At 72.4% G+C, this 226,521-nt stretch carries 197 protein-coding genes, 1 tRNA gene, 1 other RNA gene and 4 pseudogenes (2 of these 203 running past the window's edge); 109 read left to right on the top strand and 94 right to left on the bottom strand.

The window, feature by feature from the left end:
- Positions 1-430: the final stretch of a winged helix DNA-binding domain-containing protein gene (locus AC3ET3_RS05190; RefSeq protein WP_435611698.1), read on the top strand. 764 nt of this gene lie to the left of the window's left edge; the window shows 430 of its 1,194 coding nt (coding positions 765-1,194); the start codon falls outside the window, past its left edge; it ends in the stop codon at positions 428-430.
- 93 nt (positions 431-523) lie between these two features.
- Here AC3ET3_RS05190 and AC3ET3_RS05185 read toward each other — a convergent pair whose 3' ends face one another.
- The 4 genes from AC3ET3_RS05185 to AC3ET3_RS05170 form a co-directional block, all read right to left on the bottom strand.
- Entirely contained in the window at positions 524-838 is a 315-nt protein-coding gene (locus AC3ET3_RS05185) for a hypothetical protein (RefSeq protein ID WP_432135662.1), read from the bottom strand.
- Between the two features lie 221 nt (positions 839-1,059).
- Complete coding sequence (locus AC3ET3_RS05180) at positions 1,060-1,521, bottom strand: hypothetical protein (protein ID WP_435611697.1); 462 nt, start codon at positions 1,519-1,521, stop codon at positions 1,060-1,062.
- 602 nt (positions 1,522-2,123) lie between these two features.
- Positions 2,124-3,311, bottom strand: coding sequence for a helix-turn-helix domain-containing protein (locus tag AC3ET3_RS05175; protein ID WP_435611696.1), 1,188 nt, complete (start codon positions 3,309-3,311; stop codon positions 2,124-2,126).
- Between the two features lie 101 nt (positions 3,312-3,412).
- A complete protein-coding gene (locus AC3ET3_RS05170) occupies positions 3,413-4,054 on the bottom strand; it encodes an HAD family hydrolase (RefSeq protein WP_435611695.1) in 642 nt (213 codons plus the stop codon).
- Between the two features lie 143 nt (positions 4,055-4,197).
- On the opposite strand from AC3ET3_RS05170, the gene AC3ET3_RS05165 reads away from it, so the two are divergent.
- Together AC3ET3_RS05165 and AC3ET3_RS05160 are read left to right on the top strand one after the other, a co-directional pair.
- On the top strand, positions 4,198-4,560 hold the full coding sequence (locus AC3ET3_RS05165) for an arsenate reductase family protein (RefSeq protein WP_432135668.1): 363 nt from the start codon (positions 4,198-4,200) through the stop codon (positions 4,558-4,560).
- Positions 4,561-4,696: 136 nt separating this feature from the next.
- On the top strand, positions 4,697-5,407 hold the full coding sequence (locus tag AC3ET3_RS05160) for an RlpA-like double-psi beta-barrel domain-containing protein (protein ID WP_432135669.1): 711 nt from the start codon (positions 4,697-4,699) through the stop codon (positions 5,405-5,407).
- A gap of 3 nt (positions 5,408-5,410) precedes the next feature.
- Here the strand turns inward: AC3ET3_RS05160 and AC3ET3_RS05155 are convergent, their stop codons facing one another.
- Positions 5,411-6,298 (bottom strand): alpha/beta fold hydrolase, encoded by an 888-nt coding sequence (locus AC3ET3_RS05155; protein WP_432135670.1) that lies wholly within the window; start codon positions 6,296-6,298, stop codon positions 5,411-5,413.
- A 79-nt stretch (positions 6,299-6,377) separates the two neighbouring features.
- On the opposite strand from AC3ET3_RS05155, the gene AC3ET3_RS05150 reads away from it, so the two are divergent.
- From AC3ET3_RS05150 to AC3ET3_RS05125, 6 genes are all read left to right on the top strand, one after another.
- Positions 6,378-6,833, top strand: coding sequence for a MarR family transcriptional regulator (locus AC3ET3_RS05150; RefSeq protein ID WP_432135671.1), 456 nt, complete (start codon positions 6,378-6,380; stop codon positions 6,831-6,833).
- Positions 6,834-7,255: 422 nt separating this feature from the next.
- Complete coding sequence (gene glnII / locus AC3ET3_RS05145) at positions 7,256-8,287, top strand: glutamine synthetase (RefSeq protein ID WP_432135672.1); 1,032 nt, start codon at positions 7,256-7,258, stop codon at positions 8,285-8,287.
- A 136-nt stretch (positions 8,288-8,423) separates the two neighbouring features.
- Positions 8,424-9,449, top strand: coding sequence for an NAD-dependent epimerase/dehydratase family protein (locus AC3ET3_RS05140; RefSeq protein ID WP_432155772.1), 1,026 nt, complete (start codon positions 8,424-8,426; stop codon positions 9,447-9,449).
- A gap of 129 nt (positions 9,450-9,578) precedes the next feature.
- Positions 9,579-10,865: a sensor histidine kinase gene (locus tag AC3ET3_RS05135; protein WP_432135674.1), complete on the top strand. Its 1,287-nt coding sequence runs from the start codon at positions 9,579-9,581 to the stop codon at positions 10,863-10,865.
- Positions 10,850-11,506, top strand: coding sequence for a LuxR C-terminal-related transcriptional regulator (locus tag AC3ET3_RS05130; protein WP_432135675.1), 657 nt, complete (start codon positions 10,850-10,852; stop codon positions 11,504-11,506). The genes AC3ET3_RS05135 and AC3ET3_RS05130 overlap by 16 nt, the downstream gene beginning before the upstream one ends.
- 172 nt (positions 11,507-11,678) lie before the next feature.
- Positions 11,679-13,205: a DUF1996 domain-containing protein gene (locus AC3ET3_RS05125; RefSeq protein WP_432135676.1), complete on the top strand. Its 1,527-nt coding sequence runs from the start codon at positions 11,679-11,681 to the stop codon at positions 13,203-13,205.
- 102 nt (positions 13,206-13,307) lie between these two features.
- On the opposite strand, the gene AC3ET3_RS05120 is transcribed toward AC3ET3_RS05125, so the two are convergent.
- Positions 13,308-13,712 carry a hypothetical protein gene (locus AC3ET3_RS05120; protein ID WP_432135677.1) on the bottom strand — a complete coding sequence of 135 codons (405 nt, stop codon included), beginning with the start codon at positions 13,710-13,712 and terminating at the stop codon, positions 13,308-13,310.
- 150 nt (positions 13,713-13,862) lie between these two features.
- Here AC3ET3_RS05120 and AC3ET3_RS05115 point away from each other — a divergent pair, with 150 nt between their 5' ends.
- The 5 genes from AC3ET3_RS05115 (at position 13,863) to AC3ET3_RS05095 (ending at position 19,133) form a co-directional block, all read left to right on the top strand.
- Entirely contained in the window at positions 13,863-14,363 is a 501-nt protein-coding gene (locus AC3ET3_RS05115) for a tetratricopeptide repeat protein (RefSeq protein ID WP_432155774.1), read from the top strand.
- A 49-nt stretch (positions 14,364-14,412) separates the two neighbouring features.
- Positions 14,413-16,347 (top strand): hypothetical protein, encoded by a 1,935-nt coding sequence (locus AC3ET3_RS05110; protein ID WP_435611694.1) that lies wholly within the window; start codon positions 14,413-14,415, stop codon positions 16,345-16,347.
- 94 nt (positions 16,348-16,441) lie between these two features.
- Entirely contained in the window at positions 16,442-17,320 is an 879-nt protein-coding gene (locus tag AC3ET3_RS05105) for a metal-dependent hydrolase (protein WP_432135680.1), read from the top strand.
- Positions 17,320-18,360, top strand: coding sequence for a PDR/VanB family oxidoreductase (locus AC3ET3_RS05100; RefSeq protein ID WP_432135681.1), 1,041 nt, complete (start codon positions 17,320-17,322; stop codon positions 18,358-18,360). Before AC3ET3_RS05105 ends, AC3ET3_RS05100 begins: the two co-directional genes overlap by 1 nt.
- 56 nt (positions 18,361-18,416) lie before the next feature.
- Positions 18,417-19,133 (top strand): TetR/AcrR family transcriptional regulator, encoded by a 717-nt coding sequence (locus AC3ET3_RS05095; RefSeq protein ID WP_432135682.1) that lies wholly within the window; start codon positions 18,417-18,419, stop codon positions 19,131-19,133.
- Between the two features lie 7 nt (positions 19,134-19,140).
- Here AC3ET3_RS05095 and AC3ET3_RS05090 read toward each other — a convergent pair whose 3' ends face one another.
- Positions 19,141-19,494 carry a 5-carboxymethyl-2-hydroxymuconate Delta-isomerase gene (locus AC3ET3_RS05090; protein WP_432135683.1) on the bottom strand — a complete coding sequence of 118 codons (354 nt, stop codon included), beginning with the start codon at positions 19,492-19,494 and terminating at the stop codon, positions 19,141-19,143.
- Between the two features lie 34 nt (positions 19,495-19,528).
- Positions 19,529-24,919 (bottom strand): pullulanase-type alpha-1,6-glucosidase, encoded by a 5,391-nt coding sequence (gene pulA, locus AC3ET3_RS05085; RefSeq protein WP_435611693.1) that lies wholly within the window; start codon positions 24,917-24,919, stop codon positions 19,529-19,531.
- 212 nt (positions 24,920-25,131) lie between these two features.
- Here pulA and AC3ET3_RS05080 point away from each other — a divergent pair, with 212 nt between their 5' ends.
- Positions 25,132-27,198, top strand: a complete 2,067-nt coding sequence (locus tag AC3ET3_RS05080) for a carbohydrate-binding module family 20 domain-containing protein (protein WP_432135685.1) — start codon at positions 25,132-25,134, stop codon at positions 27,196-27,198.
- A 304-nt stretch (positions 27,199-27,502) separates the two neighbouring features.
- Here the strand turns inward: AC3ET3_RS05080 and AC3ET3_RS05075 are convergent, their stop codons facing one another.
- The 4 genes from AC3ET3_RS05075 to AC3ET3_RS05060 all read right to left on the bottom strand — a co-directional run bounded on the left by AC3ET3_RS05075 (position 27,503) and on the right by AC3ET3_RS05060 (position 32,672).
- On the bottom strand, positions 27,503-29,179 hold the full coding sequence (locus tag AC3ET3_RS05075; protein WP_432155810.1) for a glycoside hydrolase family 13 protein: 1,677 nt from the start codon (positions 29,177-29,179) through the stop codon (positions 27,503-27,505).
- Between the two features lie 164 nt (positions 29,180-29,343).
- A complete protein-coding gene (locus AC3ET3_RS05070; protein WP_435611692.1) occupies positions 29,344-30,255 on the bottom strand; it encodes a sugar ABC transporter permease in 912 nt (303 codons plus the stop codon).
- Positions 30,256-30,268: 13 nt separating this feature from the next.
- Entirely contained in the window at positions 30,269-31,273 is a 1,005-nt protein-coding gene (locus AC3ET3_RS05065) for a carbohydrate ABC transporter permease (protein WP_432135687.1), read from the bottom strand.
- Between the two features lie 118 nt (positions 31,274-31,391).
- Positions 31,392-32,672, bottom strand: coding sequence for an extracellular solute-binding protein (locus AC3ET3_RS05060; RefSeq protein ID WP_432135688.1), 1,281 nt, complete (start codon positions 32,670-32,672; stop codon positions 31,392-31,394).
- 509 nt (positions 32,673-33,181) lie between these two features.
- On the opposite strand from AC3ET3_RS05060, the gene AC3ET3_RS05055 reads away from it, so the two are divergent.
- Together AC3ET3_RS05055 and AC3ET3_RS05050 are read left to right on the top strand one after the other, a co-directional pair.
- Entirely contained in the window at positions 33,182-34,216 is a 1,035-nt protein-coding gene (locus AC3ET3_RS05055) for a LacI family DNA-binding transcriptional regulator (protein ID WP_432135689.1), read from the top strand.
- A 132-nt stretch (positions 34,217-34,348) separates the two neighbouring features.
- Positions 34,349-35,209, top strand: coding sequence for a phosphatase PAP2 family protein (locus AC3ET3_RS05050; protein ID WP_432135690.1), 861 nt, complete (start codon positions 34,349-34,351; stop codon positions 35,207-35,209).
- A gap of 241 nt (positions 35,210-35,450) precedes the next feature.
- Here the strand turns inward: AC3ET3_RS05050 and AC3ET3_RS05045 are convergent, their stop codons facing one another.
- The 3 genes from AC3ET3_RS05045 to glnA form a co-directional block, all read right to left on the bottom strand.
- On the bottom strand, positions 35,451-38,459 hold the full coding sequence (locus AC3ET3_RS05045; RefSeq protein ID WP_432135691.1) for a bifunctional [glutamine synthetase] adenylyltransferase/[glutamine synthetase]-adenylyl-L-tyrosine phosphorylase: 3,009 nt from the start codon (positions 38,457-38,459) through the stop codon (positions 35,451-35,453).
- A 156-nt stretch (positions 38,460-38,615) separates the two neighbouring features.
- Complete coding sequence (locus AC3ET3_RS05040; protein WP_435611691.1) at positions 38,616-38,861, bottom strand: hypothetical protein; 246 nt, start codon at positions 38,859-38,861, stop codon at positions 38,616-38,618.
- 176 nt (positions 38,862-39,037) lie between these two features.
- Complete coding sequence (glnA, locus tag AC3ET3_RS05035) at positions 39,038-40,399, bottom strand: type I glutamate--ammonia ligase (protein WP_432135693.1); 1,362 nt, start codon at positions 40,397-40,399, stop codon at positions 39,038-39,040.
- 395 nt (positions 40,400-40,794) lie between these two features.
- On the opposite strand from glnA, the gene AC3ET3_RS05030 reads away from it, so the two are divergent.
- Positions 40,795-41,982, top strand: a complete 1,188-nt coding sequence (locus AC3ET3_RS05030) for a globin domain-containing protein (RefSeq protein WP_432135694.1) — start codon at positions 40,795-40,797, stop codon at positions 41,980-41,982.
- A 3-nt stretch (positions 41,983-41,985) separates the two neighbouring features.
- Here AC3ET3_RS05030 and AC3ET3_RS05025 read toward each other — a convergent pair whose 3' ends face one another.
- A complete protein-coding gene (locus AC3ET3_RS05025) occupies positions 41,986-42,423 on the bottom strand; it encodes an RrF2 family transcriptional regulator (protein ID WP_432135695.1) in 438 nt (145 codons plus the stop codon).
- A gap of 259 nt (positions 42,424-42,682) precedes the next feature.
- Between AC3ET3_RS05025 and AC3ET3_RS05020 the strand changes: the two genes are divergently transcribed.
- The 4 genes from AC3ET3_RS05020 to AC3ET3_RS05005 all read left to right on the top strand — a co-directional run bounded on the left by AC3ET3_RS05020 (position 42,683) and on the right by AC3ET3_RS05005 (position 48,296).
- Positions 42,683-43,405 (top strand): thioredoxin-like domain-containing protein, encoded by a 723-nt coding sequence (locus AC3ET3_RS05020; RefSeq protein WP_435611690.1) that lies wholly within the window; start codon positions 42,683-42,685, stop codon positions 43,403-43,405.
- On the top strand, positions 43,402-44,070 hold the full coding sequence (locus tag AC3ET3_RS05015) for a DUF305 domain-containing protein (RefSeq protein WP_435611689.1): 669 nt from the start codon (positions 43,402-43,404) through the stop codon (positions 44,068-44,070). Before AC3ET3_RS05020 ends, AC3ET3_RS05015 begins: the two co-directional genes overlap by 4 nt.
- 119 nt (positions 44,071-44,189) lie before the next feature.
- Complete coding sequence (locus AC3ET3_RS05010; protein ID WP_435611688.1) at positions 44,190-46,130, top strand: S53 family peptidase; 1,941 nt, start codon at positions 44,190-44,192, stop codon at positions 46,128-46,130.
- A 126-nt stretch (positions 46,131-46,256) separates the two neighbouring features.
- Entirely contained in the window at positions 46,257-48,296 is a 2,040-nt protein-coding gene (locus AC3ET3_RS05005) for an NAD(+) synthase (protein ID WP_432135699.1), read from the top strand.
- Between the two features lie 32 nt (positions 48,297-48,328).
- On the opposite strand, the gene AC3ET3_RS05000 is transcribed toward AC3ET3_RS05005, so the two are convergent.
- The 3 genes from AC3ET3_RS05000 to AC3ET3_RS04990 all read right to left on the bottom strand — a co-directional run bounded on the left by AC3ET3_RS05000 (position 48,329) and on the right by AC3ET3_RS04990 (position 51,850).
- The gene (locus tag AC3ET3_RS05000) at positions 48,329-49,387 is read right to left on the bottom strand and encodes an endonuclease/exonuclease/phosphatase family protein (protein WP_432135700.1); all 1,059 of its coding nucleotides are present in this window, start codon (positions 49,385-49,387) and stop codon (positions 48,329-48,331) included.
- A gap of 179 nt (positions 49,388-49,566) precedes the next feature.
- Positions 49,567-50,196, bottom strand: a complete 630-nt coding sequence (locus tag AC3ET3_RS04995; protein WP_432135701.1) for a TetR/AcrR family transcriptional regulator — start codon at positions 50,194-50,196, stop codon at positions 49,567-49,569.
- 61 nt (positions 50,197-50,257) lie between these two features.
- Complete coding sequence (locus tag AC3ET3_RS04990; protein ID WP_432135702.1) at positions 50,258-51,850, bottom strand: MFS transporter; 1,593 nt, start codon at positions 51,848-51,850, stop codon at positions 50,258-50,260.
- 178 nt (positions 51,851-52,028) lie between these two features.
- On the opposite strand from AC3ET3_RS04990, the gene panB reads away from it, so the two are divergent.
- From panB to AC3ET3_RS04975, 3 genes are all read left to right on the top strand, one after another.
- Positions 52,029-52,904 (top strand): 3-methyl-2-oxobutanoate hydroxymethyltransferase, encoded by an 876-nt coding sequence (gene panB, locus AC3ET3_RS04985; RefSeq protein ID WP_432135703.1) that lies wholly within the window; start codon positions 52,029-52,031, stop codon positions 52,902-52,904.
- A 174-nt stretch (positions 52,905-53,078) separates the two neighbouring features.
- The gene (locus AC3ET3_RS04980; protein WP_432135704.1) at positions 53,079-54,104 is read left to right on the top strand and encodes an ATP-binding cassette domain-containing protein; all 1,026 of its coding nucleotides are present in this window, start codon (positions 53,079-53,081) and stop codon (positions 54,102-54,104) included.
- Positions 54,101-54,964, top strand: a complete 864-nt coding sequence (locus AC3ET3_RS04975) for an ABC transporter permease (RefSeq protein ID WP_432155782.1) — start codon at positions 54,101-54,103, stop codon at positions 54,962-54,964. Before AC3ET3_RS04980 ends, AC3ET3_RS04975 begins: the two co-directional genes overlap by 4 nt.
- A gap of 12 nt (positions 54,965-54,976) precedes the next feature.
- Here the strand turns inward: AC3ET3_RS04975 and AC3ET3_RS04970 are convergent, their stop codons facing one another.
- Positions 54,977-58,651, bottom strand: a complete 3,675-nt coding sequence (locus tag AC3ET3_RS04970; protein ID WP_435611687.1) for an AfsR/SARP family transcriptional regulator — start codon at positions 58,649-58,651, stop codon at positions 54,977-54,979.
- 37 nt (positions 58,652-58,688) lie between these two features.
- Positions 58,689-59,063: a DUF6578 domain-containing protein gene (locus AC3ET3_RS04965; protein ID WP_432135707.1), complete on the bottom strand. Its 375-nt coding sequence runs from the start codon at positions 59,061-59,063 to the stop codon at positions 58,689-58,691.
- A gap of 118 nt (positions 59,064-59,181) precedes the next feature.
- Here AC3ET3_RS04965 and AC3ET3_RS04960 point away from each other — a divergent pair, with 118 nt between their 5' ends.
- Positions 59,182-59,955, top strand: a complete 774-nt coding sequence (locus tag AC3ET3_RS04960; RefSeq protein WP_432135708.1) for a site-2 protease family protein — start codon at positions 59,182-59,184, stop codon at positions 59,953-59,955.
- Here the strand turns inward: AC3ET3_RS04960 and AC3ET3_RS04955 are convergent.
- Complete coding sequence (locus AC3ET3_RS04955; RefSeq protein WP_432135709.1) at positions 59,937-60,119, bottom strand: hypothetical protein; 183 nt, start codon at positions 60,117-60,119, stop codon at positions 59,937-59,939. The genes AC3ET3_RS04960 and AC3ET3_RS04955 overlap by 19 nt on opposite strands.
- A 59-nt stretch (positions 60,120-60,178) precedes the next feature.
- Entirely contained in the window at positions 60,179-60,898 is a 720-nt protein-coding gene (gene npdG, locus AC3ET3_RS04950) for an NADPH-dependent F420 reductase (RefSeq protein WP_432135710.1), read from the bottom strand.
- A gap of 140 nt (positions 60,899-61,038) precedes the next feature.
- On the opposite strand from npdG, the gene AC3ET3_RS04945 reads away from it, so the two are divergent.
- Positions 61,039-61,641: a hypothetical protein gene (locus AC3ET3_RS04945; RefSeq protein WP_432155784.1), complete on the top strand. Its 603-nt coding sequence runs from the start codon at positions 61,039-61,041 to the stop codon at positions 61,639-61,641.
- 147 nt (positions 61,642-61,788) lie between these two features.
- Here AC3ET3_RS04945 and AC3ET3_RS04940 read toward each other — a convergent pair whose 3' ends face one another.
- Complete coding sequence (locus AC3ET3_RS04940; RefSeq protein ID WP_432135712.1) at positions 61,789-62,022, bottom strand: hypothetical protein; 234 nt, start codon at positions 62,020-62,022, stop codon at positions 61,789-61,791.
- 63 nt (positions 62,023-62,085) lie between these two features.
- On the opposite strand from AC3ET3_RS04940, the gene map reads away from it, so the two are divergent.
- Both map and AC3ET3_RS04930 read left to right on the top strand, forming a co-directional pair.
- On the top strand, positions 62,086-62,943 hold the full coding sequence (map, locus tag AC3ET3_RS04935; RefSeq protein ID WP_432135713.1) for a type I methionyl aminopeptidase: 858 nt from the start codon (positions 62,086-62,088) through the stop codon (positions 62,941-62,943).
- Between the two features lie 108 nt (positions 62,944-63,051).
- On the top strand, positions 63,052-63,699 hold the full coding sequence (locus AC3ET3_RS04930) for a biliverdin-producing heme oxygenase (RefSeq protein WP_432135714.1): 648 nt from the start codon (positions 63,052-63,054) through the stop codon (positions 63,697-63,699).
- A 31-nt stretch (positions 63,700-63,730) separates the two neighbouring features.
- Here AC3ET3_RS04930 and AC3ET3_RS04925 read toward each other — a convergent pair whose 3' ends face one another.
- Together AC3ET3_RS04925 and AC3ET3_RS04920 are read right to left on the bottom strand one after the other, a co-directional pair.
- A complete protein-coding gene (locus tag AC3ET3_RS04925) occupies positions 63,731-63,967 on the bottom strand; it encodes a hypothetical protein (protein WP_432135715.1) in 237 nt (78 codons plus the stop codon).
- A gap of 152 nt (positions 63,968-64,119) precedes the next feature.
- Positions 64,120-64,764 carry a PhzF family phenazine biosynthesis protein gene (locus AC3ET3_RS04920; RefSeq protein ID WP_432135716.1) on the bottom strand — a complete coding sequence of 215 codons (645 nt, stop codon included), beginning with the start codon at positions 64,762-64,764 and terminating at the stop codon, positions 64,120-64,122.
- Between the two features lie 230 nt (positions 64,765-64,994).
- On the opposite strand from AC3ET3_RS04920, the gene efeO reads away from it, so the two are divergent.
- From efeO to AC3ET3_RS04900, 4 genes are read left to right on the top strand one after another with little or no spacing between them, the layout of a single operon-like run.
- Positions 64,995-66,149 carry an iron uptake system protein EfeO gene (efeO, locus tag AC3ET3_RS04915; protein WP_435611686.1) on the top strand — a complete coding sequence of 385 codons (1,155 nt, stop codon included), beginning with the start codon at positions 64,995-64,997 and terminating at the stop codon, positions 66,147-66,149.
- 16 nt (positions 66,150-66,165) lie between these two features.
- Positions 66,166-67,419, top strand: a complete 1,254-nt coding sequence (efeB, locus tag AC3ET3_RS04910) for an iron uptake transporter deferrochelatase/peroxidase subunit (RefSeq protein ID WP_432155788.1) — start codon at positions 66,166-66,168, stop codon at positions 67,417-67,419.
- A 4-nt stretch (positions 67,420-67,423) separates the two neighbouring features.
- The gene (gene efeU / locus AC3ET3_RS04905; protein ID WP_432135719.1) at positions 67,424-68,311 is read left to right on the top strand and encodes an iron uptake transporter permease EfeU; all 888 of its coding nucleotides are present in this window, start codon (positions 67,424-67,426) and stop codon (positions 68,309-68,311) included.
- Positions 68,256-69,287 carry an SCO2278 family lipoprotein gene (locus AC3ET3_RS04900; protein WP_488187258.1) on the top strand — a complete coding sequence of 344 codons (1,032 nt, stop codon included), beginning with the start codon at positions 68,256-68,258 and terminating at the stop codon, positions 69,285-69,287. The genes efeU and AC3ET3_RS04900 overlap by 56 nt, the downstream gene beginning before the upstream one ends.
- Positions 69,288-69,352: 65 nt before the next feature.
- Here AC3ET3_RS04900 and AC3ET3_RS04895 read toward each other — a convergent pair whose 3' ends face one another.
- From AC3ET3_RS04895 to AC3ET3_RS04885, 3 genes are all read right to left on the bottom strand, one after another.
- Entirely contained in the window at positions 69,353-70,090 is a 738-nt protein-coding gene (locus tag AC3ET3_RS04895) for a bifunctional DNA primase/polymerase (RefSeq protein WP_432135721.1), read from the bottom strand.
- 90 nt (positions 70,091-70,180) lie between these two features.
- Positions 70,181-70,801, bottom strand: a complete 621-nt coding sequence (locus AC3ET3_RS04890) for a TetR/AcrR family transcriptional regulator (RefSeq protein WP_432135722.1) — start codon at positions 70,799-70,801, stop codon at positions 70,181-70,183.
- 101 nt (positions 70,802-70,902) lie between these two features.
- Positions 70,903-71,904, bottom strand: a complete 1,002-nt coding sequence (locus AC3ET3_RS04885) for a Gfo/Idh/MocA family protein (RefSeq protein ID WP_432135723.1) — start codon at positions 71,902-71,904, stop codon at positions 70,903-70,905.
- A 93-nt stretch (positions 71,905-71,997) separates the two neighbouring features.
- Between AC3ET3_RS04885 and AC3ET3_RS04880 the strand changes: the two genes are divergently transcribed.
- The 3 genes from AC3ET3_RS04880 (at position 71,998) to AC3ET3_RS04870 (ending at position 75,912) form a co-directional block, all read left to right on the top strand.
- Complete coding sequence (locus AC3ET3_RS04880) at positions 71,998-73,302, top strand: multidrug effflux MFS transporter (RefSeq protein WP_435611685.1); 1,305 nt, start codon at positions 71,998-72,000, stop codon at positions 73,300-73,302.
- On the top strand, positions 73,251-74,432 hold the full coding sequence (locus AC3ET3_RS04875) for a serine hydrolase domain-containing protein (RefSeq protein ID WP_435611684.1): 1,182 nt from the start codon (positions 73,251-73,253) through the stop codon (positions 74,430-74,432). Before AC3ET3_RS04880 ends, AC3ET3_RS04875 begins: the two co-directional genes overlap by 52 nt.
- Before the next feature lie 460 nt (positions 74,433-74,892).
- On the top strand, positions 74,893-75,912 hold the full coding sequence (locus AC3ET3_RS04870) for a small ribosomal subunit Rsm22 family protein (protein WP_435611683.1): 1,020 nt from the start codon (positions 74,893-74,895) through the stop codon (positions 75,910-75,912).
- 30 nt (positions 75,913-75,942) lie between these two features.
- On the opposite strand, the gene AC3ET3_RS04865 is transcribed toward AC3ET3_RS04870, so the two are convergent.
- On the bottom strand, positions 75,943-77,622 hold the full coding sequence (locus tag AC3ET3_RS04865) for an alkaline phosphatase D family protein (RefSeq protein WP_435611682.1): 1,680 nt from the start codon (positions 77,620-77,622) through the stop codon (positions 75,943-75,945).
- A 156-nt stretch (positions 77,623-77,778) separates the two neighbouring features.
- Here AC3ET3_RS04865 and AC3ET3_RS04860 point away from each other — a divergent pair, with 156 nt between their 5' ends.
- The gene (locus AC3ET3_RS04860; protein ID WP_432135728.1) at positions 77,779-78,549 is read left to right on the top strand and encodes an SDR family oxidoreductase; all 771 of its coding nucleotides are present in this window, start codon (positions 77,779-77,781) and stop codon (positions 78,547-78,549) included.
- 257 nt (positions 78,550-78,806) lie between these two features.
- On the opposite strand, the gene AC3ET3_RS04855 is transcribed toward AC3ET3_RS04860, so the two are convergent.
- Positions 78,807-79,133, bottom strand: coding sequence for a nuclear transport factor 2-like protein (locus AC3ET3_RS04855; protein WP_432135729.1), 327 nt, complete (start codon positions 79,131-79,133; stop codon positions 78,807-78,809).
- A gap of 263 nt (positions 79,134-79,396) precedes the next feature.
- On the opposite strand from AC3ET3_RS04855, the gene AC3ET3_RS04850 reads away from it, so the two are divergent.
- From AC3ET3_RS04850 to AC3ET3_RS04835, 4 genes are all read left to right on the top strand, one after another.
- Complete coding sequence (locus AC3ET3_RS04850) at positions 79,397-79,978, top strand: DoxX family protein (protein WP_432135730.1); 582 nt, start codon at positions 79,397-79,399, stop codon at positions 79,976-79,978.
- A 45-nt stretch (positions 79,979-80,023) separates the two neighbouring features.
- Positions 80,024-80,425, top strand: a complete 402-nt coding sequence (locus AC3ET3_RS04845) for a MazG-like family protein (protein ID WP_435611681.1) — start codon at positions 80,024-80,026, stop codon at positions 80,423-80,425.
- Positions 80,426-80,453: 28 nt separating this feature from the next.
- Positions 80,454-81,023: a TerD family protein gene (locus AC3ET3_RS04840; RefSeq protein ID WP_435611717.1), complete on the top strand. Its 570-nt coding sequence runs from the start codon at positions 80,454-80,456 to the stop codon at positions 81,021-81,023.
- Positions 81,024-82,119: 1,096 nt separating this feature from the next.
- Entirely contained in the window at positions 82,120-82,833 is a 714-nt protein-coding gene (locus AC3ET3_RS04835) for a hypothetical protein (protein WP_432135732.1), read from the top strand.
- 143 nt (positions 82,834-82,976) lie between these two features.
- Here the strand turns inward: AC3ET3_RS04835 and AC3ET3_RS04830 are convergent.
- The 3 genes from AC3ET3_RS04830 to AC3ET3_RS04820 form a co-directional block, all read right to left on the bottom strand.
- Positions 82,977-84,157, bottom strand: a protein-coding gene (locus AC3ET3_RS04830; protein WP_435611680.1) for an IS3 family transposase whose coding sequence is annotated in 2 segments (ribosomal slippage) — positions 82,977-83,870 and positions 83,873-84,157 — 1,179 coding nt in all. Because the reading frame shifts where the segments join, the coding sequence is not laid out codon by codon here.
- A gap of 44 nt (positions 84,158-84,201) precedes the next feature.
- A complete protein-coding gene (locus tag AC3ET3_RS04825) occupies positions 84,202-84,615 on the bottom strand; it encodes a hypothetical protein (protein ID WP_435611679.1) in 414 nt (137 codons plus the stop codon).
- A 60-nt stretch (positions 84,616-84,675) separates the two neighbouring features.
- Positions 84,676-84,903 carry a hypothetical protein gene (locus AC3ET3_RS04820; RefSeq protein WP_432137735.1) on the bottom strand — a complete coding sequence of 76 codons (228 nt, stop codon included), beginning with the start codon at positions 84,901-84,903 and terminating at the stop codon, positions 84,676-84,678.
- Positions 84,904-85,014: 111 nt separating this feature from the next.
- Here AC3ET3_RS04820 and AC3ET3_RS04815 point away from each other — a divergent pair, with 111 nt between their 5' ends.
- The 4 genes from AC3ET3_RS04815 (at position 85,015) to AC3ET3_RS04800 (ending at position 92,127) form a co-directional block, all read left to right on the top strand.
- On the top strand, positions 85,015-87,117 hold the full coding sequence (locus AC3ET3_RS04815; protein WP_435611678.1) for an AAA family ATPase: 2,103 nt from the start codon (positions 85,015-85,017) through the stop codon (positions 87,115-87,117).
- Positions 87,110-88,369: an McrC family protein gene (locus AC3ET3_RS04810; protein WP_435611677.1), complete on the top strand. Its 1,260-nt coding sequence runs from the start codon at positions 87,110-87,112 to the stop codon at positions 88,367-88,369. Before AC3ET3_RS04815 ends, AC3ET3_RS04810 begins: the two co-directional genes overlap by 8 nt.
- A gap of 402 nt (positions 88,370-88,771) precedes the next feature.
- A complete protein-coding gene (locus AC3ET3_RS04805) occupies positions 88,772-89,884 on the top strand; it encodes a PASTA domain-containing protein (RefSeq protein WP_432137733.1) in 1,113 nt (370 codons plus the stop codon).
- A gap of 29 nt (positions 89,885-89,913) precedes the next feature.
- On the top strand, positions 89,914-92,127 hold the full coding sequence (locus AC3ET3_RS04800) for a competence protein CoiA family protein (protein WP_432155797.1): 2,214 nt from the start codon (positions 89,914-89,916) through the stop codon (positions 92,125-92,127).
- A gap of 44 nt (positions 92,128-92,171) precedes the next feature.
- On the opposite strand, the gene AC3ET3_RS04795 is transcribed toward AC3ET3_RS04800, so the two are convergent.
- Both AC3ET3_RS04795 and AC3ET3_RS04790 read right to left on the bottom strand, forming a co-directional pair.
- Positions 92,172-92,363: a DUF397 domain-containing protein gene (locus AC3ET3_RS04795; RefSeq protein WP_432137731.1), complete on the bottom strand. Its 192-nt coding sequence runs from the start codon at positions 92,361-92,363 to the stop codon at positions 92,172-92,174.
- The gene (locus AC3ET3_RS04790) at positions 92,360-93,259 is read right to left on the bottom strand and encodes a helix-turn-helix domain-containing protein (RefSeq protein ID WP_432137730.1); all 900 of its coding nucleotides are present in this window, start codon (positions 93,257-93,259) and stop codon (positions 92,360-92,362) included. Before AC3ET3_RS04790 ends, AC3ET3_RS04795 begins: the two co-directional genes overlap by 4 nt.
- Before the next feature lie 168 nt (positions 93,260-93,427).
- On the opposite strand from AC3ET3_RS04790, the gene AC3ET3_RS04785 reads away from it, so the two are divergent.
- Both AC3ET3_RS04785 and AC3ET3_RS04780 read left to right on the top strand, forming a co-directional pair.
- Positions 93,428-93,880, top strand: a complete 453-nt coding sequence (locus AC3ET3_RS04785) for an ATP-binding protein (RefSeq protein WP_432137729.1) — start codon at positions 93,428-93,430, stop codon at positions 93,878-93,880.
- Positions 93,881-94,663: 783 nt separating this feature from the next.
- The gene (locus tag AC3ET3_RS04780) at positions 94,664-96,211 is read left to right on the top strand and encodes an FG-GAP-like repeat-containing protein (protein ID WP_432137728.1); all 1,548 of its coding nucleotides are present in this window, start codon (positions 94,664-94,666) and stop codon (positions 96,209-96,211) included.
- Between the two features lie 419 nt (positions 96,212-96,630).
- On the opposite strand, the pseudogene AC3ET3_RS04775 reads toward AC3ET3_RS04780, so the two are convergent.
- Both AC3ET3_RS04775 and AC3ET3_RS04770 read right to left on the bottom strand, forming a co-directional pair.
- Positions 96,631-97,317, bottom strand: a pseudogene (locus AC3ET3_RS04775) (hypothetical protein); the annotation flags it as partial.
- Positions 97,316-97,501 (bottom strand): annotated as a pseudogene (locus tag AC3ET3_RS04770) (NERD domain-containing protein); the annotation flags it as partial. The pseudogenes AC3ET3_RS04775 and AC3ET3_RS04770, both read right to left, overlap by 2 nt.
- A gap of 391 nt (positions 97,502-97,892) precedes the next feature.
- On the opposite strand from AC3ET3_RS04770, the gene AC3ET3_RS04765 reads away from it, so the two are divergent.
- Positions 97,893-98,021 (top strand): DUF6408 family protein, encoded by a 129-nt coding sequence (locus AC3ET3_RS04765; RefSeq protein WP_432137727.1) that lies wholly within the window; start codon positions 97,893-97,895, stop codon positions 98,019-98,021.
- A gap of 49 nt (positions 98,022-98,070) precedes the next feature.
- Here AC3ET3_RS04765 and AC3ET3_RS04760 read toward each other — a convergent pair whose 3' ends face one another.
- From AC3ET3_RS04760 to AC3ET3_RS04735, 6 genes are all read right to left on the bottom strand, one after another.
- Complete coding sequence (locus AC3ET3_RS04760) at positions 98,071-100,077, bottom strand: DUF2075 domain-containing protein (protein ID WP_432155798.1); 2,007 nt, start codon at positions 100,075-100,077, stop codon at positions 98,071-98,073.
- A gap of 290 nt (positions 100,078-100,367) precedes the next feature.
- Positions 100,368-102,278: a DNA/RNA helicase domain-containing protein gene (locus AC3ET3_RS04755; protein WP_432137726.1), complete on the bottom strand. Its 1,911-nt coding sequence runs from the start codon at positions 102,276-102,278 to the stop codon at positions 100,368-100,370.
- 201 nt (positions 102,279-102,479) lie between these two features.
- A complete protein-coding gene (locus AC3ET3_RS04750; RefSeq protein WP_435611676.1) occupies positions 102,480-109,247 on the bottom strand; it encodes a DUF3320 domain-containing protein in 6,768 nt (2,255 codons plus the stop codon).
- Between the two features lie 273 nt (positions 109,248-109,520).
- Positions 109,521-109,919, bottom strand: an RNA gene (gene rnpB, locus AC3ET3_RS04745) — RNase P RNA component class A.
- Positions 109,920-109,992: 73 nt separating this feature from the next.
- Complete coding sequence (locus AC3ET3_RS04740; RefSeq protein ID WP_432137740.1) at positions 109,993-110,502, bottom strand: TetR/AcrR family transcriptional regulator; 510 nt, start codon at positions 110,500-110,502, stop codon at positions 109,993-109,995.
- A gap of 22 nt (positions 110,503-110,524) precedes the next feature.
- Complete coding sequence (locus tag AC3ET3_RS04735; RefSeq protein ID WP_432137724.1) at positions 110,525-110,980, bottom strand: DUF4260 family protein; 456 nt, start codon at positions 110,978-110,980, stop codon at positions 110,525-110,527.
- A 128-nt stretch (positions 110,981-111,108) separates the two neighbouring features.
- Here AC3ET3_RS04735 and AC3ET3_RS04730 point away from each other — a divergent pair, with 128 nt between their 5' ends.
- From AC3ET3_RS04730 to yaaA, 3 genes are all read left to right on the top strand, one after another.
- Positions 111,109-111,858 (top strand): MerR family transcriptional regulator, encoded by a 750-nt coding sequence (locus AC3ET3_RS04730; protein ID WP_432137723.1) that lies wholly within the window; start codon positions 111,109-111,111, stop codon positions 111,856-111,858.
- Entirely contained in the window at positions 111,855-112,445 is a 591-nt protein-coding gene (locus AC3ET3_RS04725; RefSeq protein WP_432155800.1) for a hypothetical protein, read from the top strand. Before AC3ET3_RS04730 ends, AC3ET3_RS04725 begins: the two co-directional genes overlap by 4 nt.
- Positions 112,446-112,557: 112 nt before the next feature.
- Positions 112,558-113,340 (top strand): peroxide stress protein YaaA, encoded by a 783-nt coding sequence (gene yaaA / locus AC3ET3_RS04720; RefSeq protein WP_432137721.1) that lies wholly within the window; start codon positions 112,558-112,560, stop codon positions 113,338-113,340.
- 71 nt (positions 113,341-113,411) lie between these two features.
- Here yaaA and AC3ET3_RS04715 read toward each other — a convergent pair whose 3' ends face one another.
- From AC3ET3_RS04715 to AC3ET3_RS04700, 4 genes are all read right to left on the bottom strand, one after another.
- Positions 113,412-114,698 (bottom strand): bifunctional RNase H/acid phosphatase, encoded by a 1,287-nt coding sequence (locus tag AC3ET3_RS04715; RefSeq protein ID WP_435611675.1) that lies wholly within the window; start codon positions 114,696-114,698, stop codon positions 113,412-113,414.
- Between the two features lie 9 nt (positions 114,699-114,707).
- Positions 114,708-115,451 (bottom strand): zinc ribbon domain-containing protein, encoded by a 744-nt coding sequence (locus AC3ET3_RS04710; RefSeq protein WP_432137739.1) that lies wholly within the window; start codon positions 115,449-115,451, stop codon positions 114,708-114,710.
- The gene (locus tag AC3ET3_RS04705) at positions 115,448-116,302 is read right to left on the bottom strand and encodes a Nif3-like dinuclear metal center hexameric protein (RefSeq protein WP_432137719.1); all 855 of its coding nucleotides are present in this window, start codon (positions 116,300-116,302) and stop codon (positions 115,448-115,450) included. The genes AC3ET3_RS04710 and AC3ET3_RS04705 overlap by 4 nt, the downstream gene beginning before the upstream one ends.
- 254 nt (positions 116,303-116,556) lie before the next feature.
- Positions 116,557-117,294 (bottom strand): VOC family protein, encoded by a 738-nt coding sequence (locus AC3ET3_RS04700; protein WP_432137718.1) that lies wholly within the window; start codon positions 117,292-117,294, stop codon positions 116,557-116,559.
- A gap of 289 nt (positions 117,295-117,583) precedes the next feature.
- On the opposite strand from AC3ET3_RS04700, the gene AC3ET3_RS04695 reads away from it, so the two are divergent.
- The 3 genes from AC3ET3_RS04695 (at position 117,584) to AC3ET3_RS04685 (ending at position 120,242) form a co-directional block, all read left to right on the top strand.
- Positions 117,584-118,324 (top strand): class I SAM-dependent DNA methyltransferase, encoded by a 741-nt coding sequence (locus AC3ET3_RS04695; protein WP_435611674.1) that lies wholly within the window; start codon positions 117,584-117,586, stop codon positions 118,322-118,324.
- A gap of 227 nt (positions 118,325-118,551) precedes the next feature.
- Positions 118,552-119,979, top strand: a complete 1,428-nt coding sequence (locus tag AC3ET3_RS04690; protein WP_435611673.1) for a hypothetical protein — start codon at positions 118,552-118,554, stop codon at positions 119,977-119,979.
- Positions 119,980-120,074: 95 nt separating this feature from the next.
- Positions 120,075-120,242, top strand: a complete 168-nt coding sequence (locus AC3ET3_RS04685) for a hypothetical protein (RefSeq protein WP_432137715.1) — start codon at positions 120,075-120,077, stop codon at positions 120,240-120,242.
- Positions 120,243-120,427: 185 nt separating this feature from the next.
- Here the strand turns inward: AC3ET3_RS04685 and AC3ET3_RS04680 are convergent, their stop codons facing one another.
- From AC3ET3_RS04680 to AC3ET3_RS04670, 3 genes are read right to left on the bottom strand one after another with little or no spacing between them, the layout of a single operon-like run.
- Entirely contained in the window at positions 120,428-121,366 is a 939-nt protein-coding gene (locus AC3ET3_RS04680) for a 3-oxoacyl-ACP reductase (protein WP_432137714.1), read from the bottom strand.
- Positions 121,366-122,442, bottom strand: a complete 1,077-nt coding sequence (locus AC3ET3_RS04675) for a Zn-dependent alcohol dehydrogenase (RefSeq protein ID WP_432137713.1) — start codon at positions 122,440-122,442, stop codon at positions 121,366-121,368. The genes AC3ET3_RS04680 and AC3ET3_RS04675 overlap by 1 nt, the downstream gene beginning before the upstream one ends.
- A gap of 56 nt (positions 122,443-122,498) precedes the next feature.
- Positions 122,499-123,374, bottom strand: a complete 876-nt coding sequence (locus tag AC3ET3_RS04670) for a MaoC/PaaZ C-terminal domain-containing protein (protein ID WP_432137712.1) — start codon at positions 123,372-123,374, stop codon at positions 122,499-122,501.
- 249 nt (positions 123,375-123,623) lie between these two features.
- Between AC3ET3_RS04670 and AC3ET3_RS04665 the strand changes: the two are divergent.
- A pseudogene (locus AC3ET3_RS04665) lies at positions 123,624-124,073 on the top strand (response regulator); the annotation flags it as partial.
- Between the two features lie 94 nt (positions 124,074-124,167).
- On the opposite strand, the gene AC3ET3_RS04660 reads toward AC3ET3_RS04665, so the two are convergent.
- Both AC3ET3_RS04660 and AC3ET3_RS04655 read right to left on the bottom strand, forming a co-directional pair.
- On the bottom strand, positions 124,168-124,806 hold the full coding sequence (locus AC3ET3_RS04660) for a class I SAM-dependent methyltransferase (RefSeq protein WP_432137711.1): 639 nt from the start codon (positions 124,804-124,806) through the stop codon (positions 124,168-124,170).
- A gap of 150 nt (positions 124,807-124,956) precedes the next feature.
- Complete coding sequence (locus tag AC3ET3_RS04655; protein ID WP_435611716.1) at positions 124,957-126,693, bottom strand: MFS transporter; 1,737 nt, start codon at positions 126,691-126,693, stop codon at positions 124,957-124,959.
- A 254-nt stretch (positions 126,694-126,947) separates the two neighbouring features.
- Between AC3ET3_RS04655 and AC3ET3_RS04650 the strand changes: the two genes are divergently transcribed.
- The 5 genes from AC3ET3_RS04650 to AC3ET3_RS04630 all read left to right on the top strand — a co-directional run bounded on the left by AC3ET3_RS04650 (position 126,948) and on the right by AC3ET3_RS04630 (position 131,427).
- Positions 126,948-127,781 (top strand): PIG-L family deacetylase, encoded by an 834-nt coding sequence (locus tag AC3ET3_RS04650; RefSeq protein ID WP_435611672.1) that lies wholly within the window; start codon positions 126,948-126,950, stop codon positions 127,779-127,781.
- A 162-nt stretch (positions 127,782-127,943) separates the two neighbouring features.
- Positions 127,944-128,897, top strand: a complete 954-nt coding sequence (locus AC3ET3_RS04645) for an N-acetylmuramoyl-L-alanine amidase (RefSeq protein WP_435611671.1) — start codon at positions 127,944-127,946, stop codon at positions 128,895-128,897.
- 170 nt (positions 128,898-129,067) lie between these two features.
- A complete protein-coding gene (locus AC3ET3_RS04640) occupies positions 129,068-129,913 on the top strand; it encodes a hypothetical protein (RefSeq protein WP_432137707.1) in 846 nt (281 codons plus the stop codon).
- Positions 129,914-130,015: 102 nt separating this feature from the next.
- A complete protein-coding gene (locus AC3ET3_RS04635) occupies positions 130,016-131,026 on the top strand; it encodes an LLM class F420-dependent oxidoreductase (protein WP_432155812.1) in 1,011 nt (336 codons plus the stop codon).
- Between the two features lie 101 nt (positions 131,027-131,127).
- Positions 131,128-131,427 carry a hypothetical protein gene (locus AC3ET3_RS04630; protein ID WP_432137706.1) on the top strand — a complete coding sequence of 100 codons (300 nt, stop codon included), beginning with the start codon at positions 131,128-131,130 and terminating at the stop codon, positions 131,425-131,427.
- A gap of 36 nt (positions 131,428-131,463) precedes the next feature.
- Here AC3ET3_RS04630 and AC3ET3_RS04625 read toward each other — a convergent pair whose 3' ends face one another.
- From AC3ET3_RS04625 to AC3ET3_RS04615, 3 genes are read right to left on the bottom strand one after another with little or no spacing between them, the layout of a single operon-like run.
- Positions 131,464-132,534, bottom strand: a complete 1,071-nt coding sequence (locus tag AC3ET3_RS04625) for a prenyltransferase/squalene oxidase repeat-containing protein (protein WP_432137705.1) — start codon at positions 132,532-132,534, stop codon at positions 131,464-131,466.
- The gene (locus AC3ET3_RS04620; RefSeq protein WP_432137704.1) at positions 132,531-133,277 is read right to left on the bottom strand and encodes a class I SAM-dependent methyltransferase; all 747 of its coding nucleotides are present in this window, start codon (positions 133,275-133,277) and stop codon (positions 132,531-132,533) included. The genes AC3ET3_RS04625 and AC3ET3_RS04620 overlap by 4 nt, the downstream gene beginning before the upstream one ends.
- Positions 133,271-134,686, bottom strand: a complete 1,416-nt coding sequence (locus tag AC3ET3_RS04615) for a glycosyltransferase family 4 protein (RefSeq protein ID WP_432155804.1) — start codon at positions 134,684-134,686, stop codon at positions 133,271-133,273. Before AC3ET3_RS04615 ends, AC3ET3_RS04620 begins: the two co-directional genes overlap by 7 nt.
- Positions 134,687-134,895: 209 nt before the next feature.
- Here AC3ET3_RS04615 and AC3ET3_RS04610 point away from each other — a divergent pair, with 209 nt between their 5' ends.
- Positions 134,896-135,552, top strand: coding sequence for a TetR family transcriptional regulator (locus tag AC3ET3_RS04610; RefSeq protein WP_432137702.1), 657 nt, complete (start codon positions 134,896-134,898; stop codon positions 135,550-135,552).
- Here AC3ET3_RS04610 and AC3ET3_RS04605 read toward each other — a convergent pair.
- The 3 genes from AC3ET3_RS04605 to AC3ET3_RS04595 form a co-directional block, all read right to left on the bottom strand.
- Positions 135,536-136,084 (bottom strand): hypothetical protein, encoded by a 549-nt coding sequence (locus AC3ET3_RS04605; protein ID WP_432137701.1) that lies wholly within the window; start codon positions 136,082-136,084, stop codon positions 135,536-135,538. The genes AC3ET3_RS04610 and AC3ET3_RS04605 overlap by 17 nt on opposite strands.
- Before the next feature lie 347 nt (positions 136,085-136,431).
- A complete protein-coding gene (locus AC3ET3_RS04600; protein ID WP_432137700.1) occupies positions 136,432-136,665 on the bottom strand; it encodes a ferredoxin in 234 nt (77 codons plus the stop codon).
- Positions 136,666-136,669: 4 nt separating this feature from the next.
- The gene (locus AC3ET3_RS04595; protein ID WP_435611670.1) at positions 136,670-138,121 is read right to left on the bottom strand and encodes an aldehyde dehydrogenase; all 1,452 of its coding nucleotides are present in this window, start codon (positions 138,119-138,121) and stop codon (positions 136,670-136,672) included.
- Positions 138,122-138,328: 207 nt separating this feature from the next.
- Here AC3ET3_RS04595 and AC3ET3_RS04590 point away from each other — a divergent pair, with 207 nt between their 5' ends.
- From AC3ET3_RS04590 to AC3ET3_RS04560, 7 genes are all read left to right on the top strand, one after another.
- Positions 138,329-139,357, top strand: a complete 1,029-nt coding sequence (locus tag AC3ET3_RS04590) for a Strvi_7410 family MBL fold metallo-hydrolase (protein ID WP_435611669.1) — start codon at positions 138,329-138,331, stop codon at positions 139,355-139,357.
- Between the two features lie 304 nt (positions 139,358-139,661).
- The gene (locus AC3ET3_RS04585) at positions 139,662-140,912 is read left to right on the top strand and encodes an SCO2321 family membrane protein (protein WP_435611668.1); all 1,251 of its coding nucleotides are present in this window, start codon (positions 139,662-139,664) and stop codon (positions 140,910-140,912) included.
- A gap of 41 nt (positions 140,913-140,953) precedes the next feature.
- Positions 140,954-141,643, top strand: coding sequence for an SCO2322 family protein (locus AC3ET3_RS04580; protein WP_432155813.1), 690 nt, complete (start codon positions 140,954-140,956; stop codon positions 141,641-141,643).
- Positions 141,636-142,757, top strand: a complete 1,122-nt coding sequence (locus AC3ET3_RS04575; protein ID WP_432137696.1) for an energy-coupling factor transporter transmembrane component T — start codon at positions 141,636-141,638, stop codon at positions 142,755-142,757. Before AC3ET3_RS04580 ends, AC3ET3_RS04575 begins: the two co-directional genes overlap by 8 nt.
- Positions 142,754-144,604, top strand: a complete 1,851-nt coding sequence (locus AC3ET3_RS04570) for an ABC transporter ATP-binding protein (protein ID WP_435611667.1) — start codon at positions 142,754-142,756, stop codon at positions 144,602-144,604. Before AC3ET3_RS04575 ends, AC3ET3_RS04570 begins: the two co-directional genes overlap by 4 nt.
- Before the next feature lie 335 nt (positions 144,605-144,939).
- Entirely contained in the window at positions 144,940-145,842 is a 903-nt protein-coding gene (locus AC3ET3_RS04565; RefSeq protein WP_435611666.1) for an ECF transporter S component, read from the top strand.
- A gap of 290 nt (positions 145,843-146,132) precedes the next feature.
- Positions 146,133-146,558, top strand: a complete 426-nt coding sequence (locus AC3ET3_RS04560) for an aggregation-promoting factor C-terminal-like domain-containing protein (RefSeq protein WP_432158961.1) — start codon at positions 146,133-146,135, stop codon at positions 146,556-146,558.
- Between the two features lie 77 nt (positions 146,559-146,635).
- On the opposite strand, the gene AC3ET3_RS04555 is transcribed toward AC3ET3_RS04560, so the two are convergent.
- Complete coding sequence (locus AC3ET3_RS04555; RefSeq protein WP_432137692.1) at positions 146,636-147,868, bottom strand: cytochrome P450; 1,233 nt, start codon at positions 147,866-147,868, stop codon at positions 146,636-146,638.
- Positions 147,869-148,066: 198 nt separating this feature from the next.
- Between AC3ET3_RS04555 and AC3ET3_RS04550 the strand changes: the two genes are divergently transcribed.
- Positions 148,067-149,236: a steroid 3-ketoacyl-CoA thiolase gene (locus AC3ET3_RS04550; RefSeq protein WP_435611665.1), complete on the top strand. Its 1,170-nt coding sequence runs from the start codon at positions 148,067-148,069 to the stop codon at positions 149,234-149,236.
- 68 nt (positions 149,237-149,304) lie between these two features.
- Here the strand turns inward: AC3ET3_RS04550 and AC3ET3_RS04545 are convergent, their stop codons facing one another.
- The gene (locus tag AC3ET3_RS04545; RefSeq protein WP_432158962.1) at positions 149,305-150,279 is read right to left on the bottom strand and encodes a superoxide dismutase; all 975 of its coding nucleotides are present in this window, start codon (positions 150,277-150,279) and stop codon (positions 149,305-149,307) included.
- Positions 150,280-150,484: 205 nt separating this feature from the next.
- On the opposite strand from AC3ET3_RS04545, the gene AC3ET3_RS04540 reads away from it, so the two are divergent.
- Positions 150,485-150,823, top strand: a complete 339-nt coding sequence (locus AC3ET3_RS04540) for a hypothetical protein (RefSeq protein ID WP_435611664.1) — start codon at positions 150,485-150,487, stop codon at positions 150,821-150,823.
- Between the two features lie 51 nt (positions 150,824-150,874).
- Here AC3ET3_RS04540 and AC3ET3_RS04535 read toward each other — a convergent pair whose 3' ends face one another.
- A complete protein-coding gene (locus tag AC3ET3_RS04535) occupies positions 150,875-152,923 on the bottom strand; it encodes a bifunctional glycosyltransferase 87/phosphatase PAP2 family protein (protein ID WP_435611663.1) in 2,049 nt (682 codons plus the stop codon).
- A 321-nt stretch (positions 152,924-153,244) separates the two neighbouring features.
- Here AC3ET3_RS04535 and AC3ET3_RS04530 point away from each other — a divergent pair, with 321 nt between their 5' ends.
- Positions 153,245-153,916, top strand: a complete 672-nt coding sequence (locus tag AC3ET3_RS04530; RefSeq protein ID WP_432137687.1) for an O-methyltransferase — start codon at positions 153,245-153,247, stop codon at positions 153,914-153,916.
- A 26-nt stretch (positions 153,917-153,942) separates the two neighbouring features.
- On the opposite strand, the gene AC3ET3_RS04525 is transcribed toward AC3ET3_RS04530, so the two are convergent.
- The 3 genes from AC3ET3_RS04525 to AC3ET3_RS04515 all read right to left on the bottom strand — a co-directional run bounded on the left by AC3ET3_RS04525 (position 153,943) and on the right by AC3ET3_RS04515 (position 156,131).
- Positions 153,943-154,335 (bottom strand): hypothetical protein, encoded by a 393-nt coding sequence (locus AC3ET3_RS04525; RefSeq protein ID WP_432137686.1) that lies wholly within the window; start codon positions 154,333-154,335, stop codon positions 153,943-153,945.
- A gap of 229 nt (positions 154,336-154,564) precedes the next feature.
- Positions 154,565-155,242, bottom strand: coding sequence for a hypothetical protein (locus AC3ET3_RS04520; RefSeq protein WP_432137685.1), 678 nt, complete (start codon positions 155,240-155,242; stop codon positions 154,565-154,567).
- 229 nt (positions 155,243-155,471) lie between these two features.
- Positions 155,472-156,131: a hypothetical protein gene (locus AC3ET3_RS04515; protein ID WP_432158964.1), complete on the bottom strand. Its 660-nt coding sequence runs from the start codon at positions 156,129-156,131 to the stop codon at positions 155,472-155,474.
- 135 nt (positions 156,132-156,266) lie between these two features.
- Here AC3ET3_RS04515 and AC3ET3_RS04510 point away from each other — a divergent pair, with 135 nt between their 5' ends.
- Complete coding sequence (locus AC3ET3_RS04510; protein ID WP_432137683.1) at positions 156,267-156,770, top strand: GNAT family N-acetyltransferase; 504 nt, start codon at positions 156,267-156,269, stop codon at positions 156,768-156,770.
- A 3-nt stretch (positions 156,771-156,773) separates the two neighbouring features.
- Here the strand turns inward: AC3ET3_RS04510 and AC3ET3_RS04505 are convergent, their stop codons facing one another.
- Positions 156,774-158,825 (bottom strand): MDR family MFS transporter, encoded by a 2,052-nt coding sequence (locus AC3ET3_RS04505; protein WP_435611662.1) that lies wholly within the window; start codon positions 158,823-158,825, stop codon positions 156,774-156,776.
- Positions 158,826-159,002: 177 nt separating this feature from the next.
- On the opposite strand from AC3ET3_RS04505, the gene AC3ET3_RS04500 reads away from it, so the two are divergent.
- A complete protein-coding gene (locus AC3ET3_RS04500) occupies positions 159,003-160,190 on the top strand; it encodes a peptidoglycan-binding domain-containing protein (protein ID WP_435611661.1) in 1,188 nt (395 codons plus the stop codon).
- Between the two features lie 154 nt (positions 160,191-160,344).
- Here AC3ET3_RS04500 and AC3ET3_RS04495 read toward each other — a convergent pair whose 3' ends face one another.
- Both AC3ET3_RS04495 and AC3ET3_RS04490 read right to left on the bottom strand, forming a co-directional pair.
- A complete protein-coding gene (locus tag AC3ET3_RS04495) occupies positions 160,345-161,007 on the bottom strand; it encodes an HAD-IA family hydrolase (protein WP_435611660.1) in 663 nt (220 codons plus the stop codon).
- A 164-nt stretch (positions 161,008-161,171) separates the two neighbouring features.
- On the bottom strand, positions 161,172-161,753 hold the full coding sequence (locus AC3ET3_RS04490) for a TMEM165/GDT1 family protein (RefSeq protein WP_432137679.1): 582 nt from the start codon (positions 161,751-161,753) through the stop codon (positions 161,172-161,174).
- Between the two features lie 374 nt (positions 161,754-162,127).
- Here AC3ET3_RS04490 and AC3ET3_RS04485 point away from each other — a divergent pair, with 374 nt between their 5' ends.
- From AC3ET3_RS04485 to AC3ET3_RS04475, 3 genes are all read left to right on the top strand, one after another.
- Entirely contained in the window at positions 162,128-162,772 is a 645-nt protein-coding gene (locus AC3ET3_RS04485; protein WP_435611659.1) for an HNH endonuclease family protein, read from the top strand.
- Between the two features lie 162 nt (positions 162,773-162,934).
- On the top strand, positions 162,935-163,387 hold the full coding sequence (locus tag AC3ET3_RS04480) for a DoxX family protein (RefSeq protein WP_432137677.1): 453 nt from the start codon (positions 162,935-162,937) through the stop codon (positions 163,385-163,387).
- A gap of 341 nt (positions 163,388-163,728) precedes the next feature.
- Positions 163,729-164,346, top strand: coding sequence for a DedA family protein (locus tag AC3ET3_RS04475; RefSeq protein WP_432158891.1), 618 nt, complete (start codon positions 163,729-163,731; stop codon positions 164,344-164,346).
- A 16-nt stretch (positions 164,347-164,362) separates the two neighbouring features.
- Here AC3ET3_RS04475 and AC3ET3_RS04470 read toward each other — a convergent pair whose 3' ends face one another.
- A complete protein-coding gene (locus AC3ET3_RS04470) occupies positions 164,363-164,590 on the bottom strand; it encodes a DUF2277 domain-containing protein (RefSeq protein ID WP_432137675.1) in 228 nt (75 codons plus the stop codon).
- Positions 164,591-164,704: 114 nt separating this feature from the next.
- On the opposite strand from AC3ET3_RS04470, the gene AC3ET3_RS04465 reads away from it, so the two are divergent.
- Both AC3ET3_RS04465 and AC3ET3_RS04460 read left to right on the top strand, forming a co-directional pair.
- A complete protein-coding gene (locus tag AC3ET3_RS04465; RefSeq protein WP_432137674.1) occupies positions 164,705-165,610 on the top strand; it encodes a ketopantoate reductase family protein in 906 nt (301 codons plus the stop codon).
- A gap of 127 nt (positions 165,611-165,737) precedes the next feature.
- The gene (locus AC3ET3_RS04460) at positions 165,738-166,067 is read left to right on the top strand and encodes a hypothetical protein (RefSeq protein WP_432137673.1); all 330 of its coding nucleotides are present in this window, start codon (positions 165,738-165,740) and stop codon (positions 166,065-166,067) included.
- Positions 166,068-166,147: 80 nt separating this feature from the next.
- Here AC3ET3_RS04460 and AC3ET3_RS04455 read toward each other — a convergent pair.
- Positions 166,148-166,219, bottom strand: a tRNA-Val gene (locus AC3ET3_RS04455).
- A gap of 201 nt (positions 166,220-166,420) precedes the next feature.
- Here AC3ET3_RS04455 and AC3ET3_RS04450 point away from each other — a divergent pair.
- From AC3ET3_RS04450 to AC3ET3_RS04440, 3 genes are all read left to right on the top strand, one after another.
- On the top strand, positions 166,421-167,191 hold the full coding sequence (locus AC3ET3_RS04450) for a DUF4097 family beta strand repeat-containing protein (RefSeq protein ID WP_435611658.1): 771 nt from the start codon (positions 166,421-166,423) through the stop codon (positions 167,189-167,191).
- Between the two features lie 74 nt (positions 167,192-167,265).
- On the top strand, positions 167,266-168,669 hold the full coding sequence (locus AC3ET3_RS04445; protein WP_435611657.1) for a coiled-coil domain-containing protein: 1,404 nt from the start codon (positions 167,266-167,268) through the stop codon (positions 168,667-168,669).
- 92 nt (positions 168,670-168,761) lie between these two features.
- Positions 168,762-169,313, top strand: coding sequence for a DUF4383 domain-containing protein (locus tag AC3ET3_RS04440; RefSeq protein ID WP_432139724.1), 552 nt, complete (start codon positions 168,762-168,764; stop codon positions 169,311-169,313).
- Positions 169,314-169,336: 23 nt separating this feature from the next.
- Here AC3ET3_RS04440 and AC3ET3_RS04435 read toward each other — a convergent pair whose 3' ends face one another.
- From AC3ET3_RS04435 to AC3ET3_RS04425, 3 genes are all read right to left on the bottom strand, one after another.
- The gene (locus tag AC3ET3_RS04435; protein WP_432139723.1) at positions 169,337-170,512 is read right to left on the bottom strand and encodes an amidase domain-containing protein; all 1,176 of its coding nucleotides are present in this window, start codon (positions 170,510-170,512) and stop codon (positions 169,337-169,339) included.
- Between the two features lie 131 nt (positions 170,513-170,643).
- Entirely contained in the window at positions 170,644-171,939 is a 1,296-nt protein-coding gene (locus tag AC3ET3_RS04430) for a polysaccharide deacetylase family protein (protein ID WP_432139722.1), read from the bottom strand.
- A 49-nt stretch (positions 171,940-171,988) separates the two neighbouring features.
- Complete coding sequence (locus AC3ET3_RS04425; protein WP_435611715.1) at positions 171,989-174,187, bottom strand: transglycosylase domain-containing protein; 2,199 nt, start codon at positions 174,185-174,187, stop codon at positions 171,989-171,991.
- A 270-nt stretch (positions 174,188-174,457) separates the two neighbouring features.
- Here AC3ET3_RS04425 and AC3ET3_RS04420 point away from each other — a divergent pair, with 270 nt between their 5' ends.
- On the top strand, positions 174,458-174,676 hold the full coding sequence (locus AC3ET3_RS04420) for an FmdB family zinc ribbon protein (RefSeq protein ID WP_432139721.1): 219 nt from the start codon (positions 174,458-174,460) through the stop codon (positions 174,674-174,676).
- 62 nt (positions 174,677-174,738) lie between these two features.
- On the opposite strand, the gene AC3ET3_RS04415 is transcribed toward AC3ET3_RS04420, so the two are convergent.
- Genes AC3ET3_RS04415 through AC3ET3_RS04405 form a run of 3 tightly spaced genes read right to left on the bottom strand, consistent with a single transcriptional unit; the run spans position 174,739 to position 179,278 of the window.
- Positions 174,739-175,539, bottom strand: a complete 801-nt coding sequence (locus AC3ET3_RS04415; protein ID WP_435611656.1) for an HAD family hydrolase — start codon at positions 175,537-175,539, stop codon at positions 174,739-174,741.
- Entirely contained in the window at positions 175,539-178,076 is a 2,538-nt protein-coding gene (locus AC3ET3_RS04410) for a phosphoribosyltransferase (RefSeq protein ID WP_435611655.1), read from the bottom strand. Before AC3ET3_RS04410 ends, AC3ET3_RS04415 begins: the two co-directional genes overlap by 1 nt.
- 35 nt (positions 178,077-178,111) lie before the next feature.
- Entirely contained in the window at positions 178,112-179,278 is a 1,167-nt protein-coding gene (locus tag AC3ET3_RS04405; protein WP_432139718.1) for an HpcH/HpaI aldolase/citrate lyase family protein, read from the bottom strand.
- Positions 179,279-179,465: 187 nt separating this feature from the next.
- Between AC3ET3_RS04405 and AC3ET3_RS04400 the strand changes: the two genes are divergently transcribed.
- Complete coding sequence (locus AC3ET3_RS04400) at positions 179,466-180,233, top strand: TerD family protein (RefSeq protein ID WP_432139717.1); 768 nt, start codon at positions 179,466-179,468, stop codon at positions 180,231-180,233.
- Positions 180,234-180,261: 28 nt separating this feature from the next.
- Here the strand turns inward: AC3ET3_RS04400 and AC3ET3_RS04395 are convergent, their stop codons facing one another.
- The 6 genes from AC3ET3_RS04395 to AC3ET3_RS04370 all read right to left on the bottom strand — a co-directional run bounded on the left by AC3ET3_RS04395 (position 180,262) and on the right by AC3ET3_RS04370 (position 184,772).
- Positions 180,262-180,996 carry a TerD family protein gene (locus AC3ET3_RS04395; protein ID WP_432139716.1) on the bottom strand — a complete coding sequence of 245 codons (735 nt, stop codon included), beginning with the start codon at positions 180,994-180,996 and terminating at the stop codon, positions 180,262-180,264.
- A gap of 108 nt (positions 180,997-181,104) precedes the next feature.
- Entirely contained in the window at positions 181,105-182,253 is a 1,149-nt protein-coding gene (locus AC3ET3_RS04390) for a DUF475 domain-containing protein (protein ID WP_432139715.1), read from the bottom strand.
- A gap of 79 nt (positions 182,254-182,332) precedes the next feature.
- Positions 182,333-182,911, bottom strand: coding sequence for a TerD family protein (locus AC3ET3_RS04385; protein ID WP_432139714.1), 579 nt, complete (start codon positions 182,909-182,911; stop codon positions 182,333-182,335).
- 163 nt (positions 182,912-183,074) lie between these two features.
- Entirely contained in the window at positions 183,075-183,650 is a 576-nt protein-coding gene (locus AC3ET3_RS04380; RefSeq protein ID WP_432139713.1) for a TerD family protein, read from the bottom strand.
- 112 nt (positions 183,651-183,762) lie between these two features.
- Positions 183,763-184,221, bottom strand: a complete 459-nt coding sequence (locus tag AC3ET3_RS04375) for a peroxiredoxin (RefSeq protein ID WP_432139712.1) — start codon at positions 184,219-184,221, stop codon at positions 183,763-183,765.
- Between the two features lie 113 nt (positions 184,222-184,334).
- Positions 184,335-184,772, bottom strand: coding sequence for a DUF3052 domain-containing protein (locus AC3ET3_RS04370; protein ID WP_432139711.1), 438 nt, complete (start codon positions 184,770-184,772; stop codon positions 184,335-184,337).
- Between the two features lie 386 nt (positions 184,773-185,158).
- Here AC3ET3_RS04370 and aceE point away from each other — a divergent pair, with 386 nt between their 5' ends.
- The 4 genes and pseudogenes from aceE to AC3ET3_RS04350 form a co-directional block, all read left to right on the top strand.
- Entirely contained in the window at positions 185,159-187,906 is a 2,748-nt protein-coding gene (gene aceE, locus AC3ET3_RS04365; protein ID WP_432139710.1) for a pyruvate dehydrogenase (acetyl-transferring), homodimeric type, read from the top strand.
- 83 nt (positions 187,907-187,989) lie between these two features.
- Entirely contained in the window at positions 187,990-188,736 is a 747-nt protein-coding gene (locus tag AC3ET3_RS04360; protein WP_432157983.1) for a potassium channel family protein, read from the top strand.
- 241 nt (positions 188,737-188,977) lie between these two features.
- Complete coding sequence (locus AC3ET3_RS04355; protein ID WP_432139248.1) at positions 188,978-190,192, top strand: alpha/beta hydrolase; 1,215 nt, start codon at positions 188,978-188,980, stop codon at positions 190,190-190,192.
- A 58-nt stretch (positions 190,193-190,250) separates the two neighbouring features.
- A pseudogene (locus AC3ET3_RS04350) lies at positions 190,251-190,955 on the top strand (DUF4429 domain-containing protein); the annotation flags it as partial.
- Between the two features lie 27 nt (positions 190,956-190,982).
- Here AC3ET3_RS04350 and AC3ET3_RS04345 read toward each other — a convergent pair.
- Together AC3ET3_RS04345 and AC3ET3_RS04340 are read right to left on the bottom strand one after the other, a co-directional pair.
- Complete coding sequence (locus AC3ET3_RS04345) at positions 190,983-191,999, bottom strand: aldo/keto reductase (protein WP_435611654.1); 1,017 nt, start codon at positions 191,997-191,999, stop codon at positions 190,983-190,985.
- Positions 191,996-192,487 carry a MerR family transcriptional regulator gene (locus AC3ET3_RS04340; RefSeq protein WP_432139250.1) on the bottom strand — a complete coding sequence of 164 codons (492 nt, stop codon included), beginning with the start codon at positions 192,485-192,487 and terminating at the stop codon, positions 191,996-191,998. The genes AC3ET3_RS04345 and AC3ET3_RS04340 overlap by 4 nt, the downstream gene beginning before the upstream one ends.
- A gap of 77 nt (positions 192,488-192,564) precedes the next feature.
- On the opposite strand from AC3ET3_RS04340, the gene AC3ET3_RS04335 reads away from it, so the two are divergent.
- Both AC3ET3_RS04335 and AC3ET3_RS04330 read left to right on the top strand, forming a co-directional pair.
- Positions 192,565-193,401, top strand: coding sequence for a serine hydrolase domain-containing protein (locus tag AC3ET3_RS04335; RefSeq protein ID WP_432139251.1), 837 nt, complete (start codon positions 192,565-192,567; stop codon positions 193,399-193,401).
- Between the two features lie 54 nt (positions 193,402-193,455).
- Positions 193,456-195,234, top strand: a complete 1,779-nt coding sequence (locus AC3ET3_RS04330; RefSeq protein WP_432139252.1) for a serine/threonine-protein kinase — start codon at positions 193,456-193,458, stop codon at positions 195,232-195,234.
- A 6-nt stretch (positions 195,235-195,240) separates the two neighbouring features.
- Here the strand turns inward: AC3ET3_RS04330 and AC3ET3_RS04325 are convergent, their stop codons facing one another.
- Positions 195,241-195,897 carry a pirin family protein gene (locus tag AC3ET3_RS04325; protein ID WP_432139298.1) on the bottom strand — a complete coding sequence of 219 codons (657 nt, stop codon included), beginning with the start codon at positions 195,895-195,897 and terminating at the stop codon, positions 195,241-195,243.
- Positions 195,898-195,992: 95 nt separating this feature from the next.
- Here AC3ET3_RS04325 and AC3ET3_RS04320 point away from each other — a divergent pair, with 95 nt between their 5' ends.
- From AC3ET3_RS04320 to fabF, 5 genes are all read left to right on the top strand, one after another.
- Entirely contained in the window at positions 195,993-197,198 is a 1,206-nt protein-coding gene (locus AC3ET3_RS04320; RefSeq protein ID WP_432139253.1) for a PucR family transcriptional regulator, read from the top strand.
- Between the two features lie 89 nt (positions 197,199-197,287).
- Positions 197,288-198,223 carry an ACP S-malonyltransferase gene (locus tag AC3ET3_RS04315; RefSeq protein WP_432139254.1) on the top strand — a complete coding sequence of 312 codons (936 nt, stop codon included), beginning with the start codon at positions 197,288-197,290 and terminating at the stop codon, positions 198,221-198,223.
- Between the two features lie 12 nt (positions 198,224-198,235).
- On the top strand, positions 198,236-199,237 hold the full coding sequence (locus AC3ET3_RS04310) for a ketoacyl-ACP synthase III (protein WP_432139255.1): 1,002 nt from the start codon (positions 198,236-198,238) through the stop codon (positions 199,235-199,237).
- 78 nt (positions 199,238-199,315) lie between these two features.
- Positions 199,316-199,564, top strand: a complete 249-nt coding sequence (locus AC3ET3_RS04305) for an acyl carrier protein (RefSeq protein WP_073951948.1) — start codon at positions 199,316-199,318, stop codon at positions 199,562-199,564.
- 75 nt (positions 199,565-199,639) lie between these two features.
- Positions 199,640-200,911: a beta-ketoacyl-ACP synthase II gene (gene fabF, locus AC3ET3_RS04300; RefSeq protein ID WP_432139256.1), complete on the top strand. Its 1,272-nt coding sequence runs from the start codon at positions 199,640-199,642 to the stop codon at positions 200,909-200,911.
- Between the two features lie 148 nt (positions 200,912-201,059).
- Here the strand turns inward: fabF and AC3ET3_RS04295 are convergent, their stop codons facing one another.
- A complete protein-coding gene (locus AC3ET3_RS04295; RefSeq protein WP_432139257.1) occupies positions 201,060-201,554 on the bottom strand; it encodes a DUF3145 domain-containing protein in 495 nt (164 codons plus the stop codon).
- A gap of 291 nt (positions 201,555-201,845) precedes the next feature.
- On the opposite strand from AC3ET3_RS04295, the gene AC3ET3_RS04290 reads away from it, so the two are divergent.
- Together AC3ET3_RS04290 and AC3ET3_RS04285 are read left to right on the top strand one after the other, a co-directional pair.
- Positions 201,846-202,742, top strand: a complete 897-nt coding sequence (locus AC3ET3_RS04290; RefSeq protein WP_435611653.1) for an SGNH/GDSL hydrolase family protein — start codon at positions 201,846-201,848, stop codon at positions 202,740-202,742.
- Between the two features lie 15 nt (positions 202,743-202,757).
- Positions 202,758-203,729 carry an aldose epimerase family protein gene (locus tag AC3ET3_RS04285; RefSeq protein WP_435611652.1) on the top strand — a complete coding sequence of 324 codons (972 nt, stop codon included), beginning with the start codon at positions 202,758-202,760 and terminating at the stop codon, positions 203,727-203,729.
- 153 nt (positions 203,730-203,882) lie between these two features.
- Here the strand turns inward: AC3ET3_RS04285 and AC3ET3_RS04280 are convergent, their stop codons facing one another.
- The 4 genes from AC3ET3_RS04280 to AC3ET3_RS04265 all read right to left on the bottom strand — a co-directional run bounded on the left by AC3ET3_RS04280 (position 203,883) and on the right by AC3ET3_RS04265 (position 206,093).
- Positions 203,883-204,194, bottom strand: a complete 312-nt coding sequence (locus AC3ET3_RS04280) for a DUF2568 domain-containing protein (protein WP_432139260.1) — start codon at positions 204,192-204,194, stop codon at positions 203,883-203,885.
- A gap of 10 nt (positions 204,195-204,204) precedes the next feature.
- Positions 204,205-204,354: a hypothetical protein gene (locus tag AC3ET3_RS04275; RefSeq protein WP_432157985.1), complete on the bottom strand. Its 150-nt coding sequence runs from the start codon at positions 204,352-204,354 to the stop codon at positions 204,205-204,207.
- A gap of 344 nt (positions 204,355-204,698) precedes the next feature.
- Positions 204,699-205,532, bottom strand: a complete 834-nt coding sequence (locus AC3ET3_RS04270) for an EI24 domain-containing protein (protein ID WP_435611651.1) — start codon at positions 205,530-205,532, stop codon at positions 204,699-204,701.
- A gap of 123 nt (positions 205,533-205,655) precedes the next feature.
- Positions 205,656-206,093, bottom strand: a complete 438-nt coding sequence (locus AC3ET3_RS04265) for a MarR family winged helix-turn-helix transcriptional regulator (RefSeq protein ID WP_432139262.1) — start codon at positions 206,091-206,093, stop codon at positions 205,656-205,658.
- 90 nt (positions 206,094-206,183) lie between these two features.
- On the opposite strand from AC3ET3_RS04265, the gene AC3ET3_RS04260 reads away from it, so the two are divergent.
- On the top strand, positions 206,184-207,182 hold the full coding sequence (locus AC3ET3_RS04260) for an NADP-dependent oxidoreductase (protein WP_432139263.1): 999 nt from the start codon (positions 206,184-206,186) through the stop codon (positions 207,180-207,182).
- A gap of 97 nt (positions 207,183-207,279) precedes the next feature.
- The gene (locus tag AC3ET3_RS04255) at positions 207,280-207,699 is read left to right on the top strand and encodes an organic hydroperoxide resistance protein (RefSeq protein WP_432157978.1); all 420 of its coding nucleotides are present in this window, start codon (positions 207,280-207,282) and stop codon (positions 207,697-207,699) included.
- A gap of 66 nt (positions 207,700-207,765) precedes the next feature.
- Here AC3ET3_RS04255 and AC3ET3_RS04250 read toward each other — a convergent pair whose 3' ends face one another.
- Positions 207,766-208,917, bottom strand: coding sequence for a serine hydrolase domain-containing protein (locus tag AC3ET3_RS04250; protein WP_432139265.1), 1,152 nt, complete (start codon positions 208,915-208,917; stop codon positions 207,766-207,768).
- A gap of 234 nt (positions 208,918-209,151) precedes the next feature.
- Positions 209,152-210,162 (bottom strand): SCO2400 family protein, encoded by a 1,011-nt coding sequence (locus tag AC3ET3_RS04245; protein ID WP_435611650.1) that lies wholly within the window; start codon positions 210,160-210,162, stop codon positions 209,152-209,154.
- Between the two features lie 225 nt (positions 210,163-210,387).
- On the opposite strand from AC3ET3_RS04245, the gene AC3ET3_RS04240 reads away from it, so the two are divergent.
- From AC3ET3_RS04240 to AC3ET3_RS04200, 9 genes are all read left to right on the top strand, one after another.
- Positions 210,388-211,551, top strand: coding sequence for a mandelate racemase/muconate lactonizing enzyme family protein (locus AC3ET3_RS04240; protein ID WP_432139267.1), 1,164 nt, complete (start codon positions 210,388-210,390; stop codon positions 211,549-211,551).
- On the top strand, positions 211,548-212,552 hold the full coding sequence (locus AC3ET3_RS04235) for a zinc-dependent alcohol dehydrogenase (RefSeq protein WP_435611649.1): 1,005 nt from the start codon (positions 211,548-211,550) through the stop codon (positions 212,550-212,552). Before AC3ET3_RS04240 ends, AC3ET3_RS04235 begins: the two co-directional genes overlap by 4 nt.
- A 119-nt stretch (positions 212,553-212,671) precedes the next feature.
- Positions 212,672-213,640: a hypothetical protein gene (locus tag AC3ET3_RS04230; protein ID WP_432139269.1), complete on the top strand. Its 969-nt coding sequence runs from the start codon at positions 212,672-212,674 to the stop codon at positions 213,638-213,640.
- Positions 213,641-213,784: 144 nt separating this feature from the next.
- Positions 213,785-214,891 carry a multiple monosaccharide ABC transporter substrate-binding protein gene (gene chvE / locus AC3ET3_RS04225; protein WP_432139270.1) on the top strand — a complete coding sequence of 369 codons (1,107 nt, stop codon included), beginning with the start codon at positions 213,785-213,787 and terminating at the stop codon, positions 214,889-214,891.
- Between the two features lie 32 nt (positions 214,892-214,923).
- Positions 214,924-216,474, top strand: a complete 1,551-nt coding sequence (gene mmsA, locus AC3ET3_RS04220) for a multiple monosaccharide ABC transporter ATP-binding protein (protein ID WP_432139271.1) — start codon at positions 214,924-214,926, stop codon at positions 216,472-216,474.
- Positions 216,471-217,712: a multiple monosaccharide ABC transporter permease gene (mmsB, locus tag AC3ET3_RS04215; RefSeq protein WP_432139272.1), complete on the top strand. Its 1,242-nt coding sequence runs from the start codon at positions 216,471-216,473 to the stop codon at positions 217,710-217,712. Before mmsA ends, mmsB begins: the two co-directional genes overlap by 4 nt.
- Positions 217,713-217,767: 55 nt before the next feature.
- Positions 217,768-218,916, top strand: coding sequence for an aldose epimerase family protein (locus AC3ET3_RS04210; protein WP_432139273.1), 1,149 nt, complete (start codon positions 217,768-217,770; stop codon positions 218,914-218,916).
- 119 nt (positions 218,917-219,035) lie between these two features.
- Positions 219,036-220,823, top strand: a complete 1,788-nt coding sequence (locus tag AC3ET3_RS04205) for a pyridoxal phosphate-dependent aminotransferase (RefSeq protein ID WP_435611648.1) — start codon at positions 219,036-219,038, stop codon at positions 220,821-220,823.
- A gap of 443 nt (positions 220,824-221,266) precedes the next feature.
- Positions 221,267-222,040 (top strand): GNAT family N-acetyltransferase, encoded by a 774-nt coding sequence (locus AC3ET3_RS04200; protein WP_432157975.1) that lies wholly within the window; start codon positions 221,267-221,269, stop codon positions 222,038-222,040.
- Between the two features lie 101 nt (positions 222,041-222,141).
- Here the strand turns inward: AC3ET3_RS04200 and AC3ET3_RS04195 are convergent, their stop codons facing one another.
- Positions 222,142-222,801: a DUF4360 domain-containing protein gene (locus tag AC3ET3_RS04195; protein WP_432139276.1), complete on the bottom strand. Its 660-nt coding sequence runs from the start codon at positions 222,799-222,801 to the stop codon at positions 222,142-222,144.
- 173 nt (positions 222,802-222,974) lie between these two features.
- Positions 222,975-224,498, bottom strand: a complete 1,524-nt coding sequence (arfA, locus tag AC3ET3_RS04190) for an arabinosylfuranosidase ArfA (RefSeq protein WP_435611647.1) — start codon at positions 224,496-224,498, stop codon at positions 222,975-222,977.
- Positions 224,499-224,749: 251 nt separating this feature from the next.
- Here arfA and AC3ET3_RS04185 point away from each other — a divergent pair, with 251 nt between their 5' ends.
- Together AC3ET3_RS04185 and AC3ET3_RS04180 are read left to right on the top strand one after the other, a co-directional pair.
- Positions 224,750-225,322: a toxin-antitoxin system, toxin component family protein gene (locus AC3ET3_RS04185; protein ID WP_432139278.1), complete on the top strand. Its 573-nt coding sequence runs from the start codon at positions 224,750-224,752 to the stop codon at positions 225,320-225,322.
- On the top strand, positions 225,319-226,521 hold the 5' portion of the coding sequence (locus tag AC3ET3_RS04180) for a DUF6545 domain-containing protein (protein ID WP_432139279.1). Its footprint extends 72 nt past the window's final position; the window shows 1,203 of its 1,275 coding nt (coding positions 1-1,203); the start codon lies at positions 225,319-225,321; its stop codon lies off the right edge, out of view. Before AC3ET3_RS04185 ends, AC3ET3_RS04180 begins: the two co-directional genes overlap by 4 nt.

Here is a 226,521-nt window from a genome sequence, read left to right as displayed (position 1 = left end):
GCTGCGGGCGATCGGAGCGCGGGAGGTCGCGGTCGACGGGGGCCCGGCGTACGTGACCGCCGGTGACGAGGAGGAGGTGGCCGGCCCGGCGGAACCGTCGGCGGCGCTGCTGCCCGGTCTGGACCCGACGTCGATGGGGTGGCTGCGGCGGGACTGGTACCTGGCGCCGGAGCTGCGGGGCGCGCTGATCGACCGGGCCGGGAACATCGGGGCGACGGTGTGGTGGGACGGCCGGATCGTCGGGGGCTGGGCCCAGCGGGCGGACGGGGAGATGGAGTGGCGGGTGCTGGTGGAGGGCGGTGTGGGCCGGGAGGCGGAGGCGGCGATCGAGCGGTCGGCACGGCAGTTGCGGAGCTGGCTGGGCGACACCCGGGTGCGGCCGCGCTTTCCGGCGCCTCTCGACAAGGAACTCGGCGGATACGTCAAGTGACGCCGGGGGCGGCCGGGGCCTCGACGATCCGTCGGCAGGGCGGCCTCGAACCGCCTACCGGGTGCCGCGCGGACACGGCACCCGGCGCCGGCGTCACCGGCTGTAGCGCATCAGCGCCCGCACCATGTGGCAGGTGGTGTCGGACGGCGGGTGGACGCCGATCTGCTCGGCCGTGCTGCGGATCGTCTCGTTGCGGGCCTGGTTGGGCATGTAGACGCCCGAGTCGAGCAGGGCGATGGCGAGGCGCATCGCCTTGAGACGGCGGTTGTGCGTCATGTACCACTCCCTGGGGCGCCCGGGCGGCAGCGGCTGCTTCACCACGGGCGTGCACGGCAGTTCGAGCAGGACGGGTCGCTTGGCGGTGGACTGGGTGGGCAGCGGCTTCACCTTGGTTGCGGCAGCGGGCACGGGCATCCTCCTGTCGCGGTCAGGGCCCTCACCGGACACCCCGGCGGGACCCTCGAACACTGCTTCTATTCTACCGGTCACCACTGACAAAAGCCCCTGGCCACAGGGGCTTTGAGGCCGTCACGCGAGCACCTCGGGCCTCATGGGGATCCGGGTCGACCGGGCCCGTGGCGCGGGCCCGGAAGGAGTCCGTCACGGCCGCGGGGGCGCGGCGAACGCCGTCACGGCCGGAGGGCCGAGGCGGGCCCCGGCTTGCACGGTTCGCGGTGTGTGTAGACCGTGGGCGGGAAGCCGGTGGCGGACTCGGGCACGAACGCGTCGTACGGGCGGCCCGGCTCGATGCGGTCGCCGCAGCGCCCGCAGCTCACCCAGTGACGTAACGTCAGCCGGTTCAGCAGCCGCCCGGTCTCGCACAGTGTGGGGCGGTGAGCGCAGTGCCCGCAGCTCTGGACGTGGTCGAAGAACCCCGAGTGGGCGCGGCGGCCCGTGCAGGGGCGGCAGGCGCGGGGGAACCAGCGCTCGGGTGGTTCCCGCTCACCGAGGTCGACGGCCGACTCCGCGTTCAGCGCGTACCCGCACCAGACGCAGGTGGCGCCCCGCCGCTGGCCATCGTCCAGTTCCTGCTGGGCGGGCAGCTTCAGGGCGGCCAGCGCCTCGGACGTGATCTCCAGGGTGCCGTTCACCGGGCCGTCTCCGCTCGGTGGTGGGGGCAGGCGCACGGCGGGTAGTACGTTCCCGGCCTGGCCGGGAGCGAGCCGGGCGCCGGCGGCACGAGGCGCGGGCCGGTGTCGGCGGTGATCGTGCCCGCTCGGTTCACGGTGTAGACGCGAATCGTCAGGCCGCCAGGCTGCCGGCCGGTGTGAGGTACCTGATCGCGCTCTGCCATTGCGGCGCGTGGTGTGCTACTTGTGGGCACTGTCGGCGCTCCTCGTCAGCGTTGACCACGCCCCCGGACCTAGCCCGTCGCGGGGGTCTGTGGCTTCCATGCGGCAGTCACACGGCGGCACCGCTGTACGACATCCGCATGTGACGATCGGCCACACTCGGGTGCTGCCACGGACCACGACGTGTCCTGCCTCGCGCAGCGCTTTGTTCACTGCCCCGCAGTAAAAGCAGGCTTCGCCATGCAGGCGGGCGATGATCACGTCCCCACTGACGACCGTGGGCACGATGTGGAGCACGTCGGGCATGCCCGCCTCCATCCGCTGGGTTCTGCGCGTGCAACAGATGGTGGGGGCAGGAGAAGACCACAAGTACCCCTGTCAGGGGTAGCCGAGGACGCCTGCTACGTAGCGGCGCACCACTCGGCGAAGTTGGTGAGGCTTTCGGAGTCGGCTCGCTTCAGTCGACGTAGGGTGGCGGCGTCCTCACGGACCCAGCGGTGTTCTCGGGTGTGCTGAGGAGCGATGTGACGGGCCACTTTGAGAGATTCGAAGGCGTCGTCGGACAGCCCTGCCCACAGCTGGGCGCGCGCCAGCTCGATGTAGAAGCCTGAGCGCCGCTCAGCCGGAAGGTCCTTCGGCGGCTTCCACTCCCTGGCCACGTCCAGGGCACGGCCGACATGGTCGTCTCCGAGGCTGACAGCGACGGACACCTCGTGGATCCGCACGGAATCCGGACCGAACGCGGTGCCGTAGTAGACGTCCTCACGGACGCGGTCCGCCAGAGCACGGGCTTCGCTGAGGTGGTCGGTAGCCGCCGCATCGTCGCGCGCCCGGCCTGCGACGACGGCAGCCCTCATGTGCAGAGTGCCCGCCACGGCGGCTTCGGCCGACGTGGACGGGGCAGGAACGGCATCCACAGCCTGCTGCAACGCACGCAGTCCAGCGGCATGTAAGCGGGCTGCGAGGAAGGTCTCTGTCCGGACGTACGCGACGGATGCCGTCAGGAGCGGATCACCCGACTCGGGCACTGCCCAGCGCATGAGGTCGATCAGACGAGCGGAGAGATCCCGGGCGCCGAACTTGTAGGCGACGGCGTCGGCGGACCGGCAGGCGCTGACCAGCAGACTGGCAGCCTCGGCGCGCTCACTGGCGACCGCACCATGGTAGGCGCGGGCAAGCTCGGTCAGCAGGTCGGGCAGCTCTCGGGCGATGCGGGAGTATTGCGCGCCCAGCCTCCAGGTCACGGCCTGGCTGACCGCCGTCCGCAGCTCCTGTACAGGGCGGACGAAGCCGTCGTCCGGAAGGTCGTACGCGGCGATGGCAGCCGACAAATCAGGAAGCGCGTCGCGTACGCGGGTGTGTGCCGGGCTGCGATCGGTGCGCAGGCTGCTGGAGTCGACGCCGAGCGCGGCAGCGATGGCTTCGAGGGTGGCCTCGGTAACGCCTCGTTCGCCTCTCTCGATCTTCCGGATGGTCCCGAGTGCGACACAGGACATATCGGCAAGCTGCTGTTGCGTCAGCTTCGGCCGCCTGACGCTGCGATAATAGGCGATCCTTCGGCCCACTCCGCCATCGGTGTTCGCGGCCATGACATCTCCGTTCGACGCACCCGCTTCGGACCGTACTCGCACGGGGGCGCCACGCGTACAGGAACGGCCTCACCAACCCCCGTCCGGGTGGGGCTTGTTCATCAGCCCCCCACGATGGTTCGAAGCTCCATGAGGCTGTCGATGCACCAGTCGGCTGCGGCCACCACCTCCGGGTCACCCGCCCACAGATGCCCCCACGGCCCGCGCCGCAGGTGCGCCACACGCAGTCCTGCCGCACGTGCGGGGAAGACATCGTTGGCCGGATGGTCCCCCACATACACCGTGGCCCTGGCCGGAGCCTGCGCCACCTCCAGCACCCGCTGAAAGAACTCGGGGTGCGGCTTGGCCACGCCCCACTCCCCCGACGTGACAACAAGGTCGGCGGGCAGGCCCAGACCTCGCAGCAGTTCACCTGCCCGGACCGTCTGGTTGCCCGCGATGACGACGCGCGCGCCAGCTGCCCGGAGGGCGGCCAGGGCGGGGCGTACGTCTTCATGCAGGTCGCTGTCGTCGAGGTACTCACCACGGCCGGCCGCCTCGCGCGCACGGTACTCGGCGGCCACGTCGATCCCGGGCCGCATCAGGCGGAGAGCCTCGGCATTGTCCAAGCCGCGGGCGACGACGGCGCCGACGAGCGCGGAGAGCGTGTGGCGCGGGACAGACAGCCAGTCTGCCCAGGAAGCCCAGTACCGGTCGTCTCGGGTGATCGTCTCGCCGATGTCCAACACGATGGTCTCAATCACCTTGCGAGCGTACGGCTCCCTTTCCGGTGCGGGCCCGCCGCGGGAACGGGGGTGCGGCGCTCTGCCGCGCCCCTGTCGGCGGCCCGGCACAAAGCCCCTGGCCACAGGATCCGTCTGGCCGTGCCGCCGGTACCGTGCCCCCCATGGAGATCTGGATCAACCCCGCCTGTTCCAAGTGCCGGGGCGCGCTCACCCTGCTGGACGCCGAAGGTGCCGACTACACCGTGCGCCGGTATCTGGAGGACGTGCCGAGTGCCGAGGAGATCCGGGAGGTCCTCGCGCGGCTCGGGCTCGAACCGTGGGACATCACCCGCACCCAGGAGCCCGCGGCGAAGGAGCTGGGGCTGAAGGAGTGGCCGCGCGACGACGCGTCCCGGGAGCGGTGGATCGGAGCGCTGGCCGAGCACCCCAGGCTGATCCAGCGGCCCATCATCACGGCGGACGACGGTTCGGCCGTGGTCGCCCGCTCCGAGGACGCCGTGCGCGACGCGCTGTCCCGGAAGTGAGTCCGATCCTGGCGGCCAGGGGCCCAACTGCCGCGTGACTCACGTCACTTCACCGACTCCTGTCACCGGCTGAGTCATCCCGTTCGGTATCTCGTACATAGCGGCGTACGCTCCCCTACCTCTTCAGGAGGCGCGCATGTCGCGCAGGAGAACGCTCAGCAAGAAGAAGAAGCTCGCGCTGCTGGTGACCGCGGCGACGATGGCCGGAGGCGGCGCTTTCGTCCTGGCGAGCACCTCGAACGCCGCCCCGCCGGCGCAGACCGCGGCGGAGTCCACCGTCTGCCAGGGCCTGGCCACCGCGCTCGGCAACAACGAGCGGTTCATCGAGGGACAACGGGCCGCCCCGGACGCCCAGTCGGAGGCTCGGATCGCCAACCGGCAGGCGGTCATCGAGCAGATCAAGGTCCAGCAGAAGGCGTCGGGCTGCGTCGTGGGGGAGTCGGCTCAGGACTCCCAGGCGGCGCAGAACGGCGGTCAGGCCGAGCAGGGCGGTCAGGCCGGACAGGGCGGCGAGGGCGACCAGGCCGGGCAGGGCGGCCAGCAGGCCGCGCCGTCCGAGCCCGCCCAGAACGCGGGAAACGCCGGCGGTGCCGCCACCGGACAGCAGGTGTGCAACGGATCCACCGTCACCCTCTCCGGCGAGGGCGGTGCGCCCGCGGCGTCCAGCAACCAGTTCCCGGCCGGAACCCGGCTGAAGGTGACCAACCTCGACAACGACAAGTCCACGACCGTCGAGGTGACCTCGGTCTCCGGCAGCTGTGTGCTGCTGAACAACGCGGCCTTCGAGCAGGTCCGCGAGCCGGGCAAGTTCCTGATCCGCCGGGCGCTGATCGAGAAGGTGGGGTGATGCTCAGGACGACGATGTAGCGCAGTCGCTCAGAAAGTCGCTCAGGCGGCGGCCCAGGGCCGGGGAGGCGCCTTGGGGCAGCGCGTGGTGCGAGACGCCGGGCAGGATCTCCGTCTCGGCATCGCGCAGCACCTTCCCGGCCCGGGCCGTCACCGCCGAGGCGTCGTGCGTCCTGCTGTTCGCGGCCACGAGCAGCAGGACCGGCAGGTCGAGCGCGCGCAGGGCGTCCGCCGACGGGCGCGGTCCGGTCACCGGCCGGGCCGCCGGGAAGCCGGCCGCCGCCTCCTGCAGACGCAGCCAGTCGGGGTCGAGCTCCGCTCCCCCGGCAGCCGCTCCCCCGGTCTCCCAGGTGAGGAAGGCCCGCACCCGGCGCGGGGTGGGCCGCAGCAGCATCGGCAGGGCACGCAACAGGTAGGCGGCCCGGAACCCGGCGAAGCACTGGGTCGGGTCGAGGAGGACCAGACGGCGCACCCGGCGGGGCGCGTGCAGCGTGTGCTGCAGGGCGATCCAGGCGCCGTAGGAGTGCCCGCAGAGGTCGGCCCGCGCCACGCCCAGCCCGTCGGACAGGGCGTCGAGCCAGGCCGAGAGGTCGGCTGCCGTGCGCAGCGGCCGGTCGCCGCCCCTCGCGCTCAGCCCCGGCGCTCCGACGAGGTCGACGGCGTACACCCGCCGTGTCCGGGCCAGTTCACCGGCCTGTGCGTACCAGGACGCCGAGGTCGCTCCCCCGCCGCCCGGCAGGAGCACCAGCGCGGGCGCGTCGCGCGGGCCGCAGACGTTGACGTGCGTGGTGCCGTACGGGGTGGGCACGTCCAGCGCTTCCCGGTCCGCGGGCCATTTCGCCAGCACCTTGTCGTACGCCGCCCGGAAGGCGTCACCGTCGTGGGCGCTCATCGCCGTACCCCCTATTATTTCGCTGAGCGAGACAGTCGTTTCGAAGATACTCGCTGAGCGAGACAAAGGGGAGCCGGGCATGACAGCCGAACCGTCGGCCGAGGCGATGGAGATCGTTCACCTGCTGCGCGCGGTGACCGTCGAACTCGGCCTGCACAGCGCCCGGTTCGCCCAGGACAACGGCATGCATCCCACCGACGTGCGCGCCCTGATCGCCCTCATGGACGCCGCGCGCGCGGACGAGGAGCTCACGGCCGGGCGGCTCGGCGCGGCGCTCGGGCTGAACTCGGCGGGGACGACCGCGCTGATCGACCGCCTGGAGCGGGCCGGGCACGTGCGGCGGGTACGGGGGCGGCGGGACCGGCGGCAGGTGGTCGTCGAGCTGGAGGAACGGGCCGTGGCGCTCGGCCGGGCCCGTTTCGGGCCGCTGATCGAGCGGGCGGTGGAGCTGCTCAGCGGCTACGACGAACGGGAGCGGGCGGCGATCCGAGGGTTCCTGGCGGGCATGCGGGAGGCGGCCGGCGGGGCGGAGTGAACCAGGCCGGCCGACGGACGCGGTGGCGGACGCCGCGGAGTGGTCCCCCGACGGACGCGGTGGCGAGCGTGCGGGAGGCGGACGGCCGGGCAGGAGCAGGAACCGGTCCCCCGACGGACGCGGGCCCCTCCGGCACTCGCCCGCCTCGCACGATCCCATCGCATACGAGCCGCCTCCCCCGGCCGCAGGGGCGGGACAGCAGGGCGGGTCCGTGGGCACCCGCCCTGCCGACTCAACGACGGGGCCGGTGCCCTCACAGCGTGAGCCGGGCCACCGCACCACCAGGTAACACGGGGTTCACACACGAGCAATGGCCGGGAAATCGCCTGTTGACAGGCTCGCGGGCATCAAGCGCGGCGCCCCAGTGCCGCAGCGCCGCAGCACCCGCAAGTGCGTCAGACCCACCCCGAAGGAAGTGGCCCGTGACCTTCAAGGCTGAGTACATCTGGATCGACGGCACCCAGCCGACCGCCAAGCTCCGCTCCAAGACCAAGATCATGGCGGGCGAGCCCGCCGGTCTGGACGCGCTGCCGATCTGGGGCTTCGACGGGTCCTCCACGAACCAGGCCGAGGGCCACGCCTCGGACCGTGTCCTCAAGCCGGTCTTCACCTGCCCGGACCCGATCCGCGGCGGCGACGACATCCTCGTCCTGTGCGAGGTCCTGAACATCGACATGACGCCGCACGAGTCCAACACCCGTGCCGCGCTGGCCGAGGTCGCCGAGAAGTTCGCGGCACAGGAGCCGATCTTCGGCATCGAGCAGGAGTACACCTTCTTCAAGGACGGCTACCCCCTGGGCTTCCCCAAGGGCGGCTTCCCGGCCCCGCAGGGCGGCTACTACTGCGGTGTCGGCGCCGACGAGATCTTCGGCCGCGACGTCGTCGAGGCGCACCTGGACAACTGCCTGAAGGCGGGCCTGGGCATCTCCGGCATCAACGCCGAGGTCATGCCCGGCCAGTGGGAGTTCCAGGTCGGCCCGCTGGCGCCGCTGGAGGTCTCCGACCAGCTGTGGGTGGCCCGCTGGCTGCTCTACCGCACGGCCGAGGACTTCGACATCGCCGCGACCCTGGACCCCAAGCCGGTCAAGGGCGACTGGAACGGCGCCGGCGCGCACACCAACTTCTCCACCAAGGCGATGCGCGAGGGCTACGACGCGATCATCACCGCGTGCGAGTCGCTCGGTGAGGGCTCCAAGCCGCTCGACCACGTCAAGAACTACGGCGCCGGCATCGACGACCGCCTCACCGGACTGCACGAGACCGCCCCGTGGGACAAGTACTCCTACGGGGTCTCCGACCGCGGCGCCTCGGTGCGCATCCCGTGGCAGGTCGAGAAGGACGGCAAGGGCTACATCGAGGACCGCCGTCCGAACGCCAACGTCGACCCGTACCTCGTGACCCGTCTCCTGGTCGACACCTGCTGCTCGGCCCTGGAGAAGGCCGGCCAGGTCTGATCCGGCCCACGGCCGAAGTGAGGGGCGTCCGCCACACCGGCGGGCGCCCCTCACGCCTGTCCCGCCACACCGGCGGTGCTCTGCCCAGGGCAGAAGCCTGTTCCCACCCGCACGGCCGGCCCGGCAGAGTCGGGGCATGAGACTTCTGGTGCTGGGCGGGACGAGGTTCGCGGGACGGGCGCTGGTCGAGGTGGCCGTCGCACGGGGCTGGGACGTGACCGTGTTCAGCCGGGGGCGGGCCCCGGTCCCGGCGGGGGCGCGGACGCTGACCGGGGACCGGACGGCGCCCGGTGGCCTGGCCGCGGCGGCCGGTCCGGCGCACGGGCCCTGGGACGCGGTGGTCGACACCTGGTCGGGGGCGCCCCGCGCGGTGCACGAGGCGGCGCGGCTGCTGCGCGGGCGCGCCGGGCGGTACGTGTACGTGTCGAGCTGCTCGGTGTACGCGTGGGCACCGCCCGCCGGGTACGACGAGAGCGCGCCGGTCGTGGAGGGCGCCGAGCCGGACGCCGAGGGAACCGACTACTACCACGACAAGCGCGGCGGCGAGCTGGCCGCCGTCGACGCCTTCGGCGCGGACGACTCGGTGCTGGTGCGCGCGGGGCTGCTGCTGGGCCCGTACGAGAACGTCGGGCGGCTGCCGTGGTGGCTGACCCGGATGGCGCGCGGCGGGCCGGTGCTGGCGCCCGGCCCGCGCGAGCTGCCCCTGCAGTACGTCGATGTCCGCGACCTCGCGGCATGGCTGCTCGGGGCGGTCGAACAGGGGCTGAGCGGGCCGTACAACCTGATGAGCGCGCAGGGGCACGCCACGATGGGGGAGCTGCTCGACGCGTGCGCAGCCGTCACCGGCTCCGGCGCCGTCCTGCGCTGGGCCGACCCCCGGGTGATCCTCGACGCCGGGATCGAGCCGTGGACCCAGCTGCCGGTGTGGGTGCCGCCCGGCAGCGACCTGCATGACGCGCTGCACTCGGCCGATGTCTCGCGGGCGCTGGCGACGGGGCTGTCGTGCCGGCCGGTGGCGGAGACCGTCGCGGACACCTGGCGGTGGCTGCGGGAGATCGGGGGCACCGCGCCGATGCGCGCGGACCGCTCCCCCAAGGGCCTGGACCCGGAGCTGGAGGCGAAGGTCCTCGCGTCCCTCGGCACTGCCGGGAACGAAAGCTGACGACCCGTACGGCACCGGGGCCGCCCGGCGCAGGGGCGTGCCGCGCGGGCCCGGGGTGTACCTGGCACCACCCCTGACCGGGGGCATCGGGCCAGTGACCGGCGCCGGGGCGGTCGGCACACTGAGGGCATGAAGACCGACACGAGAGACGGCGGGGTCCGGGCGGGTGCCCGGGAGATGCTGCTGACCGTCGCACGGGGGCTCGCGCTGGCCACGGCCATGCTGCCGATCGCCATCATCTGCTTCGTCCTGACCGTCCTGTCCGTGGGGCTGATCCCGATCGGCATCGGGCTGGTCACCACCCCGGCGGTGCTGACGGCGGTGCGGGCCTTCGCCGACGTGCGGCGCCGGCTCGCCGCCGAGTGGTGCGGGGTGGAGATCCGGGCGGCGTACCGGCCGCTGCCCGAGGGCGCCAACCCCTGGACGCGCACCTTCGGGATGCTCCGCGACCCGCAGGTCCGGCGGGACGTGCTGTGGCTGCCGGTGGACATGACGGCCGGGTTCTTCACCGCGCTGCTTCCGGCGGTGCTGGTGCTGTACCCCCTGGAGGGGCTGGCGCTGCCGTTCGGGCTGTGGCGGGCCATGACGGGCGGCGCCTACGGCGAGTACGGGCCGTACTGGTACGGGTTCGTGCCGGTGAGCGGCCAGGCGACCGCGTTCGCGGCCGCGGCGCTGGCCGCGGTCCTGCTCTGGGTGGCCTACCGGTACGCGGCGCGTCTGATGGTCGTCCACTTCCGCCTCACCCGCGCCGTCCTCGGCTCCGGCCAGGCCGAACTCACCGAGCGGGTGCGGGTGCTGACCGAGACGCGGCGGGACGCCGTGGACGTCTCCGCCGCCGAGCTGCGCCGGATCGAGCGCGATCTGCACGACGGGGCCCAGGCCCGGCTGGTCGCGATGGGCATGGACCTCGGCACGGTGGAGGCACTCGTCGAGAAGGACCCCGCGCAGGCCAAGCTGTTGCTGGCGCAGGCCCGCCGGTCCTCCGCGGAGGCTCTCGCCGAGCTGCGCGACCTGGTGCGCGGCATCCACCCGCCGGTCCTGGCCGAGCGCGGACTCGGGGACGCGGTGAGGGCGTTGGCGCTCAGGCTGCCGGTGCCCACGGAGGTGGCGGTGGAGCTGCCCGGGCGGGCGGACGCGCCGGTGGAGTCGGCGGCGTACTTCGCGGCGAGCGAGGTGCTGACCAACGCGGTGAAGCACTCCGGCGCCGACCGGATCTGGGTGGACCTGCACCACGCCGACGGCCTGCTGCGGATCACGGTCACGGACGACGGCCGGGGCGGTGCCGCGGTCGGGGCGGGCTCGGGGCTGGCCGGGGTCGAGCGGCGACTGGGTACATTCGACGGCGTCCTGGCCGTCAGCAGCCCCGCGGGCGGCCCCACCATGGTCACCATGGAGATTCCGTGCGCGTTGTCCTAGCCGAAGACCTGTTCCTGCTGCGGGACGGTCTGGTGCGGCTGCTGGAGGCCTACGACTTCGAGATCGCCGCCGCCGTCGAGTCCGGTCCGGAGCTGGAGCGGGCGCTGGCCGAGCTGTCGCCGGACGTGGCGGTGGTGGACGTACGGCTGCCGCCGACGCACACGGACGAGGGCCTGCAGTGCGCCCTGAAGGCCCGCCGGGCCAGGCCCGGCCTGCCGGTGCTGGTCCTCTCCCAGCACGTGGAGCAGTTGTACGCCCGCGAGCTGCTCGCCGACGGCACCGGCGGGGTGGGCTATCTGCTCAAGGACCGGGTGTTCGACGCGGAGCAGTTCGTGGACGCCGTACGGCGGGTCGCGGCCGGTGGTACGGCGATGGACCCGCAGGTGATCCAGCAGCTGCTGGCCCGGCGCGGCGGGGGCGAGGGCAGGCCGCTGGACCGGCTGACGCCGCGCGAGCGGGAGGTGCTGGAGCTGATGGCGCAGGGCCGCTCGAACGCGGCCATCGCCGGCAAGCTGGTGGTGACCGAGCGGGCCATCGCCAAGCACACCGCGAACATCTTCGTCAAGCTCGGGCTGGAGGTGTCGGACGACGACAACCGACGCGTCCTGGCCGTGCTCGCCCATCTGGACGACGACCGCTGACCTGCACAATTCCCCTGGCCAGTGAGGCAGTTGTGACCCAGCGGGAGCACCGGGTCCGCAGGAAATTTCCGGGGTGGCTGAACACCTCCGGGACGGCGTCCGTATGGGAGGGCGCCGCTTCACTCCTGTCGGGCGCCTCGATGCTGCCCCGCAAGGAAGTCAGAGGAGTTCCATGGGACGCAACACACGTAAACGCCGTTCGTCGATGGCCAACAAGGCCATAGCCGCGTCGGCGGCCCTAGCGCTCGGTGGGGGCGGGCTGATCTGGGCGAACTTCTACGCCTCCGCCCATGAGTCGAACAACGGGTGGAAGCAGAACCAGACGAAGGCCGCCGCCGCCCGGGTGGCGACGATCTCCTGTCCGGATGTGGGTCAGCAGCTGACCGATGTGCCGCAGGGGGCCCGCTCCGGCGTGGCCTGGGAGCTGGCGAACCTCGACAAGCAGATCACCGAGGCGTACGCCCGGCTCTCGTCCACCCGCCGGGCGCAGGCCGGGGATGCGAACTTCGTGCAGAACGCCATCGTCGGCCCGCTCCGGGACAAGCGCATCGCGACGATCGACCGGATCCGCATCAACATCGAGCGGTCCGGCGGCCGGGCCCCGGACAACATGACGCAGTTCGCCGGCTGCACCACCCAGACCGCCGAGACCAACGCCGGCGGGAACGACGGGGGCCAGAACGGCGGCCAGAACAACGGCGGCGGGGACAACAACGGCGGTCAGAACAACGGCGGTCAGAACAACGACGGCGGCCAGCAGGGCGGCATCGGCGGCCAGGCCGGCAACGGCCCCGTCGCCGCGGACTTCGTCGACATCACGAAGGTCCAGCCGAACGTGCCGGCCAAGCCGCGCAAGAACCGCAACGCCTCCACCGGCAGCTTCAGCACCAGCTGCGGTGTGAACGCCAACAAGAACTACAACACCGACAACGTCATCGTGGCGCCCGGCGTGAACAACGGCGCGCACCACACGCACGACTACATCGGCAACCAGAAGATCAACGCCAACTCCAACAACGACACGTTCCTCCAGGGCGGCACCAGCTGCCGGAACAAGAGCGACCTGTCGTCGTACTACTGGCCGGTGCTGCGTCTGCAGGACGGCACCCAGGAGTTCGACCAGAACCAGGACGGCGGCGGCAAGGAGGGCAACGTCGGCCGGATCCTGACCGCCAAGTCGGTCCAGATCAAGTACGTCGGCAGCCCGAAGAGCAAGGTCGTCCCGATGCCGCAGTTCCTGCGCATCATCACCGGTGACGCCAAGACCACCACCAACGGCTTCGCCAACGCCAACGCGCACTGGAGCTGCACCGGGTTCGAGAACAAGGTCCAGCTGACGGAGCAGTACCCGCTGTGCCCGCAGGGCAGCAGCGTGGTCCGGTCGTTCGCGTTCCAGAGCTGCTGGGACGGCCAGAACATCGACAGCGCCAACCACCGCACCCACGTGGACTTCGCGGACGCCAACGGCAACTGCAAGAACGGCTTCAAGGCCATCCCGCAGCTGACGATGCGCCTGGTCTACGACGTGCCGCGGCCGGTCATCGAGAACGGCCAGGTGAAGAACGCCTTCGCGGTGGACGGCTTCCCGGAGCAGCTGCACAAGGCGCACACCGACCACGACGACTTCATCAGCATCACCAAGAACAACCTGGCGAACAAGATCGCCAACTGCATCAACCGCGGCCAGCGCTGCGCGTGACGCGGGCCTGACGGACCGAGAGCCGGCGGTGGGGATCCCCCACCGCCGGCTCTCGTCCGTGCGGGTGCCCGGCTCGGCGCGTGCGGTGCGTGGTGCGCGGCGTCAGCCGACGTGCGCCGAGTGGTCAGTGCCCTCCTCTATGTCCCCGCCGAGGGTCGCGCGCAGCACGTTCACCGTGCCGGTCTCGCCCACGGCGACCCACTTGCGGCCCACGAGGTAGTGGCCGCCGTAGTCCTTGGCGGTGTTGACCCACTCGCGCAGCCCGCGGTCGGTGGCGAAGGTGATCAGTACGAACCTGCCGTCGGCGTTCTGGCAGACGGCCTGGCGGATCTCGTCGGCGTCGGTCTGCATGTCCGGCGCGCACTTCACCTGCGCGGCCAGCCGTTCCAGGCTGCCGGTCGCGGTCTGCGGCACCGGGGCCGCCTCCGGTGTGCCGGACGCGCATCCCGCCAGTGCCAGCACCGCCGCGGCACCGGCCGCGGCGAGCATCGGTCGGGTCACCTTCATGTCTTCCTCCCTGCAGGGGCCTGGACTTGGATACGGCCGCCGCCCGCGGACCGCTCAACGCGCCTCCGCCGACGCGTCCCCCTCCGACGCGCCCCTCTCCGACGCGTCCCCGGGCCGACGCGTCCTCCACGGGCGTGCGACCCTGGCCCGGTGAATCAGGACTGGGAAGACCGTGTGGCCGCCGCCTGGGCCACGTACGACGATTACACCGAAGAGACCGCTCCCGAGTTCCGGGCGCTGATCGGTGCGCTCGCCGACGAGTTGCCGCGGGAGCATCCGTTCGCCCCGTTCGAACGGGCCTGCGCCTGGGACTCCACCGGGCATTCGGACAAGGCGGTGCCGCTGTACCGGGAGGCGCTCGCCCTCGGGCTCGACGGCTACCGGGGCCGGCGGGCGAGGATCCAGCTCTCCAGCTCCCTGCGCAACCTCGGCCGCGCGCAGGAGGGAGTCGAACTGCTGACGCCCGAACTGGACGGCCCTTCGGACGAGTTGGACGACGCGGTGCGAGCCGTGCTCGCGCTGTGCCTGTCCAGTCTGGGCCGCGACCGCGAGGGGCTGTCCCTGGTGCTCGGCGCGCTGGCCCCCCATCTGCCGCGCTACCAGCGGTCGATGGCGCACTACGCGCGGGCGCTGGTTCACCCGGAGGACTGAGTCGTCCGGGTGCCGGTGACCAACGCCCGCCGCGCTCGTTCTGAGGGACGTGCAGTCACAGGATGTCGCCCAGCGCCCCGCCTCCGGTTCCGGACCCGGTCCCCGCGCGGACCGGGTCGTCGACGTCGAGCAGGCCGAGGCCGCGCTCGTCGAGCACTATCCGCGTCTCGTCCGGCTCGCCTACCTGGTGCTGCCGTCGGGCCTCGGCCGCGGCCGGCGGGTGCTGACCGCCCACGCCCTGGCCCAGCGGGCGCTGCCCAGGGGCCGGTCGGCGGTGCCGGTCATCCCGTCCCAGTCGGCCGACCGGGACGGCGACCCCGGGTACGCCTTCGTCCGCCGGCGGGTGGTGCGCTCGGCGCTGGAGGCGGGGCTGCCGCTGATGCGCGTGGCCCGGCCCAAGCGTGCGCAGCTGCCGCCGCTGCTGCCACAGGTGTGGGGGTTGCGGCTGTTCCCGCGCTCCGGCGGTGCCGACGAACTCGCGCTGGACCAGCGGCTGGCCGCCCTGTCCGGCCCGGGCCGGGCGGCGTACGTCCTGCGGGGTCTGGAGAGGCTGCCGGACGGTGCGGTGCGCGAGGTGCTCGCCGGGTGCGGTGTCGAGGACGCGGACGCGGCGCTCGCCGAGGCGGACGCCGTCGGCGCGGACCACGCGCTGCTGGAGTCTCCCGAGTTCGACCCCTGTTCGCTGCAGGCGCGGCCCACCGACCTGATGCGCCGCCGACGGCACGCCAAGGCCGCCCTCGCCGCGGCGGCCGCCCTCGCGGTGTGCGGGGCGCTGATCGCGCTGCCCGGCGGCGGCTGGGGCGCCGACGGCGCCGCCGCCCCGTCGTACGCGCGCAACCCGGCGGCCGAGGCGGCGCTCGACCCGGGCCGGCTGGTGAAGGTCTCCCCCGTCGCCTGGAAGACCTCCTCGCGCACCGACTTCTCCGTCTGGCCGGCGCGCGGCGAACTCACCGGTGACACGGCCCTGTTGCGGCGGGCCCTGGCCGTCTGGGCGCGGCCCGGGGAGCGGGTGCGCGTCTCGGCGACCACCGGCACCCCGTCGGGCGGCCCGGCCGGACCGCCCCAGCTGCTGTACGCGGGGGCCGTCGACCGGGCACGCGTGGTGATCCTCTACGACGGTCTGCGGATCGCCCGCTACGCCGAGCCGAAGGACGGTACCGCCGGGGCGGCGCTGGACTTCGCGCGGGTCGACGGCGCGGCGGGCGCCGAGGCGAGCGCGATGGTGCTGGCCCGGACCGACGGCAACGTCCGCTATCTCACCGCCCCCTGGGTGACCGGGGTGGCCGAGCGGGACCTGTCGAAGCCCGGCGCCGGGGAGATGGACCTGACCCTGGCCCAGGGTGTCACCTCGCCGATGTCCAGCCCCGCCACCCGCTCCGGCGCGTGCACCACGTGGAACGTGCTGCGGGTGACCGACGCGCGGGGCTCGCACCTCCTCAGCGACCTCGGCGAGCTGGTACCGGCGCGGCTGACCACCGGCCGGCCGGGTGCGGCGAAGGACGTGACGGGCGCGGAGGCGCTGCGTACGTGGGCGCCGTTCGCCTGCTCGCTGGGCACGGTCCGCGGGCTCGGGGTGCGCAGTGTGAACGCCTGGCGGTACGCGAGCCAGCCGCTGCCCGACGGGAGCGGGACCGGCAGCTGGGTGTGCACCAGGGCGGAGACCTGGCGCGGGGACGGGACCCGGGCGCAGGCGCAGTTCGCGGTGCCGGGCGGGCTGTTCGGTGCGGTGGCCGCGCAGGCCGGGGACGTCCCGGCGTGCGGTCCGCGCGATCCGCACGTCCTGGCCGGGGTGCTGTGGAAGTCGGAGGGCGGGTCCTGGTACCTGCTCGCGGCGGGCGACAAGGACACCGAGTCGATCCGGGCGACCGGTGGGGTGAAGGGGTCCGGCGACGGTCATCTGCTGGCGCTGCCGGCGAAGCAGGGGGCGCAGGCCGGGCTGGCGGGCACCCTGGAGGGCGGCGGGGCGATCAGCGCGCTGAAGTGAACGATCAGCGCTGAGGTGAACCGCGCGGCCCGGCCCGTGAAATGGGCGCCGCACGGGGATTCCCCCTGGGTCTACCCATCAGTACATTGACAACATGTCTAACAAGGCGGAGCGGATACCGCTCACGGCGCGGAAGGTGTCCTTCTCCTGGGAGGACACCCCGCTGCACTGGGTGCCCGGGGACCCGTTCACCACGCACACCATCAACGTCCTGCACCTGCTGCTGCCGGCCGGCGAACGCTGGTTCGTGCACGTCTACCGGCAGGTGCTGCCGTACATCCGCGACGACCGGCTGCGCGAGGACGTCATCGGGTTCATCGGGCAGGAGGCGATGCACTCCCAGGCCCACGACGAGGTGCTGCCGCACCTGCGCGAACAGGGCCTGGACCCGACGCCCTACACCGCGCAGGTGGACTGGATGTTCGAGAAGCTGCTCGGCGACCGCACCCTGCCACCGGGCCGGGCGCGCCGCTGGTGGCTGATGGAGCGGGTGGCGCTGATCGCGGCCATCGAGCACTACACCGCGTTCCTCGGCGACTGGGTGCTCAACGCCGCGGAACTGGACCGGCGCGGCGCCGACCCCACCATGCTGGACCTGCTGCGCTGGCACGGCGCGGAGGAGGTCGAGCACCGGTCGGTCGCCTTCGACCTCTTCCAGTACGTGGACGGCGGCTACCGGCGCCGGGTGCGGACCTGGGCGCTGGCGTTCGCGACGCTGGTGTTCCTGTGGCAGCGCGGGGTCCGGTTCTTCATGGCGAACGACCCGACGCTCGACGACGGCCGGGCCGGCTTCAAGGACTTCTACCTGCGGGGCCGACGCGGCACCCTGCCCTCGACCGGCGCGCTCCTGCGCTCCGTCCCCCGCTATCTGAGCCGTACCTACCACCCGTCCCAGGAGGGCTCCACCGCCCAGGCCGTCGCCTACCTCGCGAGCTCCCCCGCCGCGCTCGCCGCACAGAAGAGGGCCGCGTGATGCGCAAGCCGCTCGCACTCGCCGTCGCCGCGGGGACCGTACCGCTGGTCAGGCGCGCCCTGCGGCGCCGGATCGAGGACTCGCCGCTGTGGCCGATGCCCGCCCTGCCCGAGCCCGTCTCCGGCCGGCCGCGCTCCCGGGCGCTGCGGCTGCGGATCGCCTCGCACGACAGGATCGCCGACGGGGTCGTACGGCTGCGCCTGGAAGGGCACGACCTGCCCCGCTGGGAACCCGGGGCGCACCTCGACCTGGTGCTGCCGTCCGGACGGGTCCGCCAGTACTCGCTGTGCGGGGACCCGGCGGACACCTCGTCGTACACGGTCGCCGCGCGGCTGGTCGAGGACGGGCGGGGCGGCTCCCGCGAGGTGCACGAACAGCTGCGCGAGGGCGGGGAGATCGAGGTGCGCGGGCCGCGCAACCGTTTCCCGCTGGCCGCCGCCGACTCCTACGTCTTCGTCGCGGGCGGCATCGGGATCACCCCGGTCCTGCCCATGCTGCGGGCCCTGCCGGAGGGCACCGCGTGGCGGCTGCTGTACTGCGGGCGCAGCCGCGCGTCGATGCCGTTCCTCGGGGAGGTCGAGGAACTGGCGGGCGAACGGCTCACGCTGGTCGCCGAGGACGAGGTGGGGCTCCCCGACCTCGACGCGCTGTTCGCGCGGCTGCCCGAGGGGACGGCCGTCTACTGCTGCGGGCCTCAGGGGCTGATGGCGGCCGTGGCCGAGCGGGTGCCCGAGGTGCGGCTGGAGCGGTTCGCGCCCCGCCCGGCGGCCGGCGGCGAGACCGGCTTCGAGCTCGAACTGCGCCGCAGCCGAAGGGTGTTGACCGTGCCGGCGGACCGGAGCGTGCTGGCCGTGGTGCGGGCGGAGCTGCCCGACACCCTCTACTCCTGCGAGCAGGGGTTCTGCGGGACCTGTCAGCAACGGGTGCTGGAGGGCGAGGTCGACCACCGCGACGAGCTGCTCACCGACGGGGAACGCGCCGACTCGATGCTGATCTGCGTCTCGCGGGCGCGCGGCGGACGGCTCGTCCTCGACCTGTGAACAGCCCCGGGAGGTCCGGCCGGTGCGCGGCCTGATCCGATCGGTAAGGTGTTCGCATGAGTACCGGGGTTCGCCGCAGAATGGGCGTCGAGGAGCGGCGGCAGCAGTTGATCGGCGTCGCGCTCGAACTGTTCGCCCGCCGTTCCCCGGACGAGGTCTCCATCGACGAGATAGCGACGGCCGCGGGCATCTCGCGGCCGCTGGTCTACCACTACTTCCCCGGCAAACTCAGTCTGTACGAGGCCGCGCTGAAGCGCGCGGCGGACGACCTGGCGAGCCGGTTCGTCGAACCGCACGAGGGCCCGCTCGGCGCCCGGCTGCTGCGGGTGGTGCGGCGCTACTTCGACTTCGTCGACGACCACGGGCCCGGCTTCGCCGCCCTCATGCGCGGCGGCCCGGCGGTGCCCGCCGACGGCGTCGGCACCCGGGAGCACGTCTCCACCACCAACGCGCTCATCGACTCCGTGCGGCAGCGGGCCTACGAGCAGATCCTGGCGCACCTGGGGATCGGCGACCCGCCGGCCCGGCTGGAACTGGTGGTGCGTTCCTGGATCTCGCTCGCCGAGTCCACGGCGCTGCTCTGGCTGGACGGGCGTCGCATCCCGCGCGGGGAGCTGGAACTGCAGCTGGTGCACGACTTCGCCGCACTCGCGGCGGTGAGCGCGGCCTATGACGACCGGACGCGCGACCTGCTGCGCCCGGCCCTGAAGAACGAGCCGGGTGACGGTCCCTTCGGGGACCTGGTCACCCGGCTCGTCGCTCTGGCGTCCTAGGACGGCTTCAGATCTCCGCCTTCCGGTAGGAGGGGTCGAGGTCGCGGACCTCGGCCGACAGGTGGAGCCGCACGCCGTCCGCCGGTTCGAGGTGCTTGCGCAGCACCTCCAGCACGGCCTCCGTGAGCCTGCCCTTGGTCTCGTCGCTCCGGCCGGCGAGCAGGGCGAGCGTGACGTTCACGATGGCGTGCCCGTCGGCTTCCTCCCCGACGGCCTCGTCCTCGGTGCGCAGGACCCGGGTCTTGCACGCCTCGATCCGTGCGGCAGCCGTCCCGACGACCACCGGGTGCAGCGCGAGCGCGACCTGCTCCCAGTCGACGTGGTCGAGACGCCCGGACCGTTCGATGGTGATCTGCGGCATGAGAACTCCTGTTCCTGCGCTGACGGCGACGGGATCACCCTAGTTGCCGGAACACCGCCACCGTTCGGGCCGGAACCGTGAAGGTGCCGGTGGTCCGCTCGTACGCCGCCCGCTTCACGGTGGCGTCCGCGCCCGCAGCCTGCACCGGGTGCAGCCGGTAGGCCGAGCCGGCGAGCGCGGTGACGGTCTGCCGCTGGGCGTCCGGCGTCGCGTTGAACACGACGACCAGATCACCGAGGCGCATGGTGATCACGCCGGGCGTCTCCTGCGGGCCGGACAGCGGGAAGGACAGCTGCGACTGCACCCGCTCGGCGGTGCCGAGGGAGAACGCCCTCTCCGTCGTACGGATCCGCAGCAGGTCCCGGTACGCCGCCGAGGCGCCGTCGATCTGCGCGCAGCCGACGCCGACCGTGGACAGCAGCGGCTTGGCGTACGGCCACTTGGACTCGTTGTCGGCCGCCATCGGCAGGCCCCGGCCGAAGCCGTTGCCGGCGGCGCAGTTCCAGTGGATGGCGTTGAACCAGTCACCGCTGTCGTAGGAGTTGCGGTCCAGGGACTTGGAGCGCAGCAGGTCGGTGCCGGCCTGGGACAGGGACGGGCCCTGCGAGAGGGTGGCCGTCGCCATGGCGAGGACCTGCATCCGGCCCCGGTCGGCCGCGCTCGTGGTGGCGGGCAGCTTGTAGGTCAGCGCGTCGAACAGCGACTCGTTGTCGTGTGCGTCGGCGTAGGCGAGGGCGTCGCCGGGGGCCGCCGCGTATCCGGCGGGCGCGCCGTTGTAGTCGACGTCGGAGCCCCTGACCTGCTTGCCGCTGGTGTCGGTGAAGCGGTAGCCGGCGAGGTTGCCGGACAGCCCGACCTTGATCAGGTCCTGGTAGTGCAGCAGGCGGGCCTTCTGCTCGGCGGGCGTGCCGTTGTGGGTGGAGGAGTTGGGGTCGGTGTAGAGCCCGGAGGCGAAGCCCTGGACGCCGGGGTCCTCGTCGAAGGGGCCACCGCCGCGCACCGCGTCGCGGGCCCGGTCGGAGAAGGTGGCGATGCCGGTGCCGGCCATGTTCTTCTGGGTGGCCTGCACGAAGCGCGCGTCGTCGGCGACCTCGCCGAAGTTCCAGCCCTCGCCGTACAGGATGATCTTCTTGCCGTCGACGCCGTCCTTCGCGACCGTCAGCGCGTCCAGGGCCTTGCGGACGGCGAGGATGTTGGCCTTCGGGTGGTGGCCCATGAGGTCGAAGCGGAAGCCGTCGACCTTGTACTCCTTGGCCCAGGTGACGACCGAGTCGACGACCAGCTTGCCCATCATGGCGTTCTCGGTGGCGGTGTTGGCGCAGCAGGTGCTGTTCGCGACCGAGCCGTCGGCGAGGAGCCGCTGGTAGTAGCCGGGGACGACCTTGTCGAGGACGCTGGTGCCGGCCTGCCCGGCGGCCGCCGTGTGGTTGTAGACGACGTCCATCACGACGCGCAGGCCGTCCTCGTTGAGCGCCTGCACCATCTTGCGGAACTCGACGTTGCGGGCGGTGCCGTCCGGGTCGGTGGCGTAGGAGCCCTCGGGGACCGTGTAGTGGTACGGGTCGTAGCCCCAGTTGAAGGCGTCCTTCGCGGCGATCGCCGCCACGCACTCCTGCTGCTCGGCGGAGTCGGCCGGCAGGGCGGCCAGGTCGCAGTCGGGGGTCGCCTGGTCGGCCTTCCTCTCGGGGATGGTGGCGATGTCGAACGCCGGCAGCAGGTGCACGTAGGAGGTGCCGGACCGCGCCAGCTCGCGCAGGTGCTTCGAGCCGTCGCTGTCCTTGTCCGCGAAGGCCAGGTAGGTGCCGGGGTGCGCCGCCGTCGGGTCGGCGACGGAGAAGTCGCGGATGTGCAGCTCCTGGATCTGGGCGTCCTTCAGCGGCACCGCCTTCGGCTTGGTGTACGTCGACCAGCCGCGGGGCGCGAGGGCCCGGTCGTGCAGGTCGACGATCAGGCTGCGCTCGGAGTCGGCGGTGAGGGCGAGGGAGTAGGGGTCGGTGACCTTGTTGGTGACGACCTTGCGGACGCTGGGCGCCCACACCTTGACGACGTACCGGTAGGGCTTGTTCTTCCAGGACCGGTGTCCGGTGACCGACCAGACGCCGGTGGTGTCGTTCCGCTTCATGGCGACGGTCCTGCCGTCCAGGTCGAGCGCGACCGACTGGGCGGTGGGGGCCCAGACGGCCAGGGTGGGCCGGCCCTTGCCGAACGTGGGGCCGAGCCTGGCCGCCGTGGCGTCGTACAGGTCGTCGAGGACGCCGGCGATCTGCACGCCGGTCGCGCTGAGCACCGCCCCGTTCACGGCCCGCTGGGAGGCGACGACCTGGCCGCGCAGGGCCGCGCGGACCCGGTCGCGGTCGCGCGGGTCGACCGACCAGGCGGTGTAGTCCTTCAGGTGCGGGAACCTCGCCTTCTGGGCGTCGGTGAGGGCGGTGCGCGTCAGGCGCAGCCACTTCTGGTCGGCGCCGGTCAGGGTGCCGTTCTCCACGGTGATCGAGCCGGTGCGGGAGTAGACCAGCTGGGTGGAGGCGGCCGCCTCGGAGCCGTTCCAGGCGAGGGTGTCCCGGTCGATCCACACCGCCTTGGAGGTGGTCAGGTCGAGCGCCGCCGCGCTGCCGGCGGGCTGCGGCAGCAGGTACTCCTCCTGGCCGCTCAACAGCCACACCTCGTGCCCGTCGGCGGTGAGGTCCAGTGACTGGTCGGCCGGGAGATCCTTCTCGTCGCCCTTGTGGATGATGTAGCTGAGGCTGGTGGCACCCTCGGTGAGCGGCACCTCGAAGACCGCGCCATAGGCATCAGTCTTCACCGGCTCGAGGGGGTTCGACCACTCGGTGGGCCGCGCGGCCCCGGTCCAGGTGTGCAGGCCCCAGCCGTCGTAGTCGCCGCCGGCGCGGTGGTAGTGCAGGACGGCCTTGGTGGTGTCCTGGGCCGGGTGGTCGGGCCGCTCGGTGAGGACGTCGGCCTTGCCCTGCTCGATCCACACCTCGCCCGTCCGGGTGACGTCGATGGCGCGGTCGGCGGAGACGTCCTTCGTGCCGTCCTTGTCGATGACCAGGAAGCCGACGTTGGACGCGCCCGGCTTCAGCTTGACGTAGGCGAAGGCGCCGTAGGCGTCCCGGCCGGCGAAGGGGTGGCTGTCCGGCCAGTCGGTGGCCTCGCCGTCGGCGAGGTCGCCCCAGGCGTACAGGCCCCAGTTCGCGTAGTCGCCGTCGGCGCGCTTGTAGTGGACGACCGCGTGGTCGCGGGAGGAGGCGGTGGGGATCTCCTCGGCGGGCGGGGCGCCCGTGGTGGAGGCGGCGGTGGCGCTCGCCCGGTGGCGGGCGGAGTCGACGACGACGGCCTTGTAGCGCAGGGCGGTCCCGGCGGGCACGTCCTCGCCGATGACCTGGGTGACCTTGTACGGGGCGTGGTCGGCGGAGCCGAGGACGCGCCACGGGCCGTTGCCGGTCTGGGCGGCGAAGACGACCCGGTCGAGCTGCCCCCCGTCGACGTCCGCGCTCAGCTCGACGGTGCCGGTGGCGCCGGCGGCCGGCGCGTGGAGGGTGATCGTGGGCGCGGTGGCCGGTGCGGCGAGCCGGCCGGCCGCCTTGAGGACGATCGCGGAGCCCGCCGGGACGGTGACCGTGATCCTGCGGTCGGCGTCGGAGGTGACCTTCGCGGTGGTGCCGTAGATGCCCTGGAAGGCCATGCCGGCCGAGCCGGTCGCGAAGGTCGCCGTCCTCGCCTCGCCGGCGTTGTTGAACGCGACGACGTACTCGGTGGTGTCCGTGCCGGTGCGGGAGAAGGCGTAGACGCCGGGCCCGTCGGCCGCGTAGCGCTCGGTCTGGACGCCGTCGGTGAGCGCCGGGTTGGCCTTGCGCAGCGCGGCGAGTTCGGCGATCCGCCGGTACAGCGGGGCGGTGGTGTCGTAGGCGTCGCTCGCGTGGGTGCGGTCGGTGCCGATCTGGTCGTCGTCGAGGTAGTCGGCGGTGCGGGAGGCGAACAGGGTCTGGCGGGCGTCCTTGTCACCGCCGTTGCCGGTGAATCCCTGCTCGTCGCCGTAGTAGACGACCGGGTTGCCGCGACTGAGGAACATCAGCTCGTTGGCGAAGCGGTCCTTGGCGAGCAGTTCGGCGTCGGTGGCGTCCGGGTTGTCCTGCTTCAGGAACGTCCCGAAGCGGCCCATGTCGTGGTTGCCGAGGAAGGTGACCTGCTCGTAGGCGTTGGCCTTGTCGGTCGTGTACTTGTAGTCGTCGCCGAAGACGGCGGCCAGCTTCTTCGCGCTGCCGCCCTGGGAGGCGTACTGCCGGGCCGCTTCCTGGAAGGGGAAGTCGAGGGTGGCGTCGAGGCGGCCCTGGGTGACGTACGGCGAGGTGACGGAGGTGTCGGCGGAGTAGACCTCGCCGAACATGAAGAAGTCGTCCCGGCCCCGCTTCGCCGCGTAGGCGTCGAGGGCGGTGGCCCACTGGGTCCAGAACTCCATGTTGACGTGCTTGACCGTGTCGATGCGGAAACCGTCCACGGCGAAGTCGCGCACCCAGCGCTCGTAGATCTTCTCCATGCCGTGGACGACCTCGGGACGCTCGGTCCACAGGTCGTCGAGCCCGGAGAAGTCGCCGTACGTGGTGGACTCACCGGCGTACGTCGAGTCGCCCCGGTTGTGGTACATCGTCGGGTCGTTGAGCCAGGCCGGGACCTTGCTGCGGCTGGTGGCCTTCGGCGTGCGGGGGAAGGAGCCGGCGTCGACCTCGGGGAAGCGGCGGGTGCCGTCGGCGTAGTCCGCGTCGTCGAACGGCCGTCCGTCCTCGGTCAGGTAGGGGAAGGCGCCCTTGGCGAGGTAGCCGTAGGACTTCTCCTCGTAGTCGACGACGTCGGCGGTGTGGTTGGTGATGACGTCGAAGTAGACCTTCATGCCCTTGGCGTGCGCCTTGGAGATGAGGTTCTTGAGGTCGCGGTTGGTGCCGAAGTGCGGGTCGACCTGGGTGAAGTCGGTGATCCAGTAACCGTGGTAACCGGCGGAGGCGTTGCTGCCGGTGCCCTGGACGGGCTGGTTCTTGAAGATGGGGGCCATCCAGATGGCGGTGGTGCCCAGGCCCTTGATGTAGTCGAGCCGCTGGGTCAGGCCCTTGAGGTCGCCGCCCTGGTAGAAGCCCTTGTCGGTGGGGTCGTATCCGGTGGTCAGCCGTGAACCGGTGAGTCCGCCCCTGTCGTTGGCGGTGTCGCCGTTGGCGAAGCGGTCCGGGAGGACGAAGTAGAACTGCTCGCGGGTGGCGTCGTGCCGGGCGGGCGCCGAGGCGAGTCTCGCGTCCGAGGGCGGCGGGGGCGGTGTCTGCGCCTGTGCGGCCAGTGGCTGCACCAGGGCGCTCGCCAGGGTGGCCGCGGTGACCGCCGCGACTCGTCCGACCTGCCGTATTCGGCGCCGCGGGGGCGCCGGCCATCTGGGTGTCACAGGCGTGAACTCCTTGCGATTGCGGCTCGATCGGGGCCCCGGAGGGCCCCACGGGTCCGACCCCGCGCGACCGTATCGCTAACGAAAGCTTTACAGCAAGACTGTTGAAACACACAGCAAGAACTTTCAACAAGAGTCTTGACGTTGCTTGATCAACCACCGCACTCTCACCATGCGTCAGCTACCTCCCCACCCCACATCCGGAGCCGCACATGCAGAACACCCCCCGACCGCCGGGCCTGTTGCGCCGGGCCGCGACCACCGCCGCCGCCGGCGCGCTGGCGCTGGCCGGCGCCCTCGCCCTGCCCGCCACGCCCGCCCAGGCGGACCCCACCGCCTCCGGCGACGTCATCGCCAACCTCTGGTCCTACAACTGGACGTCGGTCGCCGCCGAGTGCACGGACGTGCTCGGCCCGAACGGCTACGGCGCGGTGTGGGTCGCCCCGCCCTCCGAGTCGCTCAAGCAGGCGAACCACTACTGGTGGGACCTCTACCAGCCGTACTCCTACCAGCTCAGCGGTCGCCTCGGGACGGCGGCGCAGTTCGCCGACATGGTGTCCACCTGCCATGCGGCAGGGGTGAAGGTCTACACGGACGCGGTGATCAACCACACCGCGGCCCAGACCGGCACCGGCTATGCCGGCACGACGATCGGGAACAAGTACGACACCCCGGACTGGGACCCCGGCGACTACCACACCTCCGCCGAGTGCAACGACTCGGACCTGATCATCGACGACTGGGCGAACCTCTCCGAGGTGCAGAACTGCGAACTCCTCGGTCTGCCCGACCTGAAGACCGAGAGCGACCACGTCCGCTCGGGCATCGCCGCCTACCTCAACCAGCAGATCGCCCTCGGCGTTGACGGGTTCCGCATCGACGCCGCCAAGCACATGCCGGTCGCCGACCTCAACGCGATCTGGGCCAAGCTGGACGACACCACCTCGGGTGCGCAGCCGTACATCTTCCAGGAGGTCTACCCGGGCGCGACCCCGGCCGCCTCGGACTACTACGCCTCGGGTGACGTCCTCGACTTCACCTACGCGAGCAAGCTGAAGTCGGCCTTCCAGGGCAACATCGGCGACCTGCAGTCCCTGCCCTCGTCCGGGGTGCTCGACCCGGCCGGCTCGGTGTCCTTCGTGACCAACCACGACACCGAGCGCAACGGCATGCACCTGAGCTACAAGGACGGCGACACCTACCGGCTCGCCAACGTCTTCCAGCTCGCCTACAAGTGGTCGACGCCGACGGTCTACTCCGGCTTCGAGTTCTCCTCCTCGGACCAGGCCCCGCCGAACTCCGGCGGCTTCGTCAGCGACACGAACTGCTCGTCCGGCTGGTACTGCCTGCAGCGCGACCCGGCCATCACCGGCATGGTGAAGTGGCACAACGCGGTCGGCTCCGAGGCGGTGGCCAACTGGTCGACGAAGTCCTCGGACGTCATCGGCTTCGGCCGCGGCACGGCCGGCTACATCGCCATCAACAACGGCTCGACGGCGGCCACCCACACCTTCGCGACCGGCATGGCCGACGGCACGTACGCGAACGTCGTCGACAACGGCGCGACGACGGTGACGGTGACGGGCGGCAACGCGACGCTGACCATCCCCGCGAAGGGAGCGGTCGCCTTCTACGATGGCGAGTTCACCCCCTGCACGACCTGCGGGGGCGGTGGCGACCCCGTCTCCACGGTGACCGCCACCTTCAACGAGTACGCCCCGACCTCCGCCGGCCAGGACGTCTACGTGGTCGGCTCCCTGCCCGCCCTCGGCGGCTGGGACCCCGCCAAGGCGGTCAAGCTGTCGTCCGCCGGCTACCCGGTCTGGTCGGGCGCGGTGAACGTGCCGGTGGGCACCTCCTTCAGCTTCAAGTACGTCAAGAAGGACAGCGCGGGCAACGTGACCTGGGAGTCCGACCCCAACCGGTCCGCGACGGCCGGCACCTCGGCCCTGACCCTGAACAACTCCTGGAACCTCGCGGACACCGACGCGACCGACCTCACCTTCAACGTCGACGCCACCACCACCTGGGGCACCGGCGTCTACGTCGTCGGCTCCCTCCCCTCCCTGGGTTCCTGGAACCCGGCGAACGCGATCCCGCTGTCGTCCGCGTCCTACCCGACGTGGAGCAAGGCGGTGATCGTCCCCGGGAGCACGGCCTTCGAGTACAAGTACGTCAAGAAGGACAGCTCCGGGAACGTGACGTGGGAGTCGGGCACCAACCGCTCGTACACGACGGGCACGGCGACCGGCTACACGGCCGCGGACACCTGGAAGTAGCCCTCCGCCCAGGCCCCCGTCGAGTCCTCCACCGCTGATCGGCCCAGGACCCCGGCCCCACCCGGCCGGGGTCTTCGGGCTTGCCGGGTTCGGGAGTCGCCTGCGCGGTCTTCCCGACAGCGCGTGGAGCGACGTGACGCCCGTCGGGAGCACCCCGTCGTGACCGTCCGCCCCGGCGGTACGCGGGGCCGTCCGCCCCGGCGTCCGAGGCCGGCTGCGGGTTCCGTGCGCCGGGTGCGGGGGTGCACACGGCAGATGCCCGCCCCTCCGTGACGGAGGGGCGGGCATCGTCAGGGGCGGAGTGTCAGGCGGTGGTCCACCAGGCCGTCGTGTCGGCCGGGATCTTCGCCTCGCCGTCGGACTCGGCCACCTCGCCGCTGGTGAGGAGGAGACGGCCGTGGACGGGGACGCTGACGGACTCGGCGGTGGTGTTGGTGACGCAGACGAACTCGCCCCGGCGGAAGGCGAGGACGCCCTCGGGGGCCTTGAGCCACTCGACGCGGTCGCCGGTGCCGAGGTCGGCCTGGGCGCGGCGGACGGCCAGTGCCGAACGGTAGAGCTCCAGGGTGGAGTCGGGGTCGCCGGTCTGCGCCTCGACGCTGAGGCCGGCCCACTCGGCGGGCTGCGGCAGCCAGCTGCCGCCGGAGCCGAAGCCGTACGAGGAGCCCTCGCGGGTCCAGGGGATCGGCACCCGGCAGCCGTCGCGGAAGCCGTCCTGGCCGGCGCCGCGGAAGTACGCGGGGTCCTGGCGGACCTCGTCGGGCAGGTCGACGACGTCGGGCAGGCCCAGCTCCTCGCCCTGGTAGACGTAGGCGGAGCCGGGGAGAGCCAGCATCAGCAGGGTGGCGGCCCGGGCGCGGCGCAGGCCGAGTGCGCGGTCGCCGGCGGTGCGGATCTGGGTGCCGAGGCCGGGCGGGTTGGCGAAGCGGGTGGCGTGGCGGGTGACGTCGTGGTTGGACAGCACCCAGGTCGCGGGGGCGCCCACCGGGCGCATCGCCTCCAGGGTGCGGTCGATGACGGTCCGCAGCTGCTCCGCGTCCCAGTCCGTGGACAGGTACTGGAAGTTGAACGCCTGGTGGAGTTCGTCGGGGCGGACGTAGTTGGCGGTGCGCTCGACGGTCGGGGTCCAGGCCTCGGCGACGAAGATGCGTTCGCCGGCGTACTCGTCGAGGACCAGCCGCCACTCGCGGTAGATGTCGTGCACGCCGTCCTGGTCGAAGAACGGCATGACATCGTTGCCCAGCAGCTTGAGCTGGTCGTGGGCGCCGAGGTCGGGCAGTCCGGCCGCCTTCACCAGGCCGTGGGCGACGTCGATGCGGAAGCCGTCGACGCCCATGTCGAGCCAGAAGCGCAGGATGGAGCGGAACTCGTCGCCGACCGCCGGGTGCTCCCAGTTGAAGTCGGGCTGCTCGGGGGCGAAGAGGTGGAGGTACCACTCGCCGTCGGGGACCCGCGTCCAGGCCGGGCCGCCGAAGATGGACTCCCAGTCGTTCGGCGGGAGTTCGCCGTTCTCGCCCTTGCCGGGGCGGAAGTGGTAGCGGTCCCGCAGCGGGGAGCCCGGGCCGTCGGCCACCGCGCGCTTGAACCACTCGTGCTGGTCGGAGGAGTGGTTGGGCACCAGGTCGACGATGACGCGCAGGTTCAGCTCGTGGGCGTCGCGGATCAGGGCGTCGGCATCGAGGAGGTTGCCGAACATCGGGTCCACGGCGCGGTAGTCGGCGACGTCGTAGCCGGCGTCGGCCTGCGGGGAGGCGTAGAAGGGGCTGAGCCACACGGCGTCCACACCGAGGTCGCGCAGGTAGGGCAGGCGGGAGCGCACGCCTTCCAGGTCGCCCATGCCGTCGCCGTTGCTGTCGGCGAAGCTGCGCGGATAGACCTGGTAGATCACCGCGTCCCGCCACCAGTCGCGGCGCTTGGTGACGGCGGTGCCGGGGGCCGGGTCGGTGACGGCGTCGGTGGCGACAGTCTGCTGCTGGCTCATGGCGTCCTTGGCGTCCTTGATGAATAACGGAGTCATGGGTTCGGTCGGGTCGGCGGCGGGTGACGAGGCGGCCGCGGGTCAGCGGGGTCGGATGGACACCGCGGCCGCCACCCGCGCGGCGAACTGCGCGGGAACCTGCTCACCCGGGGGTCGGGCGAAGGGCGTCAGCCCTTCGTTCCGCCCGCGGTGAGGCCCGTCACCAGGTTCTTCTGCACGAGGTAGAAGAACGCGGAGACGGGTATCGCGATCAGCACCGCGGTGGCGGCCATCAGGTTGCGCTGGGCGTCGTGTTCGCTGACGAAGCTCTGCAGGCCGACGGCGAAGGTGTACTTGGTGTCGTCGAGCATGAACGTCGAGGCGAAGGCGACCTCGCCGAAGGCGGTGATGAAGTTGTAGAAGGCGGCGACCGCCAGGCCGGGCCGGGCGAGCGGCAGGATCAGCCGGATGAACGTCCCGAACGGCGAGAGTCCGTCGACCCGGCCGGCCTCGTCGATCTCGAAGGGGATGGTGTCGAAGTACCCCTTGAGCAGCCAGGCGCTGTAGGGCACGGCCGTCGAGCAGTAGACGAGGATCAGGCCGAGGTAGTTGTTGATCAGCTGCAGGTCGGACAGGATCTGGTACATCGGCACGATCAGCACGGCGATCGGGAACATCTGGGTCACCAGCAGCACCCACATCAGCTTCCGGTAGCCGGGGAAGCGCATGCGGGAGACGGCGTAGCCGGTGGTGGCCGCGACGAAGACGCCGATGACCGTGGTGCCGAGCGAGACGATCAGCGAACTCTTCATCCACTCGAAGAAGTTCGTGTGCTGCAGGACGAACGAGTAGTTGTCGAACGTCATCTTGTCCCAGATGCGGCCCGGGTGCAGGTAGTCGTCCTTGTCCGGCCCGAGGGAGAGGAAGACCAGCCAGGCGACCGGGAACAGCGCGATGACGGCGGCGGCGCTGAGGATGCCGTGGGAGGCGAGGGAGGCCAGCGGGCCGCGCTCGCCGCGGCCGCGGACCTTGCCCGCCCGGGCCGACGCGGTGGGGCGCTCGGTCGCCGGGGCGGAGTTCTCGACGGTGGTGGTGCTCATGATGACTCCTGCCTCAGATCGCGAGCTGCTGCTCGTTGCGGTTCAGCCAGCGGCGGTAGAACGAGGTGAACACGACGAGGACGGCCAGCAGCAGCATGCCGTAGGCGGCCGACTCGGCGAAGGCACGCGGCTGCTGTCCGAAGCCGAGGTAGTACGCCCAGGTGACGAGGATCTGCGCGTCGGGGGCGGTGGTGCCGAACAGCAGGAAGATCACGGCGAACTGGTTGAAGGTCCAGATGATGCCGAGCAGCACGACGGTGGAGCTGACCGAGCGCAGGCCCGGCAGGGTGACGTAGCGGAACCGCTGCCAGGCGGTGGCGCCGTCCATCTCGGCGGCCTCGTAGAGCGAGGAGTCGATGGACTGAAGGCCGCCGAGCAGCGAGATCATCATGAACGGCACACCGCACCAGGTGTTGACCATGATCGCGGAGAACCGCTGCCAGAAGGTGTCCTCCAGCCAGGCCGGAGTGGGCAGGTGCAGCGCGTCGAGACCGATGTTGATGATGCCGCCGTCGGCGAGCATGAAGCGCCAGCCGAAGACGGTGACGAACGTCGGGACGGCCCACGGCAGGATGAGGATCAGCCGGTAGAAGGTGCGGCCGCGCAGCTTCTGGTTCAGCAGCAGCGCGAGGCCGAGGCCGATGGAGTAGTGCAGGGCGACGCAGGCGGCCGTCCAGAAGATCGTCCAGATGAAGTGCGACCAGAAGCGGTCGTAGGCGGTGGGGCCCCACAGGATGTCGGCGTAGTTGTCGAGGCCGATGAACTGGTAGGTGGCGTCGATGTGGTTGGCGCCGATCGTGCGCGCGGTGTTGAGGCTGGTGGCGTCGGTCAGGGTGAGGTAGAAGCCGTACACCAGGGGATAGATGACGAGGACGCCGAGGACGACCACCACCGGGGCGATCATCGCGTAGGCGTACCAGTTCTTCTGGTAGCTGCGCTTCAGGCGCTGCCCCAGCCCGGGCCGGGGTGCGCGATCACCGTGGCGCTTGCCCGTGGCGCGGTCGATGGCGACTGTCATGTTCGACACCTTCTGAAAAGAGCGATGACCTGCTGGAAGATCGGTGGGTACGGCGCACAGGCCGGTGGCCGCCGGATCCCTCCCCCCCTGGTCACGGGGATCCGGCGGCCACACGGGCTCACTTGCTGAAGTCCGGCACCAGCTTGGTGATGGCGAGTTCAGCGTTGCTCAGGCCCTTGTCCAGGGGCTCCTTGCCACTGGCGATCTTGGGCAGCTCGGTGTCCAGCGGGCCCCACAGGGAGCTGTACTCCGGCAGCGCGGGGCGCGGCTGGGCGGAGGCGAGGACGGCGCCGTAGCCGGCGATGCCCGGGTCGGCCTTGACCTCGTCGGTGTAGGCGTCGTCACGGGTGGGCAGCGTGGAGTTCTTCAGCGCGATGGCCGACTGGGACTTCGCGCTGGTCATGAACTTGATGAACTTCAGCGCGGCCTGCTGGTGGGCCTTGTCGGAGCCGGCGTAGACCGAGAGGTTGTGGCCGCCGGTCGGGGCGCCCGCCTTGCCGGTGGAGCCGGCCGGGACGGTGGCGATGCCGAGGTTGGCCTTGTCCGCGAAGGCCGAGCCCTTGTAGAAGTTGGTGATCTCCCAGGGGCCCTGGATGATCGCGGCGACCTTGCCGTTGACGAACGCGTCCTGGATGTGGGCGTAGGCGTCGGCGGTGGTGTCGGCCTTGTGCAGGCCCTTGCCGTCGAACAGGCTCAGCCAGGTGCCGTACGCCTTCTTCGCGGCCGGCGAGTTCACGGTGATCTTCTTGGCGTCGGCGTCGACCGTGTCGGTGCCCTCGCCGTAGAGGAAGGGCTGGGCGTAGTAGCCGGCGGTGGCGGAGCCCCAGTAGCCGTCGACGCCGGTCTTGTCCTTGATGGTGGCGGCGGCCTTCTTCAGGTCGTCCCACGTCTTGGGGGCCTCGGTGATGCCGGCCTTCGCGAAGAGGGCCTTGTTGTAGACCAGGGCGAGCGTGTCGGTGACCAGCGGCACGCCGTAGGTCTTGCCTTCGTACTTCGCCTGCTCCAGCAGGTTGGACTTGAACTTGTCCTGCTCGGCGAGGGCCTCGGTGCCGTCCAGCGGCAGGAAGTAGCCCTTCTTCGCGAACGCCGGGGTCCAGCCGACCTCGGAGCGCAGCACGTCCGGGGCGCCGGAGGCGCCGGCGGCGGTGTCGAACTTGTTCTGCGCCTGGTCGAAGGGCACGTTGACGTACTTGACCTTGACGTCCTTGTTGGCCGCCTCGAATTCCTTGATCAGGGCCTGGTACGTCGGCGCCTCGTTCGTGGCGTTCGAGGTGTCCCACCAGGTGATGGTGACCGGCCCGCTCTTCGAGTCGCTGCCGCTGTCGTCCCCGCCGCCGCAGGCCGTCGCCGCGAGGGCGAGGGATGCCACCAGCGCGGTGGCCGCTATGCCACGCCGCATGAGTTCTCCTTGAGGGTGAAAGCCCGTCTGGCTGCAGGGAGCGGTCGTCCACCGTCCCTGCCGACTTCGCCGACTGCGCCGCTGGGGGTGCCCCCGCGTCATGGGACGTGGAGGAGGCCGTCGGGCGACGTGAACGTAACAGCGATGTAAGCGTTGCGAAAGACCTTGCAGAAAAAAAGTGCAAGAGATCTCTGAAGTTATTCGGGCGTGACCTCGACCAGACCGATCCGAGATCGAGCCATGCCTCTTTATGAGGACCGGTTACGCCCCGGTTTCACGCTGCGCGGCACCCCGGGCACGGGTTGTGCAAGACTCTGAAAGCTCTTGCCATCTGTTTGCAGTGAGGGGACCATCGCCGCAGAGGTCCCTTGCAGGAGCAGGAGCCCAGACGCCGACAACACTCACAAGGGAGCGCGATGACGCAGCAGCCCGCACCGGGCCGCCCCCCACTTCGCACCAGGCGTCCGATCGGTGTGCAAGGCGAGACCCGGCCGGTACAGTCGAACCCCGTGACCACACGGCTTGCCGATATCGCTGCGCAGGCGGGGGTGAGCGAAGCGACCGTCAGCCGGGTCCTCAACGGGAAGCCGGGCGTCGCCGCCACCACCCGCCAGTCCGTGCTCGCCGCACTCGACGTGCTCGGCTACGAGCGTCCGGTGCGGCTCAGACAGCGCAGCGCGGGTCTGGTCGGGCTGATAACCCCCGAACTGGAGAACCCGATATTCCCGGCCCTGGCCCAGGTCATCGGCCAGGCGCTGACCCGCCAGGGCTACACGCCCGTCCTCGCCACCCAGACCCCGGGCGGCTCCACCGAGGACGAACTCACCGAGATGCTGGTCGACCGGGGCGTCTCGGGGATCATCTACGTGTCCGGCCTGCACGCGGACACCACCGCCGACACCCAGCGCTACGAGCAGCTGCGCGGCCAGGGGGTGCCGTTCGTCCTCGTCGACGGCTTCTCCCCCAAGGTGCAGGCGCCGTTCATCTCCCCCGACGACCGCGCGGCGATGCAACTGGCGGTCACGCACCTGGCGTCGCTCGGCCACATCCGGATCGGGCTGGCGCTCGGCCCGAAGCGGTTCGTGCCGGTGCAGCGCAAGATCGAGGGGTTCGTCCGCGCGATGCAGGACCAGGTGGGACTGGATCCCGAGACGATCGAGACGGAGCTGGTCCAGCACTCCCTGTACACCCTGGAGGGCGGCCAGGCGGCGGCCACCGCCCTGATCGACCGCGACTGCACGGCCGTGGTGTGCGCCAGCGACATGATGGCCCTCGGCGCCATACGAGCGGCCCGGCAGCGGGGGCTCGCGGTGCCGCAGGACGTCTCGGTGGTCGGCTTCGACGACTCCCCGCTGATCGCGTTCACCGACCCGCCGCTGACCACGGTCCGCAAGCCGGTGCCCGCGATGGGGCAGGCCGCGGTGCGCACGCTGCTCGAGGAGATCGGCGGGACGCCCGCGCCGCACAGCGAGTTCGTGTTCATGCCGGAGCTGGTGGTGCGCGGTTCGACGGCGTCGGCCCCCGGGGGCCGGCATCGTCCCTGAGACGGAGGGATGGCCGGTTCCCCGCCGTGCGCGCGGAGGATCCGGTCACATCCGACCGCGGTAGGACGTGCACGCGCAACCCGACCGGAGGATGATCGGAGGAGAAGGGCTTTTCTGGCAGACTCTGGATTCATGGGTGATTTGCCGGTGACGTCACTGGAAGGCCGCGAAGAGGCCGTTCCGCCCCGCGTCACGGCCGAAGCGACGAATGCGCCGTCACGACGGATTCGCGCCCCCCGTCGGCCCCGGCTGTGGTTCGAGATCCTGCTGATCGCCGTGAGTTACTGGACGTACTCGCTGGTGCGCAACGCGGTACCGGAGCAGCGCGGCGAGGCGCTGCGCAACGCGGACTGGATCTGGCGGGTGGAGCACCAACTCGGCCTGGCCTTCGAGCAGTCGGTCAACCACGCCGTGGGTTCGGTGACTTGGCTGATCGTGGTCATGAACTACTACTACGCGACCCTGCATTTCGTGGTGACGCTCGGTGTCCTGGTGTGGCTGTTCCGCAGTCACCCCGGCCGCTACGCGGCGACCCGGCTGGTGCTGTTCGTGACCACCGCCACGGCCCTGGTCGGTTACTACGTGTATCCGCTCGCCCCGCCCCGGTTGATGCCCGGCGGGCACTTCGTCGACACGGTGCTGGCCCATCAGACCTGGGGCTCGCTGGCCTCCGGTGACCTGAAGGACATGTCGAACCAGTACGCGGCGATGCCGTCCATGCACATCGGCTGGGCGCTGTGGTGCGGGCTGACTATCTTCGCGCTGGCCCGCGCGCCGTGGGTCCGGGTGCTCGGCGTGCTCTACCCCGCCCTGACCCTGGTGGTCATCGTCGCCACCGCCAACCACTTCTGGCTGGACGCGGTGGGCGGCGTCCTCTGCCTCGCCTTCGGCTTCCTGGTGGCCGGGCTCTGGTACGGCACCCTGCCGTACGCCCTGCCGCGCGTGCTACCGCCCCGGGGCTCCGAGGGACGGCTGCTGCCGACCAAGGCATAGCCGGGGCGGGTGGGCGACGGCGGTGGCCTGGCCGTCCCTCCGGACCGCGCCCCTGGAGACGCCACGGGCACGCGGTCCGGTCCCGGCGGGCAGCGACGCCGACGACCTCTCTGGCCGGTGCCTGGACACCGGCGACCTCTCTGCCCGGTGCCTGGACACACCTACGGCACTCCCGCCCGCCGGCCACCCGCCTCGGCCCCGACCCCACCGGCACCGCCGGCCGCCGCGGGGCGCAGAGCCGTCACGCGCCGTAGAACAGTTCGTCCACGACCCCCCGCGCCCGCCGCGCCGTACGGCGGTACGCGTCGAGCAGCTCCCCCACGTGCCCGGGCCCGTAGCCCAGGTACCGGCCCACGGCGGCGAGCTCCCGGCTCTCGGAGGGGAACGTGTCGCCGGCCCGCCCGCGCACCAGCATCACCGCGTTGCGCACCCGTGTCGCCAGCACCCACGCCTCGTCGAGGATCTCCGCGCTCTCGGCGTCGATGAGGCCGGCCGCTCGCGCCGCCGCGAGGGCGTCCCGGGTGCGGGTGGTGCGCAGCCCGGGCTCGGCCCAGCCGTGCCGCAGCTGCAGCAACTGCACGGTCCACTCGACGTCGGACAGCCCGCCCGGCCCCAGCTTGGTGTGCAGCTTGGGGTCGGCGCCACGCGGCATCCGCTCGGCCTCCATGCGGGCCTTGAGCCGCCGGATCTCGCGCACGGCCTCGTCGCCGAGCCCCCGCTCCGGGTAGCGCAGCGGGTCGATCAGCTCGACGAAGCGGCGGCCCAGCTCCTCGTCGCCGGCGACCGGTTCGGCCCGCAGCAGCGCCTGCGACTCCCAGACCAGCGACCAGCGGTGGTAGTAGGCCCCGTACGACTTCAGGGTCCGCACCATCGGGCCCGACTTGCCCTCGGGGCGCAGGTCGGCGTCGATCAGCAGGGGCGGGTCGGCGCTGGGGATCTGCAGCAGCCGGCGCATCTCGGCGACGACCCGGTTCGCGGCCTGGGCGGCCTCCCGCTCGTCCACGCCGTCGCGCGGCTCGTGGACGAACAGGACGTCGGCGTCGGAGCCGTAGCCCAGTTCGTGGCCGCCGAAGCGTCCCATGCCGATGACCGCGAACCGGGTGGGCAGGGTCTCCCCCCAGCCGTCCCTGACCACTGCCCGCAGGGTGCCCGCCAAGGTGGCCGCGGTGAGGTCGGAGACGGCGGCGCCGACCCGGTCGACCAGGGCTCCCTGGTCGGGCTCGGCGGGGCGGGCCTCGGTGCCGTAGGAGCTGACGATGTCCCCGGCGGCCGTGCGGAACAGCTCCCGGCGGCGCACCCCGCGTACCGCGGTGACGGCCTGTTCGGCGGTGCCGGCGCGGCCGACGCCGGCGAGCATCTCCTGCTCCAGGTGCGCGCGCCCGCGCGGCTGGAGGCCGCCGCCCTCGGTTCCGCCGTCGCCGTCGCCGAGCAGGGCCACCGCCTCCGGGGCGCGCATCAGCAGGTCGGGGGCGAGGCGGCCGGCCGACAGCACCCGGGCCAGGTTCTCGGCGGCGGCCCCCTCGTCCCGCAGCAGCCGCAGGTACCACGGGGTCTTGCCCAGCGCGTCCGACACCTTGCGGAAGTTGAGCAGCCCGGCGTCGGGGTCCGCGGAGTCGGCGAACCAGCCCAGCAGGACGGGCAGGAGCGTGCGCTGGATGGCGGCCTTGCGGGTGACTCCGGAGGCGAGCGCCTCCAGGTGGCGCAGGGCGGCGGCGGGGTCGGCGTAGCCGAGGGCGACGAGTCGTTCGCGGGCCGCCTCGGGCCGCAGCCGGGCCTCGCCGGGGGCGAGCTGGGCGACGGCGTCGAGCAGCGGCCGGTAGAACAGCTTCTCGTGCAGCCGGCGTACGACGGCGGCGTGCCGCTTCCACTCGCGGTTGAGGTCCGCGACCGGGTCGGCGCGCAGGCCGAGGGAGCGGCCGAGACGCCGCTGGTCGGTCTCGTCCTCGGGGACGAGGTGGGTGCGGCGCAGCCGGTAGAGCTGGATGCGGTGCTCCATGGAGCGCAGGAAGCGGTACGCCTCGTCGAGCCGGGCGGCGTCGTCGCGGCCGACGTAGCCGCCGGCGGCGAGGGCCTTCAGCGCGTTCAGGGTGGTGCCGCTGCGCAGCGAGGGGTCGGTGCGGCCGTGCACCAGCTGCAGCAGCTGGACGGCGAACTCGACGTCGCGCAGTCCGCCGGGGCCGAGCTTCAGCTCGCGGTCGACCTCGGCGACGGGGATGTTCTCGACGACCCGGCGGCGCATCTTCTGCACGTCGGTGACGAAGTTCTCGCGCTCGGCCGCCTGCCACACCAGGGGTTCCAGGGCGGCGATGTACTCCTCGCCGAGCGCCGGGTCGCCGGCCACCGGGCGGGCCTTCAGCAGCGCCTGGAACTCCCAGGTCTTGGCCCAGCGCTGGTAGTAGGCGAGGTGGCTGCTGAGGGTGCGCACCAGCGGGCCGTTCCGGCCCTCGGGCCGCAGGTTGGCGTCCACCGGCCAGATGGAGCCCTCCACGGTCGTCTCGGAGCAGATCCGCATCATGTGGGAGGCGAGCTTGGTCGCGGCGCGCAGCGCCTTGCCCTCGTCGGCGCCCTCGGCCGGCTCGCCGACGAAGATGACGTCGACGTCCGAGACGTAGTTCAGCTCATGGCCGCCGCACTTGCCCATCGCGATCACCGAGAGCCGGCACAGCGCGGCGTCGTCGGGTGCGGCGGCCCGGGCGAGGGCCAGGGCGGCGCGCAGGGTGGCCGTGGCGAGGTCGGCCAGCTCGGCCGCGCACTGGGCGACGTCCGTGGTGCCGCACACGTCCCGGGCGGCGATGGCCAGCAGGCAGCGCCGGTAGGCGACGCGCAGGCCGACCGGATCGCCGGCCTCGGCGAGACCGGCCTCGAACTCTTCCACGCCGGGGTGCAGGTCGCTCGGCTCGTACTGGACGAGGGCGTGCCAGTCGCGGGGGTGCCGGGCGAGGTGGTCGGCGAGGGCGGCGGAGGCGCCGAGCACGCCGAGCAGCCGGTCGCGCAGCGGCTTGGCCGACGTCAGGGTGTCCAGCAGCTCACGGCGGGCGGTGGGTCCGGGCTGCGCCTCCAGCAGCCGTACCAGGCCGTGCAGGGCGAGGTCCGGGTCGGCGGTCGCGCCGAGCGCGTCGAGCAGGACCGGGTCGTCGCGCACCGGGGCCAGCTCGACGCTGTCGAGGAGACGCTCCGCGGCGGAGGGGTCGGTGAAGCCGTGCCGCAGCAGCCGTGTGAAGGTACTGCTCCTGCGCCCCGGCACCGTCATCTGCGGGCTCCCCTCGGATCAAGGTCGTACGGAGTCGAGCCTAGCCGCAGAGTCCGCGGGAGGCTCCGGGGAGTTCTCGGTGGCGCCGAGGGGGCCCGCGGACGAGGAGGGGCGGCCCGCTCGGGCCGCCCGGTAGGTGTTGCGTGGTGGAGTGGGTCAGCGGTTCTGTCCTGGCGGGGCGTGGCCCGCGGGGTTCTGGTTCTCGCTGTTCTGGGTGAGCCCGTTGCCCGTGCAGGTCGGCTGCTGACCGCCCGGCTCGTGGCCGCCTCCGTTGGTGCACGAGGTGTCCACCGGCTGGATCTTCGCGTCCGCGACGCTCGCGCCGCCCAGGCTCAGTGCGCACACGGCGGCAGCGGCGCCGACGGCCGCCCCGATCCGCTTCGCCCTCAGTCTGCTGGTCATGCGCTCAGCCTCCGATTCCGCTCTCGGCTGTGCGGCAGAACGTCTCGCCGGACTGTCGCGTCTCCTGGCCACGCTTGTCATGGTGTGGAGGAACGTCAAGACGAATCGGGCAGTTATTACGAAATAGTGTGCGTATGAAGGCGCCTCGGACACGGGCGCCTTCACCGGCGGCGCTCCTAGAGAACCGGCAGGCTCTTCCGCAGCTCGAACGCGGTGACCTCGCTGCGGTACTCCTCCCACTCCTGGCGCTTGTTGCGCAGGAAGAAGTCGAAGACGTGCTCGCCGAGGGTCTCGGCGACGAGGTCGCTGCGTTCCATGAGGGTCAGGGCCTCGCCGAGGTTCTGGGGCAGCGGCTCGATGCCCAACGCGCGGCGTTCGGCGTCGGAGAGGGCCCAGACGTCGTCCTCGGCGCCCGGGGGAAGCTCGTAGCCCTCCTCGATGCCCTTGAGGCCGGCGGCCAGGAGGACGGCGTAGGTGAGGTAGGGGTTGGCGCCGGAGTCGATGGAGCGGACCTCGACACGGGCCGAGCCGGTCTTGCCGGGCTTGTACATCGGGACGCGGACCAGCGCGGAGCGGTTGTTGTGGCCCCAGCAGATGTACGAGGGGGCCTCACCGCCGGCGCCGGCGGTGCGCTCGGTGCCGCCCCAGATGCGCTTGTAGCTGTTCACCCACTGGTTGGTGACCGCCGAGATCTCCGCGGCGTGCTTGAGCAGGCCCGCGATGAAGGAGCGGCCGACCTTGGAGAGCTGGTACTCGGCGCCGGACTCGTAGAACGCGTTGCGGTCGCCCTCGAAGAGGGACAGGTGGGTGTGCATGCCGCTGCCGGGGTGCTCGGAGAACGGCTTCGGCATGAAGGTCGCCTGGACGCCCTGCTCCAGCGCCACCTGCTTCATGACCAGGCGGAACGTCATGACGTTGTCGGCCGTGGAGAGGGCGTCGGCGTAGCGCAGGTCGATCTCCTGCTGGCCGGGGGCGCCCTCGTGGTGGGAGAACTCGACCGAGATGCCCATCGACTCCAGCATGGTGATCGCCTGGCGGCGGAAGTCCATGCCGATGTTCTGCGGGGTGTGGTCGAAGTAGCCGGAGTTGTCGGCCGGGGTGGGGCGCGAGCCGTCCAGCGGGCGGTCCTTCAGCAGGAAGAACTCGATCTCGGGGTGGGTGTAGAAGGTGAAGCCGAGGTCGGAGGTGCGGGCCAGGGCGCGCTTGAGGACGTAGCGCGGGTCGGCGAAGGACGGGGAGCCGTCCGGCATGAGGATGTCGCAGAACATGCGGGCGGTGCCGGGGGCCTCGGCGCGCCAGGGCAGGATCTGGAAGGTGGACGGGTCCGGCTTGGCGATCATGTCGGACTCGTAGACCCGGGCGAAGCCCTCGATCGCGGAGCCGTCGAATCCGATGCCCTCGTCGAAGGCCTGCTCCAGCTCGGCCGGGGCCACGGCGACGGACTTGAGGAAGCCCAGCACGTCCGTGAACCACAGGCGTACGAACCGGATGTCGCGCTCCTCCAACGTCCGGAGCACGAACTCCTGCTGCTTGTCCATCTTCCGCTTCCCCATCCTTGCTGGTCAGGCCGCCTGTCTCCGGTGCCGGTCGAGAGGCGGTCGGGCACCTGAGCATCCCACCACAACAGCGTTTCGTCCGCGTTGCCGACCTTGATCGGCCGGCCGGCCCCGGGATGAACGCCCGCGGCCGGCAGGTGTACCGCTCTGCCGCCCATCTTGCCTGCTCGGACCGACATCCGTAATGCCCGGCCCCGCTCGTTCGCACCCCGGCCCCGGTCCGCCGGGGCGCCGCCCGGGTCCGTCCGGTCCCGGCCACTGGTCCGTTCGGCCCCAGGACCGCGGCCGACCGGCCCCAAAACCGCCCAAGGTTAATTGGCATCCCGAATGCAAGTTTTAATGGATGCCGACAGACGGTCGATTCCCAAGGAGCCCTGATGCTGTCCGAGCAGTCCGCTGCCACCGTGCGTGCCACCCTCCCCGTCGTCGGCGCGGCCATAGGCGAGATCACCGAGCGCTTCTACCCGCGCATGTTCGCCGCCCACCCCGAGCTGCTCCGGGACCTGTTCAACCGGGGCAACCAGGCCGCCGGCACCCAGAAGCAGGCCCTCGCGGGCTCCATCGCCGCCTTCGCCACGTACCTGGTGGACCACCCGGACGAGCGCCCGGACGCGATGCTCGGCCGCATCGCGCACAAGCACGCCTCACTGGGCGTCACCGCCGAGCAGTACCCGATCGTCCACGAGCACCTCTTCGCCGCCATCGTCGAGGTCCTCGGCGAGGCGGTCACCCCGGAGGTCGCCGCAGCCTGGGACGAGGTCTACTGGCTGATGGCGAACGCGCTGATCGCGCTGGAGAAGCGGCTGTACGAGGAGAACGGCGGCTTCGAGTGGCGCGAGTGGGAGGTAGTGGAGCGGGTCGCCGAGACCGACGACGTGGCCACCTTCCGAATGCGCCCGGTGGACGGCGGCCCGGTGCGCGACTTCCGCGCCGGCCAGTACGTCTCGGTGGGCGTCCGGCTGCCGGACGGTGCCCGGCAGATCCGCCAGTACACCCTGAGCGGCGCGCCCGGCTCGTCCGTGCGGCAGATCAGCGTCAAGCGGGTCGCGGGCGGGACGACGCCGGAGGGCGAGGTCTCCAACCACCTGCACGCGCGCATCCAGGTGGGCGACGTGGTGCAGCTCTCGGACCCGTACGGCGACCTGGTGCTCGACGGCACCGAGGACACGCCGCTGCTGCTGGCCTCGGCGGGCATCGGCGTGACGCCCATGGTGGCGATGCTGGCCCAGCTCGCCGACCGCGGCCACCGCGCCCCGGTCACCGTGGTGCACGGCGACCGCTCCCCCGCCGCCCACGCGCTGCGCGCCGAGCACCTGGCGTACGCGGCGAAGCTCCCGGAGGCGGACGTCCACCTCTGGTACGAGGAGGACGCGCCCCTCGACAACGGTTCCGGTCTGGTCGACCTGGCCGACGTCCCGGTCGCGCCCGGCACGCGCGCGTACCTGTGCGGACCGCTGCCCTTCATGCGGATGGTGCGCTCCCAGCTGATCGCCAAGGGAGTGGCCCCGGCGGACATCCACTACGAGGTGTTCGGGCCGGACCTGTGGCTGGGCCAGGAGGGCTGAGGCTCAGTCCGGCCGCCGGCCGATCCGCAGCAGCAGCGGGCCGGTGGAGCCGGCGGTGACGTCGGTGATCGTCAACGGGTCCAGCGAGGCGTAGAACGCCTCCTGGGCCCGTCGCAGTGCCCCGCGCAGCCGGCAGTCTGCGTTGAGCGGGCAGGGGGTGTCGCCCTCGCACTCGACGACCTCGGTGTCGCCCTCGAAGGCGCGCACCACGGCCCCCACCGAGACGGTGCGGCCGGCCGCGCTGATGGCGAGCCCGCCGCCGCGGCCCCGGCGGGCGTCGACCAGTCCCATGTGCCGCAGCTCGGCGACGACCTTGGCGGCGTGGGTGTAGGGAACGCCCATGTCGGCGGCGACCTCGCGGGTGGCAGGGGTGGCCGCGGCCTCGACGGCGAGCCGCATGAGGATCCGCAGGGCCAGGTCGGTGGAGCGCAACAGCCGCATGGGAAGCAGCGTAGATAATGCGCATCCCCGGTTCAAAAAATCGTTTCACCCACGGGCCGCCACGGCGGAGAGCGCTTCCCCTTAGGATCAGCGGACTCGAACGTCCCCGCAGTCCCCGCAGTCCCCGCCGTTCCCCCGCTGTCCCCCGCTGTCCCCGGCTGTCCCACCCTCCCCGACATCCCGGTCGCCCCACCGCCCCGACCGGCCCCCACCGCCTCGTCGCTTTCCCGAGCGTCCCCACCCCCAGAAGGACTGGCCCATGGGTCCCGCCGACAAGACCGGCAACGCGGCGCGCACGGCGCGCATAGCCGAGATGCGCCGTGCCGAGCAGGCTCGCGCGCGGCGGACCCGCATCCTGACCGTCGCGGTGAGCGCGGTGGTGGTCGCCGGACTCGCCGCCGGTGGTGTCTTCCTGGTGCGCTCGCAGTCCGACGACGGCGGCGGCGCCTCGGTCAAGGACACGGCCGAGGACACGGCCAAGAACACGCCCAAGGACACGGCGGACGCCAAGAGCTCGGGCGACTTCCCCGCGGACGCCGACGGCGTGCACACCTGGAAGGGCGAGCCGTCCCGCAACCACGTCACGAGGTCGGTGGACTACCCGGTCGAGCCCCCGGTGGGCGGCGACCACCACCCGGTCTGGCTGAACTGCGACGCCCAGGTCTACACCGAGCCCGTGCGCAACGAGAACGCGGTGCACGCGCTGGAGCACGGCGCGGTGTGGGTGACGTACACCGAAGAGGCGTCCGAGGCGTCCGAGGCGGACGTGGCGGCGCTGGCGGCGAAGGTGAAGAGGACGCCGTACACGTTCATGAGCCCGGACGACCGGCAGAAGGACCCGATCATGCTGACGGCGTGGGGGGTGCAGCGCTCGGTGACCGGTGCGGGCGATCCGCACGTCGACGCGTTCCTGCAGAAGTACGTCCAGGGTGCGCAGACCCCCGAACCGGGCGCCTCGTGCACGGGCGGGGCGATGAAGTGAGGAAGCACGTCGCGTGGATCGCGGGGGCCGCGGCAGCCGCCCTGGTCGCGGCCGGCGCCATCACCTACGCGGTCGCCGAGGACGGCGGGCCGGCCGCCTCGGTGCCGACCGCCGACTCGGCGGACGCCGGGTTCGCCCGGGACATGGCGGTCCACCACCAGCAGGCCGTCGAGATGGCGTACATCGTGCGCGACCGCACCGACGACCCCGAGGTGCGGCGCCTGGCCTACGACATCGCGCAGACCCAGGCCAACCAGCGCGGCATGATGCTCGGCTGGCTCGACCTGTGGGAGCTGCCGAAGACGTCGCCGGCCGCGCCGATGGCGTGGATGGGGATGCGCGAACTGCCCGCCGAGGACGGCGCGCTGATGCCGGGCATGGCCACCGGCGCCGAGATGGCGAAGCTCGGCGAACTCGACGGCAGGCAGGCGGAGATCCTGTTCCTGCAGTTGATGACGGACCATCACGAGGGCGGCGTCCACATGGCCGAGGGCTGTGCCGCCAAGTGCGAGGTGGGCGTGGAGAAGCGGCTGGCGCGGGGCATGGTCGCCGCGCAGCGGTCGGAGATCAGGCTCATGGCGGACATGCTCGCGAAGCGGGGGGGCGAAGCCGCGTCCTTAGCGCCCGCCCGGCACCTGGGCCGTGGGCTCGCTTTTGCCAAATGACCCCGGCATTAGGTTACTTGGGCTCTCTTTGATCTTCGCATTCCCCTGGCATGAACGGTTCATCGAAAGAGTGGCGGGGCGAGTCGACCGCTCGCGACGGACCACTTCCAGGGGGCTCCATGAGATCCGAACGTGCCGTGCTGCGCGCCGGTGTGAGCATGGCGGCGACACTGCCGATGCTCGCCGGTGCGCTCGCGCTCGGCATACCCGCGGCGCACGCCGCGGACCACCCGGCCCGGCAGACGCTCGCCGGGACCCGGCCGGCGTGGGCCACGGCCGCCGCCGACCGCGGTGCCACCGCCGACGGCGCCGCGTTCTCCGCCCGCGTCTACCTCGCCGGCCGGGACGCCGCCGGCCTCGCCGCCTACGCCCGGGCCGTGTCCGACCCGCACTCCCCGTCGTACGGCAGGTATCTGAGCGCGGCGCAGGCGCAGAACCGCTTCGGCGCGACCGACGGCCAGGTGGCGGCCGTGAAGTCCTGGCTGACCTCGGCCGGCCTGCGGGTCACCGGCGTCAGCCGGCACTACGTCTCCGTCACCGGTGATGTCGCCGCCGCCGAGCGGGCGTTCGGCACCCAGCTGCACGAGTACCGCAAGGACGGGCGGACCTACCGCGCGCCCGAGCGGACCGCGACGGTGCCCGCCGGCCTGGCCGGGGCCGTGCTCACCGTCACCGGCCTGGACAACGCCCCGCACCGGGCCCGGGCCAAGGACCAGCTGCCCCCGCCGGACCAGGTGTTCCGCAACGCCGGGCCGTTCTCCTCGTACTACGGCTCGAAGACCGCGACCACCCTGCCCGACGCCTACGGCACCAAGGTCCCCTACGCCGTCCGGGGCTACACCGGCAGGCAGCTGCGCGCCGCCTACGGCGCGGGCCGGCGCACCGGGCGCGGGGTGCGGGTCGCCATCACGGACGCCTACGCCTCCCCGACGATCGCCTTCGACGCGGGCAGCTACGCGAGGAAGCACGGCGACGCCAGGTGGCGCACCGGACAGCTCACCCAGGTGCTGCCCGGCGAGTACACCAGGACCGAGGAGTGCTCGGCGGCCGGCTGGTACGGCGAGGAGACCCTCGACGTGGAGGCCGTGCACGCCGTCGCCCCGGCCGCGGACGTCGTGTACGTCGGGGCCGCGTCCTGCTACGACGACGATCTGCTCGACTCGCTGAGCAAGATCGTGGACAACCACCTGGCCGACGTCGTCTCCAACTCCTGGGGCGACATCGAGGCCAACCAGACGCCGGACCTGGCGGCCGCCTACGACCAGGTGTTCCAGTTCGGCGCGGTGGAGGGCATCGGCTTCTACTTCTCCTCCGGGGACAACGGCGACGAGGTCGCGAGCACCGGCACCAAGCAGGTCGACACCCCGGCGAACTCGGCGTGGGTGACGGCGGTCGGCGGCACCTCACTGGCGGTCGGCAAGCACGACAGGTACCTGTGGGAGACCGGCTGGGGCACCGAGAAGGCGACCCTGTCGGCCGACGGCACGAGCTGGACGGCGTTCCCCGGCGCGTTCACCTCGGGCGCGGGCGGCGGCACCAGCCGGACGGTCCCGCAGCCGTACTACCAGAAGGGCGTCGTCCCGCAGGCGCTGGCCACCGCCCACCACGCCGCGGGCAACCGGGTCGTGCCGGACATCGCGGCCATCGCCGACCCGAACACCGGCTTCCGGGTGGGCCAGACGCAGACCTTCCCGGACGGGTCCCAGCGCTACAGCGAGTACCGCATCGGCGGCACCTCGCTCGCCGCGCCGGTGATCGCGGCCGTGCAGGCGCTGGCCACCGAGGCCCGCGGCGGCAAGCCCATCGGCTTCGCCAACCCGGCGATCTACGCCAAGGCCGGCACCCGCGTCTACCACGACGTGACGGACGACCCGACCGGCTCCGGCCTGGCGGTCGCCCGCGTCGACTACGCCAACGGCTTCGACGCGGCCGACGGCCTGGTCACCTCCGTGCGCAGCCTCGGCAAGGACAGCTCGCTGTCCGCGGTGAAGGGCTACGACGCCGTGACCGGGGTGGGCTCGCCCGCCAGGGGCTACGTGGAGTCGTACCGGCGCCGCTGAGTGACCGCCGGCGACGGCACCTCAGGGGGCGCGGGGTGGCCCACACCCCGCGCCCCTTCGCCGTGCGGGAGTGTTCCGCACCCCCGCACCACCCCATCGCGTCGCTCTGACGATTACACTGGCCGGGTGCCTCCCTTGAACTTCTGGTCGATCTATCAGCACGGCTTCGCGCGCGTCGCCGCCTGCACGGGCCACACCGTCATCGCCGACCCGCCCGCCAACGCCGAAGCGGTCCTGCGGCAGGCGCGCCGGTGCGCCGAGGAGGGGGTCGCGGTCGCCGTCTTCCCCGAGATGGTGCTGTGCGGCTACTCGATCGAGGACCTGCTGCTCCAGGACGCGCTCCTCGACGAGGTCGAGGCGGCCCTGGCGAGCGTGGTGGCCGGGTCGGCCGACCTGCTGCCGGTGCTGGTGGTGGGTGCTCCGCTGCGCCACCGCAACCGGGTCTACAACTGCGCGGTCGTCGTGCACCGGGGACGGGTCCTCGGTGTCGTGCCCAAGTCGTACCCGCCGAACTACCGGGAGTTCTACGAACGCCGGCAGATCGCCGGGGGCGACGACGAGCGCGGCGGCACCGTCCGGGTCGGCGGCCGGGACGTGCCCTTCGGCACGGACCTCCTCTTCGAGGCGGCGGACGTGCCCGGGCTGGTGCTGCACGCCGAGGTGTGCGAGGACATGTGGGTGCCGGTGCCGCCGAGCGCGGAGGCCGCGCTCGCCGGGGCCACCGTGCTGGTCAACCTGTCCGGCAGCCCGATCACGGTGGGGCGCGCCGAGGACCGCAGGCTGCTGTGCCGTTCGGCGTCCTCGCGCTGCCTCGCGGCGTACGTCTACGCGGCGGCCGGCCTCGGCGAGTCGACCACCGACCTGTCCTGGGACGGGCAGACCATGATCTACGAGAACGGGGCGCTGCTCGCCGAGTCCGAGCGGTTCCCGCTCGCCGACCAGTACGCCGTCGCCGACGTCGACCTGGACCTGCTGCGGCAGGAGCGGCAGCGCATGGGCACGTTCGACGACAACCGCCGCACCCACCAGGCGCGCACCGGCCACTTCCGGACGGTCGGCTTCGAGCTGGACCCGCCGTTCACCGACCTGGGGCTGCGCCGCCGGGTGGAGCGCTTCCCGTTCGTGCCGGCCGATGCCGACCGGCTCGCCCTGGACTGCTACGAGGCGTACAACATCCAGGTCGAGGGGCTCCAGCAGCGGCTGGCGGCGATCGGCGGCCCGAAGGTGGTCATCGGGGTGTCCGGCGGCCTGGACTCCACGCACGCGCTGATCGTCGCGGCCCGCGCGATGGACCGGGCGGGCCGGCCGCGCAGCGACATCCTGGCCTTCACCCTGCCCGGCTTCGCCACCAGCGACCACACCAAGGGCAACGCCCACCGGCTGATGGAGTCGCTCGGCGTCACCGCGGCCGAGCTGGACATCACGCCGACCGCCCGGCTGATGCTCCAGGAGATGGGGCACCCCTTCGCCTCCGGCGAGCCGCAGTACGACGTCACCTTCGAGAACGTGCAGGCCGGGCTGCGCACCGACTACCTGTTCCGGCTGGCCAACCAGCGCGGCGGCATCGTGCTCGGCACCGGTGACCTGTCGGAGCTGGCGCTCGGCTGGTCCACGTACGGCGTGGGCGACCAGATGAGCCACTACAACGTCAACTCGGGCGTGCCGAAGACGCTGATCCAGCATCTGATCCGATGGGTCATCAGTACCGGCCAGTTCGGCGAGGAGGCCGGCCGGACGCTGGCCGCGATCCTCGACACCGAGATCAGCCCGGAGCTGGTGCCCGGCGAGGAGATGCAGTCCACCGAGTCCAAGATCGGGCCGTACGCGCTGCACGACTTCACGCTCTTCCATGTGCTGCGCTACGGCTTCCGGCCGTCGAAGATCGCCTTCCTGGCCTGGCACGCCTGGCACGACGCGAAGGACGGCGCCTGGCCGCCGAACTTCCCGGAGGCCGAGCGCGTCGCCTACGAGCTGCCGGAGATCCGGCGCTGGCTGGAGGTGTTCTGCCGGCGGTTCTTCGCCTTCGCGCAGTTCAAGCGCTCGGCGATGCCGAACGGGCCGAAGGTCTCGGCGGGCGGTTCGCTCTCGCCGCGCGGCGACTGGCGGGCGCCGAGCGACGGTTCGGCACGGGCCTGGCTGCGGGATCTGGAGCGCTTCGACCAGTAGGCCAGGGCCCGCGGGGCGGCGCGGACAGCGGCTCAGTCGGTGCCGAGGGTCACCCGCGCCGCCACCGGGAGGTGGTCGCTGCCCGTCTCCGGGAGGGTCCAGGAGGTGACCGGCTCCACCCCGCTGACCATGATCTGGTCGATCCGGGCCATCGGGAACGACGCCGGCCAGGTGAAGCCGAACCCGTGGCCGACCGCGCCCTGGGTGGAGCGCATCTGCGAGGTCACGGCGTTCAGCGCGCGGTCGTTCATGGTGCCGTTGAGGTCGCCGAGCAGGATCTTGCGCGACAGCGCGTCGGCGGCGATGGCCTCGCCGAGCGCGTCGGCGCTCTTGTCGCGCTGCCGGGCGGTGAACCCGGCCTCCGCCTTGACCCGTACCGACGGCAGGTGGGCGACGAACACGGCGACCGGCCCCTGCGGGGTGGTCACCGTGGCCCGCATCGCCCGCTTCCAGCCCAGCTTGATGTCGACGGCCCGCACCTCGCTCAGGGGGTACTTGCTCCAGAGCCCGACGGTGCCGACCACCTCGTGGTACCGGTAGGTCGTCGCCAGCGCCTTCTGGTACGTCGGCACGGCGGACGCCTTCAGTTCCTCCAGGGCGAGCACGTCGGCGCCGGCGGCGGCCACGTCGCGGGCGGTGCCGGACGGGTCGGGGTTGTCGGCGTTGACGTTGTGCGTGGCGACCGTGAGGTCGCCGTCGGCGCCGGTCTTGTCGGTGAGCAGCCCGCCGAAGGAGTTCAGCCAGACCGCCGCCGGGAGGGCCGTCGCGATCAGCGCGGTCGCGGACCGGCGCAGCAGCGCGCACAGCAGGAACACCGGGACGAGCAGGCCCAGCCAGGGCAGGAACGTCTCGGTGAGACTGCCCAGGTTGCCGTAGCGGTTGGGGATCCGCGCGTGCAGCAGGAGCACCAGGGACAGGGCCGCCGCGAGGGCGGCCACGACCAGGCCGCGGCGCCAGATCCGCGGGTCGCCGCGCCAGCCCGAGGTGAGCCGGCCGATCAGACGGACCGTCAGGCGCCGAAGCCGGTCGCTCCGGCGCTCGGGACCCGAGCCGCCGTTGTCCGTCTCCGTCATGTACGCCTGCTGCGCCATCCGTCGCCTCACCGCCTGCCGTGCACACCGTCCGTCCCCCGGTTACGACCCTAGGGGATGGGCGGTTCCGTTCCTGCCGTCGGGGACGGCCGTACGGGCAGGAGGACGAGCGGGGCGTCGTCAGGAGTTCCGCGCGGGGCCGCCTCGGGCGCGGCTGTGACCGAACGGGCACATTTCAACTAGTTCTGTGTTGAACTGACGGGGCGTAGGCCCTCCAGCAGCGTGTCCACGATCCGGGCCGACAGGCCCTCGGACAGGTCGCCGTCGGGACGCATCATGGTGCGCAGCAGCATGGGCCCGACCACGATGTCGTTCACCAGGTCGAGGTCCAGGTCGGCGCGGAGTTCCCCGTTCCGCTGCGCCCGGCGCAGGACGTCGAGGGCGAGGCGACGGCGGGGCTCGACGACGCCGTGGTGGTAGGCGTCCCAGACCTTGGGACTGCTCTTCATCTGGGCGTACACGGTGTGCAGGAACGCCGATCCCCGCTTGGCCAGGCCGCGCCGCCGGAGCGTCTCCAGCAGCGCGATCAGGTCGTCGCGCAGACCGGTGCCGGGCAGCTCGGGATCGGGGGGCTCGGCCGCGCGCACGACGTCGACGAAGAGCTCCTCCTTGCCGCTCCAGCGGCGGTAGATGGCGGCCTTGCCGACGCCGGCGGTGCGGGCGATCCGCTCGATGGAGATGTCGCCCAGCGGGACGCCGTCCTCCAGCAGCTTCATCGTCCCTTCGAGGATGGCCCGCTCCACCGCCTCGCTGCGCGGCCGTCCCCGGCCGGGGCTGCCCGCCTCGCCCTGTGTGCCGGCAAGACTCACCTGCGTCGTCCCTTCGTCGTCTCGGGCCAATTCTCCCAGGTCACCACCGGGCCGTCGGCGCCTACTCCGGTACCCCGGCCAGCTCCCGCTCACCCTCGGCCGGTTCACCGGCGGACGGCCGGCCCGGCAGGAACAGCGCGACCACGACCGCGCCCAGCACGGCCACACCGGCCCCGCACAGGGCGGTGACGTGCATGGCGTGCAGGAAGGCGTCGTGGGCGGGTGCGACCAGCGCCTCGCCCCGCTCGCCGAGTCCCGCCGCCACGCCCAGGGTGGCCTCGATGGACTCGCCGGCGGTCTCCCGCACACCCGGCGGCAGCGCGCCCAGGTCGCCCTCGATGCCCGTGCGGTACGACGTCGACAGCACCGAGCCGAGCACGGCGATGCCCAGGGCGCCGCCGACCTGCCGGAAGGTGTTGCTCAGAGCGGACGCGGAGCCGGCCTTCTCGCGGGGCAGCGCCTGCATGATGACGACGCTGGTCGGGGTCATGATGTGGGCCATGCCGGCGCCCATGAGGAAGAAGACGACCTCCAGCAGCCAGATCGGGGTGTCCTCGTCCAGCGTGGCGAACGCCACCAGGGTCGCCGCGATCAGCACCATGCCCGCCGTGGTGGTCGCCCGGTTCCCGAACCGGTCGACGACCAGCCGGGCGCGCGGCGCGAAGACCAGCTGGGCGAGGGCCAGCGGCAGCAGGAGCAGACCGGTCTGCAGCGGCGAGTAGCCGCGCACGCTCTGGGTGTAGAAGACCGAGAAGAAGGTGACACCCATCAGCGCGAAGAAGACCAGCGCGATGACGGAGATCGCCGCCGAGAACACCTTGTTCCGGAAGTAGGAGATGTCGATGGACGGGTGGTCGCTGCGCTTCTCGAACAGGACGAACGCCACGAGCACCGCGAGACCGGCGGCGATGGTCGCGAGGACGGTCGGGTCGGTGAAGTCGGCCAGCTCACCGCCCTTGATGATGCCGTAGACCAGCAGCACCAGGCCGACCACCGACAGCGCCACGCCGACCGGGTCGATCCGGCCGGGGTTCGGGTCGCGGGAGTCGGGCACCAGCCACACCATCAGCGCGAGGGCGACCACCACGATCGGCACGTTGACCAGGAAGACCGAGCCCCACCAGAAGTGGTCGAGCAGCACGCCGCCGGTGATCGGGCCGATGGCGATGGCGAGGCCGACCCCGCCCGCCCAGATGCCGATCGCCTTGGGCTGCTCCTCGCGCTCGAAGACGTTCATCAGGACGGCGAGGGTGGCCGGCATGACGAAGGCCGCGCCGAGGGCCATCAGCGCGCGGAAGGCGATGAGCTGACCCGGTGAGCCGGACTCGGCGGCCAGCGCCGAGCCGACGCCGAACACGACGAGGCCGCCCAGCAGCACCTTCTTGCGGCCGATCCGGTCGCCGAGCAGGCCCGCGCTGAACAGCAGGCCCGCGAAGACCAGGGTGTAGGAGTTGATCGCCCACTCCAGCTCGCTCTGGGTGGCGCCCAGGCCGGTCGGGGCGGGGGTGGAGATGGTCTTGATGGCGACGTTGAGGATCGAGTTGTCGAGCACCACGATCAGCAGGCTGAGCATCAGCACGCCCAGGATCGCCCAGCGGCGACGGTGCACGGCCTCCGGTATGCGGCCGGGTGCGGGAGAAGCGGCAGTGGTCATGCGTCGAGCCTAGGAGGAGAACCCCCGATTTCCGATACGGAACCGTCTCGTATCGGAATTCTTTACTGAGGTCTTACCCACAGGGGGCGCTCTGGCCCCCGTCGGCACGAAGTGCCACCATGGAGGTGGTCCGGGGACGCCGTCAGGGCGCCTCGAGATGACGTAAGGAGCCGTTGCCATGACGCAGCTTTCGGCTGCCCAGAGCGCACCGCACAAGCCCTCCGACGCCGGCAAGGCGCTGTACGGGGGCAAGACCACCCGCCGCATCACCGTGCGCGACATCGCCGCCGCCAAGGAGCGCGGCGAGAAGTGGCCCATGCTCACCGCCTACGACGCGATGACCGCGTCCGTCTTCGACGAGGCCGGGATCCCGGTGATCCTCGTCGGCGACTCGGCGGGCAACTGCCACCTCGGGTACGACACCACCGTTCCGGTCACCCTCGACGAGATGACCCTGCTGTCGGCGGCCGTGGTGCGCGGCACCCGGCGCTCCCTCGTCGTCGGCGACCTCCCCTTCGGCTCGTACCAGGAGGGCCCCGTCCAGGCGCTGCGCTCGGCGACCCGGCTGGTGAAGGAGGCCGGGGTGGGAGCCGTCAAGCTGGAGGGCGGCGAGCGCTCGCACCGCCAGATCGAGCTGCTGGTGGAGTCCGGCATCCCGGTGATGGCCCACATCGGGCTCACCCCGCAGTCCGTCAACGCCATGGGCTACCGCGTCCAGGGCCGGGGCGAGGAGGCGGCCGCGCAGCTGCTGCGCGACGCCAAGGCCGTGCAGGACGCCGGCGCGTTCGCGGTGGTGCTGGAGCTGGTCCCGGCGGAGCTGGCGGCCGAGGTGACCCGGGTCCTGCACATCCCGACGGTCGGGATCGGGGCCGGCGCCGAGACCGACGCGCAGGTCCTCGTCTGGACCGACATGCTGGGCCTGACCTCCGGCCGGGTCCCGAAGTTCGTCAAGCAGTACGCGAACCTGCGCGAGGTGATGACCGGGGCCGCCCGGGCCTTCGCGGAGGACGTCGTCGGCGGAACGTTCCCGCAGGAGGAGCACTCCGTCCACTGAGCCACCGCCGCACCACGGACAGCCCGCCGACTTCCCCCATCGGCGGGCTGTCCCCGTTCCGCCCGGCCCGGCGCGGACGCGCGCCCCGGGGTGTCGGTGGCGTGTCGGTGGTCTGTAGGCGGGTTGTCGGCGGCTGTCGGTCCCCTGTCGGTGGGCGCTGGCAGCGTTCTCGGCATGACGCGCATCGACAACGACCCCGCCGGCGCCGCGAGCGCCGTGACCGTACGGGGACTGGCCAAGCACTACGGCGAGACCAAGGCGCTCGACGGAGTGGACCTGGACGTGCGGGAGGGCACCGTGATGGGGGTGCTCGGCCCGAACGGCGCCGGGAAGACCACGCTGGTCCGCATCCTGTCCACGCTGCTCGCCCCCGACGCCGGACAGGCCACCGTCGCCGGCTACGACGTCGTACGCCGGCCCCGGCAGCTGCGCCGGGTGATCGGGCTCACCGGACAGTACGCCTCGGTCGACGAGAAGCTCCCGGGGTGGGAGAACCTGTACCTCATCGGCCGGCTGCTGGACCTGCCGCGCAAAGAGGCGCGGGCCCGGGCCGACGAGCTGCTGGAGCGGTTCTCCCTGACCGAGGCCGCGCGCCGGCCGGCGGGCACGTACTCCGGCGGTATGCGGCGCCGGCTCGACCTCGCCGCGTCGATGATCGGCCGGCCCGCCGTGCTGTTCCTCGACGAACCCACGACCGGCCTCGACCCCCGCACCCGCAACGAGGTGTGGGACGAGGTCAAGGCCATGGTCGGTGACGGGGTCACGGTCCTGCTGACCACCCAGTACATGGAAGAGGCCGAACAGCTCGCCTCCGAGCTGACCGTCGTGGACCGCGGCCGGGTCATCGCCCGGGGCGGCATCGACGAGCTGAAGGCGAAGGTCGGCGGCCGGACCCTGCGCGTACGGCCGGCCGACCCGCTCCGGCTGCGGCCGCTCGCCGCGCACCTCGACGGCCTCGGCATCACCGGCCTGGCGGCCACCACCGTGGACACCGAGCGGGACTCCCTGCTGGTGCCGGTGCTCAGCGACGAACAGCTCACCGCCGTCGTCGGCGCCCTCACCGCCCTCGGCGTCACCCTCTCCTCCGTCACCACCGAACTCCCCAGCCTGGACGAGGTGTTCCTGTCCCTGACCGGCCACCGCGCCGGCGCCCCGCAGGACACCGTGCCCGCCGACACCCGCGAGGAGGCCGCCGCATGAGCGCCACCACCACCGCCCCCGACCGTACGCCCGCCGCCGCACCGGAAGCCGCACCGGCCGACGCCCCGGCCGACGTCCGGATCCCGCTGCGCGGGCATCTGCGGCACACCGGTGCCCTGATCCGCCGCAACCTGCTGTGGATCCGGCAGGACCCGGAGTCGATGTTCGACGCCGTCCTCTTCCCGATCGTCTTCACGCTGCTCTTCGTGTACGTCTTCGGCGGCTCCATCGGGCAGTCGCTGGGCGCCGCCGGCGGCCAGGAGGCGTACGTGCAGTACGTCATGCCCGGCATGCTGGCCATGATGGGCATGACCATGGCCCAGGGCGTGGGCACCGGCTTCAACACCGACTTCAACTCCGGTGTCATGGACCGTTTCCGGTCCCTGCCGATCGGCCGCGGCTCGGTGCTGTTCGCCAAGATCGCCGTCGAGCTGATGCGCATGCTGTGCGCGACCTGCGTCCTGATGGTGGTCGGCGTGCTGGTGGGCTTCGAGATCACCAACTGGGCCGGGCTGCTGGCCTCCGTCGGCCTGGCCGTGCTCTTCGGCTCCTCCCTGATGTGGGTCTTCCTCACACTCGGCGTGGTCATGAAGAGCGCGCAGTCCGTGCAGGCGATGGGTTTCCTGGTGCTGATGCCGCTGCAGTTCGGCTCGTCGATCTTCGCGCCGACGGAGTCCATGCCGGGCTGGCTGCAGAACTTCACCGACTACAACCCGCTGTCCTCCCTCGCGGACGCCGCGCGCGGGCTGATGGTCGGCGGTCCGGTCGCCCACGGCCTGTGGATGACGGTCGGCTGGTCGGTGCTGCTGACGGCGGTCATGGCGCCGGTGGCCGTCCACAAGTTCCGCACCAAGCACTGAGCCGGTGACCGCTCAGACCAGGGCGGCGGCCTCCTCGTAGGAGAGGCCGCCGCCCTCGGCGTACGCGCGCCGGTACTCCTGCTCGCCGAGCGCGGACCGCACCCGGCCCTCGGCCAGCTCCAGGGAGACCCGCTCCAGTCGGGAACGGACGTGTTCGGGTGTCAGCAGCGCCTCGGCGGCGCCCAGGCAGCGGGCCGCGTCGGCGGCACGCGCACCGTCGTCGACACCGCCGAGAGCCACGGCGGCCACCGTGAGGTAGAGGGGGCGCACTTGCGGGGCGATGGCCTGGGCCAGCGTGTCCCCGGCCCGGTCCAACGCCGTGCGCACCGTCTCCAGGGCCTTCCCCGAGTGGCCGTCCACGGCGTCCAGCCAGGCCTCGGCGCCGAGCAGGAACGCCTCGAAGACGACGAAGTGCGCGATGCCGAAGTCCTGGCGCAGAAGCCGCAGTTGCTCGCGGGCCTCCGCGGTGCGGCCGGTGATGCCCAGCCAGCCGGACAGGAACAGCCGGGCGGCGGGCATGGCCTCGCTGGTGGCGTCCGTGCGGTCGATCACCTCGCGCAGGATGCGCTCACCCCGCTCGTCGTCGCCGGCCTCCAGCAGCACGCTGCCCAGCCGGGCGGCGAGGATCGACTGCTGGGCGCGGGCCCCGAGCCGTTCGGCGTGGGCCATGGCGTCCTCGTAGTCGGCGGCGGCCTCGCGGTAGTCGGCGCGGCGCTCATGGGCCTCCGCGCGGGCGGCCAGCGCCTCGGCCGCGCCCCAGGTGTCGCCCAGGCTCCGGAACCGCTCCAGCGCCTCGTCGGCGTCCCGGGCGGCGTCGCCGACCCATTCGGTGCGGTTGGCGAGCATGTTGGCGCGCAGTTGCAGACAGAAGGCGAGCTCCCAGTCGAAACCCGGGGTCTGCCGGCAGGTGCGGACGTTGGCGTCGATGATCTCGCGCAGCCGCTCCATGTCACCGGTCAGCATCACGGCGAAGAACCAGAGGATGCCGGGGGCACGGCAGGTCTGCGGCAGGCCGGGGACGTAGGTCGCGGCGATGGTGTGCAGCTTGTCCTGGGCCGCCGGGGTCTGCCACGCCTCCATCTCGGTGTGCATGGCGGCGAGGTGGGTCAGGTGCAGTCCGCGCCGGGCCTCCCACAGTTCCTCGCCGGTCAGCGGGGGCGGGGTGTCGGTGCACCGCCGTGTCACCGGGGCGGCCGGGCGGACCGGCTCGGCGAACGGGTCGGGGCCGAGGTCCATGACCGCGCGGGACCAGGTGCGGGACTCGATACGCAGGTCCCGGGTGTGCCAGTACCAGACCAGGGAGTGGACGAGGTACAGCCCCTCCTGCTCGTCGCGCGCGGCGACGGCGCGGCGCAGCGCGGTGCGCAGGTTCTCGTACTCGGTCTCGAACCGGGCGATCGCGGCACGCTGGTGGCGGCCGCGCAGCAACGGGTCGGTGGTGCGGGCGAGTTCGCGGTAGTACGTCAGGTGCGCGCGCTCGGCGTCGGCGCGCCGGCCGGCCTCGTCGAGGCGTTCGCCCGCGTACTCGGCGACGGTCTCCAGGAGCCGGTAGCGCATCTCGCCCTCGTCCGTGGGCGCGGCGGCCACCAGGGACTTGTCGACGAGCGAGCCCAGCGCCTCCAGGGCGACGGGGCCGCACACGGCCTCGGCGGCGGCCAGGTCGCAGCCGCCGGCGAACACCGACAGGCGGGTGAGGACGTCGCGTTCGTCGTCGTCGAGCAGGTCCCAGGACCAGTCGACGACGGCGCGCAGCGTCTGCTGGCGGGGCAGGACGGTGCGGCTGCCGGAGGTGAGCAGCCGGAAGCGGTCGTCGAGGCGGTCGGCGAGCTGCCGGGGGGTGAGCATGCGCAGGCGGGCGGCGGCGAGTTCGATGGCGAGGGGCAGGCCGTCCAGGCGGCGGCAGATCTCCGCGCAGGCCGCCGCGGTCTCCTCGTCGGCGTCGACGCGGAAGCCCGGCCGGGCGGCCGCGCCGCGCTCGGCGAGCAGCCGGAGCGCGACGGGCTGCGGCAGCGGCTCCACGGGGCGCAGCGACTCGCCGGGCACGCCGAGGGGTTCGCGGCTGGTGGCGAGGAGGGTCAGCCCGGGGCAGCGGGCGAGGAGTTCCTCGGCGAGGCGGGCGGCGGCCTCCACGACGTGCTCGCAGTTGTCGAGGATCAGCAGCATGCGGCGCCGGCCGCAGTGCTCGACGAGCCGCTCCACGGGATCGTCGTGGCGCTCGGCGACCGCCCGCATCTCCTCGGCGCCGGCGCTGTGCAGCAGGGTCTCCCGGCCTCCGACGGCGGTCAGTACGGCCCGGGGTACGGCGTCCGGGGCGTCGACCGGTGCGAGTTCCGCCAGCCACACCCCGTCCGGCGCGGCGTCCCGGAACCGTTCGGCGGCCTCCTGCGACAGCCGGGTCTTGCCCGCCCCGCCGGGGCCGAGCAGCGTCACCAGGCGGGCGGTGGCGAGATCCTCCCGCAGATCCTCGATGTCGGCCTCCCGGCCGACGAAGGAGGTGAGCCGGGCACGGAGGTTGCCGGGCGGCTGCGCCCCGGGGCGCGGCCGTCCGGCGTCGGGGGCCGGCCCTGCGGCGGCCCCGGCCGGGTCCGGCGACCCGGACGGCTCCGTCGACCCGGACGAACCGGAACGCACAGGTGCGGCCGGCCCCGCGAGCGGGTCCGGGCCCGCAGACGCTCCCGGAGCCGGGCCGGGGGCCGGATCACCGGACGAGACCGCAGCCGCCCCCGAAGCCACCCCACCCGGAGCCGACGCCGCACCGGAAGCCGCACCCGACGCCCCGGGCGAACCCGAGACACCACCGGAAACCGGACCACCGGACCCGACCGGGGACGCACCCGAAGCCGACGCCGCGCCAGAGGCCGGCCCCGGTGCCGCAGTCGGCGTCCCGCCCGGGGTGGTCGGCTCCTCGGGCGCCGTGGGGCGCCGGGCGGGAGCCGGGGCCGCGGGTCGGGTGGGCGCCCGCGGGGCGAGGAGTTGCGAGTGCAGGGTGCGCAGTTCGGGTCCGGGGTCGGCGCCGAGCCGGTCGGCCAGCAGCCGGCGCACGCCGTCGTAGGCGGCCAGGGCCTCGGCCGAGCGGCCGGCGTCGCGCAGGGCGCGCAGCCGCAGGCACTGCAGGGGCTCGTCCAGCGGATGCGCGTCGCACAGCGCCGTCAGCTCGGGCAGGGACCACTCGGCGTGGCCGAGCGCGAGGGCGGCGGCGTGGCGGGCGCGCAGCGCGTCCAGGCGGCGGGCCTCCCACCGTGCCGTCTCCGGGCCGCTGTCGGGCAGGCCGGTCAGGGCCGGTCCCTGCCACAGAGCGAGGGCGTCGTCGAGGGTGGCGGCGGCCTTGGGGGCGTCGCCGTCGGCCAGCGCGAGCAGACCGTCGGCGGTGAGGCGCTCGAAGCGGTGCAGGTCGACGTCGTCGGGGTCGGCGGTGAGCCGGTAGCCGCCGTCGACCGAGGCGACGGCGTCCGCGCCGAGCGCTCGGCGCAGCCGGCCGACCAGCGCCTGCAGCGCGCCGGCCGCGTCGGCCGGCGGATCGCCCGCCCAGACCTCCGCCACCAGCAGCCCGGCCGGCACCGTCCGCCCGGCCCGCAGCGCGAGGACGGTCAGCAGGGCACGCAGCCGCGCCCCGCCCACGGTGACGGCCGTGCCGTCGGGGCGGAGCACCTGAACGGTGCCGAGGATGCGGTAGCGCACGGGGTTCATTGTCCCTGTCGGTCGGGTGTGCTGGGGACGGCTCGGGTCAGGGGGCGGCCGGGACGTCCAGTGTCACCAGGACGCCCACCTCGTCGTGCCGTACGCCGCGCTCCCCCGGCTCGCCCTGCCGGAACCACTTCGGGCAGCGGTCCACCGGCCGCAGCGACCGGGTGCCGGGTACCGGCTCCCAGGTCCGCGAGCCCGGGCCGGTCTCGGCGTACCCCTGGGTGACCATCAGGATCTCCCGGACGCGGCCGGTGGTCTCGGGCCACTTGTCGCCGTGCCGCTCGACCACGTGGGGCGCCGGGGCGTCCGCGCCGTCGGCGGGCCGCAGCGGCCAGCCGACCTCGTCGCCGACCGCGAACGGCCGGCCGCAGCACTCCATCTGCCAGTCCTCGTAGAACACCTGCCGCATCCCCATGCCCCCACCTTCTCCGGAACCCCTGACCCGCCGCGAGACGTTTTCCGGTGCGCCGGGTACGGTCGGGGCGGTCCGCGCCCACACCGTCGCGCCCATTTCGTGAGAGTCAGGGAGCCCTATGACCACCGCCACCGCCCGCCGGCCCAGCGACCGGCGGGTCAGCCCGGTCTTCGTCGGCATCGTGGCCGTCACCGCGGTCACCGGGTGGGCCACCTGGAGCGGGTTCGCGGAGCAGCCCGGCGTGGCCGTGTTCCTGTTCGTGACCGCCGCCTGGGTCGTCTCCCTGTGCCTGCACGAGTACGCGCACGCGCGCACGGCCCTGCACGGCGGCGACATCACCATCGGCGCCAAGGGATACCTGACGCTGAACCCGCTGAAGTACACGCACGCGCTGCTGAGCATCGTGCTGCCGGTGGTGTTCGTGATCATGGGCGGTATCGGTCTGCCCGGCGGTGCCGTCTTCATCGAGCGGCACCGGATCCGGGGGCGCTGGCGCCACAGCCTGATCTCGGCGGCGGGTCCGCTGACCAACGTGCTGTTCGCCGCCGTGTGCACCGCGCCGTTCTGGCTGGACGCGCTGGACGGCGTCCCGGACGACTTCCGCCTCGCCCTCGCCTTCCTGGCGCTGCTGCAGGTGACGGCCGCCATCCTGAACTTCCTTCCGGTGCCCGGCCTGGACGGCTACGGCGTCATCGAACCGTGGCTGTCGTACGGCGTGAAGCGGCAGGTGGAGCCGTTCGCCCCGTTCGGGCTGCTGTTCGTGTTCGCGCTGCTGTGGGTGCCGTCGGTCAACGCGGTCTTCTTCGACCTGGTCGACACGGTGCTGCGCTTCCTCGGCGTGAGCGAGTTCGAGACGTACTACGGCCGGGACCTCTACCGCTTCTGGGCGTAGGCCGCCGCCCGGCCGCGCCGGACGTAGTACCAGGCCATGTTGGACGACAGGCCCGCCAGCAGCACCCAGACGACGCCAAGCCAGCTGCCCTCGACGAAGGAGACGACGGCCGCGGCCACGGAGAGCGCGCAGACGATCAGGGTGTACACGGCCAGGCGGGGCATGGGGTCGGCTCCTGTGAGGCGGGGGGACACTGCTGTGCCGTCCAGTGTCCCCCATGCGGTCACACGTCCGTGACGCGGAGCCCCGCGTGCGCCTTGTAGCGGCGGTTCACCGAGATCAGGTTCGCGACCAGCGACTCCACCTGGTGGGCGCCTCGCAGCCGGCCGGCGAAGATGCCGCGCATGCCGGGGATGCGGCCGGCCAGCGCCTGCACGGTCTCCACGTCGGCGCGCTCCTCGCCGAGGACCATGACGTCGGTGTCGATCTCGTCGATCTCCGGGTCCTGGAGGAGGACGGCGGACAGGTGGTGGAAGGCGGCGGTGACCCGGGAGTCCGGCAGCAGGGCGGCGGCCTGCTGGGCCGCGCTGCCCTCCTCGGGCTTCAGCGCGTAGGCGCCCTGTTTGTCGAAGCCGAGCGGGTTGACGCAGTCGACGACCAGCTTCCCGGACAGCTCCTCACGCAGGGACTGAAGGGTCTTGCCGTGGCCGTCCCACGGCACGGCGACGATGACGATATCGCTGCGGCGCGCGCACTCGGCGTTGTCGGCGCCCTCGACGCCGTGGCCGATCTCGTCGGCGGCGGCCCGGGCGCGGTCGGCGGCGCGGGAACCGATGATCACCTTCTGGCCGGCCCTGGCGAGGCGGTAGGCGAGGCCCTTGCCCTGCGGTCCGGTACCGCCGAGCACGCCGACGACGTGACCGGAGACGTCGGGCAGGTCCCAGGGGTCCTTGGCGGGAGCCTTACGGGCGGGCGCGGGCTGGGCACTGTCGGTAGAGGTCATGGCCCGACTTTACGCGGCGGCCTCCCCCGGGGCCGGGGCGGCGCTCCTCGCCGCTCCTCGCCCTGTCCGTTCGTCAGGTCGGGGGAACCGGCGGCGAACCGGGTGCCGGGACGGAGGTGACCGGGGCAGGATGCGGCGGCATGGACGCCGTACGGGTCGCGCTGCTGCGCGAGGTGCTTGCCGGGACCGAGTGGCTGGGGGCCACGCGCCGCTTCGCCGGGGCGTTGCGCGGATCGGTGGTGTCGCACGGGGGCGGTCTGCTGCTGGTGGGCACGGCGGCGTACGAGCCGTGGCACCTGGCGGCGCACCTGGTGGACGAGGCGGCCTGGTCGGACACGCCGGAGCTGGCGCCGACGCTGGTACGGCACGCCGCGCGGCCCGGGGATCCGCCGCATCTCGCGGTCGGGCTGGGCCGGATCGAGGCGGCGCGGCGCGGGGAGACGCTGCTGGTGGTGGCGCCGGACGGGGACGCGGCGCTGCTGGAGCGGGTGCACGGGGCGCGGAGGGCCGGTGCGACGGTGCTCGCGTTGGGGGACGGGGACGGTGAGTTGCAGGCCATGGCGCACGAGGGGCTGGCGGTGCCGGAGGGCGCGGAGCTGGACCTGGACACGGTGCAGCACCTGGTGAGCGCGGCGGCCGGCGAGGACACGGTCTCCTCGCCTCCCCGCGGCCGCCGTCGCTTCCGCGACCGCCTGGCCGCCCTGGCGGACTCCCTCACGGCCCCACCCCCGACGCCGTGGTGAGTGCCGTCGCCGACGGGGCCGAGGAGGGGAACGGGAACGGCGGGCCGCCGTCGCGGAGGCCGCGCCGTGATCAGGCCGCCGGGCGGCCGGCCGGTGCGGGCGTGCGACGGCGGGCGCTCGGGTGCCCCCGGTGTGCGGGCGACGCGGTCAGCTCTCGTCCGTCGGCTCGCCGGTCCGCGCGTCGTGCCAGCGCGGGTCGTTCTCCCACTCGAGGTTGCGTTCGCGGGCGGTCTGCAGGGCGTGTTCGGCGTCCTGGCGGGTGGCGTAGGGGCCGAAGCGGTCCTTGGCGGGGCACTCCGGGCCCTCCTCGACCTTCTTGTGCTCCAGGCAGTAGTACCACTCGCCCGGTTTGCCGACCGTACGCTTCTTGAACAGGGCCATGACCGGTTCCTTCCGTCGTCAACGGACATGGTCCCCCATCGCCGCTGTCTTAGACTCGCTGGCATGTCTGGCCAGTCGCTGCTCGTACCAGGGGAGCTGTCTCCCACCCGTTCCGTGCCCGGAAACATCCGCCGTCCCGAGTACGTCGGCAAGCCCGCGCCGGCCCCGTACACCGGACCGGAGGTGCAGACCCCGGAGACCGTCGAGGCGATGCGCGTCGCCGGGCGGATCGCCGCGCGGGCGATGGCGGAGGCCGCGAAGATCATCGCGCCGGGTGTCACCACCGACGAACTGGACAAGGTGGCGCACGAATACATGTGCGACCACGGTGCCTACCCCTCCACCCTCGGCTACCGCGGCTTCCCCAAGTCGCTGTGCACGAGCGTCAACGAGGTGATCTGCCACGGCATCCCGGACTCGACGGTCCTGCGCGACGGCGACATCGTCAACCTGGACGTCACCGCGTACATCGGAGGGGTGCACGGCGACAACAACGCCACCTATCCGGTGGGTGAGGTCGACGAGGAGTCCCGGCTGCTGGTGGAGCGCACCCGCGAGTCCCTCACCCGCGCGATCAAGGCGGTCAGGCCGGGCCGTCAGATCAACGTCATCGGGCGGGTCATCGAGTCCTACGCCAAGCGGTTCGGCTACGGGGTGGTCCGGGACTTCACGGGCCACGGCATCAGCTCGTCCTTCCACTCGGGCCTGATCGTCCCGCACTACGACAGCCCGCACGCCACGACGGTGATGCGGCCGGGGATGACCTTCACCATCGAGCCGATGCTGACCCTCGGGACCCACGAGTACGACATGTGGGACGACGGCTGGACGGTCGTCACCAAGGACCGCAGGCGGACGGCGCAGTTCGAGCACACGCTGGTGGTGACGGAGACCGGGGCGGACATCCTCACCCTCCCGTAGCCCGCGCCCCCACCCCTTTCGGTAACCCGTACGGAGGCCCGTCCCCACCGGGGGCGGGCTCCTGCTTGTACGCTTTTACCGACAGGTCGTCGGCAAAAGGCGGGTTCCATGGATTCCTTCTCGGCCGTCATCCGCACCGCGTCCCACGAGCAGCACACCGAGGCCGAGACTTCCCCCTTCATGAGCGCCCTGCTCGGCGGCAGGCTGCCCGTGAAGGCGTACACGCGCTACACCGAGCAGCTGTGGTTCGTGTACGAGGCCCTGGAGGCCGGCGCCGAGCGGCTGGCGGCCGACCCGGTGGCCGGGCCGTTCATCCGGCCGGAGCTGTTCCGGCTGCGGGCGCTGGAGCGGGACCTGGCCCATCTGCGCGGCCCTGGCCGGCGCTCGGCCCCGACGGCGCTGCCGGCCACCCGCGCGTACGCGGGCCGGGTGCGCGAGTGCGCCGAGCGGTGGCCGGCGGGCTACGTCGCCCACCACTACACCCGCTACCTCGGCGACCTGTCCGGAGGACAGTTCATCCGGGACCGGGCGGAGCGGACCTGGGGGTTCGCGAGGAAGGGCGACGGCGTCCGCTTCTACGTCTTCGAGTCCATCGCCAGTCCGGCCGCCTTCAAGCGCGAGTACCGGGCGCTGCTGGACGCCATGCCCGCGGACGACATGGAGAAGCAGCGGGTGGTGGCCGAGTGCCGACGGGCGTTCACGCTGAACACGGCGGTGTTCCGGGCGCTGGGCGAGGAGTTCCCGCTGTCGGCCTGAGCACGCACGCGCGCCCCGCACCCCGCGCCGTTCACGGCGTGGGCACGGGGCGCGTTCGCGCGACCGTGTCTCCGTGGTGGTCGCGGCAGTAGGCGCCGCCCCAGAAGAGGTCACTGGAGCTGGTGTCGATGCCGCCGAAGTAGGTGTCGCACGCGTCCCTGTCGTTGCAGTGACGCGGGTCGTGCTGGGCGGCGGAGGCGGTGGCCGCGCCCGCGGCGGTCAGCGCGACGGCCATGGCGGCGGCGGCAAGGACTGAACGAATACGCATGGGGTTCCTCTCCCAGGGGGACTGGACATGGCCAGAGGTCCCCTGGCGCCGCCGCGCCCACACGCCGGTCCGTCCGTACGGACGCGCGCCTTCCGCCCGTACGGACGGACGGACCGGCGCCCATCCGTCCGCCTGGGGCGGCACCGCCCGGGTCAGCGCTCCAGGAAGACCCGGCCGCCGATCTCCACCCAGCCGCCCGGCTGCGGAGCGGTGAGGATCTGGGAGCCGGAGCCCTGGGTGATGTTCAGGGCGCGGCCGAGACGGTCGGTGAGCAGCAGGGCCGCCGCACCCGTGGCCTCGTCCTCGTCGATGCCGTCGTCCCGGCCGGGGAAGGCCCGGGCGCGGATCCGCCCCGCCGGCTCGTCCTCCCACGCCCAGGCGTACACCCACTCGCCCTTGGGCGGCACCGGCAGCGCGTCGACCTCGGCGGCGGTGGCGTACGGGCGCAGGGTGCGCGGCGGCGCCCACTCCGGGCGCGCCTCGATCCAGCTGAACTCCCCGTCGAGGCGGGCGCCGACCACGCCGGCGGGAGTGACGAGTTCGGGCACGTCGAGCAGCCAGGCCGCGCCCACGCAGGGGTGGCCGGCGAAGGGCAGGCGCAGGGTGGGTGTGTAGATGTCGATGACGCCGCGCTCGGGGTCGTCCACGAACACGGTCTCGCTGAAGCCGAGCTTTCCGGCCAGTTCCTGGCGGTCGGCGCGGTCGGGGAGCCGCGAGCCGTCGCGGACGACGCCCAGTTCGTTGCCGTAGCCGCCGTTCGGCGCGCAGAAGACCCGGAGCACGTCGTAGTCAGTCACGCGGGCATTGAAGCACCCGGCCGCCACCGCCTTCCTCTTTGAGGTTCCCTTGACCTCCCCATGGGATCTGCTTTGCTCTTCCGTGATCTGATCGTGCTCTTACACCGTCTATGAGAGAGGAATCACGGCATGCGGGGTTATCACCTAGGTATGCCTTAGATAAGTTAGGCAAGCCTCACTGAACCTTGTGAGCTCTCTCACGTACGTTTCAAGCCAGACCAGGAGCCCGAATGCGCGCCGCCAGACTGTCCTTCGTCACCGCCGCCGCGGCCGCGGCGGCCCTGACCGCTGTCACGGGCTGCACGCAGAAGAGCGACGGCGGCGACGGCGACCGCGTGATCAACGTCACCGCCACCGACGACAAGTGCGAGACCTCCGCCAAGGAGATCGCGGCCGGCCACGTCGAACTCGCCATCGAGAACAAGGGCTCCAAGGTCACCGAGGTCTACCTGCTCTTCCCGGACGACCGGGTCGTCACCGAGCGCGAGAACATCGGGCCCGGCACCAAGCAGCGGGTCACCGCCGAGGTGAAGGCCGGCGAGTACCAGATCGCCTGCAAGCCCGGCATGAAGGGCGACGGCATCCGCCAGTCCCTGAAGGTCACCGGCGGCTCGGCCGCGAAGCGCGACCCGCGCCTGGACAAGGCCGTCGCCGAGTACCGCGCGTACGTACAGGAGCAGGCCGAGGCGACGCTCCCGCTGGCCGAGGTGTTCGCCAAGGCCGTCAAGGCCGGTGACCTGGAGGCGGCGAAGAAGGCGTACGCCCCCTCCCGCATCGGCTGGGAGCGCACCGAGCCGGTCGCCGAGTCCTTCGGCGACATCGACCCCGAGGTCGACGTGCGCGAGGACGGCCTGGAGGACGGCCAGGACCCGGCCACCGACTGGACCGGCTGGCACCGCCTGGAGAAGGCCCTCTGGCAGGACAAGAAGATCACCGACCGGGAGAAGCAGCTCGCCGACAAGCTGGTCACCGATCTGGAGGAGTGGGAGGAGCGCGTCGGCACGGCCGACATCTCCCCGACCTCCATGGCCAACGGCGCCAAGGAACTGCTCGACGAGGTCGCCACCGGCAAGGTCACCGGTGAGGAGGAGCGCTACTCGCACACCGACCTGGTCGACTTCAAGGCCAACGTCGAGGGCGCCCAGAAGTCCTACGAACTGCTCAAGCCGGTCGCCCAGGAGAACGACAAGGCGCTGGTCACCGAGCTGGACAAGCAGTTCGCCGCGCTGAACGCGCTGCTGGACGAGTACCGCCCCGACACGTCCTCGTACGACTTCACCTCGTACGACAAGGTGACCGAGGCCCAGCGCAAGGAGCTGTCCGACGCGGTGAACGCGCTCGCCGAGCCGCTGTCCAAGCTCGCGGCCGCCGTCGTCACCAAGTAACCGGAGGGCCACCGACATGACCGACACGGACAGCACCCCGAAGACGCCCACCCGGCGCTCGCTGATCGGCTGGGGCGGTGCCGGGCTCGCGCTCGGCGCCGCCGCGGCCGGTGGCGCGGTCGCCATGGCCCGCACCGGCGACGACGTGGACCCGGCGGGCGCCGACGCCGGTGCCGCGATCGCCTTCCACGGCGCGCACCAGGCGGGCATCGCCACCCCCGTGCAGGACCGGCTGCACTTCGCCGCTTTCGACGTGACCACCGAGGACCGCGCCGCGTTCGTCCAGCTGCTGAAGGACTGGACGGCGGCGGCGCGCCGGATGACCGCGGGCGACGCGGTCGGTGAGGGCGCCTACGGCGGACTGCCGGAGGCGCCGCCGGACGACACCGGCGAGGCCCTGGGCCTCAAGCCGTCCCGGCTGACCCTCACCATCGGCTTCGGGCCCTCCCTGTTCGCGAAGTTCGGCCTCGCGAAGCAGCGCCCCGACGCCCTGGTGGACCTGCCGAAGTTCCCCGGCGACGCCCTCGACCCGCGGCGCAGCGGCGGCGACCTGTGTGTGCAGGCCTGCGCGGACGACCCGCAGGTCGCGGTGCACGCGATCCGCAACCTGGCCCGGATCGGCTTCGGCAAGGTCGTCGTCAAGTGGTCCCAGCTGGGCTTCGGCAAGACGTCCTCGACGACGCCCGACGCGCAGACCCCGCGCAACCTGTTCGGGTTCAAGGACGGCACCCGCAACATCTCCGGCACCGAGACGGACCGGCTCGACAAGTTCGTGTGGGTCGGCGAGAAGGACGGCCCCGACTGGATGACCGGCGGCAGCTACCTGGTCGCCCGCCGCATCCGCATGCACATCGAGACCTGGGACCGCACCCCGCTGCAGGAGCAGGAGGACATCTTCGGCCGCGACAAGGGCGAGGGCGCCCCGGTCGGCAAGGCGAAGGAGCGCGACGAGCCGTTCCTGAAGGCGATGATGCCGACCGCGCACGTCCGCCTCGCCCACCCCGACTCCAACGGCGGCTCGACGATCCTGCGGCGCGGCTACTCCTTCACCGACGGCACCGACGGACTGGGCCGGCTGGAGGCGGGGCTGTTCTTCCTCGCCTACCAGCGGGACGTGCGCGAGGGGTTCGTCCGGATCCAGCGCAACCTCGCCACCGACGCACTGAACGAGTACATCCAGCACGTGGGTTCGGCGGTCTTCGCGGTCCCGCCCGGGGTCCGCGACAAGGACGACTGGTGGGGCCGGTCGCTGTTCGCCGAGGAGGCGTGAGCCGGTGTTCTCCAACTACCTGATCGGACTGCGGGAGGGCCTGGAGGCCAGCCTCGTCGTCTGCATCCTCATCGCCTACCTGGTGAAGACGGGCCGCCGCGACGCGCTGAAGCCGGTCTGGGCCGGCATCGGCGTCGCCGTGGCCATCGCCCTCGCCTTCGGCTGCGCCCTCGAATTCGGCTCGCAGGAGCTGACGTTCAAGGCGCAGGAGACGCTCGGCGGCTCCCTGTCGATCATCGCGGTCGGCCTGGTCACCTGGATGGTCTTCTGGATGCGGCGCACCGCCCGGCACCTGAAGGCCGAACTCCACGGCAAGCTCGACGCGGCGCTGCGGCTCGGCACCGGCGCCCTGGTCGCCACCGCCTTCCTCGCCGTCGGCCGGGAGGGTCTGGAGACCTCGCTGTTCGTGTGGACGTCCGTGCACGCGGCCGGCGACGGCACGCCCCGCCCGCTGATCGGGGCGGGCCTGGGCCTGGCCACCGCGGTGTTCCTCGGCTGGCTGTTCTACCGCGGGGCGCTGCGCATCAACCTCGCCAAGTTCTTCACCTGGACCGGCGGCATGCTCGTCGTGGTCGCGGCGGGCGTGCTGGCGTACGGCTTCCACGACTTGCAGGAGGCCGACATCCTGCCGGGCCTGACGAACCGGGCCTTCGACATCACCGGCGCCATCCCGCCGGACAGCTGGTACGGGACCCTGCTGAAGGGCGTGTTCAACTTCCAGGCCGACCCGACCGTGCTCCAGGTCACGGTGTGGCTGCTGTACCTGGTCCCGACGCTCGCGCTGTTCCTCGCCCCGGTAGGGTTCGCCTCCGGGAAGGGGAAGGTGAAGACACCGGATGACCAGTCGACGCAGTCCAAGGATGACCGGCCGTCCACGGCTCCGCGCTCATGACCGGAGCGGGTTCCGACGGGGGGCGCGCGGCGCCCTCCTGACGGCGTCACTCGCCGTCGTCGCCCTCGCGGCGAGCGGGTGCGTGGTGGTCCACGGGGAGCGCGAGGTCATCCCCACCGCGACGCCCGCCGAGGCCGAGAAGGCGGTCGAGCAGTTCACCGACGCCTACAACAAGGCCGACGCGGCGTACGACGCCTCCCTGGACGCCGAGTACACCACCGGTCCGCTCGGCGCGATCGACGCCGCCCGGCTGCGGGCCGGGCGCGTCAACAACCCCGACGGCAACCCGAAACACACCGACCTGGTGCTGTCGGACGTGAAGTACACCATCCCGCAGAAGGCGGGCTGGCCGCGCTGGTTCGTCGTGGACGCCGCGGCCAACAAGGGCGGCGCGTCGCGCTGGCTGATGGTGTTCCTGCGCAACGACGTCTCCGAGCCGTGGAAGGCGGCGTATCTGATGCTGGTGGCGCCCGACGAGGTACCCCGGTTCGCCGAGAACGCGGACGGGTGGGGCGAGGCCGTCGCCGCCGACGCCGCCGAACTGGCCGTGCCGCCCGGTGAGCTGAGCGACCACTACACGGCGTACCTGCGGCAGGGCGGCGACGGATACGCCGACGGCACGTTCACCGGCGCGCTGCGCGAGCGGCGGGCCAAGAACGCGGAGAAGCCCGGCCTGGTCACGCAGTACATCGACCAGCCACTCGTCGACGGCGACTACGCGCCGCTCGCGCTGCGCACCATCGACGGCGGGGCCGCGGTGTTCTTCAGCAGCCGGCACTTCATGAAGCAGACCGCGGCCCAGGGGGCGGCGGTGCCCACGCCGAACGCCAACGTGCGGGCGCTGACCACCGGGGAGATCAAGCAGTCGCTGACGATGGAGTTCGTCGCGAACACGGTGGTCGTCGACCCGGTGAAGGGCAAGAAGGTGTCGGTGCTGGGCCGGATCGAGGGGCTGACCTCGGGCAAGGGCGAGTGAGGGGCCCGGGGGCGGGCCCGCGGGAGCCTGTCGCGCGGATCGATCCCCGCGCAGGCGAGGAGCCCTCAGTGCCGTAGGGGCCAACCGCCCGTCGGGTGGTCCTCGTGCGCGCCGGCGTGTTTCGCGCAGGCGTCGGTGAGGGCCTCCAGGAGGGTCAGGGGGTCCGGCAGGGGGTTCTCCGGGCCGCGCACCCAGTGGACCGACCGGCCGTCGTCGCCGGGGAGGCGGGCCGGGGGGACCAGGACGTAGGAGCCCCGGCAGTGCCAGCGCAGCCCGGGGTGCTCGTCCATGGTCTCGGGGTGGCAGTCCAGCTCGCAGGGCCACCACTCGTCCTCGTCCTCGGGGGTGCCCCGGGTGAGGGTGAAGAAGGACATCCGGCCGTCGTCGCTCGCCGCGACCGGGCCGACGTCGACACCGGCGGCCAGCAGCCGGTCCAGCGCCTCGCGGCCGGCCTCCAGGGGGACGTCGAGGACGTCGTGGGTCATGCCGGTCGCGGTGATGAAGTTGGCCTGCGGCTGGTGCCGGGCCCAGCGCTCGACCTGGGCGCGGTCGGTGGTGGACTGGGTCTGCCAGGCGAACGAGACCGGGTGCCGGGCGGGGGTGGGGCAGCCCACGCGGTCGCACGAGCAGCCGTAGCCGGGGGCGGGGTGGGCGGCGGGGGCCAGCGGCAGCCCGGCCGCGGCGGCGGCCAGCAGCAGGGCCTCACGGCCGCCGTCGTCGGCGGCCTCCTCGGGAGCGCTGCCGCGCAGCCACCGGGAGAGCTTGCCCCGCAGGCTGGTCAGGCCCTGGAACTCGGCGCTCATCTGTCCCCTCGTCTCGCTGTCGTGCGGACAGCATGCCTCATGGTCCCACCATCATGCGCATCGGGGGGCCGGTGCCCTCAATTCGGACACTCACCGGGGCACCAGCCCGTACAGGGCGTAGTCGACGAGGACGTCCGTGTAGGCGTGGGAGAGCTCACCGGTGCGCTGCAGCCAGCGCTGGGCGAGCGGTGAGACGAAGAGCTCCAGGGCGATGCGCGGGTCGAGTCCGGCCCGTACCTGGCCCGCCGCCTCGGCGGCGCGCAGCCGGTCGACGTACAGCTGGAGGGAGGGTTCCAGCAGCTGGGCCACGAACTCCCGGCCCAGCCCCTCGTCGATCAGGCCCTCGGCGGCCAGCGCGCGGTACGGGACGTCGAAGCGGGGGTCCAGCAGTTCGTCCACGGTGGCGCGCAGCACCGCCTTGAGGTCGGCCGCCAGATCGCCGGTGTCCGGGATGGCGTACGACCGCGGCGCGGCGGCCTCGCCCTGCCCGTCCCGGTCGAGGAAGGCCTCCAGCAGCACCTCCGCCTTCGACGGCCACCACCGGTAGATGGTCTGCTTGCCGACCCCGGCGCGCGCCGCGATCCCCTCGATGGTGGTCCGCCGGTACCCGATCTCCCCGACGAGGGCGAGGGCGGCGTCGTAGATGGCCCGGCGGGACCTCGCGCTGCGGCGGGAGGCGTCGGGCAGCGGTTTGTCAGGGGTTTCGGCCATGGCCGTACGGTACCAATGCGGCGAGACGTCGCGTCTCGCAACGTGCGGGCCGGCATGAGGGGCGCGGGAACCGAGGCCGGCCACCCGCACCCCGGCGGGACCTAGAGACGCTCCCCGGGGTAGCGGACCCCGATCGAGGACCGCACCGCGTCGAGCGTGCGCATCACCGCGAGCGTCCCCTCCAGCGGTACGACGGGCGACTCGCTCTGCCCGGCCCGCACGGCCCGCATGACCTCGCGCGCCTCGTGCCGGAACGTCGTGCGCGGCCCGTCCGCGGGGTCGGCCAGGAACTCCTCCGGCTCCCGACCGGCCCGGTGCAGCACGAACCGCTCGGGGTGGAAGAAGCCCGCCGGGAGGTCGATCCGCCCCCGTGACCCGGTGACCGACGCGGTCGTCCCCGTGCCGCCGTCGATGGAGCAGTGCAGCGCGGCCAGCGCCCCCGAGTCCCAGGACAGCACCGCGCCGGTCTGCAGGTCGACGCCCTCCTCGGAGAGCACCGCCCGCGCGGCGATCCCGTCCGGCTCGCCGAGCAGGAGGTGGGCGAAGGAGACGGGGTACACCCCGAGGTCGAGCAGCGCGCCGCCGCCCTGATCGGGATCGCGCAGCCGGTGCGAGGGCGGGAAGGGCCCCTCCAGCCCGAAGTCGGCCTGCACGGTCCGCACGTCGCCGATCGCGCCGTCGGCGACCAGGTCCGCGAGCCGCCGGATCAGCGGGTTGCAGTACATCCACATCGCCTCCATCAGGAAGCGCCCCTCGCGCCGGGCCAGCGCGACGAGTTCCTCGGCCTCGCGCAGGTTCAGCGTGAACGGCTTCTCGCACAGCACGCCCCGCCCGGCCTCCAGGCACATCCCGGCGGCGGTGCGGTGCGCGGCGTGCGGGGTGGCCACGTAGACGACATCGATGTCGTCGTCCTTGGCGAGCGCAGCCCAGTCGCCGTAGGCGCGCGGGATGCCGAACCGCTCGGCGAACGCCCGCGCGCCGGCCTCGGTGCGCGACGCCACCGCCACGACCTCCGCGTCCGGCAGGTCGATGAGGTCGGCGGTGAACGCGGCGGCTATCCCGCCCGTCGCCAGAACGCCCCACCGCACCGTGTCCGTCGTCATCCCCAGCCCGCCCCTCGCGTCCGTCCGGCAGTCAGTACGAAGTTGTACGAGCTGAGAGCATAGGTGCCGCACGTGTCGAAGAGGGAGGGATACATGGCCGCAGGCGGGCCACCGACGTCGCAATCCACGGAATCCATACCGAACACGCCCCCGGCAGCGGTCGCGGCGCGCGCGGGGCGGCGCACCGGGCTGCTGGTGACGCTGATCCTCGGCGGGCTGACCGCCACTCCCCCGCTGTCCATGGACATGTACCTCCCGGCGCTGCCGGAGGTCACCCGCAGCCTGCACGCGCCCGCCGCGACCGTGCAGCTCACGCTGACCGCCTGCCTGGCGGGGATGGCGCTGGGCCAGCTGGTGGTCGGACCGATGAGCGACCGGTGGGGCCGGCGGCGCCCGCTGCTGGCCGGCCTCGCGGTGTACGTCGTGGCGACCGTGCTGTGCGCGGTCGCCCCGAACGTGCAGCTGCTGGTCGCCTTCCGGCTGGCGCAGGGCCTCGCGGGCGCGGCGGGCATCGTCATCGCGCGGGCCGTGGTCCGCGACCTGTACGACGGTGTGGCGATGGCGCGCTTCTTCTCCACGCTGATGCTGATCTCCGGGATGGCCCCGATCGTGGCGCCGCTGATCGGCGGGCAGATCCTGCGGGTGACGGACTGGCGGGGCGTGTTCGCGGTGCTGGCGGTGGTCGGCGTGGCGCTGACCGCCCTGGTGTGGGCCCGCCTCCCGGAGACGCTGGAGCCCGCCGAGCGGCACTCCGGCGGGGTCGGCGCCGCGCTGCGCTCGATGCGCGGGCTGCTGGCCGACCTGCCGTTCACCGGGTACATGCTGACCGGCGGGTTCACCTTCGCCGCGCTGTTCGCGTACATCGCCGCGTCGCCGTTCGTGATCCAGGAGATCTACGGTGCCTCGCCGCAGACGTTCAGCCTGCTGTTCGGGCTGAACTCGATCGGGCTGGTGGTGGCCGGCCAGGTCAACGGCAAGCTGCTGGTGGGCCGGGTCCGGCTGGACCGGGTGCTGGCGGCCGGGCTCGCGGTGATCGTGACCGCGGCCGCGGCGCTGCTGCTGATGTCGACGGGGGTGTTCGGCGAGGTGGGGCTGGCCCCGGTGGCCGGCGCCCTGTTCGTACTGATGTCGGCGATGGGGCTGGCGCTGCCCAACGCCCAGACGCTCGCCCTGATGCGCACCCGGCACTCCGCCGGGTCGGCGTCCGCGCTGCTCGGCACGTCGTCTTTCCTCGTCGGGGCCGTCGCCTCGCCGCTCGTCGGCGTGGCCGGAGAACACACCGCCGTCCCCATGGCGGTGGTGCAGCTGGCATCGGCTCTCGTGGCGGTGGCCTGCTTCGCGGGCCTGTGCCGTCCCTGGCGGGCCTCCGAGGACGTGGTGGAAGGAGCGGACAGCTGAGCGTGCCGAGACTGCGGGTCGACGCCCCGGAGAGGGCGGGCCTCGACCCCGAACAGATGGCTCTGCTCGCCCGTGGCGTGCGCGGGCTGACGGCCGGTGAGCGCCCGTGGGCGGCGGGCACGGTCGTCGTCGCCGGGCGCGGTCCGGTGATCGCGGTGCGGGAGGCGGCGGGCTGGGCGGTCCGGTACGCGGGCTACGACCCGGAGACCGACCGCGGCGTCGAGCTGCCGCCGGCCGAGCGGGTGCCGATGACCGTGGACACCCCGTTCGACCTGGCGTCGTTGACGAAGCTGTTCACGTCGGTGGCGGCGGTGCAGCAGATCGAGCGGGGGACGCTGGGGATGGACGCGCGGGTGGGTGCCTACCTGCCGGAGTTCCGGGGGGCCGCCGAGCACGGGGTGACCGTGCGGCACCTGCTCACCCACACCTCCGGGCTGCCCGCCGAACTGCCGCTGTACGACTGCGCGGACAACGCGGAACGGCTGGCGCTGCTGCGGGACCGGGGGCCGGTGGCGGCGCCCGGCGAGCGCCACCTCTACTCCGACGTGAACATGCTGCTGTTGCAGCGGCTGCTGGAGCGGCTGACGGGCCGCACGCTGGACGTCCTGTTCCACACCGGGATCACCCGCCCGCTGGGCATGGACTCGACCGGCTTCGGGCCCTGCCCGGGGGCGGCGGCGACGGAGGACCAGCGGCGGCCCTGGGCGAAGGCCGACCGGGGGATGCTGCGGGGCGTGGTGCACGACGAGAACGCGTGGGCGCTGGGCGGTGTGGCCGGACACGCGGGGCTCTTCTCGACCGGGAGCGACCTGGCGGTCTTCTGCCGGGCGCTGCTCGCGGGCGGCGCCTACGGTCCCGCACGGATCCTCGGGTCCGACTTCGTGGAGCTGCTGCTGGCGGCGCCGGGGCTGGGCTTCGCGGTGGACCAGCCGTGGTTCATGGGCGAGCTGGCGGGGCACGGGGCGGCCGGCCACACCGGCTTCACCGGCACCTCACTGGTGCTCGACCCGGCGACCGGCACGTTCCTGATCCTCCTCGCCAACACGGTCCACCCCCGCCGCCGCCCCCCGGACAGCACACCGCGCCGCGACGCGGCGACCCGCCTGGCCCGGGCGGTACGGCCGACTTGACCCGGCCTGCTCGGCCCGGGGCCGCGGGCTGGGGTCGTGGGGGGCGTGCGCCGGGCGAGGCGGCCGGGGTCTCGTGGCCCGTCCTCCGCCCGGCCCCACGCCTACTTGCCCCGGCCTGCTCATCCCAGGGCCGTAGGCGAGGGCCGCGGGCCGGGCGAGGCGGCCGAGGGCTCATGACCGCCCTCCGCCCCGCCCCACGCCTACTTGCCCCGGCCTGCTCAGCCCAGGGGCGTGGGCGGGGGGCGCGTGCCGGGCGAGGTGGCTGGGGTCTCGTGGCCCGTCCTCCGCCCGGCCGCAGGGGGGGAGGAGGCCGTGAGCCGGCCGACGGGGCGCCGGCTGCCTGGCCGCCCGGGGCCGTGGCCCGGGTCACGTGCCTCTCCGCGTCCTCCGGCCGCCCGTCTCCCCCGCGGCCGGCCGGAGGGGCGGGAGCACAGGGCCGGGGGCGAAATAGAATCGGCGGGTGAACCTCCCCCTGTCCCCGGCCGAGAGCCTGCGCGCCGCGCTCGATCGTCTGCTCGACGGCATTCCGCCCCGGCAGGCCGCGCAGGCGGTGGACCGCCTCATCGCCAGCTACCGGGGGGCCACCCCGACCGCCGCCCCGATCCTGCGCGACCGCGCCGACGTCGCCGCCTACGCCGCGTACCGGATGCCCGCCACGTTCGAGGCGGTGCGGTCCGCGCTGGACACGTTCGCGCGGGCGGTACCGGGATGGACCCCGGGCAGCCACGTCGACGTCGGCGGCGGCACCGGCGCCGCGACCTGGGCGGCGGCCGCGACCTGGCCCGGTGAGCGTCCCGTGACCGTCCTGGACTGGGCGGAGCCCGCGCTGACCCTGGGCCGGGAACTGGCCGGCGACCGGCCCGGCCTCGCGAACGTGCGCTGGGAGCGGGCCCGCATCGGCTCCGCCCTCACGCTCCCGGCGACCGACCTCGCCACCGTCTCGTACGTCCTCAACGAACTGACCGCCCCGGACCGCGGCGCCCTCGTGGACGCCGTGGCCGCCGCCGCGCGGGCCGTCGTGATCGTGGAACCGGGGACGCCGGACGGCTACGCCCGGCTGATCGGGGCCCGGGACCGGCTGGTGGCCGCCGGTTTCCGCGTCGCCGCTCCCTGCCCGCACAGCGCGGCCTGCCCGATCGAGCCCGGCACCGACTGGTGCCACTTCTCGGCGCGGGTGAGCCGCTCCTCGCTGCACCGGCAGGTCAAGGGCGGCTCACTGGCGTACGAGGACGAGAAGTTCAGCTACGTCGCCGCCGTGTCCCCGGATGCCGGCGCCCCCGTCGCCCCGGCGCCCGCGCGGATCGTACGGCGGCCGCAGATCCGCAAGGGCCAGGTGCTCCTCGACCTGTGCGAGGCCGAGGAGCGGCTGCGCCGGACCACGGTGACCAAGCGTCACGGCGACCTGTACAAGGCGGCCCGGGACGCCGAGTGGGGGGACGACTGGCCGCCGCCCGCCGGAGACGCCCGGGGCCGGTCGTGAGAGCCCCGGGCACCTGTCCGGTCAGCACGACTAGGCGGGCTTCAGTCCCGGGTCGCCGGCCTCGGTGACGAAGGACGCGGCCGTGGTGAGGGGCGCGCCCGGGGTGGTGACGTACGGCATGGTCTTGAAGTCGGCGCGGGCCAGGTCGTGGCCGAGCCGGACGGTGGCGTAGCCGCGCCGCCCGTCGTAGAACCTCAGGTGCGGGTTGGCCGCCAGATAGGTGGCCCAGTTGGACGGGTGCTCGGAGCCGTTGCCGCCGCTGGAGACGGAGGTGGTGACGATCTCCGTGCCGACGGTGCGCGAGCCGGGGTCGTCGAAGTCCCGCTTGATGTCGAAGCCGTAGTGCACGTGGACGTCGCCGGTGAGGACCATGAGGTTCTCGACGCCGGCCGCCTCCGCGCCCGCGAGGACCCGCTCGCGGGAGGCCGGGTAGCCGTCCCAGGAGTCCATGGAGAGCTTGGACGGCAGGGTGGTGGAGTTGTGCCGGCGGGAGAAGGTGACCTGCTGCGGGACCACGTTCCAGCGTGCGCGCGAGCGGCGCCAGCCGTCGATGAGCCACCGTTCCTGGGCGGCGCCGGTGAGGGTGCGGGCCGGGTCCTCGGACTCCGGTCCGGGGTACCGCCAGCCGTCGCCGTAGGCCTGGTCGGAGCGGTACTGGCGGGTGTCGAGGACGTCGAACTGGGCGAGCCGGCCCCAGTGCAGCCGGCGGTACAGGGTGAGGTCGGGGCCGTCGGGCCGCTGGGGGCGGCGCAGCGGCATGTTCTCCCAGTAGGCGCGGTAGGCGGCGGCGCGGCGCAGCAGGAACTCCTCCGGGGGGACGGAGTTCTCGGGGATGTCGCCGGCGTAGTTGTTCTCGGTCTCGTGGTCGTCGTAGGTGACGACGAAGGGGTGGGCGGCGTGCGCGGCGATCAGGTCGGGGTCCGACTTGTACAGGCCGTACTTGAGCCGGTAGTCGTCGAGGGTGACCATCTCGTGGCGGTAGACGTCGGGCACGGTGCCGGCCGGGTAGGCGCGGGCGCCGGCGACGTCGCTGACCGCGTACTCGTAGAGGTAGTCGCCGAGGTGGAAGACGACGTCCACGTCGTCCTGCGCGAGGTGGCGGTACGCGGTGAAGTAGCCCTGGTCGTAGCGCTGGCAGGAGACCATGCCGAGGGTGAGGGCGGCGGGCCGGGCGCCGGGGCCGGGGGCGGTGCGGGTGCGGCCGGTGGGGCTGATCCAGGTGCCGGCCCGGAAGCGGTAGTAGTAGACGCGGTCCTCGTCGAGGTGGTCGACGTCGACGTGCACGGCGTGGTTGAACTCCGGGTGGGCGACGGTGGAGCCGCGCCGGGCGACGCGGCGGAAGTGCTCGTCGTGGGCGAGTTCCCAGCGGACGGTCACGCGGGAGGCGGGCAGCCCGCCGTCGGGCTGGTGGGGGGCGGGCGCGAGGCGGGTCCACAGCAGGACGGCGCCGGGCCGGGGGTCGCCGGACGCGACCCCGAGGGTGAAGGGGTCGGCGGGGATGCGGGCCGCGTCGAGTTCCGCGGCGGCCGCGGTGCCGGCGGTGGGCAGGCCGACCGCGAAGGCGAGGGCGGCGGCCGCGCCGGTGACGGTGAGGAAGCGGCGCCGGTTCAGGTGGCGGGCGGCGGCGCGGAGTTCGGGGGCGTGCTGGGACTGCCGGGCTGCGGCGCTGACTTCCGGGGCGTGCTGGGACTGGCGGGCTGCGGGTGTCATTCCGGTCCTCCCCTGCGAATGGCTGCAGGAGGCATTGGAGTGGCCGGGGACGACACCGGGGCGACACCGGGACGACGTCGCTCTGGCGCGTGCACGACAGTCGTATGGCGGACGGATCAGTTCCGGATAGCGGACCGTCACCTACGCTGCGACACCATGAATGCCAAGGAAACTGCCGACGAGACCCCCATCGCGCTGGTGACGGGCGCCGGTTCCGGCATCGGCCGCGCGGTGGCCGTGGAACTGCTGCGCGCCGGATGGGCGGTGGCCCTGGCCGGCCGACGCCCCGAGGCCCTGGAGGACACGGCCGCGCGGGTGCCCGGCGCGAACCACCTCGCCGTACGCACGGACGTGTCGCGGCCGGACGACGTGGCCGCGCTGTTCACGGCGGTGCGGGAGCGGTACGGGCGGCTGGACCTGCTGTTCAACAACGCGGGCACGTTCGGGCCGGGCGGGACGCCGGTCGAGGAGCTGCCGTACGAGGCGTGGCGGCACGTGGTGGACACCAACCTCAACGGGGCGTTCCTGTGCGCGCAGGCGGCGTACCGGCAGATGAAGGAGCAGCACCCGCAGGGCGGCCGGATCATCAACAACGGCTCGGTCTCCGCGCACTCGCCGCGGCCGCACTCGGTGGCCTACACGGCGACCAAGCACGCCCTCACCGGGCTGACGAAGTCGCTGTCACTGGACGGGCGGCCGTACCGCATCGCCGTCGGGCAGATCGACATCGGCAACGCGGCGACCGAGATGACGGCGCGGATGGAGACCGGCGCGCTGCAGGCGAGCGGCGAGATCGCGCCGGAACCGGTGATGGACGTCGCCGACGTGGCACGCACCGTACGGCACATGGCGGAGCTGCCGCTGGACGCGAACGTGCAGTTCGCGACCGTCCTGGCGACGACGATGCCGTACATCGGGAGGGGTTGAGCCGCCCACGGGCCGTCAACTGCGCGACCTACACAACCGGAGTTTGGCCATCCGCAGTATTGCGCCCACTAGGAGACCTATGCTCGACTCGTCTCCACGGAACCTTCACACTTGCTGCACGAGGGTTCCGGGAGCCACTCCGAGGGGGGAGGGGGTGGCCGCCCGGGGCGCCGGGTGGGGGTGGGCCTCGCACGGGACCGCGAGGTGCGCACCGGCGCCGGGGCGGCCGCCACACCCCGCGAGCACGGGGTCTCGGGTCATGCCTGCCCGGTCTCGAACCGGGAGATGCGTCCGTCGTCGCCGACCTCGAAGTGCCAGCGGGTGCGCATCTCGCCCCAGGTGTCGTTCCGGTAGCGGGCGACGATGTCCCGGCCGCCGCGGGACTCGTTGTCGACCTCCAGATGACCGTGGGAGGTGAAGATCTCCCGGTCCACCCAGTCGGCGAGATCCCGGTCCGATCCGTCGTCCGCCATGGTCGCGTCGGGGGTGAGGCAGTCGAGGAAGGCCTCCCGGTCCCGGGAGTTCACGGCGGTGACGAAGGCCCGGACGGCCGGATCCCTGAGCTTGGCTGGCTGAATCGTCATGCCCGCAGCCTCACACCGCGCTCCGCCCACCGCACCCGGAGCGCCACCCGAACGGCGTCCCGGGCGGGCCGGACGGGTGTCGCGGGTGCGACGGTGGGAACGCATGGGTTCGGCCACCGGCCGGCCACGGCCGCGGCGCCGCGGCCGTCCGTACCGGAGGTACCGCGCACCACATGCGGTGCACGCACGGCGCACGCATCGGGCACGCACCGCGCACGTCCCGCCCATGTTCCGCCCACGTCCGCACAGGGAGTGACCTGACCGTGACCTCGTACGAGCGAAGTGACCTGGGCCTGCTGCTGCTCCGGCTGGGAACCGGCGGGGTGCTGGCCGCGCACGGCGCGCAGAAACTGTTCGGCTGGTTCGGCGGGCACGGGCTGGCGGGCACCGGCCAGTTCATGGAGTCCGTCGGCTACCGGCCGGGCCGGACCAGCGCGACCATGGCGGGCCTCGCGGAGGCCGGCGGCGGCACGCTGCTGGCACTCGGCCTGGCCACGCCCGCGGCGGGCGCCGCGGCGGCCGGCGCGATGGCCGGCGCCACCGCCGTGCACGCCCCCAACGGCTTCTTCAACCAGGGCGGCGGCTACGAGTACGCGGCCTCCCTCGGCCTGACCGCCGCGGGCCTCGCCGTGGCCGGCCCCGGCCGCCTCTCCCTCGACGCGGCCCTCGGCCACACGGTCAACCGCGGCTGGATGGTCCCGGCCGCCCTCGCGACCACGGCCGCCGCCACCGCCGTGGTCGTGGGCCTGCGCACCCGGCGCCTGCGGCGGCAGCGGGAGGGCGAACAGGAGGCACTGTTCGACCTCGACGAGCGGGACGCGATGCGGAGCGGGCCGGAGGCGTAACGGCACCGGCCGGCGGTGTCACACCTGCGTGGCAAGCTGCGGCCCATGGCTGACCACGACACCACCCCGCTCCCCACCAACCTCCCGGCCGGCCTCTGGCCCACCATCGACGCCCTGCACGCATGGCTGGAGCGCGACGAGTCGGTCGCCGGCCGGGAGGGGCTGCTGCTGCGGATGCTGAAACTGTCGGAGGAGGTCGGCGAGGTGGCCGAGGCGGTGATCGGCGCCGTCGGCCAGAACCCGCGCAAGGGCGTCAGCCACAGCTGGGACGACGTACGGGCCGAGCTGTGCGACGTCGTCGTCACGGCGCTGGTGGCCCTGCGCACCCTGACCCCCGAGCCCCGGGAGGTGCTCACCCGCCACCTGTCCGAGGTGGCGGCCCGGTCCCTGACCGCCGGAGGGGAGAGCGCGGCCGAGCAGCCGGGCCAGGCACAGAGCCGGGTATAGAGCTGCCCAAACCTCGACGGCGACCGGCATCAACACGCCGTCAAGGGGACACAATCGGCCTATGAACGACAGCGGTGAGGCGGGTCTGGGAAAGGTCGAGGTCAAACTGCGCTGGGACCCCAGCCCCCCGGGCCGCCCGCCGCACCACCTCGACATCGTCGCGGCCACCTACCCGGCCGACACGCCGTACGGACGACCGGCGTACGTCGTCCACTACGACAGCCGCTCCCCCGACGGCACCATCAACATGACCCGCCACAGCCGCACCGGCCAGGGCCTCGGCTACGTCGAGGCGATGACCTTCGAGTTCGACCGCCTCTCCCCCGCCTACGCCCGCGTCGTCGTCGGCATCGCCATCCACCAGGACGACGGCCCCCTGACGTTCGGCGACGTCACCGGTAAGGGCGTCATCGTCGTCGCGGGCCACCGCGAACTCCTCTCCGACGCCCTGACCGACGTCGCCGACGCGACGGCGGCGACGGTGGCCGAGTTCGTACGGGACGGGTCGGGCCGGTGGCTGATGCGGGAGATGCTGCGCGGGTACGACAGCGATCCGGTGGTGTTCGTGGCGGAGATGGGGCGGGTTCGGCAGGTCTGACGGCGGCTGCCCGGGCGAGCGTGACCAACCGGATCCCAAGAGGATCCGTACGGCTGTCAGGGACTTGTGGATCGGTTTTCGGGACGGGACGCGAAGGGCGTACCTTCCCGAGTGATCCAGTCCCCCCGAGGGCGTGATCAAGCCCGGTCAGCGGCAACAAGGCTCGCGATCAATGGATTCAGCGTCGCTCCTCCTCTGCAACTCGCTGCAGGCGCAGGCTACGCAAAATCCTGCGCACCTCGGCGTCCATCACCGACCACGAGGCGAAACGCCAGTCTGGGTCCACAGCACCGGGCGATACCGCGCCTCGCGCCTCCCATTCGCGGACCAGCGCCGCATACAGCGGTGTGAGATGCAGGTCCGCGGAGGGACGCGGGGCGGCGTGGCGAGGCGCAGCGCTCCGTCGGCAGGGCAACGGTGGCAGCGGCTCTGCCGCCGTCGGCTCGCTTCCCGGGCCGGGCACTGTCACATCCTTGCCGTCCCAGTGCGCGGTCCCGACCAACGCCCCCCAACTCTCGGACGTAGCGGCGGTGTCAGCCGGAGGCATCAGACGGAGATCCATGCTCTAGGAACGAAGGACTCACGCCGAGAGACACTCCGCGCGCCAAGTTCGTTGGGCTACTGAAGTGACGGGGAGCTACTGCATCACGGCCGTAAGCCGCAGCGGAAACAGGTTCGATCGGCCGCGCACGGCCGGGAAGACCGGGGGTGGACGCTGGTACGGATCGGGGCCTGTGATCGGTCGGCGGCACGTGGAGAACGAAGAACACCACGCAGGACGCCGTCCCCGCCCTGACAGGCTCAGGCCGGGGGTGAGAAAGGATCACCTTCGGATAAGGCGCATAACAATTCACCCGTTCGGGCTTACTCCAGGTGGACCCTGCTGTCGTTGTATCGGCGTGACTAAACCAAGTGGATATTCACTGCATCGCTCACTCGGAAACCATCACATTATCGGCACCCTCAGCCCCCGCACCTTTCGGAGTCCGGCCACTTCGATCATGAAGCCGTGGCCGGACAACCCTCTCGACGATCTTTTCTCCAGGCTGCAGCAGATCAAAACGGATATCGATGCGCGCTGGGAGGGAATCGTCGGATGAACGAGTACGGCCAGGCTTTTGAACCACATTGGAAAATGGAAGGACCCTATACAGCCGCGAGTGATTTCCCCTGGCAGCAGAGCGACACGCCCTGGGCGACGCCGGTACCACGTTCCGTTGTCTCAGGATTCTCCGGAGACACCCTCGATCAGGAACTTAATCTCCTCCTGGGGCAGGCAGCTTCAGGAGCGCCTGAAGAGACATCGGCCCACGCACCGCAGCGCGGCCCGATGGCACGACGCCATGCGCGTAAGCGGGCTGCCGGTGCCCGCTGGTGGAAGGTTTTCACGTCAACCCTCAACCGCTTGGTATCCATGGCTGTTTTCGCCGTGGTCAGCACGCTCAGCGGCCTGCTCAGCTACGAGCCGCTCCGGCGCCTGGCCACCCCGGCCGCGCACGACTTGGCGCTTTGGTGGCCCTTCCTTGTCTTCGGCCCCTGGCTGACGGCAGTTCTGGCGATTTCCTGTCGCGGCCTCCCCGCCCGAAGAACGTCAGGGTGGTGCGTCCTGCTGACCTTCACAGGTCTCACCGTGGTGCTGTGTCTGATCGGCGCCCCCAGGACACCGGCCGGCTTCGTCACTGCAGGACTTCCCCCCCTGGCAGCTCTCACCTGCATCGTTTTACTCTCGCCGGGGCGACGCGAGGCCAAGCGGGGGTCCACGGAACAGACGGCGAACAGCGGCGCGGCGGTGGCCGAGCGGACCTGGTGACCCGAGCCGCCCGCGACGCGGCGGCTGCTCCGGTGAGGACGATCAGTACCGCACTGTGCGTGCACGGAAGCTGAAGTTCAAAGTCGCGGTCTCCGGCTACGAGTACCTGACGGGACTGCTGCATGATCGGGTGACAGCGGGGTTTATGCAGCCAGAGCTGCGGCTGGGGTCATGATGGTCTCGTACTCGACGGGGGTCAATCGGGCCAGGCGTCTCTGACGCCGGCGTCGGTGGTAGGTGCGCTCGATCCAGGTCACGATTGCGATCCGCAACTCCTGGCGGGTGACCCAGGCACGGCGATCGAGGACGTTCTTCTGCAGTAGCGCGAAGAAACTCTCCATGGCCGCATTGTCGCCGGCCGCACCGACCCGGCCCATGGAGCCGACCAGGCCGTGACGTGCGAGAACGGACACGAACTTCCGTGAGCGGAACTGCGATCCGCGATCGGAATGAACAATGCATCCGGCGACCTGGCCGCGACGGGCGACGGCGGATTCAAGGGCTCTCACCGCGAGGCTGGACTTCATCCGCGCGTCGATGGAATAGCCCACGATGCGGCCGGAGTACAGGTCCTTGACCGCGCAAAGATACAGCTTGCCCTCGCCGGTCGCGTGCTCGGTGATGTCCGTGAGCCACAGCCGGTTCGGCCCGGCTGTGGTGAAGTCCCGCCGCACCCGGTCATCGTGGACAGGCGGCCCGGCCTTGGCATTCTTCCCGCGGCCCCGTCGCTTGCCGAAGGCGCTCCACCAGCCGTTGTCCCGGCAGATCCGCCAGGCGGTCCGCTCGGCCATCGCCTCACCGGCCGCCCGGGCCTCGTCGAGGAGGAAGCGGTGGCCGAACTCGGGATCGTCGCGGTGCGCGTCGAACAGCGCGTTGGCCCGGTATGCCTCGGCCATCTCGGCGTCGGTGACCGGCCTGTCCAGCCACCGGTAGTAGGGCTGGCGGGCCAGCCCGAGCACCCGGCACGTCACCGCCACCGGCACCCTGTGAGGGGCATCGGCGGCGGCCAGCTCGCGGACGAGCGGGTACATCATTTTGCCGGCAGGTTCGCCTGCGACAGATACGCCGCAGCCCTCCTGAGGACCTCGTTCTCCTGCTCCAGCAGCCGGATGCGCTTGCGGGCCTCACGCAGCTCGGCCGACTCACCCGATGCCGTGGCGGGCCTGGCGCCCTCGTCGGTGTCGGCGCGGCGCAGCCACTTCGACAGAGCGATCGGGTGGACGCCGAAGTCGGCGGCGATCTGTTCCAGCGTGACGCCGGGCTCGCGGTTGCGCGCGACCCGCACGACGTCCTCGCGGAACTCCTTCGGATACGGCTTGGGCACTGCAACATCCTTCCAGGCCGCCTCTCAGCAAGCCAGGTCAGGTGTCACCTGTTCGTGCAGCAGTCCCGTGACGCCCGACGCAGGCGGACACTCCACGTGGCGAGGTCGGGGAACACCGACAGCCTGGGCACCAGTTCGCGCAGTACCAGCCCCTCACGGAACCGGCTGAGGCCGGACACGGTCAGGCGGCACCCCTCCGTGAAGGAGCGCTCTCCGAAGACGACCGGCTCCTCCAGGACCCGCACGGAACTGGCCACCGTGGCCCGGCCGATGACACGTCCCAGGTCACGCGTCGGGTTGCCGAAGCAGCCCCGGGTGGAGTACAGGAAGATCTCGTCCCCCTCCTCCAGTCCGCGGGCCGCCCTGGAACGACCCGCCGGGAAAGCCATGCGCTGCTCGGCCAGCACCCAGCTCAGCGCGGCGCGGTCTCCGATGATCAGCAGGTGCGTGGACGGCATGACGAGCACCATAGCCCGAGGGCTGACGCCCCAGTGCGGCAGCGGGCTCCCTGTGGACGACTACACCGGCCGGTACACCGCCTGACCGGGGTCCGGTCTCGCGATAAGACCCTCATCGGCCAGCTCCCGCAGGTTTCGGCGGGCCTCCTTGCCGGCTGCTTCGTCGCTCGTGGGCTCATACCCGGCAACGCGCAGAGCCAGTACGGCACGGTCCGTGTCCCAGGTGCCTCCCAGAACCCGGATCACCGCGGCGAGCGCCTGCTTGTGCGTGAGCGGTGCCTCGGTCACTCACCCTCCCCTCCTGTGCAGCCGTCCCAGGATGTCACAGGCGGCGGGGCAGCACCCGGCCCTTCCCGACAACAGCGCTACCAGGGCGGTGGATCCGGCATCATGACCGCCATGACGGACCAGTTGGGCCTGCGGGCGGCGGCGGCGGATTTCGACCGGAGCAGTGCGGCGGAGGCCGACGCGGCCGCCGAGCACGAACGCAAGCAGGTGCTCTCGCAGTTCCCTCTCGACGAGTGGGCGACGCTGCCGCTGTCGCGCTACGCCCTGGGCCAGGCCGCCTCCGCCGGGGACGGGCCGACGTACTGCCGGCTGATGGAGTTCGGCACTCCGAACCTCGGCAGCATCAAGGGCGGCAGCGCGGCGAAGCACATCATGTACCACCACAACTCCGGTGAGTGGCGGGTGGCCGCCCCGCTGCGCGGCATGGAACCGCAGGAGGCGTGGGAGGTGCTGCGCGGGCAGTTCACGCGCGCCTTCGAGGCCATGGCCGCGGGAGACGTCGACGCCGTGGACGACCTGGAGGTGCTGCGGTTCGGTCCGACGCTGGTGACCAAGTCCCTGGCCACGTACTTCCCCGAGCATTTCCTGCCGATCTACGCCGCGGAGCACCTGCGCAAGTTCGTCGCCCTGCTGGGCGGGACCGCGCAGAGCGACGCACCGGCCTGGCACACCAACCGCCGGCTGCTGGAACTCGTGCGCGCACGGCCGGAGTTCGAGGGCTGGAGCGGGCAGGAGGTCATGCGCTTCCTGTACGAGACGTTCAACCCGCGTCCGCAGCAGCGCACGATCTGGAAGATCGCCCCCGGTGAGCGCGGCCGACTCTGGGAGGAGTGCCGGGATGCCGGGGTGATCCGCGTCGGGTGGGACGAGATCGGGGACCTCGGCCAGTACCAGAGCGACAGCGAACTGAAGCAGGCCCTCGACGCCCACTGGCCGCGCAGCAGCGGGGGCAGCCTGACGCTCGCCCGGCGGCTGCTGGCGTTCCGGGACCTGGAGGCGGGGGACCGGATCGTCGCCAACCGCGGGACGGACGAGGTCCTCGCCACCGGTACCGTCAGCGGGAGTTACCGCTTCGAGGCGGACCACGCCGAGTACCGGCACGTCGTCCCGGTGTCCTGGGACGTCTCCCACGCGCGGAGACTGCCGAGCCCCCAGCACGGCTGGCGGTCCACGTTCGCCAAGGTCCAGCCGTCGTTCCTCTCCCGGATCACCGAGGGGCCGGCCGATCCGGGCACGGCGTCCGCGGAGCCGTACGCTCGTGGTCCGGTCGCTCTGCCCGAGGACGTCACGAGTGTGCTGGAGGCGTTGGAGCGCAAGGGGCAGGTGATCCTGCACGGGCCGCCCGGCACGGGCAAGACCCGGCTCGCGCTGGGTGCCGCCCTCGCCCTGGCCGGCCGTGCGGAGGCTCTCACCGCGGCGCCGGACCGGCGGGCGGCGGCCCAGGCCGAGATGCTCGGGGACAGCCGCGTCCAGCTGGTGACCTTCCACCCGTCCTACGGGTACGAGGACTTCGTGGAGGGCTTCAAGCCGGATCTGAGCGCCACCGGCCCCGGCCTGACCCTGGCACTCACCGACGGGGTGTTCCACGCCCTGTGCGCACGGGCCGCCGCTCACCCGGACGACACGTTCCTGCTGATCGTCGACGAGATCAACCGCGGTGAACTGCCGCGCATCTTCGGCGAGCTGGTCACGCTGCTCGAACTCGACAAGCGCGGCCTCCCCGTCGCCCTGTCCGTCAGCAGGCGCACCTTCTCCGTACCGCCGAACGTGCGGATCATCGGCACCATGAACACGGCGGACCGCAGCATCAGCCACCTGGACGCCGCCGTACGCCGCCGCTTCGCCTTCCTGCCGGTCGGCCCCGACCCGGACGCCGTGGCCGGCACGGTGGGCCCCCTGGACCTGGCGCAGTTCTTCGAGTCCCTCAACACCCGCATCGCCCGCCACCTCGACGCCGACCACCAGATAGGGCACGCCTACCTGCTGCGCGACGGTGAGCCGATCGCCACCGAGGACGACCTGGCGGCCGCCTTCCACCACGAGGTGATCCCCCTCCTGGAGGACTACTGCCTCGGCCGCGCCGACCTGCTGCACCGCATCCTCGGCGGCCTCGTCGACGCGGACACCGGACGCCCGGCACTGATGTCGCCGCAGGACCTTGCTGCCGCGCTCGCGACCGAGTTCACCAGCGGCGCCCCCGACACCGATGCCTGACCGCGCCGAGGTCCGGCTCGCCGAGTACGGCTCCACGCTGCTGGCCGCCGACCGGCTCACGCCCCGGGACGTCGAGCGGCTGCGCGCCCTGCAGGCACGCGGCTGCCTCGGCCTGGACCAGGGCCCGACCGGCTGGCGGCTCAAGGCCGACGCGACCGTCGGCATCCTGGTGCTGGACCGCGTCCGCCTGGTCATCGAGCCCAAGTTCGCCATCCCCGGCGAACAACTGATGAGCTGGCTCTCCTACGCCCTCGGCGCCTCGGACCCGCTTCCGGCGACGGCCCGGCGCTGGTCCACCGGCCCGGACGGCTACGCCGACCTGGTGGCCGCGGCCCTGCTGGAACAGTGCGAGCGACTGGTACGGGAGGGACTGCGCCGGGACTACGTACGCCGCCGGAGCCTGGAACCGGTGCTTCGGGGACGCCTGGACGTCGGCGCCCAGGTGGCGCGGCGCTACGGGCAACTCGACCGGCTGCACGTCCGTACCTTCGACCGGGAGGCGGACATCTGGGACAACCGGGTGCTGGGGACAGCGCTGCGGGCGGCCGGTGCCCTGGCCACACACCCCGGCCTCGTCCGCGACCTGCGCTCCACCGCCGAGGCGTTCCCGCGGGCCGCGACCCCCGACGCCGCCCTGCGCGCCCTGGACCGTACCCGCTACACCCGCCTGAACGCCCGCTACCGCGCGGCACACACCTGGGCCCGGCTGCTGCTGCGGGGCGGCGGCGTGACCGACCTCCTCACCGACCGGGGCACCGCGGCGGACGGCCTGCTGCTGGCCATGCCCGCTCTGTGGGAAGGCGTCGTCCGGCGCCTGGTCGCCGAGGCCGCCGCACCACGGGGCGGTCACCGCGTACCGAGCGGCGGCGCGACGGGCATCACCGTCCGGGGCGACCTCGGCAGCTCCTCGGCCTTCCGGCCGGACGTGCTGCTCAGCCTCCCCCGGCCCGACGACGCGTCCGCGCGCACGCTGCTGCCGGTGGACGCCAAGTACAAGCGCTACGACCGCTACGGCGTCGGCGCCGGCGACGTCCACCAGCTCCTCACCTACAGCGCCGGCTACACCCCCGGCACCGCTCCCCGCTCGGTGATCGTCCACCCGAGCCCGAGCGGCCCTTCCCACCGGGTCCTCCGGATCAGCGGGCCCCAGGCCTCGCTCGGAAGCGTTCACGTCCTCGGCGTCGACAGCCGCGCGGCCCCGGAGGAGGCGGCCGCGTGGATCGGGTCGGTGCTGCCCTGGGCGGACTCGTGATCAACGCTCGCCGAGGCGGAGGTCGTCGGCCACGGGGCCGGCCGTGGGGCGCGGGCCCCTTCCTGGCGGAGGCCGGTGCCCCCGGCGCCACCGCCCGGACCGCCCGGATCCCTCAGGGCATCGGTGGCGGTGGAAGGCACGGGCCCTGGGGGCGCAGGGAACACGCTGAGTTCCTCGGCGCGGCGCTCAGAGCCTGGCGGGATCTGGACCCGGCGACTGGCCGTTCCCCGGGTCCCTCGCCGACCAGGTGCGCGAGGGCGAATCCGGCACCCACCGCTCCACTCTCACCCCGCCCCCGGGCCACGGCCCCGGGCGCTCCGCCTGTCAGCCGGGTCCCGGCAAGTTCGAGGTCCTGTGAGAGCCCACCGTGCCTAGGCTGTCACTTGAGGAGCTAAGCGCCACATGAACCCGTACAACACCCCAGCCCCGCCCCGCCCTTGGTGGAAGACCACCACGGCTGTACTCGGCGTCCTCGCGCTGGTCGCCCTGCTCGGCGCGTTCAGCTTCGCCCTGGGCTTCCTCGTGATGATCGCCGCCGTGGTGGCCGTGTGGGTGCTGCCACCGTGGCGCTGGTTCGTCAGGCTCGGCGCGACGTTCGGCGCCTTGGTTCTCCTGACGATCGGCGCGGGCCTGGGGGGTCAACTCGACGACGACGGGACAGGCAAGGCCGACGTCAAGACAGCGGACGCGGGCAGGGCAAGCGCCGAAGCCGTCTCTGCATCCCCGGCCGTGGCCGAACCCGCCAAGGCCGCCGACTACGTCGGACAGCCGCTGGACGAGGCCGAGAAGCAGGCGCGCTCCGCCGGCTACAGCACAGGCCACCACGACGCGGCGGCCGACGAAGACCGCACGATCATCATGCGCTCCGGATGGACGGTGTGCTTCCAGAAGGCCGACACAGCCGCGAAGACGATTGACTTCGCGGCTGTCAAGAGCAACGAGCCCTGCCCCGAGAAGGACGGCGGCCCGCTCCCGTGGCCGAAGATGCCCGACGTCGTCGGCGCCACTTACGACACAGCCGTCAGGGATCTGAAGCAGGCCGGCATCGACCTCGACCGCGTCGCGCTCGACGACGTCTACCTCGACATCGGCACTCCGACCGCCGAGGAAGCCGCAGAGGACGGCGACGAGTGGCGGGTATGCTTCCAGTCCCCGGACGAAGGAACCGAGGTCGACTCCGCCACCACGGTCCGCCTCGACATGGGCCAGTGGACCGAAGCAGACCTCGTCCAGCGCTGCCCGTCGGCAAAGGACACGACCTACAAGATTCCGGCCAACGCCCCGGACTACGACAACGACGACAGCAGCACCGGAGGCAGCGGTTCGGCCGACGGTGACTCCTCGGTCTCCTCCGACAGTTCCAGCGGAGGTTCCACCGACGGTGGGAGCGACGTCGGCACTGTCCACCCCGGCTCGTTCTGCTCCCCGCGCGGAGCGACCGGCGTCACCGAAGCCGGAACCCCCATGGTCTGCGGCCCCGGATCCGACGGCCGTAACCGCTGGCGCAGCGCTTGACCTGTTGCCCCACCCCATCAGGAGCCCCCGTGCCGTACGCAGAGGAAGAAGACACGCGCAAGGTCCAGACCGCAGTCATCGGCCGGGCCGAGTCGGACTGGCCGGTGTTCCTGCCGTACGACCATGACGACTTCGACCGGTTCATGCGGGGTCGCACGCGCGACGACTTCTACTGCGGCATCCTGCTCGGCGGCTGCGGCAAGAAACTGTCCCCGAAGCGGTACACGGACAAGAAGTGCCACTTCGCGCACCGGCCCCCCGTGCACTGCCGCCGCACGGAGATCGGTGAGGACAGCGCCGATCACCTCTACATCGGGCGGGCCGTCGCCGACTGGCTGAAGCAGCAGGGGCAGCGGGCGGTGCAGCCCGTCTACAAGCCCAGGGGGCACCAGGTCCGTGATGTCGTAGACGTGTCGTACGAGGCTGGACGCCGGTTCATACGCGTCCAGCTTGCCCGGCGGTCGAAGCGGGAGTGGGAGGAGGCCGACGCGAAGCTTCGAGTCCGGCACTCGCAACTCGACTGGTTCTTCGGACCGGACAGCCTCCTGGCCAACTGGCAAGTCGAACGGCAGGGGTACGCCCTTCGTGTGCAGTGCCGGTCTCTCGGGACGATGCGAACGGTGGAGATCGGCACCCAGTTCCCGGACAGACCCGTGGAGTGGTCCTCGCTCTCGGAGTGCACGCTGACCCCCGAAGGTATCGTCACCCCGAGTCTCCTGCGCACACCGAGCGGCATCGTTCCACGCCATGCGGCCCCCGCGGAACCCGCTCCTGGCCCGCCCGGCCTGCGTCTCGCCCCGGCCTCCGTCCTCATCACCGACGCCGTGCTGTCTCACGCCACCGACACCCACCGATGGTTCGATGTCTCCGTACGCGTCAACGCCCGCCTGTCGCTCCCCGCCCAAGCGGATTCGCCCGACGTTCACCAGGCGTACCTGCCCGTGGGCGCCACTCTCTCCCTCGATGGTGTGGGCACATGGCTGATCGAGGCCGGTGCACTACAGCGCATCCGGACCGACGCTGCCGACCGGCCCACGGACAGCGCCGAGCTCTCCCCCGACACGTACAGTCCCTCGCCCGAGGAACGGCCACTTCCCCCTGACGCCGCTGTTGTCGCCTCCTTCCGCAAGACGTTGGAGAACACCGCGCGGAGCAAGAACGTCGTCACGACGGCGACCCTGGGCAAGGGAGCGTCCCTCCACGGCCACACACTCTCCGTGGACCGGTGGCGGGAGCTCCTCCTCCGGGTCGAACAGCCCCGGACACCGGGTAAGCCCGTTCTGTCAGCCCTCATCACGGGGCGAGACGGCGGTCCAGCCCCGTTCTTCAGAGAGATACTGCACGGACTCGGCTGGACGAAGAGCTTCTCCGACGCCGAGTTGCTCGACATCTGGAACCGCGAGCGTGGCCGCGTCCACGAGGCCTACAGCAGTAGCCCGGCGAACCCGTCTTTCCTTCCCCGTCAGGAAGACCGCCGCGGGCCACTGGGCCGTGTCAGCGTGAAACGAACCGATTCCGCTGCCGAACGCCGCGCCGCCCTCGACGCTCTGCTTGACCTGGCTGACGAGGCACGACAGGCCAGGGACCTCGATACCTGCGAACAGGTCCTGAGCCTGGCGGAACGGGCAGCGCTGTCGACGGACACCCACGAGGCCCTGCGCATCCACACTGACTGGCTGGTGGACCAGCGCGCCAGCGAGTTGCTCAAGACCTGGGAGCGCCTGGCAGCGCTCATTGACGTAATGAACCGCGACGGAGACGACTTCCATCCGGACCAGTTGCGCCGTGCTCTCCGGAATGCCGAGGAACTCGCCGAAGAGGTCGGAGACGATCTTGCGGCGGAGGAACGCCGCGACATTGCCCGCTGGCAGCGGCACCTGGAACGAATGGCCGAGCGCCTCACGCTGTCGCAGATACGCGGCCATGCCGTCGCCGTCCGCGTGGCACTGCGGCAGGCCGCGCGCGAGGGACGCACCACGACATGGGGCGATCTGGCTCTGCGGATCGGGGCTCCGCTCGCGGCTCTCAACCCGGACGACAAGATCGCCGTACTGGTCGAGGTAGACCGCGAGACACCGGACGACAGGCCCCTGCTGGCCGCGCTGGTCACCGCGCACGGAGGCGACCGGCCGCATCCGCTCTACCAGCAGGTCCTCTTCAACCTGGACCGGATCGCTCCCTCACCCGAGGCCCTGTTCATGCACTGGCGCATGGCACTGCGCCGTCACTCAGAACTACGGTGAAGCCTGACCGAACCGCTGTCGGGAGGGCCATCACGCGCGCCGCTTCAGGCGTGCGTCACGAACCCCACGAACCGCGACCACTCCTCAGGCCCGACCATGAGGTCAGGACGCGTCAGGTCCTTGGAGTCCCGCACGTGGACGACGTGTTCGGCGATCGCGACCTCCACGCAGTCGTCGCCCTGTGTACCGCTGTAGCTGGACTTGAACCAGGCGAGTCCCTTAGTTCCGCTGCTCATAGCTCTCCTCGGAGTCGCTCCAACAGACACCTGGACTCCTTGGGGTTCAGGGCCTGTGAGCGCAGTTTGTCATAGCGCTGGCAGAGGAGGCTCATCTCTTTCGGGCCGGAGATCAGCCGACCGTTCTGCTGACCCTCGGAGTAGCCGAGCCGCTGCCCCTCCGGGGTCTCCAAGATCCGTACAGGACCGTCCAGGCAGCCGTGAAACTCCGACTCCAGTGGCACCACTTGAAACGTCACGTTGCGCGGCGCGGTGAGATCAAGCACATGGTCCAGCATGCCTGCATGCACCTGATCACCGCCGAGCCTGCGTCGGAAAACAGACTCCTCCACGATAAAGCTGAACGGCACCGTCACCCGCTCCCGCATCATCGCCTGCCGCTGCATACGCGCGACGAGTTGCGCCTCCGTCTGCTCGTCCGTCAGCAGCGGAATGCTGTTGTCGAACACCGCCCGCGCATACCCCTCCGACTGCAACAGCCCCGGCACCAGCCGGCACTCGTACGAACACAGGCTCACCGCCTCCCGCTCCAGCCGCGCCCACCGCCGGAACCACGCCGCCAGTCCCGCCTCACCCCTGGTCAGATGGCGCGCGGCCTTCCGTAGCGCACCGGTGTTGCCGAGCGCCTCCTCCGCCTGCTCCACGAACGCCTGGTCCGGCATCCGGCGGCCCAGCTCGATCGACTCGACGGTGTGCTTCGAGTACCGCACGCGGGCGCCCAGCTCCGCGCGGCTGAGCCCGGCGTGCTCGCGCAGTGCCTGGACGACCGCCCCGAACGTGCGCAGGCTGTCGGAGGGGTGCGGCTCCCGCTCCCAGTCCCCCGCCGGAGCCGACCGTACGCCGGCAGCACCGGCTCCGCGCTCGCCCTCGGCCGCGTCCCCGTCGATGATGTCCATCCGCCGCCCTCTCCGTACCGGACCGCGACGCCTCCTCACGGCTCCCGCGCTCACCACCCAGCGTGACGGAATACTCGGCGCACTGTCCACCGATTGTGCCCGTACGCTCACTCCGCGCACGGGGTGCCGGACTCGTTCCCACCCGTCTCCGGCCGCCACGCTGGTGCCATGAACCAACCCGCTCCCCAACTCATGGCTCCCACGCGCACCTTCACGCAACTGCTGTCGTCCACCCGGCGCGGCGCCCGCCTCGCCCGCCTGCTGGGCATCGCCGAGCTGCGGTCCTGGGGCGCGTCGCACGGCCTCACCGAGCGTGCCGAGGCCGTCGTCGCGGAACTGGCCGCCAACGCCGTCCTCCACGGCCGCTGTCCGGGCCGCTGCTTCCGGCTCACCCTGGCCTTCACCCCGTCGGCCGGTCGCCTTCGCATGGAGGTCGCCGACGCCCGCGGCGACCTCTACCCGCAGATCAGGACGGGCGCCGACGAACCCGGCACCCTCCGGACCGGCGGTCGTGGCCTGGCGCTGGTCGCCGCGCTCGCGGACCACTGGGACTGCGTCCCCTACCCGCCCAGCGGCAAGACCGTCCGCGCGGTGCTTCTGGCGACGCCGACCGAGGCGTGACCCACACGGCTTCGCCCGGAAAGGCCGACGCCGAGTTCCGGCAACAGACGCCGACCAAGCGGGGCCGGCCTGTCGTCGAGCTCCTGGAACGGCCCGGACCGCGCGGTCCTGACCTCGGCCACCCCTCGCCATCGGGTGCCACAAGTCTTGACCATGGCTCGAAGGCGCTTTGCAGGTGGCGACCCTGACATCCCCTCAGGTGGGATTTACATCTCCTCCACAGCCTTCCGTGCAACCTTTGCAAGGTGTGACAGAGATCACCAACCCCTCATGGGGAATGTCGCCGTATGCCTGACTTTCTGTGTTCGACCTGGGACTCGTTTCATGGTGGTATGGCGAAGCGGATGACGATTGCCGAGACGGGGGCCTCTCGCTTCGAGAGGTATGGGACTGCTTTCCGCGGGGGTTGAGGCATGCCCGGCGGAGCGATGTCGATATCGCATTCCTGTGCACCCTGATTCGGGCCCGGTGATGGATTTTCTGGCTGTCAGCGATGAACAGGGGGATGCAGTGAAGGAATACAGCAGAAAGTCCGTGAGGCCGCAGCACAAGCGGCTCGCGCTGCGTGCACTGGGCGCGCCGGGCGCGGACCGCGGCCGACGCCCCGGCCCGGATCGGAACTCCTGAACGCCGGTAGGTGAAACCGCGGACGCGGAGGGCCGCGATCACCTGCTCGTCGGGATCAGGTCCTCCAAGTAGCCGCAGGCAGACGCCGACCCGCTCACCGCTGCACGGTCCTGTGCCCACAGGACGCGCGGATCTCATGAATAGGAAGCCACATTCATGCACCTCTCCAGACGCCCCCGGCTCGCCGCGTCGGCCGCTGCCCTGATCGCGGCCCCCGTCATACTGAGCTCCGCCACCGCCCCCGCCGCCGCGCTCGACGGACCCGACGCCCCGGCGCAGCTGAACTACGTTGCGAAGATCACCGTCGGTGAACAGAGCGCCTGCACCGGCACCCTCATCGACCCGCAGTGGGTCCTGACCGCGGCCACCTGCTTCGCCGCGGACGGCAAACCACCCGCGGGCCGGCCTGCCGTGACCACCACCGTCACCGTCGGCCGTACCGACCTGACCCAGACCAGCGGCAGCGTCCTGCCGGCGATCCGGCTCGTCCCCCACGCCGACCGGGACCTGGTGCTCGTCAAACTCGCCGCCAGGATCACCGATCCCGGCATCACGCCGGTCCGGCTGGCAACCACGCCCGCCGCCGCGGGTGAGGAGCTGGTGAAGGCGGGCTTCGGCCGTACCAGGACCGAATGGGTACCCGACAAGCTCCACTCCGGGACGTTCACCGTCGCCTCCACCGCGGACACGTCGGTGAACCTCGACGGGTCCGACACCGCGACCGTCTGCAAGGGCGACGCCGGCGGTCCCGCCCTGCGCACCGTCGACGGCGCAACGGAACTCGTCGCCGTCAACTCCCGTTCCTGGCAGGGCGGATGTCTCGGCACTGATCCTGCCGAAACCCGTACCGGTGCCGTCGACACCCGGGTTGACGACATCGGCGACTGGGTCGATCACGCCCTCTCCCGCGACCCGGACGACCTCACCGGTGACGGCAAGGCCGACCTCGCGGCCGTCAAGGACGACGGCGTTCTGTGGATCTACCCCGGCACCGGAAACGCGACCGGCAGCACCTTCGGCACCCGCTTCCAGGCCGGCACCAGCTGGCAGAGCCAGGACGCCGTCACCGTCGGAGACCTCAACAACGACGGCATCGGCGACCTCCTGTCCCGTCAGGCGTCCGACGGCACGCTGTGGGTCTACCCCGGCACCGGAAAGCCCGGCATGGAAGCCTTCGCCACCCGCTACCAGGTCGGCAGGTACTGGCAGACCCAGGACGTCACCCGCGCCGCGGACTTCAACAACGACGGGCTCACCGATGTGCTGACCCGTCAGGCGTCCGACGGCACGCTGTGGGTCTACCCCGGCACCGGAAAGCCCGGCATGGAGGCCCTCGGCACCCGCTACCAGGTAGGCAGGTACTGGCAGTCCCAGAACATCATCACCACCGGCGACCTCAACAACGACGGGCGGCCTGACGTGCTGTCCCGTCAGGCGTCCGACGGCACGCTGTGGGTCTACCCCGGCACCGGAAAGCCCGGCATGGAGACCCTCGGCACCCGCTACCAGGTAGGCAGGTACTGGCAGACCCAGAACGCCGTCCGCACCGGCGACTTCAACGGTGACGGCCTCACCGATGTGCTGTCCCGTCAGGCGTCGGACGGCACCCTGTGGGTCTACCCCGGCACCGGAAAGCCCGGCATGGAGACCCTCGGCACCCGCTACCAGGCCGGCACCGGCTGGGGCCCCTACCGCATCTTCTGAGGTCGCCGAAGATCAGGGAGTCGCTGCCTGGGGCCTGCCTGCACGGCCCGGGCTCCTGCCCGCGACACCGACCGGGCCTGCCGTTGAGTCCGGCTGCCCGGACTGGACGAAAGGCATGGGGCGCAGGGACTGGCGGCGGCCGTGGGCTCACCCTTTGGCTGGCGGTTGCAGACGACAGCTCAACGGCGGTGGCGAGGCCGCGGACGGTCAACGACCGTCGGCGGTCTTGGCCTTCTCGGCCTCGCCACAGCCCTGAGCCGTACTGCCGGTGGCCTGCGACCGGATCCGGCACGGCAAGCCGATGAACCCGGAGGGGCCGCCCCTGCTCCACCCGCACGGACTGTCCGTCCGGGTACTGCGTGCACGCGCCGGAGCAGTTCCCCGGCGTCACGGCCGGGCCGTCGGCGGTGCGAGCGCGCTCACGCCGCGGCGGCCAGTGCGGGGAACACGACCACCGAGCCGTCCTTGTCGCGGGCGATGTCGATCGCCACGTCGGTCGTGCGGCCGTTGAGCGTGACGCCGTCGCCCAGCCGGTGAATCCGGTGTGCCGCGCTCATGAGGCGATCGACTTCACCAGGGGTGAAGACGGGCCGCAGACCGTTCGGGCGGGCCAGCTCCAGGGCCGACAGGCGCACCAGGACCCCGGCGATGCCCGACTCGATCTCTTCGAGCTGCCGCTGATCGCGCTTGAGGGCACCGGTGAAGCTCTCGAACGGGTTGGCGGGGTCGCTCTGGGTGTGCTCGACGGCCTGGAGGACGACCACCCGCCGCTTCAGCGCGACGGCCAGCGAGGCGAGTTCGAGGTGAGTGCGGAACGTGCCGCCCTGCTCGTCGATGCCGGGGAACGACTTGGTCAGCGTGCCGAGTTCGACGGCCTCACCCTCGGGCAGGCCGTCGAGCGCGCTCTGCCACCGGGCAAGGCGGCGTTCGGCTCTGCTCAGCGCCGTGTCGATGGCATGCACCGCCGAGTCGAGGCCCAGCGAAAGACCGAGTTTGCCCTGGTCGAGCAGAATGGACCTGGCTTTGTCGATGGCACCGCGGCAGCCGTCCAGTTCGCTGTGCTCGTCGTCGAGCTTGTCCTGCTGAAGCTGCTCCAGCAGTTCCGATGCAGACGCCGCCGGGGGCGACGACCAGCAGGTCGACCTCGCGGACGTGGCCGGTGTTCGCGGTGAAGGTGAAGTTCGACCAGGCACGCCAGGGATCGGAATCCGGGAGCTTGGCCCGGACCGCCTCCAGGCCGCGGCGTTCGTGGTCGGACTCGGTGACCGTGACCCACCGGCCTTCCCGCATGCCTCTTCCCCGCTCCTCGTGTCCCGCGGGGGCGACCGCTCCCCGTCATGGCCAGGCCCCTGGCCCAGATCCTGGTGGCTGGGCGCGTCATGAGGAGAGACAGTGAAGGACTGCGATGTGACGGCGATCGACGCCGGCCCGTCCGGTGCGCACGCGTCCGGCGTGTGGGCGGAGGCACTACGGCGTCCGAAAACGATCTGTGCCAACCGGCCCGTGCACTAGCGTGTCACCCGCTGCGCACCTTCCCGGAGGTACGTCGGCGGTGTTCCAGGTGCCGGTCCTCGGCGATGAGCGACGGATGGTCTCCACCGCGTGTGCCACGCGGTGTGACTGCGGATGCCCGGTAGGGCGATCCCTGCCATTCCCAGCTCACGCTCAGGAGTGGAAACCGATGAACCTCGTTGACTACAAGATCGCACGTCGTGACCGGATTCGTCAGATTCTGGCCGACGTCACGGTGGGCGTGATCACCAATCTTCTGGTGACGCTTCTTGCCGTGGCAGCGCGCCTGGTCTTCTGACCGGCGGTCGGCGGGCCCGGGAGCCCGCCACTCCCCCTTCGGCACACCTTCAGAAGAGACGCATCTCCCCCGGCGGCGTGTTCTTCCGCTGACGCTTCCTGCGGCGGCGCCGGCCTCGGCCGGGACGCGGCAGATGCGGCTGTCGCGCCTGCTCCGGCAGGTTCTCCCAGGTGGGTCGCAGACCGTGGAGCTGGACGTCGCCGACGAGCCCCTTCAGGTAGTCCCGGGTCTCCTCGTCCGTGGAGTAGAGCACGGTCGCCCGGCTCGCCCTGGTCATCAGCACGTGGTACGCGTGCCGGACGAGGCGGGCGAACTCGTCATCGTCCACGCTCTTCGGTTTCACCTTGGGGTCGAAGGAGCCGGGAACAGCCACCCGCTTGACGCCCGCCTCCTTGTCCGCCCTCTCCTTGCCCCGGCGGAACACCCAAAGGTCGCCCCGGCGCACCATGTCCTCACCCATGATCACGCCGCACCAGTCCCACTCCAGGCCCTGCGCGGTGTACACACAGCCGATCTGGCCGAGGCCGTTCTCGTGCACGGACCAGATCTTGGACGGCGGGACGGTCTTGTTCTCGCAGAAGGACTCGCTGTCCGCGTTCCACGGCCGGTGCCACTCGCCTATCCGGACGTCGGGTTCGAGCCGCTTCTCCTTGCCCAGTGGTTTCGTCCAGGGCCAGCAGTATCCGGCGACCATCCGCGCGGAGGCTCCCGCCTCCGCCTCGGAGCGGATGATCCGCTCCAGTTCCTCCGGACTGTCCACGACCTCGACGTGCATCAGGCCGTCCGGGGTCCACGGCTCGGGCTCCGCGTCGGACACCCCCAGCGCGCCGCGTACCCACCGGATGTAGGCGTCGCTGCCGCCGCAGCGGAACTGCTCGCTCAGGCGATAGCGGAGGAGGTGGGCGTCGTAGCGTCGCGCCGCGTCCTCGACGAGTGCGACGGTGCCGACCTCCTGCGGGCGCACGGACTGAGCCTCGTCGAGGAAGAACACCGTCAGCCGGGAGGCGTCGAGGAGTTCGTCCACCTGGGGTTTGGTGCCCCAGTCCTCGGGTTTCCAGAAGCGGTTGGTGGAGCGGTCCCGCAGGCGGTGGGCCTCGTCGCAGATCAGCACGTCCAGAAGCGGGTTGGGTGGAGTGACGAAGTTGCTGAAGTAGGTGAAGGTCTCCTTGAACTCCCGGTCGCCGTAGCCGACGTGCTCCTGCAGTGCCCCGTTGAACGCCCGGCTGCCGCTCGCGTACTTGACGGTGCGGCCTTCCGCCTCCAGTTCGGCCTTGACCTGGAGTCCGATGGCGCTCTTGCCGGTACCGGCGCCTCCGGTGACCAGGAACACCACGCGCCGCTCATCGGGAATCAGAGCGGGTCGCCGGGGGTCGGGCAACACCTTGGAGGCGGTGTCCAGGATCTGGTCGGCGACCTTCTTCTGCCGGCCGCGCAGGGTGAAGACCGTGTCCTCGCCATGGGAGCGGATCATGGCGTCGAGCAGTGGAGTGTTGCGCAGGCCCATGCTCCGCAGCAGGATCTCGGCCGCCGAGTCGGCGCCGTCGGCGGCGAAACTGCTCCGCAGGTCCGACAGCAGTTGGGCACGGCGGTCGCTCGTGTAGACACGGGCGTAGGAACCGGTCGGCGCGTCCACGCCGACCAGCGGGAGCACCGAGGCATCGGTGGCGTTGCGCAGATAGGCGAAACCGCCGCACTCGAAGTCGAGTCCCTGCAGGGGCCCTCTGTGACTCGTGAACGCCTCGTAATACTCGCGCAGTTGCAGCGCGGGATGCTTCTTCTGCCCCATGCCGGGGACGTGCACCAGCTCCGCGGTGGCTCGCTCCACCCGGGTCACCGTCGACCACCGCTTCAGCTCGACGAGTTGGACGGACAGTCCCCTTTCCTCGGGATGGTGGCCAACGAGGACGACGTCGATCAGCCGCGGGTCTCCGGCGCGGTCCGTCTCGTCGAGGGTGGCGGCGCACTCCACGACCATCTCGACGTTCCCGCGGTCGGCGGCGACCAGGTCCTCCGCAAGATGTACCAGGCTCTCCGCCCAGGCGGAACGTTCGGTCAACGACGCTTCGGTGCTGAGGAAGTGCTTCCACCTCGCCGCGAGGTGGGGCACCATACGGCGTCTGGAGTTCAGGGTGAGCAGATCCCGCGCTGGCAGTTTCAGCAGGAGCATGGACACGAGGTGGATCCCCCAGGGCACGAGTGACTCGTGCGGATGGGGGGCATGTCCACCTGGGGAAGCCCGTCGGGCCGCAATGGCGTCTGGGATCTTAGGAAAGCGATCGCCCCCGCGGACGCACCGGACACGCCGGTCGGCTGGAAGCACGACCATCATGGCCGGATATCGCGCACTCACCGCCGCGCGACGGGCTCCTCGATCGTGGCGGGCCGTGCCTCCGGGCGGCCGGTCACCAGTTCCCGCAGCTTCTCCCGGGTCTCCGGGTCGGTCGAGTACACGATCGTGCCGACCATGCCCCGCGTCAGCAGCACCTTGTACGTGTTCCGGATGAGACGGTCCACGTCGGAGTCCGGTGTGGACTTCTTGAAGACCGGATCCTGGGACGCGGTGCGGTCGGTGACCCAGCGGTCGCCCCGCCAGACCAGGTCGGGGCCGATGATGACGCCGGACCAGTCGTACTCGAACCCCTGGGCCGTGTAGACGCAGCCGATCTGCCCGAAGCCCGCCGGGTCCGTTGCCCACAGGGCGGACGGGGGCGCACCGGAGACCGACCGGTCTCCCCGCAGGTTCCAGGGCCGGGCCCAGCCCCCGATGACGACGTCGGCAGGCAGTGGTTCGCCCGGCTTGGGCTCAGGAGACCACCGCCAGCAGTAGCCCGCGGACATCCGGGCGCCATAGTTCTCGGCGCGGCGGGCGTCGAGGAACGCCTCCAGTTCCTCAGGACTGTCGGCGACCAGCAACTGCATGCGGTCGTCGGGCTCCCACACGACCGGCCCGCCGGGCTCGAGGCCGAGCAGCCGGACCACCCAGCGCAGGTAGGCGTCGCTGCCCCCGCAGCGGAACTGGCTGTCCAGGGGGACGACATGGCAGTCGATGCCCCGTCTCGACACGGCCTCACGGATCTCGGCCACGGTGCCCATCTCACCGGGACGCACCACTTGGTGCTCGTCGAGGAAGAAGACCGGTACGTGGGCGACATCGATGAGTTCGTCGATCTGTGCCCGGCCGGTGCGCAGTGCCGCGCGGGTGTAGCGGTTGGCGGAGGTCTCCCGGATGCGGTGCGCCTCGTCGCAGATCAGAGCACCCAGACTGTTCTTTTCCGCGGTCATGAAACTGTTGAAGTACTTGAAGAGGTCCTGGACCTCCCGCTTCCGGGAGCCGGCCACCTTGCGCATCGTCTTGGTGAACGACTGCGAACCGGTCGCGTGGACCGCGGCGACACCCCTCCGGTACAACTCACCGAGCAACTGGAGCGCGATCACGCTCTTACCCGTCCCGGGGCCACCGGTGACGATGACGACTTCCTTGTGGTCGGAGCGCTTCGCCCTCTCCACCGCGTTGAGCACCATGCGGTAGGCGACCTGCTGCTCGTCGAGGAGGACGAACTGCTGCCGCTCCCTGACTTCCTTGGCCGCCACGGACATCAGCTGCCTCGACGGTACGGTGGCGCCCGCGAGCAGTTCGTCGGCCGCGCGGGCACCGGAGTGCCCGTCGCTCAGCTTCGACCGCAGGTGGTCCAGGAGCGCACCGCGACGGTCCCCCGTGAAGAGCCGTCCCCTGCCGTCGCGCTCGATCTCCCGCAGCCCAGCCACCCCGAACTCGGTAGCGTTGTGCAGGAAGGCCACCCCGTGGACCCGCTCGCCGTGTTCCGCCACCGCACCGTTGAAGTTGACCAGGTAGTCGCAGTAGCGCCGCACCTGCTCGATCGGGTTGAGCACGGGGTGCGCGTAGGGGTCCACATGGCACAGGGTGGGGTCGTCCTCGTGCGGAACCGCCTGGCTCCACTGCTTCAGCTCCACCACCATGTAGGACGGCTCCTGCGTGACCGGGTGCACTCCGGCGAGGACGACATCGGCACGCTTGCTGTTCAGCGGGAGCGCGTACTCCAGCATGACCTCGACGTCGCCCAGGCCGGCGTCGTTGAGCGCGGCGGCCAGAACGGGGATGCTGCGCTCCCAGGAACGCACCTCAGAGGTGCCGGGCCGGTAGCCGTGCATGTGGACGAACTGATCGGTGAGGTGCAGGAACAGCGAACCGTCGAGTGCCATGACGGCGACCGTTTTCGCGGACGCGCGGAACAGCAAGGACTTCCCCCAGGCAGCACGAAGAGACTCGTGCGGGTGGGGGCATGTCCTTCGAGACTCCACCGGGGTGGAGCGGAAGCCCGTCGGGCCGCGTTGACGATGTGGTTCAGGGTACCCGGCGGCACCGACGTGCCAGGTCCTCGCCTTGGCCCGTCGGTTCGGCGGCCTTCGGGGCGTACGGGGAGACCCCGTCCTGACCGATCAGGAGCCCTCAGCGGGCATCACGCCGCCCTCCGACTCGGTGAGGCCCCCTGCTGCGATCAACGTGTCGATGTCGCCGGTCAGCGCGTCCCGGATATCGGGTCCGAGTCGTGCCCACCCGAAGAAGCGAGCCACCTCCCGCAGCAGGTCCTCGCGGTGCACGCCCGGCCCTTCGTCGACCACGTTCCCGAGGACGAGCTGCCGCTCCGCCGCGGGAACCTCCGCCACCCGGCGGGCGCACCGCTCGGTCGGCGTGCGGGCGAACTCCATCGCGTGGCCGGGTCTGTCGTAGGCCGCGCCCACTTGGACGATCTTGCGCTGCTTGAGCAGGCGTCGCAGGGCTCGGTCGATGCGGTCGCGCACCACCGGGCCGGCTCGTCCCAGGCCCCACGCGAGACGGACCCGCGTGTAGACCACTTCCTTCTCTACGGGTCCCTCCACCTCGACCACGCACAGCGCCACGTCCGCCACCACGTCGAGGGCGTCGGGGTCCTGCAACTCCGCACCCGGCCTGCCCCGCTGCCTGCTCGACCGGTCACGTACCTCTGCCAGGAGATCGACGTCGACCTCCTGGTAGGGACGGCTCCAGGACGCGGGGCCGGCGTCGACGGTCACGAACTCCACGCGCGGGACCGCCGGACCACCGGCCGTTTCTCCGGCTTCTCCACCACCCGTGCTCGCAGCGCCGTCCCCGGCCTCTGCCGCCCCGTCACCCTCGCCGAGGTGCCCGCCGTCGCCGTCCACGCCGGCGGGCCGCGCCACACGCACCGCATGCGGATCCTCCGCGCACGCCGCCTCCACCGCGGCCCGCAACCGCGCCATCGCATCACGCCGGTTCCGGTACCAGTCCGTGCCCCAGATGCGGTGCAGCCTCCAGCCCAGGTCGCGCAGGACCGCTTCCCGCAGCCGGTCGCGGTCCCGTGCCGCGCGGGAGGAGTGATACATGGCGCCGTCGCACTCGATGCCCAGCGCGTACGTGCCGGGCGCGCCCGGGTGCCGCACCGCCATGTCGATACGGAAGCCGGCGACCCCCACCTGCGGCTGGACCTCGTAGCCCCAGCCGCGCAGGACGCCGATGACCTCCTCCTCGAAGGGGCTCTCCGGAACGGCGTCCGGGTCGGGGGCCTCCGTCCGGAGGATCGCGGGACCGTGCTGGGCGTACTGCAGGTACCGCTTGAGGTGCTGCACGCTCTTGTTGGCGCTGTCCGGCAGATCGCCTCCGTGGAAGGAGGCGACGACCTCCATGCGGCGCCGGGCGCGGGTCACGGCCACGTTGAGGCGCCGCCAGCCGCCCTCCCGGTTGATGGGGCCGAAGGTCGACAGGAGTTTGCCCCGGTGGTCGGGGCCGTAGCCGATGGAGAGGATGATGACGTCGCGCTCGTCACCCTGGACGGTTTCGAGGTTCTTGACGAAGAAACCGTCGAGGCGGCCCTCCGTGAAGTGGTGGTCGAGGTCCGGGCGGGCCGCCCTGGCCTTCTGCACGGCCTCCTCGATCGCCTCCGCCTGCGCTTTCGACAGCGCGACCACGCCCAGGGTGTGCTCGGGGCGGGTGTCGAAGTGGTGGATGACGCGTTGGGCCACCTTCGCGGCCTCGACGGGGTTGTCGCTGTTTCCGCCGCGGTCGTAGACACCGTCCGCCTTGATGAACTCCACGCCGATGTCCGGTCCCTGCTCCAGGGCGCCCGGGAACGTGACCATGGAGTTGTCGTAGAAGTCGTGGTTGCTGAAGGCGATCAGGTTCTCGTGTCGGCTGCGGTAGTGCCAGCGCAGGGGCAGGCCGCGCAGGACTCCGCTGGCCTTGCACATGTCGAGGACGGACTCGAAGCCGTCGGTGGCGTCCTCGTCCCATTCGTCGCCGTCGTCGCTGTCGGCGGCCGCGCTGAAGAACGAGGTCGGCGGAAGCTGTTTCTGGTCGCCCGCCACGATGAGGGCCTTGCCCCGGTAGACGGAGTTCACCGCGTCCTGGGGCAGCACCTGGGACGCCTCGTCGAAGACGACGACGTCGAACCCGAAATCCGCCGGGAGGAACTGGCTGACCGTCAGCGGGCTCATCATGAAGCAGGGCTTGATCAGCCGTACGACGTCACGGGTCTGCTGCAGCAGGTGCCGTACCGGCATGTGGCGCCGCTGCTTCTCGGACTCGCGGCGGAGCACGGCGGCCTGCCCCACCGATGTGCGGCGTGGGCGGCGGGAGTTGCATGCGGCGATGACCTCGGCGTGGGCCGCCGCCACCAAGTCCCGGTCCACCTGCCGGTAGCGCTCCACCAACTGGTCCCTCTCCACCGCTCGCATCGGTCTCAGCCTCTGGTCGGTGGCGAGCTGGTGCTCGACCCACGCGGTGAGCACCGCACGTTCCATGGCGGCGGGGAAGTCGTCGGCCGAGACCTCGCGGCGTGCGAGCTGGTCGGGCAGCCCGTCGAGGTGGTAGCGGCGCAGCAGGGTCAGTGCGTCGGCGCAGCTGGTCCACGCTTCCGGGCCGAAGGGGTCGTGGTCGAGGCGGGACAGGACGGACCGGGCCTCGGTGAGGGATACGGCGAGTTCGCCTCGCAGCTCCTCGGCCCGCTCAGCTTCGAAGTACTGGGTGAGTGCTTCGCGCTGACGGCTCCAGTCGCCGGCTCGGGCCGCGACGGACGGATCGGCCGACGCGGCCAGCATCAGCCGGGCCGCCACCTGCGGCAGGGGTGCGGAGTGGCCGCCGTGTGCGGTTCGGCGTACCTTCTGGGCCCAGTCAAGGGCATCCAGAATCGCGTCGCGGTCCGTCTCGGTGCCCTGGTAGAGGGAACCGAGGAGGCTTCGGTACGTGGCGTCGTTCGCCGCGAAGGAGGACTCGGCGGCGCGGGCGGAGACCACGCAGGCCACTGCCTCCCTGGCCCGTGCCAGGGTGAGGCCGGTGTCCTCGTCCATGACGCGGGCGGTCGAGCGGATGAGGTCGGCCGCGTCCTCGAAGGGCTCCACGTGCGCGCGGAGCCAGCTCGCCGCTCGGTCGAGGGGACGAGTGGCGAGTGCCGTGCCGACCACCGCGAGGTGGGGCCGCCGGGTGTACTCCTGCCACAGGTCCAGGTCGTTGCGGATCCGGTCGGTCTGCGCGAGGAGATCACGCGGTTCGGGCCGGCCGTCGGCCACCACCGCGACGAGGCTGGTCCGGCGCGCCGGTTCCGCGAGGGTGTCGGGTGCCAGACGGACGATCAACCGGGCTGCGTCCAGGGCGGCCCGCAGGGCCTCGGTGCGCGGGTGCCCTTCCGGCGCGTACCGCCCCAGCAACTCGCGCTGCTGATCCGTGGTGTACGGGCCCGGTTGCCGTCGCGTCAGGTCCAGGCCGCGGCGCAGGAGCGTCCCCATGGGCTCGTAGCCGGTCACACCACCGGGCGCGGCCTCCTGCAGGTCGTCCGCCCGCGTGTCGAGGCCCCGGTACCAAGGGCCCAGCAGAGCCCGGTCGGTTACGGCCCGGGCGTCGAACGCGGCGGTCTCCTCCTGCGCCGCGTGCGCGATGGTGACCGCCGAGCGTGCGGAGGCGAGCGTGTACTCGGAACCGGGGCCGCCGGCCCGACGGCCCACCGAGGCCACGGTGTCCAGGAGCGCGACGGCCTGCCGCAAGGGGGTGAGGTGTGCGCGCAGCCAGCGGGCGGCGGCGTCCAGCGGGAGCTTGGCCAGGTCGGCCGCGTGCGGTGCCAGCGACGGGCCGCTCAAGTCTCTCCGCCACGTGGCGAGATCGCTGCGCAGCGCCGCTCCCTGTCCGACGAGTGCGGGCCGCGGCTCTCGGCCGTCAGCCAGTTGGGCGGCGAGCAGACCGCGGCGGTAAGGATCGGCGACGGCCTCCGGTGCGAGTGCGTGGACCGCTTCGGCGTGCGTGAGTGCCTTGCGCAGCGCTGTGACGTCGGGCAACACCGTGCCCCTATAGCGGCCGAGCAACTCGGCCCGGGTCTCGCCGAGCGATCGCAGCCTGCGGTGAGCGGCGCACCAGGCGTCGGCGAGCGCAAGCTTGTCGTACAGTTCGCCGCGCCACGAGCCGCCGTGCGTCAGCCGGGCGACGAGCTTCCGGTCGGCGCGGACGCCGCTGGACAGCATGCCAGCGAGTCCCTGGCGGCCCTCCATGAGGCGGTGGAGTGCTTCGGGGAGTTCAGGTGTGGAGACGACTTCGGGCAGGAAGGTGTCGCGCGCCGCGTCCTCCGCGGCGGCCAGGTCTTCGGCAGCCGCGGAGATCTCCGCGACGGCTGCCTGGGCCTGGGGAAGCACCCGGGGATCGAGCCATGCTTCCAGCGTGCGGTCCGAGGCTGTGGCCAGCTCCACCAGGGTGGCCAGGTCCTCCGCCTGGGACGTCGCCTTCGGACGGTCGCACCCGAGGCACTCGGCCACCGAGTCGGCGTGCTCGGCTGCCGCATCGAGGGCGTCGGCGAGCCTGCCGAACCGCTCGGCCGACTCCGCTGCCTCGCGGCCGGTCAACGACGCGATGTCGGCGCCGGGCGGCTCCAGCGCGGCGAGAGCCTGCTCGTCGGCCGGTCGCTCCGCGCTCACTTCCCGACGCAGTTCGGCCCACCCCGGGCCTGCGTGGTCCGTCGCCAGGGCCTGGGCGGAGAGTACCCGGTCACGTCGTGCCAAGAATTCGCTCAACGCGTCGGCGACGGCCCCGACAGCCGCTTCCTCCACCCGCGCGGGGCCTTCGGGGACCAGCCACTGTTCGAGGGGACGGTGTTCGGTGCCGGACACGGTGAGCACGTCACACAGATGACGTGCTTCCTCGGGGCTACCGGGATGGGTGAGGCCGGTGAGGTGACTGATACCGGCGAGGCTCTGCAGGGTCCGTTCCAGCACGCCGGCGGTCGCGTCGAACTCACCGGCGAGCTGCCGGGCTCGCTCCTCCGTGAGTCCGGTGAGGTCGAGGCCGGGTGGAGCCATCGTCGACAGCGCCTTCTCGGCTTCCCCCGGTTCCGCCGTCAGCCTGGTGGACAGCTCCTGCCAGCGCTCGCCCACCGCCGCGCGGACGGCGGTGCTCGCACGCTGCGCCTTGCGCAGTTCCGCCAGGAAGGCGTCGGCCCGGTCGTCCACCTCGTCGGCGAACGAGTCCGTGGTCAGCCATGCTTCCGGGACGGGACTCCGCACGTCGAGCAGGTGCAGGAGCGCGATCAGACGGTCGATTCCGCTCTGGTCCGTTAGGGGCACTCCTCCGGGCGCGAGATCCCGGTAGCGGTCGACCGCTGTCGCGAGCGCGTCCCGCGCCGCCTGCGCCTGTTCCAGGGCAGGACGGGGATGCGGTAGGCCGGCTCGCAGACCACGCCAGGGGAACGACGGATCGGCGACCGCCTCCCACGCTTCGGAGATGGCTTTCGTCGCGTCGACGATCAGACGCAGGTCCTCGTCGCTGAGCGTCTCGGCCCGAAACGTCGTCTCGCCCGGCGTGGCCGTGTCGTCCCCCTGGCTCAGATAGGCCACCGGCGCGTCAGTGAGTCGGCCGACCCGGCCGAGCACGTCGTGCAGCGTTCTTTCCAGCGGGCTTCGGACCTCGTTCATCGCTTCGGCGTAGGCGCTGAGCGCGAGGCGCAGTTCCCTGGCCTGGGCGAGGGTCTGCTGCGACAGTTGCGGTGCGCGCGGCTCCTCCGCGAGTGCCCGTCCCAGCTCCTGGGCCACCGCTCTGCGGCTGGTGTTGTGGCTGTGGAGGGCCAGGGCGTACGAGTCGAGTCCGACCGACTTCAGCCGGTCGAGGACGACGTCGAGGGCCGCCGCCTTCTCACTGACGAAGAGCACACTGCGGCCCGCGTGCATCAGACCGGCGATCATGTTCGTGATCGTCTGGCTCTTGCCGGTGCCGGGCGGGCCGTCCAGGACGAACGACCGTCCGGCCACGGCCGCGGCGACGGCCTGCCGCTGCGAGGCGTCGGCGTCGAGCACCAGTGGAGTGTCCTCGGGCGGGCTCAGCTCGTCGATCCGGTCGAGCTCGATCTCTTCGAAGTCGAAACGGTCGGAGGCGAGTCCGGAGTTCGGGCCGAGCGCCATCGCACGGACGAGGGCACTGCCGAGGACGCGGTCCTCGTTGTCCAGCAGGTCCTGGTACATCGACTCCTTGTGGGAGGCGAAGAGTGCGAGCACCACTCGGTCGGAGACCTGCCATCCGGACTTGCCCGCCACCGCGCGAGCCGCGACGGAGAGCACTGCCTCCAGGTCCGAAGGGTCCTGTTCGCCGACCGGCGTCCAGTCGATGTGGAACTGCTCCAGCTTCACCCTCAGTGCCGGGTTGAGACGTGGTTCCTCGTCATCGCTCGCCCTGAGACGCACGCGGCCGTTGCGCGCGCGCTCGATGACCACCGGCACGAGGACCAGAGGAGCGTCGCTGCCCGTCTCGGCTCCGTCCTCACGCCAGCGGAGCATGCCGACACCGAGGTTGAGGGTCCACAGGCCGTAGTCGTTGAAGACCTGCGTCGCTTTGGCGCGCAAGCTGTTCAACGCGCGCAGGAGGGAAGGTGCGGTGGTCTTCTGGGTCAGGATTCCCTCGGAACGGTCATCCTTCTTCGCAAGGACCACGTCGCCGGGTCCCCTCTCCTCGCCGGCCTCCTCTTCCTCGTCCGGGAGGGGCGCGAAGTCCCAGCCACGGGCCAGACCTGCGAGCAGCTCCTGCGCGGACGGGGCCGCGATCTCCAGTGTCGCTGACCTGGTGTGGCGGAAGTTGAGCAGCCGGTTGCGGCCGCTCAGGTCCACCAGAGAGGTGCGCCAGTGGTCGAGCATCGCCTTGAGGCGGTCGAGTTCCTGGCTGCCCCCGAAGTCACCCGAGTTCGTCACGCTGGTCCCTGGTGTCGTTCGCTTCTGGACCAACGGATCACCGGCGTCGCCAGGCGGTCCCCTCTGCCGTCAACGCAAAAACGGCCACAGAAGTCCGTCCTGTCCTGGTGGCCGCAGAAGTCCCGCTGATCCCCCCTGGAAGCGGATTCTAGGGTCAGTACGGCAATGCGCGCAGCGCTAACGGCAAGACGATCTTCCCAGTGCCCGCCAAGCTGCGATTCAGCCCCGCCGCTCCGCGTGGGCACTCTGCCCCGGGGAAGCCACAGACAGCGGCAGACGAGTCGGGCTGTACGCCGGGTTCTGTGCCGAGGTGCCTCGCGGCGGCCTCGGTGACGGCCATCCATCTAGGGCCGGTGTTACCACCGGCCTCGTGCGGTCTACCCGCGGACTCGGGCGGGCAGCCCTCGGTCGTCCGCGCAGAGCGCCTGTTACGGCGCTCCTCTTGACCTTGCTCCAGGTGGGGTTTACCTAGCTGCCCAGGTCACCCTGGGCACTGGTGGTCTCTTACACCACCGTTTCACCCTTACCCGGCGCCTGAGCGCCGGGCGGTTTGCTTTCTGTGGCACTGTCCCGCGGGTCACCCCGGGTGGCCGTTAGCCACCACCCTGCCCTGTGGAGCCCGGACGTTCCTCGGGAAGCCCTGGGGCTTCACGCGGCCGTCCGCCCGGCTCGTCTGCCGTGCGGACCATGGTACCGGGCCGCCGCCGGCACTTACGCCGCCGTCCCCATGGCCGGGCCGCCGCCGTCACGGGCGCAGTGCCTCCAGGCCCCGCGTCCAGGCCGCCGGCAGGTCCGCGTCGGCCGGGAAGCGGTCCTGGAGCTCCAGGATCACCATGCCGTGCGCGAAGGCCCACACCGCCCGGGCCAGGTCCAGGTCGTCGCCGCACGCCCGCAGCAGGGGCCGGGCGGTGCGGTCCTCCAGGCCCGGTGGAAGGAGGTCGCGGGGCAGGGGGCGTTCGGTGGCCAGGCGGTAGAGGTGGGGGTGGGCCAGGGCGTACGCCCGGTACGCCTCGCCCAGCACCGGCAGCGAGCCCGGCGCCCGTGCCTGAGCCGCCTCCATCGCCTCCGCCATCTCCCGCAGCACCTGCGCGATCAGCTCGGCCTCCACGGACCGCTTGTCCGGGAAGTGCTTGTACAGGGACGGCGCCTTGATGCCGAGGCGGTCGGCCAAGGTGCGCATCGTGAGGGCGGCGGGGCCGGACTCCTCCAGGACGGTCCGGGCCACGCCCGCGATCTCCCGCGCCCTGGGCGTCAGGCCCTCCCCCGCCGTCACCCGCTCAGCCACGCTGGAAGCCCTCCTCGGTCCGCAGCCCGTATCCGAAGGCGCGATCGTACGAGATGTGGGCGAGCCAGCCGCACAGTGCGGCGAAGGCGGGCGCCCAGGTGAAGGGTACGAGGGTGTAGGCCAGGACCAGGACCAGGGGGATCAGCGCCCGGTGGGCCGCGTTGTAGTACGGCACCGCTCGCGGGGGCAGTTGCCCGGGCGCCATGCGGGGTGCGTCCCGTACCGCCACCAGGAACGTCAGGTCGGGCGCGATGAAGAACACGAGCGCGAGGGTGGCGGCGGCCCAGCCGTGGTGGACCGCCTCCAGCACCGCGAACGCCGACCAGAACAGCGCGCCGGCCAGCCAGGCGACCCGGCGGGCGACGGCGGTACCGGGGGTCGGGGTGGTGACGGGGGCGGGGGTGGCGGGAGTAGTGGGGGTGGTGGTCGCGGGAGTGGGGGGTGTCATGGCTGCCGCCTCCAGGATGGCTAACGTCGTTAGCCAGACGTTAGGGCTAACGGCGTTAGCCTGTCAAGGGTCCGGTCCGCGCCCGCCCGCCTTGACCTTGCCGCGACGTCAACGTCTTCACTGGTCCCATGCGGATCGGAGAACTCGCCGGGATCGTCGGCGTCACCACGCGGACCGTGCGGCACTACCACCACCTCGGCCTGCTCCACGAGCCCGAGCGGCTGGCCAACGGCTACCGGGACTACACCCTGCGGCACGCCGTCGTCCTCGCCCGGATACGGCGGCTGACCGAGCTGGGGATGGGGCTGGCCGAGGTGCGGGACGTGCTGTCGGACGACGCGGGCAAGGACCTCGCGGAGATCCTGGCCGAGCTGGACGAGGACCTCGCCCGGCAGGAGGCGGCGATCCGCGAGCGGCGGGCGCGGCTGCGGGCGCTGCTGGACGGGCCGGGCGTGCCCGCCGAGGGGCCGGTGTCGGGGGAACTGGCCGGGCTGTTCGCCGAGCTGGCCGACGGGTTCGACTCGCCGCTGGCCGCGAAGGACCGCGAGATGCTGGCGCTGCTCGACACGGTGGCCCCGCCCGAGCTGCGCGAATCGCTGGCGGGCGCGCTGCAGGAGGGTTTCGGCTCGCCCGAGGCGCAGGCGCGGGCGCGCGAGGCGTACGCGCTGCTGGACGGGCTGGCCGACGCCGAGCCGGACGACCCGCGGGTCGCGGCGGCCGCCCGCGCGCTGGCCGCCTGCACACCGCCCCACCTGGTACCGGAGTCGCCCGTCGAGCACGACGGCACGTTCCTGCGGGCCCTGTACGCGGACCTGGCCCCGGGGCAGGCCGCGGCGGTCCGCGCCGCCATGGAGATCCTCACGCAGGAGGGGCGATGAGACGACGTGGAGCACGGACGATGACGGCGGCGGCGGCGCTCGCGCGCCACGAGCTGCGGCTGCTGGCCAGCCTGCTGTTGTGGGCGGGCCGGCGGCGGCACGGGGTGGCCGGGGGGCGGGCGTTCGGCTACGCGCGGGGGCAGGGGGCGATGGCGTTCGGCCTGCTCTTCGTGTGCGCGGTGGAGACGGTCGGGGTGTCCGTGCTGCTGCGCGACTGGCCGGCCGCCCACCACGTACTGCTGGTCCTGGACCTGTACACGCTCCTCGTCGTCCTGGGGCTGCACGCGGCGACCGTGGTCCACCCGCACGTGCTGCGCGGCGACACCCTGCGCGTCCGCCACGGCGGCCATCTCGACCTGCGGATACCGCTGGACCGGATCACGGCGGTCCGGCGGGAGGCGCGCTGGTCCCACCCGCCGGCCGAGGGGGCGCTCGACGTCACCGTCGGCGGGCAGACGTCCATCGCCGTGGAGCTCGCCGAGCCGGTCACCCACGTGAGCCTGCTGGGCCGGCGCCGGCCGGTCGGTACGGTCCGGTTCCACGCCGACGACGCGGACGGCCTCGTGGCGGCGCTCCGGCGGGCATGAGGACGGCGTGAGGAGGGGGCGAGGAGGAGGGTGACGAGGGGGTGAGGAGGAGGGTGAGGAGGGCGGGGCGCGGGACCGTACCCTTGCTCGGAGCTCAACCGAAGGAGAACCCGTGCTCGTCCTGCTCCCGCCCTCCGAAGGCAAGGCGTCCGCCGGCCCCGGTGCCCCGCTGACGCTGGAGTCGCTGTCCCTGCCGGGGCTCACCGAGGCCCGTGCGGCGGTCCTCGGTGAGCTGGTGGAGCTGTGCGCGGCCGACGAGGAGAAGGCGCGGGACGTGCTCGGGCTGAGCGAGGGCCTGCGCGGCGAGGTCGCCAAGAACGCCGGGCTGCGCACGGCCGGGGCCCGGCCCGCCGGGGAGATCTACACCGGCGTGCTCTACGACGCCCTGGACCTGGCCTCGCTGGACGCGGCGGCGAAGAGGCGCGCCGGGCGTTCCCTGCTCGTCTTCTCGGGGCTGTGGGGCGCGGTGCGGGTGACGGACCGGATTCCGTCGTACCGCTGCTCGATGGGGGTGCGGCTGCCGGGGCTGGGCGCGCTGGGCGCCTACTGGCGGGCGCCGATGGCCGACGCCCTGCCGGAGGCGGCCGGGGACGGGCTGGTGCTGGACCTGCGGTCGTCGGCGTACGCGACGGCGTGGAAGCCGAAGGGCGAGGTCGCGGGGCGCACGGCGACCGTGCGGGTGCTGCACGCGCCGACGCGGAAGGTGGTCAGCCACTTCAACAAGGCGACCAAGGGCCGGATCGTGCGGTCCCTGCTGACGGCCGGGGCCGCGCCGGAGGGCCCGGCCGAGCTGGTCGAGGCCTTGCGGGACCTCGGGTACGAGGTGGAGGCGGCGGCTCCGGAGAGGGCCGGGCGGCCGTGGGCGCTGGATGTGCTCGTCACGGAGGTCCACTGAGATCCGCTGAGGTCCGTTGAGGTCCGTTGAGGTCCGTTGAGGTCCGCTGAGCCGGCGGCCGGTCCGGGTGGTCAGGCGCGCAGGTGTGAGGTGTCGTTGACCAGGCGGACGCTGGCGTTGCCGTCGGCGTAGTAGGCGATCGCCGAGACGGAGGCCGCGGACAGTTCCATGCGGAACAGGGACTCCGGCGGGGCGCCCAGGGCGAGCCGTACCAGCGTCTTGATCGGTGTGACGTGGGTGACCAGCAGGACGGTGCGGCCCGGGTGCGCGGCGACGAGCTTGTCGCGGGTGGCGGCGATCCGGTCGGCGGTCTCGGCGAAGCTCTCGCCGCCTCCCGTGGGGTGGGCCTCCGGGTCGGCGAGCCAGGCCTTCAGGTCGGCCGGGTACCGCTCGTGCACCTCGCCGAAGGTCAGCCCCTCCCAGGCGCCGAAGTCGGTCTCGCGCAGGCCTTCTTCGACGGTCACGTCCAGGCCGAGGCGGGCGGCGACGACGGCGGCGGTCTCCCTGGTGCGGGCGAGCGGGGAGGCCACGATGTGCTGGACGGTGCCGCGCCGGGCGAGGGCGTCGGCCACCCGCCCGGCCTGCTCGCGCCCCACGTCGGACAGGGACGGGTCGGTGCCGCCGCTGCCGGAGAACCGCTTCTGCGGGGTGAGGGGTGTCTCGCCGTGCCGCAGCAGTACGAAGGTGGCGGGGGCGCCGAGGTCGGGGGCCGAGGCCCAGCCGACCGAGGGGGTGGCCACCTTCCGCGCGGCCCGCACGTCGGCTTCGGCCCGCACGCCTGCTTCGGCAGGTGCGTCGGCTTCGGCAGGTGCGTCGGCTTCGGCCCGTACCTCGGCTTCGGCAGGGGCGGCTGCCTCGGCGCGTGCCTCCGCCTCCTCCCGTGCGTCGGTGGCGGCGCCCCCGGTCGCCCCGTCCGGCGTCCGCCGTACCCGGAAGTCCGTCCGCCCGGCCGCGCCCGCGTCCATCGCCTCGTTCGCCAGCCGGTCGGCGTGCTTGTTGCGCTCGCGCGGGATCCACTCGTACGTCACCTGGCCGGGCGGGAAGACCCGGGCGGCCTCGGCGGCGAGCGGCTTCATGTCGGGGTGCTTGATCTTCCAGCGGCCCGACATCTGCTCCACGACGAGCTTGGAGTCCATCCGCACGCGCACCCGCGCCGACGGGTCGAGGTCGCGGGCGGCGAGGAGCCCGGCGACCAGGCCCCGGTACTCGGCGACGTTGTTGGTGACGACCCCGAGGTACTCGGCGCACTCGACCAGGGTCCGGCCGGTCTCCGCGTCGGCGACCACGCTGCCGTACCCGGCGGGCCCCGGGTTGCCCCGCGATCCGCCGTCGGCCTCGACGATGAACTCCCGCGCCACAGCGGCCCCTTACAGCCCGGACTCGGCGGTGCGCACCAGGATGCGCCGGCAGTTCTCGCAGCGGACGACCGTGTCCGGCGCGGCCTTGCGGATCTCGCTCAGCTCGGTGATGGCGAGTTCCTGGCGGCAGCCCTGGCAGGTGCGGGCGTACAGCTTGGCGGCGCCGATGCCGCCCTGCTGCTCGCGCAGCTTGTCGTAGAGCTTGAGCAGGTCGGCGGGGACGGCACCGGCGACGACCTCGCGCTCCTTGGTCACCGTGGCCGCCTCGCCGTCGATCTCCTCGAAGGCGGCGTCGCGGCGCGCGGTGGCGTCGTCGATCTTCCCCTGCACGGAGCCGACCCGCTCGGTCAGCTCGGCGACCCGCTCCTGCGCGGCCTCGCGGCGCTCCATGACCTCCAGGACGACGTCCTCCAGGTCGCCCTGGCGCTTGGCGAGGGAGACGATCTCGCGCTGGAGGTTCTCCAGGTCCTTCGGGGAGGTGACGGCGCCGGAGTCCAGCCGCTGCTGGTCGCGGGCGGCGCGCTGGCGGACCTGGTCGACGTCCTGCTCGGCCTTGGTCTGCTCGCGGGCGCAGTCGCTCTCCTCGGTCTGCGCGGCCACCAGCAGGTCGCGCAGCTGGGTGAGGTCCTTGGTGAGCGACTCGATCTCGGCGTGCTCGGGCAGCGACCGGCGCTTGTGGGCGAGCTGCTGGAGGCGTACGTCGAGGTCCTGGACGTCGAGGAGTCTGATCTGGTCGGCGGGCGCGGCGTTCAGTTGGGGGCTCCAGGGGTGTCAGTGACGGTGGACGCCGCGTGGGCGGTCCAGGGGTCGGTGACCGTGGCGGAGACATGGACGCGAAGGTTCCATCCCTCCCGGTCGGAGATCTCGTCGAGCTGGCTCGCGGCCAGCTCGCACCAGGGCCACTCGGTGGCCCAGTGCGCCGCGTCGAGCAGCGCGAGAGGACTGTGGGCGCGGGCCTCGCTCGCCGGGTGGTGGCGCAGGTCCGCGGTGAGGAAGGCGTCGACGCCGGCCGCCCGGACGTGGTCGAAGAGGCTGTCGCCGGAGCCGCCGCTGACGGCGACGGTCCGTACGAGTGCGTCCGGGTCGCCGGCCACCCGGATGCCCTGCGCGGTCGCGGGCAGCCGCGCGGCGGCGCGCTCGGCGAAGTCGCGCAGGCTCAGCGGGGGGTCGAGTTCGCAGACCCGGCCGAGGCCGCGGCGGCCGCCCGGGTCGGTGGGGTCGGGCACGAGGGGCCGTACGACGCGCAGGTCGAGCGCGCCGGCGAGGGCGTCGCTGACGCCCGGGTCGGCGGTGTCGGCGTTGGTGTGCGCGACGTGCAGGGCGATGTCGTTCTTGATGAGGGTGTGCACGACCCGCCCCTTGAAGGTGGAGGCGGCGACGGTGGTGGTGCCCCGCAGGTACAGCGGGTGGTGGGTGACCAGCAGGTCGGCGCCGAGCCGCACCGCCTCCTCGACGGTCTCCCGCACCGGGTCCACGGCGAACAGGACCCGGGTGACCTCCTGATCGGGGTCGCCCACGACGGTTCCCACCGCGTCCCAGGACTCGGCCCGCTCGGCGGGCCACAGCTTCTCCAGCGCGGCGATGACTTCTGACAGACGGGGCACGGACAAAAGGCTACCTGCCCGTTCCCCGCCCCCGCACCGCCCTCCACGGGCCTCGCCGGGCCTCGCCGGCCGCCCGGCCACCCGGCCGCCCCCGCGGCACGCATCTCACCGGCGAGCGGCTCTGCTCCGGCCCCGCACGGACTCGGACAGCCCCGCCCACGCCTTCACCCGGGTGCGAACGACTCGCGGTCACGGGCGGGGACGCGGGCGAGGGCGGGGACACGGGCGAGACCGGCCGGAGCCGTTGCCCGGGGTCAGCGCGGAGTCAGGAGGCAGAACTCGTTGCCCTCCGGGTCGGCCAGGACCGTCCAGTGGATCTCGGACTGGTCGATACCGGGGTCGGTGGCGCCCAGGGCGCGCAGTCGGGTTTCCTCCGCTCGCATGTCGTCGCCGGGGTAGGGGCGGACGTCGAGGTGGACGCGGTTCCACCCGCTCTTGGTGTCGGGCGTGCGGACGAACTCCAGGTAGGGGCCCACGCCGGCGGCGGAGCGCAGGGTGGCGTGGTCGTCGGCGACCTCGTGCAGCGTCCAGTCCATCGCCCCGTCCCAGAACCGGGCCATCTCCCGCGGGTCGGCGCAGTCGACCACCACCGCGGCGATCGGCCCGGTGTCCTGGTAGACCGGGCGGGGTTCCAGGACGCAGAACTCGTTGCCCTCGGGGTCCGCCATGACCGTCCAGGGGACATCTCCCTGTCCCACGTCGGCGAGCGTCGCGCCGAGGTCCTTCAGACGGGCGACCAGCTCCGTCTGATGGGCGGCCGAGGTGGTGGCCAGGTCGAGGTGCACGCGGTTCTTGACCGTCTTGGGTTCCGGGCGGGCGACGAGGTCGATGCAGACGGCCCCCGGGCCGGGGTAGTCGAAGCCCACGGGTTCGAGGTTGGTCACGCCGGGCCCCTCGCTGTCTACACCCCAACCGAGTGCCTCCGCCCAGAACCGGCCGAGCGCGGAGTCGTCCCGGGCCTTCATGTTGATCTGTACGAGTCGTGTCGTCATACCGGCGATCTTAGGAACCGCGCCGCCATACCGACGATCCTGGGGACCACGTCGCCATACCGACGATCCTCGGAACCGCCGACGCCACGGGCCACCGCTACCGGGCATGGGCACGCTCCGGTGCCGGCCTTGGGCCCGCCCTGTGCCGGCCGTGAGCCCGCCCGCCATGTGTCGGCCGTGAGCCCGCCGGTGCCGACCTTGCACGGGCCGGCCCCGAACCGCGTGAGCGCGACCGGTGGAAGGGAAAACGCGTCGACAGCGCACCTCGCCCCCGGCAGAGTGGCCGCCCGTGACGAGCAGTGAGCTGTGGACCCGTGCGACCGCCGAACGCTACGACGCCGAGGAGACCGAGATGTCCTCGGCGGCCGTCCTCGAACCGACCCTCGCCTTCCTCGCCGAGCGCGCCGGAGACGGCCGGGCCCTGGAGTTCGCCATCGGGACGGGACGGGTGGGCGTACCGCTGCGCGAACGCGGCGTGCCGGTGGTGGGCATCGAGCTGTCCGAACACATGGCGGCGGTCCTGCGGCGCAAGGCCGACGAGGACACGCTCCCGGTGGCCGTCGGCGACATGGCCACCACCGTCGTGCCCGGCGAGTTCACCCTCGTCTACCTCGTCTACAACACCATCACCAATCTGCTCTCGCAGGACGAGCAGGTCGAGTGCTTCCGCAACGCCGCGCGTCATCTGGCGCCCGGCGGCCGCTTCGTCGTCGAACTGGGCGTGCCGCCGCTGCGGTTGCTGCCGCCCGGCCAGGTCGCGGTGCCGTTCGACGTCTCCGAGCGGCACCTCGGCTTCGACACCTTCGACCTGGTCGAGCAGATCCTCGTCTCGAACCACTTCACCCGCGACGGCGACGACGGCCCCTACCGCCGCACCGCCTCCCGGCACCGGTACGCCTGGCCGGCGGAGCTGGACCTGATGGCCCGGATCGCCGGACTCGAACTGGAGGACCGCGTCGCGGACTGGGACGGGGCGCCGTTCACCCAGGACTCCACGAAGCACATCTCCGTGTGGCGCAAGCCGGTGTGAGGCGCCCCGGCGCCGGCGGTGCATGCCCGAGCCGAGGGCGGGCCGCCGCGGCCCGTGACCGACCGCCACCGGGTGTCCGAGGCCCGGCCGGGTGGGGCAGACGGCACATTCGGGACCGTTGCGGAGGCGAATCGGTTTTCCGCCACTCGTACGGGCGAAGCCCCCCGTCCGTGGTCCCACGGGCGCGCGTGCGAAAACGTACCTTCGTCGCCGGAGGTGACCGACCCATGACGGCCTGTGCGATCGAACCCTCGGCGGACGCGGACGACGAACCCCGGACGCCCCCCGCGACCTGCGCGATCACGGCGGACGGCACCTACGCCGCCCGCCTCGCCCGGAAGGACGGCTGCTGGTTCCCGGAGCGCTGGACCCTGGCCGGGCCCGCGCCGTACGCCGTTCCGCTGCCCGGCAACCAGCCCGAGGAGTCCGGCACGGAGGTGCAGCCGCTGGCCGACGGCCGGGTGCTGATCCACCGCCGGGCCGCCGGGCGCCACGTGTTCTCGCTGCTCTACCCCACCGGCCCCGGCACCGGCGAACTGCCGCTCGGGGCCGTGGAGTGCCCGGACGAGTCGACCCGGCTGCGGCTGCTGCCGCCGGCCCCGGACGGCGAGCGGGCCTTCGCCCTCGCCGTGGGCCGCCGTTCCACCGCTCTGTGGCAGGTGGCCGGCGGAGCCTTCGGGCCGGAGCAGCTGGCCGACGTCCCGGGCCGCTGCTCGGGCGGTGTCTGGCTGGACCGCTCGGGCCGGATGCTCGCCCTGGACCGCGAGGTCGCCGGGCGGACCAAAGCGGTCGTGGTGGACCTGGAGCGGGGCGGCGAGGTGTCCCCGCTGCTGCAGATCGCCGCCGGCAGCGACGACCGGCTGCTGCTCGCCGACCCCGGCAGCGGTCTGCTGCTGATCGCGTCCGACGCCCCGTCGCCCGGCGAGCCGCGGCTCGGCTGGGGCGTCCTCGGCAGCACGCTCCCGGTCCGCTTCCCGGAGTCCCTGCGGCTGCCGGGCCGCGCGCTCACCCCCTTCGCGATCCAGCCGGGTCAGGTGCTGCTCCCGGAGAACTGCGCGGTGGCGCTGCGCGTCGACGGCCCGTTCGGCAGCTGGCTGGCGGTGTGGCGCCCGGCGGACCGGCGGCTGCACGAGCTCCCGCCGCCGGCCGGATGGCTGGCGGGCACCGGCCTGTGGACGCCGGACGGGGTGCTGCGTCTGCCGTACGTCACGGAGGACGAGCCCTGCGGGGTGGCCCGGGTGACGGTGCCCGAGCGGACGGCAATGGGGCAGGCGACGACGGAGCAGGCGGCGACGGAGCAGGCCGCAAGGGAACGGGCCGCAGCGGAACGGGCCGCAGCGGAACGTCCGGCAGCGGAACGTGCGGCGATGGAACGGGCGGAGCAAGCTCGCCCGGAGCGGTGCGCGTCCGGACCTTCCGAGAGCCCCGGGCCCGCCGACTCGTCGCGTGTCCCGCCCGCCACGGAAGTCGCCCCGGCCGACAGGGAGGTTGCTCCCGCTGCCACGAAAGTCGTGCCGGCCGTCCCGGAGGTCGCCCCCGCCGCCACGGACGTCGCCCCCGCCGTCACGGAGGCGTCGCAGCCCGAGGGGCCCGTCGCCCCCTGCCGTCCCGTGCCCCTCCAGCAAGCCCCTCTGGCACGGCTGGTAACGAACTAGCGGCGGTCGGCGTGGCCGCCTGGATTCGCCCCATGGTGGGTTGGTTAGACTCACCCGGCTGTAAAAAGATCATGTTGACGGGGTGAACTCTTCCGATGAGCGACGCAAGCACGACGCAGCCGCTGCCTTCCGAGGGCCAGGGGGCCCAGGAGGCCTCGGGCCACGGCAGGCACCGGGGGCCGGTGTCGCAGCACGACAGCGACACGGCGCCGCGCGGCCGGCACCGCAAGCCCGCGCACCAGGAGGCCCAAGCGGCTGCCTGACGGTACGTCGGGAAACACGAGGAGGGGGTGACCGCCGGCCGGCGGTCACCCCCTTCGCCCTGTGCGCCATCACTGGTCCGACGCCGGCAACGGCACCGACTCCGCCATCGGCACGGGCACCGGCCCCGCCATCGCCACCGGCACCAGCACCAGCACCAGCACCAGCACCGACGTCAGCGCCGACGTCAGCCGCGCCGCAGCCGCAGTACCTCCGCCGCCGCGAACGTCTCCCCGGCCGGCCGCTCCGCGTAGTACGGCGTCAGGACGGCGTCCAGTTCGTCGTACGTGAAGAGTTCCCCCTTGCTGTCGAACTTCGCCCCGATCCTGGGCCGTTCGACGACGGCGACCATGCCGCCGTGCACGACGAGCAGCTGCCCGTTGATCCCGCCGGCCGCCGGTGACGCCAGGTAGCCGACGAGCGGGGCGACATGCTCGGGGGCGAGCGGGTCGAGCCCGTCGGCCGGGCGGGCGGCGCCGGCGAAGACGTCCTCGGTCATCCGGGTGCGGGCGCGCGGGCAGATGACGTTGGCGGTGACGCCGTACTTCGCGAGCGCGAGGGCCGTCGAGGTGGTCAGGCCGACGATCCCGCCCTTGGCCGCCGCGTAGTTGGGCTGGCCGGCCGAACCGGCCAGGAACGCCTCGGACGAGGTGTTGACGATCCGCCCGTGGACCGGCCCGCCGGCCGCCTTGGACCGCTCCCGCCAGTGAGCGGCGGCGAACCGGGTGGTGTTGAAGTGGCCCTTGAGGTGGACCCGGATCACCGCGTCCCACTCCTCCTCGGACATGGCGAACACCATCCGGTCGCGCAGGATGCCCGCGTTGTTGACGAGGATGTCGAGCGTGCCGAACTCCTCGACCGCCGCGCCGATCAGCTGCCGGGCCTGGCCGAAGTCGGCGATGTCCCCGGCGTGCGCGACCGCCGTGCCGCCCGCCGCGCGGATCTCGGCGGCGACCTCCTCGGCGGGGGCCGCGGACGCGGCGCCGGTGCCGTCGCGGCCGGGCAGGCCGTAGTCGTTGACGACGACGGCGGCGCCGAGCCGCGCGAGTTCCAGCGCCTCGGCGCGGCCGAGTCCGCGGCCGGCGCCGGTGACGACGGCCGAGAGCCCTTCCAGCGGCAGCGTCATCAGATCTCCACGCAGGTGCGCAGTGCGGTCCCGGTGCGCATCTGGTCCAGCGCCTCGTTGACCTCGGCGAGCGGCACCCGGTGGGTGATCAGCCCGGCGAGGTCGATGCGGCCGGCCCGCCACAGGGCGATGGTCCGCTCGTAGGAGCGCAGGACGTCCCCGCCTCCGTACAGGGAGGGCAGGATCCGCTTCTCGTCGAAGAACAGCTCGAACATGTTGAGCTTCAGGAAGTCGTCCATGGCGCCCGCCCCGACGATCACGAGAGTGCCGCCGCGCCGGGTGGTCTCGTACGCGGTGCGGGCGGTGGCCGCCTTGCCGACGACCTCGAAGACGTGGTCGAACCCCTCGCCGGCGGTGACCTCCTGCTTGGCGCCGGGCAGTTCCTCGGGGGACACGGCCCTGGTGGCGCCGAACCGGAGGGCGGCCTCGCGGCGGGCGGCGACGGGGTCGACGGCGACGATCTCGGCGGCGCCGCGCAGCCGGGCGCCCTGGATCGCGGAGATGCCGACGCCGCCGCAGCCGATGACGGCGACGGACGAACCGGCCTCCAGGCCTGCGGTGTTGAGTGCCGCGCCCAGTCCGGTCGTCACGCCGCAGCCGATCAGCGCCGCGATGTCGAAGGGGACGTCGTCGGGGATGGGCACCGCGCAGCCCGCGTCGACGACGACCTCCTCGGCGAAGGTGCCGGTGCCGGCGAAGCCGAAGACGTCACCGGCGGGCCGCCGGAAGTTGGGCGTGCCGGCGTTCATGAAGCCGGCCAGGCACAGCTCGGTCTGTCCGCGCCGGCAGGCGGGGCAGGCGCCGCAGGCGGGCAGCCAGCACACGACGACCCGGTCGCCGGGCTTGACGCGGGTGACGCCCTCCCCCACCTCCACGACCTCGCCGGCGCCCTCGTGGCCGGGGACGAAGGGGCCGGGCTGCGGCAGGACGCCGCTCATCGCGGAGAGGTCCGAGTGGCACAGCCCGGTGGCCCGTACCCGGATCCGCACCCTGCCCGGGCCGAAGCCCACCGCCTCGACGTCGTCGAGGACCTCCAGCTTCTCCTGGCCGATCTCGTGCAGTACGGCTGCGCGCATGGTGCGGCTCCCCTCGACTCGTCAGGGCAGGCTTCAGGGCTCATGGGCGGACTGACTCAGGTGTGGCGCACGATCGTGTCCGTGAGGACCGGTGCGTCCTCCCGCTCGACCGCGCTGACGGCGACCCGTACGGCGCCGTCCCCGGGCCACATGCGGATGCGCAGGGTCTCCCCCGGGTACACGACCCCGGCGAACCGGGTGTCGTACGAGCGCACCCGGCCGGGGTCCCCGCCGAGCAGGGTGTCGACGACGGCCTTGAGGGTGACGCCGTAGGTGCACAGGCCGTGCAGGATGGGCCGGTCGAAGCCGGCGCGGGCGGCGAACTCCGGGTCGGCGTGCAGCGGGTTCCAGTCGCCGGAGAGGCGGTACAGGAGGGCCTGGTCCTCGCGCAGCGGCCGTTGGACGACGTGCGCCGGCTCACCGGCGGGCGGGTCGAGCCGCGCCGACGGCCCGCGGTCGCCGCCCCAGCCGCCCTCCCCGCGTACGAAGATCTGCGCGTCGTTGGTCCACAGCGGGCCGTCGGCGTCGGTGACATCGGTGCGCAGGACGAGGACGGCGGCCTTGCCCTTGTCGTAGACGGCGGCGACGCGGTGGGTGGCGGTGGCGGTGCCCTCGACGGGGATCGGCCGGTGCAGGGTGAGGGACTGTCCGCCGTGCAGTACCTGCGCGAGGTCGGCCTCGACGCCGGGCATCGACAGTCCGCTGATCACGCCGGGGGCGCCCGCTCCGGCGACGGTGGCGAAGCTGGGCAGGACGCGCAGCCGGTACTCCAGGGTGTAGCGCAGCTCGCCGGGGTCGGTCGCGGGGCTCTCGCGGTCCGGATCGGCGCCCGCGCCGATGCCGAGGTGGTAGAGCAGGACGTCCTTGGCGGTCCAGGAGATGTCCACGGTCCGGGGTTCGGCGGCGAGGGCCTTGGCTGCGTCGATGGGCATGGGGCTCCTGATGTCTGACGGGCCCGAGGGCCCGCGGTCCCAAGACTGTCTCAAGACCTCGGCGCGACCGTCCGCACCGTCGGCCGTGCCGAGGTCGTCACGGGCGGACCCGGAGCGCGCCACCACGGGCGGATCTAGAACGCGTTCCAGTCCGGCGCCCTCTGTATAGCCGAGCCCTCGCCACTTGTGAAGGCTCCTGACACATCGTCAGGTCGGGCGGCGTGCCGCACCCGTCCCTACGCTGGGGCCGTGAACGAGATGCCCCGGGAGCAGCGCCCGGTCCGGTCTGTCAGGGTCCTGCTCACGGAGGCCGCGGACACCGAGCGCGGGGCCGCGCTCGCGCTGCCGCTCGGCAGGGAGCCCGGCATCCGGGTCGTCGCGCGGGTCGGGCCCGGGGAACCGCTCGCCGACGCGGCCCTCGCCCACCGCCCCGACATCACCCTCCTCGACCTCGGCCGGCTCGGTGACGCCGCCGTGCTGCGCGAGCAGGTGCCGGACTGCCGGGTGGTGGTGCTGGCGACCTCGGGCCGCCCGGACCAGCTGCGCCGGGCCCTGGAGGCGGGCGCGGCCGGCTTCCTCATCAAGGACGGGCCGGTCGCGGAGCTGGCCGAGGCGCTGCACCGGGTGCTGACCGGGGAGACGGTGGTGGACCCGGCGCTGACGGCCTACCTGCGGCGCAGCACCGGCGGCGGCCCGGCATCCGACACCTCGGCGCGGTGAAGCCCCGGCTCACCCGCGGCGCAGCACCCGCAGCACGCCGACGTCCTGCACCTCGGCGCGGTGAAGCCCCGGCTCACCCGCGGCGCAGCACCCGCAGCGAGCCGGTGTCCGACACCTCGGTGAAGTCCCCGGACTCCAGTGCGCGCAGGTAGACGCGGTACGGCGCCTGGCCGGTGAACTCGTCCTCGGGGTGCGGGAAGACGTCGTGGATGACCAGCAGGCCGCCCTCGGCGACGTGCGGGGCCCAGCCCTCGTAGTCGGCGCTCGCGTGCTCGTCCGTGTGGCCGCCGTCGACGAAGACCAGGCCGAGCGGGCTGTTCCACAGGGCGGCGATCTGCGGGGAACGGCCGACTAGGGCGACGACGTGCTCCTCCAGCCCGGCCCGGTGCAGGGTGCGGCGGAACGTCGGCAGCGTGTCCATCAGGCCGAGTTCGGGGTCGACGGTCTCCGGGTCGTGGTAGTCCCAGCCGGGCTGCTGCTCCTCGCTGCCGCGGTGGTGGTCGACGGTGAGCGCGGTGACGCCGGCCGCGCGGGCGGCGTCCGCGAGCAGGACGGTGGAGCGGCCGCAGTAGGTGCCGACCTCCAGCAGTGGCAGTCCGAGCCGGCCCGCCTCGACGGCCGCCGTGTACAGCGCGAGTCCCTCGTCGACGGGCATGAAGCCCTTCGCCGCCTCGAACGCGGCCAGGATCTCGGGCTTCGGCGCCGCGGTCATGGGGTTCCTCTCGGTCGTACGGGCTTCTCGGCGCCCCATGGTGTCGCACCCCCCCGGCGCCGGGGCGACGGGGGGGTGCGGGTCGGCTCCACGGACTCCCGGGACCGGTCTTCCCAGGCCGCCTCAGGCTTGAGGCCGCCACAGGCCGCCTCAGGCCGACACGGTGTCCCCCGGCAGGGAGAGGTCCAGGTCGACCGGCCCCTCGTCGCCCGCGTGGGTGGCCGGGGCGTCGTGCGGACCGTGTCCGGCGGCCCGCGCCGCCACCACGTACGCCCCCTGCTCCGGCACGGCGAGCGTGTAGCCGCCGTCCGCGGCGGACAGCGTGGCGCCCGCCTGGCGGCCGCGGCGGTCGATCAGGGTGACCCGGGCGTGGGCGACCGGGGTGCCGTCGGCGCCGAGGACGCGGCCGCGGAAGCCGCGCAGGGCCCGCTCGGCGCGCTCCAGGTTGGCTTCCTCCTCGCTGCTGGCGCGCAGCTGGGGGGCTCGGTTCGGCCTGGGCAGGAAGAGGGCCATCAGCAGCCCGACGGCGACGGCGGCGGTGGCGATGAGGAAGGAGACGCGGAAGCCGTGCATGGTCGGGACGGCGACGCCGCCGACGTCGTTCGCCGTGTTGGCCAGCACCATGCCGATGACGGCGCTGGAGACGGAGGTGCCGATGGAGCGCATCAGGGTGTTGAGGCCGTTGGCCGCGCCGGTCTCGGAGGCCGGGACCGCGCCGACGATCAGCGCGGGCAGCGAGGAGTACGCGAGGCCGATGCCGGCGCCGAGGACGACCGCGATGACCAGGCTCTGCCAGGCGGCGCTCATCAGGCCGAGGCCGGCGCCGTAGCCGACGGCGATGATCAGCAGGCCGAGGATCAGGGTGACCTTGGGGCCGTACTTCGCGGACAGCCGGGCGTAGACGGGTGCCGTGAACATCATGGTCAGGCCGAGCGGCGCGACCAGCAGGCCCGCGACGACCATCGACTGCCCGAGGCCGTAGCCGGTGGACCTCGGCAGCTGGAGGAGCTGGGGCAGGACCAGGGAGACGACGTAGAAGGCGACGCCGACCATGATCGAGGCCAGGTTGGTGAACAGGACGGCGGGGCGGGCGGTGGTGCGCAGGTCGACCAGGGGGGCCTGGAGGCGCAGCTCGTAGAGGCCCCACAGGACCAGGACGGCCGCCGACGCGGCGAACAGGCCGAGTGTGGTGCCGGACGCCCAGCCCCAGTCGCCGCCCTTGGTGATGGGCAGCAGGAAGAGGACGAGCCCGGCGGACAGGCCGAGCGCGCCCGGGAGGTCGAAGGTCCCCTCGGCGCGCGTCGGGGACTCCGGGACGACGACGAGGGTGAGGACGATGGAGAGCACACCGAGGCCGGCGGCGCCGTAGAAGAGGGCGTGGAAGTCGGTGTGCTGGGCGACCAGGGCGGCGGCGGGCAGGGCGAGGCCGCCGCCCACGCCGATGGAGGAGCTCATCAGCGCCATCGCGGAACCGAGCCGCTCGCGCGGCAGCAGGTCGCGCATCAGGCCGATGCCGAGGGGGATGGCGCCCATCGCGAAGCCCTGCAGGGTACGGCCGACGATCATGGTGGCGAGTTCGCTGGTGACCGCGCTGACCAGGGCGCCGGCCACCATCACCGCGAGGCTGGCGACCAGCATGCGGCGCTTGCCGTACAGGTCGCCGAGCCGGCCCATGATCGGCGTGGCGACGGCGCCCGACAGCAGGGTGGAGGTCAGGACCCAGGTGGCGTCACCGGGTGCGCTGTCCAGCAGCTGCGGCAGGTCCTTGATGACCGGTACCAGCAGGGTCTGCATCACCGCCACCACGATGCCCGCGAAGGCGAGCACGGGGACGAGGGCGGCGGAGGGGGCTCTGCCGGAGGGCTGATCGGTCGGCGTAGGCGTCATGTGCATCACGAACTCGGTTCGGTGGGGCAACTATTCCAGTGCTTTCGCCATCTAACGAAATCTTGACCTTCTCTTGGGACGGTGAGGCGCCGGTCGGCGGCGCTCCTGGACGCCTTCTCGCATCCAGGAGGTGCCGGAATCCCACGGCGGGAACAGCCGGTCCGGTCGGCACGGTTGCATCGACGGGGGGACCTGCGCCGCGCGGGCGGGGAACCCGGAGACCACAAGACCGCTTTCGGCAGGAGAACTTTTTCATGACTGACCGGCCTTTGACGCTCATGGCAGTGCACGCCCACCCCGACGACGAGGCCACCGGAACCGGAGGGGTTCTCGCGCGGTACGCGGCGGAAGGTGTCCGCACGGTCCTCGTGACCTGTACCGACGGCGGCTGCGGTGACGGACCGGGGGGAGTCAAGCCGGGCGACCCCGGGCACGATCCGGCGGCCGTCGCCCTGATGCGCCGCCGAGAACTGGAGGCGAGCTGCGGCGTGCTGAAGGTCAGCGAGCTGGAGATGCTGGACTACGCCGACTCCGGAATGATGGGCTGGCCGAGCAACGACGCCCCCGGGTCCTTCTGGCAGACCCCCGTCGAGGAGGGCGCCGCCCGCCTCGCGGAACTCATGCGCCACTACCGGCCCGATGTGGTCGTCACGTACGACGAGAACGGCTTCTACGGACACCCCGATCACATCCAGGCCCACCGCATCACCATGGCGGCGCTGGAGCTGACCGAGCTGACGCGGAAGGTGTACTGGACGACGGTGCCCCGCTCGGGGATGCAGCGATTCGGTGAGATCATGCGCGAGTTTCATCCGGACATGCCGGAGCCGGATCCCGCCGAGGCCGCCGCGATGGCCGAGATCGGCCTCCCCGACGACGAGATCACCACGTGGGTGGACACCACCGCGTTCAGCGATCAGAAGTTCGACGCGTTGGCCGCGCACGCCAGTCAGGGGGAGAACATCTTCTTCCTCAAGATGGGCAAGGAGAGGTTCGGCGAGTTGATGGGCACGGAGACGTTCGTACGCGTGCAGGACGCCACCGGCGCCGCCATACCCGAGAACGACCTCTTCGCCGGACTGCGCTGATCCGCCCGTCCGACCGGCCGGGAAGCGCCTGAACCGCCCGGCAGGGCAGCCGGGCCCCACGCCGGCGCACCACCCCCCGCAGGCCGGCGGCCGGGCCCCCGCGCGGGATCCGGCCGCCGTGTCCCGGCCGGCTGTCCGGGGCCGGCCGCTAGGGTGGCTGCCGTGTCGTACACAGGTCCGGAATTCGATCCCCCTCGGCCCCGCCGCTCCCCGCTGCGCCGCCCGGCCGTCGTGGCCGTGGCCGCGCTGGTGCCCGGGGCGCTGGCCGGCTGGCTGGCGTACGGGGCGGTGGGCGGCTCGGGCGACGACGGCGGGTCCGGGCGGGCGGCGGCGGCCGACGGCGGGTCCGCCTCGACCGCTCCGTCCGGCCCGGCGACCCCGCGCACCGGCACCCCGCGCACCGGCACCCCGGAGGACGACGACGCGAAGGCCGGCACCTCCGCGCCGCTCAAGGGCCGGGTGATCGTCATCGACCCGGGCCACAACCCGGCCAACTTCCGCCACACTGCCGACATCAACCGCAAGGTGGACATCGGCACCGGCTGGAAGGAGTGCGACACCACCGGCACGTCGACCAACGACGGCTACACGGAGGCCGCGTTCACGCTGGACGTGGCCCACCGGCTGCGCGCGCTGCTGGAGGAACAGGGCGCCACGGTGAAGCTGACCCACGACGCCGACCGGTCCTACGGCCCGTGCATCGACGAACGGGCGCGGATCGGCAACGCGGCCCACGCCGACGCGGTCGTCTCGGTCCACGCCGACGGCTCGGGCGCCGGCAACCGGGGCTTCCACGTCATCCTGCCGGGCACGGTGCACAAGGGCGCCGCCGACACCCGGCCCGTCGTCGGCCCCTCCAAGGCGCTCGGCGAGAGCATCGCCGCCGACTTCGCCCGCGCCACCGGCACCTCGCCGTCGAACTACGTCGGCGACGGCACCGGACTCGTCACGCGCGAGGACCTCGGCGGGCTCAATCTGTCGACTGTTCCCAAGGTGTTCATCGAGTGCGGCAACATGCGCGACGCCAAGGACGCGGCACTGCTGACCAGTGGCGCCTGGCGGCAGAAGGCGGCGCAGGGGATCTCTGACGGAATCGTGGGTTTCCTGCGCGGATGACGGTCCCCGTGCCGATCCGGGCGGACAGCCCGATCTCGTGGACGATAGTGTCGCCTCTACGATGTGGGGCCACCCCCGCGCTTCACACAGGGGCCTGACGGCGACATGGTGACAGCGACGCCTCCTCGGCTGACGTACCGACGACGAAGACGACTGACGAAGGACCTAAGGTGAATATCCGCTCCCTCACTCGGGGCGACGGCGTGGTGATCGGAGCAGCGGTGTTGCTGTTCATCGCGTCGTTTCTCGACAACTACTCGTTCGAAGGCGCCTCGGACGAGGCCAACCTGCCCAACCTGTGGGACAGCGGTCCGGTCCTGCTCAGTGTTGTCCTCGCCGGCCTCATCGGTGCCGCGCTCGTCGTCGTCTCCCACGCCATGCCGCAGCCGCGCAAGGTCGTGGGCCTGGACCTCGGGCAGTTCGGCGTCGCCTTCACGGTGTTCGCCGCGTGGAGCGCGCTCGGCAACATCTTCGACCCGGCCGGCAGCGCGGACAACTTCGGCCGGGGCGACGGCCCGGACGCCGGAACCGGCCTGATCCTGGCCCTCATCGCCACCCTGGTCATGGCCGCCGCCGCCATCGCCACCCCCCTGGTGCCCGCCCTCAAGGCCGGTCTGGTCCCCGCCGCGCGGCCCGCAGCGCCACAGCCCTACGGCGCGCAGCCGCCCGGTGGTTACGGCTACCCGGGCGCCCCGCAGCCGGGCCAGCCGGGCCAGCCGGGTGGCTACGGTCACCCGCAGCCGGGGCAGCCGCAGCAGCCCGGGCAGCCCTTCGGCGGTGCCCAGCCGGCCGCCGCTCCCGCCGCGCAGCCGGCGGCGGACTTCTCGCCGTTCTGGTTCGCGGTGCCGGTCGCCCGGCCGCTGTACGCGGAGGACGGCTCCCCCATGCCGATCGCGGAACTGGCGCCGGGCACCTGGTACCTGGCGGTGGAGCAGGGCGGCCAGGGCCTGATCGCGCAGACGCAGGACGGCCGGCGCGGCGTGCTGCGGGACACCTCCGGGATCCAGCGCGGCTGAGCCACCCCACGCGTCGTACGCGGCCCCTCGCCCTTCCGGGCGGGGGGCCGTTGCCGTACAGTCGCCGCGCTGATGGCTGACGGTACGTCAGGAGGCGGTGGCATGCGGCTCGGTGTGGCACTCGGGTACTGGGGACGCGGGCCCGACCCGGGGCACGTGGAACTCGCGCGGGAGGCGGAACGGCTGGGGTACTCCTCGGTGTGGACGGCCGAGTCCTGGGGGTCGGACGCGTTCACCCCGCTGACCTGGATCGCCGCCCACACCTCGACGATCGGGCTGGGTACGGCCGTCGCGCAGATGGCGGCCCGCTCCCCGGTGGCCACCGCGATGCACGCGCTCACCCTGGACCACCTCTCGGGCGGGCGGCTGACGCTGGGGCTCGGGCTGTCCGGGCCGCAGGTGGTGGAGGGCTGGTACGGGCGGCCGTTCCCGGCGTCGCCGCTGACCGCCACCCGCGAGTACGTGGAGGTCGTACGGCAGGTGCTGCGGCGGGCGGGGCCGGTGGAGGTGGCCGGGCGGTTCCACGCGCATCCGTACCGCGGGCCGGACGGGACGGGGCTGGGCCGGCCGCTGAAGTCCGTCACGCACCCGCTGCGGCCGGACCTGCCGGTGCTGCTCGGCGCGGAGGGGCCGCGCAACGTGGCGCAGACGGCCGCGATCGCCGACGGCTGGCTGCCGCTGTACTGGTCGCCGAGCAGGCCGGACGCGTACGGGCCGGCGGTCGCGGACCTGCCGGACGGCTTCCGGGTGGCGCCGATGGCCCGGGTGAAGGTGTGCGACGACGTCACGGAGGGGCTGCTGCCGGTGAAGGCGATGCTCGGCTTCTACATCGGCGGCATGGGGCACGCCACCCGCAACTTCCACGCCGACCTCATGGCCCGCATGGGGTACGAGGAGGAGGCGCGGCGGATCCAGGAGCTGTTCCTCGCCGGGCGCCGGCAGGAGGCGGTCCGGGCCGTCCCGGACACGTTCGCGGACGAGATCTCCCTGGTGGGCCCGCGCGGGCGGGTGGCGGAGCGGCTGGAGCGGTGGCGCGGGGGCCCGGTGACCGATCTGCTGGCGCTCGCCCCGGACCCCCACACGCTGCGGGTGCTGGCCGAGCTCAACGGCTGAGCGCGGCCGGCGCGCGAAGGCGGACCCCAACTCCGGCCGGGTGCACGGCATATCGTCGTACGGAGGTGTTTCGAACGGCTTCCCCGGGTCACCCGGTGGGCATGTCCCCTCGGTATCGCACCGGTTCGAATCCTCTCGGCAGGGCCGTCGCGGCCGTCGCCGACGTCATGGCCCTGATCCTGGGCCTGTGGATCCTGTTGTACCTGCTGGACGCGAACCGCGCGAACGACTTCGTGCGGTTCGTGCACGACATGGCCGACTGGCTGGCGGGCTGGTCCCGTGACCTGTTCACGTTCGACGAGGCGTGGGCCAGGGTCGTCATGGGCTACGGACTGGCGGCCGTCGTCTACCTGTTCGTCGGGCACGCCCTCGCCAACGCGCTGAGCCGCCGTTCCTGGTGACCGGCTCGCCGGCCGCCCGGTCGGCGGGTCAGCGGGTCAGCGGCAGCAGTCCGGGTCCAGGCCCGTCGGCAGCTGTTCGCCGCCGAACACCGCGCAGGTGGCCTCGTGGCCGCCCAGGGCGGCCACGGCCAGCAGCAGGGAGCCCGCCGTCCAGGTGGTCAGTTCACGCGGCCAGACCGCCTCGTCGTCGAAGACGTAGCCCGTCCAGTACAGGCCCGACTCGGCGTCCCGCAGGTGCTGGATGGACTGCAGGATCTCCAGCGCCCGGTCGGACTCGCCCATCGCCCAGAGCGCCAGGGCGAGTTCGGCGGACTCGCCGCCGGTCACCCACGGGTTGGGCACCACGCACCGCACCCCGAACCCGGGCACGACGAAGCGGTCCCAGCCCTCCTCGATCCGGGCCTTGGCCTCCGCGCCGGTGAGCGCGCCGCCCAGCACCGGGTAGTACCAGTCCATCGAGTAGCGGTCCTTGTCCAGGAACCGCTCGGGGTGGCGCCGGATCGCGTGCCGCAGGGCACCGGCGGCCAGTTCCCAGTCGGGCTGCGGCTCCTCACGCTGCTCGGCGACGGCGAGCGCGCACCGCAGGGCGTGGTGGATCGAGGAGGAGCCGGTCAGCAGCGCGTCGGTGGCCGCCGTGCCGTCGTCGTCGCGCCGCCAGCCGATCTGCCCGCCGGGCCGCTGGAGGCGCAGCACGTACTCCACGGCCGCGTACACGGTCGGCCACATGCGGTCCAGGAACGTGTCGTCCCCGGTGGACAGGTAGTGGTGCCACACCCCGACGGCCACGTAGGCGACGAAGTTGGTCTCGCGTCCGGTGTCGGTGACGTCGTCGTGGGCGCCGTCCGCGTAGGCCGCGTACCAGGAGCCGTCCTCGTGCTGGTGGCGCGCCAGCCAGTCGTACGCCCGCTCGGCGGCCGCGTGCTCGCCGGCCGCGTCCAGGGCCATCGCGGCCTCGGTGTGGTCCCACGGGTCCAGGTGGTGGCCGCGGAACCAGGGGATCGCCCCGTCGTCCCGCTGCACGGCGAGGATGCCGCGCACGGTGGCGGCGGCCTGCTCGGCGGTGAGCACGCCGGGCAGGACCAGGTGCTCGGTGCGGGGGGTGGTCACCGGGCGTCCGCCTCTTCGGCGAGGCGCGGCAGGTGCGGCTTGGTCGCGTAGACGACGAAGCTCTTGCCGATCAGCGGGTTCAGCGCCTGCTCGGCGACGCGCGTCGCCAGCGGCTTCTTCATGATGTCCCAGACCAGCAGCTTGTGGTAGGCGCGCACCGGCAGCGCCTTGTCGTTGTCCACGCCGAACGCGCACTTCAGCCACCAGTAGGGCGAGTGCAGGGCGTGGGCGTGGTGGCTGCCGTAGGGCTTGAGTCCGGCCTCGCGGATCTTCCCGACCAGCTCGTCCGCCCGGTAGATGCGGATGTGGCCGCCCTCGACCTCGTGGTAGGCGTCGGAGAGGGCCCAGCAGACCTTCTCGGGGCCGTAACGGGGCACGGTGACGGCGATGCGCCCGCCGGGCTTCAGCACGCGCACCATCTCGGCGAGTACGCCCTTGTCGTCGGGGATGTGCTCCATCACCTCGGAGATGATGACGACGTCGAACGACTCGTCGGGGAAGGGCAGCGCGAGCGCGTTCCCCTCCATGGCGGTGGCGGTGGCGCCCTCGGGGGCCTCGCCGGCCTCCTTCATCGCCGCGAACCACTTGGCGACCTCGCGGATCTCCTCGCCGTTCTGGTCGAGCGCCACGACCTGGGCGCCGCGCCGGTAGCACTCGAACGCGTGCCGTCCGGCGCCGCAGCCGAGGTCCAGGACGCGGTCGCCCGGGGCGAGCGGGAACCGGGAGAAGTCGACGGTCAGCACGTGGCCCTGCTTTCGGGGGTCGATACGGCGGGTGCGGCGGCGGAGGTCGTCGAGCGGCCCGGGGCCGTGCCGGGGGCGGCGGTTCCCCCGCCCGGGCGCCCGCGGGCGTCGGAGCGGGCGATGGCCTCGCGGTAGCGGGCCACGGTGCCCTCGGCGGCGCGGGCCCAGGTGAAGTTCCGCAGCACCCGCTCGCGCCCGGCCGCGCCGAGCCGCGCGCGCAGCTCCGGGTCGCCGAACAGCCGCAGCAGGGCGGCGGCCAGCGCTCCCGGGTCGCCCGGCGGTACCGCCAGACAGGTCTCCCCGTCCCGCCCGGCCACCTCGGGGATGGCCCCGCCGGTGGTGGCGACCAGCGGGGTGCCCGCGGCCATGGCCTCGGCCGCCGGGAGGGAGAAGCCCTCGTAGAGGGAGGGCACGCAGGCGGCCTCCGCGGAGCGGACCAGGTCGACCAGTTCGGCGTCGGAGATGCCCTTGACGAACTCCACGGCGCCTTCGAGGCCGTACCGCTCCACGGCCTGGGCGACCGGTCCCTCGGTGGGACGCTTGCCGACGACGACGAGGTGCGCGGCGGGCTGCTCGGTGCGGACCTTGGCCAGTGCCTCGACGAGGAAGACGAGCCCCTTGAGCGGCACGTCGGCGCTGGAGGTGGTGACGATCCTGCCCGGCACGACGGGCACCGACGGGTCGGGCGCGAACAGGTCGGTGTCGGTGCCGATGTGCACGACGTGGACACGGTCGTCGCGGACGCCCAGGTGGTCGACGATCTCCTGCCGGGAGGTGCCGGAGACGGTGAGCACGGACGGCAGCCTGCGCGCGACGCGCTTCTGCATCCGGGTGAAGGCGTACCAGCGCCGCACGGAGTAGCGCCGCTGCCAGGTCCCCGCGGCGTCCAGCTCCAGCTGCCGGTCGACGGTGATGGGGTGGTGGATGGTGGTGACGAGGGGGGCGCCGATGTCGCCCAGCAGCCCGTAGCCGAGTGTCTGGTTGTCGTGCACCACGTCGAACTCGCCCCGCCGCGCCCGCAGATGGCGCCGGGCGCGCAGCGAGAAGGTCAGCGGCTCGGGGAAGCCGCCGGTCCACATGGTCGCGACTTCCAGGGCGTCGATCCAGTCGCGGTACTCGTCACGCTTCGGGGTGCGGAAGGGGTCCGGCTGGCGGTACAGGTCGAGGCTGGGCAGCTCGGTCAGGGTGAGCCCGGGGTGGCCCTCGTCGAGGACGGGGTACGGCTGGGCGCCGATGACCTCGACCCGGTGGCCGAGGCGGGCCAGCTCGCGCGAGAGGTGCCGTACGTAGACGCCCTGCCCGCCGCAGAACGGGTTCCCCTTGTAGCTCAGAAGCGCGATGTCGAGCGGTCGCTCACCGTCAGCCGCCATGTCCTTCCCGGACCGGGCCCGACTGGCCTCAGCGGTCACTCCGGGCCCCCTTCTGCCTGCACTGTCCCGCGAGACTACGACGGGACGCTAACCTAGAACAAGTTTCAGACTTGATCGTTCGGGAGGCTCTGAATCTACCGGCAGGTAGGGGCACTGTGGCCAGTGGATCAGGTGATTCACGCCACGGCCGGAGGCCCCGTCACGCCGGTGTGATCATCAGCGCTCACCGACTGTCACGGATCGGGATCATGCCTGCGGAAACCAGTGGTGCGCGTCCGTCCCCCACGCTCGGCTACACGCCCGCGGGGGCGTCCCCGGCGCCGCCCCTCACCGAGCGGCAGGAGGCCCGGCGCCGCCGCATCCTGCACGCGAGCGCGCAACTGGCCAGCCGGGGCGGCTTCGACGCGGTGCAGATGCGGGAGGTGGCGGAGTCCTCCCAGGTCGCCCTGGGCACCCTGTACCGCTACTTCCCCTCCAAGGTGCACCTGCTGGTCGCCACCATGCAGGACCAGTTGGAGCGCATGCACGGCACGCTGCGCAAGAAGCCCCCGGCGGGCGACACGGCCGCCGAGCGGGTGGCGGAGACCCTGATGCGGGCCTTCCGCGCGCTGCAGCGCGAGCCGCACCTCGCCGACGCCATGGTGCGCGCCCTGACCTTCGCGGACCGCAGCGTGAGCCCCGAGGTGGACCAGGTCTCCCGGCAGACCACGGCGATCATCCTGGACGCGATGGGCCGGGAGAACCCGACCCCGCAGCAGCTGTCCGCGGTCCGCGTCATCGAGCACACCTGGCACTCGGCCCTGATCACCTGGCTCTCGGGACGCGCCTCCATCGCCCAGGTGAAGATCGACATCGAGACGGTGTGCCGGCTGATCGACCTGACGGAGGTCAGGGAGCGGGAGTAGCGGTCTCCTCGCAGCGCATCCGTCCGCCGATGACCATCAGGCCCGTGAAGTCCCCGGACAGGATCTGCTCCTCGATCGGCCGGGTCCCGCTCGCGGCCTCCTTCGAGGTGGCTCCGGCGAGGATCTGCAGGTGCCAGCCGTCCTTGTCCACGAGCCAGGACACGCCGTCCTCGTCCTCGTCGGGGCTCTCCGCCCGCCACCCGCGCTTCTGCAGCTCGGCGACCACCCGCGCGGCGGCCTTCCGGTCCGGTGCGGCCGGGGTGCGTGATCCCGCGGCCACCTGGCAGGGGCGGGCCCGCATGGCCGGGGAGCCGGCGTCGGCGAACGCCGGCTCGGGGAAGCCGCCCGCCGCGGCGGCGGCCCGGACGTCCTCCTGCACGGCGGCGGCCGTGACACCCCCGGACTCCGCCGCCGCGCTCGCGGCCGGCGCGGAACCGCTCGCCCCGGGCGCCGCCGTACCGCCGCCTCCGCCACACCCCGCCAGGACCGCCGTCGCGGCGGCCACGGCCACCACGGCCCCCTTCACGCGCATACGCCCCCCGCCCCTCGTGGATCACGGATGCCGGGCCGCAGTCTCGCACGGGACCCGGCGGGCGCGCGGAAGGTCAGCAGAAGGGCACGGGACGCGGCAGGCGCACAGAAGGGACCTACGAGACGGGTTCCCTGCGCCGGCATGGTCCGGATCAGGTTCCGGGGGTCGCCGTTCGGCCCGACTGCTGCCGTTCGGCCTCTCAGCCCGACCGTCGCCGTCGGCCTCGGCGGAAACCTGGTGGTCTCTCGCCCAAGTCGGCTACTCCGGTTGGACTCCCTCACTCGCCTCGTAGGCCAATTCCAGAATAGAACGCCACGAAGAGGATGAAACCCCCCAGAAGGGATTTTTTACTCTTCCGGCGGGAACACCGCCTCCCCGCTGCCCAGCAGCGTGATCGTGATGGCCTCCACGGGGCAGTTCTCCGCCGCTTCCAGCACCCGCTCGTCGGCGTCGGTGTCCGGCTCGACCGGCCGGGACTGGCGGGCCGCGTCGAGACGGAAGCCGTCCGCCGCGCGGTGGACGCACTGGCCCGAGCCGATGCACAGGGAGCGGTCGACCTCCACGTGCCAGCGGTCGCCCATCCGGCTACGCCCCCGCCGGCAGGTGGATCATCTTGTGCTCCAGGTACTCGCCGTACCCCTCGGGCCCGAACTCCCGCCCCAGCCCGCTGTTCTTGTAGCCGCCGAACGGGCCCAGCATGTCGAGGCTGAAGGTGTTGACGGAGTAGGTGCCGGTGCGCACCTGCCGGGCGATCCCGATGCCGCGCTCGACGTCGGCCGTCCAGACGCTGCCGCTCAGCCCGTAGTCGGAGTCGTTGGCGATCCTCACGGCCTCGGCCTCGTCGCGGTAGGGCAGCAGGCAGATCACCGGGCCGAAGATCTCCTCGCGGGCTATCCGCATGGAGTTGTCGACGTCGCCGAAGAGGGTGGGCTCGACGTACCAGCCCCGCTCCAGACCCGCCGGACGCCCGCCGCCGGTGAGGATCTTGGCGCCCTCCTCCTGCCCGATCCGGATGTAGTCGAGGTTGCGCCGCTGCTGGCGCCGGGCCACCAGCGGGCCGACCTGGGTCGCCGGGTCCAGCGGGTCGCCGACCACGAGCGCGCTCGCCGCCGCCGCGAACGCGTCGGCGAACTCGTCGTAGCGCGAGCGCGGGACGAGGATGCGGGTCTGGGCCACGCACGCCTGGCCGTTGTTCATCCAGGCCGCCGGGACGATGCCGGCGACCGCCGTGGCCGCGTCCGCGTCGGGGAGCACCACGGCCGCCGACTTGCCGCCCAGCTCCAGGGTGACCCGGGTGAGGTGGCGGGCGGCGACCTCCATGACCCGCTTGCCGGCCGCGACCGACCCGGTGAAGGAGACCTTGTCCACGCCGGGGTGCCCGACCAGGTACTCGCTGACCTCACGGTCGGCCGGGAGGACCGACAGAACCCCCTGCGGCAGCCCCGCCTCGGCCGCGATCTCCGCGAGGAGGTAGGCGTCCAGCGGCGACTCCGGCGACGGCTTGAGGACGACCGCGCACCCGGTCAGCAGCGCGGGCGCGAGCTTGGCGGCGGCCACGAACTGCGGGACGTTCCAGGGCACGACGGCCGCGACGACCCCGACGGGCTCCCGGCGCACGAGGATCGGCCCGAGCACCCCGGCGCGCCGCTCCTCGTAGGTGAAGTCCCGGGCGACGGTGATCGCCGCGTCCCAGACCATCATCGCGCCGAGCGCCTGGGCGAGGACGCTCCAGGAGTACGGGGAGCCGTTCTCGGCGGAGATCACCCGGGCGATCTCCTCGTGGCGGGCGGCGATCCCGTCCTTGATGCGTGTGACGACGGCGATCCGCTCCTCCAACGGAAGCCGCGGCCAGGGCCCTTCGTCGAAGGCGCGGCGGGCCGCCTCGACCGCCCGGTCGACGTCGGCCGGCGAGGCGTGCGGCACCCGGCCGATGACCTCCTCGGTGTGCGGCGACACCACCTCGATGACGTCCCGGCCGAGAGGGTCGGTCAACTCCCCGCCGATGAACAGCTGTCCGTGTTCCCTGAGCTCGGTCATGGCCGACTGCCTCCCGGAGCCATGTGCCTGACGAACCGTCAGGCCACCTTTCTGGAACAGATACCAGTTCCGCACCAAGGAGTCCACGGACGGGAGGGCGACAGGCGGCCGACGGACGGGTGACGGACGGACCCGTATGCGTCGAGCCTCCTGTCGAAACGCGTTCTAGTTATAGTGACCGTACGCGGCGCGGCGATTGGGGAGTCCATGGCACAGGTGTACGACCACGGCGGCGGCGTCCGGTCCGTCCGGGTCCCCATCCCGGACAACCCGCTCGGCCACACCCTGGTCCACGTCGTCGACACCGACCGTGGCCCGGTGCTCATCGACACCGGATGGGACGACCCCACCGCCTGGGACACCCTCACCGAGGGCCTGCGGGCCTGCGGCACCGACGTCGCCGAGCTGTACGGCGTGGTCGTCACCCACCACCACCCCGACCACCACGGGCTGTCCGGCCGGGTGCGGGAGGCGTCCGGCGCCTGGCTGGCGATGCACCCGGCGGACCTGGCCGTCGTCCGGCGGACGCGGGAGACCCGCCCGGAGCGCTGGTTCGCGTACATGGCGGAGAAGCTGACGGCGGCCGGCGCCCCCGAGGAGCACGTGGCACCCCTGCGCGGCGCCGGGCACGGCCGCACACTGCCCGGCCTCTCCCCCGCCCTGCCGGACCGCGAGATCACCCCCGGCGAACTCCTCGACCTCCCGGGCCGCCGGCTGCGCGCGGTGTGGACCCCGGGCCACACGCCGGGCCACGTCTGCCTGCACCTGGAGGAGGAGCACCCCGGCGGACTCCCGGGCCACGGGCGGCTGTTCTCCGGCGACCACCTGCTGCCGGGGATCAGCCCGCACATCGGCCTGTACGAGGACCCCGACGACACCGCCGTCACCGACCCCCTCGGCGACTACCTGGACTCCCTGGAGCGCGTCGGCCGCCTCGCCCCCGCCGAGATCCTCCCGGCCCACCAGCACCCCTTCACCGACGCCCCGGCCCGGGTGCGGGAACTGCTCGCCCATCACGAGGAGCGCCTCACCGGCCTGCACGCCCTGCTGACCGCCCCGCTCACCCCGTGGCAGCTCGCCGAGCGCATGGCGTGGAACCGGCCCTGGCCCGACATCCCGTACGCCTCGCGCACCATCGCCGTGGCGGAGGCGGAGGCCCATCTGCGCCGGCTGGTGAAGTCGGGGCGCGCTGAGGCGGTGCCGGGGAGCGATCCGGTGGCGTACGCCGCCGTGTAGGCGGCCCGCCAGGTCACGGAAAGGTCGCCGGGACGCGGGGGCCCTCCGGGCCCGGTCTACCGCCCGGTACAGTAGCGGCGTCGTCATCACACCCGTACGGGGGGAAGCCGGTGCAATTCCGGCGCTGACCCGCAACCGTGAGCCGTCCCCGGACGGTGAGCCGGACTGCCCCGCGCGGACGTGACCGGCTCACGTGCGTCGGCGTCCGCCGCCGCACGGCAGGCACCGTCGAGGTCTACGGAGCCGAGCCGCCCGGGGTGTCCCGCGCTGCCCGGCTCCCCCTAGGGAGAGGCACCCGCCGATCATGAACGTCCGCCGCACCACCGCGGCGCTGGCCGCAGCCATCGCCGTGATCGGCGCCGCCACGCCCGCCGTCGCCGCCCCGCCGTCCCCGACCCCGTCGGTGGTGATACCCGACGGCCTGTACGGCCTGGCCGACCCGACGTACGACGGTGTGTGGCGCCAGTCGTACGCTCTGCTCGCGCAGCACGCCGTCGGTGTCGTCCCGGCCGACGAGGCGGTCGGCTGGCTGGCCGGCCAGCAGTGCGCCGACGGTTCCTTCCCCGCCTTCCGCGTCGACCCGGCGAAGCCCTGCGACGCCAAGGTGACGGTCGACACCAACAGCACCGCCGCCGCGGTCCAGGCGCTCGCCGCGCTCGGCGGCCATCGCACCGCCACCGACAAGGCCGTCACCTGGCTGAGGTCGGTCCAGAACAAGGACGGCGGCTGGGGCTACATGCCCGGCGGCCCCAGCGACACCAACTCGACGTCCGTGGTGATCGGCGCCCTCGACGCAGCCGGCCTGAAGCCGGGACAGGTCCGCAAGGACGGCAAGTCCCCCCACGACGCCCTGCTGACGTTCGCCCTGCCGTGCGACGGCTCCACGGACGCGGGATCCTTCGCCTACCAGCCGGACAAGAGCGGCAAGCTCGCCGCCAACGCCGACGCCACGGCGGCGGCCGTCCTCGGCGGGTTCGGCGCGACGCTCGCCGGACAGCGCCCCGCGCAGCCGCTGACGGGCGTGCCGGCCTGCGAGAAGACCACCGACCCGGCGCACGCCGCCCGCAACGCCGCCGCCTACCTGGCCCGCACCCTGGACAAGGACCACCACCTGGTCTCCACCCTCCCCGGCGCCGAGAACCAGCCCGACTTCGGCAACACCGCCGACGCCGCCCTCGCCCTCGCCACGGCCGGCCTGCGGACCGAGGCCACCGCCACCCTGGGCTGGCTGAAGGCCAACTCCGAGGCGTGGGCCGACATGACCGGCCCGGCGGCCTACGCGCAGCTGATCCTGACGTCCCTGGCGACCGGGGCCGACCCGCACGACTTCGGCGGCGCCGACCTGGTGGAGCGGCTGAACAAGAGCGGCCCGGCCCCCAAGTCCGTGCCGGCCCCGTCGTCCGCAGCGTCCGCGTCCGCCTCCCCCGCCTCCGCGGCGGCGGACCGCGACGACGAGGGCCTGGGCGCGGGCGCCGTCACGGGCATCGTCCTGCTGGTCCTGATCGCGGCCGGCGGCGCCGTCCTGGTGGTCCGGTCCCGGAAGCGGCAGGCGTGACCCGCCGCCGCCCCGGGGCCGCCCCGCCGGCACCGGCGGCCCTGACGCGCCGCCGTGCCGCGCTCGCCCTGTCGGCGGTCCTGGCCGCCCTGCTCCTGCCGCTGCCCACCGCGGGTACGGCCGGGGCGGCGACCGGCTACCGCTACTGGTCCTACTGGACCCACGACGCCCAGGGCTGGACGTACGCCACCGAGGGCCCCGCGACCGCGCGCCCCGCCGACGGTGACGTGCAGGGCTTCCGGTTCGCGGTCAGCGAGGACTCCGCGGACGCGGACCGGCCCCGGGGAGCGGCCGCCTTCGGGCCGATCTGCGCGGGCACCCCGGCCCAGGACGGCATGAAGCGCGTCGCGCTGGTCATCGACTTCGGCACGGCGGCCGACGCCCCGTCCGGCGAGAGCCCGCCCGCCCCGCGCACGGCCTGCGCGCGGGTGCGTGAGGACGCCTCCGCCGCCGAGGCCCTGGCGGCGGAGGCCAAGCCGCTGCGCTACGACGCCAACGCCCTGCTCTGCGCCATCGCGGGCTACCCCGCGAAGGGCTGCGGGGAACAGGTCTCGGTGGGGAAGCCGCAGGAGTCGCGGAAGCCCGAGGGCTCACCGACGGCGCAGAGCGAGGCCGCCGGGCAGGACTCCGACACCGGCGGCACCCTCCTCGGGCTGCTCGCCGGCGTCGGCGCCGTCGTCCTCGTCGCCGCGGCGACCCTGTGGCAGGTCAGGCGACGCCGCGATGCGTGAGCGCGCGGCCGTGCACCCCGGCGCCTGGTGGCTCTGGGCGCTGGGGCTCGGCACCGCCGCCACCCGCACCACCAACCCCCTGCTGCTCGGCCTCCTCGTCGCCGTCTCCGGCTATGTGGTGGCCGCCCGCCGCCCCGACGCGCCCTGGGCCCGCTCCTACGGCGCGTTCGTCCGGCTGGCGCTCGCCGTGATCGCCGTCCGCGTGCTGTTCGCGGTGGTCCTCGGCTCCCCGATCCCGGGCACCCACATCCTGCTCACGCTCCCCGAAGTCCCGCTGCCCGACTGGGCGAAGGGCATCCGCCTGGGCGGCCGGGTGACCGCCGAGGGGGTCCTCTTCGCCGCCTACGACGGTGCGAAGCTGGCCGCGCTGCTGATCTGCGTCGGCGCCGCGAACGCCCTCGCCAGCCCGTCCCGCCTGCTGAAGGCGCTGCCCGGCGCCCTGTACGAGACGGGCGTGGCCGTCGTCGTGGCGCTCACCTTCGCCCCGAACCTGATCGCGGACGTCCACCGGCTGCGCGCCGCCCGCCGGCTGCGGGGCCGCCCCGACCGCGGTGTCCGGGGCCTGCTGCACGTCGGACTGCCGGTGCTGGAGGGGGCGTTGGAGCGTTCGGTGGCGCTGGCCGCCGCGATGGACTCCCGCGGCTACGGGCGGACCGCGCGGGTCCCGGCCGCGGTCCGCCGTACGACCGCCGCTCTCACCCTCGCCGGGCTGCTCGGGGTGTGCGCGGGGACGTACGGGCTGCTGACCGCCGAGGGCGCCGGGTACGGGATGCCGGTGCTGCTGGCCGGGGTCGCGGCCGCGCTGGCCGGGCTCCGGCTCGGTGGCCGCCGTACGCCGCGCACCCGGTACCGGCCCGACCGCTGGGGTCCGCCGGCCTGGCTGGTGGCCGGCTCGGGCGCGGCGGTGGCCGCGCTGCTGGCGCTGGCCGCCGACCGGGACCCGGCGGCGCTGCGTCCCGGTGTGGTCCCGCTGGTGGCCCCCGAGTTCCCGCTGTGGCCGGCCGCGGCCGTCCTGCTGGGCCTGCTGCCCGCCTTCGTGACCCCGCCCCCGTCCCCGCCCTCTTCCCCTGTCCCGTCCCCCTCCCCCGCCGTCGCCGCCGAGGAGCCGCAGTGATCCGCTTCGAGGATGTCTCCGTGACGTACGAAGGGGCGCCCGGACCCGCCGTCCGGGGCCTCGGCTTCGAGGTGCCGGAGGGTGAACTGGTGCTGCTGGTCGGCCCGTCGGGGGTCGGCAAGTCGACGGTGCTCGGCGCGGTGAGCGGGCTGGTCCCGCACTTCACCGGCGGCACCCTGCGCGGACGGGTCACGGTCGCCGGCCGCGACACCCGCACCCACAAGCCGCGTGACCTCGCCGACGTGGTGGGGACCGTCGGCCAGGACCCGCTGTCCCACTTCGTCACGGACACGGTGGAGGAGGAACTCGCCTACGGCATGGAGTCGTTGGGCCTGCCGCCGGAGGTGATGCGCCGCCGTGTGGAGGAGACCCTGGACCTGTTGGGCCTGGCCGGCCTGCGGGACCGTCCACTGGCCACGCTCTCCGGCGGCCAGCAGCAGCGGGTCGCGATCGGCTCGGTGCTCACGGCCCACCCGAGCGTCCTCGTCCTCGACGAGCCGACCTCCGCGCTCGACCCGGCGGCCGCCGAGGAGGTCCTCGCGGTGCTCCAGCGCCTGGTCCACGACCTCGGTACGACGGTCCTGATGGCCGAGCACCGCCTGGAACGGGTCGTCCACTACGCCGACCAGGTGCTCCTGCTGCCCGGCCCGGGAGCGGCCCCGGTCCTCGGAACCCCGGCCGAGGTGATGACCGTCTCCCCGGTGTTCCCGCCGGTGGTGGAGCTGGGCCGCCTCGCCGGCTGGTCCCCGCTGCCCCTGACCGTCCGCGATGCCCGGCGCCGGGCGGGTGACCTGCGGGAACGCCTGAGCGGGCGGGAGGGGAGCGGCGGCGCGCCGACCGCTTCGGGCGCGGGGGCCCCGGCAGTACCGGCGTCCCGGGCGGGGTCTGCCCGTGCGTCCCGGGTGGGGCCGACGTCCGGGGTGGAGCCGGTGTCCCAGGCGGAGCCGACCGCCCAGGCGGAGCCGGCCTCCCAGGCGGGGCCGGCCTCCCAGGCGGGGCCGGCCCAGGTGGGGCCGGCGCTCCCGCGCGCACTCCGGCGGCTGTTCGGACGCCGGGCCGCCGGGGCCGAGCCGGTCGCCGGGGGCGCCGAGGTCGCCCAGGTCGCCGAGGTCCGTTCGCTGGCCGTCCGGCGGGGCCGGGTACAGGCGCTGCGGCGGGTCGACCTGACCGTGTCCGTCGGCGAGACGGTCGCGCTGATGGGGCGCAACGGGGCGGGGAAGTCGACGCTGCTGTCGGCGCTGGTCGGCCTGGTCGAGCCGGCCTCCGGCACGGTCCGTGCCGCGGGTGCCGTCCCGCACCGCACGGCCCCCCGCGAGCTGGTGCGCCGGGTCGGCCTGGTCCCTCAGGAGCCGCGCGACCTGCTGTACGCCGACACGGTCGCCGCCGAGTGCGCGCAGGCCGACCGGGACGCCGGGGCCGCGCCCGGCACCTGCCGGGCTCTGGTGTCGGAGCTGCTGCCCGGGGTCGCCGACGACCTCCACCCGCGCGATCTGTCGGAGGGCCAGCGGCTGTCGCTCGCCCTCGCGGTCGTCCTGACGGCCCGCCCGCCGCTGCTCCTGCTCGACGAGCCGACCCGCGGCCTGGACTACGCGGCCAAGGCCCGCCTGGTGTCCCACCTGCGGGCGCTGGCCGCCGAGGGCCACGCCGTCGTGCTGGCCACGCACGACGTGGAACTCGCCGCCGAGCTGGCCCAGCGGGTGGTGCTGCTGGCGGAGGGCGAGGTGATCGCCGACGGTCCGGCCGCCGAGGTGGTGGTCTCCTCCCCGTCCTTCGCACCCCAGGTGGCGAAGATCCTCGCCCCGCTGAAGTGGCTGACGGTGACCGAGGTGAAGGCGGCCCTCACATGACACGCCACCCCGTGCGACCCGAGCCGGACCGCCCCACCGCGTCCCAGCCGACCCCGCCCGAACCGGACCGCCCCACCGCATCCGAGCGAACCCCGCTCCACGCGCCCGGACGGCCCGGCATCTCCCAGCCGACCCCTCACCCGACGCCGAAGCCGACCCCGGCCGCACCGACGGACCCCCCGCAACCCCCGGCACCCGAGCCACCCCGCTCCACGCCCTCCGAAGACGCACACTCCACGACACCCGCCCCGGACCGCCCCACGACGCCCCGGCCGACCCCGCCCGGACCGGACCGCCCCGCGGATCCCGAACCGGCCCGGCGCACGGCGCACCCCGTGGCCCCGCGGACGGCTCCGGGCGCGGCAGCCCCGGGGGACGCCGGAGGCCGGCGCCGGGTCCGTGCCGTGCGGCTGGGGGCACGGTCCGTGGTCACGCTGGGGCTGGTCAGCGCGGTCGGGGTGGCGGCGCTGACCTGGCCTTTCTTCGCGCCGCCCGACTCGTCGGCGGTGGCCCACGCGCAGGACGCGCCCTGGCTCTTCGCGGGGCTGCTGGTGCTGCTGGTCGCGGTGGTGGCGGCGACCATCGCCGAGTCCGGGATGGGCCCGAAGGCGGTCGCGATGCTCGGTGTGCTGGCGGCGACCGGCGCCGCGCTGCGCCCGATCGGCGCGGGGACGGCCGGTCTGGAGCCGATGTTCTTCCTGATGGTGCTCAGCGGCCGGGTCCTCGGCCCGGGCTTCGGCTACGTCCTCGGCTGCGTGACGATGTTCGCGTCCGCGCTGCTCACGGGCGGGGTCGGCCCCTGGCTGCCGTACCAGATGCTGTGCATGGGCTGGTTCACCATGGGCGCGGGTCTGCTGCCGGGCCCGGAGCGGCTGCGCGGCCGGGGCGAGGTGCTGATGCTCGCGGGCTACGGGTTCCTGGCCGCCTTCGCGTACGGCACGGCCATGAACATGCAGGGCTGGCCGTTCCTGTCCGCCGACAGCACGACCATCGCGTTCGACCCGGACGCCGGACCGGCCGCGAACCTGGCCCGCTTCCTCGCGTACTGCCTGGCCACCTCCCTCGGCTGGGACCTCGGCCGGGCGGTCTGCACGGTGCTGCTGACCCTGGCCGTCGGCCCCGCCGTGCTGAAGGCGCTGCGGCGGGCCACCCGGCGGGCGGCCTTCGAGACGCCGGTCACCTTCACCCCTCACGAGGACCCCGCGCACCCTCCGGCCACGGTGAAGCACCCCACATGACCCACGTCACCCACTACACACCTTAGTAGGGCATTCCGGACATCATGCCCACACCAAAAGGGCCTCCGACCTGGCCTTTGAGACCCAGGTCACAGAGGCCGTCGGCTCTCCGCATGCGACCACAACTAGTACAAGGGGTATTTGCCAGCCCATTTCGGGCCTGCTTCTCTGGATGACGTCGCACGGCGCCGACGAGCCCCCCGGGCCTCGGCGCCGACGCACGCCGGCAGCACCGCCCCCGCGGCGCGGCCCGCCCGCGACAGCACCGTCCCCGAAGAAAAAGGTTCTCCGTGTCGTTCTCCGTCATCCGCCGCGTCGCCTCCGCCCCCAAGAAGGTCCTCACCACCGCCGCCGTGGTCACCGCCACCGCCGGCATGGCGCTGGCCGCGGCCCCCGCCCACGCCGCCCCGGCGTCCGCGGACTCGGCCGGCCAGGCCAAGGCGATCGCGAAGAAGATGATCCCGAACGCGGCGCAGTACAACGCCTTTTCCAAGATCGTCGAGCACGAGAGCGGCTGGGACGTCGACGCCGTCAACGCCTCCTCCGGCGCCTACGGCCTCGTCCAGGCCCTCCCCGGCTCCAAGATGGCCTCCGCCGGCTCGGACTGGAAGACCAACGCCGCCACCCAGATCAAGTGGGGCCTCGACTACATGAACTCCCGCTACGGCAGCCCGGTCGGCGCCTGGAACTTCTGGCAGGCCCACCACTGGTACTGAGCCGTACCCACCCCCCGCACCGCACCGTAGGCGGCGACCCCGGCACCCGGGGCCGCCGCCTTCGGCGTACACCGCGGCTACGCCGTCACCCGCAGCTCCTTGATCCCGTTGATCCACGCCGACCGCAGCCGCCGCGGCTCCGCCGCCGCACGGATGTCCGGCAGGGCGTCGGCGACGGCGTTGAAGATCAGGTCGATCTCCAGCACGGCGAGGGACTTGCCCAGGCAGAAGTGGGGCCCTCCCCCGCCGAAACCGAGGTGCGGATTGGGGTCCCGGGTGATGTCGAAGGCGTCGGGTTCCTCGAACACCTCGGGATCGTGGTTGGCGGAGGCGTAGAAGAGCCCGACACGGTCACCCTTCCTGATCCGCGCACCCCCCAGTTCGGTGTCCTGGGTGGCGGTGCGCTGGAAGGAGACGACCGGCGTGGCCCACCGCACGATCTCCTCGGCGGTCGTGGCCGGCCGCTCCCTCTTGTACAGCTCCCACTGCTCGGGGTGGGTGAGGAAGGCGTGCATGCCGTGGGTGATGGCGTTGCGGGTCGTCTCGTTGCCGGCGACGGCCAGCATCAGCACGAAGAACCCGAACTCGTCGGAGTTCAGATTGCCCTCGTGCTCGGCGGCGACGAGGGTACTGACGATGTCCTCGGCCGGGCACCGCTTCCGCTCGGCGGCCATGTTCATGGCGTAGGCGATGATCTCGGCCGCGGAACGCGCGCCGACCTCCTCGGTGATGGCGTACTCGGGGTCGTCGTAGGCGATCATCTTGTTGGACCAGTCGAAGATCTTCGCCCGGTCGTCCTGGGGTACGCCGATCAGCTCCGCGATGGCCTGAAGCGGCAGCTCGCAGGCGACCTCGGTGACGAAGTCGAAGGGCCCCGAGCGGCGGCGCGCCCCGTCCACGATGGCGCCGGCCCGCTCCCGCAACCGCCCCTCCAGCGCCCGGACGGAACGGGGCGTGAAGCCGCGCTGCACGATCTGCCGCACCCGGGTGTGCTCCGGCGGGTCCATGTTCAGCAGGATCAGCCGCTGCGCCTCGATGGTCGCGCGCTCGATGTGCTGGTTGAAGCGGATGATCGCGGTGTTGAGGCTGGAGGAGAACAGCTCGGGGTGCGTGGAGACGTACCGGACGTCGGCGTGCCGGCTCACCGCCCAGTACCCCTCGTCGTCGAAGCCGGCGATGCGCCCCGACTGCGGGATCCAGCACACGGGCTCCGCCCGGCGCAGCTCGGCGAACTCGGGCAGGGGCACGCGGTGATGCAGCAGGTCGGGGTCGGTGAAGTCGAACCCGTCGGGAAGCGCCGGACAGGGCATGGGCAGCTCCAGCCAGGGGGCACCAGGGAGTATGTGAACTGACGGTCTATCAGAAACAGGTTGCGGCGAAGGTAGTTGAGGGCGCCGAAGGCTGCAAGACCCTTGCGGTGAGCGACGTCACATCAGCAGACTGCAACAGGAACTAGAACACGTACTAGTTCCGCCTGCTGGAGCCGCCCCCCGGAAGGATCCGCACCCATGGCCGCCGAACCCGTGATCGTGGAAGCCGTCCGCACCCCCATCGGCAAGCGCTCAGGCGCGCTGGCCAACCTCCACCCCGCCTACCTCCTCGGCGAGACCTACCGCGAGTTGCTGGACCGCACCGGCATCCCCGCCGACGCCGTCGAGCAGGTCGTCGGCGGCACGGTGACCCACGCCGGCGAACAGTCCATGAACCCCGCCCGCACGGCCTGGCTGACCGTGGGCCTGCCCTACGAGACGGCCGCGACCACGGTCGACTGCCAGTGCGGCTCCTCGCAGCAGGCCTCCCACATGACCGCCAACATGATCGCGGCGGGTGTCATCGACGTCGGCATCTCCTGCGGTGTGGAGGCGATGTCCCGGGTGCCGCTGGGCTCCGGCTCCAAGCACGGCCCCGGCAAGCCGTTCCCCGACGAGTGGAACGTGGACCTCCCCAACCAGTTCGAGGCGGCGGAGCGCATCGCCCGCAAACGGGGCCTGACACGCGAGGACGTGGACCGGCTCGGCCTGCTGTCGCAGGAGCGGGCGGCGGCGGCCTGGGCGGAGGAGCGCTTCAAACGCGAGACGTTCGCGGTCCAGGTCCCCACCACGGAGGACGAACAGCGCGCCGGCCAGGGCATGTGGCGTCTGGTGGACCGCGACGAGGGCCTGCGGGACACCTCGCTCGACGCCCTGTCCGGCCTGAAGCCCATCATGCCGACCGCCGTGCACACCGCCGGCAACTCCTCGCAGATCTCGGACGGCGCGGCGGCCATCATGTGGGCCTCCAAGCGCATGGCGCGGGCCCTGAAGCTCAAGCCCCGGGCCCGCATAGTCGCCCAGGTCCTCACCGGCGCCGACCCCCACTACCACCTCGACGGCCCCATCGACGCGACCAACGCCGTCCTCGGCAAGGCGGGCATGACCCTGAAGGACATCGACCTGGTCGAGATCAACGAGGCGTTCGCGTCCGTCGTCCTGAGCTGGGCCCGGGTCTTCGACCAGGACCTCGACAAGGTCAACGTCAACGGCGGCGCCATCGCCCTGGGCCACCCGGTCGGCGCGACGGGCGCCCGCCTCATCACCACGGCCCTCCACGAACTGGAGCGCACGGACAAGGAATTCGCCCTGATCACGATGTGCGCGGGGGGCGCCCTGGCTACGGGGACGATCATCCAGCGGCTCTGACCGGCTCGCGCCGGCGAGGGCTCCCCCAGGAAGAGGGACACCCGCCGGCGCTGTGCCGCTCCGGTGCCCTAAAGCGGCACCGCCACGATCGTCGACGACATCGTCGGGTCCGACCAGTCGGAGTCGAAGCGGGCGTTGACGACGTAGAGGCGGTCGCCGTGGACGGCGGCCGTGGTGGGTTCGTCGAAGCGGGGGTCGGTGATGCGCCTGACGAAGGTGCCGCGGGTGCCGTCGCCGGTGAGGCGGAAGACGTCGACCGCGTAGGCCCAGTTGCGCACGACGTACAGGGTGCGGCCGTGCAGGACCAGGCCGTCGCCGTTGCTCACCGCGCCGCCGGTCAGGGCGACCTCGGTGGTCTCGCCGGTGCGCGGGTCGACCCGGTAGAGGAGGGCGGAGTTGTCGTTGACGACGAGCAGGCCTCGGCGGTCCGGGGTCAGTTCGATGCCGTTGGCGCCGAACGTCTGGCCGCCGGGCGGTGTCGGGGCCCAGGCGCCGGTCAGCGGCAGTGTGCGCACCGGGGAGGCGGAGGGGACGGTGCGGCGCACGGGCACGTGGTAGAGGACGTCGTTGAAGGAGTCCGTGAACCAGGCGCCGCCGCAGCCCACCACCACGTCGTTCACGAACGCCGTGCCGGTCGCCGCCTGCCAGGCCGCCAGCGGGCGCCCGGAGCGGCGGTCGACGACCCTGATCTGCCCGGTGTCGCCGCCGGCGATCACGAGCCTGCCGTACGGGGCGACCTTGAGGCCCACCGACATGGGGCCCTGCCCCTCGGTGATGATCCGGCCGCGTCCGGTGGCCAGGTCGGCGGCGTAGACCGAGCCGTCGAGGAGGGAGCCGGTGTAGGCGACGGCCCCGGGGCCGATCGTGATGCCCTCGGGCTGGAAGCCGGGCGGTGTGGCGATGGTGGCGGGCCAGGAAGCCGCGCTGCCGCCACCGCCGGTGGCGGCCTGGGCGGCGGAGGCCGGCGGTCCGGCCAGGGCGGCGGCGCCGCCGAGCGCCGCCGCGGTGCCGAGGAGGTGACGCCGGGTCAGGGAGCGTGCCACGGTGCGTGATCCTTCCGACGGTGGACAAGCCAGGCAGCCAGACCAGCACACCGCCCGGCGCACGGCAGCACGCCGCCCCCATCCTTCACAAAGGAATGCCGGGCCTCCCCTTCCGGCGGCCGCCCCGGAGGCGGCGCCGGCCCCTCGGTACGATGCGGACCGCCCCGTCCCACCGGCGGGGCGCCGACCGAGGGGAGGGTCCGGGATGGTGACCAAGGCGGCGGCCGTGACCGCGGCAGGGGCCGGTGCGGCCGTGGTACGGGCGCTCGGCGCCGAGGGCCGGGCCTGGCTGCCGGGCCGGTGCGCCGGGCTGGTCGGCCGGGGCGACGCCGCCCGGGAGGCCGGGGCGCTGGAGCGGCTGGACCGTACGGCCGCCGCGCTGGCAGCCGCCGAGGAGGGCGACCGGGACCGGCTGCGGGCCGTGCACGCCGTCATGTGGCAGGGCGAGTTCGCGGCCCTCCTGGACGCGGCCGGGACGGCCGACGAGCGCGACCGTCTGCTCGACGAGCTCACCGCGCTGGTGCGGGACGTCGACGCCGCCTGAACGAGCGGGAGCGCGCCGCCCGGGCTGTGAGCACAGGCATGCCGCCCGGGCTCAGGCGCTCGGCGCCGGTTCCTTCGTCGCCTCGGGCTCGGTGACGGCCGGCGGGCCGGGCGCCGGCCGGGCGCGGGGCCCCTGCAGAACGTAGGTCAGGGCGAAGCCCCCGGCGACGACCACGGCGCCGCCGGCCGCGTCGAGGACCCAGTGGTTGCCGGTCGCGACGATCGCGGTGGCGGTGAGCAGCGGGTGCAGCAGGCCGAGGGCCTTCATCCACCACCTGGGGGCCACGATCGCGATGATCAGGCCGCACCACAGTGACCAGCCGAAGTGCAGCGACGGCATCGCCGCGTACTGGTTGGTCAGGGAGGTCAGCGTGCCGTAGTCGGGGCGGGAGAAGTCCTGGACGCCGTGGACCGTGTCGATGACGTCGAGACCGGGCATCAGGCGGGGCGGGGCGAGCGGGTAGAGCCAGAAGCCCACCAGGGCGAGCAGGGTGGCGAGGCCCAGGGCGGAGCGGGCCCAGCGGTAGTCGACCGGGCGGCGCCAGTAGAGCAGGCCGAGGACGGCCAGCGGGACGATGAAGTGGAACGACGTGTAGTAGAAGTCGAAGAACTCCCGCAACCACCCGACGGTGACCACCCAGTGGTTGACCGCGAGCTCGAAGTCGAGGTGCAGGAAGCTCTCGATGTCGAGGATCTCGTGCCCGTGGGCCTCCGCGCGGGCCCGGCCGCCGGAGATCGTGCCGCCGGTCGCCGCCAGCCGGACCTGCGAGTACGCCGCGTAGCCCACCCGGATCAGCAGCAGCTCCAGCAGCAGGTTGGGGCGGGTGAGGACCCGGCGCAGGAAGGGCAACAGGGGGATGCCGGGGAAACGGGCGGGGACCGCGGGGGCGTACTCGGTGGGGACGGGCCGGTCGTAGTAGGGCGAGGTGCGCGGCAGGAAGGGAACGAAGGTGGCGGCGGCCAGCGCGGCCAGCAGGATCACGTTGTCGCGCAAGGGCGCCAGGAACGCCATGCCCGGCAGCAGCATGTCCGCCGGGAGCGTCATCACCAGCACCACGGCGGCCGGCCAGAGCAGCCGGTCCGAGGCGCGCCTGCCGACCCGGCCGACCACCGCGAGCAGCAGCCACAGCAGCTGGTGCTGCCAGCTCGTCGGGGACACGGCGATGGCGGCGCAGCCGGTGATCGCCACCGCGAGCAGCAGCTGCCCGTCCCGGGCGTAGCGCACCGCCCGGCGCAGTCCGAGGGCGACGACGGCCGCGCCCAGGGTCAGGGCCAGGGCGGTCTCCGGGGGGCCGGACAGGCCGAGGCGGAGCAGGGCGCCGTGCAGGGACTGGTTGGCGAGGGCGTCGGCGTCACCGCCGAGGCCGGCGCCCGCCAGGTGGTGCACCCAGTAGGTGTGGGAGTCGTGCGGCAGGACGGCCCAGGCGAGCAGGGTGCAGCCGAGGAAGGCGGCGCCGGTGGTGAGGGCGGCGCGGCGGCGGTCGGTGCACCAGAGCAGGGCGGCGAAGAGCAGGACGGTGGGCTGGAGCGCGGCGGCGAGCCCGATGAGCATTCCGCCGGCGTAGCGGCCGCGTACGACGAAGCAGCCGAGGAGGACCAGCAGGACGGGGATGATGCTGGTCTGACCGAGCCAGAAGGCGTTGCGGACCGGGAGCGACAGCATGAGCAGGCTGATCGCGACGGGTGCGGCGAACAGCGCGGTGCGCCGCCCGACGGGCTGGGGCAGGGCGCGGGCGGCGACCAGACCGAGCGCCGCGACCAGCAGCAGGGAGCCGAACGTCCAGCCCCAGCCGAGTCCCTGTTCGGCCGCTCGGGTGAGGGGCTTGAGGACGAGTCCGGCGAAGGGGGTACCGGTGAACCGGGTGGACGCGTAGATCGAGCCGTTGACGTGCAGGACGCCCTGGGGGCCGACCCAGGTCTCCAGGTCGGTCAGCCGCTCCCGGCTCGGCGTGGTGAGCACGACGGCGACCTGTCTGACCGCCAGCACGACCGTGATCAGCCAGAGCGCGAGGCGGGCCGCGTGCACACGCGTCGGGGGGGTGCCCGCCGCGGTCGCCCCGGCGGGTTCGGCCGATCGCCCGATGTGCTCCGCATCCACCACGCCTCGTCGGCCTCCCGCCCCGTCCGGTCCGCGCCCGGTCGCGCGGAAGTTCCCTTATGCACCCTAAGAGGCTCTCGCCCCCCGGGACAGAGACACGAGCCGTCGCCGTTTCACCTGACGACCGATCTCCTTTTGTCCGGAAGACGATAGTGCGCACGGATCCGGGGTGCCGCATCGAGGGACGGCGGAACCGGCGACTCCGTGACCCGAACGGCTGAAATCGATCCACCGCCCACGCTGAGGGGAACCCGTCCGAGGTTCCCGCCGTTGGCACGGCAGTCAGCTCTTTTCACGCGGTGAAGTGCACGAGAGGCGGAGCGCATGAGTGAGTCGCAGGTCTGGGACACCGTCGACGCCTACTTCGGCGCCACCCTGGCCCCGGACGACGAGATGACGGAGGCCGCGCTGCGCGACAGCACGGCCGCCGGGCTGCCGCCGATCAACGTGACGGCCGGGCAGGGCAAGTTCCTGCAGCTGCTGGCCGAGATCCAGGGCTCCCGCAGCATCCTGGAGATCGGCACCCTCGGCGGCTACAGCACGATCTGGCTGGCCCGCGCCCTGCCGCCCGAGGGCCGGCTGATCTCGCTGGAGTACAACCCCAGGCACGCCGAGATCGCCACCCGCAACATCGCCCGGGCGGGCCTGGACAAGCAGGTCGAGGTGCGCGTGGGGCCCGCCCTGGAGTCCCTGCCGCTCCTCGTCGACGAGAACCCGCCGCCGTTCGACCTGGTGTTCATCGACGCCGACAAGGCGAACAACGCCCACTACGTCGAGTGGGCGCTGAAACTCACCAGCGCGGGCAGCCTGATCGTCCTGGACAACGTGGTGCGCGGCGGCGAGGTCGCCGACGCGGACAGTTCCGACGACGGGGTGCGCGGCACCCGCGCCGCCCTCGAACTCATCGCCTCCCACCCGAGACTGAGCGGCACCGCGATCCAGACGGTGGGCAGCAAGGGCTACGACGGTTTCGCGCTGGCCCGCGTCCTGGCGTAGCCCCTCGGCGGCAGGCCCGCCGGGGCCTACACCTCGTGGTAGAAGCCGACGTTGACGCTGCGCGGGCCGGTGCGGTCGTGGATGACGATCTCGCCCGAGCCGCCGTAGGGCAGCGGCAGGGTGCCGCCGTACGCCAGTTGCTGCGCCTGCTCGCCCAGCAGCAGCCGGACCTCGGAGGAGGGGTCGGCCTGCGAGCCCTGCAGCCAGGTCACCTGCCAGGTGCCCGTGGGCCCGCACAGGAACTCCAGGTGAACCCGGGAGACGAACAGCCAGTCGTCGGGTGTCACGAGGCGGCACACGGACTTGTCCCGGCCCACCCGCAGCACGGCACCCGGTTCACTGGGCGCGTCGGCCATGAGCATGCCGGCCGTGGCGCCCTCTTCCGCCCCCGAGACGGACGCCATGGTGAGTTCGAGCACGTGCGCTCCTTAAGAAAATCCGCATGACTGGTGGAGCGCATGATAAATCGCCCGACGCCGCCCCGTCCGGCGCAATGGAGGCATGACCGAGCCAAAGCCGACCGGGGGTTCCGCGCACCGGGGCGGACGCGACGCCGGGTGCCGACGGGCTCCTGCCCGCCGGCACCCGGCTTGTCGTGCGACGACCCGTGGGACCCGGACGGAGGGCGCGCCGACGGCGCCCCTCGGTTCAGATGTGCAGCAGGCGGTTGGTCAGCTCCCGGTAGTCCCGCAGGGCGAGGCGCAGTTCCTCGGTCCCCGCCTCGTTCCCGGCCATCTCCTCGGCGCGGTCACCGCCGCCGTCCGTGGGCTGCCAGTGACCGCGCAGGGCGCGGCGCCGGTCGCTCATCGCGTCGGTGAACCGGGTCGTGAGTTCCTCCAGGACGTGGTCGGCCTCCTCCACGGCCTCCCGGGGCCGGTCCACGAACTCGGCGATCGCGTGCTGCAGGCGGGTCGTGAGCCGGTCGCTCTCGTCGGCCGGGAGCAGGGGGGCGTGCGGGTCCTCGATCCCGCCCTGGGCGTGCTCCGTGCCGCCCCGCGCGCCGAGCGCGTCCCGCCCCTCGGCCGTCTCGCCGCCCATCGTGGCGCGCACGTCCGGCTCGGGCGGTGCCTCTCCGGCCTCGGGGCCTCGCATGCGGGAGGTCCCCACCCCGGCCTCGGAGCCGCTCATCCCGGGAGCGGCGGACGGCGTGCCGGCGGCGCCCGCCGGGCCCTGGCCGTACGGGTCGGAACCCGCTCGCCCGGCCCCGGGCGTCTCCGCGTCCGGCACCATCGGGGCCGACCGGTGCGAGTCGCGGCCCCGCCGCTCGTCGGCTTCCCGCCCGTACGGATCCTCGGGGCCAGGTGCCGGTGTCCTGCCTGTCGTCATCCCACTCACCCCTCGTCGTCCTTCGTCGTCCGTCGTGCCTCGTCGTCCTGCGTCGTGTGCGTCCGTCGTGCCTCGTCGTCCCTGAGCGTCCGCCGCCGTCCGCCGTCGTGCGCCACCGGGGTCGTCCGACGGCATCCGCTGTTGTCATGCGCCACCGGGGTCGTCCGACGGCCTCCGCTGCCGTCGCCCGGCCGTCGGCGGTCGTCCGTCGTCGTGCTCGCCGGGCGCGTCACCCGTGCTTCGGGTGGTGCCGGTGGAACAGCCCCGGCCGGTGGCCGCTGCGGGCGGTGTCGGAGGCCGTCGCCCGGCCTGCCGGGGCCCGGTGGCGACCCGTGTCGTGGCGGTCCGGCGTCAGCAGGTCCTCGAACAGCGCGCGGGCCTCGACCAGCGCCACCCGCATGTCCTCGGTCCCGGAGCCGGACCCGTTCGCGGTGTGCGCGGCCCGGTGCACCCGCCGGTACCCGTTCACATGCTCGGCGTGGTGCACGGACAGGGCCTCGACCTGCTCCTCGTACCGCCCGCCGTCCGGGAAGCCGCGTGCCTCGGCCGCCTCCGCGAGCAGCCGGTCGGCCTCGCCGAGCGCCTCGCGCGGCGAGTCGACGAAACGCTCCTGAACGGCCGTCCAACGCGCCTCGAAGCGGTCGCGCTCGGCCGGTTCGATCGGGCGTTCCCGCAGGTCGCCGTAGCTCGCCACGAGGGAGTCGAGTTCCCGCTCGGCCGCATTGCTGTCCCCGTCGTGCCGGGCGACCGCCCGGTCGTACTCGGGTCCGAAACGCTGCTTGAGGTTCCGGCCGCCGCGCGGGCGACGCGCGCGTACGGTCATGAAGGCCACGACGGCCACGATGGCCACCGCGGCCACGATCAGAGCAATGATCACGGCTGTGGACATGGCTGCCTTCCAGTCGGGTCGGCCCCGCGGGCCGGTTCCCGGTCCGGGTTGCCCGCGCCGCCCCCTTCAAACAGCGCGTTGTGACGCGCGATATCCGGTTGCGAGCGGTGTGCGACCGGCCCCCACACTGGCCGCATGACATGGATCATCGCCCCGGAGCTCCCCGGCTCCCCGGCCGCCGCGGACCTGTGGCGCGCGTACTACACCGAGGTCAGCGACCGCTGGTACCTGCTGCACCGCGGTCACCGCACCGACCCGCGGGAACTGGAGCGGGAGATCGCCGCGCACTCGGACGAGGACCTGGCACCACCGCGCGGCCGGCTGCTGATCGGCCGTCACGGCGGCGAGCCGGCCGGCAGCGCGGGCGTACGGCTGCACCGGTCTCCGGGCGGCGCGGCGGCCGAGCTGACGCGGGTGTACGTACGGCCGGAGGCCCGGGGCACGGGCGGGGCGGCGCTGCTGGTGGCCGCCGCCGAGGAGGCCGCGCGCGAGCTGGGCGCCACCCGGATGATCCTCGACACGCGGGCCGACCTGGTGGAGGCGCGGGCCCTGTACGCGCGGCTCGGCTACGCGGAGACCGAGCCGCACAACGACGCCCCCTACGCCGAGCACTGGTTCGGCAAGGCGCTGGCCGGGTGAGCGTCAGGTGAGCGCGCGGCCGATCCTGGCCCCGGGACCGGTGTCGTGCGGCTCCTCGCGGTCGGAGCCGCTCAGCTCCTCGTTGAGGAGTTTCACCAGCCGTACCAGGTCGGTGGGCCGGTCCGGTCCCCACCAGTCGCCCAGCAACTCGGCCAGCGACTCCTCGCGGGCCTGGGCGAGCCGCTCGGCGACCTGCCGGCCCTGGTCGGTCAGGTGCAGGCCGAGGCCGTTCCGCACGGCGAGCCGGCGTTCCTCGGTCTGCCGGGCGGCCGCGATGATCACCGACAGCGGGACGGGGAGGTGTTCGGCGAGGCGGGCCGGTTCGACCGTGCCGTACTTCTTCATCCGCAGCACCAGCCAGCTCGTGGCGGGCAGCAGGTCGTAGCCGGCCCGCTCGGTGATCCGCCGGTAGATCTCGCGGCGGCCCTCGCGGCTGCCGAGGACGGACAGGGCGCGGCACACCTCGTCGTAGGAGGACCGTTCGACCGGGTTGCTGGCGTAGGTCTCGCTCAGGTCGGGCGCGGTGACCGAGGCGCGCAGCTTGTCCTCCTTGAGGAACCAGGCCAGGACGAAGCCGAGGAGGGCGACGGGCACCGCGTAGAGGAAGACGTCGGTGATCGACGCCGCGTAGGCGTGCAGGGCATCGGGGCGCAGCGAGGGCGGGAGGGCGGCGATGCCGCGCGGGTCGGCCTGGAGGGAGTCGACGGAGACGCCGGGGGGCAGCGGGACGCCGCCGAGGGCGGCGCCGAGTTCGTCGCCGAGGCGGCCGGCGAAGATCGTGCCGAAGATCGCCACGCCGAAGCTGGCCCCGATGGAGCGGAAGAAGGTGGCGCCGGAGGTGGCGACCCCGAGGTCCTCGTAGGAGACCGCGTTCTGCACGATGAGGACGAGGACCTGCATGACCAGGCCGAGGCCGAGTCCGAAGACGAAGAAGTAGGTGCTCATCACGGCGGTCGAACTGTTCTCGTCGAGCCGGTGCAGCAGGAGCAGTCCGAGGGTGGTGACGGCGGTTCCGGCGATCGGGAAGACCTTCCAGCGGCCGGTGCGGCTGACGATCTGCCCGGACAGCGTGGAGGAGAGCAGCAGGCCGAACACCATCGGCAGCATGTACACGCCGGACATGGTCGGGGAGACGCCCTGGACGACCTGGAGGAAGGTGGGCAGGTAGGTCATCGCGCCGAACATCGCGAAGCCGACGATGAAGCTGATCACGGCGGACAGGGTGAAGGTGCGCACGGCGAACAGCTTCAGCGGCAGGACGGGTTCGGCCGCCCGCCGCTCGACCGCCACGAAGGCGACGGCGAGGACGGCGCCGAGGACCGCGAGGCCGACGATCTGCGGGGAGCCCCAGGCCCAGGTGGTGCCGCCCAGGGAGGCGACCAGGACCAGGCAGGTGGCGACGGAGGCGATGAGGAAGGTCCCGAGGTAGTCGATGACGTGCCGGGCGGCGCGGGACGGGATGTGCAGGACGGCCGCGATGACGGCGAGGGCGACGACGCCGACGGGCAGGTTGACGTAGAACACCCAGCGCCAGCTGAGGTGTTCGGTGAACAGCCCGCCGAGCAGCGGGCCGAGGACGCTGGTGGCGCCGAAGACCGCGCCGAACAGCCCCTGGTAGCGACCGCGTTCCCGGGGCGGGACGAGGTCGCCGACGATGGCCATCGACAGCACCATGAGCCCGCCGCCGCCCAGGCCCTGCAGGGCGCGGAAGGCGATGAGCTGGGGCATGTTCTGGGCGGCCCCGCACAGCGCGGAGCCGACGAGGAACAGCACGATCGCGGCCTGGAAGAGCTTCTTGCGCCCGTACTGGTCGCCCAGTTTGCCCCACAGCGGGGTCGCGGCGGTCGAGGCAAGCAGGTAGGCGGTCACCACCCAGGACAGGTGCTCCATGCCGCCGAGTTCGCTGACGATGGTGGGCAGCGCGGTCGAGACGATCGTCTGGTCGAGGGCGGCGAGCAGCATGCCCAGCAGCAGGGCGCCGATGGAGACGAGGACGTTCCCGCCCACGTGCTCGTCATGCGGCTCCTGGGTGCGGGCCCGCGCTTCCACGGCCATGGCGACCTCCCTGCTCCGGCGGCTGTCCCGGCTGTCGTGACACTCCCATCGTGGTGGGTGTGTCCCGTAATGGCCTGTCGAGTCCGGTCGGAGGCGAGCATTCCGGTGGGATCTGGGGGTGTGGCGTGTGAAGCGTCTGCATAATTTCTGGAGTTCGCATGGGGGAGGGACGAACAGGTGACCGAGCCGAAGGGGCGCCCGGACGCGCGGCGGCAGGGGCGGGGGGACCCGTGCCCCCGGTGCGGCGCGGAGCGCGCCGCGGACAACACGCCGCTGTGCGGCTGCGCCGAGCGGGCTTCCGACGCCCTGCGCGACACCCGTACGGCGGAGGTGGCAGCGGCGGAGGACTTCGACCCGCTGCGCATCCGGCCGTACGTGGAGATCGGCGAGATCGTCGAGCCCGGCGGGCCGCCGGCCGGGCCGGGCGAGGAGACCATGCGGCTGCGGCAGGTGGGCCCGCCTCCCGCCGGGGGGACGGCGCCGCCGCCTCGGGGGCCGCTGCCTCCCGGCTCGCTCGCCACGGGGCCGTTCCCCACGGGGCCGTTCCCCACGGGGTCGCTGCCCACCGGGTCGCTGCCGACGCCGCTGGCGCCGTCGGCCGCGGCGCCCGACGCCATGGACCTGAGCCTGTTCGACCAGGTGCAGGCCGAACCGCCGGGTGGCGCCGTGCGGGAGCCGAGCGCCGGGCGGCGGCGGCGCTCGCTGGCGCTGGCCGCGGGCGGGGCGGCGATGACCGTAGTCGCGGCGGCCGGGTTCGCGAGCGGACTGTTCTCCTACGAGAAGCCCACACGGGACGGCGCCGCGGCCGAGGACGTACGGGCCGCCGTGCCCGAGTCGGCCGCCGGCACCTCCTCCGCGTCACCCTCCGGGGGCGCTACGGCCTCCCCGTCGGCCTCGGGGCACTCCTCGCCGTCCGCGTCACCCTCCGGGAGCGGTACGGCCTCCCCGTCGGCCTCGGCGTCGGCGGCCGGCGGCTCGCCGTCACCCTCCGACGGGGCCACGGCGTCCGGCGCCGCCGGGGCGGAGCGGGCGACCGGACCGGCCGCGCCGGTGTCGCCCACCGGGTCACCCTCGGCGACCGCCGGACCGTCCCCCTCCGACGGGGGGCCCGGCACCACCCATCAGGGCTCGGGGTCCACCACCACGGTGCTGCGGCGCGGGGACAAGGGCGGTGAGGTGGCGGAGCTCCAGGGGCGGTTGCGGCAGCTGTCGCTCTACAACAGTGACATCAACGGCAGTTACAACGAGCAGGTCGAGAACGCGGTGCGGATGTACCAGTGGTGGCGGGGCGTCAGGGGGGACGCGCCGGGCGAGTACGGGCCGTCGACGCGGGCGCGCCTCGAAGCGGAGACCAGGAAGCCGTAGGCGCCGTACGGCGCCATACGGGGTGCGGTCGCCTTCTCCGCGCGGGTCGTCCTCGGCCGCTCGCGCAGTTCCCCGCGCCCCTGAGGGCCGGACCCGCGCCGCCCTCGCACACCGGATCCGCATGACCGGACCGCGATGGTGCGGCAGGCCCGGGTCAGCCCACGTGCAGGTGGATGCCCTCGGGGCCGCGTTCCACGCGTATCTCGGTCAGGTCGCCGACCACCGCGTCGGGGCGGTGGAGCGCGGCGCGCGGGCCGACGCCGATGACGCGCATGCCGGCCGCGCGTCCCGCCGCGACGCCCGCGCCGGAGTCCTCGAAGACCACGCAGTCGGCGGGGTCGACGCCCAGTTCCGCGGCGCCCTTGAGGAAGCCCTCGGGGTGCGGCTTGCTCTCGCCCACCGACTCGGCGGTGATCCGCACGGCGGGCAGCTCCAGCCCCGCGGCCGCCATCCGGGCCGTGGACAGTGCGACGTCGGCGGAGGTCACCAGCGCGTGCGGCACGTCCAGCCGGGTGAGGGCGGCGAGGAAGGCCCCGGCACCGGGTACCGGCACCACGCCGTCCAGGTCGGCGGTCTCCTCTTCCAGCATCCGCGCGTTGTCCGCGTGGTTGGCCTCCATCGGCCGGTGCGGCAGCAGTACGGCCATCGAGGCGTACCCCTGGCGTCCGTGGACGACCTTCATCACCTCGTCGCCGTCCAGCCCGTGCCGGTCGGCCCAGCGCCGCCAGACCCGCTCCACGACGGCGTCGGAGTTCACGAGCGTGCCGTCCATGTCGAGCAGCAGGGCGCGGGCGGTGAGCGCGGCGGTGGCCGTCATGGGCAGCTCCAGAGGTCGGACGGAGACAGAGCGGTCCCCCGGGAACAGAGTGGTCCCGCCCGCCGGTCAGGGAAAACGGGCGGGAGCCACTTTGTTTCTCTACGGTACAAAACAATCGGCCCGGCACGCTACCGCGCGGGGCACCTGTTCACCGGCCGTTCAGCTCAGCCGGCCACCGCCTCCCACAGGCTCCAGCCGCCGAGGGCCATCATCAGCAGCGCCGCGATCCTGGTGATGAGCCGCAGCGGCACCCGCTTCATCAGGGCCTTCCCGCCGACGATGCCGAGCCCGGCCACGCTCCACAACGCCAGCACCGCCCCGAGTCCGACGGACAGCGGGTCGTCGTAGCGGGCGGCGAGATTGGCCGTCATGATCTGCGTCAGATCGCCGAACTCGGCGACGAGGATCAGCATGAACCCGGCCCCCGACACCTTCCAGAAGGACTGGTTCGCGGGTCGCCGGATCTCCTCCTCGTCCTCGTCGCGCTTCAGCAGGAGCATCGCGGCGCCGGCCAGGAAGAGCACACCGGTCAGCGCGTGCACGATCCGCTGCGGCAGCAGCGTCAGCACGGACCCGGCCGCGACGGCCAGCGTCACATGGAGCGCGAAGGCGGCGGCGACGCCCGCGAAGACGTACGAGGCGCGGTAGCGGGTGCCGAGGACGAGGCCGGCGAGCGCGGTCTTGTCGGGCAGTTCGGCGAGGAAGACGACGCCGAAGACGAGCGCCATGACGGTGATGCTGATCAAGATTCCTCAATCGGTCGGGGCCACCCCGCCGAGAGTGCTGGACCTTGGACGCACGACACATCGGCACGGCAGCACACAACGGCATCCGCGCCGGACGGCACGGATGTGCACTGCTTGCCGAAGGTCTCGCCGACGGGCCGCACGCGGTCCGCCTCCGGGCGCCGGCTCAGCGAGCTGAGCAGTATGTCGACGGTCCGGCGAAGAGCTACTCCCCTTCTGCTCCCCCCATCGTACGAGATCGTTCCGCCATAAACCTTGTCGTGTCATGAACGCGTCATTAACTTCTCACCGGGCGCACACCTCCCCGCAACGCCGCACGACGAGCATTCCCAGCGCTCACGCTCCAACAGCCCCACACCACAAGGGAGTTCCGCATGTCCAGGTTCTACGCGCGTCGACGACTGAGCATACTCGCGGCCCTCACCGGCCTCCTGGCCTCGCTCGCGCTGTTCGACCCCCCGACCGCCTCCGCCGCCCTGCCCACCCCGGTCAGCGCCACCACCGCCCGCGGCTACCTGGCCTCCCTCACCGTGGCCGCCGAGAACCGCACCGGCTACAGCCGGGACCTCTTCCCGCACTGGATCACCGTCTCCGGCTCCTGCAACACCCGCGAGACGGTCCTGAAGCGGGACGGCCGGAACGTGGTCACCAGCTCCACCTGCGCCGCCACCAGCGGCAGCTGGTACTCCCCCTACGACGGCGCCACCTGGTACGCCGCCTCCGACGTCGACATCGACCACCTCGTGCCGCTCGCCGAGGCCTGGGACTCCGGCGCGAGCGCCTGGACCACCTCGCGACGCCAGAGCTTCGCCAACGACCTGACCCGCCCCCAGCTCATCGCCGTGACGGACAACGTCAACCAGTCCAAGGGAGACAAGGACCCGGCCGAGTGGATGCCGTCCCGCACCGCCTACCGCTGCACCTACGTCCGCGCCTGGGTGCAGGTGAAGTACTACTACGGACTCTCCGTCGACCCGGCGGAGAAAAGCGCGCTCACCGGCTACCTGAACAACTGCTGACCCTCCCGGTACGGCAGACCCGGGGAGGGTTAAGCATTGGCTAAAACTTGAACTTGCAACAAACAGCGAGCCGTGCCTACGTTGGCGCTCGATTCGGTAATCGCCGTCCCCACCGGCCGCCCGCCCCAAGCGACCTGTTCGAACCGAAGGAGTGCCCTCCCCATGACCGAACGCCTCGACAGCGCCCAGCCCTACGCCATAGGCCTGTACCGCATCGTCGTCGGCCTGCTCTTCGCCTGCCACGGCGCGGCCTCGCTCTTCGGCATCCTCGGCGGTGCCGCCCGCTCCGGCGGCACGATCCCGGCCGGCACCTGGCCCGGCTGGTACGCCGCGGTGATCCAGCTCGTCTGCGGCGCCCTGGTGCTGCTCGGGTTCGGCACCCGCGCGGCCGCGCTCGTGGCCTCCGGCTCCATGGCGTACGCGTACTTCTCCGTGCACCAGGAGCTGGCCCTGTGGCCGCTGCAGAACGGCGGGGAGCCCTCGGCGATGTTCTGCTGGGCCTTCCTGCTGCTGGTCTTCACCGGCTCCGGCGCACTCGCCGTGGACCGCTTCCTCACCCAGCGCGCCTCGGGGGACGGCGAGCCCGCGGGGCAGCAGTCCACGGTGGCCGTCTGACCGGACCCGGCCCGTCCGGGCCGACCACGGCGCCTCCCGCCACGAGCGGGGGGCGCCTCGCCGTCCGTAGGCGGTCACGAGCGCGCGCCCGGCGGCGGACCGAGCCCTCCGGCCGCTCCCGGGCCGCAGGCGCATCGGTTCCCCCGCGCACCCGAGCGGGCCCCGAACACGGGCCTGCGTACGTATCCGGCCACTTACCGCTCGCCCGCACCGGCAGGCCGGGTGAACATCTCGTGTCGGACACACCCGCCCCCCGTGAATCCGCTGTCACACTCCGGGCGTACGCTGTATGGCTGTTATGGCCGCTACCGGCCACACGGGGGAGTCACGGGGAGTTCACGGTGTTCGAAAGTGTCGGGACGCTGACCGGCAGTCCATGGATCTACGCGCTGATCGCGCTGTCCGTGCTCCTCGACGTCTTCCTGCCGGTGCTGCCCAGCGGCGTGCTGGTGATCGCGGCGGCGACGGCCGCGGCCGCGGGGACGAAGGCCGCCGGGGCCGCCCAGGTCGTTCCCGACGACGTGCCGGACGTGGCGGCCCTGGTGCTCTGCGCCGCCACCGCCTCCGTGCTGGGCGACCTCGTCGCGTACCGGCTGGCCTGGCGGGGCGGCGAGCGGCTGGGCCGGGTCGTCGCCCGCTCCCGCCGGCTGACCACCGCGCAGGAACGTCTCGGCGATGCGCTGGCCAAGGGTGGCGGTCCGCTGGTCGTACTGGCCCGCTTCGCTCCCGCCGGACGCTCGGTCGTCTCCCTGATCGCCGGCGCCGCCCACCGCCGCGCCCGCGACTTCCTGCCCTGGTCCGCACTGGCGGGACTGTCCTGGGCGGGCTACAGCGTGGCCCTCGGCTACCTGGGCGCGCACTGGCTCGGGGCGACCTGGCTGGCCACGGGCGTCTCGGCACTGGCACTGGTCGCCGCGGGGGCCGGGGCGGCGTACCTGGTGCGGCGGCAGCCGGCGTAGCCCCCGCCCCGGCGCCCTACGACGCGCGGGAGCCCGCGCCCCGCACCTCCAGCCCCTCAAGCAGCTGCGCCGTCGCCTCCGCGACGGCGTCCACCGCGCGTTCGAACACCTCGCGGTTGTGGGCCGCCGGGGCGCGGAAGCCGGAGACCTTGCGGACGTACTGCAGGGCGGCGGCCCGGATCTCCTCCGGCGTCGCCTCCTCGGGCAGCGCGGGCGGGCGAAGGGTCTTGATGCTGCGGCACATGCCCCCAGTCTCGCCCCCTGACACGGCTGCTGACGAGGGGCCCTCCCCACTGGCATGATCACCTCCGTGGCGGCCACCGAACTACGGGGCCGACCGACGAGAGGAGCCATCACCATGGCGAACGACGAACCGACGGTGGCGGTGCTGGGCCCGGGCGGGGTCGGCGGACTGCTCGCCGCGCTGCTGTCCCGCGCCGGACACCGGGTCGTGTGCCTGGCCGGGGAGGACACCGCGGCCGTCCTGCGCACGCGCGGGATCACCGTCCGCAGCGCCGTCTTCGGCGACTTCACGGCCGAGGTCGAGGCCGACACCGAGCTGCGCACTCCGGCCGACGCCGTCCTGGTCGCCGTCAAGCACACCGCCCTGGACGCCGCCCTCGCCCGCGTCCCCGCCCCTGCGCTGGGCGACGCCCTCCTCGTACCGTTCCTGAACGGCGTGGAGCACCCGGAGCAGCTGCGCGCCCACCACCGGGCGGACCGGGTGGCGCCCGGCGTCATCCGTGTCGAGTCGACCCGGGTGGCCCCCGGCGTGATCGAGCACACCAGTCCGTTCGCCGAGGTGGACCTGACCGGCGACGCGGTGCCGCGCCCTCGTCTGGACGCCCTCGCCGCGGCGCTGACGGCCGCCGGCCCGACCGCGCGGGTGCTGCCCGACGAGACGGCCGCGCTGTGGGCGAAGATGGGCTTCCTCGCGCCGTTCGCGCTGCTCACCACGCGCTACGGGCTTCCGCTGGGCGAGGTGCGCACCCGGCACCGCGAGGAGCTGACCGCCCTGGTGGCGGAGACCGCCGCCGTCAGCGCCGCGTGCGGCGCGCCCGCCGACCCGGCCGCCGCGCCGGCGCGGTACGACGCGTTCCCGGCGGGGACCAGGTCGTCGATGCAGCGGGACGCCGAGGCGGGCCGGGCCGTCGAACTCGACGCCATCGGCGGTGCCCTGCTGCGCGCGGCGGAGCGGCACGGGGTGGCGGTGCCGGTGACGGCCCGGCTGGTCCGGGAGCTGCGCACGGCGACCGGCGGCTAGCGGCCGCCTCCCCCGCCGCTGCCCAACTCCCCGCCGCCCCGTCTCCCAGTCACTCGTTCGAATGAAGCCGCCCACAACCCCGGGAAGGAGCTCGCGACTGAAATTCGAACAGGCGTAGCATTAGCGCGTGGCTAAGACCTATGACTTTCCCAGCGACCTGCGCGCCGGTCAGGAGGAGCTGCATCAGGTCCGGGCCGAGCTGTCGGCCCTGCTGAAGCGGCTCCCCTGGTCGGTGGAGCCGTCGGACGGGTTCACCGACGACGGCGGATGGCGGAAGGTGGAGCGCCCCGCCTCCCCCGGATGGACGGCCGACGAACAGGCCGAGGTGGAGAAGCTGCGACGCCGTGAGCACGAACTCGCGGTCTTCGTGACCGGCCACCGCTTCTGGGAGGAGACGGCGCCCGGGGACCGGATGGACGCGCGCTCGCGCCTCAAGCACACCCACGAGCCCGGCTAGCGGCGCCGCGACGCGACGAGGGCCGACCCGCGATCGGGTCGGCCCTCGTGTCGACCGGCAGGTCGCCTGCGGGTCACCGGTGGGCGCGGACGGTTTCGAACCGCCGACATCCTGCTTGTAAGGCAGGCGCTCTACCCCTGAGCTACGCACCCCGCACCCCGGCTTCGAACGGCCAGGACGAGTCGACAGCCTACCTTGCCGGGGACCCTGTGCCGCAAACCCGTATACCGGTACGGTCCGGCCCCGCGCCGAGCCGCGTACGGGGGTTGTCCCCACCCTGATCCGGGAGCGGACCTCATGGTCGGCGGGCCGGGCGGGTCCCTACGCTCGAGGCCGGACTACAGGGGGATCCCATGAACCGTTCCGTACCGGGCCGCGCGGCCCTCGCCTCGGTGGCCGTCGTGCTGCTCGTCGCCACCGCCACCGCCTGCGGCGCCTCGGCCGCCGACGACGACCGCCCCGAGCACCGCTCCTTCGCCCTGGACGGCACCGCCCTCACCATCGACTCCGACGACTCGGCGCTGGAGATCGTCGCCGTCGACGGCCGGCCGGCGGACCGGATCGAGGTCACCCGGTGGTTCGAGGGCTCCGTCGTGGCCGGCGAGGACCCGAAGGTGACCTGGTCGATGGAGGACGACCGGCTGAAGCTGCGCGTGCACTGCTCGGGTGTGATCGCCGACTGCTCGGCCAAGCACCGGATCGAGGTGCCCCGTGGTGTCACCGTCAGCGTGGAGGACGGCGACGGCAGCGTGCGCGCGTCGGGCTTCCGGGACGCCCTGAGCATCCGCACCGGGGACGGGTCCGTGCGCGTCACCGACACCAGCGGCCCCCTGCGGCTGCGCACCGGCGACGGCTCGGTGCGCGCCGACGTCAGCTCACGGCAGGTCAGCAGCCGTACCGGGGACGGCTCGGCACACCTGCGGCTGGCCGCCGTACCGGACCGGGTGGACGCGGTCGGCGGCGACGGCTCGGTGACCATCGACCTGCCCCGGGCCGCCTACCGGGTGACCACGTCCAGCGGCGACGGCTCCGTCGACGTGTCCGTACCCCGCGACGAGACCAGCGCGCACGTGGTGTCCGTCCGCACCGGAGACGGCAGCGTCACAATCCGTACGGCGAACTGATCGGCCCGTGTGTTCGTCTCTTACCGGTGGGAGAATGACTCCGGGCAGGGCGGACCACAGCACGGGAGAGGCATGTGACGGCGATACCACGGCAGCCGCACCCGCGGACGGCACCCCGCGCCCCCGGCGCCCCGCCCCTCCCCCGCGGCTCCCGCGGCTCCCGCGCCGTGCGCGAGACCCTCACGCTGATCGCGCTGCCCCTGGTCGCCGCGCTGGCCGTCCCGGCCGCGTTCGCCGGCGGGGGCACCCGGCGGTGGTTCGGCGGACGGGCCGACAGCGTGCGGGCGGAGGCGCAGGCCGCCAAGGACGCGGCGGCGGCCGCGTTCTACGAACTGGACACCGCCCAGCGTGACCTGCGGATCTCCATCGAGACCATCACGGCGGTCGACGACTCCCCGGCGGCCCGCCGCGCCGTGACGGACTTCGCGGCGATCGGCCGCCGCATCGACGAGGTCAGCCACGCGTACATCGCCGCCGTCGACGCCCAGGACCTCGACCGGGACGACCTGGAGACCTCCGCCGCCGCACAGGCGCGCACCCGGCTGACCCGGGCGAAGGAGGAGCTGGAGCAGGTCAAGCGCGAGCTGGACCGGTTCGCGGACGGCCTCGGACCGCTGCTGGGCAAGGCCGAGACCCAGCTCGCCCGGCTGGCGCCCGCCGTGGAGCGGGCCCGCCAGGCGCTGCGGGCGGCCTCGGACGCGCTGGACGCCGTCCGCGCGGCCGGGCTGCGCGCCGACGACCTGGCCGCCCGGCTCGCCGCTCTCGCACCCGAGCTGACCCTGCTCAACCAGGGTGCCGGGCAGCAGGGCGTCCAACGGACCCTGGAACGCGCCGAGCGGGTCTCGCGGGAGGCCGAGGCGGTCCGCAGCGAGGCGGAACGGCTGCCGGAGAAAGCCGCCGAGATCGACCGCCGGCTGGTGTCGCTGCGCACTCGCGCCCAGGCACTGACCACCCGGGCCGAGCAGGTGGAGCCGGTGCTGAGCGAACTGCGCCGGCGTTTCGTCGCCGCCTGCTGGCAGGACCTGCAGCAGGTCCCCGCCCAGGCCGCCGAGAACATCCGGCGGGCCGAGGCCGAGCTGGCTCAGGCACGGGCCGCGCGCGAGGCCCAGCGCTGGCCGGACGCCACCGCCCTGCTGTCGACGGTGCGGGCGCTGCTGAACGCCACCGACGAGTCGGTGTCGGCCGCCGGGGACCGGCTGTCCCGGCTGAACGCCGTCCAGAAGGACCCGCAGCGGGAGATCGAGCGGACCCGGTTCGCGATCCGGGACGCCCAGCGGCTGGCCATGACGGGACGGACGACACCCGATCCGCGGCACGCGCGCCCGCTGGACGACTCGGTGGGCCGGCTGGAGCGGGCCGCCGCCGCGCTGGAGGGGCATCACCCTGACTACTGGCACTTCCTGACCGAGACGGAGGAGGTGCGGCGGACCGTCGCCGGGGTGGTGGCGCGGATCCGGGAGGAGCTGGGCGGCCACTGAGCCGTCCTGTTTGCCCGCGGGGCGCCTCGGGCGGATATTGAGAGGAGTAGGTACGGCCCCCGCTGGAACCCGGAGCTCTCAAGGAGGCGGAGATGGCCACCCACTCACTGCGCACGGGCTCACGACGGCGGATCCGGCTGGACGACCACCTGCCGGTCGACCACCGACTGAACACGGTCTACCGGATCGGCGCCGGCCTGATGGGCGCGTTCCTGCTGGCCTTCGGGATCCTCGGGATCACCGACAACATCGGGTTCTTCGACACCGGCGGGGACGAGGTCTGGGGCCTGAACACCAACGGCGCGCTCGGCTGGCTGTCGGTCGCGGTCGGCGTGCTGCTGCTGGTCGGCATGGTGATCGGCGGGAACTTCGCGTCCACGCTGAACATGACGCTCGGCGTGCTGTTCATCCTCAACGGGTTCCTGAACATGGGCCTGCTGGACACCGACTACAACTTCCTGGCGTTCGAGATCCAGAACTGTCTGTTCAGCTTCGCCGTCGGCATCCTGCTGCTGGTCTTCGGGATGTACGGCAGGGTCGGTTCCGCCCTGCCGCACGACAACCCGTACTGGCGGGCCCGTCACCCCGAGTTCGCGGAGGGACGGGACCGCCAGCTGGAGCGCCCCGAGGACCGTCCGGCCTGACCGGCCGGCCCGACCGGCGTGCGTCAGGTGCGGTAGGCGTAGTACGCGGCGGTCGGGTAGGAGGCGATGATGCTCGACACCGACCGGCGGTAGGTGTTGGTGGAGTGGTACGTCAGGTACGGCACGCCCTGCGGGCTGCGGTACGTGACGATCATGGTGTGGTCCTTGGACCCGTCCCTGTCGAAGTCCATCTGGAGCACGTCACCGACGTCCAGCTGGTAGACGTTGGTGAGGGGGGTGGTCCGCTTGGAGTTCTGGGCGAACCAGGACCACTCGTTGACGCCGACGAACGAGTCGGACTGGATGTCGGCGGTGCCGAACCACCTGGTGTAGTCGTACACGTAGCCGGGCACGTGCTTCCAGCCGCCCGCCTTGAGGGACTGGCTGACGAAGTTGGTGCAGTCGCCACCGGCCCCGTGACCGTTGAAGTCCGGGTAGGCGGTGTTGTAGTTGCTCCAGTACTTCTCGGCGTACGCGGCCATCGCCTTGTAGTCGTAGGCGCCGGCGGCAAGGTCCTTCGGGTTCTTGGTCGCCGTCCACCGGTTGGTCGACGCCCGGGGGGCGTCCGGCATGGTGTTGCTCGTGGTGGTCGCCGTTTTGGTGCTGACCGACGGCTTCGCGGTGGGCTGGTTGACCGCGATCTCGCCGTCGTCGGTCTCGCGGATGGACGTCAGCCGCCAGTTGCCGCGCTTGTCGGCCTTGAACGTCAGCTCGTGGTGGGCCTGGAAGCCGGTGGTCCGCGGCTCGTCGCCGCGCACCTTGGCGTAGGTCAGGGTCGTGGTCTCGGTGACCGCGACCGTGGCCCGGCGGCCCTGCACGTTGGTGGCGTCCAGGGTGACCTTGGTGTCGGCGGCGGAGTACTTCTCGCCGACCGCGGCCAGGCGGTTCTTGCGCTGGCCGAGCGAGTCGCGGGCGGTGTCCTCCTGGTGCGACAGCCCGGAGGACAGGGCGACCCGGCCGGAGAAGCCGCCGGTCCGCGGCTTGTGCCCGTGCTTGGACCCCCCGGTGACCAGGGCCTCGGTGCGGTCGGTGAAGACCGCGTCCGCCAGCCGCTGGAAGGTGGCCTTGTCCTTGGCGTTCACGGTCGGGTCGTCGACGACGGCCGCGCCCGCGCTCCAGTTGGGCAGCAGCGCCACTCCGGCGACCACCGAGGCGGCGGCTGCCGTGAGTATGGTCGCGCGGCGCCGGGTACGGCTCAATTTCCTTGACTTCACTGATGTTTCCCCTCTTGCCCCGGCGGAGGGATGCCGGGGTAGCGGAATACTCGCATGCCATGTGTGACATCTGTGAAGGGGGATGCGCTGATAACTGCCGGGGAGTTATGTGACCGTCATCGCACGACCGTGGACCAGTCCGGGGACTGCGCCGGATCGAGGGTGCGCAACCGCTGCAGGGTGGCCGGGGTCTGAACGTCCATCCAGTCGGCGAGCTCCTTGAACGAGACGCACTTGACGTCCTTCTTGGTGCACACCGTCTCGACCATCTCGTCGACGGCCTTCATGTAGATGCCCCCGTTCCACTGCTCGAAGTGGTTGCCGATGAACAGCGGCGCCCGGCTGCCGTAGTACACGCGGTTGAAGCCGGCCGTGTAGGAGTCGATGGTCTGCTGCTGCCACTCGGGGTACTTGGCGGGGTCGCCCTCGGTCTTGCCGTCGGACTGGTTGTAGAGGAAGTTGAAGTCCATCGACAGGCCCTGGAAGTCGCCGCCGTCGTACGGGAGCATCTGCAGCGGGAAGTCCCACATGCCGTTCTTCTTCGTCGGCCAGATCTGGAAGTCGCCGGCGGAGGAGGCGTCGTAGCGCCAGCCGTAGCTCTTGGCCGCCTTGAGCAGGTTGGCCTGGCCCTCCAGGCAGGGCGCGCGGCCGCCGGTGACCTCCTTGCGGAAGTCGAACGGCAGCGGGTCCATGTCGGTGTAGCCGGTGTTCGTCTTCCACTTCTCGGCGAACTCGAAGAACTGGTCGATCTCGCTCTTCCACTCCTGCACGCTCCAGTCGCCGCCGCCCTTGGCGCCGCAGAAGTGGCCGTTGAAGTGGGTGCCGATCTCGTTGCCCTCCTCCCACGCCTTGCCGAGTTCGACCAGCGTGGTGCGGATATGCTCGTCGGTGGGGAAGCTGATCGCCGCGGAGCCGGGCGAGTGCTGCGGCGGCTCGTAGAGTTCCTTCTTGCTCCTGGGCAGCAGGTAGATGCCCGTGAGGAAGAAGGTCATGTGGGCGTTGTACTCCTTGGCGAGCTCCCGGTAGTGCGTGAACAGCTCGTCGTCGCCGGCCAGGGCGCCGTCCCAGGAGAAGACCACGAACTGGGGCGGCTTCTCACCGGGCTTGAGGCGTTCGGGCTTGAGCCTGCCCTGCTGGGGCCCGGTGTAGGAGGTCGAGCCGTCGCCGAGCACCTTGGTCCTGCCGTCCCACTCGGCTTCGGCCCCTCCGCTCTGCCCGGCCGACGGGCTGCCCGTGGTGCCGTCCTGCGCGGAGGCGGTCGGGGTGGTCTTGTCGGAGCGGGACAGCACCAGGTACCCGGCGATCAGGGAGGCGACGACGAGGAACGCCGCCAGGCCGAGGAACCCGGGGCGTACCGGGGGGCGCGGACGGGGGACGGGGGCCTTGCGGCGGCGACCCGACGGCTGTTTCATGGGCGGCTCATTCTGCTGGGGGACAGGGGTGGGGTGCCGGTCGCACGGGTCAGTCGAGCGGTCTCACGGCGCTCGACCAGATGTCGTAGGGGACGCTGTCGGTGATCGTGCCGGCGAGGCCTTCGAGCGGCAGCGGTTCCAGGCTCTCGGCGAGGTCGATGCGGTAGACGACCACCGCCGTGGAGACGGACTCGGCCGTGCCGACGTACCAGGCGGCGGTGTCCTTCTCCGTGGTGCCCCGCTTGCCGGCGACCTCCGCGGACGCGGACGCGGCGCCGGGGTGGGCGGTGCGGAAGGCGTCGCCGAGCGCCGAGGTGACCTCCTGGGCGACCTCGGCGCTCATCGCGCGGCGCTGGGCGGGGGCTTTGAGAGGGACGTTGCTGCCGTTGCGGGTGATCCGGCGCACCGAGTACGGCTCGGTGTGCTTGCCGTCGGCGGCGAAGGTGCTGTAGCCGCTGGCCATCCGGATGGCGCTCGGGGTGGAGCTGCCCGTCGACAGGGTGGGCACCTGGGCGCCGATACTGGACGGCAGCAGGCCGGACGCCACGGCGGTGGCGCGCACCTTGTCCAGGCCGGTGTCCATGCCGAGCTGCATGAAGGGCGTGTTCACCGACCGCGCGAGGGCGTCGTGCAGGGTGATCCGGCCGTAGGACCGGCCGCCGTCGTTCTTCGCGGCGACCTTCCTGCCGCTGCGGTCCCAGTACGGCCCCTCGGGCGTGGTCACCGGCACGCCGTCGTCGCCGTCGTAGACCGACTGCCCGCTGACGGGGGTGGGTTCCCCGTCGCGGGTCTTGCGCGCGCCGTGCTCCAGTCCCGCCGCGTACACGAACGGCATGAAGGCGGAACCGGCAGGGACGGTGGTGGCGTTGGACTCGTTGTAGCCCTGCTTGCGGTGGTCGGGGCCGCCGTAGACGGCGAGGATCCGTCCGTCGGCGGCCACCGAGGCCGCGCCGTAGTGCCCGTTCTCCGCGGCCTTCGGGTCGTCCTTGACCGCCTGCTCGCGGGCCTTGGTGACGGCGTCGGTGAGCTGTTTCTCGCGCTTCTCGTCGAAGGTCGTGTAGATCTGGTAGCCGCCGAGGTCGAAGTCCTTCTCGGAGATGCCGGCGGACTTCCTGGCGTACTGGGCGGCCAGTTCGACGAGGTAGTCGCTCTGCTCACCGGTGTTGTAGAGCGGGTTGCTGGCGAGCGGCTCGGGGAACTTCTTGTAGCCCGCGCGCTCCTCCTTGGTGAGCTTGCCGATCTCCACCATGCGGTCCAGCGTCCACGACCAGCGTTCCGTCGCGCGGGCCCGGTTGGCCTGGCTGATGGTGGGGTCGTAGAGGCTGGCGCCCTTGAGGAGGGAGGCGAGGAAGGCGGCCTCGCTGGCGTTGAGCTTGCTGACGTCCTTGCCGTAGTAGGCCTGGGCGGCGCGCTGGATGCCGTAGGTGCCGCGGCCGAACCAGCTGGTGTTGAGGTAGCCCTCCAGGATGTCGTCCTTGCTCATCTGGTTGTCGAGCTTGAGGGCGATCATCGCCTCGTGGAACTTGCGGCCGATCGAGCGGTCCTGGTTGAGGTAGACGTTCTTGACGTACTGCTGGGTGATCGTGGAGCCGCCCTGGGTCTCACCCTGGCCGACCGTGCGCCACAGGGCGCGGGTGACGCCGGAGAAGGAGATGCCGGGGTCGCTGTAGAAGCTGGCGTTCTCGGCGGCCAGGACGGCCCAGCGGACGTCCTCCGGGATGTCCTGAAGGGGCATGTCCTGCCGCTGCACCCAGCCGGTGCGGGCCATGGGCGTGCCGTCGGCCCAGAAGTACACGTTGTCCTGCTGGGTGGCGTACGTGTTGAGGTTGTCCGGTATGTCGGTGGCGGCGTAGGCGACGACCAGGAGCATGCCGGAGAGCCCTGTCGACGCCAGGAAGCCGCCGAGGACCTGCCGCCAGGACGGTATCCAGCGCCGCCACCCGGCGCGCCCGGGGCGGGGGTACCGGGGCCGCAGCCGCCGCAGGTAGGGCGTCAGGACGGCGAGGGCCGCTAGGACCGGGGCGAGCCTGGCCCGCAGGGAACCCGGGGCCGCCTCGGCACGACCGGGCGAATCGGCCGATTCGCCCGGATCAGCCGAGTCGGATGCACTCCGCCCGGGTATTCGCCCCCCAGGTATGCCCTGGTCCGGTATGCGCAGCTGCATGGTCTCGTCGGCCTTGGGGACGGCGGGGACCTTGAGTTGCATGGTCTCGTCCGGCCGAAGGGCCGGCGGGACCTTCAACTGCATGGTTTCGTCGGGCTTCTGGGGCTCCTCCCCCTGCCCCGGCTGAGTCACGACGCGTCTCCCTCCGCACTTTCTGTTGCTCGCGCAGGCAGACGTACAGACGTACGAGGGCCGCGGTTCGGTTGCCGAGTCACCTTGGCAACTGCCGACCCCCCTGAATCCCCCGACCACGCTGGTCCTTCGCGGCGCCCTCAAGTTACCAGCGCTCTTCGCAAAGTCTCCACATCGGATTCGGGCGGAACAGGTCACATCCGGGGCGGCTAGCCTGACCCCATGCCTCGCTACGAATACCGTTGCCGCCCCTGCGGCACCACCTTCGAACTCACCCGCCCCATGGCCGAGTCCTCCGCCCCCGCCGCCTGCCCCGAGGGCCACACGGACACGGTGAAGCTGCTGTCGACGGTGGCGGTCGGCGGCACGGCCGCCCAGGCCCCGGCCCCCGCCGCCGGAGGGGGCGGGGGCGGCTGCTGCGGCGGCGGCTGCTGCGGCTAGGTGTGCTGTCCCGACAGCACACCTAGGGCGGGACGAAGCCGCGGGGCCGGCACCGCCCCGCCCTACACGGCCGCGAGGAACTCCCTGAGGATGCGCTCGCCGGCCAGCACGCCCCGCTCGGGCAGCGCGACCACGCCGGGCGCCGACCACGCCGTGTCCGCCAGCTCGCCGTGCCCGGGCCGCCACCCCCGGTCCGCGGCGAGCAGCAGGTCGGCGTCCAGCAGGGAGTCGCCCGCCGCCAGTGTCAGCTCCGCGCCCGTGCGGCGCACCACCTCGCGCAGGGCCGCGCTCTTGGTGAGCGGCTTGGGCACGGCGTACAGCTTGCGGCCCTGGAGGGACACCGTCCACCCCAGCCCTTCCGCCCAGGCGGCCAGTTCCTTCACCCATTCCTCGGGCAGCAGCTCACGTTCCACCACGAGGTAGGCGAACAGGTCCTCCGCGACGCGGTGCTTGCGCAGCCACGCCGGGTCGGCGGCCTCGGCGAGATGCGCGCGGACCTCCGCCAGCGGCGCGCACTCGTCCGCGAGCCGGGCCGTCACCCTCGCGTGCCAGTCGGGGTCGGGCACCCCGTCCACCAGCAGATGGCCCCCGTTGGCGCAGATCGCGTACGTGGGCGCCGGGCCCGGCAGATTGATCCGCAGGTACTGCTTGCGGGTCCGGGTGGTCGTCGGCACGAACACCGCCGCGTCCCCGAGGGCGGTCAGCAGGCCCGCGGCCGTCTCCGTCAGGTAGGACAGCGGCCGGCTCTCGTGCACCTCGACGCAGAGCAGCCGGGGAGCGCGGGCGTCCGGCATGGTCAGCGCGAGGGCCGCCGCGGAGTAGATGAGCGTACGGTCGAGATCGCTCGCCACCAGGACCGGCATCAGACGGCCACCGCCTTTCCGTCGGCGCCCGTGGCGCCCCGTGTGTACTGGGGGTGAATCAGCCCGACACAGGTGTACGGCAGATCGCCGACCTCCTCCACCGGCACGCCGCGCTGTTCGGCCAGCAGGCGGACATGGTCGAGGTCGGCGCCCGCCCCGGCCTTGGCGAGGATCTTCCACGGCACCCGGCGCAGCAGCACCCGGGTGGTCTCGCCGACACCCGGCTTGACGAGGTTGACGTCGTGGATGCCGTACTCCTCGCTGATCCGCTCGACGGCCGCCCAGCCCTCCCAGGTCGGGGTCCGGTCGGCGGCCAGCAGTTCCTTCACCGCCGGGTCCACCGCGTCGGCGACGTCCGGGAAGCGGGCGGAGACGGCGTCGAGGAAGACGCCGGAGACGTCGGCCCCGGCCAGCTCGCGGTAGAACTTCGCGCCGTGGAAGTCGTCCGGCCCCACGAGGTCGGCCCGCAGGACGGTCCGGGACACCAGCCCCGAGACGGTGGAGTTCAGGCACGCCGACGGGATCAGGAAGTCCTCTCGGGTGCCGTACGTCCGCACGCAGGAGCCCGGGTCGGCGAGCACGGCGATCTCCGGGTCGAAGCCGGTGGCCCCGCCGTCCGCCTCGTACTCCCGGATCGCGGCGGCCAGTTCCCGGGTGATCGCGCCCTTGCCGGTCCAGCCGTCGACGAAGACGACGTCGGCGGGGTCGTGGTGCTCGGCCAGCCAGCGCAGCGCGTTGGCGTCGATGCCGCGGCCGCGCACGATGGAGACGGCGTAGTGGGGCAGGTCGAGGCCGTGCCGCCACCGGGCCCAGCGGCGCATGAGCACCCCGACGGGTGTGCCCGCGCGGGCCAGTGACGCCAGGACCGGGCGCGGCGCGGGGGTCCCCCCGCGCGGGCGGAGCCGGGCGTGGGGGCGCTCGGCGAGGACGGTCTCGGTGACCACGCCGACGGCGTGCGCGATCCGCTCGGCCGACGTCTCCAGGGCCGCGTGGAACAGTGCCTGGTACCGCTCGCTCGGCTGGTACTCCACCGGCAGCGACTCCGCGTAGTGGGCGCCGCCGCTCTGGATGGCCTCCTCGCGCTCCTCGGTGGGCGCCTCCAGGGTCACGTCCGAGAGGTCCCGCAGCAGCCAGCCCACCTCCTCGGGCGCGTACGAGGAGAAGGCGGGGCCGCGGAGGGGCTCGGGCAGCATCGGGGGCCTTTCGGACACGCCGGGGCCGGACGTGTCGGGTCTGTAGGAGGGGACGACCGCGAGCAGCACGTGCGGCACATGGGCGGCCAGCTGGTCCAGCAGGCCGCCGGGGGCATGCAGGGCGGGTGTGTCGCCGACGGAGTCGACGACGGCGGCGACGGTGTCGAAGCCGGCGCCCGCCACGTTGTAGGCGTAGCGGTCGCCGGGGCCGTCGGCGGGGTCGTCGTGGGCGGGGAAGACGAGGCGGCTGCGGATGGCGTAGCCGGGGTCGTCGACCGCCAGGACCGGCGAACGGGTGGTGGTGGAGTAGCGGACCTCGGCGTCCACGGCCCGCTCCAGCTCGCGGGCGAGTCTGAGCGGGGCGTACATCAGTTCCTCGGAGCCGAGGACGAGGATCCGGCGGGCGTCGCCGGGTATCGCGTCGGCGAGGCGCGCTCCCATGGCCGGCAGCGTGGTCTCCAGGCGTATTCGGTGGGCCGCGGTGAAGCCGTGGCGGGCGCCGTCGGGGAGGCCGGCCGGCCAGTTCAGTTCCACTCGGCGGTGGGTCCGGTGCGGGCGGGCGGGGGCCGGGCGGTCGTGCGCGGTCACGTCGCCCGGATCGCCGGCGCGCGCCCCCGGCTGGGCGGCCTCGTGCCCCGCCACCAGCTCCCGGCCCTTCTCCAGGACCCCCTCCGGGAGCCGTACGGTTCCCGAGGCGGCCGCGACCAGGTCGACCCGGGCGCCGATCCCACCGGCGAACTCCGTCAGCCGCCGCGCGTCGGCCGCGGAGCGCATGTCGACGAGGGCGACCACGACGTACCGCCGGCGGGGGTGGCGGGCGTGCAGGGCGCGGATGGTGTTCAGGACCGTGTTCCCGGTGGAGAACTCGTCGTCGACCAGGACGAGGGGCCCGCCACCCGCCAGCAGGGCCGGGTCCTCCGGGAGCAGCAGGTGTGAGGTGGCGTGGGAGTGGGACTCCTCGAAGCCGCCCGCCGGGGTCACGCCGGGCACCGGGCGGCGGGTGGAGTGCAGGCAGGGAGCGGTGCCGAGGCCGTCGGCGACGCTGTGGCCGAGTCCGGTGGCGGTCTCCGCGTAGCCGAGGACGACCGCGCGGGCCGCCTCGTCGGCGCCGAGCAGCTCACGCACCCGGCGGCCCAGGGCGACCCCGGCGCCGTGGACGACGGACGGGGACTGCGGGACGTGCTTGCCGAGCACGTGGGAGACGAGCAGGTGGGCCCGTTTGGGGTTGCGGCGCAGTGCCAGGCCCAGCATGCCCCGAAGGCTGTCGTCGCCCACCAGTTCGACCCCGAGCCGCTCGGCGACCCAGGTGCCGGACCAGATGCCGTTGTTCTCTGCGTTGTTCATACGTCCCTTGTGACGATTCTCCGTGCGGAAACGGTTCAGCGGGGTATCCCGGCGGCCAGCAGATCCACGAAGCTGACGTCCTCGTGGGCCACGCCGAAGACCTCCGCGCGCAGCATCGTCCGCTCGGCCCAGGCGCGGTGCGGCTTCACCTCGTTCATCTTGTTCGTGTACTGCGAGCGCAGCACTCCCCCGCCACCGCGCTCGGGGCGCAGGATGTCCGCCGCGTCGCTGTACTCCTCGTGGCTGACGACGGACAGCGCGTGCACCGCCGGCACGTGGGAGGGGTGGATGCAGGTCTTGCCCAGCAGGCCGTTGGCCTGGTCGAGGGTGATCTCCCGCAGCAGCCCGTCCATGGCGTGCTCGATCAGTCTCTCGCGCAGTTCCACGGCCTGGCCCTCCAGGAAGGGGCTCTGCCGCAGCATCGGCTTGAACATGCGCTCGGGCACCCGGAAGTACTCCCACACCGGACCGGTCACGGTGAAGCCGGTGCCGTCGGCCCGCCCCAGCATGTTCACCACGTCGGCGATCACGGAGGCGACGATCTGGACGTCGTACGCCGTCATGTCGGGTGCCCGGCGCAGGCCGTAGGAGGAGCAGAAGTCGGTCACGCCGAGGCGCAGGGCCAGCACCCGGTCGCGGTACTTGTCGACGGCCCGGAAGATGCCCTCCAGGGTCTCCACGCGTGACTCGCGGTAGAGCAGCTCGGGCGACTCCAGCACGGGCATGGCGAACAGCCGCCGCCCGCCGGCGGCCTCGGCGGCGGCCAGCGCCTCCAGGAACGGCACCCCGCGCTCCCCGGTGAACTTGGGGAACACGAACCCGGTCAGCAGCCGCACGGCCGGGCCGAGGCGTCCGACCAGGTCGGGGATCTGCTCGGGGGTGCGCACCCGGACGAACAGCAGCGGGGGCTCGGCGTCCGGGCGGGCGGCGAGCTCGGTGAACTGGCGGACCAGGTTCTCCTCTCCGGCCGGCACGTCCTCGTCGCCGATGGAGTCCTCCAGGCACAGCACCATGGACACCACGCCCCGCGCCGCCTGCTTGGTGACGTCCTCGGCGATCCGGGGGCGGGTGGCCGGGCTGTACAGGGTGGCGCCCAGGGCCGCGGAGAGCAGCCGGGCCGGGGAGTCCGCGGCGAACTCGCACGGCTCCTGGTGGAAGAGACGCCGCCGCTCCGCCGGGGCGACGTGCCCGAAATGACGCATGGAACTCCCCCGTGACACACGGAACGACTGTGGACTTTGAGAACAGGTGGCCGGTAATAGTACGTACCCACCCATGGCCGGGGTTCCCATCGGGCATGAATTTCCGGTAACTCCACTGTGTCGGTGGTGTCGGCAGCCCCCACACCCCGCGTTGTCGTGGCCAGGACCGAGAGGGCAGGATGACCGCATGACGCACGCGATGTTGAAGGGGTCGAACGTCCCTCTGGAAGCCACCACCGTACGGGCCGTGCTGCGCTGGACGCCCGGGCAGGGGGTACCGGACGTCGACGCCTCCGCGCTGCTCCTCGGTCCCGGCGGTCGGGTGCGCTCCGACGAGGACTTCGTCTTCTACAACCAGCCCCGGCACCCGTCCAGGACGGTGTGGCGGCTCGGCCAGAAGCGGGTCACCGAGGGCCTCACCGACACCATCCAGACGGATCTGGCGGGCGTCGAGTCCGATATCGGCCGGATTCTGCTGGTCGCCTCGGCGGACGGCGTCACCTTCGACCGCGTACCGGACCTGTGCATCACGCTGTACGACGCGTCGGCGGCGGCCGGGGAACCCCTGGCCCACTTCGACATCCGGCCGGAGACCGGCGAGGAGACGGCCCTCATCTGCGGTGAGCTGTACCGCCGGGGCGAGGGCTGGAAGTTCCGGGCGCTGGGCGAGGGTTATTCGAACGGACTGAAGGGCCTGGCCACGGACTTCGGCATCTCGGTGGACGAGGGCGAGGAGGGCGAGCAGCCCGCCGCGGACCCCGCCCCCGAGACGACCGCCCCCGGCGTGTCCCAGCCGCTGCCCCCGGAGCAGCCCACGCAGACGGTGCCCAGGCCGCCGGCCCAGTCCCAGCAGCCGGCGGCGTACGGCTATCCGTCCTCGCTGGCCACCCACGGCTACGGCTACCCGGAGAACTTCCAGCTCCCGCCGATGGGGCCGCAGTTCATCGGGCGGTGACCGCGGTTCTCCGGGCGGTGACCGCGGGTCACCGGTCGGCGGCCTTGTAGCCCCGGCCCCACTGCAGTCCCCACCCGTAGAGCCGGTCCAGCTCCGCCTGGAAGCCGTAGACGAACCGGACCTCGCGGCGAACCAGGATCTCGCCCTTCACGTTCTCCACCAGCACCACCGCGCAGGACCGGGCCTGAGGGTGCCGCTCGTCGAGGCCGATCTCGATCCGGGGCCCGTTGCTGGGGTAGAGGGTGACGGTGGCGTGCGTACGGTCGAACGCCGGTGTCTGGTCGTAGATGTAGACGAACACCAGCAGCCGCTTGATGTCGTCGCGGTGGTCCAGGTTGACGTACAGGGTCTCGCCGGAGCCCGAGCCGAACCGGTCGTCGCCGGTGATCTTCACGTACGGCGGTGCGTTGACGTCGCCGAGGTAGCCGCCGAGCGGCTGGACGACGCCCTTGGTGCCGTCGGCCAGCTCGTACAGGCACCCCAGGTCGAGGTCGACGTTCACCATGCTCTGGCTGTGGCCCATCACCTCCGGCGGTTTCAGGGCCCGCAGCGGATGCCGGAAGAGGCTCTCGCGCTGGGGCCCGCCGAAGTCGGACGTGCGCATCGACCAGGTCAGGTTGACGCGCAGGTGCCCGGTGGCCGCGTCCTGCTTGGTGAGGGAGACCTGGTGGTGCCGTTTGGTCAGCTCGATCGCGTTGCTGGCCGCGCTCCCCGAGTCGAACTCGGCGGCCCGGCCGCTCCAGAAACCGTCGAACAAGCCCATGCCCGCCCCCATGCTCGCTGACAAACCGGCGGGGCGGCCGGCAGGACCCGTCCTGCCGGCCGCCCCGCTCAGAGCGTTCCTCACACGGGAGGTGGTCACACCCCCGGTTCACACCCCGGACGAGACCTCAGCCTTCTCGTCCGAGCCCGCCGCTTTTCCCTCGGCCTGAGCGAGGGCGCGGTTGCGGCGGACCGAGGACCAGAAGGACCAGGCGATCAGGACGACGCCGACGAGGCCGGTGATGACCTCGTTGATCTGGTACTGGATGGTGACCATGAGGATCACGGCGAGCGCGCCGATCGCGTAGTGGGCGCCGTGCTCCAGGTAGACGTAGTCGTCGAGGGTGCCCTGGCGGACCAGGTACACGGTCAGCGACCGGACGTACATCGCGCCGATGCCGAGGCCGAGGGCCATCAGGACGATGTCGTTGGTGATGGCGAAGGCGCCGATCACGCCGTCGAAGGAGAAGGAGGCGTCCAGGACCTCCAGGTAGAGGAACATGAAGAACGCGGCCTGCCCGGCCAGGACGACGGCCGGTTTCTTCTTGCCGGTGCGCTCGGCCTCTTCCTCCTCCTCGTGCTCGCGCTCCTCCTCTTCCTCCAGCTTGTCCTCGAAGTAGCCGGAGAGGCCGCCGACGACCATGTAGGTGATCAGACCGGCGATGCCGGAGATCAGCACCGTCTGCGCCTTGTCGACGTGTGAGCCGCCGTGCTGGTGGGCGTGGGTGGCGAAGGTGAAGGCGGTGATCAGCAGGACGATCAGGGCGATGCAGACCGACAGCATGTCGACCTTGCCGAGCTTGGCGAGGGGGCGCTCGATCCAGCGCAGCCACTGGATGTCCCGGTCCTCGAAGATGAAGTCCAGGAAGATCATCAGCAGGAACATCCCGCCGAAGGCGGCGATCGCCGGGTGGGCGTCGGTGACGAGCTCCTGGTACCGGTCCTTGTTGTTCACGGCGAGGTCGACGGCCTCGATCGGGCCCATCTTGGCGCTGATCGCGACGATGACGACGGGAAAGACCAGCCGCATGCCGAAGACCGCGATGAGCACGCCGACCGTGAGGAAGATCTTCTGCCAGAAGGCGTTCATCTTCTTCAGGATTCCGGCGTTGACGACCGCGTTGTCGAAGGACAGCGAGATCTCCAGGATGGAGAGGATCGCCACGATACCGAAGGCCTCCCACCCCCCGAAGAAGGCCGCAGCGGCGAGGCCGATCGCGGTCACCGCGAACGACCAGCCGAAGGTTCTCAGAAGCACTGGCTACCCAATCCTGTATGGGGGTCCCCCCACCGGGGCCACGTCCGGAGGAGGGTCACCCCCGTCGCCGTACCCGGCTTTACGAAACGTTGACCCCGAAGTCTAGAGCGATGCCCCGCAGCCCCGACGCGTACCCCTGTCCCACGGCCCGGAACTTCCATTCGCCCTGGTAGCGGTAGAGCTCCCCGAAGATCATGGCGGTTTCGGTGGACGCGTCCTCGCTGAGGTCGTAGCGGGCCAGTTCCTGGCCGTCGGCCTGGTTGACGACACGGATGAAGGCGTTGCTGACCTGGCCGAAGGCCTGGCCCCGCTCGTCGGCCAGGTGGATCGAGACCGGGAAGACGATCTTGTCGCACTGGGGCGGCACCTTGGCGAGGTCGACCAGCAGCGACTCGTCGTCGCCCTCGCCCTCACCGGTGAGGTTGTCGCCGGTGTGCTCCACCGAGCCGTCCGGGCTCTTGAGCTGGTTGTAGAACACGAACCACTCGTCCCCCAGGACGCGGTTGCCGGCGTCGCACAGCAGCGCGCTGGCGTCGAGGTCGAAGGGGGCTCCGGTGGTGGAGCGCGCGTCCCAGCCGAGCCCGACCATCACCTGTGTGAGGTTCGGCGCGGCTTTGGACAGGGAGACGTTTCCTCCCTTGGCGAGCGTGACGCCCATGATGCTGGTCCTCCCCTTGGTGGTGCCATGGTGCTTCTTCGGTTGTCCTGCGCGTCCGGCGCCGCCCGTAAACGGTGCGGCGCCGGACGGTGCGGGCGGCAGAACGCCGCCCGGATCGGACGTTGACGTGTCGGACACGCCGCCCGGGTCGGACGGGGACGCGTCAGACGTTGACGCCGAAGTCCTGGGCGATGCCGCGCAGGCCCGAGGCGTAGCCCTGGCCGATGGCACGGAACTTCCACTCCGCGCCGTGGCGGTAGAGCTCACCGAAGACCATGGCGGTCTCGGTGGAGGCGTCCTCCGAGAGGTCGTAGCGGGCGATCTCGGCGCCGCCGGCCTGGTTGACGACGCGGATGAAGGCGTTGCGCACCTGGCCGAAGGACTGCTGACGGTTCTCGGCGTCGTAGATCGAGACCGGGAAGACGATCTTCTCGACGTCGGCCGGGACGTTCGCGAGGTCGACCTTGACCTGCTCGTCGTCGCCCTCGCCCTCACCGGTGAGGTTGTCACCGGTGTGCTCGACGGAGCCGTCCGGGCTCTTGAGGTTGTTGAAGAAGACGAAGTGCTGGTCGCTGGCGACCTTGCCGGTGTTGTTCAGCAGCAGCGCGCTGGCGTCCAGGTCGAAGTCGGTGCCGGTCGTGGTGCGCACGTCCCACCCCAGACCGACGATGACCGCGGTGAGGCCGGGGGCCTCCTTGGTCAGCGATACGTTGCCGCCCTTGCTGAGGCTGACTCCCACGAGTCCTCCATTGGTGTCCGGGGGCGGGAGCCCCGTCGTGCTTCGGATATCGGATCAACGATCCGATCCTAGTGACGGGTTCCCGCCCCACACAGGGCATGGCCCCGATGAATCACAGGGTGTCGAGCGCCTTGACGTAGTCGTTGAGGTCGCGGGCGTCCGGCAGGGCGTTGACGACGGTCCAGCGGACCACGCCCTCCTTGTCGATGACGAAGGTCCCGCGCACCGCGCAGCCCTTGTCCTCGGCGAAGACGCCGTAGGCCCGGGAGACCTCGCCGTGCGGCCAGAAATCGCTGAGCAGCGGGTAGTCGAGGCCCTCCTGCTCGGCGAAGACCCGCAGGGTGTGGATGGAGTCGTTGGAGACGGCGAGGACCTGGGTGTCGCGGTCGGAGAACTGCGGCAGGTTGTCGCGCACCTCGCACAGCTCGCCGGTGCACACACCGGTGAAGGCGAAGGGGTAGAAGAGCAGGACGACGTTCTTGCTGCCGCGGAAGTCGGACAGCTTCACGGTGGCGCCGTGGTTGTCCTTGAGCTCGAAGTCGGGGGCCTTCTCGCCGACCTGGATGGCCATCGTGGGTGAACCCTTTCGGTGGAGGCTGCTCGGGTGACGGTCGCGTCCACCCTACGCAGTGACCACCGCACGCCCTCGGACGGGCCGGTGGGTACCGGCCCGTCCGGCGCGGGTCACTTCTTGGACTTGGCCGCCTTCGGCGTGGCCAGCCGGCTGCCGCTCCAGTCCTTGCCCACACTGACGCTCTTGGACGCCGTCAGGCCGGCCGTGGTCGCGGCCTCCGAGATGTCGCTCGGCTCCACGTAGCCGGAACGGCCCGTCTTCGGTGTGAGGAGCAGGATCGCGCCGCCTTCTTCGATGTACGTGGTGGCATCCACCAGCGCATCCGTCAGGTCGCCGTCGTCGTCCCGGAACCACAGCACAACGGCGTCGGCCACGTCGTCGTAGTCCTCGTCCATCAGGTCTCCCTCGATGGCCCCCTCAATGGCCTCGCGGAGTTCCTGATCGACGTCGTCGTCGTAGCCGATCTCCTGGACCACCTGCCCGGGCTGGAACCCCAGCCTGGCGGCAGGGTTCGTCCGCTCCTCCGCGTGGTCCGCGGTCGCGCTCACGGGTTGCCTCCTGATCATGTCTTGGATGGGGGTGCCCCCGAACCCGTCCAGGGTTTGGGGGAATCTCAGCCACGCGCGTGCGCGAAGCATTGGCCGTAGTCCACACGGGCGGGGCGGATCGCGCAAGTACCCGGCGGTTCAGACCGCCGAAACGGTGACGATTCCGGCCGTCTCGCCCCAACCGTCAGGGTGATGCGAGTACCAGAGGTGACGCGCACCACACCTATCTGCCCCGTTTGCGTGTTTGGGAACCGCCCGCGGGTAGGAGGTCCTGGTTACCCCAGAGTAGAGATGCCGTTCGGCCTCGCCGGGGTACACGATGGGGGACGGTGCAGGCATACCGGAAAGTGGCCCCCGCGGGTGCCCTCTGACAGGTAAGGAACAGCGTGGCTTCCGGATCCGATCGCAATCCGATCATCATTGGCGGCCTTCCGAGTCAGGTACCTGACTTCGATCCCGAAGAGACCCAGGAGTGGCTCGACTCCCTCGACGCCGCCGTCGACGAACGCGGCCGGGAGCGGGCGCGCTACCTGATGCTGAGACTGATCGAGCGGGCCCGCGAGAAGCGCGTGGCCGTGCCCGAGATGCGCAGCACCGACTACGTCAACACGATCCCCACCAAGAGCGAGCCGTTCTTCCCCGGCAACGAGGAGATCGAGCGCCGGATCCTCAACGCGACCCGCTGGAACGCCGCCGTGATGGTCTCGCGCGCCCAGCGGCCCGGCATCGGCGTGGGCGGCCACATCGCCACCTTCGCCTCCTCGGCGTCCCTCTACGACGTGGGCTTCAACCACTTCTTCCGGGGCAAGGACGAGGGCGACGGCGGGGACCAGGTCTTCTTCCAGGGGCACGCCTCGCCGGGCATCTACGCGCGCGCGTACCTGCTCGACCGGCTGGACGGGAAGCAGCTCGACGGCTTCCGCCAGGAGCACTCCAAGGCGCCGGACGGGCTGTCGTCGTACCCCCACCCGCGCTCGATGCCCAACTTCTGGGAGTTCCCGACGGTGTCGATGGGGCTCGGCCCGATCGGCGCGATCTACCAGGCGCGGATGAACCGCTACATGCACGCGCGCGGGATCGCCGACACCAGCAGGTCGCACGTGTGGGCCTTCCTCGGCGACGGCGAGATGGACGAGCCGGAGTCGCTGGGCCAGCTGTCCATCGCCGCCCGCGAGGGCCTGGACAACCTGACCTTCGTCGTCAACTGCAACCTCCAGCGGCTCGACGGCCCGGTGCGCGGCAACGGAAAGATCATCCAGGAGCTGGAGTCGGTGTTCCGCGGCGCCGGCTGGAACGTGATCAAGCTGATCTGGGACCGCAGCTGGGACCCGCTGCTCGCCCAGGACCGCGACGGCGTGCTGGTCAACCGGATGAACACCACGCCGGACGGCCAGTTCCAGACGTACGCCACCGAGACCGGCGCCTACATCCGCGAGCACTTCTTCGGTGACGACCACCGGCTGCGGGCGATGGTCGAGAACATGTCCGACCACCAGATCCTGATGCTGGGCCGCGGCGGCCACGACCACCGCAAGATCTACGCGGCGTTCAAGGCGGCGGTCGAGCACAAGGGCCAGCCCACGGTGATCCTCGCCAAGACGGTCAAGGGCTGGACGCTGGGCCCGAACTTCGAGGGCCGCAACGCCACCCACCAGATGAAGAAGCTGACGGTCGACGACCTCAAGCGCTTCCGGGACCGGCTGCACCTGCCGATCGCCGACAAGGAGCTGGAGTCCGGCCTGCCGCCGTACTACCACCCGGGCCGGGACTCGGAGGAGATCCAGTACATGCACGACCGGCGCCGGTCGTGCGGCGGGTACGTCCCGACGCGCGTCGTCCGGTCGAAGCCGTTGGCCCTGCCGGACGACAAGACGTACGCGACTGTGAAGAAGGGCTCCGGTCAGCAGTCCATCGCCACCACCATGGCGTTCGTCCGGCTGCTCAAGGACCTCATGCGGGACAAGGAGCTGGGCAAGCGGTTCGTACTGATCGCGCCGGACGAGTACCGCACCTTCGGCATGGACTCGTTCTTCCCGAGTGCGAAGATCTACAACCCGCTGGGCCAGCAGTACGAGGCGGTGGACCGCGAGCTGCTGCTCGCCTACAAGGAGTCCCCGACCGGTCAGATGCTGCACGACGGCATCTCGGAGGCCGGCTGCACGGCCTCGCTGATCGCGGCCGGTTCGGCGTACGCCACCCACGGCGAGCCGCTCATCCCGGTCTACGTCTTCTACTCGATGTTCGGGTTCCAGCGCACCGGCGACCAGTTCTGGCAGATGGCCGACCAGCTGGCACGCGGTTTCGTCCTGGGCGCGACCGCGGGGCGGACGACCCTGACCGGTGAGGGTCTGCAGCACGCGGACGGCCACTCGCAGCTGCTGGCGTCGACGAACCCGGCCTGCGTCGCCTACGACCCGGCGTTCGGCTTCGAGATCGCGTACATCGTGCAGGACGGCCTGCGCCGGATGTACGGCGGCTCCCCCGAGCACCCGCACGGCGAGGACGTCTTCTACTACCTCACCGTCTACAACGAGCCGATCCAGCACCCGGCCGAGCCCGCGAACGTGGACGTCGAGGGCATCCTCAAGGGCGTCTACCGCTTCAGCGAGGGCACCGGCGGCGCGATCCCGGCGCAGATCATGGCCTCCGGTGTGGCACTGCCCTGGGCGATCGAGGCGCAGCGGATCCTCGCCGAGGAGTGGAACGTGCGGGCCGACGTCTGGTCGGCGACCTCGTGGAACGAGCTGCGGCGCGAGGCGGTGGAGGTCGAGCGGCACAACCTGCTGCACCCGGAGGAGGAGCAGCGGGTGCCGTACGTGACGCGGAAGCTGTCGGGTGCGCAGGGTCCGTTCGTGGCCGTGTCCGACTGGATGCGTTCGGTTCCGGACCAGATCGCGCGGTGGGTGCCCGGGCCGTACCAGTCGCTCGGCGCGGACGGTTTCGGCTTCGCGGACACCCGGGGTGCCGCCCGGCGGTTCTTCCACATCGACGCGCAGTCGGTCGTGGTGGCGGTGCTGACCGAGCTGGCCAAGGAGGGCAAGGTCGACCGGTCCGTACTGAAGCAGGCCATCGACCGCTACCAGCTGCTGGACGTGGCGGCCGCCGACCCGGGGGCGGCGGGCGGCGACGCCTAGAGCCCGACGGCGCGCGTGCGGGCGGCGGGGGCGGGCCACCGGTCCTCCCCCGCCGCCCGCACGCGTTCCTTACGATGCGGGGCATGAAGGAACAGTCACCGCAGGTCCGATGGGAACACTTCACCCAACGCCCCCTGTTCGTCCTGTCCGGTCTGTTCGCCGTCGCCTACGCCGTGCCCATCGTGGACACCTCGGCCGGTCACACGCTGACGCGCGTCTGCACGGCGGTCGAGTGGCTGGTGTGGGCGGCCTTCGCGCTCGACTACCTGATGCGCCTGGCGCTGAGCCGCCACCCGTGGACGTTCGTCCGCACCCACTGGCTGGACCTGTGCGCCGTGGCGCTGCCGCTGCTGCAGCCGCTGCGGCTGCTCCGGCTGGTCTCGACCCTGCTGCTGGTGGGACGGCGGGCGCGGATGGCGTCGCAGATACAGCTGACGACGTATGTCGCGGGGGCGGTCGTGGGTCTGATGATGTTCGGCTCGCTGGCCGTGCTGTCGGTGGAGCGGGACGCACCCCACGGGAACATCCACACGCTGGGTGACGCGCTGTGGTGGTCGTTCACGACGATGACGACGGTGGGGTACGGCGACCACTCGCCGACGACCGGGCTGGGACGGCTGCTGGCGGTCGGTCTGATGCTGTCCGGGATCGCGCTGCTCGGTGTGGTGACCGCGAACATCGCGGCCTGGTTCATCGCCCGCTTCGACAAGGACGACGTGGAGGAGCGGCTGCACCGGGAGGCGATCGAGGCGCTCACCGAGGAGGTGCGGGCGCTGCGCGCGGAGGTGGCGGCGCTGTCCGGCAGCCGTGTCGAGGCGGTCGAGTCGTGAGGGCGGTGGCGTCCCCGGGCCCGCGGCGCGCTGTCCCCCTCCGGCAGCGCGCCGCAGGCCGTGGCATGACCCACTGTGACCCGGGGCGTGTGCCGGAGGCGAGGGGCCTTTAGCCTTGTCACCCTGATAGGGGAATTCGCCGCGCGACGCCCGGGCCGAACCCGTTTCCGCGCGAACCGAAACGTGATCCCTGTCACTCGGTTCTCCCGAGACCCTCCCGTTCTCCTAGTGTGTCGTCCCAGTGATTTCCTTCGAGACCCCCCACCCCCGTGCCACACGAACGCTGCTGGCGCTGGCCGTGGTGTTCGTGATGCTCGCGACCACCGGCTGGACCGCGCTGCGTCACCACCGCGACCCCACCGCGCTGCAGGCGTCCCGCTCCGCCTGGGCGGACGGCCGGATCGACGGGCGTGACCTGCCCGACCCGGACGCGGCACCCGCCCTGATCGCCCGCTTCTTCGCCACGCTCACCAAGCAGCAGCGCGCCTCGCTCGCCGCCCGCTACCCGCTCGCCGTCGGCAACATGAACGGCGCCCCCGTCGAGCTGCGCTACCGCGCCAACCGCACCGCGCTCGTCCGGGCGGTACGGGCGGAGCGGGTCCGGACGCACGACGGCCGGCTCACACCCGCCGGGCAGCACGAGGCGGTCCGCCGGATGCACCGCTTCGAGGCGCTCGGCGACGCCGGGCGGCAGATCCTCGCCTTCGACCCGGAGGGCGCCGGCCGGGTCGCCGAGGTCTTCGGCAACCTCTCCGCGGCCCAGCGGATCTCCGTGGTCGTCCCCGGCGTCGACACCGACCTGCTCACCTTCCAGCGCACCGACCGCCGGTACTCCGCCCCCGTCGGCATGGCCCAGGCGCTGTACGCGGCCGAGCGCGAGGCGAGCCCCACGACCCGCACGGCCGTGATCGCGTGGGCCGACTACACCGCACCCGCCGGGCTGGGCATCGAATCGGCCACCGCGATGCGCGCCGAGAGCGGGGCCGTGCGGCTGAACGCACTGCTGCACGCCCTGCCCGGCAGCGCGCCCGTCTCGGTGTTCTGCCACAGCTACGGCTCGGTGGTGTGCGGTGTGGCCGCGCGCTCGATGCCGGGCCGGGTGGCCGACATAGCCGTCGCGGGCAGTCCCGGGATGCGGGCGGGCAAGGCCGCCGACCTCGGCACCTCCGCCCGGGTGTGGGCGATGCGGGACGCGGACGACTGGATCCAGGACGTGCCGTACATGGAGTTCGGCGGGCTCGGACACGGCGAGGACCCGGTGTCGGAGGTGTTCGGCGCGCGGGTGCTGTCGGCGCACGAGGCCAGGGGCCACGCGGGGTACTTCGTGCCGGGCACGGACAGTCTGCGCAACCTCGCCGACATCGGCACTGGCGCATACCGTTCGGTGCGGTGCGCGAGCGGAGCCGGCGCCTGCCGGGAGGGTTTGTCCGCCACCACTGCGGTCGGACGCGCGTAGAGACCGCAGGAACCGCGGCGTGCGCGAGGAGGGGACGAACGTGCCGGTCCCGCATACGATGAGCCGCATGGGTGACGTACTGGCCGGATTTCACGCAGCCTGGGAGTTCGAGTCCGACTCCGTCCTCATCCGTTACGAACGGGGCTTGCGCACGCCCAGGTTGTTCTCCGCGCTGGGGGAGCGGCGGATTCCGCTGAGCGCGCTGGAGTCGGTGGCGCTGGAGCCGGGCAAGCGGGGGACGGTCGTACTGCGGGCCCAGCCGCGGCCCGGGGCGGATCCGCTGATGGAGGCGGCGGCGGGTCAGCTGAAGGAGGCCGGCGATCCCTACCGGCTGGTGCTGCCCGCGGAGCGCGAGTTGCTCGCGGAGTACTACGCGGACGAGCTGAAGGGGCTGCTCACCGAGTCCGGTCCGGTGGACCGGTTCCTGGTGGCGGCGCCCGAGGTGCCGGTGTCGTTCAAGGCGTACGACGGGAAGGCGTCGTTCGACGGGCGGACCATACGGTTCCGGTGGTTCTGGACGGGAGCCTCGTCCGCCAAGTGGAAGGCGGGCGACCAGAGCTTCCCGGTGGCCGAGGTCGCGGACGTGGAATGGCGGTCGCCGGAGCTGCTGGAGGGGTATCTGCGGCTGCGGCTGCGCGGCGCGGACGTCGCGCAGCGGCCGGGTCCCGCCGATCAGGACCCGGCCGCCGTGGTGTTCGGGCTGGGGTACGGGGTGGTGCACGAGTCGCTGCCGTTCGCGGCGGCGGTGCTCGCCGCCGTCCGGGGACGGTGAACACCCCGGCGGGTCAGGTCACTCGCGGCCGGCCGAGGTGAACGCCATGTCCGCGTACCGGTCGCCGGCCACCTTCGAGGCGATCGGCTCCAGGAGGGCCAGCTCCTCGTCGGTCAGCCGCAGGGTCGCGGCCCGCGCGTTCTCCTCCACCCTGCTCGGCTTGCGGGTGCCCGGGATCGGGACGACGGGCAGGTCGTGGACGCCCGCCTGCTGCTGGACCCAGGCCAGGGCGATCTGGGCCGGCGTCGCGTCATGGGCCTCGGCGACGGCCTTCACCGGCTCCAGGAGCGCCGCGTTGGCCGCCGCGTTCTCGCCGGTGAAGCGGGGCTGCTGACGCCGGAAGTCGTCGGCGGTCAGCTCGGTCTCGGCGTTGGTGAAGGCGCCGGTGAGGAAGCCCCGGCCGAGCGGGGAGTAGGGCACGAGGGTCACGCCGAGTTCGCGGACCGCCGGCACCACCTTCGCCTCGATGTCACGGCTGAACAGGGACCACTCCGACTGGACGGCGGCGACGGGGTGCACGGCGTGCGCCGCGCGCAGCTCGTCGGCCGTGACCTCGCTCAGGCCCAGCTGCTTGACCTTGCCCTCGCGCACCAGCTCGGCCATGACGCCGACGGTCTCCTCGATCGGGACGTTCACGTCGCGCCGGTGCATGTAGTACAGGTCGATGACGTCGACGTCGAGGCGTCGCAGGCTGGCTTCGACGGCCTGGCGGATGTAGGGGGCGTCGTTGCGTATGACGCGCTTGGACGGGTCGTCCCGCGGGATGGAGAGCGCGAACTTGGTCGCGATGACGACCTCGTCGCGGTGGGCCCTGACGAAGGGGGCGAGGAAGCGCTCGTTCTCCCCGGCGCCGTAGGCGTCGGCGGTGTCGTACAGGGTGATCCCGAGTTCGAGGGCGCGCTCCAGGGTGGCCCGGGACGCGTCGGCGTCGGCGGGGCCGTAGGCGAAGCTCATGCCCATGCAGCCCAGGCCCTGGACCCCGACCTCGGGGCCGCCGGCGCCGAGGCGTGTGGTGGGGATCCTGGTGTCGGTCATCGGGCGGTCCTTTCCGTTTCGTACGCGCGCGTGGCGTCCGAATAGAACATGATCTTGCGGTCGAGGACGGCGAGCGTGTCCTGCAGTTCGGCGATCCGCGACCGGACGTCCCGCCGGGTCTGCTCCAGCAGGGCGCAGCGCTCGGCGTAGGTGCCGTCGCCCTCGCGGACGAGTTCGGCGTAGCGGACCATGTCGGCGACCGGCATACCGGTCAGCCGCAGCTTGCCGACCAGGTCCAGCCAGTCCAGGTCGCGGTTGCTGTAGCGGCGCTGGCCGGTGTGCGAGCGGTCGACGTGGGCCATGAGGCCGATGCGCTCGTACCAGCGCAGGGTGTGCGCCGTCAGGCCGGTGAAGGCGACGACCTCGCTGATGGTGTAGCTGTCCTGCCCGTCGGGGCGGGGGTGGCGGGGCGGTGGGCCGGAACAGATGTCGACGCGGCTGGGGCTGCTCTGCTCGGCTGTCACGGGGGTGCTCTGCATCACCGTCATGCCCTCCACGCTATTTCCTTGGAGTGCGCTCCAAGCAAGTGGATTGCCGTCGCCGTGCCCCCGTTAAGCTCGACCGCATGTCGCTCAAGAGCCTCGCGTTGATCGAGAACTGGCCGGTTCCCTCCGCTGCCGCGGGTGTCGTGCGGGCCGACGGGACCGTCCTCGGCACCCACGGGCCCGTCGGGCAGCGGTTCGCGCTGGCCTCGGTGACCAAACCGCTCGTCGCGTACGCCGTGCTGGTGGCGTACGAGGAGGGGGCGGTCGAGCTGGACGAGGCGGCCGGGCCGGCGGGGGCGACCGTGCGGCATCTGCTCGCGCACACCTCGGGGCTGGCGTTCGACGAGCACAGGGCGACCTCGGCGCCCGGAGAGCGGCGGCTGTACTCCAACGCCGGCTTCGAGCAGCTCGGGGACCATGTCGCGAAGGCGACCGACATCCCCTTCGCGGAGTACCTGCGGCAGGCGGTGCTGGAGCCGCTGGGGATGTCGTCGACGTCGCTGGAGGGATCGCCGGCCAAGGACGCGGTGTCGACGGTGGACGATCTGCTGCGGTTCGCGGCGGAGGTGCAGGCGCCCCGGCTGCTGGACCCGCGGACCGTGGCCGAGGCGATGACCGTTCAGTTCCCTGGCACCAAGGGCGTGTTGCCGGGCTACGGACACCAGAACCCCAACGACTGGGGGCTGGGGTTCGAGATCCGGGACTCCAAGTCGCCGCACTGGACGGGAAGTTCGTCCTCGCCGCGCACGTTCGGGCACTTCGGGCAGTCCGGCACGTTCCTGTGGGTCGACCCCGACGCCTCGCTGGCCTGTGTCGCCCTGACGGACCGGGCGTTCGGGCCGTGGGCGACCGAGGCGTGGCCGCCGTTCACGGACGCGGTGCTCACGGAGAGCGGGGCTGCCGCCACCGGCCGCTGACCGCCTCGGCTAACCTCCCTCTGCACAGCGGCACCCAGGGACTTCGGGGGAGCAATGGCAGGGGTAGAACCGGGCGGACAGTTCCGCCCGTTGGAGGCCGGCGACCCGGCCTCCGTGGCGGCGTACCGGCTCGCCGCGCGGCTCGGTTCCGGCGGCATGGGCACGGTGTACCTGTCGTACACGCCGGGCGGTCACCCGATCGCCCTCAAGACGATCCGGCCCGAGCTGAGCGAGGACCCGCAGTTCCGGCGCCGCTTCCGGCAGGAGGTCGAGGCCGCGCAGCGGGTGCAGGGGCTGTACACCGCCCCCGTCATCGACTACGACACCGAGGGCGACCTGCCCTGGCTCGCCACCGCCTATGTGGCCGGACCCTCGCTGGCGTCGGCCGTCGGCGAGCACGGCCCGCTGCCGGTCCCGTCCGTCCTGCTGCTGCTCGCCGGGATGGCGGAGGCGCTGTCGGTGATCCACGGCGCGGGCATCGTGCACCGCGACCTGAAGCCGTCCAACGTGCTGCTGGCCGGCGACGGCCCCCGCGTCATCGACTTCGGCATCGCCCGCGCCGCCGACGCGACCGCGCTGACCGGTACCGGCGTCTCCATCGGCACCCCGGCCTTCATGTCGCCGGAGCAGGCCGCCGGCGCGGAGATCAAGCCCGCCTCGGACCTCTTCGCCCTCGGCCAGGTCGCCGCCTTCGCGGCACGGGGGCAGGGGGCGTACGGCGACGGCCCCTCGCACGCCGTGCTGTACCGGATCGTCCACGAGGAGCCCGATCTCAGCGGGCTGCCCGGGCAGCTCGGCTTCATCGCGCGCTGCCTGGCGAAGAACCCCGCCGACCGGCCCTCCCCCGCCGAGATCATCTCCCTGTGCCAGGAGGCGTCGCCAACCCCGTTGCGCCAGTCCGGTTCCTGGCTGCCGGCGGCGATCACCGAGCAGATCACCCAGCGGGTGTCGGCGTCCGCCGCCCTCGCGGCGGCCCCCACGGTCGCCCCGCAGGCGTCCGCGCCCACCGCCCCCGTCACCCGGCCCGACACGCCCCCGGCGCCGGCGACGCCGCCCACGCCGACCGCGCCCCCGGTCCACGTGGTCCCGACGGCGCCCGCCGCGCACGTACCGCCCGGGCCCGCGTACCCGCCCCCGGCGGCTCAGCCGCAGTTCCGGCCCGCGTTCGGTCCGCCGACCGCGCCGCAGCCGCCGTTCGGTCCGCAGCCGGGGTGGCGGCCGCAGCCGCTGCCGCCGCCGAAGAAGAGGAGCAGGTGGATCGGCTACACCATCGCGGTGGTGGCGGGGCTGGTGTGGATCGGCGGCTGCGCGTCGTTCATCGGCACTCTCGACGACACCGCCGACTCCGCGAGTTCCTCGACGGACGGCAGCGGCGACAGCACCACGAACACCGGAACGGGAGCGGATCCCAAGCCCGTGCCGGATCCGAAGCCGGTAACGTTCAAGGCGATCAACATCCCCATGGACTACTACGTCCGCTTCGCGGACTCACCGCCGAAACCGCTCGAGGACGGGACTCCCTACAACAACGATGATGCCGACCTCTACTACGACTCGCTCTACGGCAAGGAGCTCGGCAGCCAGGGCGAGAAAGTGGTCCTGCTGAACAACGCTCAACCAGGCTCTCTGAAGACCTGCCGCGAGGAGACCCGGTACGCCGAGCGGATCTCGCTGTCACAGCTGTCCCAAGGCAGTCAGTTCTGCGTGCATACCGGCTCGGGACACATCGCCCTGGTCACCTACCAGGGCACGGCTCCCGCGAGCGACCCGAGCAACTACGTGACGGTGGACCTCACGATCTGGCGCAACGCCGAGGAACCCACCGACAGCTGACCGCGCTCAGCCCCGCATCTCCCACACCAGCACCTCGGCCGGGCCGCCGACGGCGGCGAGCTCCAACTCCTTCTCGTCGGCGGCCCGCGCCGCGTCCCCCGGCCCCAGCCGGTGCGGGCCGAGCCCGACGGTGCCGCGTACGACGTGGACGTAGACGCGGGGCGCGTCCGGCAGCGCGGTGCGCTCGCCGGTGCCCAGCCGCCGCACGTGCAGCAGCGCGCCGGCGGCGGGCAGGGCGTACGGCGTGGCGTCGGCGATGCCGGGCACCAGCTCGTACGACGGCTCGCCGCCGGGGCTGAGCGGGGCCAGCCACATCTGCACGAACGTCAGCGGCTCCGGTCCGGCGTTGCGCTCGGTGTGGCGTACTCCCGACGCGGCGCTCAGCCGCTGGACGTCGCCGGGGCGGACCCGGGTCTCGTGGCCGGTGGAGTCACGGTGCGTCAGCTCCCCCTCGACGACCCAGGTGACGATCTCGGTATGGCTGTGCGGGTGCTCCTCGAAGCCGGCGCCGGGGGCGAGCCGCTCCTCGTTGCAGGCGATCAGCGCGCCGAAGCGGAGGTTGTCCGGGTCGTAGTGGGGCCCGAAGGAGAAGGCGTGACGGGTGTCGATCCCGGCCGCCGGGTCCCCGCCCCTGTAGCGCTCGTCGGCGCGCCGTACGTCCATCACGTGCCCCACGGTAGCCGGGGCCCGGGTGTCGTGGAGCTCTCACCTGCGACCCGGCTCCACACAGGGTCGGCCCGATAAGGCAGTCTTGTCCCGTGCCCGAACCCGAAGCCAGCAAGACCGAACCCCCGATGCCCGGTGTGCATGCGCACGCCGCGACCCTGAAACGGCTGGAGAAGTCCTCCGGAGCGCTCGCCGCCCAGGCCATCGCGCGCATGGACGAGACCCTCCCGTGGTACCGGGCGATGCCCCCGGAGAACCGTTCCTGGATCGGTCTGGTGGCGCAGGCCGGCATCGCGGCGTTCACCGAGTGGTTCCGGCACCCCGACGCCCCGCAGGCCATCTCCACCGATGTGTTCGGCACCGCCCCGCGCGAGCTGACCCGGGCCATCACCCTGCGCCAGACCGTGGAGATGGTGCGCACCACCATCGAGGTCATGGAGAGCGCGATCGACGAGGTCGCGGCCCCGGGCGACGAGAGCGTGCTGCGCGAGGCGCTGCTGGTGTACGCCCGGGAGATCGCCTTCGCCACCGCGCAGGTGTACGCCCAGGCCGCCGAGGCACGCGGTGCCTGGGACGCGCGGCTGGAGTCGCTGGTGGTCAACGCGGTGCTCAGCGGGGAGGCGGACGAGGGGGCCGTGTCCCGGGCCGCGGCGCTCGGCTGGAACGCGCCGGAGCACGTGTGCGTGGTGCTGGGCAACGCCCCCGACGGTGACTCCGAACTGACCGTGGAGGCCATCCGGCGGGCCGCCCGGCACGCCAAGCTCCAGGTGCTCACGGGCGTGCTGGGTGCGCGGCTGGTGGTCATCGCGGGCGGCAGCGACAACCCGCTGGCCGTGGCGAAGTCCCTGATCGGGCCGTTCGCCGTGGGGCCGGTGGTGGCCGGGCCGGTGGTCCCCGACCTGCTGACCGCGACCCGGTCCGCGCAGGCCGCCGCGGCCGGTCTGAAGGCCTGTTCCGCCTGGCAGGACGCGCCCCGTCCGGTCCTGGCGGACGATCTGCTGCCGGAGCGCGCGATCGCCGGTGATCCCAGCGCGCGCGAGCAGTTGGTGGAGGAGATCTACAGACCGCTGGAGGAGGCGGGGTCGGCGCTGCTGGAGACCCTCTCCGTCTACCTCGAACAGGCGTCCAGTCTGGAGGGTGCGGCGCGGATGCTGTTCGTGCATCCCAACACCGTGCGCTACCGGCTCCGACGTGTGACTGACGTCACCGGCTGGTCGCCGTCCGATGTACGCTCGGCGTTCACGCTGCGGATCGCACTGATCCTGGGGCGTCTTGCCGACGGGGATCCCCAGGCGTAGGTATTTGTCGGGGCTCCACAAAACCCCCTGCTGTTCTTCGTCCCTGTCCCCACGGGCGGCCGTGGCCGTCCCCAAGAGAGAGTGTGAGAGTGCTCGTACTCGTCGCTCCCGGCCAGGGCGCCCAGACGCCCGGCTTCCTGACTCCCTGGCTCGAACTGCCCGGTGCCGCCGACCGCGTCGCCGCCTGGTCGGACGCCATCGGCCTCGACCTCGCCCACTACGGCACCAAGGCCGACGCGGACGAGATCCGGGACACGGCCGTCGCCCAGCCGCTGCTGGTCGCCGCCGGGCTCCTGTCCGCCTCGGCACTCGGCACCGCGACCTCAGCCGCTGACGCGGCGGGCGCGCCGGGCGCCGTGGCGGGACACAGCGTCGGTGAGATCACCGCGGCCGCCTTCGCGGGCGTCCTCGACGACACCGCCGCCCTGACGCTCGTGCGCAAGCGAGGTCTGGCGATGGCCGAGGCCGCCGCGATCACCGAGACCGGCATGTCGGCGCTGCTCGGCGGCGACCCCGAGACGTCGATCGCCCACCTGGAGAAGCTGGGCCTGACCCCGGCGAACATCAACGGGGCCGGGCAGATCGTCGCCGCGGGCACCCTGGAGCAGCTGGCCGCGCTGGAGGAGGACAAGCCCGAGGGCGTCCGCAAGGTCGTCGCGCTCAAGGTCGCCGGCGCCTTCCACACGCACCACATGGGCCCGGCCGTCGAGGCGCTGGCCGAGGCCGCCGGGGCCCTGACGCCCGCCGACCCGAACTTCACCTACGTCTCCAACAAGGACGGGCGGACCGTCGCCACCGGCGCCGAGGTGCTGGAGCGGCTGGTCGGCCAGGTCGCCAACCCGGTCCGCTGGGACCTGTGCATGGAGACCTTCAAGGAGCTCGGCGCGACCGCGATCGTCGAGGTCTGCCCCGGTGGCACCCTGGTCGGCCTGGCCAAGCGCGCCCTGCCCGGGGTGAAGACCCTGGCGCTGAAGACCCCCGACGATCTGGACGCCGCTCGCGAGCTCATCGCCGAGCACGCCTGACAAGGAGCCCCGATGGCGAAGATCACACCCAGCAAGGGCGCCCCGTACGCGCGCATCCTCGGCGTCGGCGGCTACCGGCCCACCCGGGTGGTGCCCAACGAGGTCATCCTGGAGAACATCGACTCCTCGGACGAGTGGATCCGCTCCCGCTCCGGCATCGAGACCCGGCACTGGGCGAACGACGAGGAGACCGTCGGCGCCATGTCCGTGGAGGCGGCCGGCAAGGCGATCGCGGACGCGGGGATCACCGCCGAGCAGATCGGCGCCGTGGTCGTCTCGACGGTCTCGCACTTCAAGCAGACCCCGGCCGTCGCCACCGAGATCGCCGACAAGCTGGGCACCGACAAGGCCGCCGCCTTCGACATCTCGGCCGGCTGCGCGGGCTTCGGCTACGGCCTGACCCTCGCCAAGGGCATGATCGTGGAGGGCTCCGCGGAGTACGTCCTGGTCATCGGCGTGGAACGGCTGTCCGACCTGACCGACCTGGAGGACCGCGCGACGGCCTTCCTGTTCGGCGACGGCGCGGGCGCCGTCGTGGTCGGCCCGGCCACCGAGCCGGCGATCGGCCCGACGGTGTGGGGTTCCGAGGGCGACAAGTCGGAGACCATCAAGCAGACCGTGCCGTGGACGGACTACCGCGACGGCGCGGTGGAGCGGTTCCCCGCCATCACCCAGGAGGGCCAGGCGGTGTTCCGCTGGGCCGTCTTCGAGATGGCGAAGGTCGCCCAGCAGGCCCTCGACGCGGCCGGCATCAGCCCCGCCGACCTGGACGTCTTCATCCCGCACCAGGCCAACGAGCGGATCATCGACTCGATGGTGAAGACTCTCAAGCTGCCGGAGCACGTCACGGTCGCCCGCGACGTGCGCACCACCGGCAACACCTCGGCCGCCTCGATCCCGCTCGCGATGGAGCGGCTCCTGGCGACCGGCGAGGCGAAGAGCGGCGACACGGCGCTCGTCATCGGATTCGGGGCGGGTCTCGTGTACGCCGCGACGGTCGTTACCCTCCCCTAGGCACTCCGTGCCGGATCATGCGGTCTGGCACGGTGTACACCGCCACACCCTCTGGAACATCTACGAAGGAGCGCCGACATGGCCGCCACTCAGGAAGAGATCGTCGCCGGTCTCGCCGAGATCGTGAACGAGATCGCCGGGATCCCGGTTGAGGACGTCCAGCTGGACAAGTCCTTCACCGACGACCTGGACGTCGACTCGCTGTCCATGGTCGAGGTCGTCGTCGCCGCCGAAGAGCGCTTCGACGTGAAGATCCCGGACGAGGACGTGAAGAACCTCAAGACGGTCGGCGACGCGACCGAATACATCCTCAAGCACCAGGGCTGATCCAGCCGCTGGCTGCCTGCCCCGCCACCCGGCGGTGGCGCCGCTGATCCTCGTAACGTTGGAGAAAGATTTCCCGTGAGCCCGACCAATCGCACCGTGGTCGTCACCGGTATCGGCGCAACCACACCGCTGGGTGGCGACGCAGCCTCTACCTGGGAGGGCCTCGTCGCCGGCAAGTCCGGCGTCAAGCCCCTGGAGCAGGACTGGGCGGCCGAACAGGCCGTCAAGATCGCGGCCCCGGTCGCCGTGGAGCCCACCGAGGTCATCCCGCGGCCGCAGGCCCGCAAGCTGGACCGCTCGGCGCAGTTCGCGCTGGTCGCGGCCCAGGAAGCCTGGAAGGACGCCGGGTTCACCGGCAAGGCGGGCGAGGACGGCTCCGTCGACCCCGACCGCCTGGGTGCGGTCATCGCCTCCGGCATCGGCGGCGTGACCACCCTCCTCGACCAGTACGACGTGCTGAAGGACAAGGGCGTCCGCCGCGTCTCCCCGCACACCGTGCCGATGCTGATGCCCAACAGCCCCTCCGCGAACGTGGGTCTGCTGGTGGGCGCCCGCGCGGGCGTGCACACGCCGGTCTCCGCCTGCGCGTCCGGCGCCGAGGCCATCGGCTACGCCATCGAGATGATCCGTACCGGCCGCGCCGACGTCGTCGTCGCCGGGGGTACGGAGGCCGCCATCCACCCGCTGCCGATCGCCGCGTTCGGCAACATGATGGCGATGTCCAAGAACAACGAGGACCCGCAGGGCGCCTCGCGCCCCTACGACGTCGACCGGGACGGCTTCGTCCTCGGCGAGGGCGCGGGTGTGATCGTCCTGGAGTCCGCCGAGCACGCGGCCCGGCGCGGCGCGCGGGTGTACGCGGAGGCGGTCGGCCAGGGCATCTCGGCCGACGCGCACGACATCGTGCAGCCGGAGCCGGAGGGGCGGGGCATCTCGCACGCCCTGCAGAACCTGCTGGACCGCACCGACCTGGACCCGGCGGAGATCGTGCACGTCAACGCGCACGCGACGTCGACGCCGGCCGGTGACGTGGCCGAGCTGAAGGCGCTGCGCAAGGTGTTCGGCGACGACACCGACCACATCGCGGTGTCGGCGACCAAGTCGATGACGGGTCATCTGCTCGGCGGTGCCGGTGGCGTCGAGTCGGTCGCGACCGTGCTCGCCCTGTACCACCGGGTGGCTCCGCCGACCATCAACGTCGACCGTCTCGACCCCGAGGCGGAGGCGAACGCGGACATCGTGCGCGGGGAGGCCCGGAAGCTGCCCGTTCAGGGCCGTATCGCCGCGCTCAACGACTCGTTCGGGTTCGGCGGGCACAACGTGGTGCTGGCGTTCCGTACGGTCTGACGGCGCCGCTCCGACGGTTTGTGGCCCGGCTCCTCGGTGAGGCCGGGCCACTCGTCGTTGTCTCGCCCGTCGGATGCCGGGTGCGGGTCCTGGTGGGTTGCTCGCGCGGTTCCCCGCGCCCCTGAGCCGCGCTGCCCCTCAGGGTCTTTCAGACCACCTGGTGAAGCCAGCGCACGGGCGCGCCCTCGCCCGCGTACCGGAACGGTTCCAGTTCGTCGTCCCAGGGCTTGCCGAGCAGCTTGGACAACTCGCCCTCAAGGTCGGTCTCGCCGCGTTGGCTGCGGAGCAGGGCCGCGCGCAGGCGGTCCTCGGGGATGAGGATGTCGCCGTGGATGCCGGTGACGGCGTGGAAGATGCCGAGGTCGGGGGTGCAGCTGTAGCGCTCGCCCTCGGCGGCGGCGCAGGGCTCGGCGGTGACCTCGAAGCGGAGCAGCTGCCAACCGCGCAGCGCGGAGGCCAGCTTGGAGGCGGTGCCCGCCTCGCCCAGCCAGGAGAACTCCGAGCGCCAGGTGCCGGGGGCGGCGGGCTGGCGGATCCAGTCGAGGCTGACGCGGGTGCCGAGCACCCCGGCGACGGCCCACTCGACGTGCGGGCACAGCGCGCGCGGCGCGGAGTGCACGTACAGAACTCCACGTGTCGTCACCGGGACCTCCGGGCAGGCGGGTCGTCTTGCGGGCCGGGGTGGCTGCGGTCATGGCAGCAGCCGCGTTGATGGCGAGGCTACCCTGCGGCGGCTCAAGGAGTGTGACGTACCGTCGGTCCCGGTGCCGCGAAACGCCCGCCATTCACCCGGGGGGACGCGTGTACGGGTGTGCCGCGTTGCATCTTGTGGGCTCTGGGGCCGGGGCGGGAACCCTCGGACGTTGTCATGGGTGGGGCCGGTCGACCGCCCGGCCCGGTGGTGCGGAGAGGCGAGGCGAGGGAGAGGCGAGGGATGCTCAAGCGGAACCCGCGGGTGCGGGCGGTGGCCGTCGTCACGGCGGCGGTGGTCGGGCTGGCCGGCTGCGACGCGGTGGGCGGGGACTCCCCCGGCCCCACGGGCACCCCGGCCCGGCAGGCGAAGCCGTCCGCGTCGCCGTCCTCGCTGTGGGACGCCAGCCCCGCCTCCGTGGCGGCCGTCGGGGACTCCATCACCCGCGGATTCGACGCCTGCGGCATTCTCACGGACTGCCCGGAGGTGTCCTGGGCGACGGGCGCCAGCAGCGAGGTGAACAGTCTCGCGGTGCGGCTGCTGGGCAAGGCGCGGGCGGCCACGCACAGCTGGAACTACGCGGCGACCGGCGCCCGGATGGCGGACCTGCCGGGCCAGATGGCGCGGGCGGCGGCGCGCAGGCCGGGGCTGGTCACGGTGATGGCGGGGGCCAACGACGCGTGTCGCGCCTCGCCGGAGGCGATGACCCCGGTGGCGGACTTCCGGGCGGACTTCGAGCGCGCGATGAGCACGCTGCGGCGCACGGCGCCCAGCGCACAGGTGTACGTGGCCAGCGTGCCGAACCTGAAGCGGCTGTGGTCCCAGGGGCGCACCAATCCGCTGGGCAAACAGGTGTGGAAGCTGGGTGTGTGTCCCTCGATGCTGGGCGACGCGGACGCGCTGGACTCGGCGGCGACGCTGCGGCGGGCGACCGTGCAGCGGCGGGTGGAGGACTACAACCGGGTGCTGTCGCAGGTGTGCGCGAAGGACCGCCGGTGCCGGTTCGACGACGGCGCCGTGTACGAGTACCGGTTCGGCACCGACCAGCTGAGCCACTGGGACTGGTTCCACCCCAGCAAGAACGGCCAGGCGCGGCTGGCGGAGATCGCTTACCGTCATGTCACGGCCAAGGCGGACTGACCTAGAGTTCCGCCCATGAGCGAACACTTCGGAACACTTTCCGACGGCACGCCGGTGCACCGCTGGACGCTGGAGCGGGCGGGCACCCGGGTGCGGATCCTGTCGTACGGCGGAATCGTGCAGTCCGTGGAGGTCCCGGACCGCGACGGGCGGACGGCGGACGTGGTGCTGGGGTTCGCGGACCTGGACGGCTACCTCGCCACCCCCGAACCCTTCCTGGGCGCCCTGATCGGCCGGTACGCCAACCGGATCGCGCACGCCCGGTTCCGGCTGGACGGCGTGGCGTACGCCCTGGAGCCCGTCGACGGTCCCCACTCGCTGCACGGCGGCGCGCGGGGTTTCGACAAGCGGGTGTGGGACGTGGAGCCGGTCGAGCACGGGGTGCGGCTGAGCCGGGTCGCCGAGGACGGTGAGGAGGGCTTCCCCGGGCGGCTGGAGGTGGCGGTGACCTGCACACTGGACGCGGCGGGCGCGCTGCGGTTCGCGTACGAGGCGGTCACGGACGCGCCGACCGTGGTGAACCTCACCCACCACGGCTACTTCGACCTGTCCGGCTCGGGGAACGCCGCCGGGCACGAGCTGCGGCTGGCGGCCTCCCGTCACACGCCGGTCGACGCGGACCTGATCCCGACGGGTGCGCTCGCGGAGGTGACCGGGACCCGCTTCGACTTCCGCACGGCCCGCAAGCTCGGCACCGGCTACGACCACAACTTCGTGCTGGACAAAGGCGTCACGGCCGCGGCGGTGGAGGTCGCGGAGCTGTGCGACCCGGCGTCCGGGCGGGTGCTGACGGTGGCGACGACCGAGCCGGGCCTGCAGGTCTACACCGGGGACCATCTGCCGGAGCCGCTGGTTCCCGGGGCGGGTGTGGCGCTGGAGGCCCAGCACTTCCCGGACTCCCCCAACCGCCCGGAGTTCCCGAGCACCGTGCTGCGGCCGGGTCAGGTCTACCGCTCGGAGACGGTGTACGGCTTCGGGGTGCGCTGACTCACGGCCGTGGACGCCACGAGCCCCGGCCAGGGGTCAGGTCCCCGGCCGGGGCTGCCCTCGACGGTAGCCGCCGCCGGACGGCTGCATGGCCGTTCCGGCCGAGTTTCGTACGACTCCCTCACACATGAGGAGGGTTGCCGCCGGGGTCGGTCACTGCCCCCAGCGGACGGCCAGCGCCTTGCTCGCCCCGCACGTGAGCGCGAGGGCCAGGGCCCAGCCGGGAGCGCCGGCGGCCACCAGGGCGGCCACTCCCGCCCCGAACCACAGCACCTCGAAGCCGGCCCGGCCCGCGCCACTGGTCCGGTACCGGGCGCGCGGCGAGCCGAACAGCGCCCACAGCGCGGCGAGGACCACCGGGGCGGCGACGGCGAGCGGCCACGCGACGGTGGCCCCCCAGTAGGCGGCGGCCCCCAGGGCGCCGAGCTCGACGAGGAACAGGACACCCAGGTTGGCCGTCTTCATGGGGGCAGTATCACTCGGCGGGCGGTACGGCGGCCACGGCCTCGATCTCGATCACCGCCTCGGGGCGGAACAGCCGGGGCACCTCGAAGGTCATGCTCGTGGGCGGGGTGCCGGTGAGGAACTCGCGGCGGACGGCACCGTGTTCGGGTAGGCCGTCGATGTCCGTGAGGTAGGTGCGGATGCTGATGATGTCGCCGAGGGCGCCCCCGCACGGGCGGTGTACGCGGCGACGCTCCGCGGCCGGGCGCGGGACGCGACGGCGGAGGAGTTCGTGGCGGCGGAGGGGTTCGTGGCGGAGCTGCGGGAGACGGCGGCGCGGGTCCGGCGTCCGGGCGACGGGCCGGCCGCACAGGCCGTTCCTCGCTCGTCGCGGTCGCCGGGTGCGACGGGGCCGGGACGAGGCTGACGCCGGGGCCGGGACGGAGCCGGGCGGACGCTCATCGCGGAGCCGGCGCCGGGGCGGTGACGGCCGGCCCGGTGACGACGGCTACGCGGGCACCCCGGTCACCAGGGCGAGTGATCCTTCGTGAGCGTGGGCGGGCTGTCGCGGTCGTCGCCGTCCGTGCCGTCGCCGGCGTCCTCGGGCTCCCCGGTCTCCTCGCCGAGCAGGTCGCGGGCCATGAGCGTGGCGCCCGCGACGGCGCCCGGCATCAGGAACACGGCGACGAACGGGACGAGGAAGGCGAGCGCCAGGGGCGTGCCGAAGCCCCAGACCAGGGTCTTGCGGGCGCGCAGCAGGGCGAGCCGGTCGCGCAGGTCGACGCGTCGGCGCTGCAGGGCCACCGCGGTCAGCTCCTCGGTGAGGAAGAACCCGGTGACGAAGAGCCCGACGACCGGTACGACGCTCTGCCCGGCGAAGGGGATGAACCCCGCGGCGAACAGCAGCAGCGCCCACAGCCCGGCCCGCGCCAGGATCCGCAGGCTGTCCCGGGCGGAGATCCACAGTTCGCGCCAGAGCGGCCGCCCGGACTGGGGCGCGGTGCCGTCGGGCGAGACGTCGCGGTCGACGGCCTGGGACAGGGCGTCGTAGAAGGGCTGGCCGACGAGCAGGGTCACGGCGGTGAAGGTGAGGACGGCGAGCAGCAGGCCGAGGACGAACAGCGCCGCGGTGAGCAGGCCGCGGAAGAGGCCCTGCCAGGGGCTGGCCCAGTCGTCGGCGAAGGGCGTCGCCCAGGCGACGAGGTCGTCGCCCCAGACGGCGAGCGCGACCAGTGCCGCACAGTAGAGCACCAGTGTGATGAGGGCGGGCAGCAGCCCGAACCCGTAAGCCCTGCCGTGCCGGGTCACCCACCGCTGGCCGGCCACCAGATGGCGGAAGCCCACCCCGAGATCGCGCATGGACGGAACTCTAGCGGCGCGCTGTTCGAGACGCCGCCGGCGGCGCCGGGTGACCTGACGCTGCTGTACCGGGCCCGTACGGCGCGGCAGCCGGGCGGGCCTGTAGGGCCGACGCGGCGCCGCTCAGGCGTCCAGCATCCGCCGCAGCAGCCCGCGCAGCACCTCGCGTTCGCCGTCGTCGAGGCCGGCCAGCGGTTCGCGGGCGAAGCGCAGGGACTCGCGCAGTTCCCGTGCCACGCGGCAGCCGTCCGCCGTCGCCGCGGCCAGCTTCACACGGCGGTCGGCCGGGTCCGGGCGGCGCTCGACCAGGCCGCGGGCCTCCAGGCGGTCGACGATGCCGGTGACGTTGGACGGCTCGCACTTGAGCCGCCGGGCCAGCTTGCGCATGGGCAGCGGCTCCAGGCAGAGCAGGCCGAGGAGCCTGGCCTGGGCGCCGGTCAGGGAGTGACCGGCGGCGGCCTCCTCGTAGTCGGCGTGGTAGCGGGCCACGACCTCGCCGATGAGCTCGACGACCTCCAGGGTCAGGGGGTCGGGGCGACGGGTCTGCTGGGGTGGGGCCATGGCTTCAGGATAACCGTTTACTTGACAACCTGAAATATTCACCTCCATGGTTGTTTCAGGTACTGAAGCAAACCGGAAGGCGCTCCCCCCATGAAGAACCGCGAGTGGCACCTGCTCAGCCGTCCCGTCGGCTGGCCCACCCCCGACGACTTCGCCCTCGTCGAGACCGAGGTCCCGGCGCCCGGCGCGGGCCAGGTACTGGTGCGCAACAGGTACCTGTCCGTCGACCCGTACATGCGCGGCCGCATGAGCGCCGCCAAGTCCTACGTCGCCCCGTTCGAGCTGGGCAAGGTGATGCAGGGCGGCGCGGTCGGCGAGGTCGTCGCCTCCGAGGCGGAGGGCATCGCGGCCGGCGACCACGTCCTGCACTTCTCCGGCTGGCGCGAGTACGCGGTGATGGACGCCCAGCACGCCGTCAAGGTCGACCCGCAGGCCGCGCCGCTGTCGACGTACCTCGGCGTGCTCGGCATGACCGGCCTGACCGCCTACGCCGGGCTGCTGCGCACCGCCGCCTTCAAGGAGGGCGACTCGGTCTTCGTCTCCGGTGCCGCCGGGGCCGTGGGCAGCCAGGTCGGCCAGATCGCCCGGCTCAAGGGCGCCTCCCGGGTCATCGGGTCCGCGGGCTCCGCCGAGAAGGTGAAGCTGCTGGTCGAGGAGTACGGCTTCGACGCCGCCTTCAACTACAAGGACGGTCCGGTGAGCGAGCAGCTGCGGGCCGCCGCCCCCGACGGCGTCGACGTGTACTTCGACAACGTCGGCGGCGACCACCTGGAGGCGGCCATCGGCTCCCTCAACGAGGGCGGACGGATCGCGGTCTGCGGCATGATCTCGGTCTACAACAACACCGAGCCGGCGCCCGGCCCGCGCAACCTCGCGCGGCTGATCCAGACCCGCGGCCGCATCGAGGGCTTCCTGGTCGGCGACCACTACGACCTGCAGCCGCAGTTCGTGCGGGAGGTCGGCCCCTGGGTCGCCTCGGGTGCGCTGAAGTACCGCGAGACGGTGGTCGAGGGCATCGACAACACCCTGGAGGCGTTCCTCGGCGTCCTGCGCGGCGACAACACCGGGAAGATGATCGTCAAGCTCTGACTCTGGCCCCATCTTTCCGTCATGCGGTAAGTTCTTTCCGAAATCCGCCGTCGATCGTGGGCGCGAGTCGGCGGCGGGCCGAGGAGGAGACCACCGCATGCCCCTTCAGCAGTCCGACGTCCTGTACACCGCCGTAGCCACCGCCGAGAACGGCCGCGACGGCCGCGTCGCCACTGACGACGGCAGGCTCGACATCGTCGTGAACCCGCCCGCCGAGATGGGCGGCAGCGGCGCCGGCACCAACCCGGAGCAGCTGTTCGCCGCCGGCTACAGCGCCTGCTTCCAGGGTGCCCTGGGCGTCGTGGCCCGGCAGGACGGCGCCGACGTCACCGGCTCGACCGTCACCGCCAAGGTCGGCATCGGGAGGAACGACGACGGCTTCGGCCTGGTCGTCGAGATCTCGGCGCACATCCCGAACGTCGACGCCGAGACGGCCCGGACCCTGGTCAAGAAGGCCCACCAGGTCTGCCCGTACTCCAAGGCGACGCGGGGCGACATCAGCGTGACGCTCGCCTGACCGCGTTCGTTGCGTACGACGGAGGCCGCACCTTGGACGTGGGGTGCGGCCTTCCACCGTGCGCGGTCAGCGGACCTGCGCCGCCCGGTGCACCGCCGCCACGAACCGTTCGTTCTCCGGTGCCGCCCCGCCGGGAAACACCGTCCGGCGACGGGTGTACCCGTAGGCCAGCCCGCTGCGCGGGTCCGCGAACGCCTGCGAGCCGCCGGCCCCGCTGTGCCCGAACGCGCCGGCACCGAGGAAGGGGTACCAGGTCTCGGCGGTCGCCTGGAAGCCGACGCCGTACGCCTTGTGGGCCCGCAGGACCAGGTCGTACCCGACCGAGTGGATCTGCCCGACCTCCGCGACCGTGTCCGGCTTCAGCAGCGGGGGCCGCCCGTCCACCTCGTCGATCGCCGCCGCGTACATCCCGGCGAGGCCGCGCGCGGAGGCGACGCCGCCCGCCGAGGCCGGTCCCTTGGCGCGCACCGTGCGGGAGTTGGCGTGGTCCGTCAGGTCCGCCGGGTCCGGCACCTGGGTGTTGAACGCGATCGAGCCCAGGGTGTGCGGGCCGCTCGGCACCGCGTCCAGTTCCGCCCGCTGCCGGGGCGTCGGCGCCATCGGCTGCACGGAGCGGAAGCGCGGCTCGTGCGCGGCCGGCAGTCCCAGGAAGAAGTCCAGGCCGTACGGCGCCCGCACCCTGTCCTCGTACAGCTCCTGCAGCGTGCGGCCGGTCGCCCGGCGCACCACCTCTCCGGACAGCGCGCCGATGACCAGCGCGTGGTAGCCGAACGCGGTGCCCGGACGCCAGAACGGCCGCTGGTCGGCGAGCCGTTCGGCCAGCGCCCGGTCGTCGGCCAGTTCCTCCCGGCTGAATCCGGCGTCCACGCCCACCACCCCCGCGCGGTGGGCGAGCAGGTCGCGCAGGGTCAGCTGGCCCTTGCCCTCGGCGGCGAACTCGGGCCAGTAGTACGTCACCCTGCGGTCCAGCTCCAGCGTGCCGTCCTGGACCAGCAGCGCGACGACCAGATGGGCGGCGCCCTTGGTGGACGAGAAGACGCCGTACAGGGAGTCGGGTCCCACCCCTTGCCCCGCCCAGAGGTCGACGACCCGCCTGCCGTGTACGTAGGCGCACAACTGGCCCTCGTAGTCGGGCCGTTCCCTCGCCACGAACGCGGCGAACTCCTCTCGCACCGCCTCGAAACCCTCGACCACGGTGCCGTGGATCTGCTCTGCCATCCGCTCTCCTCACCCAGACCGCTGCTTGCGCGTCCCATCATGATCAAACCCTGTGCGACCCGCCGACACGTCCCTGGGGCTCGCCCCCACCTGGGTGGTGCCCGGCATGCCGAGGTCGTGAGCCGTCTGAGATCGGTACGGCGAGGTGTACCCGTTCGACTCAACTGCGGCGAGGAGGCGTTGGTGTCACCGATAGCCCGGATGGCGTAGGCCGGCGGGCGGGGACGCCCGGGTTCAGGTGCACCACCACAGGAACCGGTCGCAGGTCTGCGACGGGGACGGCTTCGGTGACGGGGACGAGGCGGGCGGGTCGCCGGCGGTGGGGGTGGGGTCCGGGGCGGGGCCCGCGGTGGCACCGGGAGCCGTCGGGGTGGTGCCGGGTGCCGTCGCACCGGTGTCCGCGCCGGAGTCGTCGGACGGCGACGCGGAGGCGCTGCGCGAGGCGGAGGCGGAGGCGGAGGGGGACGCGGAGTCGGAGGCGGACGGTCCGGCGGAGACCGGGGTTCCGGAGGCGGCGTCCCGGGGGCTGTCCTGCGGACCGGGCGAGGTGCCCGGGGCCGTCGCGTCGTCGCCGTCGATCTCGGCGGACTCGCCGCCGTTCGTGGACGGGTTCGGGGAGGAGAACCCCGGTGCGTCGATGCCGAGTTCGGCCAGGCTGAGGCCGCCCGCCGCGAGCACGAAGCCGGCGGCGACCAGCGCGGCCCGGCGGCGGCGCCTTCGGTGTGCTGCGGCCTTGCGGTCGCGCCGGGCGGCGCGGGGGCCGGGCGGCTCGTCACAGTCCTGCTCCGCGTCGCCTCCGGCTGCCGGTGACGGGTCCGGCCGGCCTTCCGGGTCCGGACCGGCGGACGTGGCCGGGCGGGGGGACACGGCCGGATCGGCGGGGGCCGCCGGGGCGGCGGCTGCGGTCGGGGCGGTGAAAGCGGTGGGACCGGTGGATGCGGTGGGGTCGGTGGGTGCGGTCGCGTGGGCGGGGGCCGCCGGGTCGACGGGGGCGGGCACGGTACCGGACCGGTCGCCCGGGTACTCCGCGGCCGGCTCCCGCACCGCCTGCGCGGGCACCCTCGGCGCGTCCGCCGGGTGGGCCTCCTGCGCGTGGGACACCTGCGCGTACCCCGCCCCCCGCGATTCTCCGTACGCGTACGCGTACTCGGGCGCGTACGCGTGCAGCGCTTCGGAGGGGGTGCCGCACCCCGGGCAGGCGAGGGCGCCGTTGAGGTGCCTGCGGCACGGGTGGCAGTAGTCCATGACGCGGGAAGACTAAGTTCCGGACCGGCGGGGTTCCTAGCGCCGCCTGTGAAGGTTGTGTGGGAAACGATCGGCTCCGCCGGGGTAATGCCGCCGAAACTGTCGAAACCGTTATGTGTTCGACCCATTGACACCCCCCACCCGCCATCCTTACTGTCACGCCAGCATTTCGAACGTGTGACGAAATCTCGAACAGCGTCGACGAAGCAGCGAGGGACAACTGCCGTGCGCATCACCGGAATCAGCACTCATGTGGTCGGGACCCCCTGGCGGAACCTGACCTATGTCCAGGTGCACACCGACGAGGGCATCACGGGCGTCGGTGAGACCCGGATGCTGGGTCACACCGACGCGCTGATCGGCTACCTCAGGGAGGCCGAGACGAACCACATTCTGGGCTCCGACCCGTTCGCCCTGGAAGACCTGGTCCGCCGGATGAAGTACGGCGACTACGGCCGTGCGGGTGAGATCGTGATGTCGGGCATCGCCGTCATCGAGATGGCCTGCTGGGACATCAAGGGCAAGGCGCTGGGCGTGCCGGTGTGGCAGCTGCTCGGCGGCAAGGTGACCGACAAGGTCAAGGCGTACGCCAACGGCTGGTACACCACCGAGCGGACCCCGGAGGCCTACCACAAGGCCGCCCAGGGGGTCATGGAGCGCGGTTACCGGGCGCTCAAGATCGACCCCTTCGGCACCGGGCACTTCGAGCTGGACCACGAGCAGACCCTGTACGCCGTCTCGCTGATCGAGGCCGTGCGCGACGCCATCGGGCCGGACGCCGAGCTGATGCTGGAGATGCACGGCCGGTTCTCGCCCGCCACCGCCGTCCGGCTGGCCAAGGAGCTGGCACCGTTCAAGCCGGCCTGGCTGGAGGAGCCCTGCCCGCCGGAGAACCTCAAGGCGCTGGAGAAGGTCGCCGCGAAGGTGGACGTCCCGGTCGCCACCGGCGAGCGCATCCACGACCGCATCGAGTTCCGCGAGCTCTTCGAGAGCCAGGCCGTGGACATCATCCAGCCCGACGTCGGCCACATCGGCGGCATCTGGGAGACCCGCAAGCTGGCCGCCACCGCCGAGACCCACTACATGCTGGTCGCCCCGCACAACGTGGGCGGATCGGTGCTCACCGCCGCCTCCCTCCAGGTCGGTTTCACCTCGCCCAACTTCAAGGTCCTCGAACACTTCAACGACTTCGCCGACGCGGAGATCAAGAAGGTCGTCAAGGGCGCCCCGCAGGTGGACCCCGAGGACGGCTGCTTCCACCTCTCCGACGCGCCGGGCCTCGGCGTCGAGCTGGACGTCGACGCGGCGGCCGAGTTCCCGCAGCAGCAGGCCCGGTTCGACCTGTGGGCCGAGGGCTGGGAGCAGCGCAAGCCGAAGGGCACCAAGTGAGCTCCGAGGTCCTGGTCGAGGCGCCCGGCGAGCACCGGCTCGTCGAACACACCCCGCGCGAGCCCGGCCCCGGCGAGGCGCTGGTCGGCGTCCACGCGGTGGGGATCTGCGGCAGCGACCGCGAGGTGTACCAGGGCAACCGGCCCGAGGGGTACGTCCGTTACCCGCTGACGCCCGGCCACGAGTGGTCCGGGACGGTACGGGCGGTGGGCGCCGGGGTGCCGGCCTCGCTGGTGGGCCGCAAGGTGGTCGGCGAGGGCTTCCGCAACTGCCAGGTGTGCGACCGCTGCCACGCCGGCGAGACCACGCTGTGCACGGACGGCTACGAGGAGACCGGGTTCACCCAGCCGGGGGCCATGGCCGCCACGCTGACCCTGCCGGCCCGGCTGCTGCACGTGCTGCCGGACGACGCCGACCTGACCGCCGCCGCGCTGCTGGAACCGGCCGCCTGCATCGCGGCCGCCGCGCTCAGGGCGGGCGCCCGGCCCGGCGAGCGGGTCGCGGTCGTGGGCACCGGCACGCTGGGCATGTTCGCCGTGCAGTTCCTGCGGGCGGGCTCGCCCGCCGAGCTGCTGGTGGTGGGCACCCGGCGGGACCGGGAGGCGCTGTCCCGGCGGTTCGGCGCGACGGACTTCCGGACCAGGGACCAGGAACTGCCGGGCGACTTCGACGTCGTCGTCGAGACCGCCGGGTCGGCCTCCGCGGCGCGGACCGCCGCCGGTCTGCTGCGGCGCGGCGGGCGGCTGGTGCTGACCGGCATCCCGGCGCCGGGCGCGGAGGGTCTGGACCCGACCGATCTCGTCGTACGGCAGCTGGAGGTGCACACCGTCTTCGGGGCGCCGCCGGATGCCTGGTCGCACACGGTACGGGTGTTCGCCGCCGGGTTGCTCGATCCGCTGCCGCTGGTCACCCACGAGCTGCCGCTGGCCGAGTTCTCGGAGGCCATCGAGCTGGTGGGGTCCGGCGATCCGAAGGTGGGCAAGGTACTGCTGCGTCCCTAGCCGCACGCCCGCGCGGGGCCGCCCGCCCGACAGCCCGGCGCCCGCGCCGGCCCCCTCCGTAGCCCCCCGCACCCTGAGCCGCGAACCTCGTCCGATATATCGAACACTAAGGACACCCTGTGACCGACGCTCCCGTTACGGCAGCCCGCAGGCCCGGCGAGCAGGCGCTCGCCGCGCTCGGCCTGGGCGGGCCCGCCCTCGACCCCGCCGACGCCTCGCCCCACTCCTTCCCGGGCGGCGGCCGCTGGCGCACCGAGATCCCCTCGTGCGAGGGCCCCGAGGCGCTGGCCGTCGTCCTCAAGGAAGCCTCGCGGCTCGACGTGCCGATCCACCGGATCAGCCAGGGCAGCGGCGTCTGGATGCTCACCGATGCCGAGATCACCGAGATGGTGGAGGCCACCGGCGAGCGGGACATCGAGCTCTGCCTGTTCACCGGGCCGCGCGGCACCTGGGACACCGGCGCATCGGTGCGCACCGACTCACGCGGGGCCGGGCTGCGCGCCCGGGGCCACGACGCCGTGGCCGGCTGCGTGGAGGACGCGGTCCGGGCGACCGAGCTGGGCGTCCAGTGCCTCCTGGTCGCCGACGAGGGCGTGCTGTGGACGCTGCACCGGGCGCGGGCGGCCGGGATCCTGCCGGCGGACACCACGCTCAAGGTGTCCGCGCTCATCGGGCCGGTCAACCCGGCGTCCTTCGCCGTCTACGAACGACTCGGCGGTGACTCGATCAACGTGCCCAGCGATCTGACGCTGGACCACCTCACGGAGATCCGCAGGGTGTCCGCGGCGCCCATGGACATGTACATCGAGGCACCCGACGATCTGGGCGGATATGTCCGGATGTACGAGGTCGCCGAGCTGATCCGGCGGGGTTCCCCGCTCTACCTGAAGTTCGGCCTGTCCAAGGCCCCGGGGATCTATCCGTACGGCCACCACATGCGCGAGCTGACGCTGTCCACCGCGAAGGAGCGGGTGCGGCGCGGCCGGCTGGCGCTGGACCTGCTGGCCAGGCACGGAGCCGACGGCGACATGGCGCCGCTCGGGTCCCGCAGGCCGGGCGAGCTGAGGCGTTTCGAAACGTCCGCATAACGTTTCGAACACCACGGCTTCACAAAAGCAGACGCAGCCCAACACAATCCCACACACGCCACCTCGGTCCTCCCGCCCGGCCCTCCGACAGCCCCCGAACCACCCGGACCGAACCCCGCCCCACCCACATCAAGGATGATGATCATGCGTACTCGCAGAGCCGCCCTCGCCGCCATAGCCGGAGCCGCCTCCCTCGCGCTCACCCTGACCGCCTGCGGCCAGAACAGCGAGGGCGGCAGCAAGGAGGACAAGGGGTCCGCCAAGGGCGGCACCATCGGCATCGCGATGCCGACCAAGTCCTCCGAGCGCTGGATCGCCGACGGCAACAACGTCAAGAAGGACCTGGAGTCCAAGGGCTACGAGACCAAGCTGGTCTACGGCGAGGACGACCCCGACCAGCAGGTCTCCCAGATCGAGAACCTGATCACGCAGAACGTCAAGGCGCTGATCGTCGCCGCGATCGACAACAAGTCGCTCAACAACGTCCTCAAGCAGGCGAAGGACGCCGGCATCCCGGTCATCGCGTACGACCGCCTCATCCTCGGCACGCCGAACGTCGACTACTACGCCTCCTTCGACAACAGCAAGGTCGGCGAGCTCCAGGCGAACTACATCGTCGACAAGCTGGGCCTGAAGGACGGCAAGGGCCCGTTCAACATCGAGCTGTTCGCCGGCTCGAACGACGACAACAACACCAAGTACTTCTTCAACGGCGCGATGAGCGTCCTGAAGCCGTACATCGACAGCAAGAAGCTCGTCGTCAAGTCCGGCCAGACCGAGATCAACCAGGTCACCACGCTGCGCTGGGACGGCGCCACCGCCCAGCGGCGCATGGACGACATCCTCACCAAGTCGTACCAGAGCGCCCGCGTCGACGCGGTGCTGTCGCCGTACGACGGCATCTCCATCGGCATCCTGTCGGCGCTGAAGTCGGACGGCTACGGCTCCGGCTCCAAGCCGCTGCCGGTCGTCACCGGTCAGGACGCCGAGCTGGCCTCCGTGAAGTCCATCATCGCGGGCGAGCAGACGATGACCGTCTACAAGGACACCCGCGAGCTGGCCAAGGTCGCCTCGAACATGGTCGACGCGGCGCTCAACGGCAAGACGCCGGAGACCAACGACACCAAGACCTACGACAACGGCGCCAAGGTCGTCCCCGCCTACCTGCTGAAGCCGGTCAGCGTCGACAAGACCAACTACACCCAGGTCCTGGTCGACGGCGGCTACTACACGGCGGACCAGCTCAAGTAAGCGTCGGCCCTTACGGATTGGAAGGCACGACCATGGCGGGACCCGTCCTGGAAATGCGCTCGATCGTCAAGACCTTTCCCGGTGTCAAAGCGCTGTCGGACGTCACCCTGACCGTCCGGCAGGGCGAGGTCCACGCCATCTGCGGGGAGAACGGCGCCGGCAAGTCCACCTTGATGAAGGTGCTCTCCGGCGTCCATCCGCACGGCAGTTACGAGGGAGACATCCTCTTCGAGGGGGAGGTCGTCCGCTTCCGGGACATCCGGGCGAGCGAGCAGCACGGCATCGTCATCATCCACCAGGAGCTGGCGCTGTCGCCCTACCTCTCCCTCGCGGAGAACATCTTCCTCGGCAACGAGCACGCCAAGGGCGGCTTCATCAACTGGCGCGAGACCCTGCGGCACGCCACCGAACTGCTGCGCCGGGTCGGCCTGGACGACCACCCGGAGACCCGCGTCGCCGACATCGGCGTGGGCAAGCAGCAGCTGGTGGAGATCGCCAAGGCGCTGTCGAAGAAGGTGAAGCTGCTCATCCTCGACGAGCCGACGGCGGCGCTCAACGACGAGGACAGCGGCAAGCTCCTCGACCTGATCCTGGAACTGAAGACCCAGGGCATCACCTCGATCATCATCTCCCACAAGCTCAACGAGATCCGCCGGGTCGCCGACTCGGTGACGATCCTCCGCGACGGACAGACCATCGAGACGCTGGACGTCAAGGCGCCGGAGACGACCGAGGACCGGATCATCAGCGGCATGGTCGGCCGCGACCTGGAACACCGCTTCCCCGAGCGCACGCCGCACCACCCCGAGGAGGGCGCGGCCCCGGCGCTGGAGATCCGCAACTGGACCGTGCACCACCCGATCGACCAGCACCGCAAGGTCGTCGACGACGTGTCGCTCCAGGTGCGGCGCGGCGAGATCGTCGGCATCGCCGGGCTCATGGGCGCCGGCCGCACCGAGCTGGCGATGAGCGTCTTCGGCCGCAGCTACGGCCGGTACGCCGGCGGCACGGTCCTCAAGGACGGCCGGGAGATCCGCATCCGGAGCGTCGCGGAGGCGGTCGGGCACGGCATCGCCTACGCCACCGAGGACCGCAAGCACTACGGCCTCAACCTCATCGACACCATCAACCGCAACATCTCGCTGACGGCCCTCGGCAAGGTGGCCAGGCGGGGGATCGTCGACGAGCACGCGGAGCGGCAGGTCGCCGAGGAGTACCGCAAGTCCATGAACATCAAGGCGCCGACCGTCTTCGAGCCGGTGGGCAAGCTGTCCGGCGGCAACCAGCAGAAGGTCGTCCTCAGCAAGTGGATCCACGCCGGTCCCGACGTGCTGATCCTCGACGAGCCGACCCGCGGCATCGACGTCGGCGCCAAGTACGAGATCTACACGGTCATCGACCAACTGGCCGCGCAAGGCAAGGCGGTCGTCTTCATCTCCTCCGAACTGCCCGAACTGCTCGGCATGTGCGACCGCATCTACACCATGTCCGCCGGGCGGCTGACGGGCGAGGTGCCCCGGGCCGAGGCCACGCAGGAAGTGCTGATGCGCCAGATGACGAAGGACAAAGAGGTAACGCGATGAGCACCGAACTGACCAAGATGCCGGCGTCGGCCCCGCCGGGCAGGGACGACGGTCCGGCGGGCACCGGCCTGCTGCAGCTGGTCGTGGCCAACCTGCGCGGCAACATGCGCCAGTACGGCATGCTGATCGCGCTCGGTCTGATCGTCGCCCTGTTCGCGGTCTGGACCGACGGCCAGCTGCTGCTGCCGCGCAACGTCTCCAACCTGGTCCTGCAGAACGGCTATGTGCTGATCCTCGCGATCGGCATGATGCTGGTGATCATCGCGGGTCACATCGACCTGTCGGTGGGTTCGGTCACCGCGTTCATCGGCGCGTTCGCCGCCGTGCTGACCGTCGAGCACAGCGTGCCCTGGCCGGTCGCCGTCGTGCTCTGCCTCGCCATGGGCGCGGTGGCGGGCGCCACCCAGGGCTTCTTCGTCGCCTATCTCGGCATACCGTCCTTCATCGTCACCCTCGCGGGCATGCTGATCTTCCGCGGCTTCACGGAGATCCTGCTGGAGGGCCAGACCCTCGGCCCGTTCCCCGGCGGCCTGCAGAAGATCGGCAACGGCTTCCTGCCCGAGGCCGGCCCGAACACGAACTACCACAACATCACCCTGCTGCTCGGCCTCGCCGTGATCGTCTTCGTGGTGCTGCAGGAGGTCCGGGACCGCCGGCGCCAGCAGGAGTTCACGCTGGACGTCACCCCGCTCAACCTCTTCCTGCTCAAGCTGACGATCATCATCGCCTCGGTCCTGACGATCACCCTGCTGCTCGCCAGCTACAAGGGCGCCCCGATCCTGCTGCTGATCCTCGGCGTGCTGGTGGTCGGCTACGGCTACGTCATGCGCAACTCCGTCTTCGGCCGCCACATCTACGCCATCGGCGGCAACCTGCCGGCGGCCAAGCTGTCCGGTGTGAAGGACAAGAAGGTCACCTTCCTCGTCTTCATGAACATGGGCGCGCTCGCGGCCCTGGCCGGTCTGGCGATCGCCGCCCGGCTGAACGCGGCCTCCCCGAAGGCCGGCCTGAACTACGAACTGGAGGCCATCGCCTCCTCGTTCATCGGCGGCGCGTCCATGAGCGGCGGTGTCGGCACCGTCCTCGGCGCGATCATCGGCGGTCTGGTCCTCGGTGTGCTGAACAACGGCATGAACCTCCTCAGCGTCGGCTCCGACTGGCAGCAGGTCATCAAGGGCCTGGCCCTGTTGGCGGCGGTCGGCTTCGACGTGTGGAACAAGCGCAAGTCCGGTTCGTAAGTCAGCTCGGGCCCCGCCGGAGACGGCGGGGCCCTTCCTCCTCAGGAGCCGCTACATGGAACTGAACAGACGCACGGTCATCGCGGGCGCGGCGGCGGCGGGGCTCGCCGCGACCACACTCGGCGGCACGGCCCACGCCCACGGCGGCCGGACCCCGGTGAAGACCCTCTTCGGCACCCTCGCCGACGGCACCAAGGTGTACAGCTGGTCGCTGGCCAACGGCGGCACCCGGATGCGGGTGCTGTCCTACGGCGGCATCGTGCAGTCCCTGGAGATCCCGGACCGGCGCGGCTGCCACGCCAACGTCTCCCTCGGCTTCGACACCATCGAGGACTACGTCGCCTCCAGCCCGTACTTCGGCGCGCTGATCGGCCGCTACGGCAACCGGATCGGCAAGGGCCGGTTCACCCTCGACGGCACCGCGTACCAGCTGTCCGTCAACGACGGCGACAACAGCCTGCACGGCGGCGCCAAGGGCTTCGACAAGCGGGTGTGGGACGTCGAGCCGTTCACCAAGGGCTCCGACGTCGGCCTGCACCTGCACTACACCTCGGTCGACGGCGAGATGGGCTACCCGGGCACGCTGAGGACGAAGGTGACGTACACCCTCACCCGGCACGGCGACTGGCGGATCGACTACGAGGCCACCACCGACAAGGCCACCGTCGTCAACCTCACCAACCACGTCTACTGGAACCTGGCCGGCGAGGGCAGCGGCACCGTCGAGGACCACCAGCTGAAGATCGCCGGCTCCCGCTACACGCCGGTCGACTCGGGCCTGATCCCCACCGGCGAACTGGCGCCGGTCGCGGGCACCCCGTTCGACTTCCGCCGCGCCAAGCGCATCGGCGAGGACCTGCGCGAGGCCCACCAGCAGCTGCTGTACGGCAAGGGCATCGACCACAACTGGGTCCTCGACAAGGGCCTCTCGCCGCGCCCGGAGTGGGTCGCCACCCTCCGCGACCCGTCCTCCGGCCGCACCCTGCGCATCGCCACCACCGAGCCGGGCCTGCAGTTCTACTCGGGCAACTTCCTCGACGGCACGCTGGTCGGCTCCGGCGGTCGGATCTACCGGCAGGGCGACGCGCTGTGCCTGGAGACCCAGCACTTCCCGGACTCGCCGAACCAGCCGCACTTCCCGACCACCGTGCTGCGGCCTGGGCAGACCTACCGCTCGACGACGGTCCATTCGTTCAGCCGCTGAGCCAGAAGTCAGCGATTCGTCATATGAGTCGACCGGTGAGTTGAACGGCGTCACACCGGCCTCCGTATAGACCGGTGGCCCGCGCTCCCCCGCGCGGGCCACCCAGAACCGGAGGTTCCATGGCCGACAACGTCACCTCGCTGTTCCGCGGCACCGCGGCGCACAGCCCGTCCATGGCGGCGCTGACGCGGGCGGCGGGCGACGGCTCCGGCCCGATCGACTTCTGCATCCCGGTCAACCCCTACTTCCCCACCCCGCAGATGTGGGACGCCATGGCGGCCCGCCTGCGCGACATCGTCACGTACTACCCGAGCGGCGCCGACACCATCACGGCCGAGCTGTGCAACCTCCTTCAGCTGCCGCCGCAGGCCGTGGCGATGGGCAACGGGTCCACCGAACTGATCACCTGGATCGACCATCTGCTGGTCCGGGAGTCCGTCGCCGTCCCCGTGCCGACGTTCGGCCGGTGGACGGACCAGCCGATGGAGACCGGCAAGCGGGTCGACATGTTCCCCTTGCAGGAGTCCAGCGGCTTCGCCCTGGACCTCGCCCAGTACGCCGAGTTCATCCGCAGCCGGGGGACCCGGGCGGCGGTCATCTGCAACCCGAACAACCCCGACGGCGGCTTCCTGCCCAAGCGGTCGGTCGTGCAGTTCATGGACGCGATGACCGACCTGGACCTGGTGGTCGTCGACGAGTCGTTCCTGGAGTTCGCCGACGCGGAGGCCGAGCCCAGCGTCGTCCAGGAGGCGATGATCCGGCCCAACGTGATCGTGCTGCGCAGCCTCGGCAAGAACTTCGGGCTGCACGGCGTGCGCTTCGGCTACCTCGTCGCCAATCCGGCCCTCGCCGGGCGGATCCGCTCGATGCTGCCGAAGTGGAACCTGAACTCCTTCGCCGAGCACGTGGTGTTCATGCTGCGCGAGCACGGACCCGAGTACGCGCAGAGCCTCCAGCAGATCCGCCGCGACCGGCTGGACATGACCGCCCAGCTGTCGGCACTGCCCGGTCTGACGGTCTACCCCTCCCAGGGCAACTTCCTCTTCGTGCGCCTGCCCGTCGGCGCCGAGGGCACCGTGGTGCGGGACCGGCTGCTCACCGAGCACCGGATCCTGGTCCGCGAGTGCGGCAACAAGATCGGTTCGTCCAGTCGCTTCCTGCGGCTCGTGGTGCGCCCCCAGGTGGACGTGCGTCGCCTGGTGTCCGGCCTGGAGCAGGTGCTCTACGAGACCAGGAGGGGAGCCGCCGTGCCCGAGCTGGGCACCGGGACCAGCTACAGCTCGGGCACGGCGGCGGTGGACCGCCTGGTCGGCGCCACGAACGGCGCGGGCCTGCGCGGCCTCGCCGCGCCGGACGCCGGCGCCACGGCCCCGGGTTCCGGCCCCGGCCTGCCCCTGCCGGCGGCCGCGGCGGCGCCCGCACCGGCCGGAGCCTCCCCCTACCCCACGCCCACCCCTGCCCCGTCCCCGGCTCCTGCTCCTGCTCCTGCTCCTGCTCCTGCTCCTGCTCCTGCCCCGATTCCAGCTCCCGTCCCGGCCGCCGCGGCCCCGCCTCCGGCCCCGGCGCCCGCCTCGCCCCCGTCCATCGGTGCCGGGGTGCCCATGCCGGCGGCGGCACAGACGTTCCCGCCCCCGGCGCCGGCCCCTGCTCCCGCCCCGCTCGCCGCCCCGGCGGCCGCCATGGCGCCGGGGGCCTCCCCGGCGGCCGGTCTGGCCCCGGCCGCGCAGATGACCCCCGTACCGGCCATGACCGCCGCCCAGGTGCCGCTGTCCGGGCCCACCCCGCCGGGCGTGCCGGCCCGGGGCGGGCTCACCGCCGCGCAGGTGCGCGGCACCGACGGGCTGACTCCGGCCCCGGCGACCGGCTGGCCCAACGCGGGCAGCTGGCCGAACGCGGCGGGCGCCTGAGCGAGGGCCGAGGACGGCGGGTACGCCGTCCTGCCCGCCGTCCCCGGATCGCCGTCCCCGGACCGCCTCGCTCAGACCGCCTCGTCGCCGCCCGGAAGGAGTTCCCGGCGGCGGGAGCGGGCGGGCGGACCGGCCCGTGGGACCGCGCCCTGCCCAACACCCGCCTTCTTTCGAAACTCTCGAAACTCCGGTGGTCCCCGGACCCCCGAAATGCCGTTGTGCGCACGGCGGGCGGTGTGGGAGAGTCCAGCGACCTCGATCTCCCGGAAGGCGCCGCCCGGCGCCCCTACCTCCCCGAAGGACTGAAGCCGATGGTCCCGGCGTCCCGCAGCGGCCGCCGTCGGCGCTGAGGTGCCCTGGCTCTGTTCCGCCTCCTCACGGCGGCCGCATCACTCGATCGCTCGCGCATCCTTCCTTTCGCGTCACGTGAGGACATCACCACCGTGGACATCGACGTCCAGACCTTCGCCGTCGCCAACCTGCGCCGCCGCCCCGAGGTGGCCGAAGTCGGCGGTTTCGTCGTGGGGTTCGACCCCGCGACCACCAGCCCCCACATCAACTACGCCTCGCCGCTGCCCGGCGCCGACCCCACCGACCGGGACGTCACCGCGCTGATCGGGGCGTTCCGCGAGCGCGGCCTCACCCCCCGGCTGGAGTTCGCCCCGAACGCCGCCCCGTGTGTCGAACCCGCCCTGCGCCGGGCCGGGTTCACGACCGAGGCCGTGCACGAGTACCTGATCTGCACCCCGGACACGCTGACCGCGCCCGACGACGGCCCGGAGGTGATCGCCCCGCGCAGCGACGCCGACTACCTGGCGATCGACGCCGCCCTCGCCGAGGCGTTCGGCGGCGAGTTCCCCGCCTCCGCGGAGGGCGCGGCCCGGTTGCGCCGCACCGAGCAGGGCGGCGGGGCGGTCCGCTACGTCCGCTCCCCCGGCGGCGGCTGCGCGGGCGCGGCGATGTGCTCGGCGCCGGCCGTCGGCACGTCCGAACTGGCCGGGGTGGGCACGCGCCCCGCGTTCCGGGGCCGCGGCACGGCCGCCGCGGTCACGGCGACGCTCGCCCGGACCATGTTCGACCGGGGCAACCGCTCGGTCTGGCTGGAGTACTCGGGCGAGGGCTCGCGCCGGGTCTACGAACGGGTCGGGTTCCGGCCGCGCGGGAAGCGGCTGTACGTGATCCTGCGGGCGGCGGTGTCCGGTTCCGTTCCCGACTGACCGTCGGCTCGGGAGCCCGGGAGCCGGATCCCCTGCCGTGGGCGCCACGAAGGCCGCTGAGGGCGAGCCGAGCGGGTCCGCTCGGCTCGCCGGGGCCGGTGTCAGCCCGTCTTGCCCGGGCACTCCTTCCAGGCCATGTGGTAGACGGTGCTGATGTCGCCGTCCGTGGAGTCCATGGTCATGAAGCTGACCTTGTCCGCGGCGGTCGTGCCCGCGTTGACCCGCAGCTCTGTGTTGATGTTGAAGTTGCGCAGCACTCCGCAGGGGGCCCAGACGAGCTGGGCCCAGTCGGTGGTGTCGGTGGCCTGCCAGTTGTCGTTGTAGGGGCCGTTGAAGACGTGGCTGCGGAACGCCGTCTGGGACGAGCCCTGGAAGTAGTACGAGGCCCGCTGGGTTCCGCTGGCGCCCTGCTGGAGCGCGGCGAAGCCGCGGTAGTCGGCGCTGGCGATGGCGTAGGTGAAGCCCTGCGGGACGTGGACGACCAGGTTGAGCTGGCAGTTCCGGCGGAAGGCGGTCGGGGAGGAGTTGCCGCCCGCCTGGGCGAGGTAGTCGCTGTAGGTGACCGTGAACGCCGTGTTGTCCTCGGAGACGGCGACGGCGGCCGTCCCGGCGGGACAGCCGGAGCCGTTCACCGTGGCGATGTCGATGACGATGCGGTCCGGGGGCGGGTCGTCGAACACGGGTGAGGAGGCGGGCGCGGAGGTCACCGCCGTGGTGAGCAGAGCGGCGAGGGTGCCGCTCAGCAGGAGTCCACCGGTCATGGGCTCTCCCAGGGTGTGAGTGGGGGGTGGCTGGTTGCGCTCCCGGCCGCACGGGACCCGTGGAGATCCACCGGGATCCGTGGGGATCCTGTGAAGGCAGGGAGCGTTGGGCATCGTAGAGAGCCCCGGCCGGTGGGGGTCAGGGGCAACTCCAGCCATTCACACCGTGTGTTTCACAGCATCTGCCCCAGCCGGATCACGTTCCAGGACAGCGGCTCCAGCGTCGCCTTGAGGGTGCCGTCCGTCAGGGTGGTGCCGGGGACCGGGTGCGGGGTGACGCGCTCCGGGTCGGCGAGGGTGTTGCGGGCGTCCGGGTCGGCGTCGGCGAGGGCGGTGTGCTCGACGACCCGGGTGAGGCGCGGATCGCCGAGCACCACTTCCAGCGGGAGCGGTTCGCCGCGGCCGCGGTTGACCGCGAACACGGTGACCGTGCCGTCCTCGGCGCGGACCGCCGTGGCGTGCAGCAGGTCCGTCTCGCCGTACTTCGCCGTCCGGTACGTCGGTGAGTCGACGCGGACGTCGAGCACCTCGCCCCGGCCGTGCCTCGACGCCTGCGCGAAGGGGAAGAAGGTGGTCTGACGCCAGGCCGGGCCGCCCGGCTCGGTCATGATGGGCGCGATGACGTTGACCAGCTGGGCGAGGCAGGCGACCGTCACGCGGTCGGCGTGCCGGAGCAGGGCGATGAGCAGGGAGCCGAAGACCACCGCGTCCGTGACGCTGTAGTTGTCCTCCAGGAGGCGGGGGGCCTCCGGCCAGTCGTCGGGGTCGTGGGCCTCGGCGTGGTCCTCCCACCGCGACTGGTACCAGACGTTCCACTCGTCGAAGGAGAGGTTGATCCGCTTCTTGGACTTCAGGCGGGCGCCGACGTGGTCGCAGGTCGCCACGACGTTCTCGATGAAGGACTCCATGTCGACGGCCGAGGCGAGGAAGGAGTCGACGTCGCCGTCGTGCGGCTCGTAGTAGGCGTGCAGGGAGATGTGGTCGACGAGGTCGTACGTCTCCTGCAGGACCGTCGCCTCCCACGCGGCGAAGGTGGGCATGGACTGGCCGGAGCTGCCGCAGGCGACGAGCTCGACGCGCGGGTCGATCTGGCGCATCGCGCGGGCGGTCTCGGCGGCCAGCCGGCCGTATTCCTCGGCCGTCTTGTGCCCGGTCTGCCACGGGCCGTCCATCTCGTTGCCGAGGCACCACAGCCGGATCCCGAAGGGATCCTTGTCGCCGTGCGTGACGCGCAGGTCGGACAGGGCCGTGCCGGCCGGGTGGTTGGCGTACTCCAGGAGCTCCAGGGCCTCGGCGACGCCCCGCGTACCGAGGTTGACGGCCATCATCGGCTCGGCCTGCGGGCCGGCCTTGCGCAGGAAGTCCATGAACTCCGACAGGCCGAACCGGTTGGTCTCCGTGGAGTGCCAGGCGAGGTCCAGCCGGCGGGGGCGGGCCTCGGCGGGGCCGACGGAGTCCTCCCACTTGTAGCCGGAGACGAAGTTGCCGCCCGGGTAGCGGATCGCGGTCACGCCGAGTTCCCGGACCAGGTCGAGGACGTCGGTGCGCAGGCCGTTGTCGTCGGCGGCCGGGTGGTCCGGCTCGTAGATGCCGGTGTAGACGCAGCGGCCGAGGTGCTCGACGAAGGAGCCGAAGAGGCGGGGGTCGACCTCGCCGACCTTGAAGGCGGGGTCGAGGGTGAAGCGGGCGGTTCGCATGGTGTCCTTCCGGGTGGTGGGTCTGCGACGAAGGGTCACGCACGTTGGTTCGAGATATCGGATCTCGCCCGTAACTTCGAACGGGACCGTAGATTCGATCCGGCCGGACGTCAATGCTCACCGCAGGACTTCCGGCAGCGCTTCCCACCACGGCCTCCACGGTCGTCGGGTTTTCACACACCCGTGACGCGGCCCCGGCTTGCCGCGTAACCTCGAACAGGCCGGCGCCGGACGGCGAGAAGGGGGACTTGATGGACATCGCGGGCGCACTGCGGCGGGCCCGTACCGGCCCGGCCATGCGCGCGCTGACCCGCGAACTCACCGCCGGGCTGCGGGACCTGCCCCGGCCGCCGGGCGACATGGGTGAGCTGTGCCGGGCGCTGTGCGCGGCGATGGGCGCCCTGCGCGGCGGGCGGCCCGTAGAGCTGCGCTTCGAGCGCTTCCCCGACGAACTCGACGTGACGGGGCTGTGGGTGGAGTTCCAGGACTTCGACCTGGTGATCGTCGAGGAGCGGGCGGAAGAGGTGCAGCGCCTGGTCATCCTCGGCCATGAGCTGTGGCACCTGCACGCCGGGCACCGCCACCACCACGCGGCCGCCGCCGACGCGCTGGCCACCCGGCCCGGCTGGCCGGACGTCGCCCTCACGGTGGCCGCCCGCAACGGCTCCCGGGCGGCCGACGAGGCCGAGGCCGACACCTTCGGACACCTGCTGGCGGCCTCCGTACGGACGTATCCGCGCGGGCCGGGCGACGCCGGGCCGGACGCCGCGCACCGGGTCCAGCGGTCGCTGGGCTACCGCGGGCGCGGGGGCGCGGCCCGGTGACCCACACCCTCCTCCCGTCGGCGCTGGCGTCCGCCGGCGCCGCCGCACCGCTCGGCCGGTTCGCCATCTCCTTCTGGATCCCGACCGCCGTGCTGTGCGTGGCGCTCGCCATCAAGCTGCCGACCATCATCCGCCTGTGGCGGGACCCGCTGCTGCGCGCCGTGGGCGGACTGCTGCTGCTGGCCTGCGCGGTCTTCGTGTTCGTGGCGCCCACGACCATCGCCTGGACCAACCGGGTCACCGGCGTGCCCAACATCTCGGCGCCCTGGTGCTATTCGCTGCTCACGGCGTTCTGCGGGTCCTGTCTGCTGCTCATCATCGCCTGGCGCAACGGCCTGTCCGAGCGCTCCCCCGACACCCGCCGCGCGATGCGCTGGGTGATCAGCAGCTACTCGGCGGTGATCGTCGCGCTGTGGGTGCTGTTCTTCCTCGCGGACGCGCCCGAGGAACGGCTGCGGGACCTCGACACCTACTACGCGACCACCCCGTTCATGCGCGAGGAGATCCTGCTCTACCTCCTCGCCCACTGCGTGGCCGTCCTCATCACCTCGCGGCTGATCTGGAACTGGGTGCGCACCGACGGGCTCGACGCCTGGCTGCGCTCCGGGCTGGTCTTCCTGGTCATCGGCTACGGCCTCAACCTGGTCTTCGACGGGCTCAAGCTGACCGCCGTGGCGGCCCGGTGGGCCGGGCGCGACCTCGACTGGCTGAGCACCGACCTGGCCCCGCTCGCCGCCTGCCTGTCCGCGATCCTCGTCGCGGCCGGCTTCATCCTGCCGCACGCCGGCCAGTTCCTGCACGACCGGTGGCGGGTGCGGGCGGCCCACCGCGCGCTGCGCCCGCTGTACGTGCTGACGCGGACGGTCAACGGCACGGGCATCCCGTTCGCCCTGCGCGCCACGCCCGAACTGCGGCTGATCCGCCGTGAGACCTACATCCGGGACGTGCTGCTGGCGCTGGCCCGGCACATCGACGAGGACCAGCTGCGGCGCGCCTACGCCGCCGCCCTGCGGCTCGGCTTCCCGGAGCCCCGGGCGAAGGCGCTGGCCGCCGCCGTGGCCGTCCAGGACGCCGCCGCCCGCAAGATCCGCACACCGGACGGCGGGGGGTCCGTCCGGCCCGACACCACGGATCTGCTCCAGGAGATCGGGGCGGTCTCCCGGGCTCTGCGCGCCCCCGACGACCTGGCTGCCGTCCGC

This window comes from Streptomyces sp. bgisy159 (genome assembly GCF_057707805.1).
Note: the sequence above shows the minus strand (reverse complement) of the source record. Positions and strands in the feature narration are given on the sequence as shown.

What these genes read in the sequence shown, in the direction of transcription:
- AC3ET3_RS04250 (WP_432139265.1), bottom strand. Translation starts at nt 208,917, where the DNA reads ATGGCAGAGCAGATCCACGGCACCGTGGTCGAGGGTTTCGAGGCGGTG.
- AC3ET3_RS04555 (WP_432137692.1), bottom strand. Translation starts at nt 147,868, where the DNA reads ATGCCCTGTCCGGCGCTTCCCGACGGGTTCGACTTCACCGACCCCGAC.
- AC3ET3_RS04900 (WP_488187258.1), top strand. Translation starts at nt 68,256, where the DNA reads ATGACCAGTCGACGCAGTCCAAGGATGACCGGCCGTCCACGGCTCCGC.
- AC3ET3_RS04845 (WP_435611681.1), top strand. Translation starts at nt 80,024, where the DNA reads ATGGCTGACCACGACACCACCCCGCTCCCCACCAACCTCCCGGCCGGC.
- AC3ET3_RS04765 (WP_432137727.1), top strand. Translation starts at nt 97,893, where the DNA reads ATGAACCTCGTTGACTACAAGATCGCACGTCGTGACCGGATTCGTCAG.
- AC3ET3_RS04975 (WP_432155782.1), top strand. Translation starts at nt 54,101, where the DNA reads ATGAGCGCCACCACCACCGCCCCCGACCGTACGCCCGCCGCCGCACCG.
- AC3ET3_RS04205 (WP_435611648.1), top strand. Translation starts at nt 219,036, where the DNA reads ATGGCCGACAACGTCACCTCGCTGTTCCGCGGCACCGCGGCGCACAGC.
- AC3ET3_RS04785 (WP_432137729.1), top strand. Translation starts at nt 93,428, where the DNA reads ATGAACCAACCCGCTCCCCAACTCATGGCTCCCACGCGCACCTTCACG.
- AC3ET3_RS04385 (WP_432139714.1), bottom strand. Translation starts at nt 182,911, where the DNA reads ATGGGCGTCACGCTCGCCAAGGGAGGAAACGTCTCCCTGTCCAAAGCC.
- AC3ET3_RS05040 (WP_435611691.1), bottom strand. Translation starts at nt 38,861, where the DNA reads ATGACCAGCAGACTGAGGGCGAAGCGGATCGGGGCGGCCGTCGGCGCC.
- AC3ET3_RS05025 (WP_432135695.1), bottom strand. Translation starts at nt 42,423, where the DNA reads ATGCGGCTGTTGCGCTCCACCGACCTGGCCCTGCGGATCCTCATGCGG.
- AC3ET3_RS04540 (WP_435611664.1), top strand. Translation starts at nt 150,485, where the DNA reads ATGGTGACCAAGGCGGCGGCCGTGACCGCGGCAGGGGCCGGTGCGGCC.
- AC3ET3_RS04550 (WP_435611665.1), top strand. Translation starts at nt 148,067, where the DNA reads ATGGCCGCCGAACCCGTGATCGTGGAAGCCGTCCGCACCCCCATCGGC.
- AC3ET3_RS04280 (WP_432139260.1), bottom strand. Translation starts at nt 204,194, where the DNA reads ATGAAGACGGCCAACCTGGGTGTCCTGTTCCTCGTCGAGCTCGGCGCC.
- AC3ET3_RS04955 (WP_432135709.1), bottom strand. Translation starts at nt 60,119, where the DNA reads ATGCCCCGCCTGGCCGTGTACACCCTGATCGTCTGCGCGCTCTCCGTG.
- AC3ET3_RS04530 (WP_432137687.1), top strand. Translation starts at nt 153,245, where the DNA reads ATGAGTGAGTCGCAGGTCTGGGACACCGTCGACGCCTACTTCGGCGCC.
- AC3ET3_RS04400 (WP_432139717.1), top strand. Translation starts at nt 179,466, where the DNA reads ATGACGCACGCGATGTTGAAGGGGTCGAACGTCCCTCTGGAAGCCACC.
- AC3ET3_RS04595 (WP_435611670.1), bottom strand. Translation starts at nt 138,121, where the DNA reads ATGACCGAGCTCAGGGAACACGGACAGCTGTTCATCGGCGGGGAGTTG.
- panB (WP_432135703.1), top strand. Translation starts at nt 52,029, where the DNA reads ATGACGCAGCTTTCGGCTGCCCAGAGCGCACCGCACAAGCCCTCCGAC.
- AC3ET3_RS05175 (WP_435611696.1), bottom strand. Translation starts at nt 3,311, where the DNA reads ATGGCCGCGAACACCGATGGCGGAGTGGGCCGAAGGATCGCCTATTAT.
- AC3ET3_RS05150 (WP_432135671.1), top strand. Translation starts at nt 6,378, where the DNA reads ATGACAGCCGAACCGTCGGCCGAGGCGATGGAGATCGTTCACCTGCTG.
- AC3ET3_RS05065 (WP_432135687.1), bottom strand. Translation starts at nt 31,273, where the DNA reads ATGACAGTCGCCATCGACCGCGCCACGGGCAAGCGCCACGGTGATCGC.
- AC3ET3_RS04965 (WP_432135707.1), bottom strand. Translation starts at nt 59,063, where the DNA reads ATGGGGATGCGGCAGGTGTTCTACGAGGACTGGCAGATGGAGTGCTGC.
- AC3ET3_RS04450 (WP_435611658.1), top strand. Translation starts at nt 166,421, where the DNA reads ATGAACCGTTCCGTACCGGGCCGCGCGGCCCTCGCCTCGGTGGCCGTC.
- AC3ET3_RS04960 (WP_432135708.1), top strand. Translation starts at nt 59,182, where the DNA reads ATGACCACCGCCACCGCCCGCCGGCCCAGCGACCGGCGGGTCAGCCCG.
- AC3ET3_RS04815 (WP_435611678.1), top strand. Translation starts at nt 85,015, where the DNA reads ATGACGGACCAGTTGGGCCTGCGGGCGGCGGCGGCGGATTTCGACCGG.
- AC3ET3_RS04520 (WP_432137685.1), bottom strand. Translation starts at nt 155,242, where the DNA reads ATGACGACAGGCAGGACACCGGCACCTGGCCCCGAGGATCCGTACGGG.
- AC3ET3_RS04505 (WP_435611662.1), bottom strand. Translation starts at nt 158,825, where the DNA reads ATGGCCGTGGAAGCGCGGGCCCGCACCCAGGAGCCGCATGACGAGCAC.
- AC3ET3_RS04670 (WP_432137712.1), bottom strand. Translation starts at nt 123,374, where the DNA reads ATGCCCATCGACGCAGCCAAGGCCCTCGCCGCCGAACCCCGGACCGTG.
- AC3ET3_RS04825 (WP_435611679.1), bottom strand. Translation starts at nt 84,615, where the DNA reads ATGCCGTCCACGCACCTGCTGATCATCGGAGACCGCGCCGCGCTGAGC.
- AC3ET3_RS05090 (WP_432135683.1), bottom strand. Translation starts at nt 19,494, where the DNA reads ATGCCGCAGATCACCATCGAACGGTCCGGGCGTCTCGACCACGTCGAC.
- AC3ET3_RS04440 (WP_432139724.1), top strand. Translation starts at nt 168,762, where the DNA reads ATGGCCACCCACTCACTGCGCACGGGCTCACGACGGCGGATCCGGCTG.
- AC3ET3_RS04855 (WP_432135729.1), bottom strand. Translation starts at nt 79,133, where the DNA reads ATGACGATTCAGCCAGCCAAGCTCAGGGATCCGGCCGTCCGGGCCTTC.
- AC3ET3_RS04680 (WP_432137714.1), bottom strand. Translation starts at nt 121,366, where the DNA reads ATGACGCTGCCGCTGGAAGGGCTCTCGGCCGTCGTCACCGGCGCCGGC.
- chvE (WP_432139270.1), top strand. Translation starts at nt 213,785, where the DNA reads ATGCGTACTCGCAGAGCCGCCCTCGCCGCCATAGCCGGAGCCGCCTCC.
- efeO (WP_435611686.1), top strand. Translation starts at nt 64,995, where the DNA reads ATGCGCGCCGCCAGACTGTCCTTCGTCACCGCCGCCGCGGCCGCGGCG.
- AC3ET3_RS05165 (WP_432135668.1), top strand. Translation starts at nt 4,198, where the DNA reads ATGGAGATCTGGATCAACCCCGCCTGTTCCAAGTGCCGGGGCGCGCTC.
- AC3ET3_RS05135 (WP_432135674.1), top strand. Translation starts at nt 9,579, where the DNA reads ATGAAGACCGACACGAGAGACGGCGGGGTCCGGGCGGGTGCCCGGGAG.
- AC3ET3_RS05020 (WP_435611690.1), top strand. Translation starts at nt 42,683, where the DNA reads ATGGGTCCCGCCGACAAGACCGGCAACGCGGCGCGCACGGCGCGCATA.
- AC3ET3_RS04630 (WP_432137706.1), top strand. Translation starts at nt 131,128, where the DNA reads ATGTCCCCTCGGTATCGCACCGGTTCGAATCCTCTCGGCAGGGCCGTC.
- AC3ET3_RS04480 (WP_432137677.1), top strand. Translation starts at nt 162,935, where the DNA reads ATGACCGAACGCCTCGACAGCGCCCAGCCCTACGCCATAGGCCTGTAC.
- AC3ET3_RS04925 (WP_432135715.1), bottom strand. Translation starts at nt 63,967, where the DNA reads ATGCGTATTCGTTCAGTCCTTGCCGCCGCCGCCATGGCCGTCGCGCTG.
- AC3ET3_RS04510 (WP_432137683.1), top strand. Translation starts at nt 156,267, where the DNA reads ATGACATGGATCATCGCCCCGGAGCTCCCCGGCTCCCCGGCCGCCGCG.
- AC3ET3_RS04515 (WP_432158964.1), bottom strand. Translation starts at nt 156,131, where the DNA reads ATGTCCACAGCCGTGATCATTGCTCTGATCGTGGCCGCGGTGGCCATC.
- AC3ET3_RS04600 (WP_432137700.1), bottom strand. Translation starts at nt 136,665, where the DNA reads ATGGGCGACCGCTGGCACGTGGAGGTCGACCGCTCCCTGTGCATCGGC.
- AC3ET3_RS04885 (WP_432135723.1), bottom strand. Translation starts at nt 71,904, where the DNA reads ATGACGACGGACACGGTGCGGTGGGGCGTTCTGGCGACGGGCGGGATA.
- AC3ET3_RS04405 (WP_432139718.1), bottom strand. Translation starts at nt 179,278, where the DNA reads ATGCGTCATTTCGGGCACGTCGCCCCGGCGGAGCGGCGGCGTCTCTTC.
- AC3ET3_RS04335 (WP_432139251.1), top strand. Translation starts at nt 192,565, where the DNA reads ATGTCGCTCAAGAGCCTCGCGTTGATCGAGAACTGGCCGGTTCCCTCC.
- AC3ET3_RS04495 (WP_435611660.1), bottom strand. Translation starts at nt 161,007, where the DNA reads ATGACGGCCACCGCCGCGCTCACCGCCCGCGCCCTGCTGCTCGACATG.
- AC3ET3_RS05100 (WP_432135681.1), top strand. Translation starts at nt 17,320, where the DNA reads ATGCGCAAGCCGCTCGCACTCGCCGTCGCCGCGGGGACCGTACCGCTG.
- AC3ET3_RS04270 (WP_435611651.1), bottom strand. Translation starts at nt 205,532, where the DNA reads ATGCGCGATCTCGGGGTGGGCTTCCGCCATCTGGTGGCCGGCCAGCGG.
- AC3ET3_RS04375 (WP_432139712.1), bottom strand. Translation starts at nt 184,221, where the DNA reads ATGGCCATCCAGGTCGGCGAGAAGGCCCCCGACTTCGAGCTCAAGGAC.
- AC3ET3_RS04730 (WP_432137723.1), top strand. Translation starts at nt 111,109, where the DNA reads ATGCGGATCGGAGAACTCGCCGGGATCGTCGGCGTCACCACGCGGACC.
- AC3ET3_RS04305 (WP_073951948.1), top strand. Translation starts at nt 199,316, where the DNA reads ATGGCCGCCACTCAGGAAGAGATCGTCGCCGGTCTCGCCGAGATCGTG.
- AC3ET3_RS04660 (WP_432137711.1), bottom strand. Translation starts at nt 124,806, where the DNA reads ATGACCGCGGCGCCGAAGCCCGAGATCCTGGCCGCGTTCGAGGCGGCG.
- AC3ET3_RS04945 (WP_432155784.1), top strand. Translation starts at nt 61,039, where the DNA reads ATGGACGCCGTACGGGTCGCGCTGCTGCGCGAGGTGCTTGCCGGGACC.
- AC3ET3_RS04725 (WP_432155800.1), top strand. Translation starts at nt 111,855, where the DNA reads ATGAGACGACGTGGAGCACGGACGATGACGGCGGCGGCGGCGCTCGCG.
- AC3ET3_RS04465 (WP_432137674.1), top strand. Translation starts at nt 164,705, where the DNA reads ATGGCGAACGACGAACCGACGGTGGCGGTGCTGGGCCCGGGCGGGGTC.
- AC3ET3_RS04610 (WP_432137702.1), top strand. Translation starts at nt 134,896, where the DNA reads ATGCCTGCGGAAACCAGTGGTGCGCGTCCGTCCCCCACGCTCGGCTAC.
- AC3ET3_RS04880 (WP_435611685.1), top strand. Translation starts at nt 71,998, where the DNA reads ATGGCCGCAGGCGGGCCACCGACGTCGCAATCCACGGAATCCATACCG.
- AC3ET3_RS04980 (WP_432135704.1), top strand. Translation starts at nt 53,079, where the DNA reads ATGACGCGCATCGACAACGACCCCGCCGGCGCCGCGAGCGCCGTGACC.
- AC3ET3_RS05125 (WP_432135676.1), top strand. Translation starts at nt 11,679, where the DNA reads ATGGGACGCAACACACGTAAACGCCGTTCGTCGATGGCCAACAAGGCC.
- AC3ET3_RS05060 (WP_432135688.1), bottom strand. Translation starts at nt 32,672, where the DNA reads ATGCGGCGTGGCATAGCGGCCACCGCGCTGGTGGCATCCCTCGCCCTC.
- AC3ET3_RS04990 (WP_432135702.1), bottom strand. Translation starts at nt 51,850, where the DNA reads ATGACCACTGCCGCTTCTCCCGCACCCGGCCGCATACCGGAGGCCGTG.
- npdG (WP_432135710.1), bottom strand. Translation starts at nt 60,898, where the DNA reads ATGACCTCTACCGACAGTGCCCAGCCCGCGCCCGCCCGTAAGGCTCCC.
- AC3ET3_RS04835 (WP_432135732.1), top strand. Translation starts at nt 82,120, where the DNA reads ATGAACGAGTACGGCCAGGCTTTTGAACCACATTGGAAAATGGAAGGA.
- AC3ET3_RS04210 (WP_432139273.1), top strand. Translation starts at nt 217,768, where the DNA reads ATGGAACTGAACAGACGCACGGTCATCGCGGGCGCGGCGGCGGCGGGG.
- AC3ET3_RS04425 (WP_435611715.1), bottom strand. Translation starts at nt 174,187, where the DNA reads ATGCAGTTGAAGGTCCCGCCGGCCCTTCGGCCGGACGAGACCATGCAA.
- AC3ET3_RS04865 (WP_435611682.1), bottom strand. Translation starts at nt 77,622, where the DNA reads ATGACACCCGCAGCCCGCCAGTCCCAGCACGCCCCGGAAGTCAGCGCC.
- AC3ET3_RS05160 (WP_432135669.1), top strand. Translation starts at nt 4,697, where the DNA reads ATGTCGCGCAGGAGAACGCTCAGCAAGAAGAAGAAGCTCGCGCTGCTG.
- AC3ET3_RS04585 (WP_435611668.1), top strand. Translation starts at nt 139,662, where the DNA reads ATGAACGTCCGCCGCACCACCGCGGCGCTGGCCGCAGCCATCGCCGTG.
- AC3ET3_RS04790 (WP_432137730.1), bottom strand. Translation starts at nt 93,259, where the DNA reads ATGGACATCATCGACGGGGACGCGGCCGAGGGCGAGCGCGGAGCCGGT.
- AC3ET3_RS04325 (WP_432139298.1), bottom strand. Translation starts at nt 195,897, where the DNA reads ATGGACGTACGGCGCGCCGACGAGCGCTACAGGGGCGGGGACCCGGCG.
- AC3ET3_RS04245 (WP_435611650.1), bottom strand. Translation starts at nt 210,162, where the DNA reads ATGGACTACTGCCACCCGTGCCGCAGGCACCTCAACGGCGCCCTCGCC.
- AC3ET3_RS04260 (WP_432139263.1), top strand. Translation starts at nt 206,184, where the DNA reads ATGAAGAACCGCGAGTGGCACCTGCTCAGCCGTCCCGTCGGCTGGCCC.
- AC3ET3_RS04330 (WP_432139252.1), top strand. Translation starts at nt 193,456, where the DNA reads ATGGCAGGGGTAGAACCGGGCGGACAGTTCCGCCCGTTGGAGGCCGGC.
- AC3ET3_RS04410 (WP_435611655.1), bottom strand. Translation starts at nt 178,076, where the DNA reads ATGAACAACGCAGAGAACAACGGCATCTGGTCCGGCACCTGGGTCGCC.
- AC3ET3_RS04395 (WP_432139716.1), bottom strand. Translation starts at nt 180,996, where the DNA reads ATGGGCTTGTTCGACGGTTTCTGGAGCGGCCGGGCCGCCGAGTTCGAC.
- AC3ET3_RS04700 (WP_432137718.1), bottom strand. Translation starts at nt 117,294, where the DNA reads ATGACGACACGACTCGTACAGATCAACATGAAGGCCCGGGACGACTCC.
- AC3ET3_RS04195 (WP_432139276.1), bottom strand. Translation starts at nt 222,801, where the DNA reads ATGACCGGTGGACTCCTGCTGAGCGGCACCCTCGCCGCTCTGCTCACC.
- AC3ET3_RS04430 (WP_432139722.1), bottom strand. Translation starts at nt 171,939, where the DNA reads ATGAAACAGCCGTCGGGTCGCCGCCGCAAGGCCCCCGTCCCCCGTCCG.
- AC3ET3_RS05120 (WP_432135677.1), bottom strand. Translation starts at nt 13,712, where the DNA reads ATGAAGGTGACCCGACCGATGCTCGCCGCGGCCGGTGCCGCGGCGGTG.
- AC3ET3_RS05095 (WP_432135682.1), top strand. Translation starts at nt 18,417, where the DNA reads ATGAGTACCGGGGTTCGCCGCAGAATGGGCGTCGAGGAGCGGCGGCAG.
- AC3ET3_RS04605 (WP_432137701.1), bottom strand. Translation starts at nt 136,084, where the DNA reads ATGCGCGTGAAGGGGGCCGTGGTGGCCGTGGCCGCCGCGACGGCGGTC.
- AC3ET3_RS04290 (WP_435611653.1), top strand. Translation starts at nt 201,846, where the DNA reads ATGCTCAAGCGGAACCCGCGGGTGCGGGCGGTGGCCGTCGTCACGGCG.
- AC3ET3_RS05155 (WP_432135670.1), bottom strand. Translation starts at nt 6,298, where the DNA reads ATGAGCGCCCACGACGGTGACGCCTTCCGGGCGGCGTACGACAAGGTG.
- AC3ET3_RS04890 (WP_432135722.1), bottom strand. Translation starts at nt 70,801, where the DNA reads ATGGCCGAAACCCCTGACAAACCGCTGCCCGACGCCTCCCGCCGCAGC.
- AC3ET3_RS04690 (WP_435611673.1), top strand. Translation starts at nt 118,552, where the DNA reads ATGACGGCCTGTGCGATCGAACCCTCGGCGGACGCGGACGACGAACCC.
- AC3ET3_RS04285 (WP_435611652.1), top strand. Translation starts at nt 202,758, where the DNA reads ATGAGCGAACACTTCGGAACACTTTCCGACGGCACGCCGGTGCACCGC.
- AC3ET3_RS04345 (WP_435611654.1), bottom strand. Translation starts at nt 191,999, where the DNA reads ATGACCGACACCAGGATCCCCACCACACGCCTCGGCGCCGGCGGCCCC.
- AC3ET3_RS04930 (WP_432135714.1), top strand. Translation starts at nt 63,052, where the DNA reads ATGGATTCCTTCTCGGCCGTCATCCGCACCGCGTCCCACGAGCAGCAC.
- AC3ET3_RS04485 (WP_435611659.1), top strand. Translation starts at nt 162,128, where the DNA reads ATGTCCAGGTTCTACGCGCGTCGACGACTGAGCATACTCGCGGCCCTC.
- AC3ET3_RS04940 (WP_432135712.1), bottom strand. Translation starts at nt 62,022, where the DNA reads ATGGCCCTGTTCAAGAAGCGTACGGTCGGCAAACCGGGCGAGTGGTAC.
- efeB (WP_432155788.1), top strand. Translation starts at nt 66,166, where the DNA reads ATGACCGACACGGACAGCACCCCGAAGACGCCCACCCGGCGCTCGCTG.
- AC3ET3_RS04470 (WP_432137675.1), bottom strand. Translation starts at nt 164,590, where the DNA reads ATGTGCCGCAGCATCAAGACCCTTCGCCCGCCCGCGCTGCCCGAGGAG.
- AC3ET3_RS04795 (WP_432137731.1), bottom strand. Translation starts at nt 92,363, where the DNA reads ATGAGCAGCGGAACTAAGGGACTCGCCTGGTTCAAGTCCAGCTACAGC.
- AC3ET3_RS04860 (WP_432135728.1), top strand. Translation starts at nt 77,779, where the DNA reads ATGAATGCCAAGGAAACTGCCGACGAGACCCCCATCGCGCTGGTGACG.
- AC3ET3_RS05000 (WP_432135700.1), bottom strand. Translation starts at nt 49,387, where the DNA reads ATGGCGCAGCAGGCGTACATGACGGAGACGGACAACGGCGGCTCGGGT.
- map (WP_432135713.1), top strand. Translation starts at nt 62,086, where the DNA reads ATGTCTGGCCAGTCGCTGCTCGTACCAGGGGAGCTGTCTCCCACCCGT.
- glnA (WP_432135693.1), bottom strand. Translation starts at nt 40,399, where the DNA reads ATGGACAAGCAGCAGGAGTTCGTGCTCCGGACGTTGGAGGAGCGCGAC.
- AC3ET3_RS04780 (WP_432137728.1), top strand. Translation starts at nt 94,664, where the DNA reads ATGCACCTCTCCAGACGCCCCCGGCTCGCCGCGTCGGCCGCTGCCCTG.
- AC3ET3_RS04265 (WP_432139262.1), bottom strand. Translation starts at nt 206,093, where the DNA reads ATGGCCCCACCCCAGCAGACCCGTCGCCCCGACCCCCTGACCCTGGAG.
- AC3ET3_RS05070 (WP_435611692.1), bottom strand. Translation starts at nt 30,255, where the DNA reads ATGAGCACCACCACCGTCGAGAACTCCGCCCCGGCGACCGAGCGCCCC.
- AC3ET3_RS04970 (WP_435611687.1), bottom strand. Translation starts at nt 58,651, where the DNA reads ATGAACCCCGTGCGCTACCGCATCCTCGGCACCGTTCAGGTGCTCCGC.
- AC3ET3_RS04685 (WP_432137715.1), top strand. Translation starts at nt 120,075, where the DNA reads ATGAGCGACGCAAGCACGACGCAGCCGCTGCCTTCCGAGGGCCAGGGG.
- AC3ET3_RS05010 (WP_435611688.1), top strand. Translation starts at nt 44,190, where the DNA reads ATGAGATCCGAACGTGCCGTGCTGCGCGCCGGTGTGAGCATGGCGGCG.
- AC3ET3_RS04185 (WP_432139278.1), top strand. Translation starts at nt 224,750, where the DNA reads ATGGACATCGCGGGCGCACTGCGGCGGGCCCGTACCGGCCCGGCCATG.
- AC3ET3_RS04255 (WP_432157978.1), top strand. Translation starts at nt 207,280, where the DNA reads ATGCCCCTTCAGCAGTCCGACGTCCTGTACACCGCCGTAGCCACCGCC.
- AC3ET3_RS04340 (WP_432139250.1), bottom strand. Translation starts at nt 192,487, where the DNA reads ATGACGGTGATGCAGAGCACCCCCGTGACAGCCGAGCAGAGCAGCCCC.
- AC3ET3_RS04805 (WP_432137733.1), top strand. Translation starts at nt 88,772, where the DNA reads ATGAACCCGTACAACACCCCAGCCCCGCCCCGCCCTTGGTGGAAGACC.
- AC3ET3_RS04895 (WP_432135721.1), bottom strand. Translation starts at nt 70,090, where the DNA reads ATGAGCGCCGAGTTCCAGGGCCTGACCAGCCTGCGGGGCAAGCTCTCC.
- AC3ET3_RS04810 (WP_435611677.1), top strand. Translation starts at nt 87,110, where the DNA reads ATGCCTGACCGCGCCGAGGTCCGGCTCGCCGAGTACGGCTCCACGCTG.
- AC3ET3_RS04575 (WP_432137696.1), top strand. Translation starts at nt 141,636, where the DNA reads ATGCGTGAGCGCGCGGCCGTGCACCCCGGCGCCTGGTGGCTCTGGGCG.
- AC3ET3_RS05105 (WP_432135680.1), top strand. Translation starts at nt 16,442, where the DNA reads ATGTCTAACAAGGCGGAGCGGATACCGCTCACGGCGCGGAAGGTGTCC.
- AC3ET3_RS05140 (WP_432155772.1), top strand. Translation starts at nt 8,424, where the DNA reads ATGAGACTTCTGGTGCTGGGCGGGACGAGGTTCGCGGGACGGGCGCTG.
- mmsB (WP_432139272.1), top strand. Translation starts at nt 216,471, where the DNA reads ATGAGCACCGAACTGACCAAGATGCCGGCGTCGGCCCCGCCGGGCAGG.
- AC3ET3_RS04310 (WP_432139255.1), top strand. Translation starts at nt 198,236, where the DNA reads ATGGCGAAGATCACACCCAGCAAGGGCGCCCCGTACGCGCGCATCCTC.
- AC3ET3_RS05080 (WP_432135685.1), top strand. Translation starts at nt 25,132, where the DNA reads ATGCAGAACACCCCCCGACCGCCGGGCCTGTTGCGCCGGGCCGCGACC.
- AC3ET3_RS04360 (WP_432157983.1), top strand. Translation starts at nt 187,990, where the DNA reads ATGAAGGAACAGTCACCGCAGGTCCGATGGGAACACTTCACCCAACGC.
- AC3ET3_RS05075 (WP_432155810.1), bottom strand. Translation starts at nt 29,179, where the DNA reads ATGAGCCAGCAGCAGACTGTCGCCACCGACGCCGTCACCGACCCGGCC.
- AC3ET3_RS04675 (WP_432137713.1), bottom strand. Translation starts at nt 122,442, where the DNA reads ATGCGCGCAGCCGTACTGCACGAGATCGGCCAGGAGAAGCTGGAGGTC.
- AC3ET3_RS04590 (WP_435611669.1), top strand. Translation starts at nt 138,329, where the DNA reads ATGGCACAGGTGTACGACCACGGCGGCGGCGTCCGGTCCGTCCGGGTC.
- AC3ET3_RS04415 (WP_435611656.1), bottom strand. Translation starts at nt 175,539, where the DNA reads ATGCCGGTCCTGGTGGCGAGCGATCTCGACCGTACGCTCATCTACTCC.
- AC3ET3_RS05045 (WP_432135691.1), bottom strand. Translation starts at nt 38,459, where the DNA reads ATGACGGTGCCGGGGCGCAGGAGCAGTACCTTCACACGGCTGCTGCGG.
- mmsA (WP_432139271.1), top strand. Translation starts at nt 214,924, where the DNA reads ATGGCGGGACCCGTCCTGGAAATGCGCTCGATCGTCAAGACCTTTCCC.
- AC3ET3_RS05030 (WP_432135694.1), top strand. Translation starts at nt 40,795, where the DNA reads ATGCTGTCCGAGCAGTCCGCTGCCACCGTGCGTGCCACCCTCCCCGTC.
- AC3ET3_RS04650 (WP_435611672.1), top strand. Translation starts at nt 126,948, where the DNA reads ATGACTGACCGGCCTTTGACGCTCATGGCAGTGCACGCCCACCCCGAC.
- arfA (WP_435611647.1), bottom strand. Translation starts at nt 224,498, where the DNA reads ATGCGAACCGCCCGCTTCACCCTCGACCCCGCCTTCAAGGTCGGCGAG.
- AC3ET3_RS04635 (WP_432155812.1), top strand. Translation starts at nt 130,016, where the DNA reads ATGCGGCTCGGTGTGGCACTCGGGTACTGGGGACGCGGGCCCGACCCG.
- AC3ET3_RS04655 (WP_435611716.1), bottom strand. Translation starts at nt 126,693, where the DNA reads ATGACGCCTACGCCGACCGATCAGCCCTCCGGCAGAGCCCCCTCCGCC.
- AC3ET3_RS04735 (WP_432137724.1), bottom strand. Translation starts at nt 110,980, where the DNA reads ATGACACCCCCCACTCCCGCGACCACCACCCCCACTACTCCCGCCACC.
- AC3ET3_RS04420 (WP_432139721.1), top strand. Translation starts at nt 174,458, where the DNA reads ATGCCTCGCTACGAATACCGTTGCCGCCCCTGCGGCACCACCTTCGAA.
- AC3ET3_RS05050 (WP_432135690.1), top strand. Translation starts at nt 34,349, where the DNA reads ATGGGTGATTTGCCGGTGACGTCACTGGAAGGCCGCGAAGAGGCCGTT.